Below are 213,111 nucleotides of genomic sequence, written 5' to 3'. Positions count from 1 at the left end.
AACGCGCATTGAACATGCTGCTGAAGGCACCAAGCAGTGAGAGAAAGGCCTCGGGGGTGAAGCAAACCCGGTAGCTCCCGGTTTCGATCGGTCGATAATCCAGATGGCTGACGGTGCGATCAACGGCCTCGCTGATGCAGCCTTGAACATCCAGTTCGCTGCTGCCAAGACCCAAACGAACAGCACCTCCACTGCGGGGCTTACGACCTGTTTCCTCAGCCCTTGCGTAGAGATACAGGCTGGCTTGGGTGCGCTCCATCTGGCGCAGTGCTCCCTCACTGTTGAGATAGAGGCTCTGGAACAGGGATTCCGACAGTCCGTTGTAGGGGACGGTCTGGATCGCAGGGTGACGACCCAACAGATCGGCTTCCGCATCCCGAAGGGTGTCCAGCAAGGGGAGGATTCCTTGGCGAGGTTGAAGTGGTCGATCGAGCTCGGGGAGTGGAGCTGTGGCCAGGGGGGAGAACTCAGGGATGTCCTCGGGATTGCCAAAACGGCTGGCCGTATGGGCTCCCACAAGGGCTTGCTGCAAGCCGCTATCGGAGAGGTCGGTGGTGCTGGTGATTCCTACCAGGCCATCGCTGTTCCAAACCCGGACGGTGATGGAGCTCCGCTGCGATGCCTTGAGTTGTTTGGCTTCACCACGATCCACCTGAACGGAGCAATCGTCACTGCAGGCGGCACCAAGATCCCAACGACGAATGCCTTCGCGCGAGGCGAGGGTCTGAAGGCGATCCCTGAGATCCGAGGCGTTGAGGCTGTTGTTGCTGCTCATCATCAACGGCCCCCCACCGTGATCGAATCAACTTTGATGTGGGGTTGGCCCACTGTGACGAACACACTTCCACTCACGGATCCGCAGAACCCGGCAGCCAGTTCCAGATCGTTGGCGCACATCGAAATGCGTGGCATCACCTCCTTGGCATCACCGATCAACGTCGCCCCTTTCACCGGTTTGGTGAGTTTGCCGTTCTCAATCAGATACCCCTCTTCAACGGAGAAATTGAACTGACCTGTCGGGCCGACGCTTCCCCCACCCATGGCCTTGCAGTACAGGCCTTGATCGACGGATTCAATCAACTGTTCAGGGGTATGCGGACCGGCGTCGATGAAGGTGTTTCGCATCCGGCTCGCAGCTGCAAAGGCATGGCTCTGACGCCGGCCGCTTCCGGTGCGTTTGTGGCCCGTGCGCAGTTCACCGGCCCGGTCACTGATGAAGCGTTGGAGCACCCCGTCTTTGATCAGCACGGTGCGCTCAGGTTCCATTCCCTCGTCATCCATCGAGATGGAACCGAAGGATCCACCACTCAGCCCTTCATCGATGGCGGTGACTGCAGGGTGAGCGATCAGTTCACCAACCCGATCCGCAAAGGGCGTGGTGCCCCGTTCAATCTGGGTTGTTTCGAGCAGGTGACCGCAGGCCTCGTGGAAAATCACGCCACCAAACCGGTTGGCGAGAACAGCCGGCATCTGTCCGGCATCCACGTAGTCGGCCCGCAACATCGTTCCAGTGCTGTTGCACACTTCAGCTGCACTGGCTTCGGCATCCCAGTCCTGAAGATCGTCCGGACGATCGGAACTGCCATAGCGGCGGCCAATGCTGGATCGGTGATCGCCGTCGGCGGCAAGAACGGATAGACCTGTCGACTGATGCAGGCGGATGTCGCGGGCAAAAGTGCCATCGGATGCAGCCACCAGCACTTCCTGCCAGTCGCGGGCGTAACTGCCACGGCGCACCTGCAAGTGCTGACCAAGACGATTGAGATGGTCTGTGCCTTTGAGCAGGCACTGGCTGGCCTGATCCAGGGAGGGGCAGCGTTCCAGCCAGTCGGCTTTGTTCAAGCCGTGGTCAGTCAGCTTCTTCAACCCTTCAAAAGCTGAAGGGGACGTGAGCTGTTGCGCCTCGAGACCGAGCATGGCGAGGGCCTGATCGAGGGCGCGCTGGAGGCCGGCTTCGCTGAGATCGTTGGTGCTGACGAAGCCATCACGGCCATCACGGAACACCCTGAGGCCAGCTCCACGGGCGAACGACGGATTCACACTGGTGATCCGATCCTGTTCGGCAAGCAAACCGATGTGGTCGGTGCGCTCAAGAAACACCTCCACCAGGTCCGCTCCTGCGGAGCTGCCACGGTGCAGCAAGGACTCCAAGAGTCCTTGCCAATGATTCGAAAAGGCGTTGTTCAAGAAATCTCCTCGATTGGGCCGGGGGAGTCCCCTCAGCGCACAGCTGGCTGGAAACGATCGCTGTCGATCGCTGGCATAAGGAACAGCTTGGCCATCTCAGCACCGTTTCCGATCCAGAAGGGCAGCTTGCGGAGCACTTTCAGAGGAGCGATGGCATCGCTGGCATCAGCCTTTTCCAATGCGGCGTTGTTGGCCACCAGTCGTTCGAGGCGTGTCCAGAACTTGTCGTTGTTCACATCAAGAACAACGGGGAAAACGCGCGCAGACGTTTCATTGGTCTTCTCGATCACCATCTTGTCGTAGGTGCGAGCATCCAATCCGAGAGCCTCGTAGAACTCCTTGCGGGCTACGTCGCGCACGTACATGGTGGCGAACACCGCAAGCAGGAAGAAGCGGCACCAGAGTTTGGCGATGGGGCCACGAACCGTGTCCGGTTGGGCCTTCATCAGGGCATCAAAGAAATCACCATGACGGTTTTCGTCCTGACACCAGTTCTCAAAGAAGTTGAAGATCGGGAAGATCTTGCTGTCGGGGTTCTTTTCGAGGTGGCGGTAAATGGCGATGTAACGCCAGTAGCCGATCTTTTCAGACAGGTAGGTGGCGTAGAAGATGAATTTCGGCTTGAAGAAGGTGTAGTCCTTGTTCGCGGTCAGGAAGCCGAGATCCAGCTGCATGCCGAAATCACTCATCGACTTGTTGAGGAAGCCGGCGTGGCGAGCTTCATCCCGAGCCATGTGAGCAAAGCACTCGGCCAGCAGAGGGTTCTTCGCCTTAATACGGCGGCTCAGTTCCTTGTAGAGCAGGAATCCTGAAAATTCGGACGTGCAGCTCTGCTCAAGGAATTCGATAAACACCTTGCGGGTTTCAGGATCCAGCTTGTCCGCAGCACCCTCGAACTCCTCGTTACGAACGAAGTGGTGGCGGTTGTAATCCTTCCTGAACTCTTCACAGATGGCTTCCAGTTCAGCCTCATTGGGCTGAAGGTCCATTGCCGCCATCGCTTCGAAATCGGTGGTGTAGAAGCGAGGGGTGAGGATTGTGTCCTTGACAGGATCCTTGATGGCTACAGCGCTGCCTTCGGCCACGGCGGTGGGAGGGACCATCAGTTGCGGTTCACGATCCGCCCAATGTAGGCGTGTCAGCCCAACCCCCGAGGCCAATGCGGGCGGTTAGTTACCTCCCAGCCACTTTTGGCCGTTGAGCCGTTGCAAGAGACGGGAAACGAGCAGGGCCAAAGACATCCGCTTCTCATCGATCAGAAAGCTCTCCAGCAGCGTTGGCTCGCTGCCGGCATCAGCCAGGGCAATCACTTTGGTGCTGTTGATGTCGGCCTTGGAGAAGCAGACCCAGAAGCGGCGGCCCCCTGGAAGCTCACCAACCACCATTGGACATTCACCACCGACAACGGGACGCTGCCCATTCACGCGCTCGAGCCGATCAGCGGTGATGTCATGTTCGGCCAACTGTTTGGCGACGGCCGGCAAAAACAGTGTGTCGATGAATTCAGGGAAGGGCTTGTCCTCCGGCTTGGGCGGCTTCGCTTTCGGCGCCGCTTTGGCAGGGGCCTCTTGACCTGAAGACTGCTTCTCGACTGGGGTTTCGCTCACCGATCCAGCATTGCTGGCGCAACTGTAAGCAGCTTGGTGCGCTGCTTACCAGTTCGCCTCCGGATCATCTCCCCAATCACTGAGCTCCTGAGAAGGAGAGCCAGCGGCTGAAGCGCCTGATGAAGCGTCTGACTGCGGGGGGACTGACGAAGGGCGTTGAATCACGCGGTAGGCCACAGACACGGTTGGAGCTGGTTCTCTCACATCTCGTTCGGGGCCTGGGTTTGTGCTGGATCTGGGTGCCGGTTCGTAGGCGGTGTAACCCCTCTCCTCAAACTTCGGTTGAACAGGGGAACGCCTCTGGCGACTCAGAGGACGCTCCACTGGGGAGACCAAAACCGCTGCGACAGCGGCTCCGGCCGCACCACCAACGCCAGCCAGCGCTGTCCACGCCCCAACGGGGAGCGGAGGTGTTGTCCAAACCAGCAGACGGATCCGGGTCTTGTCTCCGACATTGGTGACCGAAAGAACCAGCAACGCCAGCAGTGGCGCCAGGCAGGGAATCAGCAGCAACCGCTGAAACATGCTCATTCCAGGGGGCCCTGCCAGCGCTTCAGGGGTGCAAGGTCCTCCTCCAGGCCGTCGAACAGGCGCACCACCAGAAAGTCCACCATCTCCTCCAAGGAATCGGGCCGGGTATACCAGGCCGGAATGGGAGCGGCAATGGTGGCTCCAGCTTCAGCGAGGCCGGTGAGGTTGCGGAGGTGAATCAGGTTGAAAGGCATCTCCCGGGGAGCAATCACCAGGGGCCGACGCTCCTTGAGATGCACATCCGCACAACGTTCGATCAGGTCTGCAGCAATACCGGCGTGGATCCGCCCGACGGTTCCCATGCTGCAGGGAACGATGACCATCGCCCGGGTTCTGTAGCTGCCACTGGCAATGCAGGCAGCCTGATCATTCCAGCGATGACAGGTGAGCTCGCCACTCTCCACCGACAGCCTCTCTCGCCAGAACGCACGTTGTTTCAGGGGATCAACAGGGATTGTCAGGCCCTGTTCCGCACGAAACACCTCATGGGCACCATGGCTGAGCACAAGATGCACCGAGCGCCCGCGCTGCAGCAGCAGCTGTAGGGCACGCTCGGCCAGGGGTTGAGCAGATGCACCGGTGACTGCCAGAACGTAGGGATGCATCACTCAGCGCTCGCTGAGGGCAACGGGCAGCGGCTCCGAGGATTCAGGCGCTGAGGATTCAGGTTCCGTGGAGCCATTGGAACCCTGGCTGATGACCTCAAGGTCGATCTGGTTGCGCAGAACATCCACATTGATCACACGCACCTGTACGGCGTCGCCAAGTTGATAGGTCTGACGGTTCTTGCGCCCGACCAAGCGATTCTGGCGTGATCTGTATTCGTACCAGTCATCGTTGAGGGAGCTCACATGCACCAGCCCTTCAACGCGACTTTCACCAACTTCCACGAAAAAGCCATAGCTCTGCACACCACTGATGCGCCCTTCCACCTGTTCGCCGATCAGGGGTTGGGCTGAACGGGCCTGGATCATCGAAAGCAGATCCTTTTCCAGTTCCAACACCTGACGCCGTCGCGTGTTGAGCCGCTGCACAGTGCGCTCGTTCACCAATCCGTTCAACTTCTCGTCCTGGGATGCGGTGAACAGGGGCCATGTGAGATCAGCACCGGCACCCTTGAGGCCAAGCTTCAGACGCGTCTTGTGACGCACGGTTGGACGATCCTTGGCATCGGTCAGCAGCGCAACGATCACCTGTTGGTTCACCAGGTGGGCGTAGTGCTGGGTGGCACAGGCCCATGGGGTCAGTGAGGTGTTGCGGCTTGACGCAGCAACTTCGTCCCCATCGGAATCCGCTGCCGCAGGGGGGACCTCTGTGGATGCCACAAGGTTGAGAGGTGGCAGGGCGTGACTGAGCTGTTGTTCCAGCACCCGGCGTTGCGTGCTGTCTTTGAACACCTGAATCAGTTCCGAAGCTGATGGACAACCGTCGTCATCCAGTTCAAGGGGAAGATCCAGGGCAATGGCTGTTTTCGCCACATCGGTGAGCACGCTGCCATCGGGTTCATCCGCCTCGATGGTGATGCCCGGCAATTGGAGCTCGAGACGTTGTGCTGTCCATGCACGGTCGGCGGCCCTCAACAGAGGCTGAAGGAACGCATGGGGGTCGATCGGGTTGAACGCATCAACCCAGCGATGCCGCAACCCGGAGGGATCTGCGCTGCACAGGTCACCAAGGGCCTCCAGCTGAGGAGGGCAGAGATCGAGTTGCACAACCCCGTTGGCACGCTCCTGCTCCAACAACAGCGTGCTGCAGAAGCGGAGGGTCTCCAACTGACCGAGCTGGTCTTTGATCGGCTTGAGAGCGGTAGGGACGCTGCGCGCCTTGGGTTTGCGTTCAGCCAGGGCGATCAACTGATCGGCGCTCACCTCGGCGACGGGGCGCACCGAGCTGAGCATGAACTCCCAGTCGCTCACCTCACCGTTGGCAGAGACGTCGAGCCGAACGCTGATGGCATCAGCCTCGGATCCGGCCGAGAAGCTGGTGGCCTTGTGGAGGGCCGGAGTCAGCAGAGGTTGCCAGACTTCACCGAGGCAAAGGGCTTCCCCACGGTCGCGCAGGCAGGCATCGAGGCTGTTGCCCAGACCGATCCGCTCGCCCACGCTGGGCGCGTGGACCCAGAGGCGGCAACCGCCGTCCCTCGCTTCAACGTGCACGGCAGGCAACCCCGGTGCATCGTCCTGACTCCATCCTTTGAGAAGCAGCGACGGTTGTGCGGTGAGATCGACCCGGCCTTTGGACGCAGGGGTTTTGCCTGAGCTCCTGGGTGCCACTGGACGGTCCTGAAGACCAGCCTTCGTCAGCAGCAGGTCCCGGTCGGCTGCTGGTCCTCCATTGAGCGGGAGAGATCGCACAACATGGCCGGCCGCAGGATGCTGAGCCACGGGATAGCGATCGATGCGTACCTCGACAACGCTGGAGACCTCATCACCGGGCAGATGCTTGGAATCCTCAGCCGGCAGCTCAATGCCGGCAAGCACTCTGTCGTCCAAGGGGGAGGCGAGCAGCTGGTCGCTCTGCTGCTCCACCTGAGCCAGGAGAGATTGCGTGGCCCGTTCCAGGATGCATTGCACACCTCCTTCAGGAGAGCGGCGGCGTCCGCCCTCCCGCGTCACCCGCACCAGCACACGATCGCCATTCCAGGCGTGGTTCAGCTGATGGTCACGGATGTAGATGTCCTCGCCGCCGTCATCGCGAATGGCGAAGCAGAAGCCTTTGCTGCTGCAACGCAGGCGAGCATCAATCAGATCACTCTCCTGGGGCCGTGTGAGACCACCCTCACTGGTCTTTTCGATCACACCGATTTTCATCAGTGATAAAACGGCAAGCTCAAGCGCCGCTTTATCCGTCTTGTTGCTGAGCTTGAGGATCTTGGCCAGTTGGTCGGGCTCAGAGGGGTGCTCCGTTGAGAGCTGATCCAGCAGATCGGCAACCGTAAATTTCATCGTGGCGTGCGCAGAAACCGACCATCAGGGCCGGGAGAGAGGGAAGGGGTGGTCGACGCTCTTCAGCAGGCCGTGCAGAGTCAGCCCTTCAAAGATCACTTTAGGACTCAGAAGTTGGATCCCCGTCCGAGTTGGCTTCACCATCACGGACGAGAGGAACCAGCAAGCGGCCACCGATCACGAGGAAACCCACGGAAGCCAGCAGTTGAAGCAGATCGCTGGGAATCACGGTTGCAACGGAACCACCGGCGAAGGCCCCCAGCAAACTGGCCAGAACCAACGCCGATGATGAGCCGAGAAACACGGCCAGGGGGCGATTGGACGTGCCACTGATGGCAACGGTGGCGAGTTGTGTCTTGTCACCGAGTTCGGCCAGGAACACGGTCAAGAACGTGGAGATCAAAAGGGGAAAATCCATCGTCAGCTCGCTGCATTGAGCCAAAGGGAGCTGGCGGCCTGAAGACCGAGCCAGATTCCGAGCGCCACCATCAGCACCCCAGCCATCAGTTCAAGACGCTCAGGCGGAAGGGTTTTGGCCAACCATTGACCGACGAGAACGCCCACAAGGCTGGATGAAATCAACGCCAGCGCGGCACCGATGAACACCAGAACAGGAGAGCCGGACTGGGCCGAGAGCAACAGCGTTGCCAACTGGGTTTTGTCGCCCAGTTCAGCCACAAACACTGTGGTGAAGGTGCTGAACAGCACGGCAGCAAAGCTGCGCGACTCAGGGCTTGTTTGCTCACTCGTCAACAGAACCTCCCGCGGTCTGAGCGCGCTTGAACCTACGCATCACGCCACTGCGGCCGCCATAGGTGCTGCGGATCTGTTGTTGGCAACAGGTGATGGCGAAGGCATCGAACTGATCATCGGGAACGTCAAAAAGACGGCCCAGACCACTGACACGACAGAAATCAGGTCGATCCTCATAAATCCTGCAGCGCTGACTGCCCGTGTCGTAGTGGATGCACCAGCCATCAGGACCAACCATGGCCAGATAGGTGCGTTGTTGCTCTTCGTTCAAGGCCGCCAGGGCATCAGCCCGTTCCTCCGGAGCGAGTCGGCAACAGGCTCCACAGTGTTTGATGCATGACCATTGCGGCGTCTCTCGGCTCATGATTGAAGCTGTGACAAGCCATCACAGAGATCAGAACCAATCCGTCGCTCCTGCGTCAGAGCCCCGTAGCCTGGGAGGCGTAACGATTTTGGACAGCGCTGCATCGCCATGGGCTTTGACATTCACCTGATCGCCAACTTTGCCGCCCTGGCGATGATCACCATTGCCGGTCCCGCTGTCATCTTCATCCTCTTCTACCGCCGCGGCGCACTCTGATCGCCTCGTTTCAAGGACGTAGCCCCAATCCCAGGCAGGCTTCCTCGATCAACTGAATCACCCGCTGATCCCTCGCCAGGTCGTTGTCGCTGGTGAGGGATTGCTCTTGTTGAATGCTCGCCTGAAGCGTCTCACCCTCGCCATTGGTGAGCTTCAGCCCTGAGGATTCCGTCAACTGGGCGGTGTATTGCCGTGAGCCGCGGTCGATCAACACCAACTCCGTATGGGCACGGATGGCCTTGAGTTCCAGCTGCAGGCGCTGCTCACCCTGCCAACGGTTGATCGAAATGCTGTAAGCCACGTCACAGCAGGCGGGAACAGACGCCGCTGGATCCCAGCGCCAGGCGATGGCGCGACGCTCACTTTCACCCTGGCGCAGCGTCAGGGCCAGGTGTCCTCCTTTGAGGTCGCGACGATCCTCAACGCTCACCCCCCGTGACCAGAACAGAGGTTTGGGATGACCGATGCCGAAGGGGGCCAGGGATTGCAGGTGGCGCCACAGATCCCAGTTCACATCCTTCAACTGCAGCAGAGCGTCAGGTTGCACGGGACGCCCCTGGGCCTGGGTCATCAACCAGCCATCGGCTTCGGCGCAGAGGCGCTCATGCAGAGCATGCACGAACTCCGCTTTAACGGTGAATCCCCCGGCAGCGGGATGGCCTCCGAAGCGAGTCAGTAGATCCCTGCAATTGGAGAGGGCACGATCCACCGCGAAACCGATGGGTCCTCGTACCGAAGCCCGGAGACTGCCATCTCCATCACCGGCCAGAAGAGCGGTGGGGCGGTGATAGCGCTCCATCAGCCGCGCAGCAACGATGCCAATCACCCCGTGGTGCCAGTGGCTTTGCGCCAACAACAGGAATGAGGGGAGAGCGTCACTGGACTCCGCTTCCACCAGAGCCACGGCCTCCGCTTCAATCGCGTCGCAGAGATCCCGTCGCTGGCGGTTGTAATCATCACAACGGCGTGCGAGGGCCATCGCTGAATCGGGATCCTCAGCTGTGAGCAGATCCACCACAAGCCTCGGTTCCCCAAGGCGGCCCACTGCATTAATGCGTGGTGCAAGCTGAAACCCGATGTCTTCGGCCGTCAGCGGACGTTCCCCGAGACCCGCCAGGCGCTGAAGCGCTTGCACGCCCTTGCACTCGGAGCGATGCAGATGGTTCAGCCCCTCCAACAACCAACTGCGGTTGGCCCCCACAAGAGGGGCCATGTCGGCCACCGTGCCGATGCAGAACAGATCCCGGGCCACGCGGATGGCTTCCGGTTTGTTCAGCACATCGGCAACGGCATGGGCCAGCACGTAGGCCAGCCCCACACCGGCGAGTCCACGGTAAGGCGAGCCCTCCGGGGTGGTGGCCGGGTGAATGAGCGCGGTCATGGGCGGCCGTTCCGCCGGGATCGTGTGGTGATCGGTCACGATCACCTGCATCGACAAACTTGCGGCCAGTTCGAGGGCTTCTCTCGCGGCAACACCGTTATCAACGGTGACCAGCAGTCGCACGCCATCGTCGTAGAGCCGCTGCACCATGGCGGGATTGAGGCCATATCCCTCCTCCATTCGCGAGGGAATGGCAGGTTCCGGCTCAGCACCCAACGGGGCTAACGCCCGTAGTAACAACGCTGTGCTGGTCATCCCATCGGCGTCGTAATCACCACAGATGGCGACGCGTTCGCGGGAACGGCAAGCCGTTACCAAGCGCGTACAGGCCTGCTCGAGATCGGGGAAATGATCACGTGTGGGTGGCAGATCACCAGGGGAGAGAAAGCTCTCGGCCTCGGATGTTGAGCTGAATCCCCTGCGCCGCAGCACACAGCGCAGCGACAGCGGCAAATCAAGCCCTTGCAATGGCGATGGCTCCACCACGGCTGGAAGGGACCAGGACCAATGCAGCGGAACAGCCGGCAAGGAAACGCAATAGGCGGTGATATCCCAGCATTGTGCCGTTGCTGCTCCTCAAGGTGAACAGGCTTTCAGCGGTCTTCTGGGATGTGGATGGCACCTTGGCCGACACGGAAATGGACGGTCATCGACCGGCCTTCAACATGGCCTTCCATGAACTGGATCTTCCCTTTGTTTGGGATGAAGCGCTCTACAACAGGCTGCTGGCGATTCCTGGCGGGCTGCGCAGGGTGAAACTCCACGCTGAAACATGTGGGATGCATCTCAGCCAGAACCAACTGGACCAGGTACGTGATCGCAAACGCGTCCATTACCTGGAACGGGTCCGCCAAGGACATGTGCATCTCCGTCCCGGAGTGAAGAGGCTTTTGCAGGAGTTGAACAGGGCTGGCGTGCAGCAGTGGATCGTCACCTCCAGCGGATCGGCCTCGGTGATGGCTCTGCTGGAACAGATCCAGAAGCAAATCCCCAGCTTCGATGGGGTGGTGACATCGGATGACGTTGCTTCGGGAAAGCCAGCACCGGACGGCTACCGACTCGCTCTCGAACGCAGTGGGGCCAACAGTGCTGCCAGCCTTGCCATCGAAGATTCTGCGGCAGGTCTTTCGGCGGCAAGAGCCGCAGGTCTGAGTTGTCTGCTGACCCCTTCCGCCTGGGATGCCGATGCTCTGCGTGAGTCCGGAGGCGAGGCTGCTGCGGTGTTGAATCACCTGGGGGACCCTGGACAGCCAGCAACCGTGCTTTCCGGTGCCTCTTGCCAGGAGGGGGCAGTAACGCTGAAGTATCTGGAGTCCCTGCTGTCGGTGCCGGATCGATGAGCTCAATCCAGCGCACACGTCTGGCGGGGCTTCAGAACGCGTGGGGCGCTGGGATCCGGCGGTCCTGGTCTGGCCCCTGGTGGCGTCGCAGCGCTTCGTTGCTGCTGCTGCTGTTCGGATTTTTCATTGGCAGCAACCTTCCCGTCTACATCCTGGATGCTGTTGAACTCAGGACGTACACAGCGTTCTATGCCCTCATCGCCTGTGAATTGATGGTTCTTGGGCGCCGTCGTCTTCCCTGGCTGGACAACCTCCGGCTTGGATTCGTTTACGCCGTTGTTCTGGAGGCGTTCAAAGTTGGATCCTGAGGGCCAACGCGTCATCCCCAGCAAGGATCAGCAGCGGTTGCTGCAGCATCTCGAGTTGGGCGACCTTCAGAGTTGGTCTGCACTGCAGCGCAACTCTGGGTGGCATCGGGTCGCCATCGATCACTGGCATCCTCAGGCGACACCGGATTGGCTCTGGTCTGTTGGTCTGCCGCTTCTGAACCTGGGCCACCAATGGCAGGGACAACGCCGACTGCTCGGATTCAGTGCTTTGCCTGGTTGCGGGAAAACAACCCTGGGGCAGTGGATTGAAGCTGCCGCACGGGCACTTCACCTCTCGATCCAGGTGGTTTCGCTCGATGACTTTTATTTCGAGGCCGAACGGCTTGATGCGGCGATGCAGGGCAACCCCTGGGGTGTGCCTCGCGCGCTTCCTGGCAGCCATGACCTGGAGCTCCTGCAGGAGTGTCTTCAGACATGGCGACAGGGTGAGAACGTTCTGATGCCCTGCTTCGACAAAGCCAAACGCCATGGCCGAGGAGATCGAAGCGGTTGGCGCCGTTGCGATGCCGACTTGCTGATTTTTGAGGGTTGGTTTGTGGGCTGCAACCCAAATGACGACGCAACTGCGGATGAGCCCCATCTCGAGAGCCCCCTAACGGCGCAGGAGTTGGAGTGGCGCCTGAAGCTGCAACCCGTGCTCGCCCACTACGAACCCACCTGGAGGTGTTTCGATCAACTCTGGCAACTGCGAGCAACCGACTTCAACGCGCCTTGGCGATGGAAGCGCCAACAGGAAGCCACCCTTGAAGCGGAACGCGGTGCGTCGCTGTCGAATGCCGACTTGGATCGTTTTATCCGCATGATTCTCTGCTCGCTGCCATCGAGCAGTTTTCACACCATGCGAGCGGATGTTGTTGTGGAGGTGGATCCGGATCGAACTCTGCGGCGGATCCACCTCCCGAGTTCGACTCAGGATTCGCCGTCTTCGGACTCACTCACCGGGTAAACAAAACCCTGGGCGCGGCCACTCAGCACAGACTTGCCGATGGACATGGCGCGCTGGGCGGCAACGGCTGCCTTGGCCTTCCAGGTGGCGCTGCGCTGGTTGCGCTTGGCCTTGGATGTTTTCTTCTTCGGGACGGCCATTGCGCCTGGTGAATTTCCAAACCGAGATTGTCTCGTTTGGAACCCCCTTGCGTCAAATCGCTAGGCTCCGTGCAGCGCAATGAAGACGTGGCACCAGGTTCGGACGACTCCAGTGGTTCCGCGGCCCCTCAGAAGGCTCAACCTTCTTCGATTCAGGGTTTTTGGACGAAGCAGGACACGGTGAGTTACTCCACCCTGCTGAGAGATATCGATGCAAAAGAGATCAAACAGTTGGACCTTGTGCCCGGTCGGCGGGAGGTAAGAGTCCAATACAACGATGGCCGACGGGTCACCGTTCCTGTTTTCGCCAACGACAACCAAATTCTTCGGGCCGCTGAAAGCTCCGGCACGCCCCTGACGGTTGTTGACATCCGCCGCGAACAAGCAGGACGCGAACTGGCGGGAACCCTGATGATGGTTCTGCTGGTGGTGGTCGGCTTGTCGTTTCTGTTGAAGCGTTCAGCTCAAATGGCGAACAGAGCTCTTGGCTTTGGGCGCAGTCAACCTCGGTTGAAACCCCAGGAAGACCTTCAGCTTCGTTTTGAGGATGTTGCCGGCATCAACGATGCGCGGCTGGAACTTGAGGAGGTGGTCACCTTTCTCAAGCAGCCCGAGGCTTTCATCCGCCTGGGCGCCAAGATTCCGCGGGGAGTGTTGCTGGTTGGCCCCCCTGGAACCGGGAAAACGCTTCTTGCCAAAGCGATTGCAGGCGAGGCGGGCGTGCCGTTCTTCTCCATCGCAGCCTCTGAGTTTGTTGAGTTGTTCGTGGGTGTTGGCGCGAGCAGGGTTCGCGATCTGTTCCGCCAAGCCAAGGAAAAGTCCCCCTGCATCGTTTTCATTGACGAAATCGATGCTGTGGGTCGCCAGCGGGGTGCTGGTATCGGCGGCGGCAACGATGAACGGGAACAGACCCTCAACCAACTCCTGACGGAGATGGACGGCTTTGAGGAGAACTCCGGTGTGATTCTGCTGGCGGCCACAAACCGTGCCGACGTGCTCGACGCCGCACTGTTGCGTCCAGGACGCTTCGACCGGCGCATTGATGTGGGCCTTCCCGATCGCCGAGGTCGCGAGGCAATTCTCGCCGTTCATGCGAGAACTCGCCCCCTCGACGACGCGGTCTCGCTATCGGATTGGGCGAGCCGCACGCCGGGTTTTTCCGGGGCTGACCTCGCCAATCTGCTCAACGAAGCGGCCATCCTCACGGCCCGCCAGAACATGCTCCGTATCGGTCAGTTCCAGTTGGAGGGGGCCTTGGAGCGGATCACCATGGGGCTGAGCAACCGTCCCTTGCAGGACAGCGCCAAAAAACGGCTCATTGCCTATCACGAGGTGGGTCATGCCCTGGTGGCCAGTCTTCTTCCAGCAGCCAACGCGGTGGACAAGGTCACGATTCTTCCTCGGGGAGGAGCCGGTGGTTACACCCGCTTCATGCCTGACGAGGAGGTGCTTGATTCCGGGTTGATCACCCGCTCCTCCTGCCTCGCTGATCTGGTGGTGGCCCTGGGGGGTCGAGCAGCTGAGCAAGTGGTTTTTGGGTCGCTCGAGATCACCCAGGGAGCCAGTGGAGATCTCCAGATGGTGGCGCAACTCGCACGGGAGATGGTGACGCGCTTTGGCTTTTCCAGCCTCGGACCAATGGCCCTCGAGGGCCCGGGTACGGAGGTTTTTCTGGGGCGCGATTGGTTCAACCAACGGCCGGGATACGCCGAATCCACTGGCCAGGCCATTGACGCTCAAATCCGCCAGCTCGCCAAGAGTGCTCTGGCGCAGGCCATCGCCCTGCTGGAGCCCCGCCGTGAGTTGATGGATCAACTGGTGGACGTTTTGATTGCCGAGGAAACGATCAACGGTGATCGATTCAGAGACATCGCTGGCCTCCCATGAGACGCCTCCTCCTTCTGCTGCCGCTGGTTGTTGTTGCAGCCCGGATGCAGATCGAGTGGCTCTGGTTCGATCAGTTCGCCTGGAGCGACGTTCTCCTCAAGCGCTGGCTTTTGCAGCTTCTCTTCGCGGGTGTGGCGATGCTGCCGCTGCTGGCAGCCCAGGCCTGGTCAAGGCAATTCAGGCAACAGGGCTCGAGTTCATCCAAGGCGATGAGCCTGACCGGATGGTCCTTTGGATTCACGCTGTTGATCAGTGGTGGTGCTGTGCTGATCAGTGCCTTGCTCACGCTGGATCTGTTGGCGTTGGCCATCCACGATCCGTTTCAGCTTGGGGAATGGCAGCCAGTGGCGGGGCTCCAGCACCGCATCAGCTCAGCTGCAGGACTCGTTCAGGCAGGGGCGATAGGGCTTGCGATGGCCTGGCCGCGGTTGAGGCTGTGGCTGGCACAGATCGTGGCGGGTTCGCTGGTGGCTGTCGTCAGCCGGGCCTGGGGCATCTGGTCGCTGGCGCTGTGGATTCCCGATGAATCCACGAGAGACCCCTTGCTGGGAGCGGATCTGAGCTTCGGCTTGGGGCGTTTTGCCGGATTGCATCTGGCCCTGGACCTGCTGCTCTTGGCTGCCGCGTTCACCCTCGCCTTTGAGCTCTGGCGGGTGCTGGCGAGCTCAAAATCGATTTCTGACTGGGCAAGTCCAGCCTTCTCTTCGCGACAGATCCAACTGATCAGGTTGCTTTCGGCGCTTCTGCTATTCGGAGCGGCGGGGCAGGTGTGGTTATCGAGGCATCAGCTGCTGTGGACCCAACACGGCCTGGTGGCCGGGGCGGGCTGGCTCCAGGCCCACATGACCCTTCCGTTGCGCGGCTTCGCCACACTGCTACTGGTGCTGATCGCATGTGCACTGCTTGTCCCGTGCCGGCGACGCCTCCGTCAGGGCCTTGCACTGGTCTTGGTGTCTCTTGTGGTGTTGGAAACGGTGGCAACTCCGTTAACGCGCTGGCTGGTGGTGCGGCCAAGGGAATTTGCACTGCAAGAGCGCTATCTGAACAACGCCATTGAGGCCACGCAATGGGGCTTCCAGTTGGATCAGATCAAGAGTCAGGTCGTCGACCCGACAAGGTTCAGCGCCGCTGATCGCGAGCAAGGTGTTAGCACGCTCGAAAATGTGCGTCTCTGGGACAGCAGCCCTCTGCTGGAAGCCAACCGGCAACTGCAGCAACTGAGGGTGTACTACCGGTTTTCCAATGCAGCTGTTGATCGCTACCCGCTGAATGAAAACAGCGATTCATCGCAGCAAGTGATCCTCTCGGCCCGCGAATTGGATCAATCCGCTTTACCGCGTCAATCCAAAACCTGGCAGAACCGTCACTTCATCTTCACCCACGGCTATGGATTCACCGTCAGTCCGGTGAATGACAGAAGCAGTGATGGCCTTCCCTCGTATTTCATTAAAGGTCTTGGCCCAGAAACAGTCATTGCGGGAAATCCTGGACTGGGTATTGAACGATCGGAGGTGCAGAAGGCCATCCCCGTTGGTGATGCAGCGATCTATTACGGGATGCTTCCTTCGCCCTATGCAATCGCTCCAACGCAGATTGAAGAATTCGACTACCCCGAAGGCGACATCAATGTGATGACGCACTATCAGGGTTCTGGCGGAGTACCGATTGGATCCTGGCTTCAACGATTCGCAGCGGCTGTTTATCTGCGTGACCCTCGACTGCTGATCACCACAACGATCAATGCTGATTCCAAACTTTTGATCCGGCGTGATGTGCGCAGTCGGGTTAAGGCCATCGCTCCCTTCATTGATTTTCGTGGTGAGCCATACCTGATCTCCATTCCAAACCCTGCGCAAGACAGCTCCAACACCACCAAGGCAACTTCAGAACAACGCAGCCAACATCAGTATTGGGTTGTCGAGGGTTACACCCACAGTTCAACCCTGCCCTACAGCGCAGCGGTATCAGCAGATGATCCCGATCGCTATTTGAGAAACTCAGTGAAGGCCATCGTTGATGCCTACAACGGCAGCATTCGGTTTTTCATCTCGGAGCCTGAGGATCCAATCGTGATGGCCTGGGCTCAGGCTTTTCCAGGCTTGATGGAGCCGATGGAGGCAATGCCAAAGCCTTTTCTTGATCACCGCAGAGTTCCTGAGGACTTCTTCAATGCCCAGGTCAACCAATTGAAGCGGTACCACGTTTCGAATCCCAGAATTTTCTACAACGGTGATGATGTTTGGCAGGTGCCAAGCGAGATCTACGGCGGCCGCAAAGTTGATGTTGCTCCCTATCACATCACGGCTCAGCTTCAAAGCAATGACAACTCTGAATTTCTGCTGCTCCAACCCCTGACCCCTTTATCAAGGCCGAATCTCACGGCGTGGTTGGTGGCTCGGAACGATGGCGATCACTACGGTGAACTGAAACTGATCGACTTTCCCAAAGACAAATACATTCCGGGGCCGGAACAGGTTCAGGCTCTGATCCATCAGGATCCAGATGTGAGCGAGCAGTTTGGTCTATGGGATCAGGAGGATCTGGAACTCCTGCAGGGAAATCTTCTTGTGCTTCCCGTGGGCTCCGGACTTCTCTATGTGGAACCGGTGTATCTGCGCACCAAGAAGGTGGGGCTGCCTTCTCTGGCCAGGATTGTTGTGAGTGACGGCCGATTGGTTGCCATGGACCGCGACCTCAATCTTGCTTTGGATCAACTCATGAAAAAAGCCCCACCCGTTTGACGGGCAGGGCAAAACGAATTGACCGTTCGGGTTGATCGAACGATCAGCCGATGGCGGAGAAGTACTCCTTGGAACCCTTGGGGTCAGGCTTCATGGTCTTTTCGCCAGGAGTCCAGTTGGCAGGGCAAACCTCGTCGGGGTTGGACTGCACGTACTGGAAGGCCTGCAGAACGCGCAGGGTTTCATCAACGTTCCGTCCCACAGGCAGGTTGTTGATGGTGGCGTGCATGATCACACCGTCGGGGTCGATGATGAACAGACCACGCAGGGCAACACCCTCAGCCTCGTCGAGAACGTTGTAGGCCGTGGAGATTTCCTTCTTCAGGTCGGCAACGAGGGGATAGTTGATATCGCCCAGGCCACCCTGATTGCGAGGGGTCTGGATCCAGGCCAGGTGGCTGAACTGGCTGTCCACGGAAACGCCGAGAACCTCGGTGTTCTTGCTGGAGAAATCGGCGTAGCGGTCGCTGAAGGCCGTGATCTCAGTAGGACAAACGAAGGTGAAATCCAGCGGATAGAAGAACAGCACCACGTACTTGCCCCGGTACTGGGACAGGGTGACTTCCTTGAACTCCTGGTCCACCACAGCGGTGGCTGTGAAATCAGGGGCCTGCTGGCCCACACGCAAGCAACCGGTGTCGGTCATGTTCGGGAGGTGAATGAGTGAGCTGAAGGCCGCAAACGACTTAATACGTAGTCGATTCGACTTCCAGTATCAGGATTGAACCTATCACGACCCTAGCCATCCGTCGCCATAAACTCAGGTGATGACTGACCAACTCACGAGCTGGGATCCTGCGCTCCTGCGCAAGTTCAGTTCCACCGGACATTTCCGTCTGTTGAACCAGCTGAAGGGAGATCTGCGTAAGAAACCCCTAGACCGCGATCAGCGCACTGGCCAGCTGAAGAGTCTGGGTGGGAATCGTGGTGCAACCCGACGTTCAACGGCACCGCGGAGCTTCGAGCCGGCCCCTGCTCCAGCTCCAACACCGGTTGTTGAGACGGCACCCCCACTCATCAAGGACGATCAACCGAAATCCTTCCGCGATCGCCTCAATGCCATCGACATGCGCTGAGCCAGAACCCCCGAGATGTATGATGAGTACTGGCCTGAAGGGCCTGCGTCAGAGTAGCTCAGCTGGTTAGAGCACAGGATTCATAACCCTGAGGTCGGGAGTTCAAGTCTCCCCTCTGACATTCATTGGTTCATGCTGTTAATCAGCTCGTTCGAACCCTTGTTGGGTTCGGGCATGCCTGATTCAGGCTTTGCGTGCCGGTAGTTTGACCAGGGGATTGAGAGCAGCGCCACCGGCCCGACGGATTTCAAAGTGGAGGTGAGGTCCGGTGCTTCGTCCGGTGCTTCCCATCAGTGAAATGCGAGACCCACGGGGAACAATCTGCCCTTTTTTGACCAAAAGACGGCTGTTGTGCGCATAACGCGTGAATTCGCCATCACTGTGGGCGATTTCAACCAGATAGCCGTAGGCACCTCTCCAGCCGGAAAATGAAACGATCCCATCACGGGCCGCAACAACGGGCGTGCCAGTGTTGTTGGCGATATCAATGCCTTTGTGCATACGTCCCCAGCGCCACCCATAACCGGAGGTGAAAACCCCCTTGGTGGGCCACTGGTAACCAACAATCGGTGGCTTCAGGCTGTCGGGCTGATCGGCTGGAGGCAACAGCGGGCGATCAGGCCATGCAGCGCCTCCGCTTCTGAGGGGGCGAACAGCCAGGAGCGACTGACCCGAAGAGGCTTCAGCGATCTGCAGTTCCTGGCCAATTGTCAAGGCAGTGAGCTGAAGGCCTGGGTTCCAACTCAACAGCTGCTGTTGCGTCACGCCGTGGCGTTTGAGGAATGAGGCCAGAGAGTCTCCAGTCTTGATTTTGGCCGTCGCGCTAACCGGAGGTGGGGCAATCATCGGAAGCGTCTCACGTTCACTGGAGCGGTTGAGTGACGACAACGTCACGGCAACAACTCGTGCAGAGTCCGGCAGGGAAAGCCAACTCTCTTTTTCAAAAACGTGGGAGCTTGGCACGTTGTTCAACGAGGCCAATACCTCACGATCGAGCTTTAACAGCTCAGCGAAACGACGCAGAGACGTTGCGCGAACAACTTGGAACCAGACCTGACTGCTGGAATCGACTTTGCTGACAACAGCAACGGGATTGTTCGGGGAGAGAGCTGGCAGAGGGGGCAGCTCGGCAAGATCAAAAGTTGCGTTATCCGCAATTCCGGGCAGAGAACTCCACAGACCCAGGGACAGAACAGGGGTTACAGCAGCTGCCAGAGCAAGCGTTGCGCGCATGAAACCACTGAGACGCGTTGAAGGTAACGAGCCGAACATCCCCGCGCAAGGGGGTTTGGAGCAGTGGTGGGATCACCACAACAGCAACTGTTGTCCAGCCACGTAGGTGACCAGGGCGCAGGCCACGGAAAGATTCAGGCTGCGAACACCTCCCTGGCCTGCATCATCAGCAGCTCCAGGCATGGGGATCGTGAGGATGCTGTCGCAGGCTTCGCGAACCGGTTCCGGTAGCCCCGTATCTTCCCGTCCGAAGAGCAGAACATCTCCCCGTTGAAACGTGAACGAGGAGAGCGATGAACCACCACGACGACTGCAGCCGATCAACCTCTGCTCAGGACGAAGCTCAGCTTGGAACTCGGCAAAGTTCGAAGCGATGGAAAGCTGAACGTGGGGCCAGTAATCAAGTCCGGCACGACGAACGCTCCGATCATCCACCTTGAAGCCGAGGGGTTCAATCAGGGTCAACGGCACCCTGAAGGCCGCCGAGGTACGGGCGATGTTGCCGGTGTTCGGAGGGATCTGAGGTTCGAACAGGGCAATCCGCAGGGGGGCGATCTCAGTCATGGCACCACCTGGCCAAGGGCATGAAGATCAAGTGCACGACCCTGGAGAACGAGCCAGGCAGCGTCAGCAACGGGGTCAAGTGCCTGCGCGAGGGTTCCGAGACGATCACGGAACAAGCCTCCGATGCGTGTTGGGGGAACGACGCCCCAGCCTGTCTCTTCGATCACCAGAACAAACGTGCAGTGCGATGCCCTGATCGAGGCGATCAGCTGTTCACAGAGGTGATCCCACTCCTGGGCAGTGAGGTCCAGGTGGTGGGCAACAAAGCCACCGAGGGCATCAATCAGAACAGATTGCCCAGGAGGCAGGCCGTTGATCACGCTTACCAGCTCTGCCCCACATTCAGAAACGCTCCAATGGTCGGGCCGACGCAGCCGGTGGGCCTCCAAACGCTTTTGCCAATCACGGTCATCCGGCCGGGCGGCCGCCGTGGCGATGTAGGTGACAACGGGGTGGTGTTTCAACAGGTGCTCAGCCCAGCGGCTCTTGCCACTGCGGGTTGGCCCACTCACCAGGATCAGCCGGCTGGTCGGGCCGGCAACGGGGGGCTCCACCGAGGAGGAGGGGTCAACCACTGCCATTCATTCCCTTCAGCGTCGCGACGGAAGACGGAGACACACGGTTGAGGTACCTGAAAATCCAATACTTGAAGATCGTCGCCAACACCACCGGGAATGTCGCGATGAAGAGGTTGACGAAACTTTGGCTGGAGGGAAGACCGAAATGCTCGGCAATCCCTTCCAGCAAGACCTGCCAACCTTCCGGGCTGTGGTAACCAACGAAGATATCGGTGAACAGGATGATGGCGAAGGCCTTGGCGGAATCACTCAACCCATAAACCGCCTCATCAACAAATCCACGCAGAACACGCAGTTCATCACGGCTCAGAAAACACACCACGGCGAAAGCGATCAGGCCCGCCAGATCCGCAAACACATTCTTGATCGCCTTGAGACTTTCCTCATCAGCATCGTGCTTGAGCTCAGTCGCCTTTTCGGTGAGCTTGTCGCGCAGCGCACCATCATCAAGGGGCTGCACGCCCTTGAGGAAGGCATCGAATTCCAGTTCTTGCTTGTAAAGCCGAAGTTTTTCAGCCGCCTTCTCTTCCAGCTGAGGCTTCGGGTAGCTCAGGAAAGGGAGTTCGGGGGAAAACTGATTCACCGCAGGCGAGATCAGATAGGTGCCAGCAATCTGCTGAGCAAGAAGGGGAACCAGAACGAGCAGAAGCAGAACCCTCAGGGAAATCAGCGTGCTGTCCCGCCGACGTCGATACCCCGCCACGACGCTGTCTTCCGTTGAGGGATCCAACTGGAGGCGAATGCTGTCGAAGACACCCAGAAGCGATCGGGGGAGGGCATCCGGTGAGCGGCTGATCGACGGCGAACTGCTGGATCGTCTCGATCCATAGCGGCTCACGACGGATTCAATCAGTTGAAGTTGTCGCAACTCCTGGGAATCAAGTTGGCCCCGTTGTTTCGAAAGAGTCGCTGCTGAATTGCGGCAGATGGCCAGCGCGGTTTTGAAGCGGCGAAGAATCGTCGCCTGAACAGAGCGCGGCACGGAGAGCTTGAGCTCCGGCCGAATCTGCCGGTCGCCGTAGTACTCCAACTCCAGGCTTTGGATAAGCAGAGCCGCCTCGTAGCCACGCTCAAGATCACTGGAGAGCTCGATCGCTTGGCTGTTGCTGAACAGGTTGATCCAGTTACGGCGGCTCATTGCAGTCGGCTCATCGCAGTCGGGTCATCAGCGCGAGAACACCCACCAAGTGGCCATCGGAATGATGGTTCCAAGCACCAAAAGGATGATCACCCACTTGGTGGCATCGCTTTCAGCGGTTTCAGCCTTGGTGGGAATGTTGGTGGGCAGGGTGACCCGTTCGATCTCCTTCGGAGGGCCGGGATCCTCGCCACCCGAGAGAACGGTTGAAAGTCGGGTGAGTCCATCAACGGATGCCTGGCGATAACGATCGCCCTCCCGCAGGGGCACAGTCATCGTTGTACGGGCGGTGCTCTTCAGCAGGCTGGGAGGAAGCTGTGCCTCAAGCTCCTGATTGGCCACCACAGCGGAACGCTTGTTCGAGGCTTCGATCAACATCAGCAGTAAAGGATTGCCGCTGGGTGAGCTCCACGTCTCGAGGAGTTCCTCACCGAAGCTGTTCAAGGTGATGCCGTAATCCAAACGCCGCAGCGTGATCAGGCGAGCATCGACCCGTTGATCTTCAAAGCTGCGTAATTTCGCTTCCAATTCACCACGGCTGGCGCGGCTAAACACATCGGCATCGTCGATCACCAACGCATCCGGCAGGCTTTCACCCAGGGCAGCAGGTGAGATCGCCAGACTGGCTGGGGCCCAGAGGAGAAGACAGACCCCGAAACTGAGCAGGCTGGCCAACAGGCGTCGGGCGGAACGGGGCATCCCTTCAAGCGTCATGACTGCCTCAGTCTGCCGTTAGCTGTCCAGCATGTCGCGGTTCAAAGCTGCAATTGCCTCAACAACCATGCGGGCTTCGTTGTCGGGCAGAGTCATTTGACGGGTGAGCTGGTCGAGGAGATCGGTTTCCTCCGCTGTGATCTTGCGGTCGGCATGCACCAGATGCGCTGCCACAGCCAGGGCGGACTGCTGCTGAATTCGATTGAGCTGAGGCAAGGCGGACGTGATCAAGCCCTGAACGCCCTGCTCCCGCAACAACAACAGCAGGCGGTCAAACAATTCACCCATGGCCGCTTCAGAGCTGTCGCTGTAAAGCGATCGGTTCTCCAGCTGACGGCGCAAGGCATGGGCCTCATCCCGCCCCAGCCTTCCATCACAGGCAACAGCGGCAAGGGCAACAGCAGCAAAAGCCTCGGGAGTCGTCATGGCAGAGACGCACATGTCCGTATTTGAGCAGGATGATTGCGTTCTGACAGCACCCTCTTTTGATGCCAGGTCCCGCCCGAGCTGTTCTGAGCTGTGCGCTTCTATTGCTGGGTCTGACCGTGACCAATGCAGGGGTAGCGCAGACCGTGACACCGGACTTTCAACGGGCCGAAGTTCTGGCGGGGATGGCAACGGTGGGCCTGATGCTGGTGGCTGTGCTGTGGACACGGGCGAACCCCAAGTCAGCAGAGAAAGTTCCGTTGAAGGGGGAACAGGGACTTTTGATGGCGAATCAGTTCAGCGAAAACCAACAACAGGAGCTGGCCTGGGGCAGCCACATGCTGTTGACGGCGACGCCAGCGGCATCCGTGCTCGTGTTCTGGCGCCATCAGGTCGTGCTGCGTCGGGGCCTGATCAGTCAGGAGGCTTTCGAGCCAGGAGCGATCACCCAACGGGCCATGGAGCGTGAGCAAACCATCTCCTTGGTCAACACAACGCTCTTTCCGGGCCGAGCGGAATTCGACGCGATGCTGCCGTCACTTCCCGCCATCGTTGTTTGCCCGATGGGGAAGGAGGGGGCCGTGATCGTGGGGGGATGGTCGCCCCGTTGTTTCACCCGCTCCGATGAGCGATGGATTGAAGGCTGGACCCAGCGGCTCAGAACGACACTTGCGGCCGGCGAGGCTTCTCCTGTGCAGCCGGACTCAGCTTGATCGTCGATTCAACCCTCGCTCCGGCTTGGCCGAAGTGGATCGCACCATCGTCCGAAATCTTGGCCTCCATGCGCGAAGCCCGCGTGATCTGCTCCGGTTCGGTCCGCTGCAGAACCACATCGCCATCAGCGACAACCCGTTCACTCCGCCAGTTCCAAGCGCAGCGTTGGGCCGTCAATGTTTCCAACGTCTGCTCAACGCGACATGAGTTGGAAATGATCACGGTGCCAGTGCGCTGATCAAGCTTGAACCCCCTCCCCTGCACATTGCTGTTTTTCAACTCAGCCTGAATGGGTTGATCGGATTCAAGTTGCTCCGCCGAAAACAGCCAACGCGTCCGGCCGGCAGTGATCCGACCGCGGTCGCTTTCCAGCACCAGCGTGACCGGTTGTTGTAGGTCGATGTAACCCTGGCGGGTGTTGCCATCCAGTCCTGAAGCACTGAGCGTGCGGCCATCGCTGCGGATGGCATGCACCGGACCAGGCGCCTGAAACAAACCACTCTTCAGATTCCAGGTTCCACGTCCACCCCGCACCACTGTGGAAGCAGCATTGGTGCCATCAACACGGTTCAGCTGGGTTGGGCCCTTGAACTCCAGCACCTCGGTGTCCTGCTGGAACACCAGCTCGCGTGAGCGGATTTGCGCCTTGCCATCATTGGCCTTGGGCCGTTGATTGATCACCATTCGCGACTGCGATGGCGTCCAAATCAGATTGTCTCCCTCAATCGTCAGCCCCCGTTGGTTCAACTGCCGCAGCTGCACCGATCCTTCAAGAACGACGAGCTCTCCATCCCGCAACACCGTGGCGAGATCGGCGGTGATCCTGTAGTGCGGTTGATCATTCCGATAGAGAACGCCCTCGGGACGTCGTGCACGGATGGTTCGACTGCTCAGGTCGTAACGCGCCTCGGGGCTGGTGAGATCCCAGCCACGGTTGCCATCGTCGGCCCGCTGGCTCAAATCCAGCGACCGGAAGACAAAGGACGGCGTTGGTTCAAGCGCAATCGGTCGCCGCGTTGTGCAACCGGTGAGCCATGCACTCGCCACAAGGGCTGCTGCCAGACCACAACGTGACAAGCGACCCAGCATGCTTTGTTCAGAGCGGTTCATCCAGTTCCAACCGCTGCATCACCGGTGTTGGCTTCGGCAGCGCGGAACCGCTGCACAGCCTGCCCCAATTCAGCTGTTTCGACCAGTTGTCTGGATCCAAGCGTTCCCCAAGTTGAGACAGGATCCGCTCGCTGAGGTCGGGCAAGAGCGGGGCAAGCAGCAGTCCAACGATGCGGGTGGTTTCCAGCACAGCAAACAAATCCTCGGCAACGCTCTGCTCTTTACCGGGCTCCTTCATGCGACTCCAGGGAGCCGTGTCATTGAGATGACCGTTCGCGGCAATGGCCAACTGAAGGATCGACTCGGACGCGGTCTTGAACGCGAGCTGCGGCATTGCCTCCATCACCGTGCTGACGGTTTCCGCAGCCTTGAGGGCCAGGGGATGGTCAGCACTTGAGGCTGCTCCTGCCGGGGGAACGCCGTCATCGAACCATTTGCGCGCCATCGACGAGGTGCGATTCAGCAGGTTGCCGATGGTGTTGGCCAGATCGTTGTTGACCAGATCAACAAAGCGTTGCTGTTGGAAATCGCCGTCGTCTCCGAATTGGATGTCGCGCAGGAGGTACCAACGAACGGCATCACTGCCGCATCGCTCCAGCAACAGTTCGGGGTCCAGCACATTGCCGAGGGATTTGCCCATCTTCTGGCCCTCACGGGTGAGGAAGCCATGGCCGAAAACCTTTTGCGGCACCGGCAGTCCTGCAGACATGCACATGGCAGGCCAGAACACAGCGTGGAAGCGAAGGATGTCCTTGCCGATCACGTGCACGGAGGCGGGCCAACCGCAGGAGGCGAGCCGATCGAGCGATACCGCTTCTCCATCATCAAGAAGCGCTGTGAGATAACCCAGCAGGGCATCAAACCAGACGTAGAAGGTGTGGCCTGGATGGTCGGGGACCGGAAGTCCCCAGGACACATTTACCCGCGAAATGGAGAAGTCGCGCAGACCTTGAGCGACGAAGTTGCGCACTTCCTGTCGTCGGCTGGCAGGGGCGATGAAGTCATCGCGCGCCACCAACTCCTCAATGGCGGATTGATAGCGGGAGAGCCGAAAGAACAGGTTCTCCTCATCGCGCCACTCGAGAGGCTTGCGGTGGATCGAACAGGAGGGCGACTCCGCTTCGGCCGGATCATCCTTGTATTCCTCGCAATCGACGCAGTACCAGCCGGTCTGCTTGCCGACAACGATGTCGCCGGATGCCTTGACCCGTTCGTAGAACTGTTCCACCAATTCCAGGTGGCGCGGGTTGGTGGTGCGCACAAAGCGATCGTCAGAAATCCCCCACTGATTCCAGAGATCGCGGTAGCGGCTGCTGACCTTGTCGCAGTGGTCCTGGGGGCTCAGCTGCTGACGTTCTGCCGTGCGCTGAATCTTCTGGCCGTGCTCATCAACACCGGTCACGAAGGTCACCTTCTCCAGCTGCAGCCGCTCAAAGCGAGCCAAGGCATCACAGGCCAGGGTCGTGTAAGTGCTGCCCAGATGGGGACGATCGTTGACGTAATAGAGCGGAGTCGTAAGGGTGTAAGGCATCAGAAAAGTTCGAACTCCGCTGCACCGCAGCAACGACAAACTCTAACGAGCATGCCCATCTCGCTCCACGCCAAACAGCCCTCCTCATGACGCACCGCGACGTGGTGGTCTGGGGTGGTGGCTGCGGCGGCGTTGCTGCTGCGCTGCAGAGCGCAAGATCAGGAGCAGACACGACACTGTTCACCCCTGGCCCCTGGCTGGGGGGCATGGTGAGTTCAGCAGGAGTCTGTGCCCCGGATGGCCATGAACTGACCTGTTGGCAAACCGGGATCTGGGGCGCCTTTCTGCGGCAGTTGGAGTTGGAGGAGCCGAGCGGGCTCGACCACAACTGGGTGAGTTGTTTCGGATACAGGCCGCAAACAGCCGAACGGATCCTGCAACGCTGGGTGGCGGCTGAGCCCAGGCTGGAGTGGCGTCCCCACTGCAGGCTGGAACAGGTTCACGGCCAGCAGGGTCGCCTCCAGTCTGTGGAGATTCACAGCGCCAAGGGCGTCGAAAGCTTTTCCGCCGACGTGTTTGTGGATGGCAGCGATCTGGGTGATCTGCTTGCCCTGTCGTCCGCCCCCTTCCGCTGGGGGTGGGAAGCCAAGGAGATCTGGGATGAACCCAGCGCCCCCGAGCAATCCCGGCTTGAGAGCGAAGCATTTTTTCAAGAGCAACCGATTCAGTCACCCACCTGGGTGGTGATGGGCCAATTGCATGGGGAACTCGCTCCGCGCCATGCCGCAGCGATCCCGCGGATTCCTTTCGATCGGAGCACCGCCAGCTTCGGCCTCGAGAAAACCATCACCTATGGCCGTCTGCCCAGCGGCCTGGTCATGCTCAATTGGCCCCTGGATGGCAACGACTGGCACCACAGCCTCGATCGAGCCCTCAGTGCTGATGGCGAGGTTCGTGCGGAGCTGGCCCAGGAGATGCAACGGCACAGCAAGGATTTCCTGGCGGCCCTGGAAGAATGCAGTGGTGGTTGGATCTCTGCCGGCAACGCCTTCCCTGGAGCCGATCCCAGCCTGGCGTTGATGCCGTACTGGCGAGAAAGCCGGCGGCTGATGGGTCGCACAACGGTCACGGAACGCGACCTCTTGCCGATCTCCACAGGAGCCCGACGGGGACCGCTCCCCATCGATGCCAAGGGTCGCTGCACCAGCATCGCTGTGGGCACCTATGCCAATGACCATCACTATCCGGGCGAGGACTGGCCTCTCGCGCCGAAAAGTGTGCGCTGGGGAGGACGTTGGAGCGGTACGCCTTTCTGCATCCCTTTCGATGCCCTGATCACAGACTCAATCCCCAACCTTGTGATGGCAGAGAAAGGCTTCAGCGTCAGCCACATGGCCAATGGGGCCACGCGCCTGCAGCCTTTGATCCTCAACCTTGGCCAGGTGGCGGGTCTAGCGGCGGCCATGGCGGTTCGCCAGGGGTGTGACCTTGCTGATCTGCAAGTTGAGGCCATCCAGTCAGCCCTGATCCATGAGCCGCAGGCCCCTGCAGCAGTCCTCCCGATCTGGGACTGGCCGTTCTGGCATCCGCACTGGGTTAAGGCACAGGAGCAGGGCTTGGCTCGACCTGAACACCTGAATACGAATGGCTGCCTTTCAGGCCCAAGGGCCAGCATGCTGCTTCCCCCTGGCGTGAACCAGGCGCCAAATCAGCCTCATGAGGTTGGCCTCAGTGGCGTGCTCACCGGCAACCTCCATGAGGGCTACCAATTGGAAACCGCTGAGAGGATCTGGCCTCTGATAACCCTTGAACCGGCAATCCATCGCTGGCTATCCGACGAGGATCATTCGGGCCGAACCCTGAACCTCCGCGGTATTAAGAATCCCTGGGGGCCCTGGGTGCGGATCACCGGGGTTCTGGATCAAGCCAACTGAAGCTGCAGCTCACCGCGTACCGGGTCAGCCCGCCCCACCCTGAGTTCAAGAGCATCACCAGGAGCAGGGTCTGCTGCAGACACACAACCGACCAGATCCATAGCCAGGTCGCTCACATGAACCAGGGCCAAGCGATCCTGCGGGCGCAGCCAGCGCAGGAACACGGCCGACCAAACGGTGTTCTGATGCTCGGCGAACCACACCTGCTGCCAGTGGCGCTGATCCTCACGGCTGATCTGAATGGATTGGCGCAATGGATCATCGAGGTCATCGATCACTTCCCGCAGACGCTCTTCATCCATCGGTGCAAGCGCCGAGAGCTGGGCAATGATCTGCCGGTGGGCGACGAGATCGGCGTAGCGTCGGATGGGTGACGTTGCCTGCACATAGGCCTCAAGCCCGAGGCTGAAATGGGGCATGGCTCGCGTGCCTTGCACGCCTCGGCTCAAGCAGCGCTTGATCGCCGCATCACGGGCTGGTCCCTCGGGGATTAGATCGAGTTCATCGCTGCAGGGCAGCTCCGCCGCAGGCTGACTGCGGAAGGGCAACGGCAGGCTGTGCTCTTGCCCAAAGCCGGCCACAACAGCTCCCATCAGCAGCATCGCTTCACTCACCATCAGGCGGGAGGGTGAAGGGTCAATCACCTGCAGCGTCAAGGCTCCATCGCTGCGGCGGAAGCGTCCTTCAGGCCGGTCAAACATCACGGCTCCTTTGGAACGGCGCCAGCGCATGCGCAACATCAGGAGTCCCGAGAGATCCGAGAGGGCTTCATCCCCTGGGGGTGCCAACTCGATCAGCTCATCACCATCGGTGTAGGTGAGGCCATAGCGGGGTCGGATCCAGCTGCGCGCAATCCGTTGCTCCGCCACAGCACCATCCTCATCGAGGCGAACGGCCACACTGAGGGCTGCGCAGCGCTGTCCAGCCCGAAGACTGAGGGGACCGGCCGCCAGCTCCAGAGGCAGCATGGGCATCACACCCTCCGCCAGATACAAACTGGTGGCTCGACGTCTGGCTTCCTGATCAAGGGGGGAGTCAATGTCGATCAGACGGCTGGGATCAGCGATGTGGATCCAGATCCAATAGACGCCATCTCGACGCTCCAGCGAGAGCGCGTCATCAATTTCTCGAGTGCCCGCATCGTCCAGGCTGTAGGTGGCCAGGTGAGTGAGGTCGATGCGTTGCTCATCCCCAGGTCGCTCTTCATTCGAAAGAGCAACAAGACGATTCGCTTCCTCCACCAGATCAGAGGGAAAACAGCGGGACCAGACGCTGCCCCTCAGGCCAATGGGCTCATTGGGATCGAGCAACCCACGCACGATCAACCACTGCCGAAGATCGGCGGCATCTGATCCAATCGCCAACGCTGCCGACCACTGCTGGAGATCCAGGTCGGAACCCACCGCAGCGGGATTGTCTTTCAGCAACTGAATCCAGTGGCTGAAGCGCTCGTCCCAAACCGGGTCCAGCTCCAGGCGTTCATCGTCGCTGAGGCCTCGCTCTGCCCGCAGCAATGCGAGCTGCCGTTGTTCATGTTGTTGCGCCTGCCGCTCAGCTCGGCGTTGGCGCCGCAGGCTGGCCCTCTCTTCGCGGGAGAGTGGCTGGATCAAACGGTCACGACGCCAACGGAACAACTGTTGGTTTCCATGCAGCCAGGCCCACAGCGCTGCCAGACCAGCGAGGTTGAGCGGGGTCAACACCAACTCGCCCAGCTCGCAGAGGCTCAGCCGAGCCAATCCCCCCGGTTGATCCGTTTCCAACAGCTGCCAGACCTCCACAACGGCCCGCGCTGATGGAGCGCTTTCCTGCACCTGCTCAGGGGCAGGTAGTTCACTGCCATTGAACAGATGCTCGGGATCGATGGCAATCAGATCGCGCAGGGGCAGGCCCTGGTCACGACGTTGACCACCAAAAGAAAGAACCGCCTTGCTGCCCTTGATGGACAGAAGACGGCCGAAGAGAGGAGAACCCTTGAGAACAACCGCGACGGTGTCTCCGGGTTGGATTGAATTGTTCAACGCCCGAGGATCAACCTTCGGGGTTCACAAACGGCAGAAGGGCAACGATGCGGGCACGCTTGACGGCGTTGGTGAGATCGCGCTGCTGCTTGGCGGTGAGGCCGGTGAGGCGACGGGGAAGAATCTTGCCGCGTTCGGTGATGAACTTCTTGAGAAGATCCACATCCTTGTAATCGATGGGATCACCGGGCTTGATCGGCGAAAGACGCTTCTTGAAGAAGGAGCTGGACATGACTCAGGAACGGATGGAGGAAAGACGGACCTGCAAGGTCACTTGATCTCCTTATGGAGCGTGGACTTGTTGCAGTGGGGACAGAACTTTTTGATCTCCAGCCGTTCGGTGGTGTTCCGGCGGTTCTTTTCCGTCGTGTAGCGAGACACGCCGGGTGAACGCTTGGCGGGATTGGACCGGCATTCGGTGCACTCGAGAGTGATCACGATCCGGACGCCCTTGTTCTTGGCCATAAAGGACGTTGCGCCGCAGGTGCGAAGCGAATTGACAAACATCGAGCTTACCCCCTGACCCGACAGGTTCAGAGCAGCTCCCCCAGAGGGGACTTCCTAAGATCGCGCGCTGTGTGGCTTAGATCCGATGCGGGTATCCATCTCCTGGCTGAAGCAGCTGGTCCAGGTGAATGAGTCCGTGGACGATCTCTCCGAGCGCCTCTCGATGGCGGGCTTTGAGGTGGACGACGTTGATGACCTCAGCGCCCGGGCCCAGGGCGTGGTGGTTGGCCATGTGCTGGAACGGGAGAAACACCCCAATGCCGACAAGCTCAGCGTCTGCACGGTGGATGTGGGAGCTCAGGACCCCATCCAGATCGTGTGTGGTGCCAGCAACGTGCGTGCCGGGATCCATGTTCCGGTGGCCATGGTCGGAGCCACCCTCCCCGCCGTTGGCTTGACGATCAAAGCCGGTGAATTGCGGGGTGTGGCCAGCAACGGAATGATCTGCTCCCTGACGGAGCTGGGCCTGACGGAGCAGTCCGACGGCATCGCCATCCTGGATGAGCTTGGGGAGTCGCTACCGGCCAACGGGACGCCCGTGGCGCCCCTGCTGGGACTCGACGACACCGTTCTGGAGCTGGCCATCACCGCCAATCGCCCCGACGGCCTCTCAATGGTGGGTATTGCCCGCGAGGTGGCGGCCCTGACCGGTGGCAGTTTGAGCCTGCCCGAGCTGGATCTGGATCCCAGCACCACTCCGCTGAACGCAGAACTGGATGGCTGCTTTTACTCGATCACCAGGATCGAGGGTGTGGACGGCTCCAAGCCCTCACCCACCTGGTTGCAGCAGCGCCTTGAGCGTGGTGGCGTGAACAGCGTCAATGCGGTGGTTGACGTCACCAACCTGGTGATGCTGGAGCAGGGGCAGCCCCTCCACGCCTTTGATGCCGATGCGCTGGAACAACTGACCGGGCAATCGGTAGACGCCAAGAGTTTTGCCGTCCGTTCCGCTCGCGATGGGGAAATTTTCGTGGGTCTGGATGATCAGAAGCGCACCCTCGACAGCCGTGTTCAGGTCGTCACCTGCCATGACCGGCCTGTCGCCGTCGCTGGTGTGATGGGGAGTCTCGAAAGTGGGGTGACTGCCTGTACCCGGAACATCTGGCTTGAAGCCGCTCTGTTTGCTCCGCCGCGGGTTCGTCAGTCGGCCCGGGCCCTGGGCTTGCGTACGGATGCCAGCAGCCGTTTCGAAAAAGGGTTGCCTGTGGAAATGACCCTGCCCTGTTCGGCTCGTGCTTTGGACTTGTTGAGTCAGGAGTTTTCCTGCTCTGAGAGCGGCCGCTGGGTGGGCGGTAACGGTCCCGCAGAAGCGGAACCGGTGCTGTTGAGGCGCAGTGCCCTGCATCAACTGCTTGGCCCCCTCGATGCTGCTGATGGCCCGGAGGATCTCGATGACCCCAGCATCGAAAACTGCCTGACAGCCCTCGGTTGCCAGCTCTCAGCCCATGAGCAGGGATGGCAGGTGATTGCACCGCCCTCAAGACGGCAAGACCTTCAGCGTGAAGTTGATCTGATCGAGGAGGTGGCGCGTCTTGTGGGCTTCGATCGGTTTGAGGCTCACCTGCCGGATCCGCTGGAGCCAGGTGCCCTCACCCCGCGCCAGCAGGCGGAACGGCGCCTGCGGCAGCTGTTCTGTTCCACAGGGTTGCAGGAGGTCACCACCCTGTCTCTCGTCCCGGCTTCGGAGCAGGAACAGCGCATCGCCATCAGCAATCCGTTGTTGGCCGACACAAGCCATCTGCGCACGAACCTCTGGGAGGAGCACCTGCAGATCTGTGTTCGCAATCTGAAGGCATCACAGCGCGGTTGCTCTGTTTTCGAGATCGGCAACATCTACAGCGGTTCACCGGAAGCCGTCAGCCAGACCGCCATTCTTGGTGGCGTGATCTGCGGAGATCGACGCCTCTCCACCTGGGCCACCAGCGGCAAGCCGCAGGCGCCCGACTATTTCCAGGCCCGTGGCGTTCTCACCCGGGTGATGGAGGCCTTGCAGCTGGAGCTGTCTGACCGTCGCCTCACGGATGACGCACGACTGCATCCGGGTCGTGCCGCCACCCTGGTGTTGGAAGGGCGCGCCTTGGGTTGTTTCGGTCAGCTTCATCCAGCCATGGCTGAGGAGCTGGATCTCCCAGAAGCCACCTACCTGTTTGAACTGGATCTGACACGACTGGTGGATGCTGCAACCCGCAGCAACCGTTGGACGCCGGCCTTCAAGCCCTACCCAACCGTGCCTTTCAGCGAGCGGGATCTTGCCGTCATCGTCGACCGATCCAGTGCAGCTGCTGATCTGATCCAAGCCATCCGCAAGGCGGGCAAACCCCTTCTGGAGCAGGTGGAACTTGTGGATCGCTTTGAGGGCGAACAGCTGGGCGACAACAAAGTGAGCCAGGCATTCCGTCTGCGCTACCGCGGCAAGAGCGAGACCCTCACCGACGACAAAATTCAGCCTGTTCACGACAAGGTGCGTGCCGCTTTGAGCAAGCAGTTTCAGGCTGAGCTCAGGAGCTGACCCGTTTCAGCAGCGCCAACGATTCGAGGTGCGTTGTCTGGGGGAAGAAGTCCACGGGCTGGAGCATCTCCAGCTCGTAGGGGCCTGATGGAGCGAGCAGTGCTTTGAGATCCCGAGCGTGCGTGGCGGGGTCACAGCTGAGGTAAGCCAGCACGGCAGGTGGCCGCTCAAGGATGCTGTCCACCACGCGTCGATCGAGCCCCCGGCGCGGGGGATCCAACACCAGCGCCTGACAGTCGTCCAGCTGAGCAGCGAGAAGGTCGGCCACATCGCCGGCATCAAAGGCACAGCGGGAGGAAAGGCAGTTGTGCATGGCATTCAGCCGGGCCTGCTCCACCGAGTCGGGGTTGAGTTCCAGACCTTGAACATCAAAACCGGCCTTGGCCAGGGGCAGGGCAATGGTTCCGACGCCGCAATAGGCATCGACCACCCGTGCACCGGCGCACTGAGTCAAAAGCCAGTCTGTGAGGCGCTGAACGATCCGTTCCGCCTGCGGCGTATTCACCTGAACAAAGGTGGTGCTGCTGAGGGCGAGCTTGATTCCGCAGAACTGTTCCTCAATGGTGGGAACACCGGCGAGGCAATGGGTGGTGCGACCGAGCACCAGGTTGTTGGCCTTCGGTTGAAGGTTGAGGCAGACCCCTTTCACCGCGGGCCAACGCTCCACCCAGCTCTGTGCGAGGGCCTCAAGGCCTCGAAGCTGAGCATGGCTGCTGATCAGCGTGATCAAAACGTCTCCGGTGGCGCTGGCCAGACGAAGCCCGAGGTGGCGTAGCCCCTGGGCTTGAAGCAGGTCATGGTCGGCCGGCCACCCCCCTGCATCCAGGTCCTGCTTGAGAGGCTCCACCAACGCGTCCAGGCGTGGATCGAGCACAGGGCAGTGGTTCAGGTTGACGATCTTGTGGGTCTTCGGTCGGAAGTAGCCGGCCTTCAAGCGTCCGTTCTGGTCTCGCTTCAGCGGGATCAAGGCCCTGTTGCGGTAACCGAAGGAGCGTTCCGCATCAACAAGCGTGGGCGCAGGGGCAACGTCAATCCCCCCGATACGCTGCATGGTCTGTTGAAGCTGCTGGGCTTTCCAACGGGTTTGGGCGGGGTCATCCAGGCGTTGCAAGGTGCAACCACCGCAGTCATCGGCAAGGATGCAGGGAGGGCGGCGCCGATCTGCGGAAAACGTGATCTGATCCACCCGACGGCTCAACCAGCGCGACTTCTGGCGTTGCTGCAGCTGGACCGTGGCGCGCTCCCCTGGCAAGAGATCAGGAACGACGATTACCCAGTTGTTCCAACGGGCCAGACCCTTGCCGTCGCGATCCAGGTCAACAGCCTCGAGCTCGATTGTGAGCCCGGGCCGCGGTTCACTGCTGTTCGGGCTGTCGACTTTGGTCATGCACTCGATTCCCTGCCATTGCAATGGCGTAACACCCGGGCGGTGATGGGTCAGGTGAACGGGTCGAGACCACTAAACTCCACGAAGCCTGCCCAGTTCCATGAGCGTTGTCCGGGATCTCATCCTCCAGGCCGATGACGATCTGCGGTATCCCACCAGCGGAGAACTCCGCACCATGGTGGATTTCCTCGACCAAGGCGCTATGCGCGTTTCTGTGGTCAAGGTTCTGACCGAGAACGAAAAAAAGATCGTCGACGAATCGGCCAAGCAATTGTTTGGTCGCAAACCTGAGTACGTCGCCCCTGGCGGCAATGCCTACGGTCAGCGCCAGCGGGCCCAGTGCCTTCGCGACTACAGCTGGTACCTCCGTTTGATCACCTACGGAGTTCTGGCCGGCAGCACCGAAATGATCCAGGAGATCGGTCTGGTGGGTGCTCGCGAGATGTACAACAGCCTCGGTGTTCCGATGCCCGGCATGGTTGAAGCCATGAAGTGCATGAAGGAAGCGTCCCTGTCGTTGTTGTCGGAACAGCAGGTGAAGCTCACGTCTCCTTATTTCGACTTCTTGATTCAGGGCATGCAGACGTCCACCTGATTCAACGTTGAACGTTTTCAAAAGAGCCGGGCCCTCGAGCCCGGTTTTTATTGTCCACTTGTCTTGACTGAGACAGCTTTCAAGACCTGAAATGCGCCTCAGTTGAGACCTAAGAGATGAAAATCTGCTTTTTATTTTCTGCCAATCATCTGCTGAAGTCTTGCAAGGCATCCTCTCGATGATTCGATCGGCTGCTCGAGGGCGTCAGGTCTCTACCTAATCCATAGGTCGACATTCTTGAGCGGCCCTGGTCGAGGCCTCATAATGTCAATTCGTCCCGACTGAGACACTAATCGAGACTCGTAACAAGTCTATTTTGAGTCACTTGGTACATGTCTTTGGCTTCCAGTTGATCGAGGGACATGTGATTGAAGTTGTAAAGCGATTCCGCATGAACAGCCGGACAATGGTCTGATTCGAGGTTTCGAGGCTAGAAAGGGTGAGCTCCAATCGCGTACCTGTGTCTACAGCAGGTACGCAAGCCTGAAAACCCAGGCTTTCAAACGGTTTTGCCGGTCACAGTCCACCTCTGGACTGGCCGTGGACTACAGGTAAAGCTATCAAGACAATGGTTTTTGCAGAAGGAAGGGCGCGGTGACAAATCTCGGCTGCGCCGCAAATAAAAACCATCATCTTTGAATCTTTAGAATTAGCGCTCGTTGCAGATAAGACTTTTATTGGGTCCTGAAACGTGTCGCAGCCAAGACCTGAGATTCTGTTGATCAGACTGCGAACGGATGAGCAAATTGGACCTCGATCCACGCCTGGAGGGTGGCGAAGAGCAGCACACCAACATTCTCTCGGTGAACAGCCTCCAAAGCCTGAAGAACAATCTGTCCAATGCGATTGTTGTGGGCCTGATTGTTGCGGCATTCAAAAAGACCATCGGCTTCGAGGTGAACAACGCCACTGATTTGTTGGCGCTGTGTGGCTCCGTGGCCATGTTGGCCCTCAGTGCTTGGTTGATTGTTCGAAGCCACGGAGCTGGCCATGAATGACAACGCAGCTATCTCAAGCAAGACATGCACTTGGACTTGTCTTGCGTCTCAGCAGAGATAAGCGGTCAACGGTTTCTGTACAGCTCACGCAGCAGCCGATAGGCCTCATTGAGTCGGCGCATTGCATCGGTGGAACCACCCGCATCAGGATGTTCTTCAAGCGCCCGTTGCTTGTAAGCCTCCCGAATGGAGCTGAGAGTGACCGAAGTTCCTGCCTGGGTTGATAAACCCAACAGTTTGAGAGCCCCATGCACCGTCATGGTCGACTCAAGGGTTTCGAAGGAGGTGACCTGTCTGCTGCGGCGGAAACGGTTCACAAAGCGGCGGATCAGGGTCGGCATGCGTTCCGCCAACGAAGACGTGGCAAAGGGGTCCTCAAGAGCGCCAGCCACGACCATCACCCGACCCAGCGATGGATCGCTTGACTCCCAGCTGGAACAGAGTGTCTCAACGGCTGCATTGGCAGCCGACCAGGTGAATGGACGCCCATCACTGGCATCGGTGCTGGACCAGACATCTCGGGCCAGCCAGGTCATGGCAGCTTCAATCACTGTTGGGCCCGGTGGTTGGCCATAGAGGGACCTCCAGTGTTCTTCTGCGGCAGCACTGGCCTCTCTTAGATCGGCGAGGTCCACCGTTGAGACAAGGGGGTCGTTCTGAGGGGAATCGCGTTGCTGCGGAGAGCGAAGCGTCGCTTTCAGCTGACTGGTGCGCTTGCTGACGAACCCCGGCAGGTCGATGACTGAGGAGCCACCCCCCGAAGGAAGCCCAGAGGCTGAGGCTGGAGCGCCTTCCACCCCTTGTTGTTGGTTCCCCGTTGAGATCAGAACGAGACTGGTCACCTCATCGGGCCCACTGGCGACCTCTGGTTCAGCATCGTCCTTGAGAGGATCGACCTCAGGATCCGATGCTGCATCCGCAGGGTCGAGCAGATCCTGGAGGAGCATTTCGAGCACCCTGCCGCGGGAACGGGCTCCGTATTCACCCTTGAGCTGGTCAATCAACGCGACCATGGGCTCTGACATCTCCACAGAGATGCGTTGACGTTTTGAGTCCTCGCCGCTCAAAAGTTCAATCCACCTTTTGGCAGGTTATCGACCCTGAAGCTGGAGCAACCATTGCTGCTGAGATCGAATCACATCGCCGTAACCGGGTCGGGCGACAGGCACCACAGCAGGAATCACAGGAGCCTGCCTTACAGATGCAGACTTCACAGGTGCAGGGTTCACAACAACAGGCTTGGCTTCAGGAGAAGGAGGAGCGGTCTTCGGCCCCACCATGCGGGATTTACTGTCCGCGATTTTGACCTGGGCGTCCCGCTGTTGTTGCTTGCGGCGATGAATCATGGCCAGCTGCTGAACGGGAACCACACTGAGGAGATGGCCTGGGGTGGCATCAGCCGGATAAACCAAGCTCACCTTCACCGCCTTTCGTGTGCCAGGCAACAGGTTGAGATCAGCCAGGGCCAGGCTCTCCCCTGAGCGCATGCCCACGTGAACCTCTTGAAGGGTTCGATCCTGACGAATCTGCAAAGATCCACGGAAGGCTGTGAACGTCTTCTTGCCAGACACAACCGGGTGACTGAGCACCAGTTGATGGGGCCCTGCACCAGAAACATTGAGGGTCACGTCGTAGCGAACCCCATAGGTGCCGACGTTGTTCAGAGCGGAATCAACCATCCGTGTGGTCAACGGATTGACCTGAACATCGCTGGTACCGAAGTGATGCCGCTTCGTGCTGGTCAGGGGCACGTGGAGTGGCCCCTGGTTGAGGTCATGGCTGATCTCAGCTTTGTAGGCATCGCCCAGGGCAACGCCGGCCACCCTGGAAAAAACACGACCCAGCTGGATCTCGCGAATCCGGTTGAGATAAATCCTTCCCGGTGCCAGTCGCCCCGACTGCAGCACCGCGAACAGATCGGCATCCTGTGCTGATTGATCGGCGGCAATGACAGCCATCGTGAAAGGACCGTTGCTGCGTCCTCTCAGCAGCCCGTTGGCAATGCCACGGGCAGGGAGCACAGTGCGCACAACAACCCTCTGCTCTCCTGCCGGAATCACGACCTGTTCGGGTAATTTCCGGTCCAGTTCTCCGCGCAGCAGTTGAACGGCGGTGGCATCGCCTGGCCCTGTGTTCCAAGGACGCTTCCCAAGGGGTTTGACCCCCATCAAACGATTCGGGTGATAAGGCGCTTCAAAACTGTTTTTGACGGAGCCTCGATCGAACTTCAGTGTGATCGGGCTTGACCCGGGATTCGTCGCGATCAGAGCCAGGGTCATCAAGCCTCTGGATCGACGGCCCCCCAACTTGGATTGGTCTTGGGGGTAATACTTGTGATGCATATGAAAGCCGAACTCACCGTTGAAGGTGTGGGCGGCATTGCGAAGCGGCTGGTTCGACTCCGCAGCGATGGCTGAGCCCGCAGCCGTGTTCACCAGTATTCCTGGACCGGTGACGATCTCCGGTTGATTGGAATGAAGAACCGGAACGTTGTTGAAGGTGCCGTTGAGAGGTCGTGCCTTTTGACCTGCCATGAGCGCGACGTAGGCCTCAGCGTTGCGCTGAGGCACGCACTCAAAACCCGCAAGCGAGACGCAGGTCAAGACCAAGATTGGGATTTGCCTGAGACTCATGCGGCTTGCTGTTGTGGTGTTCGGAGCAACGTCGACACCACGATGTGGATGCTCTCAATTCACACCGTAGTTCCACCTTCTGAGACAGCCAACAGATTGATGAGTCACACCGTGCCTGAAAATCGGTCAGCATGCGCTCAGCGTCGACGCTGAAATGCTTCCTCCGTTCTGCTGTAGCCCCAGCACCGATCACACAAGCCTGCGTCGCCAGCATCAGGAACGGAAGTTGTCGATGCTGCGGTTCTGGCGTGATGGTGCTGAACGGCAGCTGTCGGCCCTGAATGCCGCCATCAAAACTCTTCAGGAACAGATGGATCGCGATGCTCAGGCGTCAGGCTGAGCATCGTTCAACCTCTTCGCGATGGTGTTGAGGCCGCGTTTCACGCGCCTCTGAACTGTCATCGCTGAAACCCCAAGCAGTCGCGCTGTCTGCCTAAGACTCATCCCATCAATGACGACCATCTGCAGCGCACGTTGGTCGTCGTTTTCAAGGTTGCGGAAGAGCTTGTTCACCCTGCTCCAGGCCTCCGAGCGTTCGACCAGATCCATCCCTTGCGCTGTGTCGTCGAGAACGTCGTCGTTGAATTCCACCCAGTGCTGCTTGCTGCGGTAGTGGTCAACCACGAGGGCATCGGCTGGGCTCAGAGCAGAGCCCTCCGAACTGCGCACCATCTGCATGGCCCGTTCTTCAACGGCCCTGGGGAGTCGTATCAATCCGACTCTGTCGCGAAGGAAGTGGAGAATGGCTCCGCGAATGTGCGGCTTGGCGAAGCTTGGAAAGGGATTTCCTCGCTGGGCGTCGTAGCGGTTGTAGGCCTTGATCAGGCCAAGACATCCGACTTGCAGGAGATCGTCGCTTTCTAGGCCTGTCTGTTGGGCGTAATGACGGGCAATGGGTTGAACCAGATGCAGGTTGTCCTGAATTTGACGGTTCCGACGCTTGAGGCAGGTCTTGTCCAATGGATGGTTGTGAGTTGCATCTCCAGCCTTGGCAGAGAGAAGCAAGCCAAAACATCCGTGCCATCACCGAACTTTTCAGGCCTGTGTGTCGACAACAGCTTGAAGCAGGGCCTCCGGTCCAGAACGATGAATCCACTCTCGATCGGAGGCATCAGTGCTCAATAAGGATCCGGCGAAGCCGAGGGCGTTGACACTGAAGCCGCGAATTCCCTCCCTGCTGCGGCGAACCATGGCCATCCACTGCCGAGTGAGCAACAGGTTGTAAGCCCCTCGCGGGCAGTCATCGGTGCTGGGGTTCCCCAGACCGAGGTCTTCAGCCAGAGCGAGATACAACGCCTGAAGCATTTCACCCGTCAGGGTTGAACTGATCGCTGCGACCCGTGCACTGCGCAACAGAGGATCCTGAGCAGAAGTGGTTGTGCCAGCCGCACAACAACGGAACCAATCGTCCCGAGCACAGATCCGCTCCCCTTCTGACCGCGGTAACAACTGCAGATGTCGATGGGGCTGACTGGCGCCGGCATCAGGCCCGCTGTTGAAGAACCACAGCCCCGTCGTCGTGGCATCAATCCTGGCGAGGGAGCGCCAATCCTCTAAGGACAACCAACCGGTCTGGGGTTGCCAGTCCTGGGTGATGAGCAACATGTGGGAGGTCTGAACGGGATATTTGTTCAGGATCACGACGTGGGATTCACCGATCCGGTCAACCTCCAGACGTTGGTCCCAGGGAAGAAACGGATTCGGCTTTGGACCCGATGCTCGAAGGTGTTTTGGTGTGGCGCTGAGGAGGTGGCGCAACTCAAAGCGACAGCCTCTTTCCCCGACCAGATGGCTCAATGAGGTGTCGAGCGGAACAAGAGCTCCGGATGCGGTCGCTGCAACCGTGACCTCCATCGCTTTTCGAAGCAGTTCACTGGTCATGCCATGTCAACCGTGCCAGCGAGGCTCCTGCGTAGTACCTGCCGAGAATGGCATTGAAGGGGAGTCCCTGATGGGCAAGTTGCTGTGCCCCTGATTGACTCATGCTGGCGCCGAGATGGCCATGGGCTTCAGCACTCACCTGCGCATTTGACGCATAAAGGCTTTCCACAATGCCGCCGCCGTAACTCAGGATGATCCCGCGGGTTTCCCGTGTTGCTGAACGACTGGCCGGGGTGGTGCTTTGCTCCCCTGCAAACACCTGCCAACGGGTTGTATCCCCCAGGTGATAGGCCGTCGTTGCCGGTCGGGCGAGATGGGCCATCGCATAGGAGCGGGCTGCAACGGCTTGCGCCTTGAGGGCTTCCCCATGCCAACTGCTTGGCATTTCGGCGCCTACCACGGAGGCTACGTAGGTCTCCAGATCAAGCGAGACCACCGGCAGCCAATCACCTTGGCTTTTCAGCAGTGATACATCTCCTTGATAATGCTGCTGGTTGATCTGAACAGGTCCACCGGAGCAATGAATCTCATGCTGAGGTGAGGAAGCGATCCTCTTCATCAGCTCCTGGGCAGGGATCACATCGCCGTGCTGGTAGCGACAGAGCACGTTGGGTCCGGGTCGGAAGACGGTGATAGGACTCTGGCTGACCAAACCGACGCGGATCTCCAGGGGCACATGGTCAGCACCAGGCGGCACCTTTGGAACCACGCTCGAACCGACAGTTGAATCGTGATCGAGCAGATCAGCCAAGCTTGATCTGAGCTGATCAGGCCGCTGTGAGAGCGGCCGAGCCAACCAGCCGATCAAAGCCGCCATGAAAAGACTTCCGATCGCGGCCGGGAGCCAGAAATGACAGCGCATCGGCACCAGAACTGCTGTCAGAGCCACCAGCCGATGATGCCTGATTTCCGCTAGACGGTCTCCTCTTCGCAGCAAGTTCACATGGTCGAAGAAGCTCCGACCACTTGGGCTGGCTTGGCTCTGGTGGTTGGCCCCGGCGGCATCGGAGCGGCGGTGGCAGCAGAACTGAAGCGCACCTGCCCTGATCTGAAGGTGCTGACCGCTGGACGTCATGGACCTCCGGCCTCCTCTCTGCAACTGGACCTCCAAAACGACAGTGATCTGGATGGTCTGAGCTCAAGCCTGCGAGCCCAGGGGCTCCCCCTGCGTTTGGTGTTCAACTGCAGCGGCCGTCTGCATGGTCCTGGGCTTCAACCGGAAAAACGTCTTCAACAGATCGATCGTTCTCAGTTGGAGGAGCAATTCGGCATCAACGCCATGGCACCGATCCTGCTGGCCAAGGCGATCGAGCCCTTGCTGCAGCGGGATCAACCCTTTCATTTCGCCAGCCTCAGTGCTCGCGTGGGAAGCATCGGCGACAACCGCACTGGGGGCTGGTACGGCTACAGGGCGGCCAAGGCGGCTCAGAACCAGCTGCTGCGCTGCCTGAGCATAGAATGGGCCCGCCGCTGGCCATTGGCCACCGTGAGCCTGTTGCATCCCGGTACGACCGACACAGCCCTGTCTCGTCCGTTCCAGAGCTTCGTGGCACCAGGCAAACTTTTCACTCCAGAACGGGCTGCGCGTCAGTTGGTTGAGGTGTTGCTGCAACAGACCCCGGAACAATCAGGAGCCTTTCTCGCCTGGGACGGTCAGTCGATCGATTGGTGAGCGTGCTGCTGCAGCTGCTCGAGGCTGACAACCGTCAGGGCTGTGTCTTCCGTGGCCTCCAGGCGCACCATCGGTGCGACGCCATCGTCGTAGGCCTGTTTCCAGCGCGGTGCACAGACGCACCAGTGGTCCCCTGGTTTCAAGCCCGGGAACTGAAACGCGGGCATCGGTGTGCTCAGGTCATTGCCCTGGGCCTTGCTGTAACTGAGAAATTGCTCGGTCATCACGCAGCAGATGCTGTGCTGGCCGAGATCCGATGGATCGGTTTGGCAGAGGCCATTGCGATACCAACCCGTCATCGGTTCACAACTGCAACTCTCCAGTGGGTCGCCAAGAACGTTCCTGGCCGGCGGAAATTCGGGGCTGCTGCTGGACATCTGAGCGCTCGTTTGGGGGGGAGTCTGCCCAAGGACTGGCACATTTTGACTTCAGACGGTTGACGAACCCCTGGGGGAGCGGGTTAAAGGTCATTCAGTCATGTCCACTCGATGGATTGGGAGTTCACTGAAGACGCTGCTTTTCTGGCGCTCTGCGATGCGTTTCGCGAGAGCGGTGAAAGCTCGGCGATCGAGTTCCTTGCCAATGGAGAGGGAGCCTTTCATTTCCAGGACCTGGCCCAGAACGCCGCTGGCGAAGGCCTTGATCTGAGCGAGTCCAGTGCCCTGGAATCGTTCCAGCAAGAGGTGATCGACACGATGGAGAAGCTCTGCCAGGACTGAGCCCGGCAGAGGGTGCTTCTCCGTCAGCAGGAGATCATCCGTAGAAGAAAGCGATCTCCTTGCCCATCAGACCGTCCCATCCGGCCTCAAGGAGCCTTTGATTGAGCGTTTCCTGGTCGAAATGCTTGGCTCCGGTCTTGACCACCCGGTTGCGCATCGATTTCAGAACACCACTGCGGGCGCGCTGACTTTCCAGATCCATCACCTGGTTGTAAAGGGCGAGCATCGCTTCAGGGATTGGACTTCCATCAAGATCCACACCAGCTTTGATGGCGGCATCAACACCATCCGGTCCGGCAATGGCCATGGTGAACAAAAACAGGGCCCATCAGGCTATGGGATGCCCCTCAGGGCTCAGGCGCTGAAGTAACGGGCCTGGGAGTGCAGCGCCACCAATGCTGTGGTGCTCTGCTCCGGTTCGAGCTGGTCGCTGGCGTCCATGCTCAAGCCGATCCGCTCAGCCCCGAGCCAGTCCAGCTGTTGCCTGGAGTCGGCCACATTCGGGCAGGCGGGGTAGCCGAAGGAGTACCGGCTGCCGCGGTACCGCTGCGCCAGCACATCCCGCAGGGGCATGCCAGCTGGATCTGCGAAACCGAGTTCCGAGCGAATCCGTGCGTGCACCCATTCGGCCATCGCTTCGGCCATCTGAACCGCCAGGCCATGGAAGTACAGGTAATCGCTGTAGCGATCGCCCTTGAACAGCTCCTGCGCCACCACAGAGGCCTTCTGGCCCATGGTCACGGCCTGCATAGGCAGCACGTCGGTTGGGCGTCCCTCAGCGTCCAGATCGTTGAAGAAATCGGCAATGCAGTAGCGGTTGCCAGACCGTTGACGGGGAAGCTCAAAAGACCCGAGTTCCAGCGTGCCATCGGCATCAAACACCCGAAGGGTGTTGCCATCGCGTCCCACAGGGAAGTAGCCGTACACAGCCCGGGGGGTCAACAGTGACTCGTTGATGCAGCGCTGCATCCACTCCTGCAACACCGGCTCTGCCTTCTCCTGAAGCATCGCCTCGTAGTCGTCCCGACTCTGCTCCTTGGTTTTGCGGAGCATCCACTGGCCAGCGAAGAGGGCATTGCGGTCGAGGTAGTGGAAGACCTCAGCGATGTCGATGTCGTTCTCAGTGATCACCGCAGAGCCGAGGAAGGGCGGCACCGGTGCGGTTTCAGCGGGGACAGCGTCGGATCGATCTGAGCTCACCGGCGGCAGATCCGTAGCCGGAGCATCCGAGGCGGAGGTGGATGTCTCCTCAGCGCTCTCGGAGGTTGTCGACTCTTCATCCAGGCCAACCCCCTGGGGAGCATCAGCCAGGAAGCCCTTGGTGTTGGTCCAGTTGTCGCTGCGCTTCGCATCCATCAACGCATCCATGAAGCGCAGATCAGCGAAGGCATCACGGCCGTAGATCACCTTGCCGTCGTAAACCTCACGGCAGTCCTTCTGCACGAAGCGTGGGGTCAGCGCCGCACCGCCAAGGATCACAGGAACATCAATTCCCGCATCGTTGAAGGCCTGGAGGTTGTCCTTCATGAAGGCCGTGGACTTCACCAGCAGACCGCTCATCGCGATGCAATCGGCCTGATGTTCACGTTGGGCCTCAACGATGGCTTCACAGCTCTGCTTGATGCCCAGATTGATCACCTCATAACCATTGTTGGTGAGGATGATGTCCACCAGGTTCTTGCCGATGTCGTGGACATCGCCCTTCACCGTGGCGATCAGGAACTTGCCCTTGCTTGTGCTCTCCCCCTCGCTTTTTTCCATGTGCGGCTCGAGGTGAGCCACCGCGGATTTCATCGTCTCGGCGCTTTGCAGCACGAAGGGGAGCTGCATCTGGCCACTGCCGAACAATTCACCCACCACCTTCATGCCATCCAGAAGGAAGGTGTTGATGATCTGCAGAGGGGGGTAGGTCTGCAAAGCCTCATCCAGGGAGGGCTCCAGGCCGATGCGCTCACCATCAATAATGTGCTGCTTGAGCCGTGCCTCAATCGGCAGATCCGCCAGCGAGGGGCCTGATGCACGGGCTTCCTTGGTGCTCACTCCCTCAAACAACTTGGTGAGTTCAGTGAGCGGGTCATAGACGCAGATGCCGTCCTCGAAACGGCGGTTGTCATTGATCAGATCACGACACACCTTCTGGTGGTCGTCGCTGATCTTGATCAAAGGTAGGATCTTGGCGGGGCTGACGATGGCCGAATCCATGCCGGCTTCACAGCAGTCGTGAAGGAAAACCGAATTGAGGGTGATCCGGGCCGCCGGTGACAGGCCGAAACTCACATTGCTGACCCCGAGCACCACGTGCACGCCGGGGAGGTTCTCCCGGATCATCCGGATGGCATCCACGGTGGCGCGACCATTCAGCCGGTCTTCCTCAATGCCAGTGGAGATGGGAAGGGCCAGGGGGTCGTAGAAGATCTCGTGGGCAGGGATGCCGAACTCGAGGGCATCGCGATAGGCCCGCTGGGCGATGGCGAACTTCTTCTCGGCCGTTCTGGCCATCCCGTCCTCATCAATCGTGCCGACCACCACAGCGGCGCCGTAGCGGCGGGCCAGCTCCAGAACCTTGAAGAAGCGCTCGTCACCGTCTTCGTAGTTGGTGGAGTTGAGAATGCATTTCCCCCCAGCCACCTTCAGGCCCGCCTCCATCTTCTGCCACTCGGTGGAATCGAGCATCAGGGGCAGGTTGACGTTGGTGACCAGACGGCTCACCAGCTCGTGCATGTCCCGTTCACCATCGCGACCGACGTAGTCGACGTTCACGTCGAGCACGTGGGCGTTTTCCTTCACCTGGCCGCGGGCCACCGACACCAGCCCGTCCCAGTCTTCCTCCGCCAGCAGTTCGCGCACCTTGCGACTGCCACTGGCATTGAGCCGCTCACCAATGATAAGGAAAGAATTGTCCTGGTGATAGGGCGTGACGCCATAGATCGATGAGGCTGCGGGCTCGTAATTGAGGCTGGGGCGCACATCCTCCGCGCTGGCACGATCCCAGCGGGAGGGGCGTTCAGCCGGCTTGAGCTCCTGGGCCAGTTCCGCAAGGCTGCCGATGTGGGCGGGAGTGGTGCCGCAGCATCCACCGATCACCTGCACGCCGAGGTCTTCAACGAAGTGCATCAGCTGCATCTTCAGCTCCACCGGGGTGAGGCGGTAATGGGCCACCCCGCCAACGTTTTCCGGCAGTCCGGCGTTGGGAATGCAGCTGACGGTGAAGGGGGAATGCTCAGAGAGGTAGCGAATGTGCTCCTTCATCTGCTCCGGACCGGTGGCGCAGTTCAGGCCGAGGATGTCGATCGGGAATGGCTCAAGGATCGACACCACAGCGGCGATGTCCGTGCCGACGAGCATGGTGCCCGTGGTTTCCATCGTGACGGAGACCATCAGGGCCCGCCGCTCACCGGTGGCGGCAAAGGCCGATTCGATGCCCTGGAGTGCTGCCTTGATCTGCAGCACGTCCTGACAGGTTTCGACGATGAACAGGTCGACGTTGCCGGCGATCAGTCCCTCAGCCTGCTCGCGGAACGAATCCCGCATCGTGTCGAAATCGATGTGGCCAAGGGTGGGCAGCTTGGTGGTGGGCCCCATGGAGCCCGCCACGAAACGTGGCTTCTCAGGGGTGCTGAATTCATCAGCCATTTCCCGGGCCAGCTCGGCTGCCCGCTTGTTCAGCTCAAAGGCCTTGTCTTCCAGGCCGTATTCCGCCAGCACAATCGATGCAGCGCCGAAGGTATCGGTTTCGATGACATCGCAGCCCACCTCGAGGAACTGGCGATGCACTGCCCTGACTGCATCCGGCTTGGTGACCGCCAGGTTCTCGTTGCAACCCTCCAGGTCAGGACCACCGAAATCATCCGCCGTAAGCCCAAGCCCCTGAAGGCTGGTGCCAGTGGCACCGTCGAACACGAGCACAGGACGCTGTGGCCCATGCAGGTACTCGAGGAATGCAGAGGTGGTGGCTTGCCGATCTGCCTGCGTCACCACCATCGATGCACCCTCGAGGAAGCACCAATCTTAAGAAAAGCTCAGGGCGAACTTCAGGCAGTTGATTTAGGAGATCGGAATACGGGTCACCCAGTGCTCATAGGCGGGATCCCGTCCTTCGGTGATCGCCACGAGCTTGGCCTTCAGGGCATCCATCACGGGACGCTTGGCGTTCAGCACCGTTGATTCGATCTGACGGATCGGCGTCACCTTGGCGGCCGTGCCGGACAGGAACACTTCGTCGGCGATGAACAACTCGGTTTTGTCCACCGGACGTTCAATCACAGGGATGTCCATCGCTTTGGCCAGCTCAATCACGCTGGCGCGGGTGATGCCCTCAAGGATGTCCTGATCAACTCCAGGTGTGATCAGCTGGCCATCACGCACCAGAAACAGGTTCATGCCGCTGGCTTCACTGATCTTGCCGCGACTGTTCAACAGCAAGGCTTCGTCGAAACCGCTCTGCACGGCTTCCGTCTTGGCCAGGGAACTGGTGATGTAGGCGCCGGAGATCTTGCCGCGCAGCGGCAGGGAGCGGTCCTCCTGGCGGGTCCAGCTGCTGATCCTGCAGCTCACCCCCTCCGGAGACAGGTAATCACCCAGGGGGAGTCCGTAAATCAGGAAGTCGGTCTCGATGTTGTGCAGGCGCGGGGCGATGCCCAGATCGCTTGTGTACACAAAGGGCCGCAGATAGATCGGCTGATCAGGCTTGTTGGCCTGCAGCATTGCCGTGAGAGCCGAGAGGATCGTGTCCTCACTCAGATCCGTGAGCAGCAACCTGGCGCTCTGGCTGAGACGCCGGGCGTGCCGATCAGCACGGAACAGCAGCATGGTGTTGCTGTTCTGGGGATCGGGAATGGCGCGCATGCCGCCGAAGGCACCGGTGCCGTAGTGCAGGGCATGGGTGGCAATGGAGATCCTGGCCTCCTCGAAGGGGACGCACTGGCCCTGGAACCAGGCATAGGGCAGGAACTGATGCATCACCGTGATGGATCCGATCGCTGAATCTTCTCACCACCGCGCACCGCAACACGGAGAATGGGGTCATGCATCGCCTTGCCACCTGTCCGGGTCTGGACCCACCGGAAGATGTGGTGCTCGTGGAGCAGCCGGGCGCGGATGTGCTGTTCCTCACCAGCGCAGGCACAGACATCAGCTGCCTGGACGCCAGCCTGCCGAGCAACCCGGCCTGGAACGAGCGGATTCGGGCATTGCCCCTGAGCTGTCTGGACCACCCAGCGCAGCTGGACCATTACCTCAACACCACCGCCCAGGCGGCGCAGTTGATCGTGGTGCGCCTGCTCGGCAGCCGTGGGCACTGGAGCTACGGCCTGGAGCAACTGCAGCGCTGGTGCAGCGAAGCAAAGCAGCGACAACTGATCGTCCTTGCCGGAACGGCTGATCAGAGCAACGAGCTGCATGGGCTGGGCTCCTGCAGTTCTGAACTAGCCGATCAGCTGTCGGCACTGCTGCGGGAAGGGGGCATCGACAACATGGGGCGGTTCCTCGGAGCTCTCGAGGCTCTGCTGGAGGGCACCCCCCCATCACCCGGCAACGTTGCGGTGGTGCCTTGCCCCGATCCGATGCCCTGGGATTGGCGCGACGAAGCCGGGCCTGCGGTGGGCGTTGTTCTCTATCGGGCTCAGTTTCAAGCCGGAGACCTTGCCCTGGCGGATGCCCTCACGGCCGCACTTCGGAAGGAGGGACTGCGGCCCTGTCTGCTCTGGGTCAGCAGCCTGAGAAACCCGGCGGTGCAGGCCGGCGTCCACGACCTGTTGAATCAGCAAAACGCTCAGCTGGTAATTGCGGGCACTTCCTTTGCCTCGGTGCAGACCGAACAGGCCGGCCTTGGCAGCCCTCTCTGGGATCAGCTCGATCGACCGGTGTTGCAACTGCTCAGCAGCAGCCGCAGCCGGGCCCAGTGGCTGGAGAGCAGCCAGGGGCTGAATCCGATGGATCTGTCGTTGCAGGTGGTGATGCCGGAGCTGGATGCTCGGATCACCACGCGGCCCTGCGGTTTTCGTGACCACCTGCAGACCACCGGCCCCCTGGCAACGGCCATTCCCTGCCTGCAGCCGGATCCATCTGGACTCGCATGGCTGGCCGAGCACAGCCGTCGCTGGGTGGAGCTGCGACAGACCCCCTGTGCCCAGAGGCGCATCGCGATGGTGCTGGCCAACTATCCCGTTCGCGACGGTCGTGTGGCCAATGGCGTGGGCCTTGATACGCCAGACAGCACAGCGCGGATGCTCCGCTGGCTGGCTGACGCCGGCCATGACCTCGGTTCGGGAGCCTTGCCGGATTCAGGCGATGGCCTGATGCAACAGCTGTTGTCCGGTCGCACCAATGCACCGGAAGGACAGCACCGCCCAGCGCTGGATTATCTGCCCCTCACCACCTATCAGAAGTGGTGGACCAGCGTTCCAGAATCGGCTCGACGCTTGATCGAATCCCGTTGGGGACCTCCAGAAGCCGCCTGCGATCTGGATCCAAACAGGGGGTTTGCCATTCATGGCCTGCGCTTCAGCCATGTGGTGGTGCTGATCCAGCCGGATCGCGGCTATGACCCCGATCAGATCGCCGATCTCCACTCACCGGATCTGCCGCCACCGCACCGGTACCTGGCTCAGTACCTCTGGCTGCGCTGCGTGCATCAGACCCAGGTGATGCTGCATGTGGGCAAACACGGCAGTGCGGAATGGCTGCCGGGCAAGTCGGTGGGGCTGAGCGATGCCTGCGGCCCCGAGCTGGCCCTGGGACCGATCCCTCACCTTTACCCCTTCATTGTCAACGACCCCGGCGAAGGAACTCAGGCCAAGCGACGGGGTCATGCCGTGGTGCTGGACCACCTCACACCGCCCTTGGGGCGTGCTGGATTGCACGGACCACTGCAACGGTTGGAGGGGCTGCTGGATGAACTGGTGGAAGTGCGGCAACTGGGCGGCCAGCGGGCCCGGGTGCTGGAACAGGCGGTGTATTCCAGCCTGCTATCCCTCAACTGGCCCGGAATCCCCAGCCAAACGGAGATTTGCCGCCAACCGGAGCTGCTGGAGACCTGCCTGGATCAGGCCGAGACCTATCTCTGCGAGCTGAAGGAATCGCAGATCCGCACCGGCTTGCATCGGTTTGGTGTGGCGCCATCGTCAGAAGCCGCCGATGAGCTGCTGGTCGCCCTGGCCCGCCCCCCCCGGCAGGGGCAGCCCGGCTTGCTGCAGGCCATGGCCCTGCAGGCAGAACTGGGTTTTGACCCCTGGCAGCAAGACGAAGGCGACAAGCTCTCGGAGGCGGATCAGACCCGCCTGAGGCTGCTGGGTGGCGCGAACTGCCGACGGGTGGGGGATGGTTGCGCCTGGCTGGAACAGCAGGCCCAGTTGTTGATCCGATGGATCATCCATGGGGAACAGGGCGACGGACTGGCGGAACCGTTCCGGACCTGGAGCCGAAAGGATCCCTGCCTGCAGAACCTGCACCACGACCTCTGGCCCCGCTTGAACGGTTGTGCCTCAGCTGAAAAAGAGGCCTTCCTGCGGGGCATTCAGGGGCAGCGCATCGCTGCGGGACCCTCAGGAGCACCGAGTCGTGGTCGCCCCGATGTGTTGCCCACCGGCCGCAATTTTTATTCCGTCGATCTGCGGGGCTTGCCCACGGAAGCCGCCTGGGATCTGGGGCGACGCTCGGCGGAGCAGTTGCTGGATCTCCATCTGCTGGAGCAGGGGGAACCGCTTCGCCATCTGGCGTTATCGGTCTGGGGAACAGCAACGATGCGCAATGGCGGAGAAGATATTGCCCAGCTGCTGGCCCTGATCGGTGTTCGACCGGTTTGGGACGGCCCCACCCGAAGGATGGTGGACCTGGAGGTGATCCCAGCCCGTTTGCTGGGTCGACCGCGGGTGGATGTGGTGCTGCGCATCTCCGGGCTGTTTCGCGACGCCTTCCCCCAGTTGGTGGGCTGGGTGCATCAGGCCCAGTCGATGGTGGCGGCCCTTGATGAACCGGATGAAATGAATCCCCTGGCTGAACTCACCCGTCAAGGCGGGCCCCAGGGCCGCATTTATGGGTCCGCCCCCGGTGCCTACGGAGCCGGTCTGCAAGCCCTGATCGACAGTGGCGCCTGGGATTCCCGAGCAGACCTGGGCCAGGCCTTTCTCAGTTGGAGCCAATGGTCGTACGACAGTGCCGCTGCCCCCAGCCTTGATCGTTCCGGCCTCGAGCAGGCCCTGGGCAGGGTGCAGGTGGTGCTCCACAACCAGGACAACCGCGAGCACGACCTGCTCGATTCCGACGACTACTACCAGTTCCAGGGTGGCCTTAGTGCAGCGGTGGAAGAGGTGTCAGGAGCACGGCCGCAGCTGTGGTTCGGAGACCATTCCCGCCCCGAACGGCCTCGCCTGCACCGGCTCGAAAAGGAACTCGACAAGGTGATGCGCAGCAGGATGCTCAACCCTCGCTGGATCGAGGGGATGATGCAGCACGGCTATAAGGGTGCCTTCGAGATGGGGGCCAGCCTTGACTATCTGTTTGCCTACGACGCCTCCACCGATCGCGTACCCGATTGGTGTTACGGCGCGCTGTGTGAGCAGTGGCTCAGCCAGACGAAAATCCTCGATTTCCTGAAGGGAAGCAACCCCTGGGTTCTGAGGGACATGGCCGAACGGCTGCTGGAGGCCTCGAATCGAGGCCTTTGGACGTCAGCAACAAAAGACCAGCTGCTTCACCTGCAACAGCTGGTGATCAGCAGCGAAACCCAGATTGAACGGGGTAGCCCTATTTGTTGAGGTCGCGAACCATCTGACGGAACGGATCAATCGATCCAGGCTTGGAGGACGGCGCAGCGGAACCCGCCTTGGCCACCGGTTCCTCCTTGGGGTTCAGCTCTTCCTTACGGCCGAGAGGAGCAGCACCGGCGGGAGCAGGGGTGTTCACACCCGTGATGGCCGTGCCCTTGAGGCGCTTGCTCATCTCCTCAGTGCTCACCTGCTCAGCGAAGGTTTTCTTCACTGGCGTGGGAATGCCCGCGTTGAGGCTGATTGATTCTTCCTTCTTGACGACGCCACCGAGGCCTTCGCTGCGCTTCTCGAGCTTCTCGGTTTCGGCAGCCACCTCCATGATCTGCTCCTTGGTGCCGGGGTTGTCGACGGTGCCTGGGAAGGTGCGGCGAATCGTCTTCGACTCGCGCATGTAATTCACATCCCCGAGGGAGGAGGAAGCGTCGGCATCAAGGAAAAACTCGGCCGGCTTCTCCTTCGCTGGCTTGCGCGGCTGAATCGTGGAGTCGGACTCTGCGGAATCCTTTTTCAGCAGACGATCCAAGAAGCCCATGTCGACCGGAACTGAGATGGAATGAACTTAGCGGCCGCAAAGGTCAATTCCATGGGTATCGGTGCCACACGTACGCAAAAGGCCAAGGTTGCTCAGCTGACGATCGATGGCCTCGCAGATCAACGGGCTGGCGGACCAGGTTGGTTGCATCTCGTAGTCGTACCAGGCCTCACCACCATCGAAACCAAGCCGGGCCGCCTCATCGATCAGCACGTCATGGCCCAGGCGGTAACGGGCGGGATGGGCCAACACTGCCAATCCACCGGCTTCATGGATGGCTTTCACCACCGCCTCAGCCCTTAGCGGTTCACCGACAACGGCATCACCACGGTTGTAGGGCTGGAGCGCAGGGTGGTTGAGCTCGAAGCCAAGGGCGAGCACATGAACGAGGCACCCCTTCAGCAGTGCACTGATTTCCATGCCGCTCCACACCGTGGGGACCTCAACACCGCTGGCACGCTGCTGATCCAGCCAGACCTGAATCTCCCGGTGGGCATGGCTGCTGTGGTGATCCGTCACCGCAAGATGCTTGAGCCCCCGCTCGGTGGCCTGCTGGATGAGCTCGAGCGGTTCGAGGCTGCCGTCACTGCAGATGGTGTGGCAGTGGAAGTTGTGCGTGGTGGGACAACTCGACGGTCCCAACTGTTCGAGCACGGCTTTGAGGGGGTGGGTCATCTCAACCCTCATCTCAGGATTTAGCGGAGGCTTCGGCCCGCAGGCGGCGCCAACGGGCATAGAACTGAATCGACGCTGCCATGAACACCACCAGGGCGACGATGAACCAGGTCGCTGCGCTGGTGGGGAACTGTGTTTTGAACACCACCAGCATCACCACGATCACCAGCAGCAGCGTGGGCAGCTCATTCAGGGCGCGCAGCTGCTTGCCTGACCATGCACAGGTGCCGGCATGGAGTTGGCCCATCAGCCGGTAACAAAACACGTGGTAAGCCAGCAGGGCCACCACAAAACCGAGCTTGGCGTGCATCCAGCCCTGCTGAAGCCAGGAGGGCTGGGCCAGCAGCAACCCGATGGCCATCGATAACGCCACAGCCATTCCCGGCGTGGTGATGATGTTGGCGAGCCGTTTCTCCATCAGGGTGTACTGATCGCGGAACGGCTGCTGCAGTTCCGGCGCCAGTTCCTCCGTTTCAACGTGATAGATGAACAAGCGCACCAGATAGAAGAGGCCCGCAAACCAAACCACGACCCCAACGATGTGCAGGGTCTTGAACCAGAGGTAGGCCTCGGGCGAAAACGTCATCAACACAACTGATCTGGGGCGACCTTACGCAGGGTTCAGGTGAGCGCGTCAAGAAAATCGCTAGCTCGACGCTGATGGGCCAACAGAACGTCGGGAGCCATTCGATCCAGGTTGCGGGCCATCATCGCCAGCCGGTACTGGCGCCGGAAGAAATCCTGATGGCGATGGATGAACGTCCAGAACAGGCCATCCCAGGTGTCACACCACTCACCTTTGCGGTAATCCGACATCTTGCGCACGTAGTTCGAGCCGGAGAGATAGGGCTTGGTGGTGAAGATGCCACCATCAGCGAACTGACTCATGCCATAGACGTTGGGAACCATCACCCAGTCATAGGCATCCACAAACAGCTCCATGAACCAGGTGTATATCCGGGTTGGATGGAACCCGCAGAGGAGCATCACATTCCCCAGGAGCATCAGGCGTTCGATGTGATGGCAATAGCCGGTCTCCAGGGCATGGCGGATGGCGTCATCAATTGGGGGCAGACCCGTGGATGCGGTGTAAAAGGAGGAGGGAATCGGCCGATCGTCGAAGCCCCAGAAATTGCCGTTGCGCATCTCCACCCCATGGCGCCGGTACATCGCCGCCATGAACTCCCGCCAGCCGACGATCTGACGCAGAAATCCCTCCAATGAATTGAGGGGGATGTCACCGGCTTCAGCCCGCTCCAGTGTTCGATCCAGCACCTGCTGCGGAGTGAGCAGACCGATGTTGAGCATCGGCGTGAGCACGCTGTGCCACATCACCTGGTGCTGGGTGCTGATCGCATCCTCGTAAGCCCCGAACTGGCGCAGGCGTTGTTCGAGAAATTGATCCAGCCAACGGGCTGCATCGCCATGGGTGACGGGGTAATGGAACCCGTCCCAGCTGCCGATGCCGGTCACCCCCTCCCCGATGAGCTGCTGCCGGGCAGCCTCAACTAGAGCCACCGAGCCACTCGAGCGTTCAGCCGGGGGCTCTGGAACCAGGATTCCCTTGGGGAGCTTCTTGCGGTTGTCGGCATCAAAACTCCAGCGGCCACCGACAGGACCACCATCAGGATCGATCAGCAGATCCAGTCGCTTGCGTTGCATCTCGTAGAAGCGACCCATCATGGGCTTCTTGCCGGAGGCGAAATGGTCCTCGATGACGGCCTCTGGAGTGAGCAGCATCGGGGTGGCGACGATCTCCAGACCGCAACCGTGACGGGAGGCGAAGGCTGAGATCCGTTGGCTCAGAACATCGTCCACCGGATCCGCCAGATGAAAAGACCGATAGCCCTGATCGAGCAGATCTCCGAGGATCTCAGCGGTGCTGGCCGCCTGCCCCTGCTGCACCCGCAACACGGTGAAGCCCTTGGCCTGAAGCATTTCGGTATAGGCATTCATCGAGGCCCGATGCAGGAGCAGGCGCTGCCGATGCACCTGGATGGGCCAGCGGGGATCAGTGCCGAACAGCAGCGGATCTTCGATCAGGGCCACGGCCCGTCCCGCCCGAAGCGCGGGATGGTGCTCAAACAGCTGATGGGGAAAAACGAGACTGAGATCCACCGTCAGCTGTCCTCCCCAGCAAGACGGCAGGCGCGTCGACCCAGGGCGGTGGCATAGGCGCGATCCACGGGGCCGGCCATGGGGCTCAACTGGCCAGCCCGGCAATTCATCACCACTTTTTCGCGATGGCCCTGCTGATCGTTGAGCCGCAGCACCAGCTGCCAGTGGTTCTTGGCGCTGCGGGTGATGCCGTCGGCACACACAGGCCCCGTGCACAGCCCGGGAGACGCCCAGACCGGAGTGGCGAGAAGAAGCACTCCTGCCAGAGCCATGCAGAGATGACGGATCATGCGGAGAGTTCCTGAGGCTGCTCTTCTAAAGCAGCCCTGGCATCAGCGTCGGTTCCGTCGTCGGAAGGATGGAAGAAATCGTGGATGTCGCGGGCCAGAGCCGGTCCGACGCCAGGGGCCTTGGACAGGGTCTCAACCGATGCCAGCTGGATGGCATCAATCGAATGGAAGTGGGCCAAGAGATCCTTGACCCGCTTGGGCCCAACTCCGGGGATGTCCGAGAGGCGTGAACGCTTCATCCGCTCACCACGCTGCTGGCGATGGAAGCTGACAGCGAAACGGTGGGCTTCGTCGCGAAGGCGGCGAAGGAGCACAACTCCGAGCTGATCCGGTTCACTCTCCAGCGGCTGGCTTTCGCCGGGGAGAAACACCTCCTCGCGCTGCTTGGCGAGGGAGCAGACGTTGAGATCCTCGTGCAGATCAAGCTCGCGCAGGGCCTCCATCACGGCAGACAGCTGGCCCTTGCCGCCGTCGATCATCACCACATCGGGCCAGTCGTTGAGTCCGTCGGTCTGCAGAGCGCTGCCACCTTTGTGACGCAGGGCACCCACATCCACCCCTTCCGCCTTGGCCCGGGCCCAGCGCCGAAAACGACGGCGCATGATTTCCGCCATCGCCATGAAGTCGTCGCTGTGGCCAGCGCGGATGCTGCTGCTGCGGATCTTGTACTTGCGGTAGTGCTGCTTGGCGGGCAGCCCGTCAATGAACACCACCTGGGAGGCCACGGCATCGCTGCCCTGGATGTGACTGATGTCGTAGCCCTCGATCCGCCGCGGCGGGGTGGGCAACTCCAGCAGTTGCGCCAGATCCTCCGTGGCCAACGACTGCTTCTCCTGACCTTGCTTAGCGCGGAGCAACTCAAACTCCGCGTTGCGCTGCACCAGTTCAATCAGGTCGGCTTTCTGCTGGCGCTGCGGGCAGTGGATCTGCACCCGACGCTCGCGCTGTTCCGAGAGCCAATCCTCCATCAGTTTCTGCTGGGGCAGAGCGTGCTGCACCAACAACTCGGGGGGCACCTCAACGGAATCCACCTGGCTGTAGTGCTCTTCAATCACCCGTTGCAGGATCAGTCCAGGTTCCAGACCTGAGGCGTCAGCGGTGTAGCCAAGACGTCCCACCAGCTTCCCGGCACGCATCTGAAACAGCTGCACGGCCGCCAAACGTTCATCGAAGGCAAGGGCCAGCACATCGCGACTCACGGAGGAATCCGGCAGGCTCATCTTCTGATCAGCGGTGAGCTGATCCAGCCCCTGAAGTTGATCGCGCACCCGGGCCGCCGACTCGTAGTCCATTCGCTCGGCATACCGCTCCATCTGCTCCTGGAGCAGCTGCTGCAGTTCATCGCTGCGGCCCTGAAACACCATCGCCACCTTGCGCAGGGTGCGGTGATAGTCCTCCGAGCTGATTTTTTCCTGGCAGACCCCCGGACAGCGCCCGATGCTGTAGTTGAGGCAGGTGCGATCGGGGTACATCGGCCGGGGTCGTTGCCGCAGCGGGAACACCCGCTTAACCAGGAACAGGGTGCGGCGCAGCAGCCCCACATCGACATAGGGCCCGTAAAAGCGATCCAGGGGGCTGCGGAAGCGACGGCGACGGGTGATGAAAATCCGCGGGTAGGCCTCACTCCAGGTGATGCAGAGGTAGGGGTATTTCTTGTCGTCCTTCAGCAGCACATTGAAGTGCGGCTGATGGTTCTTGATCAGGTTCGACTCGAGAACGAGGGCCTCAGCCTCGCTGTCGGTGACGATGAACTCAATCTCACAGACCTGGCGTGTCATCAGCCTGATCCGTGGCGACAGGTCATGCCGACTGCGGAAATAGCTGCGCACGCGGCTGCGCAACGCCTTCGACTTACCGACGTAGAGGATCCGGTCGTCGCCGTCCCGCATCAGATAGCAACCCGGCTCAGCGGGGATCTCTTTGAGCCGGCGTTCAAGACGCTCGGGCTGCGTCAGCAGCGGTGCACCGGAGGCGGCATCCACCAGGCCAGCTCAGCCGCCGTAATTCCAGCCGGTGCTGGCCAGGTTCAGGGCCTCGCCATCGGCGATCAGGCGCGCCGTTTTCACTTCGCCCACAAAAACGGTGTGGTCACCATGCTTGATCGAGCCCACGAGTTCGCACTCCACACCACCGACGGCATCGGTGAGCAGGGGAAGACCAAGTTCGCCCTCCTCGAAGGGTGCCGCTTCAAAGCGACCACCGAGCGCCTTCTGGGGCTTGAAGAACACGGCTGCCAGATCTTTCTGATCGGCCCGCAGCACGTTGAGCGAGAACTTGCCGGTGGCCTCGATGATGGCGTGACTGCTGCTGTCAGCCCGAACACCCATCACCACCAAGGGCGGTTCGAACGATCCCTGGGTCACCCAGCTGGCCGTGAATCCGTTGACCTCATCACCGTTGCGAACGCCGCAGATAAAGAGCCCATGGGGGATCTTGCGAAGCAGGACCTTCTTGGCGTCGGCGTCGAGGCTCATGGCACGGATGCGTTGGTTGAAATCTAAACAGCGATCCACTGCATAGGATCCGCCCATCGCTGATTCCCGATGCGGGCGCTCTACCCCGGCAGTTTCGACCCTCTCACCAATGGTCATATGGACCTGATCGAGCGGGCGGTGAGCCTGTTTGGAGAGGTGGTTGTCGCGGTGCTCAGCAATCCGAGCAAACGACCCGCGTTCAGTGTCGAAGAGCGGATCGAACAGATCCGCACGGCGACACGCCACCTCTCCGGCGTTGAGGTGATCAGTTTCGATGGCCTCACCGTGAACTGTGCCGTCACCCACCGCGCCGACCTAATCCTGAGGGGCCTGCGAGCGATGAGTGACTTCGAATACGAACTGCAGATCGCCCACACCAACCGCTCCTTGGCAGACGATCTGGAAACGGTGTTCATGGCCACGACGGCCCGCCACAGCTTCCTCAGCAGCTCGGTAGTGAAGGAAGTGGCCCGCTTCGGTGGATCGATCGACCACATGGTTCCGCCAGAGGTGGCGAAGGACCTCAACAGGCTCTTTAATTCAACTTTCCATGCCAGCTGAGATGAACGACGTCCGGTTCTCCGTTCTCGATCAACTCGATCAGCTGGAGGAAGTTGTGCTGGAGGGCAGTCGGCTGCCCTTCACCGGCGGACGTCTGGTCAACGAAACGGATGCCGTCGAGCTGCTGGATGCCGTCCGCGATGAATTGCCGAAGGAGCTGGAGCGGGCCGCCAAACTGCTTGATCGCCGGGACGAGTTCATCAACACCGCCCGCAGGAACGCCGAGGAGATCGTTGAACAGGCCCAGCGTCAGCGCGAGCAGCTGGTGAACAACGCTGCCATCCGCCAGGAAGCGGAACGGCAGGTGAATGAGATGCGTGAGCAAGCACGCCAGCAGTGTGAGCAGTTGCTCCAGAAAACGCGTGAGCAGGGGGCGAAGTTGGAGCAGGAGATGCAAAGCAAACTGGCCCAGTTGGAACAGCAGTTCGCCTCACGCCGCCAGCAGCTGGAGCAGGAAGCACTGGAGCGTCGCCAGCAGCTGGATCAAGAAGCGATTGAGCTGAAGCGTCAACACGCTGAACGACTCGACGCCAGCCGCCAACAGGCGCAGCAGCAAATCCAACAGATCGAGGCCAACGCAGCGGAACTGAAGCGCCATCACGCTGAGCAGCACGAAGCCAACCGACAGCAGGCGCTGCAGGATCTGGAGACGATTCGCCGTGAAGCCCTGCGTCTGCAGAAGGAAGGCCGGGATGAGGCCGAGCGGATTCACAACGACGCGCTGCAGTTCCGCCAGCAGACCCAACAGCAGTGCGAGTCGCTGATCCAACGCAGCCGCCAGGAAGCAGCCGGCGTTCAGGACGGGGCCAACCGTTACGCCGAGCAGACACTGGGGGAGCTGGAGGTTCGCCTCAAGGAAATGGCCCAGGTGGTGATGGCCGGCCGTCAGGAGCTATCCAAGATTCAAACGATCCGCTCTGCGGCCCCTGGCGCCAACGCTGGCGACGACAGCAAAACCGTTCCGTTCAGTCGGGCTCAGCGGGCAGCGTCACGGCTGCGGTCCATGCGGGGCAACGGCTGATCCGCTGGCTGGCCAGCAGGATCTGGCCCATCACGGAGTTGGGTGCATAGGACCCGTTGGCAATCATGCTCACGTAACGCGGTCCATTGGTGGTTTCAAGAATGCCGGAGATCGAACGAACTCCGCTGAGGGTGCCGGTCTTTCCCCAGAAGCGACCCACAAGTGGTGTGCCCCAGAAGTAGTTGCGCAGCGTTCCCCTCTGGCCTGCAATCGCCATCGAAGCCTGGTAGTAAGCCGCCAGGGGGTGTTGTGCCATGCGCCACAGCAGCACAGACAGGGAACGGCTGGTGAGACGGTTGCCCCGTGAGAGTCCGCTGCCATCCCGCAAACGAAGTCCGGTCATCGGGATGCCCTGGGCTTGCAACCAGCGGGTGGTGGCGATGGACGCACGGTTCACATCCCAGACGTCCGCCGCCTCACGCATCAGCACCTCAGCGGTGAAATTGTGGCTCTCCGTGTTGGCCAGGCTGAGCAGGGCGTGCATCGGCGCGGAATCCTCGCTGTGCAGGACAACACTCGCTCGCCAGTTCCGAGCAAGGGCCGCCTCTCGGGTCCGCTGATCAACCATCTGCAGGCGGATCTGTCCCCCTTGCTGCTGCACGGTGGAGTTGAGGATCCGCTGCAGCCGTGCCGCTGGATCCATCACCGCCATGTGCAGGGCGTTGCTGGTGAGAGCAAGGCGGGTGATCGGTGCGCCGTAGGCGTAGGAGCGATCCGCAGGATCCCAATCGGCAGGCCACCAGAGTTGACGCGGTTCCTCCCGCACCATCAGCTGAACCGGCGCAGAGGCGAAGCTGGAGGTGCTGCTGGAGCCGCCCTGGCCGAGGGCCACCATGGCGAACTTTTGGATCTCGGCAATGCTGAGGTCGGGATCGCCCTCCCCCACGATCTCCAGTGATCCATCGGGATGACGCAACAGCTGCGTCTTCAGACGGAAGTCGGGGCCGAGGCGATCCAGGGCAAAGGCCGTGCTGACCAGTTTCTGATTCGATGCAGGAATCCGGGGGATCCCCCCGTTGAGATCAGCCAGCAGCTGCCCCCGTTGATCGAGAACGCTGACGCTCCAAAGCCGCTCTTCCGTGCCCACCGCTGATTCCAGGGCCTTCTGCAGGGCCGGGCACAGTGCACCGCCGCTGAGCATGGCCTGGCCCTGACGCTGCACCACCGGAGGTGGTGCCAACAGTGGAGGCGCTGCCCTAACGGGCAACTGGGGCGCCAGCACCAGCAGGGAGACCAGGGCAGAGCGAATCACAGAGGCATCACTCCGCTCACGACACCGTTCAAGCGGTAGAGGCGACCCTCCAGCTCAACGGGCACACCCACCTTGAGCTTGGTGCCACCAATCACAACACCGGAGGGTTTGATCTCAGCCTGGGCCTCCATCACAAACCGGGCATGGCGGGGTAGAGCCGTGGCGGGGGCATCGGCGAGCACCACCGAACCATCGGGCTGCACCGCCGTTAGGGAATTGGTGACGTCATCCACCGACACCAGGCTCACCCGTCCAGCCGGTTGATTGCGAATCACGATGTTGAGGGCTGCTTCCTCCCGCACTGAATTCAGCATCTGCTCGGGATCAGCGCTGTACAGCCGCACCACATCAACGCTCACCTGCACAGGTTTCACAGCACCGGTGGCCTTGGCGACCGCATTCGAGAGCTTGGGGGACCAGACAACCCCGGCCAGAGCGGCCAAGGCGACGACTCCAGCCACGGCATCGATGGGTGAAAGGGATCGAAGCCTGTTGAGCACCATCGAAGGGGAGCCTGGGCTTGAACCTTAAGGAGGGTCTGAGCCTGGATCAAGCCAGAGGCGGCTCAATTGCGCAGACCATCAAGAAAGCGGTCGACCCCGGACAGCTGTTGCTTGATGCTGACGGGATCTTCACCAGCCAGAAGCGCTGCTGTGGTGTCGGGATCCGGGCGTTCGGGGAGCACCTCCAGTTGCCGGTAACCATCGGGATCCTGGCGATAGAGACGCCAGTCATCGGGGAAGCAGCGCATCAACGCGCCTCCCTCCAGGGGCTGGAGCCAGTAGGCCTGCTGCCAGCTGGCCACGAAACCCTTTCGGCGCTCCCGGGCCACGCTGCCGATGCCGACGGCGGCGTCTTCGAGACGTCCATTCAGCATCAGAACCACTCCTGCGTGGTTCTCACACAAGGCCTGGAACTCCTCGTAATCCGCAGGGGAGGGGTTCACCGCAAGCAGAAGGCGGGTGTTGGGAACATCACTCTCCGCCCGTTTGAGCTGATTGAAATCAAGGATCACCTCCTTGAGGTCCTCCGCATCGCGCCGGGCCAGGGCGGCAGCACCGGCATCGGGCCAAACCATCAACAGGTCCTGACCGGCAGCGATCAGTGCTCGGGCCAGCCGCACCGCCACCGGAAGCAGGCGAAGCCCTTCAAAACGGAGGCTTGCGGACCAGCGTTGACCGTCGCCGGATCCAACGGCCGCCAGGGCGGCTTGCAGCATGGCCTCCTCGGCGGCGAGCAGATCCGCGGGGAGGGCGAGACAGGAAGCGTCGGATTGAGTCATCGCCAAAGCATGTCAGGAAAATGTCTCGAGCACGGATGCAAAACGGCCGGGAACGGCGTCGAGATCCTGATCCGACAACCAGGGGCCAAGGGTCAGCCGCAGGCCCGACTGACGTTCAGGCCCGGGAATGCCCATGGCCATGAGCACAGCACTGTCGGCACTGCTGCCACTGCTGCAGGCACTGCCGCTGCTGCAGGCCACCCCCGCCGCCGCCAGCCGTCGCACCAGATCGCGTCCGGGCAGCGGCTGTCCACCAACGGTTTTGGCCAACAGCGCGATGTGATGGGGCAGACGCTGATCGGGAGAAGGGCCGCAGAGCTGAAGCTGGGGTAGCTCCAGCAGGCGTTCGAGCAGTTGATCCCGTTGACGACGGATCTGGGTTGAGCTGCCCGGTGGAACGTGCTGGCTGACGGGGTCAAAGCTGGGGAGGGCCATCAGGGCTTCGGCCATGCCGCCCACCAACGCAACAGGTTCGGTACCGGAGCGCAGGCCGTGCTCCTGGCCACCGCCGCCCTGGAGCGGTGAAAGGTCCACACCGGGGGCCCGAATCAACAGGCCCACGCCCCGGGGGCCGCGGAACTTGTGGGCGGAGAGGGTCAGCAGATCAACCCCGAGCCGCTCGAAGGCGAAGCAACCCTGGGGCACAAGCTGGGTGGCATCGCTATGGATGACGATGCCGCGCTCGCGGCAGGCCCGAGCGATCGTGCTGATCGGTTGCAGTGCACCCACCTCGCCCTGGGCTGCAATCAGGGAAACCAATCGGGTTGGAGCGGACAACAACCGATCGAGCTGATCGAGCCTCAGTACGCCCTGCCCATCAACGGGCCATTCGGCAAGGCTCCAGCCCAGGGCTTCCAGCTGGTGCGCCGCAGCGACCACCGCCGGATGCTCCACCGCAGAGATCACCAACCGGCCCGGGACAAGACCGGCGGCACTGCCGAGCAAGGCAAGGTGCACGGATTCCGTCGCCCCTGAGGTGACGATCAACTGGTCAGGATTGACAGCAAAGCGCTCGGCGATGCTCCAGCGCGCTCGCTCCAGAGCTTCCGCTGCTACCAACCCAGCCCCATGGAGGCTGCTGGGGTTGGCCCAGGCCGTCTGCTGCAACTGCTGCATCACCGCGATCACCGCCGGCAGGGGCGGTGTCGTGGCAGCAGCATCCAGGTAGAGCTCAGGGGGTTCCACGCTCGAACCGCGCCTTGGTGCGCTGCTCCAGGGACTCACTGGCGAGATTGAGCATCGAGTCGAGGGACGTACTGCTGAGGAAAGCCTGCACCTTCTGCTGCGCCTCATCGCGGAGGCAGCGGTCGGGGCGCTGACACTGCTCAGCGCAATCCTTGGAGCAATCGAAGTCGGTTGCGGCCATCGGCGCAGGTGAAGCGGCAGGGGCTTCGCTGGTCGAAGCCATCGAGGATCCTGCCGGCACCAGATCGGGCGTCAGCACCCCGTCAAACACCGCTTCGGCGGGTCCCGTCATCAGCACGGAACCGGAGCGATCACGCCACTCAATCATCAGCGGACCGCCGGGCAGCACCACCTCGGCGCAGTCATCGGCGAGGCCCAGCAGCACCGCCGCCACCAGAGTGGCGCAGGCACCGGTGCCGCAGGCCAGGGTCGGGCCAGCCCCCCGTTCCCAGACCCGGATCTCCAGCCGCTCACGGCTGTGCACCTGGAGGAAATGAACGTTGGTCTTGGCCGGGAAGGCCGGATGGACCTCCAGGGCAGCACCCCAGGCATCAAAGGGAATGCTGGCCAGGTCGTCGACGGGCACCACCACATGGGGATTGCCCATGCCAACGGCCGCCACCTTCAGTTGTTCTCCCTCCAGCAGCAGCACCCCCTGCGGCAGGCCGTCTTCGGGCATCAGGGTTGTGGGGATGCCCTCGGAGGTGAGGAAAGGAGGACCCATGTCCACCCGCAACTGGCCATCGGCCATCAGTTCGGGGCGAATCATTCCCGCCAGGGTTTCGATGTCCCAGCGGCGGCCTGGGGCATCACCGTCGGTGTCGCCCAGGTAGCGGGCCAGGCAGCGAATGCCGTTGCCACACATTTCGGCCTCACTGCCATCGGCATTGAGAATCCGCATCCGCAGTTCTCCCTCCGCCTGAGGAGGCAGCGCCAGAATCAGGCCATCGCCACCAACGCCGAAGCGCCGATCACAGATGCGCCGCACCCAGGCGGGATCGGGATTGCTGATGGCATCGGGCAGTTGTCCCTGCCGGCCTTCAACGATCAGGAAGTCGTTGCCAAGTCCCTGATATTTGCTGAACTGCAGCATGCGTGGCCGGTATTGCCCCCGAATCCTATGGAGACATCTCCACTCGATCCAAGCCTTCCGGGGGTTCGGTTGCTGCAGAGCTGGATTCGTGAACAGCTCCCCCTCAGCATTGCTGTGATGGGACAGGAGCCCATCGAGGGGCGTCTGCTCTGGCAGGACCCAGAATTTCTGGCCATCGAACGGGCGGGTGCTAGCCGGCCCGTGCTGATCAACCGTCGGCAGATCAGCGTGATCCGCTCCCTCGGCTAAACACCAGGCATGTGGCACGATCGCAACCTTGCCGTGCGCTGGTTCCGTGAACGCTGCCAACCCTGCCGTCGACGCCAGTGCCCAGACCGGTCGTTATGACCCCACTGCGCTGGAGCAGCGCTGGCAGGAGAGTTGGAAGGCGGATGGGGTGGACACCACACAAGAAGGTGGTGAGAAGCCCGGATTCTTTGCCCTGTCGATGTTCCCGTACCCCTCGGGAAGCCTGCACATGGGCCATGTGCGCAACTACGTGATCACCGATGTGATCGCCCGGGTTCAACGCATGCGGGGCCATGCCGTGCTGCATCCGATGGGCTGGGATGCCTTCGGACTTCCCGCTGAAAACGCGGCAATCGAACGCAATGTGGACCCCGGCGAGTGGACCGACCGCAACATCGATCAGATGCGGGCGCAGCTGGATCGCCTGGGCCTTTCGATCGATTGGAGCCGAGAGCAGGCGACCTGCCACGGCGACTACTACCGCTGGACCCAGTGGCTGTTCCTTGAACTGCTCGAAGGGGGGCTGGCCTATCGCAAGAACGCCACCGTCAACTGGGATCCCGTCGACCAGACCGTGCTGGCCAATGAGCAGGTGGATGGTGACGGCCGCTCCTGGCGCTCCGGAGCTCTGGTGGAACAACGCCAGCTGAATCAGTGGTTCCTGCGGATCACCGACTACGCCGAGCCGCTGCTCAACGACCTGGACGCCCTCAAGGGCTGGCCGGAACGGGTGCGCACCATGCAGGCCAACTGGATCGGTCGCTCGGAAGGGGCGGAGATCAGCTTCAGCGTTGAGGGAGCACAGGATCAGACGATCACGGTGTTCACAACTCGGCCCGACACCCTCGCGGGGGCGAGCTACGTGGTGCTGGCACCGGAAAACGAGCTTGTGGACAGTCTCACCAGCGCTGATCAGAAGGACACGGTGGAGACCTTCCGCAAGGAGGTGGCTCGTCTGAGCACGATCGAACGCACCAGTGATGACAGGCCCAAACGGGGGGTGCCCATCGGCAGTCATGTGATCAACCCCCTGACGGGGGCGGTGCTGCCGGTGTGGATCGCCGACTACGTGCTGGCCGAGTACGGCACGGGCGCCGTGATGGGCGTACCGGCCCACGACCAACGCGACATCGCCTTTGCCCAGTCGAACGGTCTGCCGATCCAGCAGGTGATCGACGCCGAGGGAGCTGCTGAAGCCATCGCGGCCGGTCAGGCCTGGACGGATGCCGGAACACTGATCAACTCCGGCAGCTTCGATGGCACGGCCTCCAGCGAAGCCAAGGGCGCCATCACCGGCCACGGCGCCGAGAAGGGCTGGGCACGCAGCAAGGTCACCTATCGCCTGCGCGACTGGCTGATCTCACGCCAGCGCTACTGGGGCTGCCCCATTCCCGTCATCCACTGCGATGACTGCGGTGCTGTTCCGGTGCCCCGCGAGGACCTTCCGGTGGAGCTTCCCCGGGGCATTGATCTTTCTGGGAAGGGCGGTTCGCCCCTGAGCCAGCAGAGCGACTGGGTGAATGTGGCCTGCCCCTGCTGCGGCAAGCCGGCCAAGCGGGAAACAGACACCATGGACACCTTCATGTGTTCCTCCTGGTATTTCCTGCGCTTCGCCGATCCCCACAACACCGAGAAACCCTTCAGCAAGGAGGCGGTGAACCGCTGGTTGCCGGTGAAGCAATACGTGGGCGGCATCGAACACGCGATCCTGCACCTGCTCTATGCCCGTTTCTTCACCAAGGCGCTGAAGGATCGTGGCCTGATCGACATCAACGAACCGTTTGAACGGCTCCTCACCCAGGGCATGGTGCAGGGAATCACCTACCGCAATGCGACAACCGGCAAGTACATCGCTCCAGCGGACGTGGCAGATCCCGAAGACCCCCGAGACCCCAACACCGGCGACAAGCTTGAGGTGTTGTTCGAGAAGATGTCGAAGTCGAAGTACAACGGCGTTGACCCCGCGGCGGTTATCGACCGCTACGGCGCAGACACAGCCCGCATGTTCATCCTGTTCAAGGCTCCGCCGGAGAAGGATCTGGAGTGGGATGACGCCGATGTGGAGGGCCAGTTCCGCTTCCTGCAACGGCTTTGGCGCCTTGTTGAGGCAGGTACTGCCCGCATCGACTCACTCGAGCCGATGCAACGGCCGGCCGATCTGAGCGATTCCGACAGCGACGTACGTCGGGCGCTGCACCTGGCCATCGAAGCCGTCAGCGAGGACCTCAGCGACGAGATCCAACTGAACACGGCCATCTCCGAGCTGATGAAGCTCTCCAATGCCATCAGCTCCACCGGCATCGAGGCCCTCAGTGCACCTGTGTTGCAGGAAGCTCTTTCCGGACTGGTTCGCCTGCTGGCTCCGTTCGCGCCTCATCTGGCGGAGGAGTTCTGGAGCCGTCTGGGGGGAAGCGGCAGCGTGCACCGTCAAAGCTGGCCGGTTCTGGATCCAACGGCACTGGTGCAGGACAGCGTTGAAGTGGTCATCCAGGTGAAGGGCAAGGTGCGAGGCAAGCTGCAGGTTCCGGCTTCCGCAGACAAGGAAGAGCTGGAACGGCTCGCCCTGGCCAGTGATGTGGCCGAAAAATGGTTGGAGGGCGCAGCCCCCCGTCGGGTGATCGTGGTCCCCGGAAAACTGGTGAACCTGGTGCCCTGATCCCAGGCGGGATCAGCCTTTGCTGAAACGCATCGAGGCGGGCTGGCTCCAGTCGCCCTGGGCACTGAAGCCGCTCTGGTTGCCGGTGAGGTGACGCAGAATCCAAAAGATGGATTCATCGGTGCCATCCCCGAGGGCCAGGCGAATCTCATCGGCGGAGCGGGCCACACCGTCGGCCAGGATCGCTTCCACACGACCTTGAAGGTCGAGAATCGCTGCCGCTGCCTTCTTGCCGGCTTCCACGCCGGGCTGGTGGTAGGCGTTGATGTTCACCAGTTCGCCGTAGAGACCGACGGCACGCTCGAACAATGCGATCAAGGCACCGAGACGGCGTGCATCAAAGCGGCGCATGCTGATCGTCATGCTCTGGCGGCCACCCTCTGTAAGGGCTGAGCGGGTGCCCTGCAGGAAACCATCAAGGAAGTCGCCGGGGCATTCCCCGCCAAGCGTGGGGATGTCGCTCACGTCTTCGAGCACCTCGATGAAGGTGGCGAAGAAATTGTCGACACCGTCGCGCAGCTGCTGCACATAGGCGTGCTGGTCGGTGGAGCCTTTGTTGCCGTAAACAGCGATGCCTTGATGCACCACGTCACCGTTGCGATCCAGGCGCTTGCCCAGGGATTCCATCACCAGCTGCTGGAGGTAACGGCTGAACACCTCCAGACGATCGCGGTAGGGCAGAACAACCATGTCGCGCTGACCGCGACCACCACCGGCCACGAACCAGGAAGCGGCCATCAGGGCGGCTGGATTGCGGCGCAGATCCGCGGCGCGGGTGGCAGCATCCATCTGAGAGGCGCCGGTGAGGAAATCGCGGATGTCACAGCCAATCAAGGCACCGGGCAGCAGACCAACGGCACTGGTGATGCTGGTGCGCCCCCCCACCCAATCGAACATGTCGAAGCGCTTGAGCCAACCTTCCTTCTGGGCCTGCTGATCCAGCTTGCTGTCGAGCATCGTCACGGCAACGGCCTGGCCGGCCCACTGGCCCCCAGCTGCCTCGAGGCGATGGCGAGCCTGCTCCATGCCGAGGTGGGGTTCGGGCGTTCCCCCCGACTTGCTCACCGTCACCACCAGGGTGCGGTCGAGACGACCCTCCAACCCCGCCAAAACGTTGCTCATCCCATTGGGATCGACGTTGTCAAAGAAATGAAACGGAAGCCCCTCGCCCGGGTTTTGGAGCGCCTTGATCATCAAGGCCGGTCCCAGGCCACTGCCGCCGATGCCGATCCAGAGCACATCGGTGAAGGCTTCGCCGTTGGGGGCCTTGATCGTTCCGTTGATTACATCGCGCCCAAAGGCTGCGATCAGATCGATTTCCCTGGAGATGTGCTGTTGAAGCTCTGACGAGGGAGCGAGTTCAGGGGTGCGAAGCCAGTAATGCCCCACCTGGCGCTGCTCATCGGGATTGGCGATGGCGCCGGCTTCCAACTCCTGCATCGCCGCGAACGCCTTGTCCATTCGCGGCTGCAGCTGCTGCAGATCAGTGGCGTTCACATGCATCCGGCTGATGTCGAGCCAGACGCCCAGATCATCGTGATACCAGCTGAGATCGCAGAACCTCTGCCACTGAATATGAGCGTCGGAAGCGTTGAAATCCGGAAAGCTCATGCCGGGCGGACGGTGCAGTCCTGCCGAACGTATCCAGAATCTGACGGGATGCCCACGGAAAAGGACACCACAGCTAGTTTCATGTCATCTTCCGCTGACCCCATTTCCATCCCCCATGGCTGAGCCATTGCGATGGACAACAACCCTCTTGGCGACGGCAGCGAGCCTGTGCCTGGTTGGTCAATGGTCACACCCGGTTGCTGAGGTTGGGGATCAAACCCCACTTGTGGTGGAGGACAGGCTCGAGCCCACAGATTTCTCACCCGAAGAACTGAAGCTGCTGCAACGGCGCTTCGGGGTGCACGGCCCCCAGACGCAGCTGGCCCAGCTGTTCACCAGCGGGGTGGATCAGCTCCAACCATTGCGCGCATCCACCCTGGATCGTCTTCGCGAGCTGAAGCCGGTGATTCTGCGCCAAGCAGCGGCGCATCAGGTGAATCCAATGCTGATCACCGCCGTTCTTTTCGACGAAATTCAGCACTCCAAGCCGGGGGAGAGCCTCCCCTTCATCGCCCATTCCGGTCTCGTGAAGACCCACGGACCGGCCCAGATCAGCGTTTCGGAACTGATCCATCAGAAGCGGCTGCCGGCGAACCCAACGCAGGAGGAGATCACCTGGGCCCGCAATCAATTGCTGGACCCCGAAATGAACATCACCCTGCTGGCGGCCAAGTTTCAACGGCTGAAGCTGGCCCTTGGTCTGCCGGAGAGCTTGATGCTGCAGGCGAGTCGCTCCTACCTGGATACCAAGGCGATCGCCACCCTCACCTATCTCCACAACGGAAAATTGGATTACCCAGCACGGGTGTTGGGCTACATGCAGGACCCTGAACTGCACGGGTTGATTTACGGCGGTCGCCAACCGAATCCCGAAATCACGGTTTAAAGGTCCATGACGAGCACTTGGCTGCGTGAGCGGCCCAACCCAATCCAGCATCGTCAAATCCCTCAGTTGAGGGAGATAAGACGCCAAGCCTCTCCCCCATATGGGGGATGTGGGAGCCCCCCCATCTGTTGAAACATCGATCCAGCACGGCAGATCGATGAAACAACTCCTTCACCTGCTGGCATTTGGCCTGCTTGTCCCATCAACCGCACTCGCTCGGGTGGACGCCGAAGTGGCAGCACAGTGCAGAGACGCCAGGGATTTCTATGGCTGCGTCAGGGCCTTCACCACTCCGGTCCGGCGTTCCGATGACACTGCCCCTTTTGACGGCGTGATGGGGCAGATGGCTGCAGGCCTGATCTCAGGCACGAGATACCGCAACGCACCCCAAAATTTCCCCCGGGGCATGAATCCGGCGGGGACTTGTTGAAGGGATCCTGCGGGGCGTCCTGCGCTGAACCGAATCGGGCTCCATTCACTTGTGGCAGCTCGCCCGGAATCGATCGGAGCGGCTGGTGGCGGCGTGTTTGGTTTTGCGGCCGCTCACCCGCTTGCGCCAGAGCTTGAACGATGACGCTTTCATCTCTTGCCGCATCACTGCGATCACCTGCGGCTCGGAGAGTCCGAATTGAAACTCGATCGCCTCAAAGGGCGTTCGGTCTTCCCAGGCCATTTCGATAATGCGATCAAGATCCTCGCTGGGAAGCGTTTTCACCGACGCAGTACACAGGAATGCGAACGCTAACGACGCATCAACTCACGCAGAGGTCACCGAGGGCCGCCAGCCGCGTCTGAAGTTTCGACCAGTCAAAACTGCGGGGATCATCCCGTTCTCCGCCCAGATCCACATGGCGATGGGTGGTGATCGCCGCTGGCGGCAGATTGAAGGAGCGGATCCAACCCGATAACACCAGGGCCAGCGCGTCGTATTGCTTGGAGGTGTAGCCAACGTGGGAACGGTTGGCATTCGCGCCTGATGGTGGTGTCTCCAAGCTCAGATGCAGAGCAAAGTTGTTGATGGAACCCTTGAGCTTCCTGTTGGTGATCGCCCACTCTCCCAGAAAGGCTGAAAAACCTGCGCCATAGGCCCGGCTCAAGGGATCCACCAGGTCCAGAACGCGTCCGTCCTGGCCCACCAGGGTGTGATAACTCACCTGATCCTCATCGCGGGGATGGGGCGTCATGAAGGTGTTCAGAGCGGAGCTCAAGGAGTAGACGGTTTCGTGCAGCACCACCACCCTCGGCGTGGCGTCGATTACACGGCCGTAGGCGTCCTTGTCATAACGCTCGCCAAAATTGGTGGGATCGATCTTCACGAAGGTCCGCCAGGAAGCCGAACGGGCATCGAGCTGGTTCAAACGCGACCGCAACGCCCTGTCCACACCCGAACACTGCCGGGCCAGGGGCGATCGCCAGGAGCGCGACTTCGGCGGTAACGGCACTGAAGCGGAGGGGTTGTCCTCCCGTTGGCGACCACGCTCCATCCCCACAGGAGAGAGCTTCCCTTGCTCGATCAACGACCAGCTGGTCAGCCCCAGAGCCAACGTCCCCGCTGCAGCAACGCCGATGCAGAGCTGACGGTGCTGTTCAACGCGGTTCCATACACCGGTGCAGAAACGGCTTAGACGATCTCGAACCATCGATCCCGCAACTGCCGTTGTTCCGTTGTGCACCCAGGATCCCAATCCAACGTCCAATGGTCCACACCCGCATCAGGGAAGAGCTGGGTCTCCTTGAGCAGGCTGCGTCGTGAATAGGTGACGTGCACACACTCCTGCTTCTCAAGCAGAACTGCGAGGTCACTGCTGCGACGCACCCGGTAGCCATTGATCGCCAACAGCTCATCACCCACCACAAGCCCTGCCTGTTGTCCGGGACTGTCGCGCCGCACCCGCTGAATCAAAGCGGCGCCCTCAGCATCCTTGAGGGTGAGTCCATGATCGGGATGCTTGAGCGGCACAGGGTCCATGCGCAGCCCCAGAGCCTTCACGCAATCAAGCAGGGGAACGGCCTCGGGCTGGTCCAGCCATTGATCCAGATCCGAGGCAAGATCGCGATCCCATCGAGCCACTGCCGCCTTGATGTGATCACGGCTGTAGCCACGGGCCTGACGGCCGGGGCCTTGCCACATCTCCCGCAGGATCGCGGCCATGGATTGGCCGCGCTGCCGCAGGCGCACGTCGAGGCAGAAGGCCACCGCTGCACCGAGGCGGTAGTAGCTGATCTGGCTGTCCCGCGAGGCTGGCGTGGCTTTGTAGAGCTTGATCCACGCCTCACGGGCACTGGCCGCCAACGACTGGATCGAGCAACCGGGTGACATCAGCACGCTGGACAGCTCCTCACCCAGATCCTTGAGCAGAGTCGGTCGATCCGAACAGCCCGCCAACAGGGGCAGGCTGAGGTCGAAGTAGCTGGTGATTCCCTCGGCAAACCAGAGGCCTTCGGTGATCACCGCCTGCCCGTAGTCATAGGGGCGAAGCTCAACGGGCCGCAGCCGCCGCACATTCCACTGGTGCAGATATTCATGGCCGATCAGCTGCAAGAGCTGCCGGTACCCCTTGGGCTTGGCCAGAGCCGACCAGCTGAACTGCAGCACAGCACTGTGGTCGTGTTCGAGGCCGCCGTAACCCTGATCAAGCAGTTGCAGCACAAGCTGGTAACGGTCCCCCGCCGGGGGAGGGGTTCCCAGCAAGCGACAGGTGGCACTGCAGACCTTTTCGATGTCGCTGATGAAGTTCGGCGGCCAACCCATCGGTGGCGTTCCGATCAGCAACAGCTCATGGGTCTTGCCCTCCACCATGAAGGGTTCTGCCTGAAAAGGCCCCGCATGCAGCGGGCTGTCCACGAGGGCATCGAAATCGGCAGCGACCCAGCCCTCAGCGCTGGCCTCCAGCGGCAGATGCACACTCCAGTGCTCCGGAGCCGTGACGGCAACGTGGTGGGGTGACCAGCGGCACCCGTCGATGTCCATCGCCACAGCAGCGAGGCAGAGCGACGCGAAATCAGGATCCAGCAACCCGGTGCGGACAGTGAGATCCCGGGCTTCCAGCTGATAGTTGAGCGTGAGCGGGCTCAGATCCGGCAGATCACAGAGCCACTGGTGCGGCGCCATTCGACGCACCGGAAGCTCCTCACCATTGGCCAGAAGCTGCAGGCTGTGGAGGTGCTGGGCGTGATCACGAACCGTGTACGACCCCGGTGTCCACACCGGCAGTTGGAAGGTCTGGCGTTGGTTCTGCGGTGTCCACTCGATGGAGACCGCGATGGTCTGTGTTTCGGGATGGCTCAGATCGAGCCGGATCTGAACCGGTTCGAACACGTCAGTTGGTCTGCACGATCAGCTCAGCGGAACCCATGCCACCAAGGCGCACTTCATCCATGGCATGGAGCAGGGCGTAGCGGCGCGTCACCCGTTGCAAGCGCTGTTCAAGCCCGGGGTGGCGGCTGATGCGTTGGATGTCGCCATGCATCACGATTGTTCCGTCCTCCCGCTGGGTCCAGCCCAGGGGCATGGCTGAGCCCTGAAACGCGAGCACATCCACGGCATGGGAGTCGTCCGCGAATCCCTGCAATTTTGTCGATCGCTCCACCGTGAAGCCCTCATCACAAAGGGCCTGAACCAGACGCTCGAGGTCAGTGAAGACAGTCGGCAGGATGGAGAGATGGGACATGGACCGAACCCCGCTTTGACAGACCCTAGCCACAACAATCGAGCTGACCAGGCCCCGCTGCAGCTGGGGGTGATGGCATCCGGAAGCGGCAGCAACTTCGAGGCCCTGGCCCAGGCCATTCAGGCGGGGACTCTCAACGCGCGGATCCAGCGGCTGGTGGTGAACAATCCGGGCTGTGGTGCCCAGCAGCGGGCGGAGCGTCTCGGCATTCCGGTGTCGGTGCTTGACCATCGCCTGATCAAGAACCGGCGCGAGCTGGACGGCGAACTGGTGCGCCTGTTCCGCGCCGACCAGGTGGAACTGGTGGTGATGGCGGGGTGGATGCGGATCGTTACCGAAGTGCTGGTCAGCGGCTATTCCGATCGCCTGATCAACATCCACCCCTCACTGCTGCCCAGCTTCCGTGGCCTGGATGCCATCGGGCAGGCCCTGCAGGCCGGGGTGAAGGTCACCGGCTGCACGGTGCACATCGTCACCGAGGAACTGGATGCCGGTCCAATCCTGGCCCAGGCTGCCGTTCCCGTTCTCAATGGGGATGACCACGCCAGGCTCGCCAAACGGATTCAGGAGCAGGAACACCTGCTCCTGCCCAGGGCACTGGCTGAGCTGAAGCCCACCTGGCGTCAGGGATAGAACGACTGCAGGGGCAGCCCCGTCTCCGGAGAGAGGCCCGCCATCAGGTTGAGGCACTGCACGCCCTGCCCGGCCTGACCCTTGATCAGGTTGTCGATGGCACTCATCAACACCAGCTGGCCGGTGCGGGTGTCCACCTGAACCGACAGCAGAGCACGGTTGGTGTGGCGCGCCCACTTGGTGGCGGGATAGGTGCCCACCGGCAGAACCTGAACACATGGGTGGTGGCGATAGATCGCCTCCAGAACCGTGGTGCAATCCTCGGCGGTGAGACCGGGGTCGCGCAGGCGGGCATACACCGTGGACAGAAGACCACGCACCATCGGCACCAGATGCGGCGTGAACTGAAGCCGCACCTCCTGGCCAGCCACCTCCATCGCCATCTGCTCGATCTCAGAGGTGTGGCGATGGCCGATCACGCCGTAGGGCGCGATGGATTCCGAGGCCTCCGCCAGCAGCATGGCCTCCTTCGGCACGCGCCCTCCGCCGGAGGTGCCCGTCTTGGCATCAATGATGATGCCGCTGGTCTCGATCAGGCCCTGCTTGAGGAACGGCAGCAGGGGCAGCAGGCTGGCGGTGGGGAAGCAACCCGGTGCGGCAACAAGCTTCGCGTCAGCGATGGCAGGGCCGTTCCATTCCGGCAGGCCGTAAACGGCACTGCTGCAGAGCTCCGCGTCCTGACGGTTGAGGGAGCCGGCCTCCTTGGCATACACCTGCAGCCACTGCTCCAAGGAGCGGTAGCGAAAGTCGGCGGAGAGGTCCACCACCCGCACACCCCGCTCCAGCAGTTGCGGTGCCAACTGACAGGCCAGGCCGTTGGGGAGGCTCAGAACAGCGAAATCGGAACAGGCCGCAATCCGATCCGGATCCGCTGATTCCACCTTTGGGTCATCCGGCAGTGGCAGGAAGGAGCAGACGGAGCTCCAGCGTTGGCCAGCACTGCGTTCACCGCCAAGAAAACTCACAGACAGGCCGGGGTGGCCCTGGAGCAGACGAATGGTCTGCAGGCCGCCGTAGCCGGAGGCGCCGATCACAGCAACCCGTCCGCCCTTCACCGTTGCCATCGCTTCAACCGCCGACGTTGTCCTGCCTGCCATTGAACCAACCAGCCAACGGTCGATCGTACAGAGATCAATAATGAAGTCATCTCCCGGCGACCAGGCTCCTGAACCCCAGTTCCCTTGACCCCGCGAATGAACCGATCGCGTTTGATGCCATCAGCGACGCCCTGGCTGCGATCCGCAATGGGGAATGCGTTGTCGTGGTGGACGACGAACAACGGGAGAACGAAGGCGATCTGATCTGCGCGGCCCAGTTCGCCACCCCGGAAGCGATCAACTTCATGGCCACCGAGGCACGGGGCCTGATCTGTCTGGCCATGGAGGGACAGCGGCTGGACGAACTGGATCTGCCGCTGATGGTGGACCGCAACACCGATGCCAACGAGACGGCCTTCACCGTGAGCATCGATGCCGGCATAGAGCATGGGGTGACCACCGGCATCTCCGCCGAAGACCGGGCCGCCACGATTCAGGTGGCCCTCAACCCAGCCACACGGCCAGCAGAACTGCGCCGCCCTGGGCACATCTTTCCGCTGCGCGCCCGTCCCGGCGGCGTGCTCAAACGGGCCGGTCACACCGAAGCCGCCGTGGATCTGGCTCAGCTGGCGGGCCTCAGCCCCTCCGGAGTGATCTGTGAAATCCAGAACAGCGATGGCTCCATGGCCCGCTTGCCGGAGCTGCGCAGCTACGCCGATCGCTGGGGGCTGAAGCTGATCAGCATTGCTGACCTGATCCGCTACCGGCTGGAAAACGAGCGCTTCGTTCGCCGCATGGCCCAGGCCCAGATGCCCAGCCGCTTCGGCAGCTTTCAGGCGGTGGGCTACCGCAACGAACTGGATGGCTCAGAACACGTGGCCCTGATCAAGGGTGAGCCCAATGCCCTGAGCGAACCGGTGCTGGTGCGCATGCATTCCGAATGCCTCACCGGCGATGCCTTCGGCTCACTGCGCTGCGACTGCCGTCCCCAGCTGGAGGCGGCCCTGCACCAGATCGAAGCGGAAGGCGAGGGAGTGGTTGTTTATCTGCGCCAGGAAGGGCGGGGCATCGGCCTGATCAACAAATTGAAGGCCTACAGCCTCCAGGAAGCCGGGCTCGACACCGTTGAAGCCAACGAGCGGCTTGGCTTCCCGGCGGATCTGCGCAACTACGGCGTGGGCGCGCAGATCCTCTCCGACCTCGGCATCCATCGGCTGCGGTTGCTCACCAACAACCCCCGCAAGATCGCCGGCCTCGGCGGCTATGGCCTCCAGGTGGAGGAGCGGGTGCCGCTGGTGATGGACCCCGGTGCCCACAACGCCGACTACCTGGCGGCCAAGCGGGAGAAGCTCGGGCATCTGTTCGAATCCGAGAGTCCCTGTGTGGTGCTGGCCCTGGCGGTGAACGTGGGCCCCGAAAGCTGGCCCACCATTCGCCAAGAAGTGGAGACCATCGCCCAGCGCCATGGCTTCAGCCTTGAGGCCCTGCATGAACCCCGCTTGTTAGCGCTGTGGGATCGACCGCAATTCGTCTGGAAACTGATTCCCGACGGCGCCGATTCAACCCCCCTGCTCAAGAGCCTGGCGGCCCTGGCGGCCACCGAGCGGGTGGGTCTAATGCGCGTTCCCACAGAGCGGATGGCATTGCACCCGCCCCAGACCCTGGAACGGGTGGAACATCAACTCAATGAGTTGATCAACCTGGGCAGTGACGAACTGCTGGAAAACGGCCCGTCACTGCTGCATTGGACCCGGAGCTGATCAGCCTTCCTGGATCGTCACTTTGTTGATCTTGGAGCCGTTGGCCAGCTTCAGCACCACATCCATGTTGCCGGTGTGGCCGAAGACGGTATGCACGCCATCGAGGTGAGGCTGGGCCTCATGGCAGATGTAGAACTGCGAGCCGCCGGTGTTGCGACCGGCATGGGCCATAGCCAGGGTGCCGGCCTGGTGCTTCTGCTGGTTGATCTCGCAATCGATCTGGTAGCCGGGGCCGCCGGTACCGGCCATGCCGCGGGCGCCTTCACGGCTGTTGGGGCATCCCCCCTGGGCCATGAAGCCGGGGATGACGCGGTGAAAGGCCAGACCGTCGTAGAAGCCATCCTTGGCCAGCTTCACGAAGTTGGCGACGGTGTTCGGGGCATCGGCTTCGAACAGCTCGAGCTCGATCAGGCCTGCTTCAGTGTCCATCAAGGCCTTGGTCATGGTGGCGCGAGCAAAATTGGAGTGTAAAGAGACGCCGACCATGCCCGACCTCTCCCAAGCCCGCGTCGGTGTGATCGGCGGCAGCGGCCTCTATTCGATCCCCGGCTTGCGGCAGGTGGAGGAACGCACGGTCGACACACCCTTCGGGGCACCATCCGATCAACTGCGCCTGGGAGAGCTAGAGGGCGTCGAAACCGTCTTCCTGGCCCGCCACGGCCGCCATCACCATCTGCTTCCCAGTGAAGTGCCCTACCGAGCCAACATCTGGGCGATGCGTTCCCTGGGGGTGCGCTGGCTGATCTCGCTCTCGGCAGTGGGGTCCCTGCAGGAGCATCTGCAGCCGCGCGACATGGTCGTGCCCGATCAGTTCATCGACCGCACCAGGGACCGGCCCGCCAGTTTCTTCGGCAACGGCTGCGTGGCCCACGTCAGCCTTGCGGACCCCTTCTGCCCCAATTTGAGTGCCCTGTTGGCCGATGCCGCTGAACAGGGGTTGCCGGAGGGTCGACGGCTGCATCGCGGTGGCACCTATCTCTGCATGGAGGGCCCCGCCTTCTCCACCCGTGCCGAAAGCAAGCTCTACCGCTCCTGGGATTGTTCGGTGATCGGGATGACCAATCACACCGAAGCCCGTCTGGCCCGGGAAGCCGAACTGGCCTATGCCTCCCTGAGCATGGTCACCGACTTCGACTGCTGGCATGAGGATCACGACGCTGTCTCAGTGGAGATGGTGATCGGCAACCTTCAGGCCAATGCCTCAGCAACCGAACCGATCCTGAGTGGATTGATGCAGCGGCTCAAACAGGACCCTCCCGCCTCGCCGGCCCACACAGCCCTCGCCAACGCCCTGATCACCTCCAAAGATCAAGTCCCGGAACAGACCCGGTCCAACCTTGATCTGTTCACCGCCCCCTACTGGGGACCGTTCGATCAGGCTTCCGCCAGCTGAGCGCCGCAGGCGGCCAAGGCAGGCCGCAGCTGTTGGTTGTGCTGCTGCAGAACAGCCTTGGCCTGGTCCACCGACAAGGCTGCAGCAGCCATCAACAGGGCGAGTTTCACCGATCCGCCGGCCTCCTCCAGCAGCATCAGCCCCCGCTCCCGCTCCACACCGGCAAGATCCCGCAGGATCCGCAGGGACCGGTCCACCAGTTTGCTGTTGCTGGCGGCCACATCCACCATGCGGTTGCCGTAGACCTTGCCCAGCTTCACCATCACGGCGGTGGAGAGGGTGTTCAAGGCCAGTTTTGTGGCGGTTCCAGCCTTCATCCGGGTGGATCCCGTCAGCAATTCAGGGCCCGTGAGCAGGCGGATGTCGATGTCGCAGGGAAGGGGCGCCTGCTCCGTTGGAACGCAGGCCATGGCGATCGCGAGGGCTCCGATGCTTTTGGCAAACGCCAGCCCACCGCGCACGTAGGGGGTGGTGCCGCCGGCGGCGATGCCCACCAGGCAATCCTTGGCGCAGAAGCCCCGCTCCTCGAGATCGGCACGTCCGGCGGCCTCAATGTCCTCAAGCCCTTCCGAGCTGCGCAGCAACGCAGCGGAACCACCGGCGAGAACACCTTGCACCTGCTGGGGATCACTGCAGAAGGTGGGCGGACATTCCGCGGCATCCAACACCCCCAGCCGTCCGGAGGTGCCAGCACCCAGGTAGAAGAGCCGGCCGCCGGCACGGAGGCGCTCGGCAACGGAATCAACCGCCTGGGCTAGCCCCGTAGCCACAGCGGCAACAGCCTCCTGGGGGCGACGATCCTCGTCTGCAAACAACTCCACCAGCGCCAGGGTGTCGAGCTGATCCAGGCGTGAACTGCGCCGGTTGCTCTGCTCGGTGAGCAGGTGGCCGCGGTCGCTGGAGGGCTGCAGATCAGGGTCGAACAGGGCCATGGCTCAGAGCAGACCCTCCAGGCGCCGACGCAGCTCATCCAGCTCAGGATTCGATTCCGGTTCGGTCTCCAGTCCCTGGCGCGCGGGCTCAACGCTCTGCTGCTCTGCCACACCGCCGTCAGAAACAGCCTCGTCCGAAACCCCGTCGTTCGCAACCGCGTCGTCCTTCCAGTTGCTCACATCGCGGTTGCTCTGGGGCGGCGCCATGAACAGACGCTCCTCGTCATTGCTGGGCACAAAGCCCGACTCGATCAGCCGGGCCTCATAACCGGCCTCACGGCAAAACAGATCCACATCTTCCCGATCGAGGGCCTCCACCGTCGGAACCGGAAAGTCCTGGGCCTCCAGAAGACCGGCATATCGCTCGGCATCGTCGGGGTTCTCAAACAGCAGAACCACGGTTCGTCCGGCGATTTCAAGCGAGTGGATGCCTTCGCTATCCGTACCGGCATCAAAGAGCAGGACGTGGACGCGCATCGGGAAAACCGTCAGATCAACCGGACCGGAGTCTCACCCATCGTCAACCACCCTGCTCGGATTCGCTCGCCAGTTCCTGAAGACGTCGGTAGAGGGCCCGTTCCGCATCACCCAGATCAGACGGAATCACCACAACGATCTCCACCAACTGGTCACCCCGCTCGTCATCCAGCTGCAGCCCGCGCCCCCGCAGTCGCAGCAAACGTCCACTGGATGAGCCTGGAGGAACCTGCAGCGTCACAGGGCCATCCAGGGTCGGCACATCCACAGCGCAGCCGAGGGCTGCATCCGGTGGGAACAGCATCAGCTTGTAGAGCACCCGCAGACCATCTATCCGCAGGCCGTCGTCGGTCACGACCCGGAGCTGCAGGAAATGATCACGGCCGCCGGGGGCAACGCCTTCAAGCCGCAGACGCCAGCCATCCCCAGCAAAGGGGGGCGTGTTCAGCTCGATCACTGTGCCGTCATCGAGGGTCAGTTCCACCACGGTTCCCTGGAGAGCCTGATCTGGAGTGAGATGCACCACCGACTCGAGATCTTCCACGGCACGCACCGGCGGCGGCGGCGGCGGTGCCGACACCGGAGGTTCATGGACTCTGGCTTCACGCGTGGCGTCATCACCACTGGCGTCATCACCGCGGAAGGGGGGATCGGGCTCGTCCTCAACCTCAACGGAGGAACGTCCTGTTCCACCGCCGAAGATCACATCGAGGTAATCCTCAAAATCAGGGAAGCCCTGGGCAAAGGGATCGGCAACATCCGCACGGGAGCCACCCCCTCTCTGCCAGGCCTCACGCCGGCGGGGATCGCTGAGCACCGCATAGGCCTCATTGACCAGCTTGAAGCGCTCTTCAGCAACGGGATCGTTGCTGTTGAGATCGGGGTGCCAGCGGCGCGCCTCCCGGCGAAAGGCCCGTTTCAGTTGCTGATCGGTGCAGTCGGAATCAACCCCCAGCAGAGACCAGTAATCAGGCTCAGCGGTAGATGTCATCGTCCCAAGGTGCAGGGTCACGCCGGCTCAGACCACGGCCACGGTCACCCGGACGGCTGGGGGGACCCCAGGGGTCGTCGTCCCAGTCATCGGCAAACAGCTCATCCTTGAGGGAGCCCAGGGTGTTGCGGATCCCCTGAAGCGGGCTGCCATCGGCCTGACGTTCCGCCGACAGCCGGCGGTTCAGCCCGAACAACGCCTCCTCGAGACCACTCACGCAGAGATCAAGCTCCTGGAGGTCATCATTGGCGAGGCAGTCCTGCACGTCACGCATGGCCATTTCAACGGCCCGTTGCTGCCGTTCAGCGCCATAGGGCCCCAGCTCGAGTGAGGCATCCCGCAGCCGCCGTTCCGCCTGGGCAAGCAGGGTCTGAGCCCTGTTGCGGCGCTCGATCTGGTTGCGTTTGCGCCTGTCCTCATCAGCCCTCGCCTCCGCTTCCGCCAGCAGAGCGGTCACATCCTCCTCATTGAGGTTCGAGCCGCCCTGAATCGACACCGACTGCTTGCGGCCGGTGGTGCGGTCGGTGGCACTGACCTGCAGCAGGCCATTGGCATCGATGTCGAAGGCCACCTGCACTTGGGGCACCCCCCGCGGGGCGGGTGGAATCCCGGAGAGCCGGAAACGACCGAGGGATTTGTTGTCCGTCGCCATCTGGCGCTCCCCTTGCCAAACATGGATTTCCACGGACGACTGATTGGCTTCCGAGGTGCTGAAGACATCGGACTGACGCACGGGGATCGGCGTGTTGCGGGGAATCAGTACCTTCATCAATCCGCCGATGGTCTCCAGTCCCAGCGAGAGGGGGGTGACGTCGTTGAGCAGCAGATCCCTGAGTTCACCGGTGAGAATTCCGGCCTGTACCGCAGCGCCGATGGCCACCACCTCATCGGGATTCACCGATTGGCAGGGATCGATCGGCACGAGGGTGCGCACCAATTGCTGAACCATCGGCATCCGCGTGGCACCACCCACCAGCACGACGTCATCGATGTCGTCTGCCGACCAGCCGGAGTCGCGCAGCGCCGCCTGGACAGGACTCAGCAGACGATCCAGCAGATCGGGGCAGAGCCCTTCAAAGGTGGCGCGGTCCAGGCGGGTTTCGATGTGCAGCGGACCATCGCTGCCGGTAGCAATGAAGGGAAGCGAAATCGGGGTGCTCAGCACACCGGAGAGTTCCTGCTTCGCCTTCTCAGCCGCTTCCGTCAACCGCTGCAGGGCCTGGCGATCGCGGCGCAGATCAACCTTGTGCTCCTCCTCAAAGGCATCAGCCAGCCAGTTGACGATGCGTTGATCGAAATCGTTGCCGCCGAGTTGCGTGTCGCCGTTCGTCGCCTTGACGTCAAAAACACCATTGGCGATGCGCAGCAGCGACACGTCAAAGGTGCCTCCACCAAGGTCGAAGACCAGGACCCGTTTGACGGCGCTGCGGTCAAAGCCATAGGCCAGAGCAGCTGCGGTGGGCTCATTGAGGATGCGCTCCACCGAGATGCCCGCCAGGCGTCCGGCGTCACGGGTGGCCTGGCGCTGTGCGTCGTTGAAGTAAGCGGGCACGGTCACCACCGCCGCTTCCACCGGTTCACCCAAATAGGTGGACGCGTCATCGACAAGCTTGCGAATGATGCTGGCCACCAGTTCTTCGGGCGCGTATTCCCGCTCGGTCACCGGACAGGGCACCCGAACCTGCCCCTGGTCGTTGGCACGCACCGTGTAGGGAACCGACAGGCTGCTGTCCTCCAGTTCGTCCCAGTCCCGGCCGACGAACCGCTTCAGGTTCGAGAAGGTGTTGCGGGGGCTGAGCACCAGCTGGCGCCGGGCCAGCTGACCCACCAACAGTTCCTGATCCTTGGTGTATCCGACAACGGATGGGGTGGTTCGGCCGCCCTCGGCATTGGCGATCACGTGGGGACGACCTGCCTCCAGCACAGCGACAACCGAATTGGTGGTCCCCAGATCGATTCCGACGATCCGCCCCATATCCCTGAAAACTTGATCCCCACGCTAACGGCAGGTTCAAACCGGCTCCAGTCCCTCCCTTAAGCGGTTGTTAATGCCCCCAAACGGTTCGGGTCATACGTTGTAAGGGCGCGCCATTGGATGCATGTCCGACCCGGACAGTCGTTACTTGCTCCGAAGCCGTCCACCAGCGGAAAAGCTGGTGGACATCAGTTTCAGAAACCTCGCCATCGCCATGGCTTCCGTTGTGGCGATCGTTCTGTTCTCAATCCTTGTGGTGGTTTTCCAGGGGAGCCTGGATTCCATGGCCCGCTACGGATGGCAATTTCTGGTCACCTCAGACTGGAATCCCGTGGACGATCAGTACGGGGCCGGAGCCGCGATCTACGGCACCTTGATCACATCACTGCTCGCGTTGATGATCGCGGTGCCCCTCGGTGTTGGCACAGCCATTTTCATCACCGAAAACATCATTCCCAAGCGGATCCGGGATGTGATCGGCCTGATGGTGGAACTGCTCGCGGCGATTCCATCGGTGGTGCTTGGCCTCTGGGCCATTTTCGTGTTGGAACCGTTCATCAGGCCTGGGCTTGAACTTCTTTATCAACTGTTCAATTGGTTCCCCCTGTTCAGCACTCCACCGATGGGTCCTGGCACCATTCCGGCGGTGTTGATCCTGGTGGTGATGATCCTGCCGATCATCACGGCGATCTCCCGTGATTGCCTGAATCAGGTTCCACCGCAACTGCGCCAGGCGGCCTATGGGGTAGGCACAACCCGCTGGGGAGCCATCATCAATGTGATTCTCCCGGCAGCGATTTCCGGAATCATTGGTGGTGTGATGTTGGCCTTGGGCCGCGCCATGGGCGAAACCATGGCCGTGACCATGATCATCGGAAATTCCAACAACTTCAGCGTTTCGCTGCTGGCCCCTGGCAACACCATCGCAGCGATGCTGGCCAATCAATTTGGTGAGGCGGATGGCTCCCAGGTGTCGTCACTGATGTACGCAGCGTTCGTGCTGATTGTTCTCACCCTGTGCGTGAATATTTTTGCCCAGTGGATCGTGAAGCGTTTGAGCCTGAAGTACTGACATGACACAGACGCTCACCCACAACACAGCCGAGTCAGCCTCTGACCTCAGCTACAAACCCTTTCAACGCAGAAACATCAGCAGCAGGGCGCTCTCGTTTCTGGCAGCCCTGTTTGCCGCGATTGCTGTTCTGCCCCTGATCATGGTGCTCGGCTACGTGCTCGTGCAGGGGGGCAGCAAGATCAGCCTGGCCCTGCTGACGCAACTTCCACCACCGCCAGGCCTCGAAGACGGCGGCATCGCCAATGCGATCGTTGGAACGCTGGTGGTGACGGCCATCGCTGCACTGATCGCCGTTCCGGTGGGCGTCGGCGGCGGCATTTTTCTAGCTGAATACTCCCGGTCGGGATGGTTCGCTCAGTTCATTCGCTTCGGCACCAATGTGCTGGCCGGGGTGCCATCGATCATTGCCGGCGTTTTCATTTACGGCACGATCGTCACCAGTCGAATCCTGTTCGGAAACGCCTACAGCGCCGTGGCCGGCGGCATGGCACTGGCGGTGCTGATGCTTCCCACAGTGATCAAAACCACCGATGAAGGCCTGAAGCTGGTGCCCGATGATCTCCGGCGTGGCGCCCTCGGCGTGGGGGCATCCCGGTTCGTCACCGTTGTTCGCATCACCCTGCCTGCCGCATTAACCCCGATAGCCACAGGGGTTGTGCTGGGCATCGCCCGAGCAGCAGGGGAAACAGCTCCCTTGATCTTCACCGCTCTGTTCTCACCGTTCTGGTCGGATCTGCTTACGCCCGAAGGGATCTTCGCTCCAATCGCGACCCTCTCGGTGATGATCTACAACTTCGCGATCATGCCCTACGAATTTCACAACGAGCTGGCGTGGGCCGCATCGTTTGTGCTCGTCGTGATGATCCTGGCCCTGAACCTGTTCTCTCGCTGGCTGGCGCGATTTGCTGCCAAATAAACCTTTTTCTGCATAAAACAATGACGACTCTTCAACAGCCCCAAGCCACCGAGTCCCACAACGCAGACGTCGCCCTTTCCCTGCAGAACGTCACGATCAGCTACGGCAATTTCGAAGCCGTTAAAAACGTCTACTGCCAGATTCCCCGCGGCAAGGTGACAGCCTTCATTGGCCCATCCGGATGTGGAAAGTCCACGGTGCTTCGTTCATTGAATCGGATGAACGATCTGATCGAAGGCTGCTCACTGAAGGGAAGCATCCTGTTTGGAGGTGTAGACCTCTACGGGCCCAGGATTGATCCCGTGGAGGTGCGCCGCCGGATCGGAATGGTGTTCCAACAACCCAACCCATTCCCGAAAAGCATCTACGAAAACATCGCCTTCGGCGCTCGCATCAATGGCTACACCGGAGACATGGATGAGCTTGTTGAGCGTTCCCTCCGCCAGGCGGCGGTTTGGGATGAGTGCAAAGACAAGCTGAATGAAAGCGGGTATTCGCTCTCCGGCGGACAGCAGCAGCGCCTCTGCATCGCGCGCACGATCGCGATTCAGCCAGAGGTCATCCTCATGGATGAGCCCTGCTCAGCCCTTGATCCCATCTCAACGTTGAAGATCGAGGAAACGATGCATGAGCTCAAGAAGAGCTTCACCATCGTGATCGTCACCCACAACATGCAGCAGGCCGTTCGCGTCAGCGACATGACCGCCTTCTACAACGCAGAGGCCGTTGAAGGCGGAACCGGAAAGGTGGGTTACCTCGTGGAATTCAACGAGACCGACAAGATCTTCAACGCCCCCCAACAGCAGGCCACCCAGGACTACGTCTCCGGTCGTTTCGGCTGATCGCCGAGCCGGCCCCAGGCAAGGCCGTGATTGGGCCTTCAAGCCTAGAAAAGGGCAAAAAAAATCCGGTCCTGACGGACCGGAGAAGCGGAGAGCGAGGGATTCGAACCCTCGATAGAGTTGCCCCTATACAGCATTTCCAGTGCTGCGCCTTCGACCACTCGGCCAGCTCTCCACCGGCTAAATGGGGCAGGTGAGAATGTAGCAGGGCACTGCCAGCAGACCTTCATGCGTCCCAGCCACAGGATCACGATTCACTGGCGCCAAGAGGGTCGCACCATCACCCACGACGTGCCTGAGGGGGACTACATCCTTCACAGCTTCGAAGAGCAGGGTGACCCACTTCCTTTCTCCTGCAGAAACGGATGCTGCACGGAGTGCGCCGTTCGCGTGCAGAGCGGCAACCTCGACCAGCGCGAAGCCATGGGTCTGTCGCGGGAGCTGAGGGACAAGGGCTACGGCCTGCTCTGCGTGGCCCGCGCCATCGGGCCCCTGGAGGCTGAAACCCAGGATGAGGATGAGGTGTACGAGCTCCAGTTCGGTCGCCACTTCGGCAAAGGGCGCGTTACTGCTCGCATTCCCCTCGAGGAGGAGTGAACATGCCGGAATCGATCTGCACCCGTGCCGCCCACGAAGCCGGTCTCAGCCCAAGCGATCTGGAGCGTCTTGTCGGCGTGGCCCGCTCAGCGGCCGATGCCGGTGGTCAGGAACTGATGCGCCACTACGGGCGCCTGTCGTCCATCGAAAGCAAAGGCCGCATCGGCGACCTGGTCACCAATGCCGACCTTGCTGCCGAACGCATCGTCTTGGAGCTGCTGGCGGAGCAAACCCCTGAGATTGCTGTGCTGGCGGAGGAAAGCGGGGCAGCCGGTCAGCAGGACGGCCTGAGGTGGTGTGTTGACCCCCTCGATGGGACCACAAACTTCGCCCACGGCTACCCCTTTTTTGCCACCTCGATCGGACTCACCCTGGGCCAGCAGCCCATCCTCGGGGCCATCGCTGTGCCCTTTCTCAAGGAGATGTACTGGGGGGCACCGGGGGTCGGAGCGTTCTGCAACGACAGACCACTGCAGGTGAGCAGTTGTGATCGGCTCGAAGACTCCCTACTGGTCACCGGGTTCGCCTACGACCGGCACACCCGACTCGACAACAACTACGCCGAGTTCTGCTGGTTCACCCATCGCACCCACGGCGTGCGCCGGGGAGGTGCTGCAGCGGTGGACCTGGCCTTCGTGGCCGCTGGCCGCCAGGACGGCTATTGGGAACGGGGCCTGTCTCCCTGGGATCTGGCCGCTGGCGTGGCGTTGGTGGATCTGGCCGGTGGAACCGTCACCGGCTATGGCAATCGACCCTTCGACCTCTCCAGTGGCCGGGTCATTGCCGCTGGCGCCAGCCTGCATGCGGCGATCACCGAGGGGCTGTCTCAGGTGCAACCACTGCCTGGAGCCGCCTTCGGAGCGCCCGAGGTCACGGCCATGGGATCCTGAGGCGTGGCCGAGAGGACGTGAGATGGCGCTGCAACCTGCAGCTGGCGCAAAGGATCTGAATCCACGTCAGGTGGAGACCAACCGACAGCTGACGGAACGTCTGGCGTCGGTTTACCGCCTCTGGGGCTACGACGAGGTCTCGCCACCCCGGGTAGAACGCCTGGCCACCCTGATGGCCGGCGGTGCCATCGACAGCTCAGACATTGTTCGTCTGGTGGCTGATGACCCCCTCGGGCTGCGCCCGGAGATGACGGCATCCATCGCCAGAGCCGCCTGCACCCGATTTGCGGATCGCCAGAGACCGCTGCGGCTCTGGGCCTCTGGCACGGTGTTCCGCACCCGTTCCGCCGATGAGGGTGGTCAGTGCATCGAGGAAAACCTTCAGAGCGGCGTTGAACTGTTCGGCGTCAGTGGCGGCGAAGCGGAGATGGAGCTGCTCAGCCTGCTGATGGCCTCCGTTCAGACCCTGGGGCTGCAGGCCAACCAGAAACCAAGGCTGTTGCTGGGTCACACCGCTCTGATGGATCTGGTGCTCCGTCCGTTCAGCGGTGCGTTGCGTGATCAGATCCGCACGGCATTGATCGATTTCGACCGGTTGGCCATCGAGGGCTTCGATCTGGCCGACGCTGAGAAGACCAGGCTGCTCTCCTTGCTGGACTGCCGTGGCACCCCCGACCAGGTGCTGACCCAGCTCGAGAGTCTCTGCGGGGAACAGCCGGTCTTCGATGAGCTGCGGCGCCTCTGTGCCCATCTCGCCTCGGCAGCTCAGGCTCAGGCGGTGACGATCCAGCTGGATCCAACCTTTCAACCCCATTTCGAGCTCTACACCGGCCTGGTGTTCCAGCTGGTCTGTGATGGCCGCAGTTCACCGGTGGTGATTGCCCGCGGCGGCCGCTACGATGATCTGGTGCGCCGTTGCGGCGCAACGGATGACCGGGCTTTTGGCGCAGGGTTCAGCCTCGCAATCGATCCGATCCGCGAACTGATTTCAGACCTGGATGCTGCCGAACAGGAGCAGTCCGATGTTCTCGTTGCTTTTTCAACGGCCTCGAATCTGGAATCCGCCATGGAGCGTCAGCGCGGCTGGCACGAGCAGGGACGCACCGCTGTGATGGCCCTGGAACCCCTGGCGTCCAAGCAGGAGGCTGAGCAGCAGGCGAAGGCCCAGGGTGGTCTGCAGCTGGATTGGGTCGATCCTTAGGATCCCGCTGTGCAGCAGGACCTCCATGGCTCATTCCATCGTCACTGACGTTTGCGAGGGGATCGCTGATTGTGTTGATGCCTGCCCTGTGGCCTGTATCGACCAAGGCAAAGGAAAGAACAAGAAGGGCACTGACTTCTACTGGATCAATTTCGATACCTGCATCGATTGCGGTATCTGCCTGCAGGTGTGTCCCGTTGAGGGAGCCATCGTTGCTGAAGAGCGTCCTGACCTGCAGAAGACGCCCTGATCTGGGCCAAGGGACGTAGGCACGAAGGTACGGGGAACCCCCTGAAACAGCAGTTGAGCTCGGGTAAAACCTGTCTCTAGTGTCTGGTTTTTCACAGCAAAGGAATGGCGGTGCTGGAGGAACAGGGTCAGATTCAGATCCACACCGAAAACATTTTCCCGATCATCAAGAAGGCCGTTTATTCCGGCCATGAGGTGTTTCTGCGGGAGCTGGTGAGCAATGGCGTCGACGCCATCAGCAAGCGCCGCATGGCGGCGATGGCCGGCGACTGCAGTGAAGGGGATGACGGGGCCATTCGGATCAGTGTGGATCGCGAAGCCAAAACACTCACCATCAGCGACAACGGCATCGGCATGACCGCCGATGAGGTGAAGCGCTACATCAACCAGGTGGCCTTCTCCAGCGCCGAGGATTTCCTGGAGAAGTACAAGCAGGAAAACGACGCCATCATTGGCCACTTCGGCCTGGGCTTCTATTCCAGCTTCATGGTGGCCGAGCGGGTTGAGCTGCTGACCCGTTCAGCGCGGCCCGAGGCTGAGGCCGTGCGCTGGAGCTGTGATGGCTCCCCGAACTTCAGCCTCACTGCCGCCGAGAAAGAGCAGCCCGGCACGGACGTGATCCTTCATCTGATGGAGGACGAGCTCGAATATCTCGAACCGGCTCGGATCCGCACCCTGATCAACACCTACTGCGACTTCATGGCAGTACCGGTGCAGCTGGAAGGGGAAACCATCAACAAGATGGATGCCCCCTGGCGCAAAAGCGCCAGAGACCTGAGTGATCAGGACTACATCGACCTGTACCACTACCTCTATCCCTTCCAGGGCGATCCCCTGCTCTGGGTTCACCTCAACACCGACTATCCCTACAACCTCCAGGGCATTCTTTTCTTCCCCAAGCAGACCGGACGTGCCGACTGGGAGAAGGGGGAAATCAAGCTGTACTGCAACCAGGTGTTCGTCAGCGATTCGATCAAGGAGGTCGTTCCGCGCTACCTGTTGCCCCTGCGGGGGGTGATCGATTCACCCGATATCCCCCTGAACGTGAGCCGCAGTGCTCTGCAAACCGACCGGCGCGTTCGCTCCATCGGCAACTTCGTCGCCAAGAAAGTGTCCGACCGGCTGCGGAACCTGAAAAAGGAGGATCCCAACGGTTACGCCGAAGCCTGGGATGCCCTGGCACCCTTCGTGAAGATCGGCGCCATGGAGGACGAGAAGTTCGCCGAACAGGTGTCTGAACTGATCCTGTTCGCCACCACCGCTGCAGCAGGGGAAGGAGACGACGCTGACCCGATCGCCTGCGATGGCCGTGCCTTCACCACCCTGGAGGGGTACCGCAGCCGACTGGCCGCGGATCAGAACCAGCGTGTGCTCTACAGCACCGATGACGTTGCCCAGGCCGGTGCGCTCAACCTCTGGACCTCCCAGGGCGCGGAAGTGCTGAAGCTGGAGACGGTGATCGACACCCAGTTCATCCCCTGGCTGGAACATCGCCATGAGGAACTCACCTTCCAGCGCGTCGACTCGGAACTGGACGAAAGCCTGAAGGACAACGATGCCGAACTCACCGATCAGGACGGCACCACCGAGTCAGACCGACTGCGTGATCTGATCAAAGCGGCCCTCGCCAACGACAAGGTGACCGTTCAGGTGCAGGCCTTGAAAGCCGAGGGGGCACCGCCGGCCATGATTCTTCTGCCGGAACAGATGCGCCGGCTGAACGACATGGGCGCCTTGATGGAACAACGCCTGCCGGGCCTTCCCGAGCATCACGTGCTGCTGGTGAACCGGCGCCACCCCCTTGTGGAGGGGATGCTGAAGTTGCGTGCCGGTGGCGTGCTGGTGGGAGCGGCGGACACATCGCCGACCGCAAGCCTGGCCGAGGATGTGGCCCGCCATCTGTATGACATGGCGCGCCTGGGCGTCGGGGGTCTGGAGCCCAATGAGCTGGCCGGTTTCCAGACCCGCAGCGCTGAATTGATGGGTGCCTTGATGCAGAGAGGACTTTGACCTGAAGACCTTTTGCTAAATTAGTTATTTGGAACTGGCTTTTCAGCTCCAAACAACCTCTCAGTAGAAGGACATCGTCATGTCACGGGTGTGTCAGCTCACCGGTACTCGCGCCAACAACGGCATGGCCGTGAGCCATTCCCACATCCGCACCAAGAAGCTGCAGCAGGCCAACCTGCAGCAGCGTCGCCTCTGGTGGGCGGAAGGCAACCGCTGGGTGAAGCTGCGTGTCACCACCCGCGCCCTCAAAACCATCCAGAAGAAAGGCCTGGGCGCCTACGCCAAGTCTCTGGGCATTAACCTGGCCAAGGTTTGAGATCTTGAACGGGTGAATCGGCGGGAATTACTAGTCAAGTCCGGCCTTTTCCTTGCTGCTCTGACGCTCACACCCTCGCGGGCTTCGGCCCTCGGGGGTGTTGTTTTGGAAACGGGTACAACCGTGCCTGATTTCGATCTGCCCGGATCCAGTCAGTCCGAACCCGATCGGAAACAATGGAGCAGCCGTGATCTGCGCGGCCGCTGGCTCGCGGTTTACTTCTATCCAAGGGATTTCACCGGCGGATGCACGATCGAAGCCCGGGGCTTCGAAAGCCTTCACAACGACTTCATTCAGGCCGGTGCGGAAGTGATCGGCATCAGCGCCGACAGCGTTGACGACCATGAATCCTTCTGTGAGAGCGAAGGATTGAGCTTCCCCCTGCTGTCCGATCCCGACGGGACCGTGAGCAAGGCCTACGGGTCGTGGATGGCGCCGTACTCGCTGCGCCACACCTTTCTGATCGATCCGGACGGGGTCTTGCGTGAACGCTGGGTGGCGGTTCGACCCAACGGTCACGCCCGCGAGGTGCTGGATTCGTTGGTGTCTTTTCAGACCAAAGCCGCCGTTTGACAAAAGAGGGCTTTTGCTGAATGGTAGAGCGAACGAAGCGTTGTTCGAATAAATGGGTGCGGGTCAGAGTTCATTTGTAATCCTCTATCACCGCACGCCGTTCGACGAATCAAAAGACAAGAACGGGAAAAGAATATGGGTCGATCAGAAAAGCCCTAACGGAATTATTCCAACCCTTCGCAACCTCTTCCGTAGCTGCGAAAAAGGCACTTGGATTGCCTGGAGACGGGTCAACGATCAGTCGAATGAAGGCACAGAACGGTTTGAGATGGATAATCCTTCGCCGTTTACTCTGTGCCGAATCCCCCTGGAAGATGAACAGATCTCCAGTTTTTATCACATCACATCCAAAGAATGCTTCTGGCCAATTCTTCATACGTTTCCAACCTATTTCAATGTCAACAACGCGAACTGGAAGATCTTTGAAGAGGTCAACAAACGTTTCGCCAGGGCGGCATGCGCTGAAGCCGCCGAGGGTGCAACGGTGTGGGTGCATGACTACAACCTTTGGCTGGCTCCCGGTTACATCCGAGCCGAACGTCCAGACCTGAAGATTGCCTTTTTCCATCACACTCCTTTCCCGGGGAATGATGTTTTCGCCATCCTTCCCTGGCGTGAGCAGATCCTGGAAAGTTTGCTCTGTTGTGATGTCGTCGGCTTCCACATTCCCCGCTACACCGAAAACTTTGCCCGCGCCGCCACAACCCTAGTGGGCGCCAAACGAGGCCCCAAAGTGCCGGTGGACAAGAAATTCATTGAGGTCGGAACCGCCCTTTCGGAAGGCACGGTCACCAGTCACCTCGAGCACAACGGTCGCACCATTCAGCTGCTCAGCTCTCCGGTGGGCACCTCACCTGATCTGATTCAGGAATTGTGCTGGAGCCCGTCGGTTGAAAGTCATGGCGAATTGATCGTTCAAGACACCAAAAAAGGCCGAAAACTGATCCTCTCTGCCAGTCGGGTGGATTACACCAAGGGCAACGAAGAGTTGCTGCTGGCGTTTGAACGGCTGTTGGAACGACGCAAGGATCTGCACGGCCAGGTGGTGCTGATGCTGGCCTGTGTGGCCGCTGCCAGTGGAATGAAGATCTACGAAGACACCCAACGCTCAATCGAGGAGATGGCCGGACGCATCAACGGCCGCTTCAGCCAGATCGATTGGGTGCCCATCCGCTTTTCCACCCGCCGGATCCCCTACGACGAAATGATCGCCTGGTTCTGCCATGCGGACGTGTGCTGGATCACTCCGCTGCGGGATGGCCTGAATCTGGTGGCCAAGGAGTACGCCGCTGCTCGACGCAACCGTGGCGGCGTTCTTGTGCTCTCAGAATTCACCGGAGCCTCGGTTGTGCTGGATGGCGCCGTGCTCACCAATCCCTATTCCAATCGCCGCATGGATGAGGCCATCGAATCGGCACTGGAAATGGATGAAGACGAGCAGCGCGACCGCATGAGCCGCATGACCGATGCCGTGGAGAACTACACGGTGAGCGACTGGGCCGAGGAACAGATGTCTGGCCTGTCGCCCTCCACCCCGCAATGAAACTGCGCCGCTGGCTCGTGGGCGGTGCCTTGGCGCTGGTGATGGCCCTGGGTGTTCTGGTTGGATCAGCCTCCTCGCGCGCGGAGGAGGTGAGCATCCTCATGCCCTCCTCCTTCACCGATGCCAGTGCCGATCTGGTGAAAGCCTTCAACCGCGAGCATCGCGGCCGGATTCATCTCAAGTTGATTCGAGGTCCGTTGAACACGGAATCGATTTCAGACCTGGCAATCAGCAGTCTTCTGCTCGGTGATGCGCCGTTCGATGCGCTGTTGATGGATGTCACCTGGTTGCCGAAATATGCCGCCGCCGGCTGGCTTGAAGCCCTGGATCCCTGGTTTGGTCAGGGCGACCAGGAGCAGCTGGTGCAAGGTGCACGGCTGGGCAATGACTACGACGGCCATCTCTATCGCTGGCCGCTGGTGGCCGATGTGGGACTGCTCTACTGGCGCACGGATCTGATGGAACAGCCACCAGCAACGCCCGATGCGCTGGTGGAGGTTGCCGGACGCCTCGTTGAAAGCCAGGCCGTTGCCAACGGTTTTGTCTGGCAGGGGCGTCAGTACGAAGGATTGAGCTGCGACTTCCTTGAAGTGCTGCAGGGCTTCGGCGGTGACTGGATGGACACCACCACCAACGCCATGGAGCTCGATACGCCTGAGGCAACGGCGGCAGCAGACTGGTTGAACGGTCTGATCAGCGAAGGCGTCAGCCCCTACGCCGTGACCAATTACGCCGAGGCGGAGTCGCTTCAGGCCTTCAAGGCCGGAGATGCCGCTCTGATGCGCAACTGGCCCTACGCCTGGGCTGAACTCCAGAAGGACGACAGCGCGGTGAAGGGCAACGTCGGCATCAGCCTGATGGTGGCCCAACCGGGTGAACGCCCCGGAGCCACCCTCGGCAGCTGGGGGCTGAGCCTGATGCGCCAATCGCAGCACAAGGAAGCAGCGGTGCAAGCGATTCGCTACCTCACCAGCGAAGACGCCCAGCGGCAGCGCTTTCTCAACAACGGCTACACCCCAATCCAGGCGGATCTGTTCAACGACCCCGAGATGCTGAAGGCCTCTCCCGTGCTGCCGGATCTGCTGGTGGCCTTGAACCATGCGGTGGTTCGTCCGCCTACCCCGCTGTATGCCCAGCTGAGCGATGTGGTGCAGCGGGAACTCAACGGCTTGTTCACCGCGGCCGGGTCCGCCGATGAGGCCATGGCCACCAGTCAGCAGCGGAGCCAGACTCTGCTGCGGGCTGCGGGAGCCACGCCATGACGATGCTCCTGGCTGCACCTGCTCTGCTGTTGATCGTGGTGGTGTTCGGCTGGCCGATGCTGCGCTACGCCTGGCTGAGCTTCCACGCTGATTCCGTTCTCACTGGCCTCGAACCGGTGGCCAACGGCGGAGCCAACTGGTGGCGACTGGCGGCCGATCAGCGCTTCTGGCTGGATGCCGGACAAACCGCGCGATTCGCCCTGATCTCAGTGGGTTTGGAGTTGCTGTTGGCCCTGGCCATTGCGCTGCTGCTGCATCAACGCTGGCGCGGCAGGGGGGCCGTTCGCGCCCTGACCCTGCTGCCCTGGGCCCTGCCCACAACGATGATGGCCCTGGGCTGGCGCTGGATCTTCAACACCCCCTACGGCCCGATCGAGGTGCTGGCACGAAGCCTTGGCCTCAACTCCCTGGATCTGCTATCCACCCCATCGATCACCTGGCTGGTGACCGTGTTTGCGGATGTCTGGAAAACAACGCCCTTCATCACGCTGATTCTTCTGGCGGGACTCCAGAGCATTCCCGACGACCTCTACAGCGCCTTTCGCCTGGAAGGGGGAACGCCGCTTCAGGCGCTTCGCAGGGTCACCCTGCCGCTGCTGCTCCCCTACATCCTCCTGAGCCTCCTGTTCCGCCTGGCCCAGGCTTTCGGGGTGTTCGATCTGGTGCAGGTGCTCACCGGTGGCGGTCCCGCCGGCAGCACCGAAAGCATCGCCCTCTATGCCTACCTCAACGGAATGCGCTTCCTCGATTTCGGCTACAGCGCCACGGTGATGCTCGCGGGCTTCCTGTTGCTCACCGCGCTGATTCTTGCGGGCACGTTGCTGCTGAGGAGCTTCGGTCTGTTGAGCTCCCTGGACCGATGACACGTGGATCGATGACACGACGTTCCCTCTGGATTGCTCTACTGCTGGTCTGGTCCCTCGCTCCGATGCTGTGGCAGCTGCTGAGTTCCTTCACCACCGCAGATGCTCTGGTCAATGACCAATTGAGCTTCTGGAGCCGTTGGACGCTCAACAACTACCGGGATCTGCTCAGCACCGATCCACCCTTCTGGCGTTATCTGCTCAACAGCAGCCTGGTGGCTTCCCTCACCACACTGCTCACCTTGATGCTGGCCATCCCCGCCGCCTACGGACTCGCAAAGCTGCCTCAGCGGTTGAAAGGAATCCTCCGCACTGCCGTGGCGGGAGCCGCTCTGTTCCCTTATGTGCTGCTGTTTCTGGCGCTGCTCGAACTGGCCCGCACCTTTTCCCTTGGCAACAACCTGATCGCCATCGCCATTCCCTACAGCGCTTTGTCGATGCCTCTGGCCCTGCTGCTGCTCACCGCGGCCTTTGAAGCCCTGCCCAACGACCTCGAAGACGCAGCAAAGCTTGAGGGGCTGTTGTTGTGGCAGCGACTGCGCTGGGTGCTGCTCCCCTTGATTGCCCCGGCCTCCGCCAGCACGGCAATCCTGGTGTTCCTGTTCGCCTGGAACGAATATCCCGTGGCGCTCACCTGGCTGAGCCGCAGCGATCTGCTCACATTGCCGGTGGCGATGGCCCGAATTGCGGGATCATCCACCTATTCCGTCCCGTACGGCACCTACGCGGCAGCCACCGTGCTCGGTGCCATTCCTCTTCTGGTGCTGGTGCTGGTGTTTCAGCGCCAGATCGTCAGTGGACTCACCAACGGAGCCATCAAGGGATGACACTGCAACTTCGGGCCATCAACAAGCGCTTCGGCGAACGACAGGTTCTCTACCAGCTCGACCTCGATGTGGCCAACGGCGAATGCGTCGCTCTGCTGGGGGCCAGCGGCTGTGGGAAAAGCACGGCCCTGCGTCTGATCGCAGGGCTCGATCACCCCGATCAAGGCTCGATTCGCATCAATGGTGCGGAGATGGTCGACGTGCCCGCTGAGCGTCGCCGGGTGGGGATGGTGTTTCAAAGCTATGCCCTGTTCCCGCATCTGAATGTGTGGGACAACCTCGAACTGGGGCTGCGCATGCGGGGCGGTAGCGCCGCCACCCGCGATGAACGGATCCGCGGCGTGCTGGAGGTGTTGCAGCTCAGCGGCCAAGCACGGCAACGGCCGTCACAACTGTCCGGCGGCCAGCGCCAGCGCGTCGCCCTGGCCCGAGCGCTGTTGCGGGACCCCCTCGTTTATCTGCTCGATGAGCCGATGAGCAATCTGGATGCCCAGTTGCGTGAGGACCTGCGGCCTCAATTGCGCCGCCTGATGATCGGCGGAGAGCAGCCTGTGGTTTACGTCACCCATGACCAGCAGGAGGCGATGGCGCTGGCGGATCGCATCGCTGTGATGCGCGAGGGAAGGATTGAACAGATCGGAACACCCCGCGAGCTGTACCTGCAACCGGCCAGCACCTACGTCGCTCAGTTCATCGGCCGCCCGCAGATGAATCTCTTGCCAGCCAGAGATGGAGTGATCACCGGCATCCGACCGGACGATCTAAGGCTCGATCCCGCGGGCTCACCCTGCACGATCCTCAGCCGTGAATGGTTCGGAGCCAACCAGATGCTGCTGGTGCGCTGCGATCGCGGCGACCTGCGGCTGGTCTGCCCCGGAGAAACAGCGATCGAGGCTGAGCCACGCATCAGTTGGCCCAGCACTTGTGAGCATCGCTTCGATGCCGTCAGCGGCCGTCGTCTTCCGTCAAATCGGCTGCCATCTGATTGAGAAGCTCGCTGTGCGCTGACGCCTGGCGGCGCAGGGCTTCGGTCTGATCAGGATCGGCTGGACGGTCCACTTCGCCCCGCCAAAGGCTCAGCAGATCATCCACAGAGGGAAGCGAGCGCAAGGGGATGCAGGGCACCGTGGCCATGGCCGCTGCAGCCTCCACCTTCGGGTCGTAGCTGAGGGCAGCCATGGGGCTGTTGGCCAGTCGAGCCAGGATCAGGGCATGCAACCGCATCGGCAGCACCAAGCGCGCCCGCTGCACCAGATCGGACACAGCCTCCAGGGTCTGGGGCACCAGGGTTGAGCTGCGCGCCTTCAATCGCGCCGGCAGCAGACCTTGATCACTCAGGTGCTGCAACAGGGGAGCGTCCTGATGGTGATGGAAGGCCAGCCAGATCACCGGCGCATCCAAGTCGGCACTGAGCCGATCCAAAGCCTCCGTCAAGCAACGCCAGCCCACGGAATCCAGCAAAGGTGTGGGACGCCAACTGAGCACGATGGCGTCGCCACCAAGCCAAGGGCGCGCCGGCATCTGCCAGACCGGATCGGCGGCCAGCACCATCGGCAGCTTGGGGGCCCAACGCTGGGCCCAGTCAAAGGAGCGCTGATCCCTCCAACTCGCTGCCTTGCAGAGGGGCAGAACTGTGCGAACCAACAGGCGACTGATCCGACGCCGCAAGGGTCCAAGGCCCTGCCCCCAGAGAACCACCTCGGCGCCACCGAGGCGGGCAACCGTCATCAGCAGCAGGTAATAAACGAGGCTGCTGAAGCTGGTGCTGTCCTGCAGCAGGCTCCCGCCACCAAGCACCAGAACATCAGCTCTCAGGGCCGCACGAAGACAGAGCCGCAGGGAACGGCGGTTCACCGTCTGCGCCGACGGAGCCAAGGCCAGAACGGGGGCTGGATCACGGGCTGTGATCAACAGCTGCTGCAGCTGGGGAAGAGACGACACCAGCACCTGAAGCAGGGCATCGTCGCCGAGGTTGTGCTCTCCGTAGTAGCCGCAAAGCAGCAATACAGGCGCAGTGGGGCGGACCACGGGCAGCAGCCTGTTCACTCCGGGCATTATCAACCGATTCCTAGGATTCAAGGCATGCACGCGTTGTCGCTCGGAACCTGGTGGATCCATGTCGCCTCCGTGGTGGAGTGGTGCGTGGCGATCGTGTTGATGCATCGGCGTGGGCTGCAGGGCCTGGCCTGGGCCATGCTTCCGGCCCTCGTCAGTGCCATGGCTGCCTGCACCTGGCATCTGTTTGACAACAGCGAAGCACTGCGGGGGCTGGTCACCCTTCAGGCCCTGTTCACCGTGATCGGCAACTGCACCCTGGCCTTGGCGGCCTGGCAGCTCCAACGACGCCGGCAGGTGGACGGAGTCAGTGCTCCATGAACTTCGATCCCGCACCGCTGTTCGCCGCCTCGCTGATCCCCTATCTGCTGTTTCTGCACTGGCTGCGGAAAAGTGAGGCGCTTCCGCTGATGGCGGAGCGGGGCTTTCAGCTCACCCTGCTGTTTGTGGCCGTCACGATCGGTGCTGCCATTGCCGCCCTGCGCTGCTGCTCAGCGGAACTGGTGGAGATTGACTGGTTGCACGGTGGGGCAGAAGCCTTTCTCACCCTCAGCAACACGGTTTTGGTGATCGGTTTGTTGTACCCAACCCCCAAAAAAGGGTGAACAACTCTTAAGAGAGGCAGGCAAGGCGTCGCTAGCGCCGGAAGATGAGGTGTCGCTCATTGGCTCGAATGCTGACCCACCTTTTCGCGATCGCTCCCGCCTCCGTGTCCTGGTCTCCCAAGGTCGCCCTGGTGATGATCCTCTGCAATGTGGTTGCCATCATGGTCGGCAAGGCCACGATCAAGCACCCCAACGTTGGCGCCGCACTCCCCAACGCTTCCTTCTTCGGCGGCATGGGTCATGCAGCCCTGCTCGGCACCACCAGCCTCGGCCACATCATTGGCATCGGCGCCATCCAGGGTCTGGCCGCCCGCGGCGTGCTCTGAAGCACATCTCTTGAGGGAGGAGCCAGTCTCCTCCCTAAAACGCCCCTTGGCTCAGAGCAGATACGGCAGCAGACGCAGGCCGTAACGCTCGAAGTTGTAGTTGAACAACAGCTCTGAGAGAGCGGTGGCTTCTGCGGTCGCAGACAGCCCATCGATCAAACGTTCCAGACGTCGGTCCGCCCTTGGATTGTCGAGGCCCCACCAGGTGCGCCGCGCCAGCCGGCCCGACACCAACCAACGCCAACTCCGTTGGGCCCTGAGTTGCTCTTGGTAGCGAAGGGCAATGGCCGTGGAGTCCCCAGACATCCCTTCAGCGATCAGCAGTTCGGCCAGTTGATCGGCGCTGTCCATCGCATGGCGGATCCCTTCTCCCCCAAGCAGATTGGCGGAACTGGCCGCATCCCCCACCGCCAGCAGAGCACCGGCCACCAAAGGTTCGGAGCGGGCGATGCTGCTGGACACCGGCCCGCCATGGCGATCCAGCACCGGGCAGGCGCTCAAGCCGCAGCGTTGAATCAAACGCTGAAGGGGTCCAGCCAGGCTGCCGGGACTCGGACGATCCGCCGGTGGGAGGTGACAGACCCCCACCTTCAGCCGTTGCCCCTGCATGGGAAAGATCCAGCCGTATCCATGGGGGATCCAGGCGGTGCCCAGAAAGAAACTGATCCGATCCCGCCAGGCAGCCGCCTGACGGTCATCGGCCTGCAGCAACCACTCAACGCCGATGCCCTGCAGCAGAGGATCCTCGGGATTGGGGCTGAGGCCGGCCTGCTGCAGCAGATCTCGGCGTGCACCGGTGGCATCAATCAGCCAGCGCGCTGAGCGCAATGACGAGCGCCCATCTCGTGTTTGCAGCCGCACGCTGGCTTGATCGGCCGTGAGCGTGCTCAGCGCAGCCTGGCAGCCCTGGATCAACTCAACCCCATGGCGGCGTGCTTCCTCCCAGAGCCAGGACCGAAGCCGGCCGAAGTCGAGCACCACCCCCAGATCGCCGGACGACCACCACTGATGAACCAGACCCGAGGGATCGTGCAGCTGCCAGCCCTGCCAGGTGGCGGCAATGGCGTCATCCGGCAGACCCAAGCGACGAACAGCCTCCAGAGGCAGGGCGCCACTGGAATAGACATGGCGATGGGGATCAGCCAGGCGATCCACAAGGGTCACCTCAACACCCGCCCGCGCCAGTTGAATCGCCAGACGGGCACCGGACGGTCCCGCGCCAACGATCACAACGGACACCGAGCCCTCAGCTTCAGGCCTGGAGGGCCTTGACCGAAGCGGTGGCTGGCAGATCACCAGAGGTGTTGCTGAAGCGCTCAAGGATGCGTTCAGCCATCTGGGCAGGAGTCAGGCCAAGAGCTTCCTTGCTCTGCTGCGGCGTGGCGTGATCAACCAGCTGGTCGGGGATGCCGATGCGCAACATCGACACGTTGATGTCCTGATCGATCAACGACTCCAGAACCGCTGCGCCAAAACCACCGGGCAGGGCTCCCTCTTCCATGGTGACCACGCGGGGGATGCGACGTGCCAAGGGATGGATCAGCGCCTGATCCAGGGGCCTCAGGAAGCGGGCGTTGATCACGGTGGTGGAGAGACCGGCTTCCTCCAGAAGCGTTGCTGTGGCGAGGGCCGGAGCCACCATCGAGCCGTAGGCCACGATCATCAGATCGTCGCCTTCCCGCAGCAGTTCACCGCGGCCGATCGGCAGCGACTCCCAACCCTCTTCCATCAAGGGCACGCCTTCTCCGGAGCCCCGCGGAATCCGCAGAGCCGTGGGCCCGTCGTGCTGCAGGCAGGTCACGAGCATGCGCTGCAGCTCAGCCTCATCCTTCGGTGCCATCACCGTGAAGTTGGGAATGGCCCGCATGTAGCTGATGTCGTACTGACCCTGGTGGGTCGGCCCGTCGGCGCCAACGATGCCGGCACGATCGAGCACGAAGGTAACCGGCAGCTTCTGGATGCCCACGTCGTGGATCAACTGGTCGTAGGCGCGCTGAAGGAAGGTGCTGTAGATGGCAACGACAGGACGCAAACCCTCGCAGGCCATACCTGCCGCCAGGGTGACGGCATGTTGCTCAGCGATGCCCACGTCCACGTACTGGTCCGGAACGGCCTTCTGAAGCAGATCGAGACCGGTACCGGTGGCCATGGCCGCAGTGATGCCGATCACCCGACTGTTCTGCTCACAGAGCTTGACCAGGGTCTGCCCAAACACCTTGCTGTAGCTGGGGGGCTTGGGTTTGGACGACGGAATCGCCTTGCCGGTGCCGAGATCAAAAGCTGATTGGGCGTGGTAACCCACCTGATCGGCCTCGGCGTAGGGATAGCCTTTGCCCTTTTTGGTGACCACATGCACCAGCACAGGGCCACCCTCACGGTGAGCTGCCTGGAAGGTGCGCACCATTTCACCGATGTCGTGGCCGTCGATCGGTCCCATGTAGGTGAAGCCAAGTTCCTCGAACACGGCACCCACCTTGGGAACCGCGAGGCGACGCATGCTGCCCTTGAGGCGGTTGAGTTCCGCTGGAATCTCACCACCCATGAAAGGCAGATGCCGAACGCTTTCCTCAACACTCCCTGAGAGGAACTGCATCGGCGGGCTGAGCCGCGCACGGTTCAGTACGTTCGAAAGCGCACCAACCGGCGGGGAGATCGACATGTCGTTGTCGTTCAGCACCACCAGGAGCGGTGTGTTGGGAAGGTGTCCGGCGTGGTTGATGGCCTCCAAAGCCATGCCACCTGTCAGGGCTCCATCACCGATGACGGCAACGCATTTGAACGACTCCCCCCGGTTGTCCCGCGCCATGGCCATGCCCAGCGCCGCTGAGATGGAGGTGCTGGCATGGCCCGCTCCGAAGTGGTCGAAATCGCTCTCTGTGCGCTTGAGGTAACCCGCCACCCCATGCTGCTGGCGCAGAGAGTCGAAATCGTTGAACCGGCCGGTGATCAATTTGTGGGGGTAGGCCTGATGGCCCACATCCCAGATCACACGGTCATGGTCGAGATCCAGCGTCTGGTACAGCGCCAGGGTCAGCTCCACAACCCCCAGGCCAGGCCCCAGGTGGCCACCGCTGGTGGACACCACCTGCAGATGCCGCGCACGAATCTGCCGAGCCACGTCCTCAAGCTGGGCCGGGCTGAGTCCGTGCAGCTCATTCGGATGCTTCAGATCTCCGAGATGCATGCACTGCCAACTCCAATACGTGCAATCTACGGGAACCAACCCGGATCCTGTCTGGATCGAACCCTTGGAAGAATGGTGAGATGACCGACTACCTGCAGCGGATCCTGCGTGCCCGCGTCTACGACGTGGCGCGGGAAACCCCTTTGGATCCCGCACCCAATCTGAGCCGCCGGCTGAACAACACGGTCTGGCTGAAGCGTGAGGATCTCCAGCCGGTGTTCTCGTTCAAGCTGCGCGGCGCCTACAACCGCATGGCGCAGCTCAGCACAGACGAGCTCAAGCGCGGTGTGATTGCCTCCAGTGCCGGGAACCATGCCCAGGGCGTCGCCCTGAGTGCCCAGCGGCTTGGCTGTCGGGCCGTGATCGTGATGCCAAGCACCACACCCGAGGTGAAAGTGCGCGCCGTGCGGGCCCTGGGTGGTGACGTGGTCCTCCATGGCGAGACCTACGACGAGTGCTCCGCGGAGGCGCATCGACGCTGCAAGGCCGAGGGGCTCACCTTCATTCACCCCTTCGACGATCCGGAAGTGATCGCAGGCCAGGGAACGATCGGCATGGAGATCATGCGCCAGGCCGAGCAGCCACCCAACGCGATCTATGTGGCCGTGGGTGGCGGTGGCCTGATCGCGGGCATCGCCGCCTACGTCAAACGGCTGTGGCCGGAAACGGAGGTGATCGGTGTGGAGCCGGTGGATGCCGATGCCCTGAGCCGCTCCCTCGAGCAGGGGCAGCGGGTGGAACTGGAACAGGTGGGGCTGTTTGCCGATGGTGTCGCCGTGAGAAAGGTGGGGGAGCACACCTTTGCGCTGGCCCAGCAGTTCGTCGATCGCATGGTGCGGGTCGACACCGATGCCATCTGTGCCGCGATCAAGGACGTCTTTGAAGACACCCGTTCAATCCTGGAGCCCGCCGGTGCCCTGGCGGTGGCAGGACTCAAACAGGACGTGGCCGAGCGTCAGCTGGCGGGGCGCAATCTGGTGGCGGTGGCCTGCGGGGCCAACATGAATTTCGACCGGCTGCGCTTCATCGCCGAACGGGCTGAGCTCGGGGAAGAGCGCGAAGCAATGCTGGCCGTGGAGATTCCCGAATCACCCGGCAGCCTGAGGCAGCTTTGCGAACTGCTGCGGGAGCGCAGCCTCACGGAATTCAGCTACCGCATGACTGATGGGGCCTCGGCGCAGATCTTCATCGGTGTGCAGGTCAGCGATGACAACGACCGTGCCTCACTGCTGGGCCAGCTGGAGCGTGGCGGCTTCCCCTGCCTCGATCTCAGCGACAACGAATTTGCCAAGGTTCACCTGCGCCACATGGTGGGCGGCCGTCTGCCGGCTTCAGCCCGCACGGCCTGTGCCGGCGAATGCAAAGAGCTGCTGTATCGCTTCGAATTTCCCGAACGCCCGGGTGCCTTGATGAGCTTCGTGGATGCTCTCCACCCCGGCTGGAGCATCAGCATCTTCCACTACAGAAACCATGGCGCTGACGTGGGCCGCATCGTTGTTGGCGTGCTGGTGCCGGAACAGGACATGCAGGGCTGGACCGAATTCCTCAATGCCCTGGGCTATCGCCACTGGGATGAAACCAACAACCCGGCCTATGGCCTGTTCCTCTGAGTTTCAGGGCGGTAACTTGAGTGCTCTCGAGGGGTTGTGATGACGTCTCCATCCCTGCCCACCCGGCTCGAGGCGATTCTTTATCTGAAGGGTCGGCCCGTCAGCATCGGTGAACTGGCGGAGCTGGCCGACGCCGACCGCCGAAGCGTTGAAGAAGCCCTCGTCGCCCTGACGGCCTCCTACGCCCAGCGGGACAGTGCCCTGGAGGTCGTTGAACAGAGCGGTCGCTACGGGCTGCAGCTGCGCCCGGGCATGGGCGATCTGGTCAAAGACCTGCTGCCGGTGAACCTCTCCACAGCAACCCTGCGAACCCTCGCCACCATTGCGCTGAAGAAACGCATTCTTCAATCGGATCTTGTGGATCTGCGGGGCTCGGGGGCCTACGACCACATCAAGGAACTACTGGCGCAGGACTTCATCGAACGGCGTCGTCAGAGCGAGGGGCGGTCCTATTGGCTCACCCTCACCGAAAAATTTCACCGCACCTTCTCCGTGCTTCCTGATCTTGGGGCAACCGATCTGACGGAAGCTGCATAAAGTCAGAGCAGATCAGCTCCCGTCATGGAATCTCTACCCGTCACCTTGCTGCAGGTGCTGTCCCAGACCCTGCAGATCTATTCCTTGGTGCTGATCGTGCGGGTTCTGCTGAGCTGGTTCCCGAATCTGGACTGGGGCAATCCGGTGCTCAGCAGCGTGAGTGCGATCACCGACCCTTACCTGAACGCCTTCAGGGGTTTGATCCCACCGCTGGGGGGCATTGACCTCTCCGCCATCCTGGCCTTCCTGGCCCTGAACCTGTTGCAGAGCCTGGTGGGGCAGTCGATCAGCGCCTTCTACATGTCGGGCTCCAGCTGGTGATCACTTCTGGGTGATCACTGCTGGTTAATGCCCCGTTCCAACGGCAACAGGTCATCCTCGTCAACATCAACGCGGCTGCGGACCGGAGCATTGAATCCACGGGCACGGGGATTTTTGATCACAAACGGCCCTGGGGTACCGGCCGGAACTGAGATTCGCAGGGCGAACGGGGAGTGACCAGGGTTCACATCCCCGATGGATCCCACCCGGGTTCTGTTGGGAAGAACCGGTTCACCACTGGCATCCAGGATCCGTGCATACACATCGGTGTCGATGACGCTGTTCTTGCTGCGGTTCTCAACGTCTCCCGTCAGCACATAACAGCTGGCACCAACCGGGCGGCTTAATTCAGGTTGATTGCCGGCATCCAGCTCTCCGCAGGGATCCAGGCGAACCTCACTGAGCTGCAGTTCAGCGGCGTCACAGGGGAGCGCCAGCCCCAGCAGCAGGGGCAGGCAGAAGAACACGGAAGCAAATCGACGGAGCATCAGGAGATCAACGTTGGTCACCACTGCCTCCGATGCGCCCACGGGCAGCCCGGCTCGACAGTTTCTGCAGGTTGGCGTCAGCCACCTCATTCAGGTCATAACCCAGTTCGCTGGCCAGCTGAGCCACGTACCAGAGCACATCTCCCAGCTCCAACTTGATCGCTTCGCAGGTGTCGGTGTCAAACACACCGCCACAGTCGCGAATCACCTTTTTCACCTTGTCGGCCACCTCGCCGGCTTCACCGGTCAAACCGAGGGTCGGATAGATGGGATTACGGCCCACATCCGGGTAGGCAGCCGTCTTTCGGGCGGCGTCCTGATAGGAATTCATCTCCATGGGGCCGGTTGGGAAACGCCCGGATGGTAGTTTCCGCAAGGATTTTCAGCCGCGATATGGGCCAGTTCGACCTGAACCGACGGACCAAGATCGTGGCCACCATCGGCCCTGCCACCGAGAGCCCGGAGCGGATCAAGGAGCTGGTGAAGGCTGGTGCCACCACCTTCAGGCTGAACTTTTCCCACGGGGACCACAGCGAACACGCCGCTCGCATCGCCACGATTCGTCAGGTGTCTGAGGAATTGGGGCAGACCATCGGCATCCTCCAGGACCTTCAGGGCCCGAAGATCCGGCTCGGGCGGTTCGCTGAGGGTCCGATCACCCTGGCCAACGGTGATCCGTTCACACTCACCTCACGGCCGGTGAGCTGCGACAAGACGATCGCAACGGTCACCTACGACAAGCTGGCGGACGAAGTCACCGCAGGAAGCCGGATCCTGCTCGACGACGGCCGCGTTGAGATGAAGGTCGACACGGTCGATAAAGCTCAGCAGACCTTGCATTGCACCGTCACCGTGGGCGGTGTTCTTTCCAACAACAAGGGCGTCAACTTCCCGGACGTTCAGTTGTCCGTTCGCGCCCTCACGAACAAGGACAAGACCGACTTGGCCTTCGGACTCAGCCAGGGCGTGGACTGGGTGGCCCTCAGCTTCGTGCGCAATCCCTCCGACATGGAGGAGATCCGCGGACTGATCCGCGAACAGGGCCATGAGACCCCTGTAGTGGCGAAGATCGAAAAGTTTGAGGCCATCGATCAGATCGATTCGATCCTGCCGCTCTGTGACGGCGTGATGGTGGCCCGCGGTGACCTTGGCGTGGAGATGCCGGCCGAGGAAGTGCCGTTGCTGCAGAAGGAACTGATCCGCAAGGCCAACAGCCTGGGCATCCCGATCATCACGGCCACCCAGATGCTGGATTCCATGGCCTCCAGCCCCCGGCCCACCCGAGCCGAAGTCAGCGACGTGGCCAACGCCATCCTGGATGGAACCGACGCTGTGATGCTCTCCAACGAGACCGCGGTGGGGGATTTCCCTGTGGAGGCCGTTCAAACCATGGCCACCATTGCTCGCAGGATCGAGAAGGACTACCCCCAACGCTCGATCGACAGCCACCTGCCCAGCACCATCCCCAATGCCTTGAGCGGTGCGGTCAGCACAATCGCCAGCCAGCTCAATGCTTCCGCGATTCTTCCCCTCACCCGAAGTGGGGCCACAGCTCGCAACGTGAGCAAGTTCCGGCCTGCGGCACCGATCCTTGCCATCACTCCTGATCGCACGGTTGCCTGTCGTCTGCAACTGGTTTGGGGCGTGACACCGCTGGTGATTCCCCAGGGCGAACGCACCACGCAGACCTTCCAGGCGGCGATGGTCAAAGCCAAGGAGCTCGATCTGCTGAAGGAGGGTGATCTCGTGGTGCAATCCGCAGGCACGCATACCGGCGTTTCCGGATCCACAGATCTGGTCAAGGTGAGCATCGTCGGCAACGAAGCTGAGGCGACACTGATCTGAGCGACGCCACACCATGAACCGGCGCATGCCCGCAACGGAAACGGTGCGGATGGCCCTGTCCACCCTGCGCAGCAACCGCCTGCGCAGCCTGCTCACGATGGTGGGCATCGTGATCGGCAACGCCTCGGTCATCACCCTTGTTGGGGTTGGACGGGGAGCGCAATTGCTGGCTGAAGGCCAGTTGAACAACCTCGGCGCCAATGTGTTGTTTGTGGTTCCGGGCAACACGAACGCCAGACGCCAAGGGGTTACGCGACCGAAAACGCTCGTGCTGGAAGATGCCGAAGCCATCGCCACCCAGGTTCCCAGCGTCAAGCGCGTGGCGCCCGTGATCAACACCAATCAGGTGGTGCAGGCCGGAGCCCGCAGCTCCACGGGTGCGGTCTTCGGCGCGACATCGGAGTTCCCCCCTGTGCGCGGATTCGAAGTGGCCAAGGGCCGTTTCATCAACGCCAAGGACGTGGCCGGTGCGAAAGCCATCGCCGTGCTCGGCTCGGATCTACGCACCAAGTTGTTTCCCACTGGCTCAGCGATTGGCCAGCAGGTGCGCATCGGCAATCAAAGCTTTGAGGTGGTCGGTGTGATGGCCCCCAAAGGGGCCGTGTTCGGCAGCAACCAGGACGAAAACACCTACATCCCAATCACCACGATGGTGAACCGGATCACCGGTCGGGATCCGATTTATGGCGTCAGCCTCAACTCCATCAGTGTTGAAGCCAGGGATGAAAACAGCATCAACGCAGCCAGCTTTCAGATCAACAACCTGCTGAGGCAGCGGCACAGGATTCTCCGGGACGACGATTTCGTGGTGCGATCCCAGAAGGACGCTCTCACGATCGTGGGCACCATCACCGGAGGACTCACCCTGATGCTCGGGGCCATTGGTGGGATCTCCCTGCTGGTGGGAGGCATCGGGATCATGAACATCATGTTGGTGTCCGTCAGCGAACGCACCGAGGAGATCGGTCTGCGCAAAGCCCTGGGGGCCCGCAGCGGTGATGTTCTGCAGCAGTTTCTGGTGGAATCCCTGGTGCTTGCCAGCCTTGGCGGCGCCATCGGCACGCTGGCGGGTCTTGGAACAGTGAGCCTCGTAGCGGCGGTCACGCCCCTGCCAGCGACGATCGGCGCAACGATGGTGGTGGTCACCGTTGGACTGTCAGGATCCATCGGGCTGTTCTTCGGAGTTGTTCCAGCCCGACGCGCCGCAAAGCTCGACCCGATTGTTGCCCTGAGAAGCCTTTGATCAGGCCTCAGAAATCAGTCCAACTCCTTTACACTCGTTAACGAATTTCTTCAGCTCATGAATCAGCGCTGGCGCCTTCTTGCCCTCTGGCTGTTGCCAATCGGCGTCGTGTTGCTGATTGGCTGGCAGGTGGTGAGCAACGGAGGCATCAACGGCCTCAGCCAGGACAACAATGGCACCACCGTCGCTCCCCGCAATGCTGCGGTGGCACGGATGAGCTACGGCCGCTTCCTCGATTACGTCGAGGCCGGTCGCGTGACAGCTGTTGATATCTACGACGGTGGCCGCAACGCTGTGATCGAAGCCGTCGATCCCGACCTCGACAACCGCGTTCAACGCCTGCGCGTTGACCTTCCTGGTCTGGCCCCTGAGCTGATCAACACGCTGAAAACCGAAGGCATCAGCTTTGATATTCATCCGCCCCGCACAGCACCTCCGGCCCTCGGCGTGCTGGGCAATCTGGCCTTCCCGCTGCTGCTGATCGGTGCCCTGATCTTCCTGGCCCGTCGCAACAGCAACATGCCTGGCGGCCCTGGCCAGGCCATGCAGTTCGGCAAGAGCAAAGCCCGCTTCATGATGGAAGCGGAGACCGGCGTCATGTTTGATGACGTGGCCGGCGTCACCGAGGCCAAGCAGGAACTCCAGGAAGTGGTCACCTTCCTGAAACAGCCCGAGCGATTCACCTCAGTGGGTGCTCAGATTCCCCGCGGCCTTCTGCTTGTCGGCCCTCCCGGCACCGGCAAAACCCTTCTGGCCAAGGCCATTGCCGGTGAAGCGGGCGTTCCCTTCTTCTCCCTTTCTGGTTCTGAGTTCGTTGAGATGTTCGTTGGCGTGGGTGCCAGCCGCGTCCGCGATCTGTTCAAGAAGGCAAAGGAAAACAGCCCCTGCTTGATCTTCATCGACGAAATTGATGCCGTCGGCCGCCAGCGCGGTGCCGGCATCGGTGGAGGCAACGACGAACGCGAACAGACGCTCAACCAACTCCTGACGGAGATGGATGGCTTTGAAGGCAACAGCGGCATCATCATCATTGCCGCCACCAACCGCCCCGACGTTCTGGACTCAGCTCTGATGCGTCCCGGCCGTTTTGACCGTCAGGTCACCGTGGACGCCCCCGACATCAAGGGTCGCCTGGCCATCCTCGATGTGCACTGCCGCAACAAGAAGCTCGAAGAGGAGCTGTCCCTCGAAAGCATCGCCCGCCGCACCCCTGGCTTCACTGGTGCAGACCTGGCCAACCTGATGAACGAGGCGGCCATCCTCACCGCCCGCCGCCGCAAGGAAGCCATCGGCTTGAGCGAGATCGACGACGCTGTGGATCGGATCATCGCCGGCATGGAGGGTCGTCCCCTCACCGACGGTCGCAGCAAGCGTCTGATCGCTTATCACGAAGTCGGTCATGCCCTGATCGGCACATTGGTCAAAGACCACGACCCTGTTCAGAAGGTCACCTTGATTCCCCGTGGCCAGGCCCAGGGCCTGACCTGGTTCTCCCCTGATGAGGAGCAAACCCTGGTCACCCGTGCCCAGCTCAAGGCACGCATCATGGGAGCCCTTGGTGGTCGCGCCGCAGAGGACGTGGTGTTCGGACATCAGGAAGTCACCACCGGAGCCGGTGGCGACATCCAACAGGTGGCGTCGATGGCCCGCAACATGGTGACCCGACTCGGCATGAGTGATCTCGGCCCTGTTGCCCTCGAGGGCGGCAGCCAGGAAGTGTTCCTGGGGCGCGACCTGATGTCACGCAGTGACGTGTCGGAATCGATCTCCCAACAGATCGATGTTCAAGTGCGCAACATGGTGAAGCGCTGTTATGACGAGACCGTGGAGATCGTGTCTTCCAACCGCGAAGCCATGGATCGCCTGGTGGAACTGCTGATCGAAAAGGAAACCATGGATGGTGATGAGTTCAAGGCTGTTCTGGCTGAATTCACCGCTGTCCCTGAGAAAGACCGCACTGTCGTCACCCTCGACTGATTCTGGGTTCAGCAATAAAAAGCCCCCGCCTTGTTCAGACGGGGGCTTCTTTTATGGATTGGATTTGTTCTTGCGTCGTCGACAACGCTCGGAGCAGTAAACAACCTCATCCCAGCAATTTCTCCAGGCTTTGCGCCACTCAAAGGGACGTTCGCAAACCGGACAGATCTTGCTGGGACGGTTGTTTTTAGAGCTTCCCTTCTTCAAGCAACAGCCTGAACGGGACGCTTGTCGATCACGGAATCAATCAAGCCGTAGTTCACCGCTTCGGTGGGTGACATGAAGAAGTCACGGTCGGTGTCCTGCTGGATCCGATCAAGGGGTTGGCCGGTGCGATCGGAAAGTTCCTTATTGAGGCGTTCCTTCAGGAAGAGAATTTCGTCCGCCTGAATGCGGATGTCGCTGGCTTGGCCCTGGGCACCACCCAAGGGCTGGTGAATCATGATCCGGGAGTGCTGCAGGCTGCTGCGCTTGCCCTTGGTGCCGGCACAGAGCAGGAAAGCGCCCATGCTTGCGGCCAAGCCAACACAGACCGTGTGCACATCCGGTTTGATGTGCTGCATCGTGTCGAAGATGCCGAGGCCGTCGTAAACCGACCCGCCGGGAGAGTTGATGTAGAGGTAGATATCTTTCTCGGGATCCTCAGCTTCGAGGAACAGCATCTGGGCCACGATCCGGTTGGCAGAGTCACTCGTGACAGCCTCACCAAGGAAGATGATTCGCTCGCGCAGAAGCCGGGAATAAATGTCAAAGGCCCTTTCTCCCCGGCCGGACTCCTCAATCACAATGGGGATCATCTGAGCATCAGCAGGGTCGCGCAATCCTAACGGCGATGTCTGCGGCGCTAGGGTTCCGGCCATTCATTCATGGACTGCACGTTGGCCGCAAGTCAGACCATCGCCGACAGCAAACGAGCGTTTCATCAGGCCTTTCCCCACGTCATTGCGCCGCTGTACCGCCGCCTTGCTGATGAGCTTCTGGTAGAGCTGCATCTGCTGAGCCATCAAAGTCGGTTTGAAGCCAACGGGCTATTCAGCGTTGGGCTCTGCACGGTGTTTGACACCTTCACCAAGGGCTATCGGCCTGAAGCGCAGACCGAGGCACTGTTCAGTGCCCTGTGCAGCAGCAATGGCTTCGACGCAGCGAAGCTGCGCAAAACCAACGCCTCGCTGGTGGACCAGGCCAAAGGGAAGGATCTCGAAAGCCTCAAAAGCTTGCTGTCATCCCACAGCCTCAACGAGGGCAGCCACTACTCCCGTTTGATGGCCGTTGGACTGATGAGCCTGCTCAAGGCGGCTACAGCGGATGCCACCGGTTCAGACACCGAGGCCATCGTCAAACAGAGCAAGGAACTTGCTGAAGGACTCGGTTTGCCCACCGATCGCGTCGAAAAGGATCTGACGCTGTTTGGCTCCAACAGTGAACGGATGGATCAGGCCGTTGAGCTGGTGGAAGAGACCATCGCTGCCGAGAAGCGCAAGAAGGAACGTCGCTTGGAAGAGCAGGCTCAACGCACGTCCAGCTGAAGCCGAAGCCATCCGGGCTGTTGCTGCTTCGGCAGTGCCGTCATCTCAAGCTCCAGTTGAGGTGCCTTGCCAACCACCCGCGGCCAGCCCGGTCCGAGCCAACCCAACCGAGCCAATTGATCCGGTCGTGCGCGAAGGCGAAGCTGCTGTTGGCCCATCCGTTTCAGCGGATTGCTTCGGAGGTTCGGGGCATCCCCCAGGGCCAGCAGCAACTCCACCTGACCTCGGAGTTCAGGACCCAGTGACCAACCACCTTGCGGATGACCCTGGGGATCCAACCAAACAACGGCCACATGGTTTGAGGGCCGACCATCGGGAGACAACAGGGGACGTTCAACCCGTTGAAACCCGCGCTTCAACAAGGCGGTGGCAACTGCATCAAGACTTCGCTTGGTCATGGCGATTTCACCAGCAGCCAGCATCAACCTGGCTTGAATCGCAGCCTGGAAACGACCACCCTCCAGCGCATCCAGCCGCACAAGAACAGGTGCGTTGAGCAGAACGTCGCGCAACTGCTTCGGCAATCCATAGAGGCTGTCGAGTTGTTGGGCGAAAAGGGACTTGTTGAACAAGGATCCCAGCAGCGGCTGCAGGGAAACGCTGTTGAGCTCCAGGAAGGCCGACGGCGGATCGAAGCGAACGAAATTGGCGTGGTGTTCCTGGTGGTGAGCCTGCAGGGACGCAAAGGGTCTGGAGGCCACAGGCCCTTCAGCCATCAGACGATCGCCCCGCAGCGCAACACCCAGACAGCCATGCGACACGCTCGCCAAGGCGGGAAAAAGGGAACCGCTGATCGAAGCCAAGCCTGAGGGTTGCCACTGAACGGCCGATCCGCTGGTCAACAGCCGCAAGCAGCGCTGTTCCAGAACCGAGGGCTCCCGTCCTTTCAGCGACGGAAGTTGATCAAAACTGCTGCGGTGCAGTTCATCAGCGAACAGCAGATCCAGAGCAGACGAATGCGGTGCGGACGAAAGAGCCAGAAGGGGTTCACCGTCGTCCAGCCAGATCAGCCACCAGGTGCCGCGACCATGACGGGCCCAGCGATCAGGAGCTTCCGAAGAACCAAGCCGCTGCTGCCAGAGCTTCGGCACCGGTGCAGCGGGGTCAGCCTCAAAACTCTGAACCAACCGTGCCCGCCGACTGATCTCAAACAGCTCTGCTGTTCCACGGCGATTCAGGGAAGGTGTCTTCAGGCTGGAGGTGCCCAGCAGCAGGGCGGGCAAAAAAAAGCACAACCCCAGGAGAAGGGCTGTGCAGGGATGAAATCCAAGTTGACTTCGGACGGACGGAATCAGGAGGATGACTTGGTTGAACCTTGACGGCGTCGACGGTCTCTCCATTCGATCGTTGAGAGATAGATCACGGCAACGCTGACGAAGACAAGAAGCACAGCTGCCGTGACCGCCAGGGTCTGGCTGAGAAGGGGTGCGTCTTGAAGCACAGATTCGATCAGAAGTTCAGGGTGCCGTCACCATTGCGTCCCCAGACGACCATGGCGATGGAGAAACTGAACATGGCGGCCAAGGACGCCCAACCCAGAGTGAACAACATGCTCTTGACCACTTGACTGCCGGGATCCTACCTAGGGTTCAGCACCTTTTCGTCCGCCCGAAGGCATCTGTCATGACCAGCTCCAGCCCAGGTTCATCAGCAGTGCTGGAGCGTCAGGGAACAACACAGCGCTACCCCCAGGCTCGCGTGATCGTTCTGGACGACGATGTGAACACCTTCCAGCACGTGGTGGATTGCCTGCGCAAGATCATTCCCGGCATGAGTGAGGACAAGGCCTGGAACCTCGCCAACAAGATTGATGGGCAGGGTGCAGCTGAAGTTTGGTGCGGCCCCCTGGAGCAGGCCGAGCTGTACCACCAGCAGCTTCAGGCCGAGGGCTTAACGATGGCCCCTCTGGAACGCTGCTGAGTCAGGCCGCCGGCTTACGGCTGGCTTTGGTGAGGCGCAGCAGATCAGCCACCTGCAAACGCTGCAGCTGCTCGTCCATCACGAAACGCACCACCCGGCCAGGGCACAAGGCCAGGCCCCGAACCTCCGTTCCGTGCACCTCAGCGGTGAGCATGCGGGCCTGGGGGCCGCAGGCATCCTGCAGCGGTCCGCTGATCACATGGCGGAGAGCGTCTACTGATTTCAGCATCACAGCCCCGGAGCGCTCTCTCTGGCATAGCCAAAGTGGCTAACTTTCACCAGTTCTCGGGTTTTCGTTCAGCTTTGGGCCGGGTCGTCATCACCCACAGCACCTATGTGGACGGCTTGATCCCATGGCTGAAGGCCCTGTCCCACGAGACGGAGATCCAGACGATCACCCCTGCCGTGATCAGCCGGGTGCGTGGCCGCAGTCCTGAACTGCAGCTGCGGGTGTCCACCCCGATCACAGGGGGATACAAGCTGGTGGCCCGCAAGGGGACATCCGCCCAGGAGGTCTTTGTGGTGACGTCGATGAGTCGGCCAGACCTGGAACAGGCCGTCCTGCATCACCGCCCCTGAAGGGGTTGGCCTGACTCGAATCCGGCAGCACGACAGGCCTGAGGATGACCATCGGCAACGCTGGGATCTCGGGCACAGAGTTCAGCCCAATCGGATCGACGGAAACATTGGGAAAGGATGGCCCGGCAAGCAACTTCAGCGTCATCCGGTAAAAAGGTGACAGCTTCAGCCGCGGTGCTGCCGAAACAACCCACAAGCAGTGCGCTTGCCACCAGGCCGAAAACAGATGAGAAGAACGAAACCAGCACGGAAGGATGAACAGTGAAGCGATGCGGAAAAGTGATTCTCAACAACAGCGACAGCCAAACAACTCAATGGGAGAACGAAATGGGTTCCCTCAATCCATGCACAGTGGCATCAAGAAGTGGCATCAACCAGCGGCATCAATCCTTGGAGTCAGATGCAGGAATCTTGAATTCCATGAACAGCGCTTCCGAATCAGCATAATCTTTTTTTTCACGCAGATAAAAGACCTGAGCTTTCCACCAATCCCAGGTTTCCATTTGGATCAGTTCGTCCAGGCGTGGATCACGCATCTCAGCACTGCAACCAAACAAACGCTAAGGACAAGAAAAGCGCTGACAAGCTTTGTTCACACAGCCGTAAGCATCATCGACTACACAACTGCACAGGGGTAGCCTTGATGGCTGCAGCGATCGATCCATGCCCCTCGAAATTGCCGTTAAACAGGGGCAACAAACGATGGAGAGCATTGGCGGTTTCGACGACCTCGAAGACGCTTTGACCGAATTCAACGAATTGATCAACCGTCGAAACTGGCATCAGAGCGTAACCACCATCTCGCTGACCGATACCGATAAAGACAAATGCCTCGCCCAGTACGCGCTCCAGGAGTTCAACCACTCCGAAAACTAGCTCCACCAAAAATCTCCACTCCAACCCAGACGAACGTATCTAGAGTGCAATAAGAGCGAAAAATTTCAGCATGAATGGCAAACTACTGGTGATCAGCATCAGCTCATTCTTCCTTCTGTTTTTTGTGGTCGAGTCTTGGCTGATGAGGGGCCTGCCCCACTAACAAAGCTGAGACGTTTTAAAGCAGAACCTAGAGAGAAGACAAAAAAGTCATCCGGTAAACCAAGTCCAAAGAACAAACTTTCAGAATATTGACGCAGAAACTTGGAGATATTGGTTTTGTGATGGCTTGGCGAAGTCCAAGGCACCCACCACATTGATCAAGCGAAGGGGGTGAACCGCCATGCCGTGCGAGCCCCAGTGGTCGACCTGGAAGAACCAGAAGGGGCGACAAAGTGGGGTTTCGTTTCCGGCTGCATGGCCGGTCTACGTCACCGTCACGACAGTCTCCCCAAGTCGAAAGAGAGTCAGATCAGAGCACTAGAAAAAGGCCGTCACCAACACAGCAGTTCGCTCCCAACCCTAGTCCTGACTCTCGCTCTCGAGGGGCCAGATCCGGCGAATGGCGGCAAGTGCTGACTCAGCCTCATCGCGCCGCTTGAGGAGTGTGTCACCCTCAAGCAGCAGCGTCACGTGCCCCAACTTGCGGCCCGGTGTTTCCGGTGACTTGCCGTACCAGTGCAGGTGAAGCCCCGGCACGGCCTCCAGGGACTCAAGCCGCTGATCCAAAGGAGGATGACGCTCGGGGTCGACGCCGAGCAGGTTGACCATCAAGGCACCACGGCTTTTGAGCTCGGGATCAGGCACGGGAAGACCAGCCGCGATGCAGAGCTGCTGATCGAACTGACTACTGGTGCAGGCCTCGATCGAGAAATGCCCGGAATTGTGGGTGCGTGGAGCAATTTCATTCACCTGCAGGCCAGCGGGCCCATAGAAAAACTCCAGAGCCAGCACCCCCACATAGCCGAGCTTCGTCATCAGAGAAGCCGCCACGTTGTAAGCCAGCGCAGCCACCGAAGGATCCACGGGAGCAGGGGCCAGAACCCAGTCACAGACTTGTTGATGTTGGTGGGTTTGCACCAGCGGAAAATGGCGGATGCGGCCGCGCTGATCGCGGCTGACCACGAGAGCCAACTCCAGCTCGTAGTCCACCCAGGATTCCAACAGCCAGTCGTCGGCAGGGACCGCCCGCAACAACTGCGCCAGGCCATCGATGTCGCGCAACACCACCGTGCCCTTGCCGTCGTAACCACCACGGGAGGCCTTGGCCATCACCGGAAAGGTCCAGCCTTGAGGAAGCGCGGGCTGGGCCGGTGAAATCAAACTGAGCGGACACCAGGGCGGGCTCGGGATCGCCAGATCGTCGAGCAGCTGGCGCTGGGACAACTTGTCGACCAGGGGCGAAAGTGCCGCCAGCGAGGGCTGGAAACGAACCCCCTGCTGCTCCAGCGGCAGAAGGGCATCGATATTGACCCACTCGTTCTCGAAGGTGATGCCGTCACAACCCACCACCAGCTCCCGGGTTCCTGCCACATCCCGAGGATCCGCTGCCACGAGGCGCGAGGCCAAACCAGCCGCAGGATCAGCTGCATCGGACGTTTGAACAGCGATGGGAACATCGCGTTGCCCGGCGGCCTGCACAAGCATCCGTGCCAGCTGACCACCTCCAACAACGCCGATCATCGTGTCCGAGCTGATGTCCGCAGCTTGCCAGTTTGCAGGGTCGCTGACAGCGTCAGATCAGGGGGCGATCGCCGGCAAAGGCCAACCGGATCATGGTGAACAGCAACACCAACAGGAACAGCGCCAGGCCCAGGGTGCAGGCGTAGCTGATCTCCAATTCGGCAAAGGCCTGGTCGTACACGTAATAAACGATTGTTCGCGTGGCATCCGCAGGACCTCCCTGGGTCATCAGGAACACTTCCTCGAACACCTTCGTGGCCGCGATCGACGACACCACAGCGACCAGGGTCACGTAGGGACGCATCAAGGGCAGGGTGATGTCGAGATGCTTTCTCCAGCCCTCACTTCCATCAAGCTCCGCTGCCTCATAGAGCTCCTGGGGAATGCCCTGCAAACCCGCCAGAAAAATCACCATGTAGTAGCCAAGCCCCTTCCAGAGGGTCACCAACATCACGGCGGGCAGGGCCAACTGCGGCGTGGTGAGAAAACCAATCGGGCTGAAGGCATCACCGAGCAGGACACTCAACCATCCATTGATCAGTCCGTTCTCGGCATAGAGCCAGCGAAAGGCGATGGCTGCAACAACGATCGACACCAGCACCGGCGTGTAAAAAGCGCCCCGCAGAAAAGACCGACCGGGCAGCCCCTGGTTGACCAGCACCGCCAGCGCCAGCGCCCCCAGAACGATGGGAGGCACCACACCAACCAGATAAAGGAATGTGGTGACCAGCACCTGCCGCGCCATCGGATCCGACAGCAGGCGCTCCAGGTTGGCCAAACCAACAAAACGCAGGGGTTCACTGACATCCAGCCCCGTGGCGGTGAAACTCATCACCAGAGCCATCAGGGCCGGCACCAGCACCGACAAACTGATCAGCACCACCGCCGGCAACAGGAACGCCCAGGCCGAAAGGGAGTTGCGCACTGATCTTTCGCGCACAGGACCAGCGACACTGTTGCGAGAGTAGGTGGGTTCCAACGGTTTCATGACCACAATCACCCCGTTGCATCACATCCGCGTTGCGCTGGAGCGCAACCCTTACGACGTGGTGATTGGAGACGGCGGCCTGGCCAGGCTTGGTCAGCAGATACTGGACGCTGGAGTGCAGGCGGGTCGGCGTGTGCTGGTGGTCAGCAATCCGGATGTGGCCAGCCCATATGGCGACGCCTGCCTGAACAGCCTCAGAGCGGCAGGTTTCAGCGTGGAGTTGTTGGTGATTGACGCCGGCGAAACCCAGAAGACACCCGCCACGGTGGCGGAGATCCACGATGCGGCTTACAACGCCAAGCTCGAACGCAGCTCCTTGATGGTGGCCCTCGGCGGCGGCGTTGTGGGAGACATGACCGGCTTTGCGGCAGCCACCTGGCTGCGGGGCATCCAGGTGGTGCAGGTGCCCACAACCCTGCTGGCCATGGTGGACGCGTCGATCGGTGGCAAGACCGGGGTCAACCATCCCCGCGGCAAAAACCTGATCGGCGCCTTTCACCAGCCGCGGCTGGTGTTGATCGATCCCTCCACCCTGAACACCCTGCCCGAACGCGAGTTCCGGGCCGGCATGGCTGAGGTGATCAAGTACGGAATCCTTGGCGACACGGCACTGTTCGAGGAACTGGAGGCCTGCCCCGACCCGAGCACGCCCGCAGGGCTTAGAGCCGAGCGCCTCAGCTCGATCCTGCAGCGATCAGCCGCGGCCAAGGCCCGGGTGGTGGCCGCCGATGAAAAGGAGGGTGGCTTGCGAGCGATCCTCAACTACGGCCATACCTTCGGCCATGTGGTGGAGACCCTCTGCGGCTATGGCACCTGGCTGCATGGCGAGGCGGTTGCCATTGGCATGGTGGCCGTGGGTGAACTTGGCGTGCTGCGGGGCAGCTGGAGTCGCGAGGATGCTGAGCGCCAACGCCGACTGATCGACAGCGCTGGACTGCCCACCGCCTGGCCCGATCTCGCCGCCGATGCGGTTCTGGACAGCTTGCAGGGGGACAAAAAGGTGCGCGACGGTCGCCTGCGCTTCGTGATGCCCACCAGCATCGGAACCGTTGAGATTCGCGATGACGTCAGTCGGGACGAGATCCTCAGCTGCCTTGAGCGCCTGAAAGGCTGAAGCCGTCTTCCGGCAACCCGCGCCGGTAGGTGAGCCAGCGGAACGCACCGAGCCCCGCGGGGTCCACCAGGCGAAGCAGGGCTTCACGCCGTTGCAGGACTTCCGCCAACTGTTGGCCCGTTAGCTGCTGCAGTCCATGCAGACGCTCTGCAAGCCCCAAGGCCAGCAGGGCCTCGCCCTGCTTCGCCTGATCACCCACCATCCAACCGTTGCGCTGAGCCGCGTCATCCACGACTTCGATACAGAGGTGGGCCGTGAGGTCCTGCTCGCCGGGCTGATCCAAGGGCGACAGGCCCGCCTGCTGAGCACAGACAGCCATCAAGGTGCCGTCGGAGCGCCGGGCTGTGAAATAACGCTGGGCCTCCAGGGCGTAATCAATCACCAGCAGCACGCCCGCATCCACGGCGGCCGCAGCAGCAGCAAACCAGTCGGGCAATGCACTGTTCCACTCCGTGGTCCACCCCTCTTCGGCATCGGGGGGCGGCAACTGAATGCCGCCTTGGCTGCACACACGCCTGATCTCCTGGTGCAAACCATCGGGGAGAGGACGATGCGTCGTTTGCAGCTCACCGTTTGGGTTGAGCTCCACCCACTGCTGCTGAAGGGATCCCTCCCGCCAGATCAAGCGCTCCACCGGGAGGGCATCCAGCAACTCATGGGCGATCACCACCCCATGAACCGGAGCGCTGCCCAACTCCTCCAGGGAACTCCAGCGCAGCGGAAGATCATCCGCCTCCTGCAGCAGAGCCTGTTGCCGCCGCCGCATGCCGGGATTGGCCTCCACCAACACCAATTCGATCCGAGCCAACAGCTCTGGATCAGCACCACGCAACGCAGCAACGAGATCCCGGGCCAGATGGCCCTCACCAGGGCCGATTTCCACGATCGACAGGCGTTGATCAGGATCACTTCGGGACATCGACGTCAGCCAGGCCAGGATCTGAGGGACCAGAAGGGCTGCGAAATCACTGCCCAGCGAGGGGGAGGTGACGAAATCACCCTGGGCTCCGATGCGTGCACGGCCTGAGCCGTAGTAGCCGTGCTCCGGCTCGTTCAGAGCCAGATCCATGAACCGGGAAAACGGAACGGCACCCCCCGCCTGATGCAGATGCGTTGCCAACCAGTCGGGACAGGACGCAGCCATCGGTTCCATTGGAGAGAATGCCGGTCGCTGCAGCAGTTCCATGGGAACACATCACATCCGACATCTGTGGAGCCTCGTCGTGGTGGCTCTGCTCAGCCTGGGTGTTCTGGTGACCCCGGCTGAGGCCTACGACAACCCGGAGCTGCTGCCGGATCACCCCACCCCGGTGATCGACCTCGCCAAGGTGTTCAGTGACACCCAGCGGGCCCAGCTGGAGGCATCTCTGGCAGATGTGGAGGAACGCACCGGCTGGAAGATGCGGGTGTTGACCCAGTACGAACGCACACCGGGTCTGGCCATTCGCGAGTTCTGGGGGCTGGATGAAAGCAGCCTGCTGCTGGTGGCCGACCCCCGCGGCGGGAACCTGCTGAACTTCAACGTTGGCGATGCCTACTTCGCGATGATGCCGCGCACCTACTGGGTGGAGCTGCAGACCCGCTACGGCAACCAGTACTACGTGAAGGATCACGGCGAAGACGGCGCCGTGCTGGATGCCCTCAATGCGGTGGAAATCTGTCTGGACCGTGGTGGCTGTCAGGTGGTTCCTGGCCTTCCTCAGGAACAGTGGCTTTGGACGCTGACCACCTCAATCTTTGGCGGTTTGATTGCTGGCTTTGCGGCTTATCCCCGCAAGGAGGGCGAAACCATCGCCTGGGCCTGGTTGCTGCTGCTCTCACCGCTGTGGGTGATGCTGTTCGGCGTCTTCGGCGTTGCCCCTGTGATCACACGAACATCTGAAGTGATGCCCCTGCTGCGCAATGGGGTCGGTTTCCTGGCGGGAGGCATCGCCGCGTATCTGATCGCCCAGGCCACCGTTGGCAGGAAACTTCAAAACGACGCCGACGGCTGAGGAACGTCGAGAAACGTGAATGCCGTCAGAGCCGGGTGGCGCATTCAATGCGCGACCCGGTGCAAAGGGCCGGAGGGGGAGTGACGAGCGCCTGGCGCTTGACGTCACGCAGACGCCGCAACTCCGCGAGGTTCACGTCATAGAAAGAACGCAGTCGTGCATATTTCTTGACGGGTTGGCCGTAGTAGCTGCGACCGGCGAGGGTGGGAAACGACGCCCATTCCGGAGCCAGCATGGCGGCGAGCAGCGGGCTGAGAACGCCGGTGTCGGTCAGACCCAGGGCTTTGCGCCGCTGAATCAGAAACAACGCGCCCTGGTCCTGAGCCTCAGGGCCGAAACCGCGCACGCCGATGCTGCGCTGAACCAGATTCCAGGTGAAGGGCATGAACTGGTAAGCCCCCGCAGCTGCACTGGCGTAGCGGGAGCTGTAGATCACCCGGTTGGGATGCCGGTCGAGGGAAGGCATCAAGCCACCACCGAACATCACCCGATAGCCCACATCCAGACCACCTTTCCAGGTCCCTTCCGCAAAACGGATCGTGTTGAGCATCGCCCGACGTTCGGGCGTAATCACGTAGGGAATGGCCCGGCTGGGCTGGAAGTCAGAGGCATGGATCAGCTGCGCCCGAGAGGCGGGGGGGAGCAGGCTCGCCTGGGCAGGAAGAAGGGAACTGAGGGCAGGCAGAACTCCGACGATCACGGCCGCATGAAGCGTCTGACGACCGATGAATGCAGAGATAGCCATAAAGAGCGTTCAAGGAGCATGCCCTCGAAAGAGGACGATGAGCAGATCAGAAGCGGATGAAATGCTCGAGCGGAAAAAATTTCCACACGAAGTGACTCTCTCGAATTGAAGACTCGAATCAATAGGTATATATGCCAGTCAAATAATCGGCCAGACCACTAACAGGCAGGAAAATCAGCTCAAAAAGTGTTTAAAAATACCGAAAATTAAAAACGACTTGCAACCCAACCAACCAGTGCCAGAGCGGCTTCTTCAGCCCCTGATGCAGAAAGAGGGGCTTCGCTTGGCGCCAGCAACGGCTGGTCCAGCTGCCATGCGCCCGTGTCCAGCTCCTGACGGCTGAGGCAACGGTGCTGGCCGTGGCGACGCAAACCATCCATCAGCGCCGAAGCTTCGGCAAATCCGCTGCGCTCCACGACGTGCATCCCAACCCCTTGGGCCATCGCCTCGCAGAAGCTGCTGAAACCCGGCTTGCCCAGAAAACGGGAGCAACGGCCGAGCACATCGACGGGGCGCAGCCCATCCGGCAGAAACGTGAGGTTGGGGAGCGCCGCCAACTCAGGCGCTTGCGAGGCATCTGCTGACGCCGGAAGCAGGAAATGGTGGTTGGGCCAGAGCTGAAACAGATCCCGCAAAAGGGACAAGCCCAGGCCTCCAAACCCCACCAACACCAGGGGAGCATCCTGGGCATCAAGGCAAGCCTCAAGATCCGCCGGAATGGGCCGCGGACTGGCGCAAACCAAACCGAGCCTCTGTTCAGGCAACCCCCAGTGCATGGCGAGGTCAAACGGGCAGCGCAGCAACAGATCACCGCAGCGGTAGGCCTCAGCAGCAGCATCGGCCCAGCGTTGGAAGGCAGAGCCCAAGGGGCGATAGATGTCATCCCACCCGAAATTGCTCATCCACACCAGAGGTGCATCGAGGCGCTGGGCCAGGGCGGCTGCGGCCGGGGGAATGTCCCCGATGATCAACACCGGCTGCCCCTGCGACGCAATCCAGAGAGCCTCAGCCTCGATCAGGGCCGGCAGCCGTTGCTCCAGCTCATCCAGGGCCCTGAGGGTGGTGGCGCAATCCACACCGAGCGCGTCGGCCTGCACCATGCCCACATCCCATTGACAAGACCGCTGCTCAATCGCTGCATCCCCCAACAGCAGGTTAAGTACGGGGGAGGGCAGACCCGAGCTCATCACCAAGGTCCATTCAGGACGCAGGCGGCGCAGTTGCTGGAGCACCGCAGCATCGCGAGCCGCATGGCCGAAGCCATGGCTGCTGCTGCAGAAATAGATCAGCACGGCAATGGAGCATCGATCGGCAACTGCTCCTGATGGATCAACTCAGCTTCTGGGGTGTACCAGCGATGGGCGAGCTGCGTGAGGCGGGCCCCCTGGAATTCAGCCCAGGAGAGATGCAGCAGCGTTCGACCTTGCCCATCCACACCTGAACGGGGAACACAGGCGGCATTGATCAGCGCCGTTCCATCGCGATGACGCAACAGGGTCTGGCGGAAACCAGAGCCGCGCTTGAGGGCATGGTGCATGTGCCCAAAGATCACCAAATCGGCAGGTCGGTCTTTGGCCATGCGGTCCAGGGCAAGGGCCAGATCCTGATCCCCCCAGTCCACTGCCGGCGTCTTCCAGTCGCGTCCACAGGGACTGGCAGCCTCAGATCCCAAGCCTGAGGGACCGCAGTGGGCCATGACGATCAGGGGCTGATCAGCGGGTACATCAGCTGCGGCCTGCACAATCCGCTCGGCTGAAGCCTCAAGCGACACCGGGCCGTAAACCGCCTCCACCGCTTTCGATAGGTGAAAACCTCCACCAGCACTGCAGGGACGCGCACCCACAACCGTCAACGGAAGCTCCGGCCATTGAATTGAGCGCCAAGCGCAATGGAGATCGCCGAGCACAGCGCGTTGTTGCTCGAGGATGCCGCCACTGCGATCACGCCCGCGGTCGTGGTTCCCCAGGATCACGGCCACGGGGAAGGGAAGCTGCGTGATCCGGCGCGTCAGACGCAGATCCCCATCAGCAAGATCACCAACGAAAAGAACAGCGTCGGGCTTGAGCCGCTGCAGCAGCTGCTCATCCGCGTCGCCCCAGGCGCCGTGCAGATCACCGGCAATGGCAAGTCGCAGGTGCTTCAGAGCGAATGCCTAGGCTGTGGCCATCCTGCCCCGAACCGGTCCTGATGAGCGCTGACACCGCCCTTGTTGCGGCGATCAACCGGCTTCGCCAGGACCGCAATGCCGTGATCCTGGCGCACTACTACCAGGAGCCGGAGATTCAGGACATCGCCGATTTCGTTGGTGACTCCCTGGAGCTGTCGCGCAAGGCCGCCAGCACCGATGCAGACGTGATCGTGTTCTGCGGCGTGCACTTCATGGCGGAGACCGCCAAGATTCTCAGCCCTGAAAAGACGGTGGTGCTGCCGGATCTCGAGGCCGGATGCTCCCTGGCGGACGACTGCCCCGCGGATGAGTTCGCCCGCTTTCGTTCAGAACACCCCGACCACTTCGTGGTGAGCTACATCAACTGCACAGCCGCAGTGAAGGCGCAAAGCGATCTGATCTGCACCAGCAGCAATGCCGTTGATCTGGTGAATCAGCTGCCTGCCGATCAGCCCGTGCTGTTCGCCCCCGATCAGAACCTGGGGCGCTGGGTTCAGCAACAGAGCGGTCGCGAGCTGACCCTCTGGCCGGGACGCTGCATCGTTCATGAGACCTTCAGCGAAGAAGCCGTGCTGGCCCTCAAGCACGAGCACCCCGGGGCTGAAGTGATCGCTCACCCAGAGTGCCAGCAGAATCTGCTGGACCTGGCAGATTTCATTGGATCCACCAGCAAGCTGTTGAATTACGCCGAACAAAGCTCCTGCAACAGCTTCATCGTTCTAACGGAACCGGGGATCCTGCATCAGATGCAGCAAAGGGTTCCTGAAAAAACCCTGCTCGACGTGCCAGGGATCGATGGATGCAGCTGCAATGCCTGCCCCTACATGCGGCTCAACACCCTGGAAAAACTGAAGGCATGCCTGGAGACCCTCACGCCTGCGATCGAGATGGATGAATCGATGCGTCTGAAGGCCATGAAACCCATGCAGCGCATGCTCGAGATGAGCCGGTGAGGCCTGATCGAGCCACCATCAGAAGCCTTCAGAGTTGTGCCGTGGGCATCACGTTGGTGCTCGCGGCCTGTTCAACCATGAGCGACTTGGAGAGAAAAGTGTTCCTCTGTGAGGAATGGGAACGAGGCACGAAAAATGTGGATCAGCTCAGGGCCACCTATTCCATCCTTACGGGCAAGCGATTGATCATCCGATCTGGAGGTCCAAGGACTGGCGTGAGCTTCATCGAAGGCGATCCCAAGCAACTTGCCCGGGAGGTCGATGCTGCTTGCGAGGTTCGATCCATCGGATCGGAATAGATTTTCAACACCCAGAACACCGTGTCGGTGAGCATGTTGAGCAAATGAAGGGCATCGACGTCTTGGCCGTTTTGGCTGTCATCACATTGGGTTCAAGCGTGAAAGCGGCAGCACAAGCCTGGAATCAACCGATTCCTGAACCCGCAACAGAGTCCACAGCACAAACGATCAAGTTGGCCGAGCAACTCAACACGATGGGCGCCAGGTTTTTTGGAGCCCATTGGTGCCCCGCCTGCAAAGAACAGATGAAGCTCTTCGGCAAACAGGCCGGAGCCAACCTGAACTACGTGGAATGCGGTCTGCCCGACAAGTACCCCGACCAGCTCAGGCAGTGCAGGGATGAAAACATTCGGTCCATCCCCACCTGGACACGGCCCGGGTCAAAGCGGCTCCAGGGTATTCAATCGATCAACACCCTGGAGCGCTGGAGTGGCCTGAGGCCTCAGCCACTGAATTGATTACTTCTTACGGCAATAGCCAGCGCCAACATTCATCCAGCCGGAGGGGCAGGCTTCACCGTTGGTGGGCTTCTTCTCGTAATAGATCGGAGACACACAGGTAGTGCCCAGGGTGTTGACCTAACCAAGGGGGCATTGGTTGTGGCCTTGGGCCTTGGGAATCTTTTTCTGAGCCAAAGCAGAACTGGGCACAGCCAAGGCTGAAACAAACAGAGCGGCAGCGAGCAGCTTCATGGCAAGCGGGTCGAACGCGCTCAAGGTATGGGCCTTTCAGACTGTCTGCTGCGATCGGTGGCGGAGCTTGATCGAACGCACACCGGAGGGGTTGTATTGCCGTGCCGCGAAGGCCTGGGTCGACCCATGGCGTCCGGTTCCCCGGGCCCTGATCACCCACGCCCATGCCGACCACGCCCGCCCCGGATGTGGGGAGTACTGGGCCGTGGCCTCCAGTGAAGGGGTGCTGCGCCAGAGGCTAGGAAAGGACATCACCTTTCACCCAGTGGCCTACGGCGAAGAACACTGGCTGGGGCAATGCAAGGTGTCGTTTCACAGCGCCGGACACGTGCTCGGTTCGGCGCAGATCCGTCTGGAATCAGAGGGTGAGGTGTGGGTGGTCAGTGGGGATTACAAAAGGGATGACGACCCCAGCTGTGACCCCTTCGAACCAGTGCGCTGCGATGTGTTGATTACCGAAGCCACCTTCGGAATGCCGATCTATCGCTGGCAAAGCGGTGAGCAGGTGGCCAAGGAGATCCATGCCTGGTGGAGCCGTGATCGCAGCAGGCCATCCCTGCTGTTCTGCTACGCCTTCGGCAAAGCCCAACGCTTGCTGGCTGAACTGAAGGCCATCGGCGTGGAGGAGGAAGTGCTGCTGCACGGCGCCGTTGAAACCGTGACCCGCCACTACCGCGAGGCAGGGGTTCCGATGACCCCCAGTCGTCCCGTCAGTGAACTGCCCCGCAAGGATCCGCTCGAAGGGCGGTTGATCCTGGCGCCACCGTCTGCCCATCGCTCCAGCTGGATGCGCCGCTTCAAGTCACCCCAAACAGCCTTTGCCTCCGGCTGGATGGCCGTGCGCGGAGCCCGTCGACGGCGGGGCTACGAGCGGGGATTCGTGCTCAGTGATCACGCCGACTGGCCTGGACTGATCCAGACCGTTCGCGACAGCGGCGCCCGCAAGGTGTACGTCACCCATGGACAGAGCGACGTTCTGGCCCGTTACCTGCGGGAGGTGGAGGGTGTGGATGCGGAGCCGCTGGACACCCTGTTCGAAGGGGAGTCGGACTAGAACTTGGCGATCCCGTCCGGCAACTCGGGGAGGTTGAGGTTTGCTTCGCGACCTTCGATCGCGGCTGTGAGCGATTCGATCATCATGGCGTTGCCGCTGTCTTTCACGGCCTCGAGCGCCTTCTGAAGACGACTACGACGGTCGGATGGATCATCCGATGTGCCGGAGCCAGCCACGGGGGTGACGACGGCCGTGGCTGAGGCGGTAGCGCGCACGCTGCTGAGTTGTTGCGCGAGGTTGTCCCAGAGGAGTGCCATCCGGCTGATTCAGGAATCTGTGGCTCAGATCAACACAGGTCTCCGCCGGATTTCCAGCACTGCTCACAAAATGTCTTGTCAGGATGGCGGGGCTTTCCATCCATCCCGTTCAAGCGCGCATGCGTGCCTTTCAGAACCTGTTCAATCAGTTGGATCAGGTCACGGGCACCAAGGCCAAGGTGCAAGCGCTGGTGGATCACTTTCAGGGGGTCGAACCAGGGGAGGCGGCCTGGGCGTTGACGCTGCTGCTGGGCAAGCGCCGCAGGCGCCTGATCACCGGTCGCCGACTCCGCGACATCCTGCGGGACCGCGGTGGTCTTCCGGATTGGCTGATCGACGACTGCTACGGCCAGGTGGGCGACTCAGCTGAAACCATCAGCCTGCTCTGGCCCGCCGTGCAAGAGCGCGTCGAAGCAAGCGATCCGGATCTGCCCAGCGGTGATGGAGACATGCCCCTGAGCTGGTGGATGGACACCCTGCTGCCGGCCATCAGCACCAGAAGCGACGACCATCAGGCCAATGCCGTGATCTGGCTCTGGCACCGAACCCCGCTCGAACAGCACTTCATCATCAACAAGTTGCTCACGGGGGGATTCCGTGTCGGCGTGTCGACAGGGCTGATCAGCCGGGCCATCGCCGAAGCATTTGATCTCGAGGAAAGCCTTGTGGTGCAACGGCTGATGGGCGGCTTTGAGCCCTCCGCCGAGCGCTTCAGGCAACTCACCGCCTGCGCGACGGCGGATGAACACCGTTCCAGCGGCACCCCCTACCCCTTCTATCTCGCCAGTCCCCTGGAACCCGACCGACTGCTGGAGACATCGGCGAGGGATTGGCAACTGGAGTGGAAATGGGATGGAATTCGCGGTCAGCTGATTCATCGCGGCTCCGGCGTCTACCTCTGGAGCCGTGGAGAAGAGCTGGTCAACGAGAGCTTCCCTGAGCTTGTGGAGGTGGCCAAGGCCTTGCCATCCGGCAGCGTTCTGGACGGCGAGCTGATCTGCTGGCAACAGGACGCCGCCGAACCGCTTGGCTTTGATCAGCTGCAACGACGGCTGGGCCGCAAAAGCGTTGGAGCAACGTTGAAACGGGATTGCCCGATGCGGTTCATCGCCTACGACTTGCTGGAACATCAGGGCGTCGACATCCGCCAGCAGGGATTACGACAGCGCCAGCAGCAGCTGGCGGCACTGCTCGGCAGCATCGAGCATCCCGAGGCATGGCGGCTGAAGCAGAGCCCGTCCTGGTCGATCGACACCTGGGAGGAACTGGACACTCAGCGCAACCAGGCCCGTCAGCACAACGCCGAAGGGCTGATGCTCAAACAGGCGGAATCGCCTTACCTGAGCGGCCGCAAACGGGGCAACTGGTGGAAACACAAGCTGGAGCCGATGACCCTCGATGCGGTGCTCCTCTATGCCCAGGCCGGCAGTGGGCGTCGCGCCAACCTGTTCACCGATTACACCTTCGGCCTCTGGACCAACGCTGAAGAGCCGCAGTTGGTGACCTTCGCCAAGGCCTATTCCGGCCTCAACGATGCCGAAATCCTCGAGCTGGACCGCTGGATCCGACGCAACACCCTGCAGCGCTTCGGGCCGGCACGGTCCCTGAAAACCGAGCTGGTGTTTGAAATCGGCTTTGAGGGCATCCACCCCTCAAAACGCCATAAATCCGGCATCGCCGTGCGTTTTCCGCGCATCCTGCGCTGGCGACGCGACAAACCTGCCGATGAAGCGGATTCACTCCAGACCGCGATGGCATTGATCGAGAACCGCTGATGGCAGCTTCAGAAAAGAAGGCAAAAGCGAAGGCCAAGGCCAAGGCCAAACCATCAACCGACGACCCTCGCTTGGAGCCGATTCATGACTGGTTCGCGCAAAGGAACTGGACGCCGCTGCCGTTCCAGCAGCAGACCTGGAGCGCCTATCTGGCGGGGCGGAATGGCTTGATCCAAGTGCCCACAGGGTCTGGCAAAACCTTCGCCGCCGTGATGGGACCGATCGCGCGGATGTTGACGGAGGAGCAGCCGTTGAAGGGAATGCGACTGCTCTACATCACGCCCTTGCGGGCCCTCAGCCGCGACTTGTCGCTGGCGATCCGCGAACCGATCGAGGCGATGGGCTGGCGGATTCGGGTAGCCATCCGCAATGGCGACAGCAGCAGCAGCGAACGCACCAAACAGCTCAAGGCACCACCACAGATTCTGGTGACGACTCCGGAGTCCCTCGCCCTGCTGCTGAGCAACGCCAAGGCCGAAGAGCTGTTTGGCCAACTCGAAACGGTGATACTCGATGAATGGCACGAGTTGATGGGCAGCAAACGGGGCAGCCAGACGGAGCTGTGCCTGAGCTGGTTGCGCCAGCTGCGCCCCCAGCTCCAGACCTGGGCCATCAGTGCCACCATCGGCAACCTCGAGCAGGCAGCGCGCCATGCCCTGGGAACGGCAAGTGAGCCACAGCTGATCGGGGGTGCTCCTGCCCGCAGCACGGAGATTCAGAGCATCCTTCCGGACACGATCGATGGCTTCCCCTGGGCCGGACACCTCGGGTTGCGGATGTACGAGGAGCTGGTGGCCCGTCTCAATCCCGGCATCAGCACCTTGCTGTTCACCAACACCCGCAATCAATCGGAGCGTTGGCACCAGTGTCTGCGCTTCGCCTGCCCGGAAATGGAAGAGGGATTGGCCCTGCACCACAGCGCCATTGATCGCAGCGAGCGGGAAGCGATCGAAGCCTCCGTGAAGGCCGGCGGCATTCGTTGGGTGGTCTGCACCAGCTCCCTGGACCTCGGGGTGGACTTCCAACCAGTGGAACAGGTGGTGCAGATCGGAAGCCCGAAGAATCTGGCGCGACTGCTGCAGCGGGCGGGGCGGTCAGCGCACTTGCCCGGCGGAACATCCCAGGTGCTGTTCATGCCCACCAATGCGCTCGAGCTGCTCGAACTCAGTGCTGTGCGTCGGGGACTGGCGGAGGGGCTGGTGGAACAACGCAAGCCGCCGAAAGCCCCTCTGGATGTGCTGCTGCAGCACCTCACGGGGTTGGCCTGCGGCCCTGGCTTCCATCCGGAGCAGACCTTGCAAGCCGTGCGCAGCTGTGCGGCCTACGCCGAGCTGAGCCAGGAGGATTGGGACTGGTGCATGCTGTTTCTGGAGCAGGGCGGAGAGTGCCTCGGTGCCTACCCCCGCTACCGCAAGCTCGAGTGGGAGGAGACAAGCCAGCGCTACCGGGTTCGCGAGAAGGCCATCGCCCGGCTGCACCGTCTCAACGTTGGAACGATCACGGCCGCACCGGCGATCACCGTGCGCTTTATTCGTGGTGCCGTGCTCGGACATGTAGAGGAGAGCTTCATCAGCCAGCTGAAGCCGAAGGATGTGTTCTTCTTCTCCGGCCGCCAGCTGGAATTCGTGCGGCTGCGCGACATGACCGCCTACGTGAAGGTGAGCACCAAGAAAACGCGCACGGTGCCTGCCTGGGCTGGGGGGCAGATGGCCCTATCCGATCTGCTGACTCATCACCTGCGTCTTGAGGTGGACCGCGCCAGCCGTGGTGATCTCGACAACGCTGAACTTCAGGCTCTGAAGCCCCTGTTTGATCGGCAACAGGACATCTCGGTGTTGCCGACGGTGGGACAGCTGCTGATTGAGACCTGTCGCACCCGGGAAGGCACACATCTGTATGCCTTCCCCTTTGAAGGGCGGTTCGTGCATGAGGGCATCGGCTTCCTCTGGGCGTCGCGGCTCACCCGTCTGGAGCGGGGCACGATCACGGTGTCGGTGAACGACTACGGCTTTGAGCTGTTGGCGCCGAAGAGCTACCCCATGGCGGAGTTGCTGGAAGACCACATCGATCTGCTGCTCGATCGCCAAAAGCTGGAGCGGGATCTGAAGAACGCACTGAATCTTTCCGAGCTGCAACGGCGACGCTTCCGCGCCATCGCCCAGATCGCAGGCCTGATGAACCGGGGATTCCCGGGATCGAGCAAAAGCACCGGTCAGCTTCAGATCAGTGCCTCGCTGCTGTTCGATGTGTTTAGCCGCCATGAGCCGAACAACCGCTTGCTCTTGCAGGCGCAGCATGAGGTGCTCGATGACCAGTTGGAGATCTCACGCCTAGAGGCTGCCTTGGAGCGCGCTGCAAGCCAGGAATGGCTTCACGTTGAAACACCGCGGCCGAGCCCCTTGGCCTTTCCACTGTTGGTGGAACGACTGAACAACAGGATGAGCAATGAATCCGTTTTGGAGCGGGTTCAGCGGATGAAGGACGAGGCGATCAGGCGCGAGGGGTAGCGATCACTCCAAGTCCCGCAAAAAGCAGATGTCGCTGAGGCCTTACAAAAACCGGGCGCTGAGTGTTCCGGCCGCAACACGGATCAGTTCTGTTGACGAGATTGCTTGGCTGCGAGCCCGGCTTCAACTGCTGTTCCAGCCGCGAGAGCAGCGAGCCCAAACAAGCCAATCCATTGGTTTTGGATTTCTTCGGCAGCCTCAGCCCCCTGTCCCAGCACTCCACCCAATACGAACCAGGTCGTCGCCAAAGCAGATGTGATCCAGTACGCCTTCCAGCGGCGCTGGTAGAGGTAGCCGGCACCCAAGCCCGGAACCACGTTCAACGTGACGGCAACCCAGCCTGCCGATGCGGCAAGGATCTCTCTTTTGGTGGGCGCCATAACAACAGGTGTTTCTGTGCATTGTTGTCGACTTCGAAAGCCATCGCGCGTGGCGGGCACCTACCCATAGGGCCCAAATCGCGTCGCACAGGCGGCACCACACTCGGCACCCAAAGCAATGGCCTCCGCCAGGGGCCATCGCGCCGCAAGACCCGTGACCACGCCTGCCGCAAAGCTGTCGCCGCAGCCATAACTCTCGACCAAGGGCCCCGAAAGGGGTGATGGGTCATAGCGGCCGCCTGGATAACTAACACCGCCTGCGGCACCTTCCGTGCGAATGATTGTGTGGGGAGCTGGGTTCAACTGCCCCGACTCCACCCGTTCACCCGGATCAAGGCCACTGCCAATCAAGGCATCGAGGGGCACACCGGCCTGCTGAAGCACGGGCAAACGAACGCGCGGGGTCGCCGCCAAAACTGCAGCAGAACGGCAGGCTTTCAACAAATGAGCATCAGCGGCCGTAACGAACAGGCCGTCGCATTCGCCAAGGGCGTTCCAGGGAAGGTCGTCATCCAGTGATGGGGTCAGCCGCTCGCCGATCACAGTGATCGCCCGATCCCCCTCACCATCAACCATGCTCACGCCACGACGGGTTGGCACCTCCCTCCAGGCGACATGAACCTCAAGGCCCAGATCCTCGAGTCGCTTGACGCAGGCTTCACCGACCGAATCGCGACCTAAAGCCGTAAAGAACTGGACGGGTTGCTGCTGCAACCGCGCCATCTGCACCGCAACGACGGCTCCACCACCAGCAGGTTCCTGCCGAGTTCGCAAGGCGTGACCAATGGCCCCGGGGCGGGGCAACTGATCCACCGCCAGAAATTCCACCCATTCGACATGACCCACAACGGCCAAGCGCAGGGGCGGCAGGGCTGAGCCGGAAGACAAGGGCCGTTGAAGCTGCTGGGCCCCATCTTCTCTGCAGGAACGGCTCAACAACAGAATGGGCGCGGATGGAGAACGAGGCACTCAGATCCGATATTTATCGTTTGCATGAGTTTTTCTCTTTCTGTATTTGATGAGTTGAACCCCTGTATTCACAGCATCTTGTGCACTCCTGGGATTCACATCTTCCGGTCGATTCATTATTTAGACCGATTGCAGTTCTTCTAATGCCCGAATGATATGGAGCTCAATCAAGCCACAAAAAAGCCCCGCCAGAGCAGCGGGGCCATTCAAACCACATTCTTGGAAGAATCCTTCAATTAAGGCGGTGAACCATTGTAGACAACATCAACAATCGAAGCTCCGTCTCGAGAGACAAGAATTTCAGTTTCAACAGTGGGTTGACCACCAGCCTCTTGCCAGCCTGGAGAGCCACCATCAAACACGAACAGGTAGCCATCGCTTGCATTCTTCAAGCAATTGCCACCTCCCTTACCGGTGGCGTACATGCATTTCGAAGCTCTGTAGTTGTTGAGTCCACCGTTGATGGACTCAGCTTGCATCCTGGCGGTGTTCAGCGCACGGACGTTTTCTTTCGAAAGCTTTTGGGCAAAAGCGGGGGACACCAGCAGTGCACTCACCAGGAATCCCGTCGACAGACTGACGACTCTTTTCAAGATGAATCAATTGGAGGGGCTTCCACTGCCTAGCAACGTGTCACCCGATGAACAGCAACCCAAGAAAGGTTTATTCGTTTCGGACCAACAGGCGCGCCTATGCTCCAGCAGCACACGCGACCAGCAACGTTGGCCAAGCTCGGGGAGATCAAGCTCAAACAGATTCCGCAACTGAACACGGCCAACAGCTCACCCTTGATTCGGAAACACAAAGAGGTTCTGAATCTGATGATGAGAACGCTTTCCCTCGATACCTACGGCCTCACCTGGGCCCAGTTCATCAAGGGGTTTGGTTGCGGTGCTTTGGCCGTTTGGCTGCTCATGCGCTGAGCTCAGCCATGACGCACGGGCCTTCCACCCCGTCGCAGCGACTCCAACATTCCCTTTTCCAAGGCCGTCAGTTTTGGTGCCGGCTCGTTCAATGCAGCTTCCGCCCGTGTCTTGGCTGCGGCAATGAAGCGATCTGTTTTATCTCCAGAATCAAAAGCCACGGTTCCTCAGCAAGAACCACCAAAGGTATGGATCAGCACCTGTTGAGGCTCAGGACTTAAGAAAGATGCCTGAACTCAACAGATGTGGGTGCAAGCTCCCCACAGCCATTCCCTCGATCGCAGAATCGTTGCTATCGGTTGGAGGTTGCAGCAACCCGATGAGCCGTTACCCCGTCTTCTATTGCGCTCCAGCGGCCGTTGACGCTGGCTTCAAGCCTGTCGAAGCGGCGGATGCCTACGAGGCTGAGCAAATCGTGCAACGCGAGCACCCCGGCGCAGTCACGGCATCTCTGAGCGAACGGGTGACCAACGAAGAGGAAATCCGCCGGTTGTTCTTGGCCTGGCTCGAAAAAGTCTGAACACCTGGAGCCACCAAAGGGGTGCATGGAACGCAATCCGTTGTCGGTCACGCCCCCCAGCTGGCTGGACATCGACCCCGACAGCTATAAGCGGCTGCTGAACCGCACGGCGGTGACGATCACCAAGCGCGCCAGAAAGCGAGGGGCGACGTATCAGGTGAGGGAGGCCATCGATGCCATCCATGCAGCCTTTCAGCGTTGTGACGGCACCGATCCCTACGACGGACTGCCGCTGGACAATCGCCTTCATGATGGAAGCCGCAGTCCGACCGTCTCCCCGGTGAGCAGCAGCACCACCGCAACCTTTGAGATTCTCAGCCTGCAGACCAAGGAAGCCAAAGGGGAGAGGAACGGCGAGGAGTTCATTGCCCACTGCCGTGCCGTCGTCGCCCATGCCAACACGTCATCACCGGCCCAGCGATGAGCAGCGCCAAGAAGCTGTTCCTGGTGGTGCTGGGGGGCCGTTACAAGGGCTGCCACGTGGAGCAGCACGATGTTCGCTGGGTCGTGGGCGAGACCATCGACGCAACGCTGCCGGCGCTGCGGCAGGAATGGATCGGCCTCCGCCGTGGCTTGCACATCGACAGCTACCGCTGCATCGACCATGTCGATGCCTATCGCGTTGAGGTTGTTGAGCAAGCGCAGGATCCATCCAGTGTTGACGGTCCGCAGCTGTGGTTCGTCAACCTTGGCGCCTATGACCCCACCTCGATGGCAGAACAGCATGCCTTCGGGGTGATCGTGGCCCGTTCTTCAGCCTTCGCCAAGGCGCGGGCACGGCAGCGTTGGCTGAAGGGACAGGAGCAGGTGCACAAGGACGATCTTCACCCTGTCGAAATGGACAGCGCGCTCGATGATCTGCTGCCGATTCACGGCAATGGCCAGTGGCACTTGAAACTGATCGCGGATGGCCAAGTTGACGACAGCCAAGTTGACGATGGCCCAGCCCATCCTGATTGGTACGGCTACTGGAAGATCTGACCACAGAACCAACACGGCTCAGCTACAACAAACCACCACGTTGAGGATGTGTCGTGCTGATCTTGATCCTCCTCGTGCTGACGGGCTCCTACGCCGGACTGTGGGCCCTGCGTTTCGTGCTCGAACAACGCACAGACACCGAATAGGGAATCACGACCTCAAGACGCATCCAGTCACATCTGGCCGAGGTGCTGACACGTTCACCAGGCAGACCCGGAATACGTTTTCCCCAGTCCATCGACGCCCCATGTCGCTTGTTCAACGTCTTGGCATCGCTGCGTTCGTGGTGGTCATCACCGGTGTCGGCCTGAGTCCTGCCGCGGAAGCCCATAGCGCTCATCACCACCATCACCACCACTCCCGCAAAAGCAAAAAAAGAAGGCCTACAACAGGGGCTACAAGCATGGCTACAGAAAGGCCATCGAAAACAGCTACCGCCCCCACTACCGAACGCACCACCGCAGCTATTCCCCGCTGTACGGCCCCATGGTTTCACCGATGCCCCGGCGCGTCATCGTCACCCCAACGCCCTGGATGGTTCCGGTCCACCCGCATCACCATGGCACCCGCGTCAACGTTGGGCACGTGTTCCATCTCTAGACACCGCGTCATCCTCCATGTCTGATCGAATCAGCAAAGACGCCAGCGAGGCCTGGCGCGACCATGTGCTGAAGCAGGTGGTGGATTACCTGGAAAGAAATCGCGATGAAATCATCGATGGCTTCGAAGCGGAGAACGCTCACAACTTGAAGCGTGAAGACATCGAACAATCCGATCTTCTCGATTTCGATGTTTCAGTGACGCTGCATCGCGATCAATCCTCATCCTTTGGCCTTGGATTTGGTTTTTTCAAGGCCAACATGATTCGCTGAATCAACCTGCAGGCTTCCAGATCACCTCGGGATCCTGGCGTTGAAGGGTTTGTTCAGCCAGCTTGAGGTAATAGAAATAGCTTTGTCGGTCTTCCGACTCAGCAGCTTTGTTCATCAAGTGCAGATAGCTGAGACGCTGATCGCTGTTCATGCATGGACTGGAAGAGAGTCAAACAATCACCTCAGCCAGTCTTGAATTTCGGTATCAGAGCGAACAACCGAAACAATTCTGGGTATCGCAGGAGCACTTTTTTATCTTTTCTTTTGAAAGTTTGGCCATAAAACCCGTCCTCGCGATGCAATCAACAGGGCTGGAAATTCGTCGTGACAGGCGGACCACCTCCAGGAGGAACAACACAGCCAGGATCGGATGAGCCTGTGTTCTGCTCAGGCAACGCAGGAGATTGGCCAGGCCCTCCCGGCGATGCCGGACCCAATTCAATCTTGCCGGGCCGGATCAGTTGGGACGTGACGTTGAACGCCAACCCTCCAAGCAAGCCAAGCCCCATCGAGACCAAAAAAGCAACAAGAATTTGACGCCGACGGTTGTTCATCCCACTGCTCGATCCCGATGAAGGTTGATTGGCCGCGAGCTCTGGCCTCAATCTCAGTGAATAACGGAGATTTGACAGATCAAAACAGACCGCCGGATGATCCGCTTGCTGCAACCGGAACGATCGAAACCCAGTCTCTGCTGACGCTGCTCACGCCCTTCCTCGTGTTCGGGGCCTTGTTTGTGGTGCTCCTGCTGATCTGGGACCGATGACAGCCCCGGTTGCGGGACTGTTCTGGACGCCATACGCCGATTGGATTTACACCGTGGTCAGCCTGAGTGGCTTGATGCTGATCACCTGGCTGGTTCTGGGCCGCAGCAGCGGAAGCTGACGCCCTGGGACGCACGTCAGGGCCGTCAGGCAGCAAGCATCTCCATCTCGGGCTCAAGAAGCACATCGCGGGCGGTGTTGAACCGTGTCATCACCTCAGGGTCGCCCCCTTTGTCGGGATGGTGTTGAACAGCCAGAAGCTTGTGAGCCCGCTTCACCTGGGCAACGGTTAACCGCCCAGTGAGCGGCAGGCCGAGGCACTGCCTGGCCTGAATCGCCTCGAGGCCGGGGTCGCGCCCCATTGGGCATTGATCACGGCGATGGTTTGACGTTCCCGGCTTGCGCTTCTTGCTGGATTTGCGTTTGGCCGACCTGGCCTGACCCCCAAACCCTTTCGATTCCTGCACAAGCTAATCGCCGAAGCAGGCCACAATGCCTGATCGCCTGGTTCAGTCTCCGAGCTGCGACCACCAGCGCTCGATGCGATCGGTAGAGCCGTACCAGCTTTGGCCGAACAATCCGCCGTGGGCCGTATCAGCCAGCTCAATCGAACGGGCATCCCGCAGCAGGGCTGATGGAAGGGGAACCAGACCGTCCCCCTGCAGATCCGGGTCGCCCATGATCTGGCGATAGCTGCGGGCAGCGCTGCGGCGCGAAAAATTGGATGCATTCGCTCCCAGCGGATCAAGCCGACCCGCAACCGCGACGTAGTCCACCCGATCGGCTTCAGGGCAACCCGGAAACTCACGATCCACACGAGCCCGCAATGGTGTGGCACGCAGGGCCTGATGGGGACTGCCGAGCGTGATCAGGCGATTGCAGCGGGCTGCACCGTTGTAACGGCGTCCCAGAAAGGTCTGATCAGCCAGATAGGGGCGCAACATCACCCCGCCGGAGCTGTGACCAATCAACGTGACGCGCTCTGTAGGCGACTGGCTTTGAAGTTCACACACAGCGGCATCAACGCGATCAAGCAGGCGACGCCAACCGAAGCCCCAGCTGGTGGCCAGCCAATCCAATTTGGACGCAGGCACGATGCGCACCGCAGCGCCGGTGACCTGATCAATCCAATCAGCGAGGGGGCGATAGGCCTCCTGCGTGATCAGAAAGCCACCGAAGATGACGACGGGCTGGTTGAGGCGAGACGTGTTGCTCACCGAATCAACGCACATTGCGGAGCCTTGATCAGGTCGTAGCCACGCCGAATGCGACTTCCGCCAGGTTCAAGAACCGTGCTCAGCTGTTGATGCTCAGACGAAGCCTCAAGAACCACCTGCTGACCGATCAACACAATCCTGAAGCGCCAGGGGAGAAGATCCGGAAGGGTGAAGCTCATGGAGATCCTGGTTCTCGCCTCACGCTGCCGCAATTCAGAACAACGTCCATCCCTGCAAGGCAAAGGAAAGTCGAGGAATCAGTAGAGAGGTTTCTCGGCCACGACGGCAAAGAAAGGATCTCCCTTACCGCCGAACAAGCCCATCACACCCTCGGCGCGGGTGTCTTCGGCAACGATCTCCGGCTGGGGCCAGCCTTGGGCCATCAACACCTCAGCGACGTAACGCAGGTGATCACCGTCATCACCGTCGGTCCAGACCTGGGGAGCCTTGGTGAAAAACATTCGATTGGAAAACGCCACGATCACCTGGCCCCGGGGGCGGGTGATCCGCCACAGCTCAGCGGCGATCGGCTCGGGCTGTTGCAGGTATTGCCAACCGGCAACGATCAAGGTGGCATCGATCGATGCATCCTCAACCGGGAGGGTCTGGTTGCGGTTGAGGTTCTGAACCCAGTGCCGATCCAATCGGGGGTTGGCACTCAGCTCCTCAGTATTGAGGCCATGGCCGATGACGTTGTCGTAACTGACATCGTCCGGCAGGTGGCTCACCCAACTGCTCATCAGATCCAGCACCTGGGCACAGGGAGGAATGCGCTCGCGGTAGAGGGCCGTCAGCCGAGCACGAAAACCCGCATCCAGATGGTGAACGAAACGCGGCTCGCTGTAGAAGATCGCGTCGTCGGTGGCATCCAACTTGAAGCGTTGGGAGTCCTTCAGAACAGGAACAACCGTCATCAATCAACCCAGCTGCAGGTACCAGCGCAGAGCTGAACCAAGCTGACCCGCGATTCCCAAGCCCGTGGCCTTTTCAAGCACCACGGCAGCCAAGAAACCGAGCATGGCCACCCGGCCATTGAGCCGCTCCACATCGGTCAGGGCAGACCGGTTCCAGGGGCGTGCTGTGGTGAGCGACTCGCCGAAGCGTTCCGGTTCCTCGTAACGAAAAGCAGGCCGACTCATCGCAATGCGCAGATCCAGCGGACCTTAACCACGGTTCCATCGCGACCGGGGTAGACGGTCCAGGCACCATCGGCCTGGCGTTGCTCCAGCTGACCTTTGGCACAGTTGGCACGCATCGGCAGAACCCGTTGGGTCCACCGCTCCTGGCCAGCGCGCTGAATCAGCAGGCCTGCTTCCACCTCAACGGAACCGTCCACGATCTGGGGGGCCCGAATGTACTCAGCCGCCTTGATCGCGGGGGTGTCGAGGGCTTCCATGAAGATCCAGCCGTCGCCCGGCAGCAGATTGCCGCGACGGGATTGCCAAACCGCCGGCTCCTGCATCGGCTGCCATTCCGCCTGAACAGGCCCTGCGATGAGGGACAGGAATGACGCGAGAGCAACGTTGAAGGCCAGAGCAGGGGAGGCCATGGGCAGCGGGATGCGGGCAGAGAGGTATGACGGACTGTCGGTCGCTTCAAACAGCTTTACGAAGCGTTGAAACGCAAACATGAATGAATGGTTATGGAATTCCTCAGGGCAGGAGTGCCAGCTTGAAACCACTGCTTCATCAGTCCATGGCCAGCATTGCTCAGGGACGGGCTGCCTACACCGTCCGACACAAAACATCCAACGGAGAAAAGCTGGAATCCTGCTTCTACGCCACCGATGCCTTTGAGGCCCGTCTGCTGGCCATGGAGTTCAACACCTATATCCGACAGCACCCGAACTGCATCGATTCGATCCTCAGGACGGAGGCTTGAGCGGCGCCCGGCGACGCTCCACCTGAACGAAGACCAGCCAGGCCAAGCTGGCGAGCCCCCCTCCGATCCAATCACTGCGCAGCAGTTCCACCAGGGCAACGGTGCTGGCCCCGATGCGCAGTCCCCGTAGAAGCAGGTCCGTTATGGGAGGTGTCCGGCGCTTGTCGCGCTGCATGGGCCGACTCCGAAAAGATGGGGGTGTTGCAGAGCCCCATGATCTCAGCCTTGCCTGGTTCTACTGCCGCAGCTCTTCTGGCGAGGGAAGACCAGAGCCGCCGTGAGGGCAGCGGCATTCAGATCGAGCAGCTGCCGGGCTGCTGGATGTTGCAGCAGACCTGGACGCGCAGCGGGGATCCACCGGCGCCCGGCACCGCAACGCTGCTGCGTTGGCTGCAGGCCAGCCTGACCTTGAGCCACGGCGACCAGGGCCTAAGCATCGTGAATCAGGTCTGCCTGGCCGGTTTCCGGTTGCGGTTCAGCGGCCAGGCCCAGCTGAAGGGTTCCAGACCACTGCTGATGTTCAGCTTCACGTCGTTGGAGCTGAGCTGGTCCGATCAGGTGCTGGTGCAGCGAAGCCTGCCGTCACCGGAGCCCCAACGCTTGCCCTTCTTTGCCCTGATTGAACTGAACGAGCAGCAGGGAACACTCACAGCACGGGGGCGGGGCGGTGGACTGGCCCAGTGGTCCCGCAAGACACCGGAGGCGTCATGAAGCCCGCCGTCGCCCTGGCCATGCTCGAGCGGGAAGGCCGATGGCTGCTCCAACTGCGCGACGACATCGACTCGATCATTTATCCGGGCCACTGGGGGTTGTTTGGCGGCCATCTCGATCCGGGAGAAACAGCCAGCGAAGCCGTGCACCGCGAATTGCAGGAGGAGATCGCTTGGTCACCCAGCGTGCCGCTCGAACCATGGTTCAGCGATGACAGCGGCAACCGGATGGCCCACGTGTTCCGCGGAACGCTCAGCGTGCCCGTGAGCCAACTGCAGTTGAAGGAGGGCCAGGAGATGAAGTTGGTCCCCCTCAGTGATCTGGTGCGTGACGCCATCTGGAGTGAGCGGCAGCAGGAGCTCCGGCCTGTCGCTCCGCGCCTGTCGATCGTGATCGATCGGTTGCTGAAGGAGGGCCATGACCACTGAAACCTGGCTGGATCTCCGCAATGTGGAGGCATGGCTGGGCGATCGGCCGGTGCTGCACAAGCTCAACCTGCAACTGAAACTGCGGCAGTCCACAACGGTGTTGGGGCCCAATGGCGCAGGCAAAAGCAGCCTGGTGAAACTGATCGACCGCAGCCTGTATCCCATCGTTCGCCCTGACGCTCATCTGCGGTTGTTTGGCAGCGAGACGGTGAACCTCTGGGCGCTGCGCAGCCGCCTTGGGGTGGTGTCGAGCGACATGGAACAGCGGCTTCATCCCAAAACAGCTGTTGAAGAGGCGGTGGTGAGCAATTTTTTTGGGGCCACCGGACTGGGCCGGGATCAGAAGCCCAGCGCGCGGCAATGGGAGCAGGCGCGGGATCTGCTCGATCAACTGCACCTCCACAGCATCCGCGAACGCTGCTGCGGAGAGCTGTCGGACGGACAGCGGCGCCGCCTGTTGATCGCTCGCGCCCTGGTTCACCAACCCGAGGTGCTGGTGCTGGATGAGCCGAGCCGTGCCCTCGACCTCCAGGCCTGCCATCAGTTGCTGGCGATCCTGCGGCGCTTGATCCAGGCGGGAACCACCGTGGTGCAGGTCACCCATCGGGTGGACACGATCGTTCCGGAGATGGAACGGGTGCTGTTTCTGGCAGAGGGACGTCTTGTTGGGGATGGAAGCCCACGGGAGATGCTGCGGCCCGCCGAACTGAGTGAACTGTTCAACACCCCGCTCAACGTGGTGGAAGCCCATGGCTTTCGCCAGGTTCTTCCGGGGTAGATCGGTAGGCAGCACCCTGCTCTGCTAGGGATGAGGGCCAGACCACGCAATCGCCATGGCAACGGCAGAACAGAAAAAGACCATCACCAAGAAGCGCCTGCAGGAGCTGCGCAACCAGTGCCGTGACCACTACAACGTGGTGGCCGATGGTGTTCTGCCCGATGGTGCCGATGTGCGCGTCACCATGGGCAAGCTCCAGGAGCTGATCGAACTGCTGGATGGCAAAGCCAAGTGGGATGACAGCGAAGCCTCCTGAGGCGTTCCAGAACATGCGGGACGATCTTGATTACCGCGAGCCGTGGGACCAGGACGGTTCCAAGCAAACGGCATCTGATCAGGGTCGTTCCGCCAAGGACTTTCACTTTCGAGAAGCAGGCGTTCAGCGCTTCAACGACACCTACGACTGGGACGACGACGAGCGCTGATCCACTGATCCACTCATCAACTGGTCAGAGACGCCGCAGCACCCCCTGCCCAGGTGCAAGAAGGAAGGCGAGCACGAATTGCGCGGTTTGCGCCAGCACGATGCAACCGGCGGTGGAGCTGTCGGTCCAGTAGCTGATGAACACCCCCAGCACACTGGAGAGCACGCTGCTGGTGACGGCCAGCAGCGTCATCCGGTCGAACCGATCGGTGAGCAGATAGGCCGTGGCACCGGGGGTGACGAGCATCGACACCACCAGGATGATTCCCACGGTCTGCAGACCGGCAACGGCGGCCAGGGAGAGGAGTCCCAACAGCATGTAGTGCAGGAGTCCGGTGTTGATCCCGATCGATCGGGCATGGGTGGGATCGAAGCAGAAGAGCATCAGGTCCCGCCGGAATAGCAGCAGCAGCACCAGCACCAGCACCGAAATCACCAGGGTCTGCTGCACATCCCCCGCTGAGATCCCCAGCACATTGCCGAAGAGGATGTGGGTGAGATCGATGTTGCTGCGCGTCTTGGAGACGAGCACGAGCCCCAGAGCGAAGAAACCGGTGAAGACAAGCCCGATGACGGTGTCTTCCTTCACCCTCGACTTCTGCTTTACAAAGCCGATGGCGGCAACGGAGCCCACACCGAAGACGAACGCCCCCAGGGAGAAGGGAAGGCCCAGGGCATAGGCAACCACCACACCAGGGAGGACCGCATGGGAGACGGCATCACCCATCAACGCCCATCCCTTCAGGGTCATGAAGCAGGACAACAGCCCGCAAACACCCCCAACCAGGGCACTGATCATCAACGCCTTCACCATGAAGGCGTGACTGAGGGGTTCCAGCAAAAGCTCCATCGGATCAGTATGGGCGCGCTGCAGTCGGTTCGATGCCCCGCGCCTCCACCCAGAACGCTCGTCCCGCACTGCGCCGGCTGCCCACCCGTCCCAGCCGGATGGTTCAGGCCGTGGTGAGCCGTCTGCTTCCGCTGCTCTTCCGCAGTCAGGGCCTTGAGCTGAGCCATCGTGATGCGGCAGAAGCCCTGGCCAAGGCCTTTGCAGCCCAGCAGTCGGGGGGCTGCAATCTGCTGATCGCCTTTCGGCACCCCAGCACCCGTGATCCGGTGGTGATGGCGGATCTGTTCTGGAACGGCATTCCCCAGGCAGCACGGCGACTCAAGCTGCAGCTGCCACGACCCATCCAGCTGCGGTTTCTCTACGACCGCGGCATTCCGATCTGGGCTGGCCCGGTGATCGGCTGGCTGTTGCAACGCAGTGGCGGCATCGCCATCCACCGCGGCCGCTTGGATCGCCCAGCGTTGGCCCAGGCGCGCGGGGCTCTGGCCCAGGGGCGCTACCCGCTGGTGGTGGCACCGGAAGGAGCCACCAACAACCTCTCCGGCGAGATGGCGCCCTTGGAGCCGGGAGTGGCCCAGCTGGCATTCTGGGCCGCGGAGGATCTGGAGAAAGCCAACGACGAGCGGCCGCTGGAGGTGTTGCCCATCGGAATTCACTACAGCTGGAGGCACCCCAACTGGATCACCCTCGAAGCGCGGTTGGCGTCCCTCGAACGCCATCTCGGCATCCCCTCCCCCGACGCCGACTCGGACAATTCAGAGACCAGCAGTCGCGACCGGCTGATCCAGATCGGCATGAATCTGCTCAAAGCCCTTGAGCAGCTCGAACGGCTGAAGCCCGATCCAGCTCAGACCTTCAACGAGCGGATTGATGCCTACCGCCGGCATGGCCTGGCCAAAGCCGAGACCCATTTCGGCCTGCGTGCCGTCGGCAATCTTCAGGAGCGCTGCCGCCGGATCGAGCAGGCCGCCTGGGATCGGATCTACCGGGAGGGTGTTGATCAGCTCCCGCCGCTGGAGCGGAGCCTGGCGGACTGGGAGGCACGGGAAGCCGACCTGCAACTCACCCGCATGCGACTGGTGGAGCATTTCACCAGCGTGAGTGGTCATTACATCAGTGATCGTCCCGACTTTGACCGCTTTGGAGAGATGTTGCTGCTGGTGGAGGAAGCGATCAGCTGGATCGAAGACAAGCCCTGGAAGGGTCAGCCCAGCCTCGGCCCACAACGGGTGGAGGTGCAGCTCGGACGAGCCTTGCCCGTGCGGCCACGCCTGAGTCAGTACCGCAGCAACCGTCGCGAGGCGATGCAGCTGTTCATGCAAGACCTGGAGCAGGCACTCACCGCCGTGATGCCCAACGATCCCCTTTAAGGCGACGCCCCATGCTCAACGCTTACCTGTTCTGCCTCCTTGCCGGGATGGTGCTGATCAGCCTCTCCCTGAACGATGACGTCAGCGGCGACGGGGAAGGAGGGCCACTGAGCCTGCTGTTCAGCACTCCGTTCTGGTCGTTTGGTCTCACAGGCTTCGGCTTGTCTGGACTGTTGATGCAACTGCTGGTGGGGAACAGTGCCGGCTGGTTCAGTCAGTTGATTGCCCTCTCCATTGGGGGCGGGATGGGTCTGGCGGCGACGCGACTGCTGCGCATGATCGGCCGACGGGAGGCCGACAGCCTCGTGCGCAGCGACGACCTGATCGGATTGGAGGGAGTAGTGACTTTGGCAATGGACGCCGAGCAGCGCGGTTTCGTTGAGTTATCCGTCCGGGGAACGCTGTTGCGGCGACCTGCACTGAGTTGCAAAGGCGCTCTGGCCCCAAACACCAAGGTGGTTGTGGTCGCCAGCGACGACCACACCTTGCGTGTTGAAACCCTTCAACCGCCGTCGTTGTGATGGTCGAGTTGGACGACTGTCGCTAATCCAGGACTGGATCTCAACAACGCGGATGCAGACCCACCTGTTTCAGGCACAGACCGGACCGCCAACGGTTCAGTTCAGCAACCGCAATCAGGGTGAATTGATCATCGGGGGAGCCGGCGTTGTCCTGGTGAGCCTTGTGGCTCTGAACCTGATCAGCCGCTGGATGATCCGCATCTGCCGGCCAAACGAAATGCTCGTGGTCACCGGTTCACGCTCGAACCAGGGCCAGGGAACCAAGGGCTATCGAGTGGTTGCCAATGGTGGTTGGACCTTCGTGAAACCGATCCTGGAGACGGCACGGCGCATGGATGTGACGCTGCTGCCGGTCGTTGTAGAGGTAAGCAATGCCTACTCCCATGGCGGCACTCCCCTCAACATTCAGGCGATTGCCAATGTGAAGGTGAGCACTGATCCTGAGATCCGCAACAACGCCATCGAACGATTTCTCGGGCATCACCAAGACGAGATCGTGCAGGTGGCCAAGGAGAACCTGGAAGGCAATCTGCGCAGCGTGCTCGCTCAATTGACGCCTGAGCAGGTGAATGAAGACCGACTGCGCTTCGCCGAACAGATCGCGGATGATGTCGGTTCAGACATGCGGCGATTGGGCCTCCAGCTCGACACCCTCAAGATTCAGAGCGTGTCGGACGATGTCGACTATCTGAACTCAATTAGTCGACGCCGGGTTGCACAGATTGTGCGAGACGCGGAAATTGCCGAAGCGGAAGCAATCGGTCAGGCGGAACGGGTGGAAGCAGAAATGGAAGAGGTGGCTGAGGTGGTCCGCACCGAAGCCGAAACAACCGTGCTGCAAAAAGACAACGCCGTCCGCACCCAGATCGCGGAGATGGAAAAAAAAGCGCGATCCGAAGAGGAACGCACGGCGGCCGCTGAACTTGAAGCGCGTGCTCGGGCCGAGCAGAAACTTCAGCAGGTGCGCGCACAACTGGAACGATTGCGGCTTCAGGCGGAAGAGGTGCTTCCAGCTCAGGCCGCACAGCAGGCGAAGGAACTACGGGCGCGAGGCCGGGCTGCTGCAACGGCGGAGGATGTGAAGGCCAGTGCCCTTGTGAATGATCTGCTCACTACCGTGTGGGACGAGGCCGGCAGCACAGCGGAACTGGTGTTTCTGCTGCAGCAGATCGAAATGGTGGTGGGCAAAGCAACGCAACTGCCCAGCCGAATTCAGCTGAAGCGCATCACCACGCTGGACGGGAATGACGCCTCCAGCCTCGCCAGCCTTGTGGAGCTCAACCACCGGGTGGTGCGTCAATTCTTCGGCCAGGTGCACCAGATCCTTGGCATTGATCTTCTGGCCACCTTGAGCAAAGGCAGTACCACTCGCAATTCAGGAGATCTCTGATGTTCGTCGCTATCGGCCTCACCGGTGCTGCCGGTCTTTGGGCATTCATCCTCTTGCTGCGCCAGCTCTATTACATCTGTCAGCCGAGTGAGGTCTTGATCTTTGCAGGACTGCGACGCCGCACAGGGAGCGGTCAAACCGTGGGGTACCGCACGGTTCGAGGTGGCAGCGCTCTGCGCATCCCGGTACTGGAGGAGGTCATGCGGCTGGATCTGAGCAACATGATCATCGATTTACGGGTGGAGAACGCCTACTCCAAAGGAGGCATTCCGTTGAATGTTTCCGGTGTGGCGAACATCAAGATCTCCGGAGACGAGCCGGGAATTCATAACGCCATTGAACGGTTGATCGGGAAAAGCCAAGACGAAATCCGACACATCGCCAAGGAAACCCTGGAGGGGAATCTGCGGGGCGTGATGTCGAGCCTGACCCCCGAACAACTGAATGAAGACAAAGTGACCTTCGCCCGAACACTCCTGGAGGAAGCCGAAGACGACCTTCAGCGTCTTGGTTTAGTTCTGGACACCCTGCAGATTCAAAACATTTCCGACGATGTGCGCTACCTCGATTCCATCGGGCGCAAGCAACTGGTGGAGTTGAAGCGGGATTCGCGCATTGCTGAGGCGGAAGCCAAATCTCAGTCCGCCGTGAAGCAGGCTGAAAACCAGCGGATCACAGACCTGAGGCGTCTGGATAAAGATCTCGCCATCGCCACCGCCAACGCCGAAAAGCGCACCACCGATGCACTCACCCGAAGGGCAGCGCTCGTTGCAGAAGTGGAGGCCAGCGTGGGAGCAGAACTGGCACGCGCCGAAGCTGAGTTGCCGGTGCAAACCGAGCGGATCAAGCAGGTCACCGAACAACTGCAAGCCGATATTGTCGCGCCGGCGGAGTCGGAATGTCAGACCATGATGGCCGAGGCCAAGGGGGAAGCCGCCACGATCATTGAACAGGGTCGTTCCCAGGCGGACGGTCTGCGCGATCTTGTGGAATCGTTGAAACGCTCGGGGGATGACGCCAAACGCCTTTTCCTGCTGCAGAAGCTGGAACCGTTGCTGACGATGCTCAGCGATACGGTGCAGCCGGTTGAAGTGGAAGAGGTCAGTCTGGTGGCGGAGAAATCTGCCGGTTCTACCCTCACAATCGCCACCTTGCTGAAACAGCTGCAGCAATCCACCGGTTTGAAGCTGCCGATCGAGGCCGCGGAATCAATCGACAACGGCGACTAAACCTTGAGGTGCCGACTCAGAACGTCTCCTCCGGAGAGCTGTTGCCCGTCAGCAGATCGGGCGGCACGCCACCGAAAGTCATGGCGACGTTCTCGGGGGTGAACACCTCTGAGGTTTCCCCGTAGGCCAGCACGGTCTTGTTGATCAAAACCACCAGATCGCAAAAATCACGAACGTGGCCCAGGTCGTGGGTGGAGATCAGGATCGTGCGGCCCTCGTCGCGGAACTGAAGAAACAGCTGCGCCATCAGCTGCTCCGTGCGCACATCAACCCCATTGAAGGGCTCATCCAGCAGCAGCACATCAGCGCGCTGGGCGATGGCTCGGGCCAGGAACGTGCGCTTGCGCTGACCACCGGAGAGGGTCCCAAGGGGACGATCGGCCAGCTCCAGCAGATCAACCCGCGTCAAGGCGTCCCGCACAGCCACACGATCGGAGCTGCGGGGAATCCGCAACGCATTCATCGCGCCGTAGCGGCCCATCATCACCACATCCCACACCGACACGGGGAACTGGGCATCCACCCCTTCGCTCTGGGGTACGTAGGCCACCGCTTGATGACGCTGCGCTTCGGCAACGCTGCTGCCGTTGATCCTGATTCTGCCGCGCGAAGGGCGAACAAACCCAGTGAGAGCCTTGAAGAACGTCGATTTACCGGCACCGTTCATGCCCACCAAACCGCAGATGCAACCGGCTGGCAGGTGCAGGCTGGCGTCGTACAGGGCAACGGTGCCGTTGTAGTCCACACAGAGCTGGTCGGCCTGAATGCGCATCAGCGGTTGCTCTCGGACAGGTCCAGGCCCTTGCGGATCAGACCCACATTGTGCCGCTGCAGTTCCAACAGGGTGGGGGCAGGCCCGTCCGGAGTCGAGAGGGAATCCACGTAAAAGGTTCCACCGAATTGCGCGCCTGCCGCCGCTGCCACCTCCCGTTGGGCTTTATCGCTCACGGTGCTTTCACAAAAAACGGCTGGCACCTCGCGCTCTCGCACCGTGTCGATCAACCGTGCCATGCGTTTGGGTGTGATCTCGCTTTCGGCATTCACCGGCCAGAGATAGGCCTCCTCGAGTCCGTAATCCGCTGCCAGATAGGTGAAGGCCCCCTCGCAACTCACCAGCAGCCGTTGCTGGGCCGGCAGCGCGGCAATCGACTTGCGCAGCTCCTGATCGAGGGCCTGGAGCTTGGCCTTGTAGGCCGACGCGTTAGCGGCAAAGTCCTCGGCCCCGGCTGGATCGAGTTGGCTGAAGGCCCGCTCCAGATGGTCCACGTAACCCATCGTGCGCTGGGGGGACATCCAGGCATGGGGATTGGGCTTGCCGGAATAGGCGTCCTCCGTGATCAGCAGAGGCTTCATCCCTTCCGAAAGGGTGATGGTGGGCACATCGCCCGCTGCAGCCGTGAAACGCTGGGCCCACAACTCCAGCCCCAACCCGTTCTCAACAATCAGATCCGCCTTGCTGGCGCGCTCGATGTCACTGGGGGTGGGTTGGTACCCGTGGATCTCGGCACCGGGCTTGACGATCGAAGCCACCTGCAACCGATCACCCGCGACGTTGCGGGCCAGATCGGCCAAAACCGTGAAGGTAGTGAGCACCTGGGGGCGTGAATCCGCGCTGACGTCCTGATCCCGGCTGCGGCAGGAGGCCAGCATCACGGCCACCACAACCAGCAGCACTCCTGCCGAACGGTTCCAGTTCAACAGGGGCAATGCGTACCGACGCGGCCTGATCGAGGATCGCATCAGTTGGTCCTAAAACAATCTCGGCAATGGCAGGGAAAGCTGCAACGAAGCGATGCAATCACCGAAGCGCCAAGATCACCTCACCCACTGAACACCCGTGCGCAGGTCTGAGCGGGTGGAGGTGATTCTGCAGCGCCTCCACGAGCAGTACCCGGAAACACCGATCCCCCTGGATCACAGCGATCCGTTCACCCTGCTGATCGCTGTTCTGTTGAGTGCCCAGTGCACAGACAAGAAGGTGAATGAGGTGACGCCGGCGCTGTTTGCCGCTGGGCCAACACCCGCCGCCATGGCAGAACTCGAGGAGGAGCAGATCCTGGCGTTCATCCGGCAGCTCGGGCTGGCCAAAACCAAGGCCAGAAACGTGCGCCGCCTTGCCCAGATTCTGGTGACGGCCTACGACGGCGACGTTCCCCAGAGCTTTGAGGAACTCGAAGCCTTACCCGGCGTGGGCCACAAGACAGCCAGCGTGGTGATGGCCCAGGCCTTCGGCGTGCCCGCCTTCCCCGTCGACACCCACATCCACCGGCTGGCCCAGCGCTGGGGATTGAGCGATGGCAGCAGTGTGGCGCGCACGGAACAGGACCTCAAGCGCCTGTTCCCCAAGGAGCACTGGAACCGACTGCACCTACAGATCATTTTCTGGGGCCGTGAGTTCTGCACGGCACGGGGCTGCGACGGAACCGTCTGCCCCATGTGCCGTGAGCTCTATCCGAAACGGCGCCGCCCTGTGATCACCCGCAAGCCCTGATCAAGACAGCAGCTCTTCAGCGTTGGCCTTGATCACGCAATCAGCGGTGGGGTAGCTCACACAAAGGAGGGCAAACCCCTGGCCGATCTGATCATCATCGAGAAAGCTCTGATCGGTCTGATCCACTGAGCCACTCACCAAACGGCCGGCGCAGGTGGAACAAGCGCCTGCCCGGCATGAATAGGGCAGATCCACGCCAGCCTCCTCGGCTGCATCGAGGATGTACGTGTCATCAGGGCACGAAAAGCTGGCACCACCCTCGATGCTGATGTTGAAAGAGGCCATGACGCGGAAGATCCTGAGGGGTTGGTAGCTGGATCAGCCCATCGGCGCCAAGGCAGCCGGATCCGCACCCTGCTCCAATGAATGTTTGGGGGAGGCGCAGGCGAGGGAACCTGCGCTCGTTCAACTCCCCGAAGCGTTGGCAGTAATGCTCGCGCCTCCGGAATCATCCCGCGAATGAGAACAGCTCTTTCTAAGCAGTAATGCCTAAAAGCGTGCGGATCGATACCCACCAAAGCGCCATCGTCTTGGACAGTGCATCACGAAAGCAGTGGTGCTTTCCATGCGTCACGGAGGGGGTGGGCTGAGGGGCCTGCTCCTTTTTTTGGCCTGGACCTGAACCAGAAGACCACTTGACCAGCCAAACCCACCATTGCTAGTACTGATGTACTTGCAGCATGGTCATGGGAGAGGGCTGGCTGATTGACAGCGACGACCGCTGGATCTGGCGATTCCATCGCGATCAGAAGGGATGGATCCATGAGCCGAAGATCTTCATCGACAGAGGCCGGCGCCTGCCTGACGGCCCTCCCCTTCTGAAGGAACGCCGACACCTGCGAAAGGCCGAAGCAGAACAACTATGGGCGTCCTTGCAGACCCAGGGCTGGAAGCGCCTTGCATCTCCGGCCTGGGGCGACGCGGTTGAACTTTGAGACAGGTCGCTGGGGCCAACTGCAAGGCTGTCCATCAGCAATCCCAGCGCACGCATCGGATTGGCATGTTGGTTTTGTGAGGAAAAACGCCTCACAGGGTGGAAACAAGGACACACTCCTGCGAGCCGTTTTGGAACCCCTGCCTTTGGCGGGGGTTTCTTTTTGTCTGCCAGGGAGCCCATGGAATCGGTCATCAACGAAATCGAGTTCAACTTCGAGCAGACCGTCAGCATTCGAACTGACGTGAAGCTGAGCAAGGACGACGTGAAGCAGATCGTCTCAGAAGCTCCCGCAGAAACCCTGGAGGAGATCGTCTACCAAAGCCTGGTGACCGATGAGCTGTATCTCAGGGCGAGGGCCAAGGAGATCGCCGCCAAACTCAAACAAGACGACCTTGAAGTGAACATAATCGAGTACTGGGACGACCAAGGAAACAAGGTCTGAACCTGTCGCCCCTGGGCGGGGCACTGCCTGAGGCCTCTGATGAACGAGAGGCCCCTGCTGGCGGAACAGGACCTGCTTGAGCCATGGCGCAAGAAGGTGCCTTTGAAGGCTGTTGCGCACTCAACGTCAGCTTCGCCAGCAGGTGCTGGCTCAGTCCCCGGCCGGCAAGCCCCGATCCTTGATGGATTTCCGCTGGGCGCTATCAGAACCTTCAGGCCCTAACCCTGCGTCAGCCAAGCAAAGAGCAGCGGTTGTTTCGACGCAACAAGCTGCACCGGGTCGATGGATGACCAAAATCTCGCGCCTGTTGTCTCGGCCGAAAAAGCAGATGTCTCGCCCTAAAAAGCAGACTCGCTGATCGAATTAGCCTCGATAGACAGGCCTACGCAAAAACAAGCCACTGAGACTGATCAACGCTTAAGCAGCTATCCAATTCTGCTGAGAATCGGCTCCAGATCGAAGTCGTAGCCCCGAACAACAAGATCTGCGCGGTGCTTCAAAGGGTGAATGAAGCGGCGCTCAGCCGGGAGCATCTCACGCAGCATCTGGCGAATCACATATGAAGCCGGCCTCTGCCTGTCACGAACATCACGCCAGAGACGCTTGATCAACCTCTGCAGAAGAGGGGTTTCGACGTACAGAACCAGCGAGATGGGCACAGCCTCCAAAAGATGTTGCGGCCCGTAGGAGCCTTCCACAAGAACCAGGTCATAGGGCTGCTGCAACAACCTGGAGCTCACCCTGCGGCTGCGCATGTCGTAGCTGCGCAGCGCGTTCAACTGGCGGTAGCGAACAGCGCTGAGCTGCAACCTCAGCTGATCCGCATCAATGGCATCCACCGTGTCGAAGCCATAGCGCGAACTGGGCGACCAACCACAGCGGTAGTAGTCGTCGCAGGCGATCAGCAGGGGATGACGCCCCCTGGCACGCAGCTGCTCGGCCAAACGGGCGGCCAGGGTTGTCTTGCCGGCCGCAGACGGCCCGCAGATGCAGACAATGGGCGCAGGTCCACTTGCGCCTACATGGGGAACCGCGTCATCCTGCGGCGACCAACTGACTGACTCCTGATCCTTGCCCATCGCGTATAGCTACGAGAGGGTTTCGACTGGTCTACAGGCTGAGAAAGGCTGTGGCTTAGAGCGGCAAGCAAACGCAGCAGAACAGTGGTGTGCAGCCGCTGACTGTTGACCATCCGCTGGGCAGAAGGACGCTGATAATTCTTATTTTCGCCATCCGCTTAAGCGCGACTCTTCAGTTCAGGGTTCCGAAGAGTGGTTAAGGAAGCGGCCAAGAGGTCCCTACGAATGAGCGGCTTCTAGGACCAAAACCTTATCCATCCTTTTCTCCTCGGCCGCGAGGAAATCGGCCCACATCCCTATGAGAAAGCTCAGAGTGTTTAAGGCCTGGAGCTGTTCTTTTGAGCCAGCGCGGGTGTATTTGAAGTCCATGAACATGCTCTCAGCGACTGGCTGCTGTTCCTTGCATCGGGCATCGATGGACATCGTCAGACCTCAACCTCACACTTTTCATCAGCTTTGTGATGAGCCTCCACGGAGGTTGCTTTAGCTGAGTTGATGCGATGGCAGTCACCAGCGTTCGCACCGCCGATGAAGACGGCCAAAAACATGATCGCAACGATCAAGACGCCACCCAAGTAGGCGGGGTTCACTGGAGCGTTTTTGATGTGTGTCATACAGCCACCTTACAAGAATTCGTTACATTCCGTTAAGAATCTGCTTTCAGGGTTATGTCCATCACCAGTCAGGACCTGATCGTCTTCTTCTGCAGCTTCGGAGTGGCTCTCGTAGCTCTAAACCTCTACAAGCTGACGCAGCCAGCAAACGGATGATCCAAATCGGATACGTGTCCCCATCAAGGGGTATTGGCACGCTCCAAACAGGAGTTGATTGATCCCATCGACAGAATTCACCGTTATTTCTGTCGGTCGTCGAGTGAACGGCCCTGGAGGCTTGGTCGCTGATCCAGGGCTTTCCTCCCGGGTTGCAGCCAAGAGCAGCGGGAGATTTAGCGGTACGGGTCCACGGCTGAGCAATAGGTCCAGTGCTTGCAGCTCCTTAAGGGGTGGGACCCAGGGTCCACACCAGAGGAACTGCCCCAGACAAGCGCTGCCTTCATCCAGAACCATGCTGACAACGCCTCCCAAAAAGAGCAGAAAAAACAGTAGCCGTTGATACCAATTGGAGCTAGGGTGTGGTCACGTTGAGCCTCATCAACAGGCCGCAGTCAGATCCGCGCCAGGCAACGGGGGCGTGGGCACCGCGCAAGAGAGAGATGAACACCCTTCAACTGATCAAGGCACGGACTGTGCGCAATCAGGCCATCGAAACGGCCAGAACACAGATGGCACGGGCCTACCGCCACCAGGGCCACACCGACCAGGTGCACACCCCGGTAGGGAGCAAAACCAAGGTGCTGCGCTATCGCGGCGTCGCCTACGAACAAATCGACCCACAACAGCACCCAAGCGGTGGGCGGGAACTGCGTTATCGCGGCGTCAGCTACGACGTGTACTGAAGCCAACGTTCCATCCATGATTGAAGCGGGGACAACCCCGCTTTTTCATGGCCATTGAGGGTGACAAAGCAAGGGTGACAAAGCAGCAGTGGCGCACTGTGGCGATCTCCATGGCGGCCGTGGCCTTCAGTGCCACAGCAGGCCTAGAGCCTCCGCTGCGGAACCTGATCACATTCGCCAGGGCGGGTGCGAGTTTCAGCGCCAAACAGCTCTGCAGCAGCGTGCTGATGGCTGGAATGGATCCAGAGCAGGTGCTCAAGGAAGACCTGGCCGCCGGCCAGGGGATGATCCACACCAGGATCAAACCAAACGCTGGACGCGTTGAAGCCAGCGCCCTGTTCGGGCTGATTCGCGCTGAAGCGATTCAGAACGGCGAACGGGGCTGCACCTGGCAGATCGATGGGCATCCAAAACCCCGGCTGCCCAAGCCAAACCAGCCTGACTCCGAGACGTCCCAGCCCATTGGCGCCGCCTGGCCCCTGATCGCCACAGCCGCCGCAGAACCGCCGGAGATCGATGAGCAGGCACTAAAGGACGCTCTCGATCGCGCCTTTGGAGAGAACGAGCCGCTCACACCCAAACGCACCCGCGCCGTTGTGGTGGTGCAGAACGGCTGGGTGATCGCCGAGCGCTACTCCCAAGGCATCCAGCCCGACATGCCACTGATTGGCTGGTCGATGAGCAAAAGCATCACCCATGCCCTGATCGGACGGGCCATCCAAGAAGGGCTTCTGGATCCAGGCAAGCCACCGAAGGTGCCCGAATGGAGTGATCCGCAGGATCCACGCCAAAGGATCAGCCTGGATCAGCTGCTGCGCATGAACAGCGGACTGGCGTTCGAGGAATCGACGGGAACACTGAACTCGGACCTGGTGCGGATGCTGACCCAGGAAGCCGACATGGCCGGGTTCGCCGCCAGCCAACCCCTCAGCAAAAAACCGGGAAAAAAGTGGAGCTATTCATCCGGAACCACCAACATCCTCAGCCGAATCCTGAGACACGCCATCGATGACGATCAGCGCTACTGGAGCTTTCCCCGGCAGGCATTGTTCGCGCCTCTCGGGATGGCAACTGCCGTTCTCGAAAACGACAACAGTGGAACCTTGGTGGGCTCATCCCTGGTGTGGGCCAGCGGCCGCGATTGGGCCCGTTTTGGCCAGTTGTACCTGGATCAGGGCCACTGGGATGGCAAGCAACTTCTGCCCGCAACCTGGGTTCGACAGGCACGGACGGCGTCGCGGGGATCAAAACAGGCCTATGGCGCGCACTGGTGGCTCAGCCGCCGCAAATCAAGGCCGGATCTGCCCTATGACAGCTTTTCAGCTGAGGGCTATCAGGGACAACTTCTTCTGGTGGCTCCATCCCAGCGCGCGGTGATCGTGCGACTGGGACAGACACCCAAAAAGCCGGGATTTGATGCCAATGCTTTCGGGGCTGATGTTCTCTCAGCCCTTCGATAAGGCGAACGGCAGGGCTCAGTTCTTGTCGCCGCCCTTGGGAACGAACGCCTGGGATGCTGCAACGAGAAGTCCGGTGATCAACAGGGCCGGAAGAATGACAGTCGGACCGCCTGGAGCTGTCTGGGAGGCGAACAACAGCATGGTCTGGCAATAAAAACCATTGATCACCCTGGCAGAACAGGGGGCAAACAGCGACTCCTGCAAATGTTTGTCGCAGAGACCAAGGTTCAGCAGATCACGACGGGAAAGAGAAAAAGCTCGCCCTGCACGGCATCACAGGCTCGAACAGCAGCGTTGGGCCTGGCACGAGTTGTCGCCACCGCCGAGGCTGCCGCCGGAAACGCCTTGCGGGGTCGGATCAAGGAATGACGCATCCACTCGTCAGCGCGGAAGGTGGCGTAAGGAGAACTCGCAGCCATGGGTTTCGGAGCAGTACATCTGTTTTAGTGCGCATGTACTACAGCGTCAACCCAAGGGCTCTCCGCAACAATCACGAGACCCAACACCCATCCGCAGGTGACGCAACAGGATGACGCCATCGGCAGCCGCTTGAGCCGGATCGAAGCTCGGCTGGCCAGGATCGAAGAGCTTCTGCTCAGCGCAGGAGTTGGCCAAGGTCAGAACCCATCAGCAACGCAGGAACAGTGCTACGAGGCATGGATCAACTATCTGAACAACACCCCTGAGGCCGTCGAAGCTCACCTCACCGCCCACGAGATGGCCGCCCTAAAAGCCTCCATCAACGCCCAAGTTCCAAGCGATTCGTAGAGTTATACACAGCTTTTCCACAGGGCCAAAACAACTGATCCTGGGGAGCACAGTGGTTTTGGCCATCGGCGTGGAAAACAAGCCTCAGATGCTCGGCAGTCCCCGGCACATCCAGCCGCTCAATGTGAAGAATGCTGTGCTGGCCATTGTTTTCAAGCAACAAATGCATCAGTGATTTCGAAAACGCTTCAAGTGGCAACGAAGCGCTCCCTGCTGTGAACGAAGCAAGCAATCCTCAGGAGAAGCTTCAGGGCACCGATCCGCCAGAGGAGTCGGTTGAAAAACTGTGGAAAAACAAAAGATTCTGTTGCGATCACTGCAGACAGCCGGGAGACGTGCATTTCCGGGTGATCACCGCCCGACACGCGGACTGGATCCTGGTGTGCGAAACCTGCTGGCCGAACTTTCGCGAACAAGCTGGTTATCGCTATGGAGGAACCCGCAAGGCCAACCGCCGCAAGCGAAAACGCCGTTAGCTGGAGGAAGGCTCAGATCAGTTCACATTGGTGGCGGATCACCGTGCCGCGGCGTTCCCAAAATTCCGGTGCTGATTGATCAACGACCCGCCACCACCAACGGCCATCGGTGTAACTGGGGGCACCTGCATTGTTGGTGCGCGGTAGTTGCAACTCCACATCACGCCAGCGCAACAGAACTCCGTCCCCCGGCAGGGTTCCCTCCAACGTGTTGGGAATGCCTTCCGCCAGGCCGGTGAGATCAACGGCTCCCCGCGTGATCTCAACACTGAGCCGATCCCCGTCGCAGATCCAATCGGCCCATGACGGCTGGGGAGCCAACAGCAGACAGAGCATCAACAACGCCAGGCCCAGGCCCTTCGCGACAGAATTCATCAATGCTGTTGACCCTCATCTACGACGGCGGATGCCCATTCTGTCGAGAGTTCGCCCTCCGCAGTGAGCTCCAGGCGGGTGTTCCCAACCTGCGCATTGTTGACGGACGCGCCGATCACACGATCCGTCGCGAACTCAATGCCCTCGGCCTGCCTCTGCGCAATGGCGCCGTGCTGATCGAAGGAGAGCAGACGTGGCATGGCAGCGAAGCCATTGCGGAACTCAGCCGGCGCATGAACCCCAGCGATCCCCTGCTCGGACTGCTGGCCAAGCTGTTCAGTGACAACAAACGTTCAGCACTGGCTTATCCAGCCCTGTTGGCTGCCCGGCGCCTGGCCCTTGCCACCCGCGGGCTGAGCGTTGACCCGGATCAAGCTCGATCACGCTGACGCAATGAGCCAAAACACGGGTGGTCGCAACCGATACCCCTGAACTACGGTCGAAGCACGCCTAAAGATTCTCTTAAGCATCGATCCCGATCCCTTTGTTCCTGACGCGCTGAGCCATCAGCAACTCAACGCCTTGCTGAAAGCGGCGATGGACACATCCGCCGTTCCTGAAGGGCGGCTCAGCGATGACGAATTGCTCCGCGCAGCACTGAGTGCATGGGCCGACCAAACCCAGGAGTTGCTGCGCTGGATTGAAGGACAGGGCGATGCAGTAAGCGACACGCGATCGCCCAAGCAGGTGATGGCGCTGGGAAGTTTTCGCACCCATCTGGTGATGGGCCTCAAGGCCCTTCGTTATTCCGAAGGCTGAGCACGCTGCTCTTCCCGACGGGCATCACAACGCTCCTCGAGAACGGAAAGAAACTGTTCCGGCTCCGGTTGATCGTCAAGATCGAAGCGGGTGGCTGTGGTCACCGTGAAGTTGATCCAGGTTTCCACTTCAGGGCCGCCGGAGGCCATCACAAGGTCGTAGCAAGCCTGAAAATCTGAATCCGGTGCAAGATCACGCGCCGCATTGATGACGTCGTACAACTGATCCATGCCCTCGGCTTGGGCTTCAGCAAAGACGGCACGAATGCGATCCAGCATCAGCAGGCACGCTCAAGCCCAACAACAGAAAGCTCTGCTGTGACGTTGGAGGCTTCGTCTGCAAGCTCAAGAAGTTCTGCGTTGAGCTCCAGCAACATCAAGGCCAAGGAGGACGCAAATTCGATGCAGAACGAGTCGTCTTTCACAGCGCCGCCGCGTTGAATGTGCAGGGTCTAATCAACGCAGCAAGTTGAACGTGGATTCCGCAATCCTGCTTTACAACAACAACGAAAAATGAGAAATCGATGCGCAATCTGTATCGAAAAATCAAATCAGCCGCGAACGTTGAACAGCTTCGCTATGCGGGGTTGGCCCCTCAGGCCGCAACAGGTTCGAGCATGGAGCTGACGCTGGGCTGAAATCCGATTTCACGCAGCCGGGCGTTGCTGACACGGGCATTGAAGATGCGTGCACCGGGGCGATCGTGGTTGTCCCAGATCACAGGGGGTAATCCGAAGTCATCACACAAGGCGTTGGAAAGCTGACGCCGGGTGAACTGGAGATCATCCACAAGGTTGTAGATGCCTTGGAGGCGCCGGCCGAAGGCGAAATCAACACCGCGAATGATGTCGTGAAGATGAACCCAGGCATTGATGTGATTGCCGTTCTTGCGAACCGGCTGCCCAGCAGCACTGCGGATGTACGACGGGATGTCCTTGCCAGGACCGTAGATACCACCCAGCCGCAACACACAGGCCTGGGTTGAAGCGTCGTTCAAGGAAAGAACAGACATCTCGGCGCTGGCCAGAAGAGCGTTGGCGTTGTTGGAACAATCCGGAGGCGTCAGCTCACTGCAGATCGCGCCGGCTTGATCGCCGTACACCCCTGCACTGCTCAAGTAGGCCACATGCAGTGGTCGACGTCCCTGGCGCTGACGCAGCGCTTCAACAAGGGCAGGTACCGCCTGGCCGTAAACCTTCTCGTACTGATCTTCTTCAAAGGTGGCGGTGGTGGGGGCCATCGCAATCAGAACCCCATCGAGCCGATCCAGGAAACTGGCATCCGCCATCGGATCGCCAGCGCTGTAGAGGCGGGGGTGGTCGACCAGATCACAGAGCTCAGCCAAACGTCCGGGGCTGGTGGTGGTGCCGACAAGCTCATGGCCCTGGCGCCTGAGGTGGGTGGCGACAGCGGATCCCACATATCCACAACCCACAATCCCGAAACTGGCCGCCATGTCCGGTCAAACACCTTTTACAGAATTTAACGAACGTGCTTTGGGCCTGCCGTGACAATGGAGACATGATCTCGATGATCCTCAACCTGCTCTGGGTTGTTCTCGGCGGACTTCCCATGGCTCTGGCCTGGTGGCTGGCCGCGTTGATCTGCGCCATCACCATCGTTGGCCTGCCGTGGGCACGGTCGTGCTGGGTGATCGGCTTTTTCTCGCTCTGGCCCTTCGGCTCCGAAGCCGTGAGCCGTCGTCAGCTCAGGGGACGAGGCGATCTGGGGACGGGTCCCCTGGGTGCGCTCGGCAATGTGATCTGGTTTCTTGTGGCCGGCTGGTGGCTGGCCTTGGGTCACCTCAGCAGTGCCCTGGCCTGTTTTGTCACGATCATCGGCATTCCCTTTGGCATTCAGCACATCAAGCTGGCTTTGATTGCCCTGGCCCCCGTCGGCATGACGGTGGTGAAATCAAGAAACTGATCCCAACAGATCTGATCAGAGCAGCACCTGATCAGAACAGCCACTGAATCAGCCAGACCATCACCAAACCGAGCACGCCGGCCAACAGCAATCCCCCCACCAGAAAGGTGATGGCGGCAGCCAGCCCGATCCTGGCCATGGTGTCTGGATAGAGAAGGAACAGGGTCAGCCCGAGGGCCACAGGCCACAACGGCGGAATCAACAAGCAGACCCCGGTGAGGACCATCAGCTTGCGATCACGCTGTTGCTTGGCCTCCACCAGCAGGGCCTCGGCATCAGCCTCACGATCCAGCGCAGCCTGCTCATCGTCACTGAGCCAACGGCCACGAGCCTTGGCACGATCGAGCTCGTCCTCGAGCCGTTCAGCGGGGTTGCCCTTGCTCATCGGCTCACCATAAGAAGCAGGGGATCAAACAAAAACAAAGATCGACCATCACAATCGAAGCGAAATAGGTAATTACATCTAGGTATTTACCCGCCGCAATAATTTCATTGCCCAAAAAAGAAAATCAGCATAGTGTCTCCCTGCGAATTGAGAATGAAATGCTGAATACAAATTTGGAATCACCAAACGCAGCTCAAGCCTGCGTCACCGAATCACAAGTGAATGCCTATTTCGAATGCCTAACCCTCTGCAATCTCGACGATGGCAGTTGCTACGAGCAATGCATTCTCGTGCATCTGAAAAACGAGGTTGATGCATGAAAAGCCTGAGCCATCAAACACAAATGGGCCTGGCATCCCTTGCCTCAACCGTTGCAGTTGCACTTCTCGTGATTGGATTCATGGGCATGACCCAGCACATCAGCGCCAGCCCGCTCTGAACCCTATGAAACACCTGATCACTTCTTTCGCTTGAAGGTGTAACAACCACCGTGGTAGCCGGTGAAGGGCTGGGCGTAGGTCACCAATTCCCAGCCCTGTTCACCCAATTCATTCATCAAGCCCACCAGGGTGACGTCACGCTGCGGATGGCTTCTGGAGATCAGCTGCCGATCATCTAGCCAGAGCTCCTCGATTTCCCCGGTCCACGACTTCCCCCGGGGCACGAAGCGCAACTGGGTGTACTCCCAACGCATCACCAAGCATCAGCTGAACGACGCACCATCTTCACCGCAGACGGCACCAACCGGGGGCGACAATTCAAGAACACGCTGTTCTGTGATGCGTCGCCTGCTCGCCCAGCTCGTTCTGCTCATCGGCCTGCTCACGCTCACACCGGGCTGGTGCGGAGCCCTGGAGGTGACCCTGCAACGCATTGATGCCAACGGCATTGGCGAATCGATCGGCAGCGTCACCGCGCAAGACACCGACCAAGGCCTGGTGATTTATCCAGATCTGGCGGGGCTGAGCCCTGGGGAACACGGCTTCCATCTCCACAGCATTGGAAGCTGTGAGGTGGGCCAAACCGCCGAGGGCACCCCCGTTGCGGGCCTGGCTGCCGGTGGGCACTGGGACCCTGATGAAACGGGACAACACCTCGGCCCCTTCGGAAACGGTCACCGGGGCGATCTCAGCAGGCTGGTGGTGGATGACGACGGAAAGACCAACACCAGCGTGGTGGCGCCACGGCTCAGCACAGCTGACCTGAAGGGGAAAGCACTGATTGTTCACGCAGGCGGCGACACCTACAGGGACGAGCCTCCCCTAGGTGGAGGTGGAGCACGGGTTGCCTGTGGTGTGGTGCCGGACGAGCGCTGACTCAGCCGTTCACCAGGCGGGCATGTAGGCGACAGACCCTGATGGCCTGAGCGGGTGGCTCCTGACAGAGGGCACCGAGTTCCCTGTTCAGCTGTTGGAACAGGGACAGATCCGCTCCGGGAATTGAGGGAAACACCAGGAACAAACCTGAGGCGATCAAACCGATCACAACATCGCTCCAACTCTTAAGAAAACCCTAAGCCCGCGTCGATTCGGGGTCGTGTTCGTCCCTGCAGGCAAAGCGCGTCTGGCACATCCCCCAGTTGAGGGAGTTCAACGGCAGGAGAACATGATCAAACGCTTGAGCTCTCACAACGTTGTTCAAATCTCCCCTGTTTCGGCGCGTCGGGATCTACCTCGTGCTCAGCACCGCTGCCGTCACCGTCGTCAATCAGCTCGAGATTGAACAACAAAGTGCTTATCAGATCTACATCCCGATGTTCATTGGGATCTACATCGTTTCGCGTTGGCTCGACAGTCGGTTCAACCAGGCCTCACAACAGCAGGCCTCTCAACAGCCACAGCCCAACACAACCCACGACAAAACCTCACCATCCACAACCGACCGCGGTTTTGGACAGTGAGGTGAAGCGAGGCTGTTTGAAGCTCAGCGGCGGGGTTCGGCCTTGCGAACGGAGATGGCGCGACCCATCCACTCAACGTTCTGCAGGTCGTCGATTGCCGACTGCTCATCGGCTTCGCTGCTGAGGTCCACAAAAGCGAAACCACGCTTGCGGCCCGTCTCCCGGTCGAGGGGCAAGGAGCACTTGCTCACTTCGCCGTACTGACCGAACAGATGAATGAGATCCTCCCGCTCAGCGTCCCAGGAGAGATTTCCGATAAAGATCGTCAAAAAAAGAATTGATCAAGACTGCTTACCTTCGCACACAGCGGCCAGATGCCGAGCCTTCAGAAGGGATGGCTCATCAATGGGATCAAGGACTACCAAACAATTCCGTTCAAACCTGAATTCGATAGAAAGCCTTTGCTTCGAGCCCAACGAAGCCTCAACGGAACCAGGCTTGAATCAGTTGAGGCATGGACATGGGTGGACTCAGCGGTACCAAATCGGACGATTTCATCAACGCAGCCAAAGCCCGCGGCGAAGCTGCCCTGCAAGACAAACAACCCAAATTGACCAAGCTGGAAAAAGCATTCCGGCATGCGGCAATCCGGCGGCGGGCTGAAGATGCCCGCAAAAAGGGACACCACGCCTAATTCAGGGGCCTGCCTTTCCAGGTCCAACCGCGTCCCGTGCGGGTGCGCCAGATCGAGACGGGGCCAATTGCACCCACCAGCAACCCACCGGCTCCCATCAGCCACCAGTAGCTGAGGGGCACATCAAAGTTGCTGCGCGTCCACAGCCGCAGCAGCAGCTGTTGAAGGATGGCCAAGCTCGCCAGCGCCAATACCCACCACCAAGCCGAAGCCAGCAGGGGTTGGAGCCAGAGCAGCAGGAGCGATGCCGGCAGCAACAGCCAGGGCACGGTGAACATCAACACCACCACCAAAGCGGCGCCAAGGGCTTTGACGGGGTCCCGGTCCAGGCCCAGAAACCAGTTCTTGGTCCAGCCCTCCCAGAGCGCCGCGAGGTCGCTGTACATCCGCAGATCGACCGCATCAAGCCCCAGGAGATAACGCAGCCGATGGCCTCCTCCCTTGATGGCGCGGGCGAGGGCCAGATCTTCCACCACCTCGCCAGCCAGGGCTCGGTGACCACCGATCTGCGCATAGGTGGAGGCCTTGAACAACATGAACGGCCCCGCTGCGAACGCCACCGGCGATGCCGGGTCGTTGGTTTCAAGGATGGGAAAGCCGAGGCCCAGAAGACTGGCCATGATCGGCTGCACCATCCATTCCGCCAGGCATCCGCAACTCAACCGCGGCGCCAGGCTCAGCAGATCGGCCTGCTCATCAAGGGCCTGAGCCAGGGACCGTTTCAGGGCATCGGGCTTGAGCCGAACATCGGCATCGATGAACAACAGCCACTCGCTGGAGACCTGGTCAACGGCCCTGCTGCAGGCCCAGTTCTTGCCCACCCAGCGTTCGTTGACGGGCCTGGGGCCGGCTTGGATCAGTCGGAAGTGGGGCGCTTCAGAGCCAGCCCGGAGAGCGTTGTCCACCGTTGCATCGCTGGACTCGTCATCCACCACCAGCACCGACCAGTCCCGGCAGGGGGGCTGATTGGCCAAAACGCTGGCGACACAGGCCTCGATGTTGTGGGCCTCGTTGAAGGCGGGGATCACCACGGTCAGCGACGTGTCCGGAGCAGCAACGTCTTGGCTTGGCTTCAAGCGCGGTGCCACTGAAAACACTCGTTGCAACCCCAGCTGAAGGATCAGCAATCCCGCTGCAGCTGAACCAGCCGCAGCAAGAAACAGCAGGGGCTCAAGCAGGGCAAGCGTCAAGGCCGGGCCATGGTGTGATGGGCAGCCGTCTTAGCTGACGGATGCTGCAGCTTCCACCATCGGCCACATCGCAGCAAATTCGGCATCGGACACCACGGCAGTGACCTCGAACTGAATGCCGAAGTCCTTGATCCAGGGCCCGAGATGCGCCCACACTTTGCCGATGTCACTGGCCACGGCAATGGCGACACCACTACCGCTGATCGGTTCGCAGACGCGGTATTTGAGAGCGAAACCGTCGAAAGCATCTCCCGGTGCTCCCGAGTTGATGTAGTCAGCGAAGCCAGGGCATGACTCCCACGCACCCTCAACGGTCGGGAACGTCCAAACAATCAAGTAGTGCTGCACGGTGAAGGGAGGCATCCACTTGCTGCCTAGCCACGAACGACCGTTCAGGCTGAATTGCAACTGAATTCAGCAGTCATTCCGCAGACGCCTCAGGCGGTGCTGGCACGGGGCTAGAGCTGAATTAAGACCTAGCGCAACCATGACTCTCCACGTCGCCAATGAGATGGATGAAGTGGAAGTGGCCGTCTGGTGGGACCTGTCACGCATCGTTCGGCACTTCGAACGCCAGGGACTGGAGCGCCGGGCGGTGAAAGCTGCCGTGATGAATGCAGCGCTTCGCCTGATGAAGGACGAAGGGGAGGAACCCTCAACGTTGTGATTGCTGCGTAAAAACCACTTCCTCCGGGGAACTCACCCGTCCAAGAGCAGCATTGCGGTGGGGGTAGCGGCCAAAGCGCTGCAGCTGGAGGAGATGGCGGCGGGCCACATCGGCGGTGGCAGCGTCCGCGAAGTGCTCGAGCAAAGGGATGGCCTGGGCCACCACGCTGATGTTTTCGCTGTGCAAAAGAGGCATCAGCCAGAACTGCCGCCGCGGTCGTTGCGGTTCCGCTGCGATCCATCCCCGCTCCAGCGCTGCCAGGCTCAGCTTCAGAGCCGGAGGATCTCCGGCAAAAGCCTTGGCCTCACCACGCCAGATCTGACGGGTGAACTGATCCAGCAGCAGCACGAGGGCCAGACCACTGCTGGGCCCAGAGCTCCAGTGATCCAGCTCTCCAGCGAGGGCACGCTCAACGGCCTCGCCGAATCGCTCTCGTACCAGGGCATCAAAGCTGTCGCGGCGACGAAACCACTGCCAGGGTCGGCACTGCTGGAACCAGAACTCCAGAACGTCGTCGGCGCTCAAGACGAACAGCTGTAGTGGGACACCCCACCGGCGCTGAAGAACTCCCGCGGTTTCAAGCGGTCGTAGCGGGCCGCCATGTCGGCGGAAGGGGTGTCGTAAGGGGTGCTGAACAGCTGCTGCAGTTCAGCCATCAAGGAGGTGTCGCCTTCGGCGGCCTGCTGGTAGGCCGGAGCGATCAACCATTCGCGCCAGGTGATGGCCGGATTGACCCGCCGCATGCCAGCAGAGATCAGGGCCGGATCAACGCCACTGGGCCACTGGACACGCCAGCGCAGCAACCAGTCGTTCCACTGGGATTGGAGGGCATCCGAAAGGGGCAGATAGAAACAGTCCCGCAGCGGATCAATCTGCTCGGGCAGATCCGACAAGCGACGGAAGAACATCGAATAATCGGCACTGGACTCCACGAGGAGCTTCAACAGCTCTTGCACAAGGGCGTCGTCGGCACTGGGCAGACCGAGTTTGCTGCTCCACATCCGTTGCATGGCCTCCTGCATGGCAGCGGGGAAATCCTCCAGCAACTGATCCAGTTGGGCCTGAACCTCCGCCTGGCCCTCCATCAGCGTGCGCAGGGATTTCCAGAACATGCGGTAGTTGGCCTCCGCAGCCACCGGCTGGTTGAAGAAGCAGAAGTGGGCACCGCCACCGGTCCAGGGCTGAAAGCGCGGATCGAACAGCTCGCAGAAGCCAAACGGGCCGTAGTCGAGGGTGAAGCCACCGGCGGCGCAGTTGTCGCTGTTGAAGTTGCCCTGGCAGTAGCCCACACGGATCCAGTTGGCCACGAGGGTCGTGAGCCGATCACGGAACAAGCGCGCCAACAGCACAACCTGGTCGCTGAAGGGCAGGCCAGGGTCGATCTCCTGGCGGTAATTGCGTTCGATCAAGTGCACCACGATCTGGTGCAATTCCTGATGCGCCCGGGGATGGGCCTCACTGCGGGCACGGCGGGCGAACAACTCCAGCTGACCCACCCGCAGAAACGATGGCGCCACCCGGGTGCTGATGGCGGCAGGGTTATCGACCATCACGTCCGGGTCCATCGAACGTGAGTTCTCGGAATACCAGGGGCGACGCACCGTCTCGGCGTGGGAGACGTAGAGCGTCAACGAACGGGAGGTGGGCACACCGAGGGCATGCATGAAGTCCTGCGCCAGAAATTCACGGACGCTGGAGCGGAGCACGGCGCGCCCGTCGGCGCCACGGCAGTAGGGGGTGGGACCGCCACCTTTGAGCTGCATCTCCCAGCGGCGCCCTTCGAACACCCCCTCAAACACCGACATCGCACGGCCATCGCCGTAGCCATTGCCATTTCCGAAGGGGCACTGCTGGGTGTATTCGGTGCCGTAGATCGAGAGGGCGTAGCCGGTGGCCCAGCCCCAGGGCCGCATCGGACCGGTGGCCACACCGAGATCACCGGAAAACATGCAGCGGAACTGATCGTCATGGGCCAGGTCATCGCTGAGACCCAGCTCGCTGAACAGGCTGCGGCTGTGCGCCAGGTATTGGGGCTCGGGAATCGGGGTGGGCGTCACCGGCACGTAGTGGCCCGAGAGCACCTGGCGCGGACAGTGGTCCTCCCCATCCGCCGTGGACTCCGGGTCAGGCGTGAGGGCTTCAAGCAGGGAGTAGTCGGCCCGTTCGGCGAACTCAGCAAACGTGGCGGTGCTCATCGGACCCTGACGCTGAACCCATCATCGCCAGAGCTGCAGCCGGGTGTTTTGACCGATGGCCAATGCCGAGCCGAGGCCTTACACCGAGGGAAGCATCCAAGGACAACCGTGGGCAAAGCCAGGAAACTTCGCTCCGACAACCGGCAAGAGGAGCTGATCACCAGCCTGATCGGGCTCACCGCCATTTTTGTGGCCACGGCCATCTGGTGGAGCGTGGCTCCCCAGTGGCTCACCAGCAGCTGGCAGACCTTTCAGTAATCAGGCATGGACGCTTCAGCCCGCAGCCTGCACCAGGGCTCCAGCAGGGTGGGGCGACCGCAATGGGGGCAATCCTGCCCCCGCTTCTGCACCTGCACGAAGGGGATCCAACGGGAGTTGGCCTGCCCCTCATAGCCGCAGTGCTTGCAGTGAATTCGGTATTCAGCCATGGCTCAGAGCGCGGGCTTTTCCTGACGTTGCACGGCCTCATGGGCCTGGCGCAGGCCATGCACCATGAAGCAATAAGCCGGATTGCACACCAGGTACTTGCCTTCGCCAATGGCGTCGATGGTGGACCCGCGCGAGGTGGCAAAAATGCGGCTTTTGAACTCCATCTCATCTCCAGTGCTGACCTCACTGTTGTGGGGACGATCAGCGACGGCAACCCGTGTAAAGGCGCATTGCTGCGGGGAGCCAAACCATCAAAAATGGTTGGTGTGCGCGTTGCAGGGACGACTCAGTCGACGGGGTCGCAATGGTCGCCATCGCACTGAAGCCCGCATTGGGGCTGCTTGGCGCCGTACTGCCAGGGACGACGCATGGCCCAGTACTCATCCACCAAGCCGAGCAGGTAGGTGCCGATGCGCCGGAGCAGGGAAGCCTGTTTCATGCCTTCAAGCTGGCAACGGCGCCGCAAGCCTGCAACCGAACGCGACCAAATCAAGGTGGCGAAACACAGCCGAGGTGGGTTAGGCCCGATGCAGTGCTGCTGAGCTTGAGCACCGGCCCATGACCACCACGCAACATTCGAACCAGCTGCTGGAAGAGCTGGTGGCCGAAGAGATCGGCTTTCAGATCGATCAGATCGCTGAAGACCTGCAGCGAGAAGGCTGGCCGATCGCCATGGTGAAGCGGTTCATGCATGTGGCCGTGGAGCGCCTGCCGGAATGATGCGAGAGGCCGACTAGGTGCAACGACTCATCTGCACAGAGCTGTTGCGCTTTTAACAACAGGGATCGCGACCATTCGTCGACAGTTGGACAACGCTTGCGCCATTCCCGATGAATGTCGTCACTGCTTTTGCGGCCGTTGGCCTCACCGCGGTGTCGTGGGACGACACCCTCAGCCGGGCTGGGGCCAGGGCCTTCCGGCATGCCCTCGACTACCGCGAGCCCTACTGCCGGATGAGTGAGAACGAGGTGGTGCTGCTGATGGATGCGGTGCTGGCCATGCGCTTGGAGAAGGGCACCAAGGCGCTGATGCTTGAGGCCGCCAAGGCGCTCACAGCCGATCAAGCGCTCACGGCCTATGCCATGGCCTCAGAACTGATGCGCTCCGATGGGCCCTATTCAGCAGAGGAGAGGCGACGGCTGGATCTGCTGGCCTTGATGCTCTCGATCTCGCAGGTGGAGGCTGAACGCATCGATTCGGTTTTTGAGTTGCTGCACGCCCCCCTGGAGCCAGCCCTTCTGGTCAACGGCGCGCCTTAGGCCGCACGCTTGTCATCACCGAACCAGATGCCACGGCGGCTGTCTGGCAGACGGACCACGGCGCGTTCGTAGCGCTGGCGGCAGCTGCGGGCACGGAGATGCTCTTCTGCCTCTTGAAGCAGCTGTTGCAGCCTGACGTCGTCCATGGCGTTGCCTAGATGCCCACCCATTCAGGCCACGATCCGAGCGGCGTCAATAGGCCACGTTCAACTCGTCAGATCCGTAGCGGAGCAGGAAATCCGCTTCGGATTGATCGGAGAGCAGCAGACAGGTGTGGTCGTTGGCACCGGTTCGGTAGCAGTAGACGTCGAGCTCCTCGGGGTTGCGGTTGGAGTGGATCACCTCCCCCGTCCGAAGCACGTAGCGCGTTGCCATCACCTTCCACCCACAGGTTCCTTCGCGATAGCGCTGATCCAACCCGATCAATCATTTCTGTGCTGAGCTGCGCACCGCTCGTGATTCGACACTGAGGTCAACGCGAGCTCATTCATTGTCAACGCGGATGAAAAAGCGACTCTCCACGTCCATCTCGCCCTGATCGTCGGTCTCCGGATCGCCCTCCACCAGCTCCACAGCGAAATCCTTGTCGTCCAGTTCGTGCACAACGCTCTGACCGTGCACCAGGTTGTGGACGAGCAGGAGTCGTTTCATGGGTGGAGGGAGACGCCGTTCCACCGGTTGATAGCAACAGCTTGATCTTCAGCGGAAGCCGAAACCTTCTCGGATCGGCTGCTTGGCGGAGTATTCCCGCGAGAGCGCATCCAGCATCAGGGCGATGTAGCGGTCATCCATGCCGATGTCCTGCTTCAGCTGACGCATCAAACTATTGATGCTCTTGAACGCGTCTGGAATCTGATGGTCAAGATGCTCCTTGGTGGGTTGGTAGGGCATCGGAGCCAAAAAAAGTCCCCGTGGAACCTAAGGGAACCACGGGGAGAATGGTGTTGCTGCTGAACCGGAGATCAATCCTCTTCTTCGGAACCGCCAACAGGGATGAGGCGGATCTGCTTGCGACCAAGCTTGATCTCATATTCATCGCCGGGCTGCAGTTCCAGCAGAGCGGTGTAGGCCTTGCCAATCAACAGATTGCCGTTGCCCTGAACCACAGCTTTGTAGGACAGCTTGCGGCCACCTTTGCCCACACCGGATCCACCGGTGGAGAACGAGAGTCCCTTGGCTTCAAGGAGAGCCTCGTAGAACGCGGTGAATTTCACCTGCTCTGAGCCGTCTTTCTTTTTGACGACATAGCCACAACCTCTGGCCAGATCTGTTTTGGCGCAATCGCCAAGTTCCTTGACGCGGTTGAGCAATTCAGCTCCGGTAAGCATGGGTCTGTGAGGTCGTTACTTCTCTATTAGAACAAATATTGTGCTGCTCACAAGGGGAAAAAAGTATTGAATTCAGTTGATTGGCTGGAAAAACAAAAAATCAGCATGCGTTAACAGCTTGTGTTGGTGGTTTGACAAAGCCCTCGGCGTCAAACAGTTGGCCTCGAGAATGCGTTCAAATGGCCAACTCCCAGCACCAATCAAAATCCCAATCACACCCTGACCAGGGTGGACGGGGATGGTTGGTGAACACAACCCAACAGCGGCTGGTGCATTTCAAGCCGGAACTGAATTCAGAAACCACGGCCTGGGTCTCGATCAGGACGTATCACTACGACCCGCCCCGACCACCGCAACCCCTCAGCCATCGCCGCGTTCTGGATCAGAACGCGATCGACACCTGGAACGTGATGGTGAAACGGGGCTGGCGGCCCTGCCTCGCTCCAGCACGCTGATCACTTTCGTTGTTGTTGCTACTGGTTCGGCAATCAATGGCATCAATTGCGCAGCAATGCCTCGCTTCAGGCTGTCAAAGCCAGACCACGATCGATAGGTTGCCGCTCAGGAACAGATTCAGTTGTGAGCGTCAGTTCGGTTCAGCCCACCCAAGCGATCAGTTCCACCAGCGTGCATGGCGCGTGGCAATTGTTGAGCTACGACGTTGAACAACAATCCAACGGCGAAACCTTCGCACCGATGGGGAACAACCCCAGCGGCTATGTGATCTTCACGGCGGAGGGTCGCCTCTCCTTCATGCTCTCGGCAGAGGGTCGCCAACCGGGCAGCAATGCCGAGGAGCGATCAGCCTTGCTGAGCAGCATGATCGCCTACACCGGCACCTACCGGCTCGAGGATGACCGTTGGATCACCCAGGTGGATGTGGCCTGGAATCCGGAATGGGCGGGCACGGAACAGACCCGCTTTTTTGCGATCGAGGGCGACATGCTCACGGTGCACACCCCCTGGCGGGTGATGCCCAACTGGCCCAAGAAAGGCCTCACCCGCAGCATTGTTCGTTTTCAGCGCTGCCGCTGAATTCAGGCTTCGCCTTTCTTGCCACCACAGGCGTGGCGGGGTTGGTAGCCCTGCTGCTCAGCCAGATAGCGCAGATAAACGATTTGATGACGGTCCGGCATGCCAACGGCAGCGATCAACCCCAACGGTCCAAACAGAAAACCCGCAACAGCCCAGCGGTTGCTGTTGCGCGCCTTCTGGGCGGCAACGGTTTTCGAGAGGCCAGCGCTGATCAGATGAGCGATCAGCACAAACAGCAGAGACTTGAGTTCCACGGAGAAGGCGCAGCACACCCGTTGAGATAGCCAGCGTCTGCAGCACTGTCAGCCTTAGAACGTCAGCTCACGCCGAGCTGCGATGGCCACCACCCCCCTCCCCAGCACAGGTGCCGTGAGCGGACTGGGGGAAACCCTGGCCTTCTTCACCCAAGGGGACTTCGCCCAGCGGCGCTTTGAGACCCACGGCGATGTGTTCGAAACCAAGCTGCTGGCCCAGCGGATGGTGTTCATCCGCGGCGAACGGGCCATCGGCGACCTGCTGGGGCAGGGAGATGCCTTGCAGGGCTGGTGGCCCGAAAGCGTGCGGCAACTGCTGGGCAGCCGATCGCTGGCCAACCGCAGTGGTCCGGGCCATAAAGCCCGGCGCCGGGTGGTGGGGCAACTGTTCTCCAGCGCAGCGCTTGCGCGCTACACCCCGTCGATCGAGCAGATGGTGGCGGAGCTCTGCCAGGAGCTGATCACCACCACCACACCGTTGCCGCTGGCGGCACGGATGCGGCGCTTCGCCTTTGCCGTGATCGCCACCACGGTGCTGGGGCTGGATGGCGCCAGCCGTAATGCCCTGTTTGCCGACTTCGAGATCTGGACCCGGGCCCTGTTCTCGATTCCCCTGGCGATTCCCGGCACCCCCTTCGCCAAGGCGATGGCGGCACGCCAACGGCTGTTGAAGCGGATCCAGGGCGTGCTCCAGGCGGGCACCAACCAGGGCGGACTTGATCTGCTGAGCGGCGGCCTGGATGAAGCCGGCATTCCTTTGGACGATGACGACCTGGCCGAACAGCTGCTGCTGTTGCTGTTCGCCGGCTACGAGACAACGGCCTCATCGCTGAGCTGCCTGTTCCGGGCGCTGCTGCTCAACCCCGAGGTGGAACGCTGGTTGCGCGATGGGTTGGCGAGCGAGGCGGCATCACCGCGGTTGGACGCGACGGTGCTGGAGGTGATGCGGCTGACGCCGCCGGTGGGAGGGTTCTTCCGGCGCAGCCTGGCGCCGATCGAACTGGCGGGGGTGGCCGTTCCCGAAGGCAGCGTGATTCAGGTGGTGCTGAGCCCGACGTCGGCCGGTGATGACGAGGATCTGGCGGCATTCCGGCCGCAACGGCACCTGGATGGCTCGTTCAAGCAGACGCTGCTGCCCTTCGGTGGCGGCGAACGGGTCTGCCTGGGCAAGGCCCTGGCGGAGTTGGAAATCCGCCTGATGGCGATAGGACTGCTGCAGACGGTGGAGCTGCAGCTGCAGCCGGATCAAGACCTGGCGTTGCAGCTGATCCCCAGCCCCACACCCAAGGACGGGCTGATGGTTCAGGCCACCGCGCGCTGACTCTGACGGTGACGGCGACGGCCGAGGGGTTCAATCCAGTCCACCAGCACCTCCTGGTGGCGCAGCATCGGCTCCGGCAGGCGGCAGCCGAGGTTGATCTGGCCTTGGTCCATCAGGCGTCCGAGCCGTATGGCGGCGGCTTCCTCCGGCCGATCAAAGCTGGTCTGGTGGGAGGCCAGCCAGTTCACCTCGTGCTCGGTGATCACCCCGGTGGAGAGGCTCTCCAGGAAGATTTCTCCGACGGTCATGAGAAACGTGTAACGAATTCGTTACATCCTGGCGCGGCCGGCCGGCAGCTGCGATTCAGGGTCGTTCAGGCCAGCCACTGATCGGCATCCATCACCTTCTTAATCAGCAGGCCGAGGCGCTTGAACTCAGCGAAGTTCACATCCTTCACCGCTTGATCCAGGCCGCAATCCACCCAGGCGCCATCGCGCTTCTCCTCAATCGTGAAGTCCTGCTCGAGGCTGTCGCGGCGGATCCGGTAGGTGATGCCGTCCTCATGGAGGTAGTCGGCGGAAACCAGCTGCAGACCCATCGATCGCTCGCGTCAATCCAGCGATGGTGGCGTGAAGGTGTCGGCCACCGCAACAATCCAGCGGGCCGCCGCCGCCGTCACCTGTTCTTTGGTGACGTTGAAGTCGAGATCATGCCCTTGCTCGAGCAGATCGGGAATGATCGTCTGCCAGGCCATGCCGGCGGCACTGGCGTTGAGATCACCGATCAGCACGAAGGCCTTGGCCGCCCCGGTGACTGCATCGGTGTACTCGGGATTGACGCTCACCTTGCTGCGGTACCAATCGCCCACCTGATCCCGCTGGGCCTTGCTCAAAAACGGCGGGGCGCCAACGAGGTAAGCGTCGAGCACGAGCATCGGGCTGGGCACGCTCTTGCCCGGGTGCTTTAGCTCAAACCAGGCCTGGCCGATGGAGGCGGCATCGGGCCAGTGGCAGAGGATCGCGGCGTCCTGGCTGTCGAGGGACCGCTGGGTAGCCAGCTGATCGATGCGCTCGAGTAGGGCCGGCCCGGTGAGGGGCGGTTCACTGCGGGCATGCTCAGCGCGGGCTTCATTGATCGCCTCGGCCACGGCCGCCTCGTTCTCGTTGAGCTGCTCGAGGGCCCGCTTGAGGTTGGCGTCGGCGTCGGCGGGGCTGGCCACGAAGCATCAGGCGGGGGCAATCCCCAAGATGTCATCCCCGAAAGCCAGCCGCAGCTGAAGCAATCAGCAGGTTATTGATAATTTTCCACCTGGAGGTTGTAAGCCGATACCAGCAGATTTTTATCCAGACAGATCTCAGCTGGAAATTGTGGCGACGCCGATTTGATCAGCCGCAAGTGAACATCAATCGGCTTGTATCCCGTTCTCAGACAGCACTCAAAGAATTTGGAGACAGCGACTTCGAGAACTTCAGTGCCAAAGAGAGGCGTCACCTGGCCGCTTTCGTGCACCAATAGCCCGAAGTAATACATCCACAAGCCAAAGAACTCGGGGACTTTACGTAAACGAGGATGATTCTCAATGAGTAGTAATACCCACGAAAAAAGCAGGAGGGTTGCCCCTCCTGCCCTAACTACTCAACTCATCGCTTCATCGCTGCAAGCAGCAATGAATCAGAAGCGGCCGTAGTTGAACTTGCCGCCATACATGCGGCGGTAAGCAGCGTTGCGGGGGTTGCTGACGGCGTTCGTGTAGGAGAAACCACCACGATCGCTGTCGTCTGAATAGACAGCAGCAGCAGCGAAGGAATTGAGATCCATGCTGAAACGCTTCACCAGGGAAGGGCCGGTGTACATGGCGTTTTCAGAGCTGGCATTGGCCGGAGTGATTTCGGCCATGCCAACAAAGGTGGAGCAGGAAGCCCGTGCTTCCGACTTGAAACCACGCAGATAGGGAACCGTGTCGGTTCCGAAGGTCTCGAGGTACTCCTCCGAACGAACGAGGCTGTCAACGAAAGCGTCGAAACCCTCTTCAGCGATCAGCTGAATGCCAGCACTCACTTCCTTCTGATTGATCGGAGGGCGCCCCAGCAGGTGCTTTGTGGTGAGCTCGATGCCGCGCATGGGAGACACGGCGTGGAAAAACTTGTTCTTGTACAGCTCAGATTTCACCAGGCCTGCCATGAAGCCCTGCACGTTGATGCGGCCGTCACAGAGGAAGGCTTCAAGTGAGACAAGACGCTGGTTGTCGGAGATGCCGATGTTGCCAAAAACCTGCTTGTAGCCAGCGGTGATGGCAGCTTCCAGAGCCTGGCTGCCCGTGGAGGCATAGGAGTGGTTGATCGCCGAGTAGGGGCACTCCTCATGGATCCGGGGGCCCATACCAATGCCCATAGCGGCGCACTGGTTTTGCTTGTACTCAGCAGGTGTAGATGCCGCCTTGCCCTTGTTGGAGCTGGCACTTTTGGCTGCATCCACGGAGTTCGCAAAGGCGAACGACACCCGCTGTTCGTGGGTGAAATCCCGCTTGTACTTCAGGGCTGGCATCCGAGAAAACAGTGAAATCAGATCAAAGATATGGCGATCGCTTCATCTATGGAGATGAACTTAGTAATAGTTAAAAGCTGCGTTACAGCAGCAATAGGCATTCATGGCTTCAGGCCAAAACGAAAGCCTGATCCCGGCCAGAACGCAGGCTCATCCAAGGGTGTTGGCCACAACCCTCGGGAAGGGTTGGTCTTGAATCTCAGCCGCCGTTGCAGTAGCGAACAGCTTCCGCCTGGGAGCGACCCTCGGCCACAACGGTTTCCACGCAGCCGTTGAACAGGCGGCTCTCCTGCTTCACGGCACAGAGACCCACGGCAATGGCCGCCAACGACACAGCCGACACCACGGTGGCGGAGATCTGAACCAGGCCATAGGCGAGCATCGCCCGCTTCTTGCCGCCACAGGACTGCTGGTTGGTGGTTTCTTCGGACATCACAGATACGCAACACCGAGACCCTATTGATCCAGCGTTGGCCACCGAAGCGCGATCACGACCGTGATCACCGAACAGCTGATCACCGAAAAGGCGATCAGCAAAAAGGCCCACCAGGACTCAGCCGAGGGGATCGATCAATCCGTAAAGCAACGCCATCACCGCCAACTGGGTGCGATCAGCAGCACCAAGCTTGTCTTTGGCGTTGACCACATGGGTCTTCACCGTTTCCACTGAGATGCCGAGGCTGCTGCCGATGCCCTGGTTGGTGAGGCCGCGAGCGACGCCAGCCACCACCTCCAGTACCCGCTCGGTGAGTTCTTCGATCAACGGAGGCAGGTTCGGGTTCGGAGCTTCGGCCGCACCGAGCTTGCGAATCTCCTCGGGGAGATACACGCCACCTTCAGAGAGGGTCTGGAGGGCTTGAACGAAATCACCCTTGCCGGTGCCGAGGCTTGATTTGAAGATCACCGCATCGGCGTAGGCCTGCATCGCCTCCTGCACCACAGCCTGGGTTTCGCGCACCAGCACGATCAACAGCTGACAGGCGGGCAGCTCCGCCTTCACCCGCCGCAGCAGGTTCATGCCGTAGCCGGTCTCCAGATCCGACTTGCAGATCAGCAGGCTCGGCTTGTGGCGCAGCACCAGCTCAAAACCCTCCTCTTCAGTGGTGGCGGCACCAACCACGGCACGGCGAATCGGCACGGCCAAGCAGAGGCAAGCCAGGGTGAAGCGATCACCGCAGCAAGCCACCATCCGCTGGGTCTTGAAAAACTGCGCCGTCGCGTCGATGCCATCACGCCCAGCATCCCTACGGACAACACCACGGATGCAGTGGGGATAGCGCTCACGCCCCAGGCGCCAGGCCTGGGCGGCATCCGCCACCTGAACCGTTTCGGTGTGCAGCTCGCCCTTGCGCTGAAGAATCAGGTCATAAAGAGGAGACATCACAACCGGCGGCGCGCTTCCTTATTCAGCAACACATCAATGAATTGAACATCCCTCAGTTGAGTGAGCCATCTATGTAGCCATATCCCTGAATTGAGGGATTTAAAGCAACGAAGTAGGCGCCAGACCCCCTTCGTGTCATTTGGCACAACAGCATTGGTAAGGAGCCAGCACATTGATGCTGTTGCTTCAAAGCTGTGGCCAGCCGGCTGCGTCGATCCCTGCTTCAACTCGGTGACCGTGTTGGTCGCCGGGTTCAGCGCTGGCCGGAGGGATCCTGGCCCGATGCCATGCAACGCAGTCCCCGCCGGGTTCGCAGCACCGCCAAGGATGTGATCAAAAGCACCGCTCAGGCAGCGGTGGGGCTGGGGCGCCGGGCTGCCCGCCTGGGGATGGAATCCATCAAACGCGCCAGCAACCGATGAACAGTGGCTTGCTGGTGTTGTCTGTTTTGCTGTTTGTGGCCGGTGTCACCTTGATCAGCATGGGCTGATTAAGCACAAGTACTCAACACGATTAAACGGATCGATCGGCAACCAAATTCAAAAAAAATGACAGCGGTTGATACAGCTTGTCTCTGAAATTCGCCGGATTATTGCTTCATCAAATTCTAAAGCCAATGGAATTCCTCGTTGCAAGCTGCTTCATTTTTCCGCTCTCTGCCCTGTGGATTCAATCCAGGGAAGACGACAACAATGAAGATGAGATGGACTTTCTCTGAATCAAGCCCAGAACAGAGGCAAGGCTGAGGTCTTCAACGATTGGGCCAGAAGATCCACGACCAGCTTGGCGAGAGCGATATTCATCAGAGCAAGTGACATGCTCTATTTTTCTGAAGCATCAACTACACTTTCTGGTCAATTCCAGATTTTTATCCCAGAAGACATGCATCGCCTTGGAGTTGATGCATGTTTCCAAAGGCATTAAGCCCTCCAGATCCAAGTGATCAGATAGAGATGGTGTGGACTTTCTCTGAATTAAGCCCTGGAGGACGGCAAGGCTGAGGCCTTCAACTCATGGGCCAGAAGATCCGTGGCAAGCATGGTGAGAGCAACGCCCATTAAGGCAAGGGCTATGCCCTGATTTTTGTCTGAGGCAACGGCTACATTCCTGGACAATTCCAGATGTTTTTCCCAGGAGAAATGCATCAGCTCTAGGCCTATACATGCTTTCTAAGGCCATAAGCCTTTGCGATCCGAGTGATCAGTGGCATTCAGAAATGTTCTGTAATGACAGCAATGCATTGAGATGAGCATTCTTTCCTCAAATCGGTTGCAAGTACTACGTTTTTGATTTGCAGCAGCAAAAGTTCTCGGGTACGTTCCGCTCACCAAGCCACAAGCCAATGGAACCGATCGCGTTGACTCTGGGCCAGAAATTTGAAGTCGAAAAATTCTCACGCGAGATCGACAACTCGGATGACCTTGCATCCCTACGCAGCATTGCCAAAGATCTGTTGTTGGCATGGAAGCAACAGGAAGCCGCATCAGCCTGGATCGTGCGCCAGCAGTCCCAGGGCCTCTGAAATCAGCTCCTTTCCCTCTTAGCGCCAATGGAAGACAACCCAATGATCACCACCATTACGTTGGAGAGAGATGTTTTGCGTCTTCTGCACCGTGTCGTAGCTGAAGCTCACGACAACTGGCCCGGCGGTGACGCCAACGAACAGGCCTGCCTGTTGAACATGAAGACCCAGCTCTATGCAGCCTTGATGGACCACCTGCTCGAATCGGGCTCCATCTGAGCCCACTTTGGAAGCAAATCGATCGTTTTCCCTTACCCAGTAGAAAAACTCATGTGAAGGCAGAAGCTGCGACAACAGACTTAACCCGGCCGTGGAGTTCGCCATGCAATCTGATCTCTCCCGCCTGCGCGAGCTGGAGATCCGTGTCGCCAACCCGCAGCACTGGAGCTCGGGCGAACACCAGATCAATGTTGAAAACCTGAGGCAGCTGCGCTTTCAGATCGAAGATCAACTCAAGAAACTGCGCCAGCACAACCAGCCATCTGCTTGATCGGGCAGCTGGGCCTGCTCAGCTCGCCTGGGGGTCGGCCTGCGTTCGGTTGCAGATGAAATCCCAGGCCTCTTCCGCTGAGTCTGAGAAATGAATCAGATCGAGGTCGTCATCTGAAATCAAGCCCGTCTCGGCGAGGTAGTCGAAATCCACCAGCCTCCTCCAAAACTCTGAACCAAACAGAACGATGGGCATGCTGCCTTTGGTGCCCACTTGCCGCAGGGTGAGCAGCTCAAACAGTTCATCAAGCGTGCCAAAACCACCCGGGAAAAGGATGGCGCCAATCGAGCGCATCACAAAATGGAATTTGCGCAGTGAAAAGTAGTTGAACTTGAAGCAAAGATCCGGGGTGATGTAGGGATTGGGATGTTGCTCAAACGGCAGGGTGATGTTCAGCCCGATCGAGCGGCAGCCTTCCTCAAAGGCACCCCGGTTGGCGGCTTCCATGATTCCCGGCCCACCTCCGGTCACGATCACATGGGATGAGCAATCGTGGGGTTGTTCCCTGTTGCACTGACCATGCCGTGAGGCCAATGAGGCGAACTCTCGAGCTGCGTCGTAAAAACGAGACAACTCCACGAGCTGTTGTGCATGGACGACTTGTCGCTTCAACACCGGTGAGCCCGGGGTTGCACTGAGCCGTTGCTCGGCTTGCGTCAGCTTGGCGACAGCAGTGTCTTTGTCGACAATCCTGGCGCCACCAAAAACAATGATCGTCGATTCAATCCCGGCTGTTTCCAGATGCAGATCCGGCTTGGTGATTTCAAGCAGCATGCGCACACCACGCATGTCGTTGCTGTTCAGAAGGTCTTGATCTTCGTGGGCAATTCTGTAAGTGGGGGACTTCAGAATTGCATCCAGGTTGGCTTGCTCAGGTGATGCAGTATTTGGGAATTGGGTCATGTGTTCAACAGTCATTGGTGTCAGTGATATCGGCGGTATCGGCGATGTCGTCTTGCGTCAGAGGATGTTGGCGGCCAGTTCAGCCAGTTCACTGCGCTCTCCTTTGGTGAGGGTCATGTGTCCCACCAGGGGCTGACCTTTGAGCTTTTCCACCAACCAGGTGAGTCCATTGCTTTCGGCATCCACATAGGGATTGTCGATTTGATAAGGGTCACCGGTGAAGACAACCTTGGTTCCTTCACCCACCCGGGTGACGATCGTCTTCACTTCCAGGGGTGTGAGGTTCTGCGCCTCATCCACCACCAGGAACTGATGGGGAATTGATCGGCCTCGGATGGTGTTGATCGCTTCAACCTCCAACAAGCCCATGCCTTGCAGGTCGGCCCAGGCATTGCGTGGTTCGCGGTGCCGCTGCTTCTTCGTCTGCTCAACCTCCTCGCCAGGGGAGGAACCGGTGATGAAATCGATGTTGTCGATGATCGGCTTCATCCAGGGGCCGAGTTTCTCCTCAAGCGTGCCCGGCAGGTAGCCGATGTCTTTGCCGAGGGAGATCGGTGGGCGCGTCACCAACAGGCGGGCGTAGTGATGGGTGTCGGCCACCTGGTGCAAACCCGCGGCGATGGCCAGCAACGTTTTGCCTGTGCCGGCCTTGCCCACCAAAGTCACCAGAGCGACGGATGGATCGAGCAGCAGATCCAGCGCGAAGCTTTGCTCGCGGTTTCTGGCTTTGATGCGGCCCAAATGCGCGCGATTCAGCCATTGAAGCGGCTTGATGATGTTGCTGTTGCCTTGATGCCGGCCCAGCAGGGTGTGGCTGTCGTTGTGCTGATCCACCAGCACCACACCTTCATTGGCCTGAAGATGCTGCTCCTCGGGATCGGCGACAGCTTCCAGCGGCAGCTGCTCCTCGTCATGCAGGGTCTGAATCGTCTCCGCATCGGTGCTGACTTCACGGAAGCCTGAGTAGAGATCGTCGATCGAGACGTTGTCGTTGACGTAGTCCTCGGCTTGCAGGCCCACCGCATCAGCCTTGATTCGCAGGTTGATGTCTTTGCTGATCAACACAACCTCGGGCGCCTGTTTCAGCCCGCTGCATCGCATCTGCTCGAGGGCCACCGCGAGGATGTTGTTGTCACCACCACCACCCTGCAACTCTGCCGGTAAGTCTTGAAGGGCTTGGGCCTGACAGAAAATCACCTGCAGCATGCCGTGGTTCGTTCCCTCAATCGGAACGCCATCGGCAAGGCTTCCGCGGGCCCGGTAGGAATCCAGGAGCCTTGAAATACGCCGGGCATTTCGGCCTTTTTCAGAGTGATCTTTCTTGAAGCGATCAATTTCTTCAACCACTTGCATGGGGATCACAACCCGCAGATCACCGAAGCGATGGGGAGCCTCAGGATCGTGGAGCAGCACATTCGTGTCGAGAACGACAATTTTATCTTTCATTGGAGTTCACACCGGAACGTTGATTGGCGTTGACATGCCAACCCTGAACTTCTGAGCGAGAAGAAAAAGCCACAGCATGGTGCTTTGCCACATCAACGGTGGGCTTTTCGCTTCTCTTGCAATTATCACGGAGGCAAAGCAAGACCTCCCGGATGGCAAACAACACCCCGAAGCAAGGCAACCAAGGGATGTTGTTTGACCAGAAGGCAATTCATTGGATTGCCTCGCACGTCTCAACTCGAGTGAGCTGCGCTCAGTCGTCGTAGATCTTGCAACCCGGTGCGGTTGGGGACTTGTCGCAACGTTCCTCCCAGTACAGATCGTGCTGAGACTTCATCGCTTGCTTGGGTGCATCCGCCTGGTCTGGCTGCGTCTTGTCAAAGGCGTTGAGCGGGATGCATAGATCGAAAAAACCTGAGCAGATCGTGACCATCTCTCTCCTTGTCGCTGACTTATCTCTACTCCTCCCCATTCCAGAATCAATAGGTACTTAACCCATTCCTTTACACAAGGATAACCGCTCTTCCCAGAGGAAGAACGGTTGACGGATCGCGCAGATGGATGGACTCATCTGCGCTCTGATCACTTGATCAAGCAGCCTGCTGATTGCCTGAATCTTCTTCCTCGGAACGGATGAACCGCTTGCGTTGAGCCGATTCGTTGCCAGACAAATCATTGGCCTTTGAAGGCTCAGCGGGTTTGCGTTCGGGTTTGTCCAAGCCCATCAACAGAGGATGGATACCTCTCCTGCTCATTGAAGTCTCCTCTTATTCAGATCTCGCGTCGTGGTCTGTCGGCCCTTTCGCGTAAATCAACTATCGCGCAGATCAGTTGCAGACGCGCCCCGCAATGCTTAAGAGAATCTTGCGAGTCAGTCAACACCGCCGACTTGGAAAGGATTGAGGCTGCAGAGTGAGGGCACGAATCGAACGCAAGGCACTGCGGGGTGCTCCGATGATTTGCATTCGAACCAGCCTCGCCACGGCAAGCCTTGCCATCGCCACAGCCATCCCGGCTAGCGCTGAAATCGTTGCCTCAACTTGCCGACTGCTCAGCTACAACGGCCCCAACACCACCGTTGAGACCTTTCGGTGTGACTTCATGCAGCGCGGGGGCAACGTGATGGTGAACAGTGCTGAGCATGAGTTCAGCTTTCTGGCTGCAGAGCAAGGCGAGACCTACATCCGCATCAACTCGATCCCGCTGCGCTTCACCCGCACAGGGGAGTACACCCTGGAGGTGAGGCAATCGCCTTGGTTGAGATGACCGTTGCGATGACCACCCCAAATGGGGGTATCGAGAAGCGAATCCACAGGAGTGGCTGATCACACCGGCGGCAGTTCATGCGATCTGTCGGCGGTCGTCGAGTGAATGCCCTGAGGTCCTCCATGCTCTTGGGGTTTTCCTCCTCGAATCCGAGAGAGTTTTGAAACTGATTCTTTCGGGTGAATAAGGGAAGCCCTGGAGCCGTCACTCCAGGGTTTTCTTGTTTGCAGCAGCTTGCAGTGTGAAAACGTGGCAGAGGGGAAGGCACAAAGCAAGGAAGCCACCCTTCGCGATTGCCTGTCGCCATGAAGGCAGGATCGTGCGTGGACGAGAGCGTGACCAACCAATGAGTATGGGGCGGTTACTCAGTTCAGGATTTCTTTCGTGAATCTTCAGGGAGCATTGCCTCAGCAGCCATCTCAGTTCCCATAGCTTTCAGGGAGTATCACGCTCCCCTATGTGCCCACTTGACCTTGCCAGTCTCAAGTGGGGTGATGACGGCGAGTTGTCTCCCAACGACACCCTCAGCCTGGTGGAGCGATTGGCCAGAGCGGAAGGGTTGAGCCAAGGCACCGACCCATCGAGTCTCAACTCCAGTGCCATTTCCCAGGAGGAACCAGCACAAGAGTCCTGATCTGAACGGCTCATCCAACCAGCCGGTCATCGGAATTCAAAAGCGCCTTTCCTTTCGCAACCCTCACCACTTCGCCTGAGAGACCAGGGCTTTGATAGATGACGCGATACACGTTCGCCCAAGCAAGCGACTTAGCGCGTGCATTCACGAACGCCTTGAACTCAGTTTTGAAGCACTGTTCTTGAACCCATTGGTCGGGCCCATCGCTTCGCTCAACGCAGTACATCACTCGGAGCACAGAGGACACGCAGCCTGATGAGGCTGCGGCCGCTTGCACTCGATCGACAGGCCAGCTTCGGGATCACGTCTTCAGTTGGTGACGCGATGCCTGTCGCCAACACTCTCAAAAGTTGTTCTTTCACCTTGGACGTCGATCAAAGTTGAATGCAAAAGTTGGAGCCACACGACGGAACCACATCGCGTCGAGCGATGAGGGATGCGATTCCGCCACCGGTGTGCCCTCGAACGCACAGCACGGCACTTCGGTTGTATCCCCGCTCGACCGCTTGAAATCGAGTCACTGACAACCAAAAACCGTTCTTGCTCGAGCATTGAGGGTGTGATCGTCAGCGCCGTCGACGATTCCAATCCTGAGACCAAATCGTGTTAAGTTTCGATAAGGCGCACTCGGTTGATGCTCAAAGCCTTGTTCTCCCTGGTTTTTGCAGCAGTGATGTGGGTTCAAGTGCCGCAGTGGGAGCCAGACTGGTCACAGTGCTCCGTTGACACGCCGGATGTGGACTGTCACTGGTACGTCACGGCACCCGACAACACCTTTGGTGAAGGCTTCAGCTGGGAGAACGCACCCTGGTTCAGTGCCGAAGGGCTTCGGGACGTGGGCGATCTGAACAACACGATGACGACGCTTCACAGCCAGGCGCTTTCGGGCAATTGACGCAACCAGCAAAGCGTCAGCCCTAAACTTTTTATTTGGAGACTTCAGTGAACGACTACTCAGCAGCCATTACCGCTCTCATCGTAGTCACCGTGGTGATCTCTGCTGCTGTCGTTTATGTGCTGGCTCAGCCGACTGACCTGCCCAGATACAAAGAAAACAAGGATCAATAGAGGCCACCACGTGGGTGAACACTGACCGTTCTGCCCACATCGCCCTGCAGACCTGAATCCAGCACTAGGGTCGCCAGATCTCCGGCACACACCTGGCGTGAAAGGTCCGAACCTTGCTTTTGTAGGCGGCTCCATGATCGTTGCGATCATGGCGGTAGTTGTTTTTATTGGCGCCGCTAACGCTGCTGACTGCCCTCGCAGCAAGTCAGCCGAAGCCACTTCAGTTGAGGCCCACCACAACGCCGATGACAAGGCTGGCGTTGAAGCCTGATCGGCTCCAACATCTCAGCGAAGCGGGTTCACCTGCACTGGGGCGATGGTCTGGAGCGTGCTCAACGCCTCACCGATGGTCTGCCCAACAAAGATCCCACCGGTGAGCACCGCAGCGAAACAAACCAAACCGAGGCTGAGCCCTGCTGCAATGCGAGTGGAGCTCGTGGTTTCTGTGTTTCGTTGCTCAGTGCTGGAAGCCATCTGAGTTGCTGCGACAAACCAGTTGTGGCTCAAACCGCTCCCGGTTTCAACTGCGCATCGAATCTCTCCGAGCTTTTCAATTAGCCCTGTTCCCATGCGATTCCTCACGAAGGGTGCCGAGAAATGGTTTCAGGTTTGAAGCGATTTCTCTTGTTGATGCAGCCAGACTGCGAGTACAGATTGATACATATAAACGGTATCCGGACGAACCCACATCAACAACCATCAAGCATCTTGGCGGTTTTCGTTTGTGACCCCTAGCGTCGTGCGGCTTGAAAAGACTTGTGCCTTCAAGGACTTCTCCTCTCTCAGGGCCCTTCCGTGTAACCAATCACAAACCCAAACGGTGGAGAACCGCCATCAAAGCCCGAGAGAATCAGCTGCTGACTCTTGCCAAGGAAGCTTTGCAAGAGAAGAAGGAAAGAAGAGTGATTCATTTTCTGGACTACATTGATCAAGATATCGCTGCATAGCCAAAACATTTCATGCAATTAATTGAACATATTCGACTGAACTAGCCCTTATTGATTGGGCCATAGCCCTGAACGAGAGATTCCCCACCCAAAGCAGAGAGGAACACAAAAAGGCCCCTGGAGATCTCACCTCCAGAGGCCCGTGTCCCTCGTTTGACGACCCCCTCACTTTCTTCGAGATGCCTGGTGAAAGGGAGTAGGAGAACCGTCGGAACAGGTCGTGGACACCGGCCATGGTTGGGTCGACCAGAGGCAAAAAAAAGGCGGCAGGGAATGCCGCCCATCAACAAGGGGACGAATGCGTCGAAGGTGCTGGCGTCCCAGCCACACCACCCTCTTTAACCAGCCTGCGGTGCCGTGGGCATCGTTTACGAACTGCCAAAAAAAAGGGGGTGTTCCCTAAGCACCCCCGCGTTCGACGCATCGCCCCTTTACCGAAGAAGCGGTCGAATGATGACGTGAGATTCAACGACTGGTCGTCGCCGTCACGACAAAACGAGGGGTGTGGTCAGCAACCCAAGAAAAAGCGAAGGTCCCTCGCCGCTATGGGTAGAAGCGCGTATCAGGGCCATCTAGTGCCGACCGCTACGACAGCTCTGCCTCAACCAAGGGCATGACAGAAGCAGACCGCAACACAACCTTCATGGAGTTCGCACTACTTGCGTTGTTGACTTGCTCGCTTGCTTCAGTGATCGCAACGGTTTTCCGCGGGACCTACTGATGAGGAGCACATCCAATCGGTTGGCCTTAGAGCACCGCTTCGCAAGCACCGTGCTTTGGTCACTTTTTGCTGCTCTGGTCTTCCAAGCACTGGCGAGTCGATAGACAGATGCATCTGCACAAGCCGTTAAAAACCTGTCTTGCAACAGGGGAATCTCACTTCTTGAACGAGACTGCCGCCTTATACAGACAAAGCGTTGAACTCTTCCCTGTTGTTCAAAACTTGAGCATTGATGTGCATCAAAACATTATCAGCTTCTTGAATAAATTTTTCCCGACACCATTCATCCGAAACCCTTCCAGCTGCATCCATCAGAGTGATGTATTGCTCTTCAAGCGTCACTTACTTTGTGCAGTTAATTAATCATGGCAGTGCTGAGGCCGTCTGCAGTAGTTGCTGATACCTGAGGCTCGACAACAAGCAAACCGCTCTCTTCACAACAGGGAAGTCAAAAAAAAGACCTCCGCCAAAGGCAGAGGCCTCAAGACAATCTCAGGGATGCGACCTTGTTTCCATCCCATGAGGTGTTTTCATCACAACTTCATCGTGTCCAGAGGTTGGAACATCGGGAAGCACTCTGTCGACAGCCTGCGACTTGTCCCCCTGCCTGATCGCTCATCAGAAGGCGTTGAGGCAAAAGACGGTGGGGCGGAAGACGGTGGGGCGGAATCCCTACGCCCTGGTCCATGTTCAAACCTTTTCGGACGAACCGTGAGTGATGCCCAAGAAAAAGTCCCGGTGTTCGATGCCGGGACCTCCGTCTCTCATGACGTACCCCAGTCCTAACAGAGCGACTAAGTATTTATGCGTACGGCTTACACGACCAGCGTGTAGCAGGTGGCAGGTGGCACGTCTCAGCCTGGTTCGACAGGGCTACGACTGGAGTGCCCCGGGACGGCCCGAACCACTCAGGGGCGGCGGAACCAACTTCGAGCGGTCACCTGACCGGTGGTTTCGCCTGAAAAAGATCTGCAGCCCCCCCCAGCTCCGACCAATGGAGCGCACCAACACTCAAGCTACTGCAATCAGGCTCACCAGCCCAGAGTCATGGCTTCAGCTCCACCAAGGGCTCTGCCTTTGGCGGCCAAGTCGCAGATGGCCTTGCACATTTTGCGTCTCGTCAAAAACCATCTTCATCAAGAAGGAAGAGGTCACCGAGAAACGGATCATTGGTACCCGCTTCGTCATTGCCGAGAACGGCCTCACGGATAGCGTCATCTGCCTTGAAATAAATGAGGTCATCTCGCTCAAGATCAACTCCGCGCATCTCTGGATGACCACCAACAAGCTGGCGCGCTTCCTGCCATTCAGATAATCGCTCATAGAAGAGCTTTCCGAGATAATCAAGCAACGCAAAACTAGCGAGCAATAAGAAGCAAACATTAAGGAAAGCCATCTTCACTCCTCGTCTCTATGGACAACTTATTCCTCAAGATCGATTCCTAAAAGTGGTGTAATCACAACAGTATTTTTACTGTTTGATCCAAGTGAATACAGCAGAAAAGAGGCTTTCTTTCCATCCGCAACGAGCGGCTGGATCGGGACAACTCAGGCTGGCCAGCCTGTATGAGCGCCCTTTCGGTTCTGTCACAACGGCGACAGGCAGGTGGGCAGGTGAACGGGAATGATTCCTGAAGCCAATTCACACCCATGGGTTTTCTCGCTGTCGCCGGCTGCATGCTGTTGGCCACTGCCATGTCCGCAGCTTTAAGCAACAAGCCTTCGAAGGCCTGAAGGTTGGGAGGGGGCGAGCTTGGCGGCGGCCCCCAACAGATCAGGTCAGCTTCAAAACGAAGCGCTGAACGTACCTAGGCCAAGCCTAGGTTTTTTAGTACTTGCACGTACTAGGCATTTGTACCCGATTGGCGAATGACTGACGGGCTTTGGCTGCTCCGAAGATGGTTACCGCTCAAAATAAAGACTCCTTCTTCACCTTCGGCAAAACCTTGGTGAGATAAAGATGAAAGGGGGTCTTTTTTTTGGAAATGTCATCGGTGCAAATCCTTCCGCCACCCATGATGGTCCAGCATTGGCTTGTCATCGCTCTCCTATTGGATAATCCAGGTCTAGCCACGTTGCGATCAGGCATAGGGCGGTAAACAACACCCTCCCCAATTGGGGGTAGCTAAGACGCATGAGCATGGGTTGATTAGGTATGCCGATGGGGTTGCTGGTAACTCCATCAGCCGTCGAGCAAATACCCTGTCTCTTACTGCAGGTGTTTGCACTTCGAATACCGAAGGAGGCTTCGGAACACCTCTCTCCGTTGCTGAGCGAGACGCTGGAGCCGTCACGACCAGGGTTTCTTTCCTATTCGAGGAACATCCCCATGAATGATCTGCTCTATCGAGGTCACACCTACAAAGCACCCACACCCAAGCCAAAGACTTGTTTGGAGCTCACGTACAGGCAGGAGCACTACAACACATGCCGGCAGGTTGGATCACGACCGATCGACCAGATTCACCTCACCTATCGAGGAGCCTCTTACATCAAGCACCGGGGATAACTCCTGATGGAATAGGAGCTGACACTTGGGTCAGGACGTTAACGCGTGGTTCGATGATGCAACCAAAGACCAGCTCGAAGTGAGCCGAGCGCTGAACGTCATGACTCGTTTGCCTCAGATTCACTGATGGTGTGTGCTGTCTTCTTGTTGATCGGCATCGTGGATAACGATAAGAAGGTAAAGAATCAACCAGATGAATGGAACAACAACAGGTTCAATCATGATCCCCTCCCATGTTGTCTGGATGCATCTTTTTTGGCAGCCTCAAGCATGATCATCAGGATATAAAGACCAATGAGCAGTTGGACCGCAAGTGGTTCGAACATCTGCTCCTCAAAGAGCTACTTCTGGTCTAGATCCGATAATTTTGAGATCCAATAAAAAAGCAGTTTTGTTACATAAAATTAGAGAACCAACAAGCAATACTGTTGCTTTGCTGTAGCTGGATGCTTGCAGCAACTCCATTCCGCTGGAACAAGCTTTGTCGCCCTGGTGATCAAGTCAGGCATGCCCTCGAGACGAGGTTGGATTCCTGAACGTGGTTAAGCACCAATGCTCCTAAATGGGGGTAGTACCGTGGCACGCCAATGCCTGATACTGCTTAAAGCATTGAAAATGCTTGATGTGGTTCGTTCAGTGTTCATGAGCGTGTGGGCTGCGTGCACGGTGATGGGTTTTCAAAACGCAATGCCTCCCCGCCTCAAAGGGCGATTAGCCCTCTCAAGACAGGCAAACCATTCCCGCACATTGCTGGATGGTCACACCAGCTGCCTCATACCACCCGTCGGGATGATCTGCTCTCCTGACGCTGGCTGAAGCGAGGGTTGCTCCAACACTAATCGAGAGAAAAAAGCGCCTCGACCCACGAAGCGCCCGAATCTCAGATCAAACTCGATAACACATCACCAAATTATCGATGCCAACCATGACCTCCACTCGTGTCAACGAGAAGCAGGTAAATGACACAGATAATCAGCAACAAAGAATAAACATCCATAGGCACCCATTGGCTAATTCAGTTCTAAGACAGTCCTCCAAGACTGCATCGAGTGGTTACAAACAAAAATGCCTAGTAGGCCGAACTATCAACAAAAAATACTCTGAACGCAGCCAGGTTTGAATCCGTCCTGATTCAACTGGCACTGTGCCAGTTGAATCATTTTGGTGGATGTACTTGGGGTGAGTGAGATGTTCTGTGTTCACAAGCAAGTTGCTCATGGTCGATGGGTCGATCAATGCTGTTTCAAGACTGAATTCGACGCCTATGTCTCAGCCATGACGAAATCAACAGAAACCATGGGAACGTACAGGGTCTATGACTCGACATTCCAAGAAGTGACCATGGCCTTCGAAATGGGAATGGAAATCGACGTCGGCGGAAAAGAAACTGCAGCATGATCATGAGGGTTGCTGTCCAGCAAGCCACTGCGGTAGGGCAGATCAATCCCCTTGGCAGCGACGACAGCCCCAGATGGGGGTATCGAGTTGTGCTTTACAGGAGTTGATTGGCAAGAGGGAGACGTCTTGGACCCCGTCTCCCGTGTTCGAAGCCAAAGCAACCCTGGGAGAGTTCACTTCACTCCTGGGGTTTTCTTTCTGAGTGGATCGGTGATTCAGTAGCGAGCACCGTCAGGCAACTGACGAAACTCGGCCCACACCGCCTGGGCTTCGCTCTGAAGGATCTGCTGCATTCGAATTTCCTTTTCCGGCACCGGTCTGCGAATGTCGTCATTGATCGCCCGATCCGAGAAGAGATCCTCGTAATCGCTCCAAGATGCTGCATAGAAGACCTGGCGAATGTTGGCCCAATAGGCGGTGGAATAACACATCGGACAACATTCACAGCTCGAATACATCATGCAACCACTGAGATCCCAATTCTCGAGAGTGCGGCAGGCCTGGCGAATGGCATTGACCTCAGCATGGGCACTGGGGTCCTTGTCCTGAATCACGCTGTTGCCTGCGGCGGCGATCACTTGGGCGTCCTTGACGATCACCGCGCCAAAGGGTCCACCGGTTTTGTACACCACACCGGCATCCCTCATCACCTGAATCGCCCGCCGCATGAAGGCTTCATCTTGATCCGATGCCATGGCGTCCCCGTTGAACAACTCCTCCAAAGCTGGCAGCAAGAAAATCTCGGAAACGGGAATAAGAAGCTTTGGCTTTGCTTACCCACCCAAGCCAGTGAGGGATGGCTACTCGACCATCCCCCCTACAGCCAACTCAGGGAGACTGATTAAGCCGACCAGGTTGGAATTCCATCTGAGCAAAGACGACCTCGCTCAAAGAACAACTCTTTTGCAGAAATAGCGATTCCGTTGAGGTTGCAGAACCAGGCAGCTTCAGTGGTGCTGGTTAATGCACGCAGCCCTTTGGCAAATTCGGCATCTCTACTAATCCGTCGCCTGAGCTGGTGTGCTGGAGTCAGTCTTTTCATCGCTTCATCAGTTGCTGTTTCCTGTCTACTTAGGAAGATGATTTTTGGTATCAGCTTTTCTGCTCATCAACAGAGCAACGGACGAGAACAAGACCAGATGATTGAGGTTGGTTAAGTACCTATTTCTTTTTTCCATTCTTGATGATAAATACGGAAAAGACGATAAGGAGCGGCATGTCTTTTAGCCCTAAGCAGCGCTCACTTGAACGTATCAAGCCAGTTTATTTGAGGCCAAACAATTTAAAGCCGTCTCCCTCCTGGCAGCTGGCCGAGAGGCACTTTCGCAATCGCAGAGAGGATTACTGGAAAAATCGCTGCTCAATAGATCCAGACGCTTCAGCTTGCAAAATTTTTGACGAGTAAAGGAGGATGATCATGTCAATTCATGTTTTGCCCCTCGCCCACGGCAATTGTCCAACCTTGATCTGCGAAAGCGCAGATGTTTGCTATTTCGGCGACTGGAGGGTAGACATTGACCCTCCAAAACAGACTTGGATCAATTTGATCCCTGGACTTGGTGATCTTCCCACCGATTCAGGCTACAGGTTGGGATTGGATTACGGCTCTATCCCTTAACGACTCATCCGAGCCTATTGAACAGCCTGAGGATTACTGGATGTGCAAACTACAGGACGCTAAGTCTCTACGATTGCCATGAGGGTTAGGTCTACTGTCCCTCTGCTCCCAACAGTCTTTGAGGCAGCAGAGGGCTTCTTAAACTCAGAGCCCTGCTGATTTAAGGGCTCTCAGGCTCAGCATCAAATAGGTTCGAAATGATCCAAGAGCCATGAGCTGGTCGGCTGTTTTCTCCTGGGTGGAGTCGTCCAAAGAGCTTTCAAACTCAAAAAGGATCTCGCTTAAGCGATCCTCCCAATCCAGAGCAACTTCTTGGGTGAAATCATCTTGCGATCCCTTTGCAGTAAGGAATTTGCAGAGCTGACTGAAGCTGACGGAGTCTGGAATCGTGTTCATCACATCCCTCAGACATTATGGAAATACTAAAGGAGAAGGCCTTACCCCCTTCCTTGGTTTAATCAAACGCAAATGAGTAATGCCTGAGGATTAATTCCTGAATGATTATCATTCCCCATGCAGTGCGCTTACAGCGCATGAATGTGCTGCGAGTGGGGCTTCAGCAACGCGTGCAAGGATGATCTGAAGCCTTGATTAACCGAGGTACTTTATCGTCAGACGACAAGCGACAATAAAAAGACCGTTCTCCATGAAAGGAAGACGGCCTGTTGGTGTTTTTGATGAGTTGAAGAACAGCTAAACCGAGCTGTATCCGAAAATCAAACCACCTTGAGAGAGAGGAAATGCTGGTCTGCTTCAAGCATCTCTTCATCGTCTTCTACATCCCAGCCGCCATAGAGCAGATGAAGAAGCCTCGCTACATCCAACTCCCGGTCGGCGATGTCTTGCCAAAGACGACAGCTCAACTCCGAGTCAGCAAGGATGAATTGTGCATGGGCCAACTCACGGGCCAAAGCGAAATAGCTTTGCCTGTCATTGCGGATGCGGCATTCCATTGCTGCACCCACAGACATCAGAAGACGCTGTTGGCTTAGAGACTTCGATTGGGTCTGCATGGTTCTCCTGGAATGCATTGAGGCAGGGGCAGCTGCTCTCCCCCTGAAAAGACGGCACAACTCGCTCGTTCATTCATTCTTGACCCCGCGATGCGGTCGGGGGATGAGAGGCCAGCCCATCTACGACAGGAATGGGGTGACCTCTCCTATTGCTCGCTTCCGACACCCCTGTGGTTGCTGAACAGAGGCCATGCCGCATGCCATTCCTGGCGAGAGGCGAAGTGTCGGACCTTCCAAGCTCCTGGGGCCAAGGTTCCAGGTGATGGGCCTTCTGACTCAATGGTGAGTGCCCCCCGGCAGTGATGGTGCCGAGATTTAGGGCAAGCCCATGGATGGTGAGAAAACTCGTGGAGCAGATGCTCGAAAGGTCAGTCGGCTTCTAAAGCCTGCTCGGTTGGACCGTCGTCTCTCATTGACGCCTCCGATCTCAGTGGACTCACTTTCGTCAGGGGACACGCATAAGGCAATCGGTCTTAACGCTCATTGCCTTTGAAGGCAAAATCGTCGAAATTGAAAACGATTTGCTGAGTGAAAAGCAAATATCAGCTCAACCAACCCACAAAAAATCCTCCTGCCTCAAAGAAAGCAGGAGGGAAGTCTGGTCCCCATCAATCAATGCCCTTAGAGGTGGCATAGAAAATACTCAGACCAAGCAATCCATACACCTAGTAGTCGTGGCCTCTCTTCATCGGTTGGTCTCGGTAAGGAGTCGTGCCAATTGGGGGAGGAACATGGCTCTTCTCCTCTGCATCAATCGCGCCCATGGCATGGGCGAAAGCATCTCCAAACCACTTCAGGAAACCTTTCATACAACCTCTCATTTGGAACTGACTTCGTCCTAGGACGGAAGTCTCTTTTTTGGGACTAGGTACTTAACCCAAACTTGGGAAACGAGCTTGAGAGGATAAATACCTAGGTACTTTATTTTCATTCATGACAAGCTTGACCCTTACAAGCCATCATCTTATTTTCTTTTTTGAATGAATTGGAGGTGAGTATGTCTCTTGCCCCTTCACTTGTTCGGAGAACAATTCTAGGCGGGACAATTCACATGCTGGTGGGTGATAGCAACCCCCGTTACTTAGCCGAGTTGAACGGCAGCCGTGTTTACTGCGACGACATGGCCACCGCAGAGGCCCATCTTGACTACTGGAGCAAGGAGTTATTGCACTGCTGGGGAAAGCGGTAACGAAAAATCTGGAAGCGGCTTCACTTCCAGATCAGTCTGCACTGCTGAGAGCTGCTTCCGGGTCAACTCTCTGCCTTGTCACTTAACGGCTGCGAGGCCGTCAACAGCTACCCCCAGATGGGATCAACAGCAAACTTGGTACGTCGAGCCCTGTCCTGTCATTTCGTTGCTGACACAACCACGCTTGACGTATCGAGCGTTCGATCCAGAGAAAAAACCCCGGAGTGATTGCTCCAGGGTTTGCTTCCGATACGAGGGAAAAGCACTGAGTGTCTCAGGTCCAGGGCTTTTGCTCGAGGACCAGCGGAGTTTCTAACGACACCACCGGCCTATTCAGGCAACTCCTGTTTGCTATGTACCAATACCCCCACATGGGGGTATCAGGCTTCTCATTTGAATGAGAGATTCGTCTCACGCGGAAGGGCCGAAAGACCACAACGCGAGATCTGCATAGGAGGTCTCAACAATGAGCAGAAGAGGAATTCATCCCCTTTTGATGGGGTTGGACAAGCCAGATCGCAAGGCCGAGGACAAACCTCTGGGAAGGCCGAGCACTCAGATGGCTGGTCTTGAGTCACCTCAACACAAACGGTTCCTTCGTGCCGAAGCAGAAGACAAAACACAGGCCAAAACCGGATGGATGAGATGACTCCTACCAAGCTCACCAACGCGCCTGAAGGTTTTGAGTACTACAGGGTCTGCGACCAGGAAGGCGTCTGTCATGTGGTCAGGGGAATGCAGGAAGTCCAGCGACTTCTTGAGAAGAGACCTGGTCTGAATTTCACCAAGATCCCCTGATTGAGGCCATCACGCTCTGGAGAGCTTGTCACTTAGTACCAATCACTTGCTTCGAGGGGAAATGACCTTTTCCTCAGAACAAATCCAACGTGCCCTGAGCTGGCGCGAGAACGAAGGAAACATGGGGCGATACAACGCCTGCTGATCGATGAGTTCAACTTGCGACCAGCCCAGTGCCGTGCGCTGCTGATGACCGCTCTTGGAGACGAGAAAGCTGCTTAATCAATCCTCGAACATAGACGCCAGGTTGTGTTAGCACCGATAGGAGTGAGTCAGGACGAGCCTTGTACTGCATCCAACAAGAGGACGCTCCTGATCATTGGATTAAGGATTTGTGCTTTAAAACGGAGGTGAGGGCCTATCTACGGGCACGTGTCATGTCGAGGGTCAAGGCATGCAGTTACAGGGTTGTTGACCAGACCACTAACGATGTGAAAGCGGTCGTTCGCGACGGACAAGATTTGATTGGGTGAGGGGAGTCCCAGTCAGCTCTTGCCATCGCTTGAGGTGAGAGCTCACTGGCATTCGATGCACGCACGATTCGTATGTCTACCTTGCGAGTGTCGTCCTCTTCAGGGACATGGGATTCGACGGAGTCGACAAGACAGACCGCCTCATCATTGCTGCAAGGAAACGTGCCGAAGCTGCATTGCATGAGACATCTCCAAAGCTGACGGCGCTTGAGAAAGCGATGTGGCTCAAGTTGAAGCGAGGTGAACGCCCCTGCAAAAACAACACGTCGTCGTAGGCGAACAGTTGATCTGCTCTCAAAGTGGAAGGCCGCCCCTCCCAGCTGGAAGAGACGGCCTAGTTCGCTCGTTTGTGCATTCTTGAACCCGTGATGTAGTCGGGTGTTGAGAGGCCAGCCCACCTACGACAGGAATGAGGTGGCCTCTCTTATTCCTCGCTTCCGACACCAACTGTCCCTTCCATCCCATCAGGAGCAGAGGTCAAGTCGTAGTGCCATCTCTGGCGAGGGGCGAAGCGTCTGGCGTGGTGGCGCCTGGGGCCATTGGGTCCAGGGGTGTGGCTGATGAAGCTCCGGGGCACCTGAGGCAATGAAGCTTTGGCCTACGGGACGGTGCAAGTTGGAGTGTCGATTGACGTGGCGTTTCGCTCGCCTCGTCAAAGGACCAGCCTCACGGATGAGTGGAAACTGTTGGAGCAGGGGCCAGAAAGTCAGTCAGCTTCTGCTGTTTGCTCAGGTGGAGTGTCGGCCGACATTGGCTCCTCCGATCTCGATGGACATACTTTCCACCCGTCAGCGGTTAATGGCTATCCGAGTTAACGCTCATTGCCTTCTGGGGCAAAAGCAGCAAATGTGTTGTTGGCGTGCCTCACCCAGCTGTGGGTTATTCAGATCCACCCAGCTAAGGCGCTGATGATCTGTGGTAGGTGCCGAACTGCAGAACGACAGCTCATGTCTTCCAGCTCATCCCCTTGAGCCTGTTCCATGCCTCCAGAGGCTCCATAGAAAGGAGCGCAGGGCAAAAAAAAGCCGGGGCATCACACCCGGCTCATGCGCAGATGACCCTATTTATCGGCTTCCGATCAAAACGCAAGGGGCTGTTTCAACACAGTCCAAGCGATGATGCTGGTAGTGCGGTGAGGCGCTGCCAACTCAACAGACGGAAAGAGCCGACAATGGAATCGATCGAAGGCTCACTTAACTTGATGGAGATAACGCTCGGAGATAACGCTCCAGCGTCGCTTGTTTGCCTCGACTTCTGCTTCCTTCGCTAGATGAAAGAACTGCGCCTTAGATAAGCGCTTTTGCTGGGCTTCTGGTGGAAAATGCATGAGCCTCTCCAACAATCAATAAGCTATGACGGCACAGCAAACCACAGACACGAAATTAACGAAACTCAAATGAGTATTTACTGGGGACGACCATCAAAGAATGAGAATCATTTTTACAACCTTGCCGTTCCTTTGGCGTTAAACCGAACCCACCTTTGGAGAGAGCGTCAAACGAGGGGCGCAGACCTCTGAAGGAGGAAAAACTTCAGAGGTCTTTTCTTGACGGGTTTTGAGGCGTCCAAGTATGCGGCATGAAACCCCAGGCCCAGATAGCCACCAAATCCGCAATGGGTTTTCATGAACCGACCCATCTAGCCCCCGAAAACGCCGAAAATCCCTAGGTATTCTGCATCCACCGAACAGTGCCGTAGACGAGAACCATCACGCCAAGGATTGCCGCGCAGGCTGCTGCTGTGAGGAACAGGGTGTAAAGCATCTGGGCCTCCCTTCGTCTGATCCATTTCTAAACCTGCCGCACAGAAATACATAGGGGACAACCGGCCTGTTTCGTTCGTTTTCCCGTCTTGATCAATAGGTCAGTGGCTGGCTCTTTATCACTCAAACCATTCACTCCCCCATGCACGAGCAATTCCGCTTAACGACCCAAGGGCATAACTTCAGATCCACCAAGGTCTTTCCCTTTAGTCGCCAATTTGTACATGTCTTGGTGAATATTGTCCGATTCATTACTGAACCAATTGGTCAACTCTGGCTGCAGAACTTTTTTGGGGCCCAGGTCAATGAAGGAATACTCAAGCGTGATGAAGTCACCACCAACCGTGCGATAACCAAGCTCAAGAAGCATCTGGCCGCTTGCAGATGGGGCTTCAATCTGTGCCTGCGTTGCCTTGAGGCTGAGCTCTACCAACTTGCTCGCAACCGTGCCATCACCGGATGCATCCCTGATTCTGATCATCAATGCTGACCCCTTGCTCTGCCTCAGCAAGAGCAGAGTTTGCTTCCTTAGAAGCCATTGACATGCAATGGCATTGGCCTGAAGCGAGGTCTTAAAAAACGAGAGGTCTGCGTTCAGATCCTTGGTCTTTTTGCGCTGCTTGAGTAAACCGAGTTTCGAGAGCAGCCACTTCATCGCATCGTTATCAAACGAGACCGTGAATAGCCCATTTTTGGGCTGGCGAGAAAGATTCTTTTTATCGCTTAACCCGAGTATCTGTTGTTACCAAGAAACTTGAGGGAATGACATTGTCGAAGTGTGAGCGTTGTAACGACCAAACGAAAACGATGAAAGCCATGACAGGGAAGAGTTGCCAGAACGCTCCATGGCTCAAGCAGACTTGATCGCACAGACTCCGCGCGGCTCATCCATCCAAAAAATCGAAGCCGGCAAATTTCTGGTGTGCGACAGCGAGAACGTGTGCTTCTTCACGCGCAGCCTCTACCTGGCCGAGGAGCAGCTGGAGGAAATGGAGCTTGGCTACCGGTTCCCGTATTCAACCAATTTCCGCAAAGCGCCCGCATGACATGTGGAGCCATTTGAGTAGCGGATTTCGCTGAATCAACTGGCTCCAATGGCTTATCTGTATCGCGTCCTGGTCTCATGCACCTAGCCCGGGACGCGGACCCATGTCAGCGGCAACTGCTGGGTCCGTTTGTCTAGCGAATCCAGCCGTTCTCCCGAGGCCAATCGAGCTTTTAGGCAGTCCGTATCAGTCGAAACCATCGCCGGGATCTACCGAAATTTTTGGCGGATCAGCACATCTTCAGAAATTTCCAGACAAGCCTGCTGAATGGCCTCATCATTGAGCCCTCAGCTGGCCGCACACAAGATGTGGTGCTGAGCAGCAAGGGAGAGCGACCCTGGGGCTGGCAGACGAGTTTCCCCGTTGAGAGCGATCAATGGGGGAACCTCTCTGTGTCTTAAAGCTGTAGACATTCAGTGCATCAGGCACAAATCAGTGTGACGTAGCGAACGTGTTTATGCGGATACCGCATCGCTCGGGGAGGACTTGCTTCTCCTCGCGGTTCCGTGGCTCCACATCGTTAAGTCGCAGCTTGGTTGAAGGTCAGCCATCGCGGCAGAGGGAGCTGCTCGGAAACGCAGATCACACCGCTCGCATCATTCGATTTCATGAGACCTTGACGAGGAAATCATGAAAGAAAAATAATTACCTATTTGCGATATTTAAAGCTTTGAGGTGCAGCAAACAAGCAAGTGCTTAAGTCGTCCCGTTATTTCATGGAGGACAGTATGCACAGTCAGAAGAACTCCCCGGCCTGCTTTTTGCGCTGGTCTGTGAGCAAAGTTGCTGACAGGCTCTATGCGGTTGCGGCAACGGTTGATGGAAAGGAATACGACTTTGTCGGCAATTTTAAAAGCGTTCGAGAAGCCCAACAAGCAGGCCGCCGCTACGCCGAAGACCTGATTCACAACTCGATGGCTGGCGGTCGCTTGTCGCTGAAACAACAGCCTCTAGCCGCCTGATCAGCTTCATCGGCTCATGACTTAAACACATGCAGGGTTCCCCTGGAGAGTGCGCCTCCAGGGGTTTTTCAGCCTGAATCCATGGAACACTTGGGCACCGCTTGAGATCCAATGGCCAGCTTCGACAATTCCACACCGTTCATGTTGTTGGCGCGCATCCACGTCAAACCTGGTTGTGTTGACCAGTACCTGGAACTGGCTCGCGTCACCGACAAAGCCGTTCAGGCATCTGAGCCAGGCATGATTCACCACACCTTTGATCAAGACCCGGACGATCCCCAAGCATTTGTGTGGTCGGAGGTCTACGCCAACGACGAGGCATTCAGCGCCCATGTCTCCAATCCTCCCGTTCAGGAGTATCTGCAGAAGCATGCGGAGCTTGGCGATGGCTTCAGCGTTGAGGTGTACGGAACGGTGGGCGATGACTGCCGACAGCTGATGGAGTCGTTTGGACTTCCACTCAAGATCTTTGAAACCAAGCTTGGATACAGCAGGGTCTGAACAAGCTGGAGGAAAGAATCCCTCGAGTTTTTGCAGTCATGCCTATGGATTGCTCTTTAGTTCATCCTTGAGCTTGTCAAGACGGGTTTTGAGTTGCCTGGCGCGACGGGTTATGGGTTTCTCTTCATGGCCCTTCAGCGCTGATTTGATCACTGCAATCTCCTTCTCAAGCTTCCGTCTCCTCGTGAAGGAAAGCGCTTCCTGAGCAAGACCGATCAGAAAATCGCCTCGCGGGGCATAACAAGGAGCATCTTCAGCTGACTCGTTGTGTGCGGGTGCATCCTCAGGATCAATCATGATCCAGGGATTTCTCGGCAACATCGGCCGCCACGAGAAACACATAGGAGAGAGCATTCATATGACTAGCCAGATCTTTAATCGATTCAACGATCTCCTTTCGCGACAAACCACTCTCCCGCTGAAGTCGAATGATCTCGTGCGTCAGTCGGGTCACATGGTCGCGACCATAGTTGTAAGCAGTACCAAAACAATCCTCACTCTCCTCATCAGTCCTGCAAGCTGAGGCAAAGTCTGAGGCAATTTTCTGAGAAAAATCTTCAACCTGACGGCAGGGCATCGCTTTCTGGGTTTGCCGGAATGTATGCGAGAAAAGAATGAAGACCCAATAACTTTTTGAGCCAATGCGTTGAACTTCGAATCCTTGCTTATCAAGCAACAAAAAAACTTCATGTTTTTTCTTGGAGAAACAAAAAATTGTTCAACATCTTTCCCCAAGGCCTCGATCGATGCATCGACCCATGCAAAGGTTCCCTGCCTTGGTTGGACCGTGGTCGCAAGCCAAGGCCACCAGAAGCTTCTCTCAAGCCTCGTTTCGACTGAGACAAGCTTCTTTTCCTCGAGGACAACAACAACTCATTCATCCATAGACCGTCGGACTCGCGAGCGTCGTTTGGGCCTGACCAGCGTCCTGCTCGATATAGCTCACCGTTCAAGCTGCGAATTCGCCATCGTGCTGCCGGGGCGACGCCTCGGCAGCAGATGCTTTACAGAGCTGTCTTCTGTTTGCCTTCGCCCCACTCACTTGCCCCGTTACCGCGCCACCCACGAACCACCAGAACAGCCCGGCGGAGAAGGCTGGCTGGTGAGCGCCGAGCAGCAGAAGGTGGCGCAGTTCAAGCCAGATGCATCCACCGTTGATGCCCAGTGGGTGGCGGTGCGCACCTACAACTGGATCCCGCCTAATCCGCCGGTGCCTCAGACCCGGCGACGGATGCTGCGGCACAACGCGATCGAAGCCTGGAACACGATGCTCAAAACGGGCTGGCGACGCTGTCCACCACCGGTGCGCTGATGGCAAAAAAGACCGATCCCTTCCGGGACCGGCATGACGCGATCAGAAAAACACTTGGCTTGGTCTTAGCCCTTTCCATTGGACTCCACGGTGATGGGCTTGGGTGTACGAGTGGAACCATGGGCGCCATGACGCCTTGACGAAAGGGCGATCAGGCGTAGAGAAAGAAGCGTCAATCACATTCCATCCATCTCTGTCTCTGCGTCGAGCTCGAGGCCGACATCATCGATACAGGCTTGTTTGTCCACTTGGCACAACAGCTGCATCAGGTTCTTTCGATCAAGAGCTGACAACTCACCGTTGATTTCCCACTTCAGGCAGGTTCTGCGCTGGCAGCTGCCGGTATGACCCTTAAGAACCTCAAACATGACAGCCTCCTTTGGGCTGATGATTTGATCCTTACGACGGATTGATAGAGCTATTCCAGAGCAGCAATACCTAACTTTTCTTGGCACTCGCCAGAGCCCTCCTGCCTTGAGCTGATGAATCTCGGTGACGAGTGCTGGACCCCTGCGGCCTCTCTCGCCAACGTTGTTGAAGTTGCAATCAACCGATGACCAACGGATCCGGCACCTGGGCCAACAATCAGCCCCCAGCAGCAGCCGAAAAACTCTGGAGAGGCCTGGCTCTGGTGGGAGCTATCCACATCGGAGGAATGCTGATCAACGTCATCTTCCAGATGCTGGGCAACAACAGCCTGGATGGAATTCCCGCCAAATTCCTCGGCCTCTGAGCCCATCAGCCACAACAAAACGGTTATGAGCCCCTGCAGCAGGCAGGGGTTTTTTATTGGATATCTGGGGCGCGCCAAGCGACTCAGAGCCAGTGCAATCAAAGCGAGACCCAGTCATCTCGGGCTGAGCACAATTACCCATTGTTAAGGGAGATTGCGCAGCATTAAGTTCTCCTCGCATGCACGAGTCGTTCCCGAGGAGTGGGCTCTTTGGGAACTTTTTCTCGATAGCGTTTCCCTAGGACAGTGATGTATCCCGTAGGTGGGCCTGCGGATACATCTCTTCCTGAACAAGGACGCAGCGGCCTCAAGACTTCCGTCAACAGAATTCTCGCCGTGCTCCCCCAGCTCAAAGCGTTGCTGCTGGCGCTGAGCCTTTGGAGCAGCCTCCCCGCAGCGGCAGCCCCGATCAGTCGCGACGATCCGGAATCAAGCGACACCAGCAGCAGAGGCATCTCCACCGCCCGCGGATCCGCCGTGGTGGTCACCGCCAATCCCCTCGCCAGCACGGCAGCGCTGGCTGCGCTGAAGAATGGCGGCAGCGCCATCGATGCTCTGGTGACAGCCCAGGCGGTGCTGGCGGTGGTGGAACCGCAGAGCTCCGGCCTGGCGGGTGGTGGTTTTCTGCTCCACTGGGAGGCCAAGCAACGCCAGCTTGAAGTGCTGGATGGCCGTGAAGTGGCACCCGAACGCAGCCGCCCCGGCGATCTGCTTGATGCCGCGGGGGATCCCCTCCCCTGGCGACAGGCCACCAGCCAAGCCAACGCCATCGGTATTCCCGGCACCGTGGCTCTGCTCTGGGAGGCCCATCAAAACCACGGCCAGCTGCCCTGGGCACAAATCCTGCAACCGGCGATCCGCCTCGCCAGCGCTGGCTTTCTGCCGAGCCCGCGGCTGTTGCGCTCCATTCGCCTGGCCCAGCGTTTCGGCGTGGCCCACAGCCCTGCATTTCAAGCGCTTTACCTGCCCGGCGGCCATGCGCCAGCAGCAGATCAACCCTTCCGCAACCCTTCCATCGCACGCACCCTGAGGCTGCTGGCCAGGGAAGGGGGCCAAGCCTTTTATCAAGGGCCTCTGGCGCAGCAGATCCTGGATGGGGTCAACGCCCTGCAGGCCAGCGAGCCGAATTTCCGCGGCTGGAGCTCCGCTGATCTGAGCAGCTATGCCGTGGTCCGGCGCACCCCCCTCTGCAGCCAACAGCTGCAGCATCGGATCTGCACGGTGCCGGCTCCCAGCAGCGGTGGTTTGGCGCTGCTGCAAACCCTGGCCCTGCTGAAGCAGACCACCAACCTGGCCAGCTCCAGTGCAGGTGAGCCGCAGATGTGGCGTCAGCTGGCCCGCGCTCAGGCTTGGGCCGATGCCGACAGGCTCTACTGGGTGCACGACCCCATCGATGGAGCAGTGCCCAGCTCAGCCCTGCTGGATCCGGCCTACATCGCCAGCCGAGCCAGAGCCATGCAGGGCACCAACGGCTCAAGGCCAACGCCAGGGCTACCCCCAGGCATCGATCGTTATCCCTACGGCAGGCCAGATCAGGGCATCGAGCAAGGCACCAGCCAGATCACCATCGTGGATGCCAGCGGCAACATTGCCTCCTACACCTCTTCGGTGGAGACGATTTTCGGGAGTCGGCACCTTGTGGGAGGCATGGTGATGAACAATCAGCTCACCGATTTCGCCTTCAAGCCCAGCCTTGGCGGCAAACCGGTCGCCAACCGCCGGCTGCCCGGACGGCGGCCGATGTCATCAATGGCGCCGACGCTGGTGTTCCGCAACGGTGAGCCGGTGCTGGCCCTTGGCAGCCCCGGCGGCCGCAGCATTCCCCATCTGCTCAGCCGGGTGCTGCTGGCGGCCTTGGTCTGGAACGAACCACCGGCGCGGGCGGCGGGCCTTCCCCATCTTTCGCGCCGGGGCACAACGCTGGTGCTGGAAAGCGATCCGCCGCTGCCTTGGCCGTTTCCGCTGCAGCAGCTCAAAAGCAAAGCAAACTCCCGGCGTCAGAGCATCGGCAGTGGCACCGCTCTGATCCAAAAAATCGGTGCTGGCTGGCAGGGGGCCGCTGATCCGCGCCGCGAAGGAACGGCCCTGGCCCTGCCCTGATCCAGCCAACAAGCGATCAACCCTTGGAGCGCAGGTGCGTGAAGCTGGGCACACCATTGCCCCAGGCACGGGTGATGGCCAGGATCAACGCCCCGATCAGGGCCAGGTTCATCGCAAAGCCGCTGTCAACCGGGAAGGTGTGGAAGATCAGTGTGGTGGGCACCAGGAACAGCAGCAGCAGTGAGGCCCCCAGCACCGTGTTGCTGCCGAACACCAGCAGGATCGATCCGGCGATCAGCACCACAATTGCCGCCACCAACAACACAGAAGCCATGGGTTCGGGGATGCCCTTGGAGGCGATGAAGCCTGCGGTTTCAGCGAAGTTGGTGAACTTGGCCGGCAGGGCATTCACGAACACGGCCGCCATCAGCACCCGGCCGAGAAAATCGAACAGCTTCGAAGCAGTCATGGGGATCAATAGCCCGCAGGGGCAAAGAAGTCGTGATCAGCACACTAGAGAGCAACTGTTCACTGGGAACAGACGTGAAAAACCCCCGAGGAGTGAGCCTCAGGGGTTGTTGCCCTCATGAACCTTCGTCCGCCATCACCATCGCGGGAAACCTGAACAGTGGGGAGAGGAGAACCGCCTAAAACGGTTCGGATCACCCATGCGCCGATGGATGCAAACAACGAATTGTCCCCAGATGGGGGATAGATCAACGCGTTCAGAAGCAGTAAGACAGTTCCACTCGAGGCAAAGCCATGAAGCTCGACCTTGCTCAAGCACAACCCATGGGAAGCCTCATTGTTGAGGGGACTCACCGCCCATTCCATGCCCTTGCCTGCGCCCTGCGGCCAGCAACTGTGCGCATCGGACGGAAGGTCACAGAGCGATGACAACTGCACCACAACGCTTTGTCGTTCGATACAAGAAGAACGACGGCAGCCAACACACGCTCCAACTCCACGCGGCCAATCGCCAAGAAGCGCGCATCGTCGCCATGGAAACCGATGCCTACGTGCGTCGATACCCAACCAGTGTTGATTCGATTCTTCAGGCGGCCTGACGCCGCCTGAGCACTGATCGAACACTCAGGTTGCAGATCCCTCGCCTGACTGTCGATGCTGGAGATCAAACCGTTCACGCCAGCCGATCTCGACGTCATCACCGAGATGGCCCGTGAACAGGATTTCGCTCCAGGAGTGGGCGACATCGAGATCTACGCCAACACCGACCGTCAGGGGATCTGGTTGGCCTGGCAAGACGACGTGCCAGTGGGCTGCATCGCCGCCGTCACCTACAGCTCCAGCTACGCCTTCATCGGCCTGTTTGTGGTGAAGCCAGAGCATCGGGGTCAGGGAATTGGCCGTCGCCTCTGGCAACACGCCTTGAAAAACCTCAGCAGCGTGGAGTGCATCGGCCTGGAGGCGGCAGTCCAGATGGTGGGCTTCTACGAGAAAGCCGGATTTCAAAAGGACTGCGTCACCACACGCCGGCAGATGCTCTGCCGCAGCGATCAATCACAACACCCGAACACCACCCTGCTCCAGCGCAGCGACATCTCCGTTGTGCCACTGCGTGAGATCTCTCTCGAGGCGATTCAGCGCTACGACGAACGCCACGAAATCAGTCCACGGCCCCATTTCCTTGAACTGTGGTTACGCCACAGGGCAGGAGACGTGTTTGTGGCAAGAGATTCCCAGGGGACATGCCACGGCTACGTGCGCATTCGGCCTTGCTTACTCCCCATCGGTGAAGGTTGGCGGGTGGGGCCCTGGCTGGCAGAAGATCCCGTCATGGCATCACTGTTGCTGAACAACGCCATCGATCGCCACAAGGGAATCGTTCTGATCGACACCCCAGGGCATAACCCGACTGCCAAAACGATCACAACGGCGAAGGGCTTCAAACCCATGGGCTCGACCGTGCGCATGTACAAGGGCCCAATGCCGGAGGGCCACGACCGCAACGTTTATGGCCTGGCCTGCCTCGAACTCGGTTGAATCTGCGGGTCAAGCAGCCACTCTCTGAATTCCTGGGTCAACGCATAGCTGTCTTCATAGCGTTGTTCTTGATCAAGGGCTGCAATCCTCTGCATAACCTCGCTCACAACTTGAGCCCTGATGGCATCAGCTTCGATTGACATCATTCCTCCTTAGGTATCAGTTACTGAAGAAAACTCGGCCTGAATCATCAACATCAACCGCTCAGGAGATTTGTATTGCCTTGGCAAGGAGCGATGCAACAGACGCAAACGATCCCAGCAAAGTGTTCGCTCAAGTTCAGCGCTTGTTTTTCCCTGCTTGATCAACATCTTCAAAGCCTTGCAGTACAGCGGATATTTGGCCTCGAGCTCTCCGATGCTGAGGTTGGATGTGCTCATGGAACCTTCACGCTGCCAGGCAGAACTGTGCAATGAATGAGGCCGTGTTATCGCCTCCCAAATGGGGACAATCGTTCTGTCCCCGGATGGGGGTAGCTCAATAATCCAGCCAGCGCGTTAGATGGATTGGATCGCAATGTTGAGCGTGGAATCAATCGAAACCCACATCGCCAAAGACCGTGAGGAACTGGCCAAGGCTCAGGCCAGCGGGGATAAGGCCAAGGCGCGTCACTACGCCACCGAGCTGGAGGGACTCGAGACCTACCAAAGCCACCATCCCGGAGAGCACAAGGACCCCACCTCCCTCGAAGTGCATTGCGAGCTGAATCCCGACGCTCCGGAATGCCGCGTCTATGACGACTGACGACGGACGCAACCAGATGGGCAGGTTGGCCCGCAAGGATGGATCAAAGATGCAGGCAAGCGCATGGATCTGACCCCGTACCTGCAGAGCGAACCCAAATCTGCAGACGAAGAGCCCCTGCTTTCCGTTGCCATCAACGGAAGCATTGCCTTGGCAATGAAGGGACGATTTTTCCTACGCTGCTTCTGCGAAAGTTTTAGCGAAAGATCTCGAATCGGCTGTGCTGTTACAGATGAAGAGTCCTGCCTGAGTTATCTCAAAAAGGATTCCTTTGAGCTACTTCTCTGCACGGATCTACTTGAAAAAGGCAATGGCTTTGAGTTGGCGCGCAAAGCCCAAGAGCTTCAATCCGGCCTGAAGGTCGTTGTGCTGGCGTTAAGCGATGCCATTCCGGTGGAATACGACAACGCATCCTGGCTGGAAGCCGTGGTTGCCGAAGCCGACATCATCGAAGACCGCAAACCTCTTGAAGCAGCTGTGCTGGCGGTGATGGGACATCACTCCTATCGCAGCCCATCACTGCGCTCCAACGAACTTCCCTATCTCAGCTGCCCGCGACTGACACCTCGCGAATACGAAGTTCTCGACCGCCTCGCCCGCGGAATGTCCGACAGAGAAATCGCCGAGGATCTCATCGTCACCGAAGAGACCGCACGCACTTACACCAAGCGGCTGCTGCGAACCCTCGAAGTGAACAATCGGGTGCAGGCCGTCCTCAAAGGAATGCGCTGCGGCATGGTTCAGATCTGAGGAAACGATTCACCCCAGATGGGGGTAGAAATCCAGACGCTGCCAAGGCGTCAATGAATAGCGATAAGTGATATCTCGAAGAGATGGCTGCAATCACCTTCACCAATGAACCTTCCCTGGCCGAACTGCGGGAAACGGAATCGGTATACACCCGCGCCATGAAATACCTGGTGGCGGATGGCGTGAAGGAAGAAGAAGCCAGCAAGAGCGTCTGCTGGCGACGCCTGAACCGACTGCATCAGGCCCTTCCAAACCGTTACGGCAATCCGCGCGCACTCTTCCTTTCACTTCAGGCGCACCAGCGAAGCCAGAAGGCGGCCTAGTGGTCTTGGCAATAAATCAGACCATGGACAGTGAATATCAGCCGATTAGTCGGGTGGAACGGTTGAAGGCAGCTCACCCCTGGCTGCTCGAGGCCCAGGCCTGGAAACTGCTCAGCATCAAATACGTGCTGATGGGCCCAGACCTCGCCATCCACAATCCCGATCACCTCGAACTGATCATGCAGGAGTGGACCGATCATCTTGTGCAGATGGATGACGCCGCACTGCGGCAAATGTGTGCCTGGATCGATCGAAGCTGACTGGAGGGTGAGTGGGGCAAGCCCTGACTCTCACGAAAGCAGCACGCGATAAGCATCACTCCACCAGGAATTCGCTGCGCAAGGCCCGCGCATCCTGAATCCGCTGCCCCACCGCGAGCTGGCGAAGGCGGGTGTTCAGCCAGGCGCGCAGTCGGGTGGACGACACCGACTTGTTCAGCAGACCGTCCGAAGGCTCAGGCGTGCCGAAGGGAATCGTCATCAGCCACACGCGGTGGTTCAGACTAATCAGATCGCAGCCACGCCAGCCCCACTTTCAGCCGATCCTGCCCTGAAAGGCAATGCGTGTTCGTGCTGATTGCCAGGGCCTGGCCCAGCCCCAAGACTGTGTGCATCGAGATCGGAGGCGTCCATGCGAGACGACGGTCCAACCGAGCAGACGTCAGAAGCAAGCTGACTTTCAGGCCCCTGCTCCAACAGTTTTCACACCTCTTGTTGGGTGCGCCCTTCGACAGGCCTTGTGCGAAAGGCCAGGCCGATCGGCACTCCATCTGCACCGTGCCAGGTGCCCTAAGGAGCTCCCATCACCCGACCCCTTGGAACATGGCCCCAGGCGCTATAAGCCAGACGCTTCGACCTTCCTTCAGCCCCATCTGATGGATTGCGTCATGCACAAACGAGCGAGTTAGGCCGCCTGTTCACCGGAATGGGACGGCCACACCAACCCTGAACACCATCGTTCAGACACAGACCCCCGCCCCCTCCGTCACAGGGACCGGGGGTCTGCTGCTGATTCAGGCCTTGCGCTTTTGATCGGCCTGCCGCAGTTGCTCCCGCAGAATGATCGGATCATCACAGTGGGATCTGCGGTAAAGCGCTTTGATCTTGCGTGACTCCTCATCGAGCAACTCCAGCTCAACCGCGTCTGCCATTCCAACGGTGAAATCTTCGATCTGGCGGTCTTCAAACTGATTCTCCAGAGCCATCAACTCCTTCAACGAATCACTCATATACAGACAACTCGACGCCATCAATTTGAGGTTTTCCCGGATCTTGATGTCGGCCTGCTCCCGCACATCCCGCGCCTTTTCCAGCGTGGCAATTAGATCACCACTGGCCCCCTCTTCAATCGTTGCCGCAGACACCATTGAGGTTATTGCACAACCGAGCACCAGCACCAGCAACAACGCCAGAACGGATTGCAGAACCTTCATCGGACCCCCAGAAGACAGGTCACGTTAAGGGGAGTCATCAGACACCGTCCCCTCAGATGAGGGAGACATTGCTTTGAATCACCACCCCACAACCCCTCGAGTAAGTGATGTGTGGCCCACAGGCTTTGCCGATGCTGATGAAACACGAGGCGAGGAGCACCGAAAACCATGACCAACACAACCGCGAAAGCTCAATTGCTCGATCTGCTGATCGAACCGCTGAAGGGATGCAAAGGGCTTTATGCCCACCGGCAGAACCTGATGCAACGGGTGATGCGCATGCCCGATCTGGAAGTGCGCGATCACCTCAATCGGCTCAGGGCCAGCCATTTTCCAGGCACCTGAGGCCTCCAGGCCACGGGAGCGCAATTCTTAAGGAATGCTGAGAGACGCAAAGAAGGCCAAACCTGTATCGGTTGTCGCAGCCCGGTCCAACCGCGAATCCGTAGGACGGCTGCAGTGTCAAACGTGATCCCATGGCCGAGACCCTGCGTCTGCCCTACTCCGTTCAAGGCAATGGAACCGTGGAATCGATCGGCAACCACCTGTATCGGGTCTGCGGACCAGCCGGATGCACCGTTGTGATGGGGCTCAGCAACGCCCTTTATCTGAGTCGCAACGTGCCAGAGGTGGAACACAACCACCACTCACATCGATGACAAAAAAATCGCCCCAGCCATGGAGCGATTCATCAAGCCGGAGCAATCCCCATCACCCGGCTCATAGCACCAGATCTTGATGCGTTGGCTCGATAATACTCATCCAGCCCCAGATCTAGGGGGAGCACGATTACTTATGCAGAGCTCCTTGATCACACATCAACGCTGCATGTGGTGGCCATCGGGGTTATGTTGAAAGACCCCATCACCCGGCCCGCCTCTTCGGCGGGCTTTTTTGTGGCAACACCCCAGATGTAGCGCCAGGTGCATCACTTTGCGTAGGGGGAACAAAAAAGGGAGGGTTCCCTAGTCCCTCCCCTGTTCGACGCAGTTTCCCCCTGTTCTGAGCTGGGGGTTACCTGTTCATTCTGTATCCCAAGGAACCAAACAGCATCGGTGATTGCACCTAGCGAAAGGTCGCATCAGCGATCAAGCAGACCAGCATCGATCTTGGCGTCGGGATTGAGCTTGATCAGCATCCAAAGCAACATGGCCGAGCAATCGCGATCACTCACGCCGTAGTCATATTTCCAGTCAGCCACCATCCCCTTGAGCTCATGCTGAGCCTGGGTGATGAACTCATCGTTCCATTCCTGTACCAATCGATTCAGTCCTCTTCCAGATCCTCTTCCCTGACGTAAAAAGGTTCATCAGAGCCGGGCTGATCGTTCTCCAGCACGAGCACCTTGAGCGAATCATCGCTCTCAAACACAAAGAGACCATCCTCATCGGGATGCACCCCCTTCATTTCAGGATGCTGGTTGACGAGGCGCTTGAGGCGGCGCTGCTCCTTCCAGAACTTTGCTCCCTTTTCAACCAGATAAACCGTCAGAGCCAAGTTCACCAGCACGAGGGCGAGGAACTCCAAGGCCTGCATAGATCAAAACCGGGTTCCGATGACCCTAGCGAGAGACGCAAGGAGCGCCATAGCAAGCGATACCAAGCGACCAAAGGCACAGGAAGAACGGGACAGGACAGCGACGGCGGCTCATAATGAGAATGATTCTCGGATGTCGAGGAGGTTGCGATGGGCCAGGTGTGCCTGATTTCAGGCCCTCCGGGGTGCGGGAAAACAACCTGGGCGCTCCAAAGGCTTCAGCAGCATCAAGGCCCCTGCGCCTACCTGCGGCTGGAGGGAGAAAAGGCAGCGGGGCTTGAACAGGGGGATAACAGCGGAATCGACCTGACCTGGCTCAAGGACCAGGTGCCCAGGCTTGAGGAACTGGCAATAGCCAACGCAACGGATCTGAAGCAGGACAACGATGGGCTGACCCTGATCGAAGTTCAGCAGTTCCATCCCCCCAGCCAGGAGGGAATTGAAGGGCTCGGAGACGACGTTCGCTCCAAGCTGGAGGCCTTGCAGCTGCACCCCGACCAACTCCTGCACTTCGGGCGAGACCCTGAATTGCCTGCAAAGGACACCCTGGAGTTCAGCAAGCTCGAGGCCTGGCACACCTCTCTTTCGGGTTGTGTTTGGGATCCCAACAGCCTGAGCAGCTTTTGGTTTGAACTCGTGAACGGTGCTTACGGCGATGTGTACCGCGCCAAAGGCCTGATGAATCTTCCTGACGGGCGGGCATTTTTCTGCAATTGGATGGTGAGCCAGGAGTCATCCCAGTTCCTTCCCCTGGACGCCACGGCACCGCCACAGGGTCGCCCCAGTCGAACCTCAGAGCTCGTTGTTCAGGGCAAGGCACTCAACCCTGAAGGCATTCAAGCCACCATCAGCGACTGCTTGCTCACGGATGACGTGCTCGCCATGCAGCAACAACAGCTCCAGCAACAGCAACCCACCTCTCAAGGCTGATTGACATGAACCACGCCGTCATCTCCTGTTTGCACGCCAACCTTGCCGCCGTGGAGGCGGTGCTCGACGACATCGACTCCCAGGGCATCCAAACCATCACCTGCCTTGGCGACCTTGTGGGCTACGGACCCCAGCCCAATGAGGTGGTGGAACTGGTGCGTCAGCGCGAGATTCCCACCTGCCAGGGCTGCTGGGATGAGGACATAATTGACGGCCTGAATGCCTGTGAATGCAGCTATCCCTCCCAGCTGGCGGAACGACGAGGTCATCGCGCCCATCACTGGACAGCCGATCTGCTGGCGGAGGAGAACAAGGCCTTTCTGGCTGAACTTCCGATGACACTGCGGCGCGACAAGTTGTTGTTTGTGCATGGCAGTCCGAACAGTCAGCACGAATATCTGTTGCCCGACATGAATGCCTTTGCGGCCCTTGAACGGGTGGAAACAGCAGGGGCGGAAACCTTGTTCTGTGGCCACACCCATCAGCCCTATGTGCGCGAACTACGCCAGGGATCCATTCGAGTGAAGGTGCAACAACGCGATCAAGGCGCACCAACAGAGCGGGAGCTGGAACTGCCGATGCGGCGGATCGTTAACGCTGGTTCTGTTGGGGAACCGCGGCATGGCAGCACCAAGGCCACCTATGTGATCCATAACGACAACACCGGGGAGGTGACGATTCGGGAGGTCGACTACGACGTCGCCAAAACCTGTCGAGCGATCGTTGATGCGGGCTTACCGGAGGTGTTTGCCTGGAGGCTCAGCCACGGCTTCGAATATGCCGAGCGGGCTGAAGACGCCAGCCACGTGTGTGAGCGCTGATGGAACGCTGGGCCCTGGTGAGTGGTCTCCAAGGAGACCTGGATCTGTACGAACAGATTCAGAGGGAGTTGAAGCAACAACGGGGTGTTGCCAATCTCTTCGTTCTCGGTGATCTGATCGGATCACAACGCAAGTGCAATGCACTGCTCGATCGTTTGCGGCAGCCGAAGCGCGCTGATCTTCAGCCCGACTGCATCTATGGCTGGTGGGAAGAACAGCTTCTGGCGGAGTGTGGCTACCGCGGCGAACGCAAGGCTGAAGGGCTCAGAGCCGAGCAGGGCGAGGCGGCGGTCGGAGAACTTCTCGCTGCGGTAGACGCCGACCATCTCAACTGGCTGGCATCGCTGCAGTTCGGCTTCATCGAACTCGACTGCGCTCTGATTCATGGCAGCTCCGCTGACGTCGGCGACCGACTGACGGAAGACACTTCAGCCTTGGTACTTCTGGATCGGCTGACGCGGCTGGATGTGAACCGGCTGTTTACGGCGCGCTGTCAGCGTCAGTTCCGACTGGAGCTTTCCGGTGGATCCATCCAATCCCACGTCAAAGACCATGCCGGTGAACAGCAGAGCGAACAGGCTGTGCCCAAACGAAGCGTGATCGGCATTGGCGGAGGGAGGCATTACACCCTCTACGACCCCTCCACAGATCACATCGAATTTCGAATTGCGGGGGAACCTTCCAACGCTTCAGGGCGGGGCTTTGGCTGACTGCCACGTCTCGAGATGTTCTGTCGCAACAACTGCTGAGTGAGTTACTCGCCTGATCACAAGAACATCGTTTCACAACCTTTGATCCCAAAGATCACCTCTGTTTTTCTGACCCAATGACCACTGCACCAGCCAGCACCAACGTTCCCGTCACCATTCTCAGCGGCTTCCTCGGAGCGGGGAAAACGACGCTGCTGAATCACATCCTGAGCAATCAGCAGGGGGTGAAGACCGCGGTGCTGGTGAACGAGTTCGGTGAAATCGGCATCGACAACGATCTGATCGTCACCACCGATGAAGACATGGTGGAGCTGAGCAACGGTTGCATCTGCTGCTCGATCAACGACGAGCTGATGGAGGCGGTGGAACGGGTGATTGAACGGCCCGAGCCACTCGATTACATCGTCGTGGAAACCACCGGTCTGGCCGATCCCCTGCCGGTGGCCATGACCTTCATTGGCAGTGAGCTGCGGGACCAAACCCGCCTGGATTCGATCATTACCTTGATCGATGCAGAAAACTTCGACGACGTCGTCCTGGACACGGAAGTTGGCCGGGCCCAGGTGATTTACGGCGACATCCTGCTGCTGAACAAGTGCGACCTCGTCTCAGAGGAGCGGCTTGAGAGCGTCGAACAGCAACTCAGAGCCGTCAAGAACGATGCGCGGATCCTGCGGTCGGTGAAAGGGGAGGTGCCTCTTGCCCTGTTGCTCAGTGTCGGACTGTTCGAATCCGACAAGGTGAGTTCTCCCGCCGACGACGGTCGCAGCCATGACCACGGACACCATCACCACAGCCATGAGCACGAGCACGACCACAGTCACGACCACAGCCATGGGGACGGTCATGACCAAGGAAACCATCACCACAGCCATGAGCACGGTGACCATCAGGACATCGAGGGATTCACCTCCCTGTCATTCAAGAGTGATGGGCCCTTCGCATTGCGCAAGTTCCAGAACTTCCTCGACAACCAGATGCCCCAGGAGGTGTTTCGTGCCAAGGGAGTCTTGTGGTTCAACGAAAGCGAACGCCGCCATGTGTTCCATCTGGCAGGCAAACGCTTTTCCATCGACGACACCGACTGGACCGGTGAGCGCAAAAATCAATTGGTGCTGATCGGCCGCGACATCGACCACGACAAACTGCGGGAACAACTACAAGCCTGTGTGGCGCACTGAATCAAAGGACACCGCACCCTCGCCGAAACTCGAGTTGTGGTTGTTCCGTCATGACGCTGGTTCTCGTAGGTCGCGTGACAACGGAATCGCCTTTGCACCACACCCAGAGCGGCCATTGTTTTGTTATCAGGTCGAGATAGCGGAGCGCGGCAACCAAAGCTTCCACGTTCTTCTGCTGCATCGCCAGATCAGCAACGTTGCTCAAGGCCAATCGACGCGCAAGGCTGTCCATACGTTGAAA

Annotated in this window: 268 protein-coding genes, 2 tRNA genes, 1 other RNA gene and 1 pseudogene (1 of these 272 cut by a window edge); 128 read left to right on the top strand and 144 right to left on the bottom strand. The window is 59.9% G+C overall.

Annotation, left to right across the window (positions count from 1 at the left end; translation table 11 throughout):
* From NCN05_RS01945 to NCN05_RS01900, 10 genes are all read right to left on the bottom strand, one after another.
* On the bottom strand, window positions 1-778 hold the 5' portion of the coding sequence (locus NCN05_RS01945; RefSeq protein ID WP_250396761.1) for a TldD/PmbA family protein. It extends 593 nt beyond the left edge of the window; the window shows 778 of its 1,371 coding nt (coding positions 1-778); the start codon lies at window positions 776-778; its stop codon lies off the left edge, out of view.
* Window positions 778-2,187 carry a TldD/PmbA family protein gene (locus NCN05_RS01940; RefSeq protein ID WP_250396760.1) on the bottom strand — a complete coding sequence of 470 codons (1,410 nt, stop codon included), beginning with the start codon at window positions 2,185-2,187 and terminating at the stop codon, window positions 778-780. Before NCN05_RS01940 ends, NCN05_RS01945 begins: the two co-directional genes overlap by 1 nt.
* A gap of 32 nt (window positions 2,188-2,219) precedes the next feature.
* Window positions 2,220-3,290 carry a magnesium-protoporphyrin IX monomethyl ester (oxidative) cyclase gene (gene acsF, locus NCN05_RS01935; protein ID WP_114989126.1) on the bottom strand — a complete coding sequence of 357 codons (1,071 nt, stop codon included), beginning with the start codon at window positions 3,288-3,290 and terminating at the stop codon, window positions 2,220-2,222.
* Between the two features lie 66 nt (window positions 3,291-3,356).
* Window positions 3,357-3,794, bottom strand: coding sequence for a DUF2996 domain-containing protein (locus NCN05_RS01930; RefSeq protein ID WP_250396759.1), 438 nt, complete (start codon window positions 3,792-3,794; stop codon window positions 3,357-3,359).
* 45 nt (window positions 3,795-3,839) lie between these two features.
* Complete coding sequence (locus NCN05_RS01925; RefSeq protein ID WP_250396758.1) at window positions 3,840-4,325, bottom strand: hypothetical protein; 486 nt, start codon at window positions 4,323-4,325, stop codon at window positions 3,840-3,842.
* The gene (locus NCN05_RS01920; protein WP_115132609.1) at window positions 4,322-4,930 is read right to left on the bottom strand and encodes a flavin prenyltransferase UbiX; all 609 of its coding nucleotides are present in this window, start codon (window positions 4,928-4,930) and stop codon (window positions 4,322-4,324) included. Before NCN05_RS01920 ends, NCN05_RS01925 begins: the two co-directional genes overlap by 4 nt.
* 3 nt (window positions 4,931-4,933) lie before the next feature.
* The gene (locus NCN05_RS01915) at window positions 4,934-7,270 is read right to left on the bottom strand and encodes an RNB domain-containing ribonuclease (protein WP_250396757.1); all 2,337 of its coding nucleotides are present in this window, start codon (window positions 7,268-7,270) and stop codon (window positions 4,934-4,936) included.
* A 100-nt stretch (window positions 7,271-7,370) separates the two neighbouring features.
* Window positions 7,371-7,688, bottom strand: coding sequence for a TMEM165/GDT1 family protein (locus NCN05_RS01910; RefSeq protein WP_186508594.1), 318 nt, complete (start codon window positions 7,686-7,688; stop codon window positions 7,371-7,373).
* 2 nt (window positions 7,689-7,690) lie between these two features.
* Complete coding sequence (locus tag NCN05_RS01905; protein ID WP_115009029.1) at window positions 7,691-8,023, bottom strand: TMEM165/GDT1 family protein; 333 nt, start codon at window positions 8,021-8,023, stop codon at window positions 7,691-7,693.
* The gene (locus NCN05_RS01900) at window positions 8,013-8,387 is read right to left on the bottom strand and encodes a YkgJ family cysteine cluster protein (protein WP_250396756.1); all 375 of its coding nucleotides are present in this window, start codon (window positions 8,385-8,387) and stop codon (window positions 8,013-8,015) included. Before NCN05_RS01900 ends, NCN05_RS01905 begins: the two co-directional genes overlap by 11 nt.
* Window positions 8,388-8,495: 108 nt before the next feature.
* Here NCN05_RS01900 and psb30 point away from each other — a divergent pair, with 108 nt between their 5' ends.
* Window positions 8,496-8,603, top strand: a complete 108-nt coding sequence (gene psb30, locus NCN05_RS01895) for a photosystem II reaction center protein Ycf12/Psb30 (protein WP_025362280.1) — start codon at window positions 8,496-8,498, stop codon at window positions 8,601-8,603.
* A 10-nt stretch (window positions 8,604-8,613) separates the two neighbouring features.
* Here psb30 and recJ read toward each other — a convergent pair whose 3' ends face one another.
* Window positions 8,614-10,512 (bottom strand): single-stranded-DNA-specific exonuclease RecJ, encoded by a 1,899-nt coding sequence (recJ, locus tag NCN05_RS01890; protein ID WP_250396755.1) that lies wholly within the window; start codon window positions 10,510-10,512, stop codon window positions 8,614-8,616.
* Window positions 10,513-10,544: 32 nt separating this feature from the next.
* Between recJ and NCN05_RS01885 the strand changes: the two genes are divergently transcribed.
* Genes NCN05_RS01885 through NCN05_RS01875 form a run of 3 tightly spaced genes read left to right on the top strand, consistent with a single transcriptional unit; the run spans window position 10,545 to window position 12,599 of the window.
* Window positions 10,545-11,324, top strand: a complete 780-nt coding sequence (locus NCN05_RS01885) for an HAD-IA family hydrolase (RefSeq protein ID WP_250396754.1) — start codon at window positions 10,545-10,547, stop codon at window positions 11,322-11,324.
* The gene (locus NCN05_RS01880; RefSeq protein ID WP_115082266.1) at window positions 11,321-11,632 is read left to right on the top strand and encodes a DUF565 domain-containing protein; all 312 of its coding nucleotides are present in this window, start codon (window positions 11,321-11,323) and stop codon (window positions 11,630-11,632) included. The genes NCN05_RS01885 and NCN05_RS01880 overlap by 4 nt, the downstream gene beginning before the upstream one ends.
* Window positions 11,622-12,599, top strand: a complete 978-nt coding sequence (locus tag NCN05_RS01875; protein WP_250396753.1) for a phosphoribulokinase — start codon at window positions 11,622-11,624, stop codon at window positions 12,597-12,599. Before NCN05_RS01880 ends, NCN05_RS01875 begins: the two co-directional genes overlap by 11 nt.
* Here NCN05_RS01875 and rpmF read toward each other — a convergent pair.
* On the bottom strand, window positions 12,563-12,739 hold the full coding sequence (rpmF, locus tag NCN05_RS01870; protein ID WP_006851068.1) for a 50S ribosomal protein L32: 177 nt from the start codon (window positions 12,737-12,739) through the stop codon (window positions 12,563-12,565). The genes NCN05_RS01875 and rpmF overlap by 37 nt on opposite strands.
* Window positions 12,740-12,826: 87 nt before the next feature.
* Here rpmF and ftsH (NCN05_RS01865) point away from each other — a divergent pair, with 87 nt between their 5' ends.
* Together ftsH (NCN05_RS01865) and NCN05_RS01860 are read left to right on the top strand one after the other, a co-directional pair.
* Complete coding sequence (gene ftsH, locus NCN05_RS01865) at window positions 12,827-14,626, top strand: ATP-dependent zinc metalloprotease FtsH (RefSeq protein WP_250396752.1); 1,800 nt, start codon at window positions 12,827-12,829, stop codon at window positions 14,624-14,626.
* Window positions 14,623-17,367, top strand: a complete 2,745-nt coding sequence (locus NCN05_RS01860) for a UPF0182 family protein (RefSeq protein WP_250396751.1) — start codon at window positions 14,623-14,625, stop codon at window positions 17,365-17,367. The genes ftsH (NCN05_RS01865) and NCN05_RS01860 overlap by 4 nt, the downstream gene beginning before the upstream one ends.
* Before the next feature lie 43 nt (window positions 17,368-17,410).
* Here the strand turns inward: NCN05_RS01860 and NCN05_RS01855 are convergent, their stop codons facing one another.
* Window positions 17,411-18,013, bottom strand: coding sequence for a peroxiredoxin (locus NCN05_RS01855; RefSeq protein WP_114989138.1), 603 nt, complete (start codon window positions 18,011-18,013; stop codon window positions 17,411-17,413).
* Window positions 18,014-18,134: 121 nt separating this feature from the next.
* Between NCN05_RS01855 and NCN05_RS01850 the strand changes: the two genes are divergently transcribed.
* Both NCN05_RS01850 and NCN05_RS01845 read left to right on the top strand, forming a co-directional pair.
* A complete protein-coding gene (locus NCN05_RS01850; protein ID WP_250396750.1) occupies window positions 18,135-18,443 on the top strand; it encodes a hypothetical protein in 309 nt (102 codons plus the stop codon).
* Between the two features lie 47 nt (window positions 18,444-18,490).
* Window positions 18,491-18,564 (top strand) — tRNA-Met (locus tag NCN05_RS01845).
* A gap of 62 nt (window positions 18,565-18,626) precedes the next feature.
* Here NCN05_RS01845 and NCN05_RS01840 read toward each other — a convergent pair.
* From NCN05_RS01840 to NCN05_RS01815, 6 genes are all read right to left on the bottom strand, one after another.
* Entirely contained in the window at window positions 18,627-19,337 is a 711-nt protein-coding gene (locus tag NCN05_RS01840) for a M23 family metallopeptidase (protein WP_350223277.1), read from the bottom strand.
* A 411-nt stretch (window positions 19,338-19,748) separates the two neighbouring features.
* Entirely contained in the window at window positions 19,749-20,240 is a 492-nt protein-coding gene (locus NCN05_RS01835) for a tRNA (cytidine(34)-2'-O)-methyltransferase (RefSeq protein WP_250396748.1), read from the bottom strand.
* Window positions 20,237-20,821, bottom strand: coding sequence for a bifunctional adenosylcobinamide kinase/adenosylcobinamide-phosphate guanylyltransferase (gene cobU / locus NCN05_RS01830; protein ID WP_250396747.1), 585 nt, complete (start codon window positions 20,819-20,821; stop codon window positions 20,237-20,239). The genes NCN05_RS01835 and cobU overlap by 4 nt, the downstream gene beginning before the upstream one ends.
* On the bottom strand, window positions 20,808-21,956 hold the full coding sequence (pxcA, locus tag NCN05_RS01825) for a proton extrusion protein PcxA (RefSeq protein ID WP_250396746.1): 1,149 nt from the start codon (window positions 21,954-21,956) through the stop codon (window positions 20,808-20,810). Before pxcA ends, cobU begins: the two co-directional genes overlap by 14 nt.
* A 27-nt stretch (window positions 21,957-21,983) precedes the next feature.
* Window positions 21,984-22,655, bottom strand: a complete 672-nt coding sequence (gene psb32 / locus NCN05_RS01820; RefSeq protein WP_250396745.1) for a photosystem II repair protein Psb32 — start codon at window positions 22,653-22,655, stop codon at window positions 21,984-21,986.
* Between the two features lie 33 nt (window positions 22,656-22,688).
* The gene (locus NCN05_RS01815) at window positions 22,689-23,096 is read right to left on the bottom strand and encodes a tellurite resistance TerB family protein (RefSeq protein ID WP_115162037.1); all 408 of its coding nucleotides are present in this window, start codon (window positions 23,094-23,096) and stop codon (window positions 22,689-22,691) included.
* 62 nt (window positions 23,097-23,158) lie between these two features.
* Between NCN05_RS01815 and NCN05_RS01810 the strand changes: the two genes are divergently transcribed.
* Window positions 23,159-23,809 carry a cofactor assembly of complex C subunit B gene (locus NCN05_RS01810; protein ID WP_250396744.1) on the top strand — a complete coding sequence of 217 codons (651 nt, stop codon included), beginning with the start codon at window positions 23,159-23,161 and terminating at the stop codon, window positions 23,807-23,809.
* On the opposite strand, the gene lptC is transcribed toward NCN05_RS01810, so the two are convergent.
* Window positions 23,754-24,920, bottom strand: coding sequence for an LPS export ABC transporter periplasmic protein LptC (lptC, locus tag NCN05_RS01805; RefSeq protein ID WP_250396743.1), 1,167 nt, complete (start codon window positions 24,918-24,920; stop codon window positions 23,754-23,756). The two genes, NCN05_RS01810 and lptC, sit on opposite strands and share 56 nt — an antisense overlap.
* Window positions 24,907-26,451 (bottom strand): methionine--tRNA ligase, encoded by a 1,545-nt coding sequence (gene metG, locus NCN05_RS01800; RefSeq protein WP_250396742.1) that lies wholly within the window; start codon window positions 26,449-26,451, stop codon window positions 24,907-24,909. The genes lptC and metG overlap by 14 nt, the downstream gene beginning before the upstream one ends.
* Window positions 26,452-26,537: 86 nt before the next feature.
* Here metG and NCN05_RS01795 point away from each other — a divergent pair, with 86 nt between their 5' ends.
* Window positions 26,538-28,325 (top strand): FAD-dependent oxidoreductase, encoded by a 1,788-nt coding sequence (locus NCN05_RS01795; protein ID WP_250396741.1) that lies wholly within the window; start codon window positions 26,538-26,540, stop codon window positions 28,323-28,325.
* Here the strand turns inward: NCN05_RS01795 and NCN05_RS01790 are convergent.
* From NCN05_RS01790 to rpmG, 3 genes are read right to left on the bottom strand one after another with little or no spacing between them, the layout of a single operon-like run.
* Window positions 28,313-30,343, bottom strand: a complete 2,031-nt coding sequence (locus tag NCN05_RS01790) for an RNB domain-containing ribonuclease (protein ID WP_250396740.1) — start codon at window positions 30,341-30,343, stop codon at window positions 28,313-28,315. The two genes, NCN05_RS01795 and NCN05_RS01790, sit on opposite strands and share 13 nt — an antisense overlap.
* A gap of 10 nt (window positions 30,344-30,353) precedes the next feature.
* Window positions 30,354-30,575 (bottom strand): 30S ribosomal protein S18, encoded by a 222-nt coding sequence (gene rpsR / locus NCN05_RS01785; RefSeq protein WP_006041316.1) that lies wholly within the window; start codon window positions 30,573-30,575, stop codon window positions 30,354-30,356.
* A 38-nt stretch (window positions 30,576-30,613) separates the two neighbouring features.
* A complete protein-coding gene (gene rpmG / locus NCN05_RS01780; RefSeq protein ID WP_006851071.1) occupies window positions 30,614-30,808 on the bottom strand; it encodes a 50S ribosomal protein L33 in 195 nt (64 codons plus the stop codon).
* Between the two features lie 127 nt (window positions 30,809-30,935).
* Between rpmG and pheT the strand changes: the two genes are divergently transcribed.
* Window positions 30,936-33,359: a phenylalanine--tRNA ligase subunit beta gene (gene pheT / locus NCN05_RS01775; protein WP_250396739.1), complete on the top strand. Its 2,424-nt coding sequence runs from the start codon at window positions 30,936-30,938 to the stop codon at window positions 33,357-33,359.
* On the opposite strand, the gene rlmD is transcribed toward pheT, so the two are convergent.
* A complete protein-coding gene (gene rlmD, locus NCN05_RS01770; protein WP_250396738.1) occupies window positions 33,349-34,746 on the bottom strand; it encodes a 23S rRNA (uracil(1939)-C(5))-methyltransferase RlmD in 1,398 nt (465 codons plus the stop codon). The two genes, pheT and rlmD, sit on opposite strands and share 11 nt — an antisense overlap.
* A 100-nt stretch (window positions 34,747-34,846) precedes the next feature.
* Here rlmD and NCN05_RS01765 point away from each other — a divergent pair, with 100 nt between their 5' ends.
* Both NCN05_RS01765 and NCN05_RS01760 read left to right on the top strand, forming a co-directional pair.
* Window positions 34,847-35,341, top strand: a complete 495-nt coding sequence (locus NCN05_RS01765) for an allophycocyanin subunit alpha-B (RefSeq protein ID WP_114989152.1) — start codon at window positions 34,847-34,849, stop codon at window positions 35,339-35,341.
* Between the two features lie 737 nt (window positions 35,342-36,078).
* A complete protein-coding gene (locus NCN05_RS01760; RefSeq protein ID WP_250396737.1) occupies window positions 36,079-36,339 on the top strand; it encodes a hypothetical protein in 261 nt (86 codons plus the stop codon).
* Window positions 36,340-36,404: 65 nt separating this feature from the next.
* On the opposite strand, the gene NCN05_RS01755 is transcribed toward NCN05_RS01760, so the two are convergent.
* Entirely contained in the window at window positions 36,405-37,352 is a 948-nt protein-coding gene (locus tag NCN05_RS01755; RefSeq protein WP_250396736.1) for a molecular chaperone DnaJ, read from the bottom strand.
* Window positions 37,353-37,430: 78 nt separating this feature from the next.
* A complete protein-coding gene (locus NCN05_RS01750) occupies window positions 37,431-38,972 on the bottom strand; it encodes a DUF3370 family protein (RefSeq protein WP_250396735.1) in 1,542 nt (513 codons plus the stop codon).
* A 154-nt stretch (window positions 38,973-39,126) separates the two neighbouring features.
* Here NCN05_RS01750 and NCN05_RS01745 point away from each other — a divergent pair, with 154 nt between their 5' ends.
* Window positions 39,127-39,312, top strand: coding sequence for a hypothetical protein (locus NCN05_RS01745; RefSeq protein ID WP_114989156.1), 186 nt, complete (start codon window positions 39,127-39,129; stop codon window positions 39,310-39,312).
* On the opposite strand, the gene NCN05_RS01740 is transcribed toward NCN05_RS01745, so the two are convergent.
* The 3 genes from NCN05_RS01740 to NCN05_RS01730 are packed head-to-tail and all read right to left on the bottom strand — an operon-like array spanning window position 39,297 to window position 41,742.
* The gene (locus NCN05_RS01740; protein WP_250396734.1) at window positions 39,297-39,977 is read right to left on the bottom strand and encodes a sigma-70 family RNA polymerase sigma factor; all 681 of its coding nucleotides are present in this window, start codon (window positions 39,975-39,977) and stop codon (window positions 39,297-39,299) included. The two genes, NCN05_RS01745 and NCN05_RS01740, sit on opposite strands and share 16 nt — an antisense overlap.
* A gap of 30 nt (window positions 39,978-40,007) precedes the next feature.
* Window positions 40,008-40,853 (bottom strand): DUF4922 domain-containing protein, encoded by an 846-nt coding sequence (locus NCN05_RS01735; protein WP_250396733.1) that lies wholly within the window; start codon window positions 40,851-40,853, stop codon window positions 40,008-40,010.
* Window positions 40,843-41,742, bottom strand: a complete 900-nt coding sequence (locus tag NCN05_RS01730; RefSeq protein WP_250396732.1) for a SpoIID/LytB domain-containing protein — start codon at window positions 41,740-41,742, stop codon at window positions 40,843-40,845. The genes NCN05_RS01735 and NCN05_RS01730 overlap by 11 nt, the downstream gene beginning before the upstream one ends.
* 54 nt (window positions 41,743-41,796) lie before the next feature.
* On the opposite strand from NCN05_RS01730, the gene NCN05_RS01725 reads away from it, so the two are divergent.
* Entirely contained in the window at window positions 41,797-42,525 is a 729-nt protein-coding gene (locus tag NCN05_RS01725; RefSeq protein ID WP_250396731.1) for an SDR family NAD(P)-dependent oxidoreductase, read from the top strand.
* Here the strand turns inward: NCN05_RS01725 and NCN05_RS01720 are convergent.
* Window positions 42,507-42,902, bottom strand: coding sequence for a DUF2237 family protein (locus tag NCN05_RS01720; RefSeq protein ID WP_250396730.1), 396 nt, complete (start codon window positions 42,900-42,902; stop codon window positions 42,507-42,509). The genes NCN05_RS01725 and NCN05_RS01720 overlap by 19 nt on opposite strands.
* 111 nt (window positions 42,903-43,013) lie before the next feature.
* On the opposite strand from NCN05_RS01720, the gene NCN05_RS01715 reads away from it, so the two are divergent.
* Window positions 43,014-43,244: a DUF8667 family protein gene (locus NCN05_RS01715; RefSeq protein ID WP_006851429.1), complete on the top strand. Its 231-nt coding sequence runs from the start codon at window positions 43,014-43,016 to the stop codon at window positions 43,242-43,244.
* A gap of 34 nt (window positions 43,245-43,278) precedes the next feature.
* On the opposite strand, the gene NCN05_RS01710 is transcribed toward NCN05_RS01715, so the two are convergent.
* The 3 genes from NCN05_RS01710 to NCN05_RS01700 form a co-directional block, all read right to left on the bottom strand.
* Window positions 43,279-43,551, bottom strand: coding sequence for a small RNA NsiR4-regulated ssr1528 family protein (locus tag NCN05_RS01710; RefSeq protein ID WP_250396729.1), 273 nt, complete (start codon window positions 43,549-43,551; stop codon window positions 43,279-43,281).
* Window positions 43,552-43,598: 47 nt separating this feature from the next.
* Entirely contained in the window at window positions 43,599-47,225 is a 3,627-nt protein-coding gene (gene metH, locus NCN05_RS01705) for a methionine synthase (protein WP_250396728.1), read from the bottom strand.
* 63 nt (window positions 47,226-47,288) lie between these two features.
* Window positions 47,289-48,203 carry a branched-chain amino acid transaminase gene (locus tag NCN05_RS01700; RefSeq protein WP_114989162.1) on the bottom strand — a complete coding sequence of 305 codons (915 nt, stop codon included), beginning with the start codon at window positions 48,201-48,203 and terminating at the stop codon, window positions 47,289-47,291.
* A 65-nt stretch (window positions 48,204-48,268) separates the two neighbouring features.
* On the opposite strand from NCN05_RS01700, the gene cobN reads away from it, so the two are divergent.
* The gene (cobN, locus tag NCN05_RS01695) at window positions 48,269-51,997 is read left to right on the top strand and encodes a cobaltochelatase subunit CobN (RefSeq protein ID WP_250396727.1); all 3,729 of its coding nucleotides are present in this window, start codon (window positions 48,269-48,271) and stop codon (window positions 51,995-51,997) included.
* Here the strand turns inward: cobN and NCN05_RS01690 are convergent.
* The 7 genes from NCN05_RS01690 to NCN05_RS01660 are packed head-to-tail and all read right to left on the bottom strand — an operon-like array spanning window position 51,987 to window position 58,098.
* A complete protein-coding gene (locus NCN05_RS01690; RefSeq protein ID WP_250396726.1) occupies window positions 51,987-52,541 on the bottom strand; it encodes a hypothetical protein in 555 nt (184 codons plus the stop codon). The two genes, cobN and NCN05_RS01690, sit on opposite strands and share 11 nt — an antisense overlap.
* Window positions 52,542-52,568: 27 nt before the next feature.
* Window positions 52,569-53,216: a PHP domain-containing protein gene (locus NCN05_RS01685; RefSeq protein WP_250396725.1), complete on the bottom strand. Its 648-nt coding sequence runs from the start codon at window positions 53,214-53,216 to the stop codon at window positions 52,569-52,571.
* A gap of 13 nt (window positions 53,217-53,229) precedes the next feature.
* Window positions 53,230-53,802, bottom strand: a complete 573-nt coding sequence (gene hemJ / locus NCN05_RS01680) for a protoporphyrinogen oxidase HemJ (protein ID WP_250396724.1) — start codon at window positions 53,800-53,802, stop codon at window positions 53,230-53,232.
* A gap of 35 nt (window positions 53,803-53,837) precedes the next feature.
* Window positions 53,838-55,334, bottom strand: a complete 1,497-nt coding sequence (locus NCN05_RS01675) for a cryptochrome/photolyase family protein (protein ID WP_250396723.1) — start codon at window positions 55,332-55,334, stop codon at window positions 53,838-53,840.
* 2 nt (window positions 55,335-55,336) lie between these two features.
* Window positions 55,337-55,624, bottom strand: a complete 288-nt coding sequence (locus tag NCN05_RS01670; RefSeq protein ID WP_186497814.1) for a hypothetical protein — start codon at window positions 55,622-55,624, stop codon at window positions 55,337-55,339.
* Entirely contained in the window at window positions 55,621-57,606 is a 1,986-nt protein-coding gene (gene uvrC / locus NCN05_RS01665) for an excinuclease ABC subunit UvrC (RefSeq protein WP_250396722.1), read from the bottom strand. Before uvrC ends, NCN05_RS01670 begins: the two co-directional genes overlap by 4 nt.
* Window positions 57,607-57,615: 9 nt before the next feature.
* The gene (locus NCN05_RS01660) at window positions 57,616-58,098 is read right to left on the bottom strand and encodes a flavin reductase family protein (protein ID WP_115009275.1); all 483 of its coding nucleotides are present in this window, start codon (window positions 58,096-58,098) and stop codon (window positions 57,616-57,618) included.
* A 69-nt stretch (window positions 58,099-58,167) separates the two neighbouring features.
* Here NCN05_RS01660 and coaD point away from each other — a divergent pair, with 69 nt between their 5' ends.
* Both coaD and NCN05_RS01650 read left to right on the top strand, forming a co-directional pair.
* A complete protein-coding gene (coaD, locus tag NCN05_RS01655) occupies window positions 58,168-58,659 on the top strand; it encodes a pantetheine-phosphate adenylyltransferase (RefSeq protein ID WP_114989170.1) in 492 nt (163 codons plus the stop codon).
* A gap of 1 nt (window position 58,660) precedes the next feature.
* Window positions 58,661-59,680 (top strand): coiled-coil domain-containing protein, encoded by a 1,020-nt coding sequence (locus tag NCN05_RS01650; RefSeq protein WP_115162011.1) that lies wholly within the window; start codon window positions 58,661-58,663, stop codon window positions 59,678-59,680.
* Here NCN05_RS01650 and dacB read toward each other — a convergent pair.
* The 5 genes from dacB to dapF all read right to left on the bottom strand — a co-directional run bounded on the left by dacB (window position 59,625) and on the right by dapF (window position 64,492).
* Window positions 59,625-60,932 carry a D-alanyl-D-alanine carboxypeptidase/D-alanyl-D-alanine endopeptidase gene (gene dacB, locus NCN05_RS01645; protein WP_250396721.1) on the bottom strand — a complete coding sequence of 436 codons (1,308 nt, stop codon included), beginning with the start codon at window positions 60,930-60,932 and terminating at the stop codon, window positions 59,625-59,627. The genes NCN05_RS01650 and dacB overlap by 56 nt on opposite strands.
* Entirely contained in the window at window positions 60,929-61,435 is a 507-nt protein-coding gene (locus NCN05_RS01640) for a DUF4330 domain-containing protein (protein ID WP_250396720.1), read from the bottom strand. The genes dacB and NCN05_RS01640 overlap by 4 nt, the downstream gene beginning before the upstream one ends.
* A gap of 62 nt (window positions 61,436-61,497) precedes the next feature.
* Entirely contained in the window at window positions 61,498-62,214 is a 717-nt protein-coding gene (locus NCN05_RS01635) for a DUF1995 family protein (protein WP_250396719.1), read from the bottom strand.
* A 12-nt stretch (window positions 62,215-62,226) separates the two neighbouring features.
* A complete protein-coding gene (locus NCN05_RS01630) occupies window positions 62,227-63,399 on the bottom strand; it encodes a cysteine desulfurase family protein (RefSeq protein WP_250396718.1) in 1,173 nt (390 codons plus the stop codon).
* Complete coding sequence (gene dapF / locus NCN05_RS01625; RefSeq protein ID WP_250396717.1) at window positions 63,386-64,492, bottom strand: diaminopimelate epimerase; 1,107 nt, start codon at window positions 64,490-64,492, stop codon at window positions 63,386-63,388. Before dapF ends, NCN05_RS01630 begins: the two co-directional genes overlap by 14 nt.
* Window positions 64,493-64,519: 27 nt before the next feature.
* On the opposite strand from dapF, the gene NCN05_RS01620 reads away from it, so the two are divergent.
* Both NCN05_RS01620 and leuS read left to right on the top strand, forming a co-directional pair.
* Complete coding sequence (locus NCN05_RS01620; protein ID WP_250396716.1) at window positions 64,520-64,741, top strand: Hfq-related RNA-binding protein; 222 nt, start codon at window positions 64,520-64,522, stop codon at window positions 64,739-64,741.
* A gap of 46 nt (window positions 64,742-64,787) precedes the next feature.
* Complete coding sequence (gene leuS / locus NCN05_RS01615; protein ID WP_250396715.1) at window positions 64,788-67,397, top strand: leucine--tRNA ligase; 2,610 nt, start codon at window positions 64,788-64,790, stop codon at window positions 67,395-67,397.
* A gap of 12 nt (window positions 67,398-67,409) precedes the next feature.
* Here leuS and NCN05_RS01610 read toward each other — a convergent pair whose 3' ends face one another.
* Window positions 67,410-69,008 (bottom strand): glucose-6-phosphate isomerase, encoded by a 1,599-nt coding sequence (locus tag NCN05_RS01610; RefSeq protein WP_250396714.1) that lies wholly within the window; start codon window positions 69,006-69,008, stop codon window positions 67,410-67,412.
* Between the two features lie 115 nt (window positions 69,009-69,123).
* Between NCN05_RS01610 and NCN05_RS01605 the strand changes: the two genes are divergently transcribed.
* The gene (locus NCN05_RS01605; protein WP_250396713.1) at window positions 69,124-69,894 is read left to right on the top strand and encodes a helicase DnaB; all 771 of its coding nucleotides are present in this window, start codon (window positions 69,124-69,126) and stop codon (window positions 69,892-69,894) included.
* A 475-nt stretch (window positions 69,895-70,369) separates the two neighbouring features.
* Here the strand turns inward: NCN05_RS01605 and NCN05_RS01600 are convergent, their stop codons facing one another.
* Genes NCN05_RS01600 through NCN05_RS01585 form a run of 4 tightly spaced genes read right to left on the bottom strand, consistent with a single transcriptional unit; the run spans window position 70,370 to window position 73,565 of the window.
* The gene (locus tag NCN05_RS01600; RefSeq protein WP_115132654.1) at window positions 70,370-70,609 is read right to left on the bottom strand and encodes a TIGR03643 family protein; all 240 of its coding nucleotides are present in this window, start codon (window positions 70,607-70,609) and stop codon (window positions 70,370-70,372) included.
* A 37-nt stretch (window positions 70,610-70,646) separates the two neighbouring features.
* Window positions 70,647-71,534, bottom strand: a complete 888-nt coding sequence (locus NCN05_RS01595; RefSeq protein ID WP_250396712.1) for an N-acetylmuramoyl-L-alanine amidase — start codon at window positions 71,532-71,534, stop codon at window positions 70,647-70,649.
* The gene (locus NCN05_RS01590; RefSeq protein WP_250396711.1) at window positions 71,516-73,213 is read right to left on the bottom strand and encodes a M61 family metallopeptidase; all 1,698 of its coding nucleotides are present in this window, start codon (window positions 73,211-73,213) and stop codon (window positions 71,516-71,518) included. Before NCN05_RS01590 ends, NCN05_RS01595 begins: the two co-directional genes overlap by 19 nt.
* A gap of 1 nt (window position 73,214) precedes the next feature.
* A complete protein-coding gene (locus tag NCN05_RS01585) occupies window positions 73,215-73,565 on the bottom strand; it encodes a DUF1257 domain-containing protein (RefSeq protein ID WP_250396710.1) in 351 nt (116 codons plus the stop codon).
* Window positions 73,566-73,637: 72 nt separating this feature from the next.
* On the opposite strand from NCN05_RS01585, the gene purN reads away from it, so the two are divergent.
* A complete protein-coding gene (gene purN / locus NCN05_RS01580) occupies window positions 73,638-74,198 on the top strand; it encodes a phosphoribosylglycinamide formyltransferase (RefSeq protein ID WP_250396709.1) in 561 nt (186 codons plus the stop codon).
* Here the strand turns inward: purN and argC are convergent.
* The gene (gene argC, locus NCN05_RS01575; protein ID WP_250396905.1) at window positions 74,189-75,262 is read right to left on the bottom strand and encodes an N-acetyl-gamma-glutamyl-phosphate reductase; all 1,074 of its coding nucleotides are present in this window, start codon (window positions 75,260-75,262) and stop codon (window positions 74,189-74,191) included. The genes purN and argC overlap by 10 nt on opposite strands.
* A gap of 137 nt (window positions 75,263-75,399) precedes the next feature.
* Between argC and ribBA the strand changes: the two genes are divergently transcribed.
* Entirely contained in the window at window positions 75,400-76,995 is a 1,596-nt protein-coding gene (gene ribBA / locus NCN05_RS01570; RefSeq protein ID WP_250396904.1) for a bifunctional 3,4-dihydroxy-2-butanone-4-phosphate synthase/GTP cyclohydrolase II, read from the top strand.
* Here the strand turns inward: ribBA and NCN05_RS01565 are convergent, their stop codons facing one another.
* Window positions 76,996-77,439 (bottom strand): peptidylprolyl isomerase, encoded by a 444-nt coding sequence (locus NCN05_RS01565; protein WP_114989232.1) that lies wholly within the window; start codon window positions 77,437-77,439, stop codon window positions 76,996-76,998.
* Here NCN05_RS01565 and mtnP point away from each other — a divergent pair.
* Window positions 77,438-78,388, top strand: coding sequence for an S-methyl-5'-thioadenosine phosphorylase (gene mtnP, locus NCN05_RS01560; RefSeq protein ID WP_502988796.1), 951 nt, complete (start codon window positions 77,438-77,440; stop codon window positions 78,386-78,388). The genes NCN05_RS01565 and mtnP overlap by 2 nt on opposite strands.
* Here the strand turns inward: mtnP and murQ are convergent.
* From murQ to dnaK, 4 genes are read right to left on the bottom strand one after another with little or no spacing between them, the layout of a single operon-like run.
* Window positions 78,370-79,320, bottom strand: coding sequence for an N-acetylmuramic acid 6-phosphate etherase (murQ, locus tag NCN05_RS01555; protein WP_250396707.1), 951 nt, complete (start codon window positions 79,318-79,320; stop codon window positions 78,370-78,372). The genes mtnP and murQ overlap by 19 nt on opposite strands.
* A 3-nt stretch (window positions 79,321-79,323) precedes the next feature.
* Window positions 79,324-79,797: a DUF3110 domain-containing protein gene (locus NCN05_RS01550; RefSeq protein ID WP_250396706.1), complete on the bottom strand. Its 474-nt coding sequence runs from the start codon at window positions 79,795-79,797 to the stop codon at window positions 79,324-79,326.
* A gap of 43 nt (window positions 79,798-79,840) precedes the next feature.
* A complete protein-coding gene (locus NCN05_RS01545; RefSeq protein WP_250396705.1) occupies window positions 79,841-80,788 on the bottom strand; it encodes a DnaJ domain-containing protein in 948 nt (315 codons plus the stop codon).
* On the bottom strand, window positions 80,772-82,763 hold the full coding sequence (dnaK, locus tag NCN05_RS01540; RefSeq protein ID WP_115132665.1) for a molecular chaperone DnaK: 1,992 nt from the start codon (window positions 82,761-82,763) through the stop codon (window positions 80,772-80,774). The genes NCN05_RS01545 and dnaK overlap by 17 nt, the downstream gene beginning before the upstream one ends.
* 124 nt (window positions 82,764-82,887) lie before the next feature.
* Here dnaK and pstC point away from each other — a divergent pair, with 124 nt between their 5' ends.
* The 3 genes from pstC to pstB are packed head-to-tail and all read left to right on the top strand — an operon-like array spanning window position 82,888 to window position 85,596.
* A complete protein-coding gene (pstC, locus tag NCN05_RS01535; RefSeq protein WP_250396704.1) occupies window positions 82,888-83,835 on the top strand; it encodes a phosphate ABC transporter permease subunit PstC in 948 nt (315 codons plus the stop codon).
* A gap of 1 nt (window position 83,836) precedes the next feature.
* Window positions 83,837-84,754 carry a phosphate ABC transporter permease PstA gene (pstA, locus tag NCN05_RS01530; RefSeq protein WP_250396703.1) on the top strand — a complete coding sequence of 306 codons (918 nt, stop codon included), beginning with the start codon at window positions 83,837-83,839 and terminating at the stop codon, window positions 84,752-84,754.
* A gap of 20 nt (window positions 84,755-84,774) precedes the next feature.
* Entirely contained in the window at window positions 84,775-85,596 is an 822-nt protein-coding gene (gene pstB / locus NCN05_RS01525; RefSeq protein WP_250396702.1) for a phosphate ABC transporter ATP-binding protein PstB, read from the top strand.
* A gap of 88 nt (window positions 85,597-85,684) precedes the next feature.
* Here pstB and NCN05_RS01520 read toward each other — a convergent pair.
* Window positions 85,685-85,771: transfer RNA gene (locus NCN05_RS01520), tRNA-Ser, on the bottom strand.
* Between the two features lie 53 nt (window positions 85,772-85,824).
* Here NCN05_RS01520 and NCN05_RS01515 point away from each other — a divergent pair.
* From NCN05_RS01515 to NCN05_RS01460, 12 genes are all read left to right on the top strand, one after another.
* The gene (locus NCN05_RS01515) at window positions 85,825-86,193 is read left to right on the top strand and encodes a 2Fe-2S iron-sulfur cluster-binding protein (RefSeq protein ID WP_114989241.1); all 369 of its coding nucleotides are present in this window, start codon (window positions 85,825-85,827) and stop codon (window positions 86,191-86,193) included.
* Window positions 86,194-86,195: 2 nt separating this feature from the next.
* Entirely contained in the window at window positions 86,196-87,083 is an 888-nt protein-coding gene (locus NCN05_RS01510) for an inositol monophosphatase family protein (protein WP_250396701.1), read from the top strand.
* A gap of 22 nt (window positions 87,084-87,105) precedes the next feature.
* Entirely contained in the window at window positions 87,106-88,284 is a 1,179-nt protein-coding gene (locus NCN05_RS01505) for an ATP phosphoribosyltransferase regulatory subunit (protein WP_250396700.1), read from the top strand.
* Between the two features lie 25 nt (window positions 88,285-88,309).
* Entirely contained in the window at window positions 88,310-88,534 is a 225-nt protein-coding gene (locus NCN05_RS01500) for a ferredoxin family protein (protein WP_006851587.1), read from the top strand.
* Window positions 88,535-88,638: 104 nt separating this feature from the next.
* Window positions 88,639-90,543 carry a molecular chaperone HtpG gene (gene htpG / locus NCN05_RS01495; RefSeq protein ID WP_250396699.1) on the top strand — a complete coding sequence of 635 codons (1,905 nt, stop codon included), beginning with the start codon at window positions 88,639-88,641 and terminating at the stop codon, window positions 90,541-90,543.
* Between the two features lie 79 nt (window positions 90,544-90,622).
* Window positions 90,623-90,859, top strand: coding sequence for a 50S ribosomal protein L28 (rpmB, locus tag NCN05_RS01490; RefSeq protein ID WP_250396698.1), 237 nt, complete (start codon window positions 90,623-90,625; stop codon window positions 90,857-90,859).
* A 12-nt stretch (window positions 90,860-90,871) separates the two neighbouring features.
* The gene (locus NCN05_RS01485; RefSeq protein ID WP_250396697.1) at window positions 90,872-91,432 is read left to right on the top strand and encodes a peroxiredoxin; all 561 of its coding nucleotides are present in this window, start codon (window positions 90,872-90,874) and stop codon (window positions 91,430-91,432) included.
* Between the two features lie 52 nt (window positions 91,433-91,484).
* Entirely contained in the window at window positions 91,485-92,975 is a 1,491-nt protein-coding gene (gene ggpS, locus NCN05_RS01480; RefSeq protein ID WP_250396696.1) for a glucosylglycerol-phosphate synthase, read from the top strand.
* Window positions 92,972-94,237 (top strand): ABC transporter substrate-binding protein, encoded by a 1,266-nt coding sequence (locus NCN05_RS01475; RefSeq protein WP_250396695.1) that lies wholly within the window; start codon window positions 92,972-92,974, stop codon window positions 94,235-94,237. The genes ggpS and NCN05_RS01475 overlap by 4 nt, the downstream gene beginning before the upstream one ends.
* Complete coding sequence (locus NCN05_RS01470; RefSeq protein WP_250396694.1) at window positions 94,234-95,100, top strand: carbohydrate ABC transporter permease; 867 nt, start codon at window positions 94,234-94,236, stop codon at window positions 95,098-95,100. Before NCN05_RS01475 ends, NCN05_RS01470 begins: the two co-directional genes overlap by 4 nt.
* 11 nt (window positions 95,101-95,111) lie before the next feature.
* Window positions 95,112-95,927 (top strand): carbohydrate ABC transporter permease, encoded by an 816-nt coding sequence (locus NCN05_RS01465; RefSeq protein WP_250396693.1) that lies wholly within the window; start codon window positions 95,112-95,114, stop codon window positions 95,925-95,927.
* Window positions 95,924-96,916, top strand: a complete 993-nt coding sequence (locus NCN05_RS01460; RefSeq protein ID WP_250396692.1) for an ABC transporter ATP-binding protein — start codon at window positions 95,924-95,926, stop codon at window positions 96,914-96,916. Before NCN05_RS01465 ends, NCN05_RS01460 begins: the two co-directional genes overlap by 4 nt.
* Here the strand turns inward: NCN05_RS01460 and csaB are convergent.
* Window positions 96,873-97,955, bottom strand: coding sequence for a polysaccharide pyruvyl transferase CsaB (gene csaB, locus NCN05_RS01455; RefSeq protein ID WP_250396691.1), 1,083 nt, complete (start codon window positions 97,953-97,955; stop codon window positions 96,873-96,875). The genes NCN05_RS01460 and csaB overlap by 44 nt on opposite strands.
* A 54-nt stretch (window positions 97,956-98,009) precedes the next feature.
* Between csaB and NCN05_RS01450 the strand changes: the two genes are divergently transcribed.
* From NCN05_RS01450 to psaK, 3 genes are all read left to right on the top strand, one after another.
* Window positions 98,010-98,303: a DUF2499 domain-containing protein gene (locus tag NCN05_RS01450; RefSeq protein ID WP_115082328.1), complete on the top strand. Its 294-nt coding sequence runs from the start codon at window positions 98,010-98,012 to the stop codon at window positions 98,301-98,303.
* The gene (locus tag NCN05_RS01445; protein ID WP_115082329.1) at window positions 98,300-98,587 is read left to right on the top strand and encodes a DUF3593 domain-containing protein; all 288 of its coding nucleotides are present in this window, start codon (window positions 98,300-98,302) and stop codon (window positions 98,585-98,587) included. The genes NCN05_RS01450 and NCN05_RS01445 overlap by 4 nt, the downstream gene beginning before the upstream one ends.
* 68 nt (window positions 98,588-98,655) lie before the next feature.
* Window positions 98,656-98,913, top strand: a complete 258-nt coding sequence (gene psaK, locus NCN05_RS01440; protein ID WP_041434789.1) for a photosystem I reaction center subunit PsaK — start codon at window positions 98,656-98,658, stop codon at window positions 98,911-98,913.
* A 51-nt stretch (window positions 98,914-98,964) separates the two neighbouring features.
* Here the strand turns inward: psaK and NCN05_RS01435 are convergent, their stop codons facing one another.
* Window positions 98,965-100,152, bottom strand: a complete 1,188-nt coding sequence (locus tag NCN05_RS01435; RefSeq protein ID WP_250396690.1) for an NAD(P)/FAD-dependent oxidoreductase — start codon at window positions 100,150-100,152, stop codon at window positions 98,965-98,967.
* A 13-nt stretch (window positions 100,153-100,165) separates the two neighbouring features.
* Window positions 100,166-102,097, bottom strand: a complete 1,932-nt coding sequence (gene dxs / locus NCN05_RS01430) for a 1-deoxy-D-xylulose-5-phosphate synthase (RefSeq protein ID WP_250396689.1) — start codon at window positions 102,095-102,097, stop codon at window positions 100,166-100,168.
* 80 nt (window positions 102,098-102,177) lie between these two features.
* Between dxs and ilvA the strand changes: the two genes are divergently transcribed.
* Genes ilvA through NCN05_RS01415 form a run of 3 tightly spaced genes read left to right on the top strand, consistent with a single transcriptional unit; the run spans window position 102,178 to window position 104,565 of the window.
* Window positions 102,178-103,707 carry a threonine ammonia-lyase, biosynthetic gene (gene ilvA / locus NCN05_RS01425; RefSeq protein WP_250396688.1) on the top strand — a complete coding sequence of 510 codons (1,530 nt, stop codon included), beginning with the start codon at window positions 102,178-102,180 and terminating at the stop codon, window positions 103,705-103,707.
* Between the two features lie 39 nt (window positions 103,708-103,746).
* Window positions 103,747-104,244 carry an SMC-Scp complex subunit ScpB gene (gene scpB / locus NCN05_RS01420; RefSeq protein ID WP_115009114.1) on the top strand — a complete coding sequence of 166 codons (498 nt, stop codon included), beginning with the start codon at window positions 103,747-103,749 and terminating at the stop codon, window positions 104,242-104,244.
* 24 nt (window positions 104,245-104,268) lie between these two features.
* Window positions 104,269-104,565 (top strand): YggT family protein, encoded by a 297-nt coding sequence (locus NCN05_RS01415; RefSeq protein ID WP_114989255.1) that lies wholly within the window; start codon window positions 104,269-104,271, stop codon window positions 104,563-104,565.
* A 14-nt stretch (window positions 104,566-104,579) separates the two neighbouring features.
* On the opposite strand, the gene NCN05_RS01410 is transcribed toward NCN05_RS01415, so the two are convergent.
* Window positions 104,580-105,053 carry a hypothetical protein gene (locus tag NCN05_RS01410; protein WP_250396687.1) on the bottom strand — a complete coding sequence of 158 codons (474 nt, stop codon included), beginning with the start codon at window positions 105,051-105,053 and terminating at the stop codon, window positions 104,580-104,582.
* A gap of 7 nt (window positions 105,054-105,060) precedes the next feature.
* Window positions 105,061-105,390 carry a nucleoside triphosphate pyrophosphohydrolase family protein gene (locus tag NCN05_RS01405; RefSeq protein ID WP_250396686.1) on the bottom strand — a complete coding sequence of 110 codons (330 nt, stop codon included), beginning with the start codon at window positions 105,388-105,390 and terminating at the stop codon, window positions 105,061-105,063.
* Between the two features lie 56 nt (window positions 105,391-105,446).
* Between NCN05_RS01405 and pyk the strand changes: the two genes are divergently transcribed.
* Genes pyk through ftsH (NCN05_RS01390) form a run of 3 tightly spaced genes read left to right on the top strand, consistent with a single transcriptional unit; the run spans window position 105,447 to window position 110,118 of the window.
* The gene (gene pyk, locus NCN05_RS01400) at window positions 105,447-106,898 is read left to right on the top strand and encodes a pyruvate kinase (RefSeq protein WP_250396685.1); all 1,452 of its coding nucleotides are present in this window, start codon (window positions 105,447-105,449) and stop codon (window positions 106,896-106,898) included.
* Between the two features lie 13 nt (window positions 106,899-106,911).
* The gene (locus tag NCN05_RS01395; RefSeq protein WP_186497742.1) at window positions 106,912-108,141 is read left to right on the top strand and encodes an ABC transporter permease; all 1,230 of its coding nucleotides are present in this window, start codon (window positions 106,912-106,914) and stop codon (window positions 108,139-108,141) included.
* Window positions 108,142-108,198: 57 nt separating this feature from the next.
* Window positions 108,199-110,118 (top strand): ATP-dependent zinc metalloprotease FtsH, encoded by a 1,920-nt coding sequence (gene ftsH / locus NCN05_RS01390; protein ID WP_250396684.1) that lies wholly within the window; start codon window positions 108,199-108,201, stop codon window positions 110,116-110,118.
* Window positions 110,119-110,169: 51 nt separating this feature from the next.
* On the opposite strand, the gene NCN05_RS01385 is transcribed toward ftsH (NCN05_RS01390), so the two are convergent.
* Together NCN05_RS01385 and clpP are read right to left on the bottom strand one after the other, a co-directional pair.
* Window positions 110,170-110,325, bottom strand: a complete 156-nt coding sequence (locus NCN05_RS01385; RefSeq protein WP_114989259.1) for a DUF2256 domain-containing protein — start codon at window positions 110,323-110,325, stop codon at window positions 110,170-110,172.
* On the bottom strand, window positions 110,322-110,915 hold the full coding sequence (clpP, locus tag NCN05_RS01380; RefSeq protein ID WP_025362250.1) for an ATP-dependent Clp endopeptidase proteolytic subunit ClpP: 594 nt from the start codon (window positions 110,913-110,915) through the stop codon (window positions 110,322-110,324). Before clpP ends, NCN05_RS01385 begins: the two co-directional genes overlap by 4 nt.
* A gap of 81 nt (window positions 110,916-110,996) precedes the next feature.
* Here clpP and psb29 point away from each other — a divergent pair, with 81 nt between their 5' ends.
* A complete protein-coding gene (psb29, locus tag NCN05_RS01375) occupies window positions 110,997-111,644 on the top strand; it encodes a photosystem II biogenesis protein Psp29 (protein ID WP_250396683.1) in 648 nt (215 codons plus the stop codon).
* On the opposite strand, the gene NCN05_RS01370 is transcribed toward psb29, so the two are convergent.
* Both NCN05_RS01370 and petN read right to left on the bottom strand, forming a co-directional pair.
* Window positions 111,626-112,867, bottom strand: coding sequence for a hypothetical protein (locus NCN05_RS01370; protein ID WP_250396682.1), 1,242 nt, complete (start codon window positions 112,865-112,867; stop codon window positions 111,626-111,628). The genes psb29 and NCN05_RS01370 overlap by 19 nt on opposite strands.
* A gap of 226 nt (window positions 112,868-113,093) precedes the next feature.
* Window positions 113,094-113,195, bottom strand: a complete 102-nt coding sequence (gene petN, locus NCN05_RS01365) for a cytochrome b6-f complex subunit PetN (protein ID WP_011364412.1) — start codon at window positions 113,193-113,195, stop codon at window positions 113,094-113,096.
* Between the two features lie 72 nt (window positions 113,196-113,267).
* Here petN and clpS point away from each other — a divergent pair, with 72 nt between their 5' ends.
* Window positions 113,268-113,564, top strand: a complete 297-nt coding sequence (clpS, locus tag NCN05_RS01360; protein ID WP_114989263.1) for an ATP-dependent Clp protease adapter ClpS — start codon at window positions 113,268-113,270, stop codon at window positions 113,562-113,564.
* A 1-nt stretch (window position 113,565) separates the two neighbouring features.
* Here clpS and NCN05_RS01355 read toward each other — a convergent pair whose 3' ends face one another.
* On the bottom strand, window positions 113,566-113,793 hold the full coding sequence (locus tag NCN05_RS01355; protein WP_114989264.1) for a hypothetical protein: 228 nt from the start codon (window positions 113,791-113,793) through the stop codon (window positions 113,566-113,568).
* A gap of 74 nt (window positions 113,794-113,867) precedes the next feature.
* On the opposite strand from NCN05_RS01355, the gene NCN05_RS01350 reads away from it, so the two are divergent.
* A complete protein-coding gene (locus NCN05_RS01350) occupies window positions 113,868-114,143 on the top strand; it encodes a DUF2103 domain-containing protein (protein ID WP_006851066.1) in 276 nt (91 codons plus the stop codon).
* Here NCN05_RS01350 and NCN05_RS01345 read toward each other — a convergent pair.
* Both NCN05_RS01345 and NCN05_RS01340 read right to left on the bottom strand, forming a co-directional pair.
* A complete protein-coding gene (locus NCN05_RS01345) occupies window positions 114,131-114,355 on the bottom strand; it encodes a hypothetical protein (protein ID WP_250396681.1) in 225 nt (74 codons plus the stop codon). The genes NCN05_RS01350 and NCN05_RS01345 overlap by 13 nt on opposite strands.
* 171 nt (window positions 114,356-114,526) lie before the next feature.
* Window positions 114,527-114,679 (bottom strand): hypothetical protein, encoded by a 153-nt coding sequence (locus NCN05_RS01340; RefSeq protein WP_250396680.1) that lies wholly within the window; start codon window positions 114,677-114,679, stop codon window positions 114,527-114,529.
* 127 nt (window positions 114,680-114,806) lie between these two features.
* Here NCN05_RS01340 and NCN05_RS01335 point away from each other — a divergent pair, with 127 nt between their 5' ends.
* Complete coding sequence (locus NCN05_RS01335) at window positions 114,807-115,019, top strand: hypothetical protein (RefSeq protein WP_250396679.1); 213 nt, start codon at window positions 114,807-114,809, stop codon at window positions 115,017-115,019.
* A 331-nt stretch (window positions 115,020-115,350) separates the two neighbouring features.
* On the opposite strand, the gene ssrS is transcribed toward NCN05_RS01335, so the two are convergent.
* From ssrS to NCN05_RS01320, 3 genes are all read right to left on the bottom strand, one after another.
* Window positions 115,351-115,534, bottom strand: a non-coding RNA gene (gene ssrS, locus NCN05_RS01330) — 6S RNA.
* A 7-nt stretch (window positions 115,535-115,541) separates the two neighbouring features.
* A complete protein-coding gene (locus NCN05_RS01325) occupies window positions 115,542-116,702 on the bottom strand; it encodes a 5-(carboxyamino)imidazole ribonucleotide synthase (protein WP_250396678.1) in 1,161 nt (386 codons plus the stop codon).
* 52 nt (window positions 116,703-116,754) lie between these two features.
* Window positions 116,755-117,627 carry a carbohydrate ABC transporter permease gene (locus NCN05_RS01320; protein ID WP_250396677.1) on the bottom strand — a complete coding sequence of 291 codons (873 nt, stop codon included), beginning with the start codon at window positions 117,625-117,627 and terminating at the stop codon, window positions 116,755-116,757.
* Window positions 117,628-117,688: 61 nt separating this feature from the next.
* Between NCN05_RS01320 and aroB the strand changes: the two genes are divergently transcribed.
* Window positions 117,689-118,804, top strand: coding sequence for a 3-dehydroquinate synthase (gene aroB / locus NCN05_RS01315; protein WP_250396676.1), 1,116 nt, complete (start codon window positions 117,689-117,691; stop codon window positions 118,802-118,804).
* Here aroB and NCN05_RS01310 read toward each other — a convergent pair.
* On the bottom strand, window positions 118,776-119,948 hold the full coding sequence (locus NCN05_RS01310; protein WP_250396675.1) for a class I SAM-dependent methyltransferase: 1,173 nt from the start codon (window positions 119,946-119,948) through the stop codon (window positions 118,776-118,778). The genes aroB and NCN05_RS01310 overlap by 29 nt on opposite strands.
* A 40-nt stretch (window positions 119,949-119,988) precedes the next feature.
* On the opposite strand from NCN05_RS01310, the gene NCN05_RS01305 reads away from it, so the two are divergent.
* Window positions 119,989-120,798: a TPM domain-containing protein gene (locus NCN05_RS01305; protein WP_250396674.1), complete on the top strand. Its 810-nt coding sequence runs from the start codon at window positions 119,989-119,991 to the stop codon at window positions 120,796-120,798.
* A gap of 25 nt (window positions 120,799-120,823) precedes the next feature.
* Here NCN05_RS01305 and NCN05_RS01300 read toward each other — a convergent pair whose 3' ends face one another.
* The 3 genes from NCN05_RS01300 to NCN05_RS01290 all read right to left on the bottom strand — a co-directional run bounded on the left by NCN05_RS01300 (window position 120,824) and on the right by NCN05_RS01290 (window position 123,677).
* Window positions 120,824-121,543: a glycoside hydrolase family 24 protein gene (locus tag NCN05_RS01300; RefSeq protein ID WP_250396673.1), complete on the bottom strand. Its 720-nt coding sequence runs from the start codon at window positions 121,541-121,543 to the stop codon at window positions 120,824-120,826.
* 206 nt (window positions 121,544-121,749) lie between these two features.
* On the bottom strand, window positions 121,750-122,835 hold the full coding sequence (locus tag NCN05_RS01295; protein ID WP_250396672.1) for a hypothetical protein: 1,086 nt from the start codon (window positions 122,833-122,835) through the stop codon (window positions 121,750-121,752).
* A complete protein-coding gene (locus tag NCN05_RS01290; RefSeq protein ID WP_250396903.1) occupies window positions 122,829-123,677 on the bottom strand; it encodes a TIGR04168 family protein in 849 nt (282 codons plus the stop codon). Before NCN05_RS01290 ends, NCN05_RS01295 begins: the two co-directional genes overlap by 7 nt.
* Window positions 123,678-123,730: 53 nt before the next feature.
* Here NCN05_RS01290 and nadA point away from each other — a divergent pair, with 53 nt between their 5' ends.
* From nadA to NCN05_RS01275, 3 genes are all read left to right on the top strand, one after another.
* A complete protein-coding gene (gene nadA / locus NCN05_RS01285) occupies window positions 123,731-124,663 on the top strand; it encodes a quinolinate synthase NadA (RefSeq protein WP_250396671.1) in 933 nt (310 codons plus the stop codon).
* A 41-nt stretch (window positions 124,664-124,704) separates the two neighbouring features.
* Window positions 124,705-124,962: a hypothetical protein gene (locus NCN05_RS01280; RefSeq protein ID WP_250396670.1), complete on the top strand. Its 258-nt coding sequence runs from the start codon at window positions 124,705-124,707 to the stop codon at window positions 124,960-124,962.
* A gap of 245 nt (window positions 124,963-125,207) precedes the next feature.
* Window positions 125,208-125,420 (top strand): hypothetical protein, encoded by a 213-nt coding sequence (locus tag NCN05_RS01275; protein ID WP_250396669.1) that lies wholly within the window; start codon window positions 125,208-125,210, stop codon window positions 125,418-125,420.
* Here NCN05_RS01275 and NCN05_RS01270 read toward each other — a convergent pair.
* Window positions 125,421-125,654: pseudogene (locus tag NCN05_RS01270) on the bottom strand (hypothetical protein).
* A 67-nt stretch (window positions 125,655-125,721) separates the two neighbouring features.
* Here NCN05_RS01270 and NCN05_RS01265 point away from each other — a divergent pair.
* The gene (locus NCN05_RS01265) at window positions 125,722-126,708 is read left to right on the top strand and encodes a ligase-associated DNA damage response exonuclease (RefSeq protein WP_250396668.1); all 987 of its coding nucleotides are present in this window, start codon (window positions 125,722-125,724) and stop codon (window positions 126,706-126,708) included.
* Here the strand turns inward: NCN05_RS01265 and NCN05_RS01260 are convergent.
* Window positions 126,705-126,965, bottom strand: a complete 261-nt coding sequence (locus NCN05_RS01260) for a hypothetical protein (RefSeq protein WP_250396667.1) — start codon at window positions 126,963-126,965, stop codon at window positions 126,705-126,707. The two genes, NCN05_RS01265 and NCN05_RS01260, sit on opposite strands and share 4 nt — an antisense overlap.
* Window positions 126,966-127,084: 119 nt before the next feature.
* Between NCN05_RS01260 and NCN05_RS01255 the strand changes: the two genes are divergently transcribed.
* Together NCN05_RS01255 and NCN05_RS01250 are read left to right on the top strand one after the other, a co-directional pair.
* Window positions 127,085-128,740, top strand: coding sequence for an ATP-dependent DNA ligase (locus NCN05_RS01255; RefSeq protein ID WP_250396902.1), 1,656 nt, complete (start codon window positions 127,085-127,087; stop codon window positions 128,738-128,740).
* Complete coding sequence (locus tag NCN05_RS01250; RefSeq protein WP_250396666.1) at window positions 128,740-131,247, top strand: ligase-associated DNA damage response DEXH box helicase; 2,508 nt, start codon at window positions 128,740-128,742, stop codon at window positions 131,245-131,247. Before NCN05_RS01255 ends, NCN05_RS01250 begins: the two co-directional genes overlap by 1 nt.
* An 83-nt stretch (window positions 131,248-131,330) precedes the next feature.
* Here the strand turns inward: NCN05_RS01250 and NCN05_RS01245 are convergent, their stop codons facing one another.
* From NCN05_RS01245 to NCN05_RS01235, 3 genes are all read right to left on the bottom strand, one after another.
* On the bottom strand, window positions 131,331-131,627 hold the full coding sequence (locus NCN05_RS01245) for a DUF8646 family protein (RefSeq protein WP_250396901.1): 297 nt from the start codon (window positions 131,625-131,627) through the stop codon (window positions 131,331-131,333).
* A 60-nt stretch (window positions 131,628-131,687) separates the two neighbouring features.
* Window positions 131,688-132,515, bottom strand: coding sequence for a PfkB family carbohydrate kinase (locus NCN05_RS01240; RefSeq protein ID WP_250396665.1), 828 nt, complete (start codon window positions 132,513-132,515; stop codon window positions 131,688-131,690).
* A 317-nt stretch (window positions 132,516-132,832) separates the two neighbouring features.
* Window positions 132,833-133,153 carry a hypothetical protein gene (locus NCN05_RS01235; RefSeq protein WP_250396664.1) on the bottom strand — a complete coding sequence of 107 codons (321 nt, stop codon included), beginning with the start codon at window positions 133,151-133,153 and terminating at the stop codon, window positions 132,833-132,835.
* Between the two features lie 165 nt (window positions 133,154-133,318).
* Between NCN05_RS01235 and NCN05_RS01230 the strand changes: the two genes are divergently transcribed.
* From NCN05_RS01230 to NCN05_RS01210, 5 genes are all read left to right on the top strand, one after another.
* Window positions 133,319-133,519: a hypothetical protein gene (locus NCN05_RS01230; RefSeq protein ID WP_115132708.1), complete on the top strand. Its 201-nt coding sequence runs from the start codon at window positions 133,319-133,321 to the stop codon at window positions 133,517-133,519.
* Between the two features lie 319 nt (window positions 133,520-133,838).
* Entirely contained in the window at window positions 133,839-134,039 is a 201-nt protein-coding gene (locus NCN05_RS01225) for a hypothetical protein (RefSeq protein WP_244273128.1), read from the top strand.
* A gap of 25 nt (window positions 134,040-134,064) precedes the next feature.
* Window positions 134,065-134,463 carry a hypothetical protein gene (locus NCN05_RS01220; RefSeq protein ID WP_250396663.1) on the top strand — a complete coding sequence of 133 codons (399 nt, stop codon included), beginning with the start codon at window positions 134,065-134,067 and terminating at the stop codon, window positions 134,461-134,463.
* Window positions 134,460-135,020: a DUF1543 domain-containing protein gene (locus NCN05_RS01215; protein ID WP_250396662.1), complete on the top strand. Its 561-nt coding sequence runs from the start codon at window positions 134,460-134,462 to the stop codon at window positions 135,018-135,020. Before NCN05_RS01220 ends, NCN05_RS01215 begins: the two co-directional genes overlap by 4 nt.
* A 617-nt stretch (window positions 135,021-135,637) precedes the next feature.
* Window positions 135,638-135,892 carry a hypothetical protein gene (locus tag NCN05_RS01210; RefSeq protein ID WP_188020551.1) on the top strand — a complete coding sequence of 85 codons (255 nt, stop codon included), beginning with the start codon at window positions 135,638-135,640 and terminating at the stop codon, window positions 135,890-135,892.
* Window position 135,893: 1 nt separating this feature from the next.
* Here the strand turns inward: NCN05_RS01210 and NCN05_RS01205 are convergent, their stop codons facing one another.
* Complete coding sequence (locus NCN05_RS01205) at window positions 135,894-136,043, bottom strand: hypothetical protein (RefSeq protein WP_186510432.1); 150 nt, start codon at window positions 136,041-136,043, stop codon at window positions 135,894-135,896.
* 474 nt (window positions 136,044-136,517) lie between these two features.
* On the opposite strand from NCN05_RS01205, the gene NCN05_RS01200 reads away from it, so the two are divergent.
* Both NCN05_RS01200 and NCN05_RS12475 read left to right on the top strand, forming a co-directional pair.
* On the top strand, window positions 136,518-136,658 hold the full coding sequence (locus NCN05_RS01200; RefSeq protein ID WP_250396661.1) for a hypothetical protein: 141 nt from the start codon (window positions 136,518-136,520) through the stop codon (window positions 136,656-136,658).
* The gene (locus NCN05_RS12475) at window positions 136,655-136,777 is read left to right on the top strand and encodes a hypothetical protein (protein WP_006849913.1); all 123 of its coding nucleotides are present in this window, start codon (window positions 136,655-136,657) and stop codon (window positions 136,775-136,777) included. Before NCN05_RS01200 ends, NCN05_RS12475 begins: the two co-directional genes overlap by 4 nt.
* A 25-nt stretch (window positions 136,778-136,802) precedes the next feature.
* Here the strand turns inward: NCN05_RS12475 and NCN05_RS01195 are convergent, their stop codons facing one another.
* The 6 genes from NCN05_RS01195 to NCN05_RS01170 all read right to left on the bottom strand — a co-directional run bounded on the left by NCN05_RS01195 (window position 136,803) and on the right by NCN05_RS01170 (window position 139,503).
* Window positions 136,803-137,018 carry a hypothetical protein gene (locus tag NCN05_RS01195; protein ID WP_350223276.1) on the bottom strand — a complete coding sequence of 72 codons (216 nt, stop codon included), beginning with the start codon at window positions 137,016-137,018 and terminating at the stop codon, window positions 136,803-136,805.
* Window positions 137,019-137,165: 147 nt separating this feature from the next.
* Window positions 137,166-137,888 carry a lipase family alpha/beta hydrolase gene (locus NCN05_RS01190; protein WP_250396659.1) on the bottom strand — a complete coding sequence of 241 codons (723 nt, stop codon included), beginning with the start codon at window positions 137,886-137,888 and terminating at the stop codon, window positions 137,166-137,168.
* On the bottom strand, window positions 137,870-138,052 hold the full coding sequence (locus NCN05_RS01185) for a hypothetical protein (RefSeq protein WP_250396658.1): 183 nt from the start codon (window positions 138,050-138,052) through the stop codon (window positions 137,870-137,872). Before NCN05_RS01185 ends, NCN05_RS01190 begins: the two co-directional genes overlap by 19 nt.
* Window positions 138,053-138,130: 78 nt before the next feature.
* Window positions 138,131-138,787, bottom strand: a complete 657-nt coding sequence (locus NCN05_RS01180) for a methyltransferase domain-containing protein (RefSeq protein ID WP_250396657.1) — start codon at window positions 138,785-138,787, stop codon at window positions 138,131-138,133.
* Window positions 138,788-138,790: 3 nt separating this feature from the next.
* Window positions 138,791-139,012, bottom strand: a complete 222-nt coding sequence (locus NCN05_RS01175) for a chlorophyll a/b-binding protein (RefSeq protein WP_250396656.1) — start codon at window positions 139,010-139,012, stop codon at window positions 138,791-138,793.
* Window positions 139,009-139,503 carry a hypothetical protein gene (locus tag NCN05_RS01170; RefSeq protein WP_250396655.1) on the bottom strand — a complete coding sequence of 165 codons (495 nt, stop codon included), beginning with the start codon at window positions 139,501-139,503 and terminating at the stop codon, window positions 139,009-139,011. The genes NCN05_RS01175 and NCN05_RS01170 overlap by 4 nt, the downstream gene beginning before the upstream one ends.
* Before the next feature lie 65 nt (window positions 139,504-139,568).
* On the opposite strand from NCN05_RS01170, the gene NCN05_RS01165 reads away from it, so the two are divergent.
* Window positions 139,569-139,754 carry a DUF8647 family protein gene (locus NCN05_RS01165; RefSeq protein ID WP_115162231.1) on the top strand — a complete coding sequence of 62 codons (186 nt, stop codon included), beginning with the start codon at window positions 139,569-139,571 and terminating at the stop codon, window positions 139,752-139,754.
* Here the strand turns inward: NCN05_RS01165 and NCN05_RS01160 are convergent.
* A complete protein-coding gene (locus NCN05_RS01160; RefSeq protein ID WP_114989292.1) occupies window positions 139,738-139,929 on the bottom strand; it encodes a hypothetical protein in 192 nt (63 codons plus the stop codon). The two genes, NCN05_RS01165 and NCN05_RS01160, sit on opposite strands and share 17 nt — an antisense overlap.
* A gap of 50 nt (window positions 139,930-139,979) precedes the next feature.
* Here NCN05_RS01160 and NCN05_RS01155 point away from each other — a divergent pair, with 50 nt between their 5' ends.
* From NCN05_RS01155 to NCN05_RS01135, 5 genes are read left to right on the top strand one after another with little or no spacing between them, the layout of a single operon-like run.
* Window positions 139,980-140,465 (top strand): hypothetical protein, encoded by a 486-nt coding sequence (locus NCN05_RS01155; RefSeq protein WP_250396654.1) that lies wholly within the window; start codon window positions 139,980-139,982, stop codon window positions 140,463-140,465.
* Window positions 140,462-140,893 (top strand): NUDIX hydrolase, encoded by a 432-nt coding sequence (locus tag NCN05_RS01150; protein ID WP_250396653.1) that lies wholly within the window; start codon window positions 140,462-140,464, stop codon window positions 140,891-140,893. The genes NCN05_RS01155 and NCN05_RS01150 overlap by 4 nt, the downstream gene beginning before the upstream one ends.
* A complete protein-coding gene (locus NCN05_RS01145; RefSeq protein WP_250396652.1) occupies window positions 140,883-141,671 on the top strand; it encodes an ABC transporter ATP-binding protein in 789 nt (262 codons plus the stop codon). Before NCN05_RS01150 ends, NCN05_RS01145 begins: the two co-directional genes overlap by 11 nt.
* 55 nt (window positions 141,672-141,726) lie before the next feature.
* Window positions 141,727-141,927, top strand: coding sequence for a DUF8635 family protein (locus NCN05_RS01140; RefSeq protein WP_006851769.1), 201 nt, complete (start codon window positions 141,727-141,729; stop codon window positions 141,925-141,927).
* Window positions 141,928-141,940: 13 nt separating this feature from the next.
* A complete protein-coding gene (locus tag NCN05_RS01135) occupies window positions 141,941-142,096 on the top strand; it encodes a hypothetical protein (protein ID WP_170950613.1) in 156 nt (51 codons plus the stop codon).
* A gap of 24 nt (window positions 142,097-142,120) precedes the next feature.
* On the opposite strand, the gene NCN05_RS01130 is transcribed toward NCN05_RS01135, so the two are convergent.
* Window positions 142,121-142,945: a metal ABC transporter permease gene (locus NCN05_RS01130; RefSeq protein ID WP_011364450.1), complete on the bottom strand. Its 825-nt coding sequence runs from the start codon at window positions 142,943-142,945 to the stop codon at window positions 142,121-142,123.
* 32 nt (window positions 142,946-142,977) lie between these two features.
* Here NCN05_RS01130 and NCN05_RS01125 point away from each other — a divergent pair, with 32 nt between their 5' ends.
* From NCN05_RS01125 to NCN05_RS01110, 4 genes are read left to right on the top strand one after another with little or no spacing between them, the layout of a single operon-like run.
* Window positions 142,978-144,315 carry a lysophospholipid acyltransferase family protein gene (locus NCN05_RS01125; protein ID WP_250396651.1) on the top strand — a complete coding sequence of 446 codons (1,338 nt, stop codon included), beginning with the start codon at window positions 142,978-142,980 and terminating at the stop codon, window positions 144,313-144,315.
* Between the two features lie 11 nt (window positions 144,316-144,326).
* On the top strand, window positions 144,327-144,836 hold the full coding sequence (locus NCN05_RS01120; RefSeq protein WP_250396650.1) for an NfeD family protein: 510 nt from the start codon (window positions 144,327-144,329) through the stop codon (window positions 144,834-144,836).
* Window positions 144,837-144,888: 52 nt separating this feature from the next.
* A complete protein-coding gene (locus NCN05_RS01115) occupies window positions 144,889-146,226 on the top strand; it encodes a flotillin family protein (protein WP_250396649.1) in 1,338 nt (445 codons plus the stop codon).
* Window positions 146,226-147,455, top strand: a complete 1,230-nt coding sequence (locus NCN05_RS01110; RefSeq protein WP_250396648.1) for a flotillin family protein — start codon at window positions 146,226-146,228, stop codon at window positions 147,453-147,455. The genes NCN05_RS01115 and NCN05_RS01110 overlap by 1 nt, the downstream gene beginning before the upstream one ends.
* A 16-nt stretch (window positions 147,456-147,471) precedes the next feature.
* On the opposite strand, the gene NCN05_RS01105 is transcribed toward NCN05_RS01110, so the two are convergent.
* Together NCN05_RS01105 and NCN05_RS01100 are read right to left on the bottom strand one after the other, a co-directional pair.
* Window positions 147,472-148,227 (bottom strand): metal ABC transporter ATP-binding protein, encoded by a 756-nt coding sequence (locus NCN05_RS01105; protein ID WP_250396647.1) that lies wholly within the window; start codon window positions 148,225-148,227, stop codon window positions 147,472-147,474.
* Complete coding sequence (locus NCN05_RS01100) at window positions 148,227-149,105, bottom strand: metal ABC transporter substrate-binding protein (RefSeq protein WP_250396900.1); 879 nt, start codon at window positions 149,103-149,105, stop codon at window positions 148,227-148,229. The genes NCN05_RS01105 and NCN05_RS01100 overlap by 1 nt, the downstream gene beginning before the upstream one ends.
* Window positions 149,106-149,292: 187 nt before the next feature.
* On the opposite strand from NCN05_RS01100, the gene nth reads away from it, so the two are divergent.
* Complete coding sequence (gene nth, locus NCN05_RS01095; protein ID WP_115132723.1) at window positions 149,293-149,946, top strand: endonuclease III; 654 nt, start codon at window positions 149,293-149,295, stop codon at window positions 149,944-149,946.
* Here the strand turns inward: nth and NCN05_RS01090 are convergent, their stop codons facing one another.
* The gene (locus tag NCN05_RS01090) at window positions 149,947-150,231 is read right to left on the bottom strand and encodes a 2Fe-2S iron-sulfur cluster-binding protein (protein WP_006849985.1); all 285 of its coding nucleotides are present in this window, start codon (window positions 150,229-150,231) and stop codon (window positions 149,947-149,949) included.
* 395 nt (window positions 150,232-150,626) lie between these two features.
* On the opposite strand from NCN05_RS01090, the gene NCN05_RS01085 reads away from it, so the two are divergent.
* Window positions 150,627-150,881: a DUF1651 domain-containing protein gene (locus tag NCN05_RS01085; protein WP_250396646.1), complete on the top strand. Its 255-nt coding sequence runs from the start codon at window positions 150,627-150,629 to the stop codon at window positions 150,879-150,881.
* Window positions 150,882-151,061: 180 nt separating this feature from the next.
* On the top strand, window positions 151,062-151,325 hold the full coding sequence (locus NCN05_RS01080; RefSeq protein WP_250396645.1) for a hypothetical protein: 264 nt from the start codon (window positions 151,062-151,064) through the stop codon (window positions 151,323-151,325).
* Window positions 151,326-151,750: 425 nt separating this feature from the next.
* Here the strand turns inward: NCN05_RS01080 and NCN05_RS01075 are convergent, their stop codons facing one another.
* Window positions 151,751-152,404 carry a nucleoside/nucleotide kinase family protein gene (locus NCN05_RS01075; protein ID WP_250396644.1) on the bottom strand — a complete coding sequence of 218 codons (654 nt, stop codon included), beginning with the start codon at window positions 152,402-152,404 and terminating at the stop codon, window positions 151,751-151,753.
* Between the two features lie 500 nt (window positions 152,405-152,904).
* On the opposite strand from NCN05_RS01075, the gene NCN05_RS01070 reads away from it, so the two are divergent.
* The 3 genes from NCN05_RS01070 (at window position 152,905) to NCN05_RS01060 (ending at window position 155,320) form a co-directional block, all read left to right on the top strand.
* The gene (locus tag NCN05_RS01070; RefSeq protein ID WP_250396643.1) at window positions 152,905-153,054 is read left to right on the top strand and encodes a hypothetical protein; all 150 of its coding nucleotides are present in this window, start codon (window positions 152,905-152,907) and stop codon (window positions 153,052-153,054) included.
* A 563-nt stretch (window positions 153,055-153,617) separates the two neighbouring features.
* Entirely contained in the window at window positions 153,618-153,860 is a 243-nt protein-coding gene (locus NCN05_RS01065) for a hypothetical protein (RefSeq protein WP_250396642.1), read from the top strand.
* A 47-nt stretch (window positions 153,861-153,907) separates the two neighbouring features.
* The gene (locus NCN05_RS01060) at window positions 153,908-155,320 is read left to right on the top strand and encodes a serine hydrolase domain-containing protein (RefSeq protein WP_250396641.1); all 1,413 of its coding nucleotides are present in this window, start codon (window positions 153,908-153,910) and stop codon (window positions 155,318-155,320) included.
* Between the two features lie 15 nt (window positions 155,321-155,335).
* Here NCN05_RS01060 and NCN05_RS01055 read toward each other — a convergent pair whose 3' ends face one another.
* Both NCN05_RS01055 and NCN05_RS01050 read right to left on the bottom strand, forming a co-directional pair.
* Window positions 155,336-155,488, bottom strand: coding sequence for a hypothetical protein (locus NCN05_RS01055; RefSeq protein ID WP_250396640.1), 153 nt, complete (start codon window positions 155,486-155,488; stop codon window positions 155,336-155,338).
* A 59-nt stretch (window positions 155,489-155,547) separates the two neighbouring features.
* On the bottom strand, window positions 155,548-155,739 hold the full coding sequence (locus NCN05_RS01050) for a hypothetical protein (RefSeq protein ID WP_250396639.1): 192 nt from the start codon (window positions 155,737-155,739) through the stop codon (window positions 155,548-155,550).
* Window positions 155,740-155,836: 97 nt separating this feature from the next.
* On the opposite strand from NCN05_RS01050, the gene NCN05_RS01045 reads away from it, so the two are divergent.
* Complete coding sequence (locus NCN05_RS01045; protein WP_250396638.1) at window positions 155,837-156,088, top strand: hypothetical protein; 252 nt, start codon at window positions 155,837-155,839, stop codon at window positions 156,086-156,088.
* A gap of 146 nt (window positions 156,089-156,234) precedes the next feature.
* Entirely contained in the window at window positions 156,235-156,564 is a 330-nt protein-coding gene (locus NCN05_RS01040) for a DUF8622 domain-containing protein (RefSeq protein ID WP_250396637.1), read from the top strand.
* A 12-nt stretch (window positions 156,565-156,576) separates the two neighbouring features.
* Here NCN05_RS01040 and NCN05_RS01035 read toward each other — a convergent pair whose 3' ends face one another.
* A complete protein-coding gene (locus NCN05_RS01035) occupies window positions 156,577-156,939 on the bottom strand; it encodes a DUF8671 domain-containing protein (protein WP_250396636.1) in 363 nt (120 codons plus the stop codon).
* Window positions 156,940-156,941: 2 nt separating this feature from the next.
* Between NCN05_RS01035 and NCN05_RS01030 the strand changes: the two genes are divergently transcribed.
* Complete coding sequence (locus NCN05_RS01030; RefSeq protein ID WP_250396635.1) at window positions 156,942-157,328, top strand: DCC1-like thiol-disulfide oxidoreductase family protein; 387 nt, start codon at window positions 156,942-156,944, stop codon at window positions 157,326-157,328.
* Between the two features lie 148 nt (window positions 157,329-157,476).
* Complete coding sequence (locus NCN05_RS01025; protein WP_244272250.1) at window positions 157,477-157,698, top strand: hypothetical protein; 222 nt, start codon at window positions 157,477-157,479, stop codon at window positions 157,696-157,698.
* On the opposite strand, the gene NCN05_RS01020 is transcribed toward NCN05_RS01025, so the two are convergent.
* A complete protein-coding gene (locus NCN05_RS01020; protein ID WP_115132732.1) occupies window positions 157,683-157,976 on the bottom strand; it encodes a hypothetical protein in 294 nt (97 codons plus the stop codon). The genes NCN05_RS01025 and NCN05_RS01020 overlap by 16 nt on opposite strands.
* 316 nt (window positions 157,977-158,292) lie before the next feature.
* Window positions 158,293-159,153 (bottom strand): SDR family oxidoreductase, encoded by an 861-nt coding sequence (locus NCN05_RS01015; RefSeq protein WP_250396634.1) that lies wholly within the window; start codon window positions 159,151-159,153, stop codon window positions 158,293-158,295.
* 65 nt (window positions 159,154-159,218) lie between these two features.
* Here NCN05_RS01015 and NCN05_RS01010 point away from each other — a divergent pair, with 65 nt between their 5' ends.
* On the top strand, window positions 159,219-159,623 hold the full coding sequence (locus NCN05_RS01010; RefSeq protein WP_250396633.1) for a YccF domain-containing protein: 405 nt from the start codon (window positions 159,219-159,221) through the stop codon (window positions 159,621-159,623).
* Between the two features lie 31 nt (window positions 159,624-159,654).
* Here NCN05_RS01010 and NCN05_RS01005 read toward each other — a convergent pair whose 3' ends face one another.
* A complete protein-coding gene (locus NCN05_RS01005) occupies window positions 159,655-160,008 on the bottom strand; it encodes a hypothetical protein (protein WP_250396632.1) in 354 nt (117 codons plus the stop codon).
* Window positions 160,009-160,166: 158 nt separating this feature from the next.
* Here NCN05_RS01005 and NCN05_RS12620 point away from each other — a divergent pair, with 158 nt between their 5' ends.
* Window positions 160,167-160,328, top strand: coding sequence for a DUF8642 family protein (locus tag NCN05_RS12620; protein WP_502988795.1), 162 nt, complete (start codon window positions 160,167-160,169; stop codon window positions 160,326-160,328).
* Window positions 160,329-160,465: 137 nt separating this feature from the next.
* Here NCN05_RS12620 and NCN05_RS01000 read toward each other — a convergent pair whose 3' ends face one another.
* On the bottom strand, window positions 160,466-160,702 hold the full coding sequence (locus NCN05_RS01000; protein WP_115082512.1) for a hypothetical protein: 237 nt from the start codon (window positions 160,700-160,702) through the stop codon (window positions 160,466-160,468).
* A gap of 85 nt (window positions 160,703-160,787) precedes the next feature.
* On the opposite strand from NCN05_RS01000, the gene sodC reads away from it, so the two are divergent.
* Window positions 160,788-161,324 (top strand): superoxide dismutase [Cu-Zn] SodC, encoded by a 537-nt coding sequence (sodC, locus tag NCN05_RS00995; RefSeq protein ID WP_250396631.1) that lies wholly within the window; start codon window positions 160,788-160,790, stop codon window positions 161,322-161,324.
* Between the two features lies 1 nt (window position 161,325).
* Here the strand turns inward: sodC and NCN05_RS00990 are convergent, their stop codons facing one another.
* Complete coding sequence (locus NCN05_RS00990) at window positions 161,326-161,493, bottom strand: hypothetical protein (RefSeq protein ID WP_170950567.1); 168 nt, start codon at window positions 161,491-161,493, stop codon at window positions 161,326-161,328.
* Between the two features lie 148 nt (window positions 161,494-161,641).
* Here NCN05_RS00990 and NCN05_RS00985 point away from each other — a divergent pair, with 148 nt between their 5' ends.
* Entirely contained in the window at window positions 161,642-161,908 is a 267-nt protein-coding gene (locus tag NCN05_RS00985) for a hypothetical protein (RefSeq protein WP_250396630.1), read from the top strand.
* 23 nt (window positions 161,909-161,931) lie between these two features.
* Here NCN05_RS00985 and NCN05_RS00980 read toward each other — a convergent pair whose 3' ends face one another.
* Window positions 161,932-162,177 carry an RNA recognition motif domain-containing protein gene (locus tag NCN05_RS00980; RefSeq protein ID WP_006850138.1) on the bottom strand — a complete coding sequence of 82 codons (246 nt, stop codon included), beginning with the start codon at window positions 162,175-162,177 and terminating at the stop codon, window positions 161,932-161,934.
* A 191-nt stretch (window positions 162,178-162,368) separates the two neighbouring features.
* Here NCN05_RS00980 and NCN05_RS00975 point away from each other — a divergent pair, with 191 nt between their 5' ends.
* Complete coding sequence (locus tag NCN05_RS00975; RefSeq protein WP_011364474.1) at window positions 162,369-162,542, top strand: hypothetical protein; 174 nt, start codon at window positions 162,369-162,371, stop codon at window positions 162,540-162,542.
* On the opposite strand, the gene NCN05_RS00970 is transcribed toward NCN05_RS00975, so the two are convergent.
* Both NCN05_RS00970 and NCN05_RS00965 read right to left on the bottom strand, forming a co-directional pair.
* Window positions 162,539-163,732 (bottom strand): glycosyltransferase family 2 protein, encoded by a 1,194-nt coding sequence (locus tag NCN05_RS00970; RefSeq protein ID WP_250396629.1) that lies wholly within the window; start codon window positions 163,730-163,732, stop codon window positions 162,539-162,541. The two genes, NCN05_RS00975 and NCN05_RS00970, sit on opposite strands and share 4 nt — an antisense overlap.
* 30 nt (window positions 163,733-163,762) lie before the next feature.
* Entirely contained in the window at window positions 163,763-164,080 is a 318-nt protein-coding gene (locus NCN05_RS00965) for a DUF3303 domain-containing protein (RefSeq protein ID WP_025362236.1), read from the bottom strand.
* 139 nt (window positions 164,081-164,219) lie between these two features.
* Here NCN05_RS00965 and NCN05_RS00960 point away from each other — a divergent pair, with 139 nt between their 5' ends.
* Window positions 164,220-164,399 carry a hypothetical protein gene (locus NCN05_RS00960; protein ID WP_006850301.1) on the top strand — a complete coding sequence of 60 codons (180 nt, stop codon included), beginning with the start codon at window positions 164,220-164,222 and terminating at the stop codon, window positions 164,397-164,399.
* On the opposite strand, the gene NCN05_RS00955 is transcribed toward NCN05_RS00960, so the two are convergent.
* Window positions 164,388-164,924, bottom strand: a complete 537-nt coding sequence (locus NCN05_RS00955) for a DUF924 family protein (protein WP_250396628.1) — start codon at window positions 164,922-164,924, stop codon at window positions 164,388-164,390. The genes NCN05_RS00960 and NCN05_RS00955 overlap by 12 nt on opposite strands.
* Window positions 164,921-166,594 (bottom strand): protein adenylyltransferase SelO family protein, encoded by a 1,674-nt coding sequence (locus NCN05_RS00950; protein WP_250396627.1) that lies wholly within the window; start codon window positions 166,592-166,594, stop codon window positions 164,921-164,923. The genes NCN05_RS00955 and NCN05_RS00950 overlap by 4 nt, the downstream gene beginning before the upstream one ends.
* Before the next feature lie 108 nt (window positions 166,595-166,702).
* Between NCN05_RS00950 and NCN05_RS00945 the strand changes: the two genes are divergently transcribed.
* On the top strand, window positions 166,703-166,852 hold the full coding sequence (locus NCN05_RS00945) for a hypothetical protein (RefSeq protein ID WP_170950618.1): 150 nt from the start codon (window positions 166,703-166,705) through the stop codon (window positions 166,850-166,852).
* On the opposite strand, the gene NCN05_RS00940 is transcribed toward NCN05_RS00945, so the two are convergent.
* The 3 genes from NCN05_RS00940 to NCN05_RS00930 form a co-directional block, all read right to left on the bottom strand.
* The gene (locus tag NCN05_RS00940) at window positions 166,846-167,022 is read right to left on the bottom strand and encodes a hypothetical protein (RefSeq protein ID WP_170951021.1); all 177 of its coding nucleotides are present in this window, start codon (window positions 167,020-167,022) and stop codon (window positions 166,846-166,848) included. The two genes, NCN05_RS00945 and NCN05_RS00940, sit on opposite strands and share 7 nt — an antisense overlap.
* A 3-nt stretch (window positions 167,023-167,025) precedes the next feature.
* Window positions 167,026-167,187: a hypothetical protein gene (locus tag NCN05_RS00935; protein ID WP_186512839.1), complete on the bottom strand. Its 162-nt coding sequence runs from the start codon at window positions 167,185-167,187 to the stop codon at window positions 167,026-167,028.
* A 122-nt stretch (window positions 167,188-167,309) separates the two neighbouring features.
* Window positions 167,310-167,462 (bottom strand): hypothetical protein, encoded by a 153-nt coding sequence (locus NCN05_RS00930; RefSeq protein WP_170951022.1) that lies wholly within the window; start codon window positions 167,460-167,462, stop codon window positions 167,310-167,312.
* 119 nt (window positions 167,463-167,581) lie between these two features.
* Here NCN05_RS00930 and NCN05_RS00925 point away from each other — a divergent pair, with 119 nt between their 5' ends.
* Entirely contained in the window at window positions 167,582-167,743 is a 162-nt protein-coding gene (locus NCN05_RS00925; RefSeq protein ID WP_170950620.1) for a hypothetical protein, read from the top strand.
* Between the two features lie 110 nt (window positions 167,744-167,853).
* The gene (locus tag NCN05_RS00920) at window positions 167,854-168,282 is read left to right on the top strand and encodes a tellurite resistance TerB family protein (RefSeq protein ID WP_250396626.1); all 429 of its coding nucleotides are present in this window, start codon (window positions 167,854-167,856) and stop codon (window positions 168,280-168,282) included.
* Here the strand turns inward: NCN05_RS00920 and NCN05_RS00915 are convergent.
* The 5 genes from NCN05_RS00915 to NCN05_RS00895 all read right to left on the bottom strand — a co-directional run bounded on the left by NCN05_RS00915 (window position 168,279) and on the right by NCN05_RS00895 (window position 169,610).
* On the bottom strand, window positions 168,279-168,428 hold the full coding sequence (locus NCN05_RS00915) for a hypothetical protein (protein WP_170950621.1): 150 nt from the start codon (window positions 168,426-168,428) through the stop codon (window positions 168,279-168,281). The two genes, NCN05_RS00920 and NCN05_RS00915, sit on opposite strands and share 4 nt — an antisense overlap.
* 46 nt (window positions 168,429-168,474) lie before the next feature.
* Complete coding sequence (locus NCN05_RS00910; RefSeq protein ID WP_186497649.1) at window positions 168,475-168,657, bottom strand: hypothetical protein; 183 nt, start codon at window positions 168,655-168,657, stop codon at window positions 168,475-168,477.
* 108 nt (window positions 168,658-168,765) lie between these two features.
* Window positions 168,766-168,933 (bottom strand): hypothetical protein, encoded by a 168-nt coding sequence (locus NCN05_RS00905; protein ID WP_170951960.1) that lies wholly within the window; start codon window positions 168,931-168,933, stop codon window positions 168,766-168,768.
* A gap of 48 nt (window positions 168,934-168,981) precedes the next feature.
* Window positions 168,982-169,173, bottom strand: coding sequence for a hypothetical protein (locus NCN05_RS00900; RefSeq protein WP_115132746.1), 192 nt, complete (start codon window positions 169,171-169,173; stop codon window positions 168,982-168,984).
* 71 nt (window positions 169,174-169,244) lie between these two features.
* Complete coding sequence (locus NCN05_RS00895; protein WP_006850785.1) at window positions 169,245-169,610, bottom strand: AbrB family transcriptional regulator; 366 nt, start codon at window positions 169,608-169,610, stop codon at window positions 169,245-169,247.
* A 245-nt stretch (window positions 169,611-169,855) separates the two neighbouring features.
* Here NCN05_RS00895 and NCN05_RS00890 point away from each other — a divergent pair, with 245 nt between their 5' ends.
* Together NCN05_RS00890 and NCN05_RS00885 are read left to right on the top strand one after the other, a co-directional pair.
* Window positions 169,856-170,065 (top strand): DUF1651 domain-containing protein, encoded by a 210-nt coding sequence (locus NCN05_RS00890; RefSeq protein ID WP_250396625.1) that lies wholly within the window; start codon window positions 169,856-169,858, stop codon window positions 170,063-170,065.
* A 124-nt stretch (window positions 170,066-170,189) separates the two neighbouring features.
* On the top strand, window positions 170,190-170,645 hold the full coding sequence (locus tag NCN05_RS00885) for a lipocalin-like domain-containing protein (protein ID WP_250396624.1): 456 nt from the start codon (window positions 170,190-170,192) through the stop codon (window positions 170,643-170,645).
* 2 nt (window positions 170,646-170,647) lie between these two features.
* Here the strand turns inward: NCN05_RS00885 and NCN05_RS00880 are convergent, their stop codons facing one another.
* On the bottom strand, window positions 170,648-170,899 hold the full coding sequence (locus NCN05_RS00880) for a hypothetical protein (protein ID WP_250396623.1): 252 nt from the start codon (window positions 170,897-170,899) through the stop codon (window positions 170,648-170,650).
* An 82-nt stretch (window positions 170,900-170,981) separates the two neighbouring features.
* On the opposite strand from NCN05_RS00880, the gene NCN05_RS00875 reads away from it, so the two are divergent.
* Window positions 170,982-172,220 carry a cytochrome P450 gene (locus tag NCN05_RS00875; RefSeq protein ID WP_250396622.1) on the top strand — a complete coding sequence of 413 codons (1,239 nt, stop codon included), beginning with the start codon at window positions 170,982-170,984 and terminating at the stop codon, window positions 172,218-172,220.
* Here the strand turns inward: NCN05_RS00875 and NCN05_RS00870 are convergent.
* From NCN05_RS00870 to NCN05_RS00845, 6 genes are all read right to left on the bottom strand, one after another.
* Entirely contained in the window at window positions 172,202-172,468 is a 267-nt protein-coding gene (locus NCN05_RS00870) for a PM-15 family protein (protein WP_115009181.1), read from the bottom strand. The two genes, NCN05_RS00875 and NCN05_RS00870, sit on opposite strands and share 19 nt — an antisense overlap.
* Before the next feature lie 65 nt (window positions 172,469-172,533).
* Window positions 172,534-172,758 carry a hypothetical protein gene (locus NCN05_RS00865; RefSeq protein WP_011364493.1) on the bottom strand — a complete coding sequence of 75 codons (225 nt, stop codon included), beginning with the start codon at window positions 172,756-172,758 and terminating at the stop codon, window positions 172,534-172,536.
* A 12-nt stretch (window positions 172,759-172,770) separates the two neighbouring features.
* The gene (locus NCN05_RS00860; protein ID WP_250396621.1) at window positions 172,771-173,379 is read right to left on the bottom strand and encodes a hypothetical protein; all 609 of its coding nucleotides are present in this window, start codon (window positions 173,377-173,379) and stop codon (window positions 172,771-172,773) included.
* Window positions 173,380-173,831: 452 nt separating this feature from the next.
* Window positions 173,832-174,704, bottom strand: coding sequence for a phycobilisome rod-core linker polypeptide (locus NCN05_RS00855; RefSeq protein ID WP_115082418.1), 873 nt, complete (start codon window positions 174,702-174,704; stop codon window positions 173,832-173,834).
* Window positions 174,705-174,903: 199 nt separating this feature from the next.
* Window positions 174,904-175,137 (bottom strand): hypothetical protein, encoded by a 234-nt coding sequence (locus NCN05_RS00850; protein ID WP_115082419.1) that lies wholly within the window; start codon window positions 175,135-175,137, stop codon window positions 174,904-174,906.
* 120 nt (window positions 175,138-175,257) lie between these two features.
* Window positions 175,258-176,085 (bottom strand): response regulator transcription factor, encoded by an 828-nt coding sequence (locus NCN05_RS00845; RefSeq protein ID WP_250396620.1) that lies wholly within the window; start codon window positions 176,083-176,085, stop codon window positions 175,258-175,260.
* Between the two features lie 197 nt (window positions 176,086-176,282).
* Between NCN05_RS00845 and NCN05_RS00840 the strand changes: the two genes are divergently transcribed.
* The gene (locus NCN05_RS00840; protein WP_115082420.1) at window positions 176,283-176,510 is read left to right on the top strand and encodes a hypothetical protein; all 228 of its coding nucleotides are present in this window, start codon (window positions 176,283-176,285) and stop codon (window positions 176,508-176,510) included.
* Window positions 176,511-177,062: 552 nt separating this feature from the next.
* On the opposite strand, the gene NCN05_RS00835 is transcribed toward NCN05_RS00840, so the two are convergent.
* Window positions 177,063-177,233, bottom strand: a complete 171-nt coding sequence (locus NCN05_RS00835; protein ID WP_250396619.1) for a hypothetical protein — start codon at window positions 177,231-177,233, stop codon at window positions 177,063-177,065.
* Between the two features lie 197 nt (window positions 177,234-177,430).
* Here NCN05_RS00835 and NCN05_RS00830 point away from each other — a divergent pair, with 197 nt between their 5' ends.
* The 3 genes from NCN05_RS00830 to NCN05_RS00820 all read left to right on the top strand — a co-directional run bounded on the left by NCN05_RS00830 (window position 177,431) and on the right by NCN05_RS00820 (window position 178,100).
* Window positions 177,431-177,610 (top strand): hypothetical protein, encoded by a 180-nt coding sequence (locus tag NCN05_RS00830; protein ID WP_115082421.1) that lies wholly within the window; start codon window positions 177,431-177,433, stop codon window positions 177,608-177,610.
* Between the two features lie 42 nt (window positions 177,611-177,652).
* Window positions 177,653-177,829 carry a hypothetical protein gene (locus NCN05_RS00825; RefSeq protein WP_006851728.1) on the top strand — a complete coding sequence of 59 codons (177 nt, stop codon included), beginning with the start codon at window positions 177,653-177,655 and terminating at the stop codon, window positions 177,827-177,829.
* 103 nt (window positions 177,830-177,932) lie between these two features.
* A complete protein-coding gene (locus NCN05_RS00820) occupies window positions 177,933-178,100 on the top strand; it encodes a hypothetical protein (protein WP_170950626.1) in 168 nt (55 codons plus the stop codon).
* 18 nt (window positions 178,101-178,118) lie between these two features.
* Here the strand turns inward: NCN05_RS00820 and NCN05_RS00815 are convergent, their stop codons facing one another.
* The 3 genes from NCN05_RS00815 to NCN05_RS12470 form a co-directional block, all read right to left on the bottom strand.
* Window positions 178,119-179,003 carry an LOG family protein gene (locus tag NCN05_RS00815; RefSeq protein WP_250396618.1) on the bottom strand — a complete coding sequence of 295 codons (885 nt, stop codon included), beginning with the start codon at window positions 179,001-179,003 and terminating at the stop codon, window positions 178,119-178,121.
* A 57-nt stretch (window positions 179,004-179,060) separates the two neighbouring features.
* On the bottom strand, window positions 179,061-180,449 hold the full coding sequence (locus NCN05_RS00810; RefSeq protein ID WP_250396617.1) for a PhoH family protein: 1,389 nt from the start codon (window positions 180,447-180,449) through the stop codon (window positions 179,061-179,063).
* Window positions 180,450-181,039: 590 nt separating this feature from the next.
* Window positions 181,040-181,168 carry a hypothetical protein gene (locus tag NCN05_RS12470; protein WP_284500072.1) on the bottom strand — a complete coding sequence of 43 codons (129 nt, stop codon included), beginning with the start codon at window positions 181,166-181,168 and terminating at the stop codon, window positions 181,040-181,042.
* 193 nt (window positions 181,169-181,361) lie between these two features.
* Here NCN05_RS12470 and NCN05_RS00805 point away from each other — a divergent pair, with 193 nt between their 5' ends.
* The 3 genes from NCN05_RS00805 (at window position 181,362) to NCN05_RS00795 (ending at window position 183,688) form a co-directional block, all read left to right on the top strand.
* Complete coding sequence (locus NCN05_RS00805) at window positions 181,362-181,715, top strand: hypothetical protein (RefSeq protein ID WP_250396616.1); 354 nt, start codon at window positions 181,362-181,364, stop codon at window positions 181,713-181,715.
* A 1,268-nt stretch (window positions 181,716-182,983) separates the two neighbouring features.
* Window positions 182,984-183,244, top strand: a complete 261-nt coding sequence (locus NCN05_RS00800) for a DUF8643 family protein (RefSeq protein ID WP_250396615.1) — start codon at window positions 182,984-182,986, stop codon at window positions 183,242-183,244.
* Window positions 183,245-183,550: 306 nt separating this feature from the next.
* Window positions 183,551-183,688 (top strand): hypothetical protein, encoded by a 138-nt coding sequence (locus NCN05_RS00795; RefSeq protein ID WP_250396614.1) that lies wholly within the window; start codon window positions 183,551-183,553, stop codon window positions 183,686-183,688.
* A gap of 14 nt (window positions 183,689-183,702) precedes the next feature.
* Here NCN05_RS00795 and NCN05_RS00790 read toward each other — a convergent pair whose 3' ends face one another.
* From NCN05_RS00790 to NCN05_RS00780, 3 genes are all read right to left on the bottom strand, one after another.
* On the bottom strand, window positions 183,703-183,891 hold the full coding sequence (locus NCN05_RS00790) for a hypothetical protein (protein ID WP_250396613.1): 189 nt from the start codon (window positions 183,889-183,891) through the stop codon (window positions 183,703-183,705).
* A gap of 1,374 nt (window positions 183,892-185,265) precedes the next feature.
* On the bottom strand, window positions 185,266-185,427 hold the full coding sequence (locus NCN05_RS00785; protein ID WP_250396612.1) for a hypothetical protein: 162 nt from the start codon (window positions 185,425-185,427) through the stop codon (window positions 185,266-185,268).
* A gap of 778 nt (window positions 185,428-186,205) precedes the next feature.
* Window positions 186,206-186,481 carry a hypothetical protein gene (locus NCN05_RS00780; protein ID WP_250396611.1) on the bottom strand — a complete coding sequence of 92 codons (276 nt, stop codon included), beginning with the start codon at window positions 186,479-186,481 and terminating at the stop codon, window positions 186,206-186,208.
* A gap of 759 nt (window positions 186,482-187,240) precedes the next feature.
* On the opposite strand from NCN05_RS00780, the gene NCN05_RS12565 reads away from it, so the two are divergent.
* Both NCN05_RS12565 and NCN05_RS00770 read left to right on the top strand, forming a co-directional pair.
* Complete coding sequence (locus tag NCN05_RS12565; protein ID WP_350223275.1) at window positions 187,241-187,594, top strand: DUF4278 domain-containing protein; 354 nt, start codon at window positions 187,241-187,243, stop codon at window positions 187,592-187,594.
* A gap of 1,164 nt (window positions 187,595-188,758) precedes the next feature.
* On the top strand, window positions 188,759-188,992 hold the full coding sequence (locus NCN05_RS00770; protein ID WP_250396609.1) for a hypothetical protein: 234 nt from the start codon (window positions 188,759-188,761) through the stop codon (window positions 188,990-188,992).
* Window positions 188,993-189,207: 215 nt separating this feature from the next.
* On the opposite strand, the gene NCN05_RS00765 is transcribed toward NCN05_RS00770, so the two are convergent.
* The 3 genes from NCN05_RS00765 to NCN05_RS00755 all read right to left on the bottom strand — a co-directional run bounded on the left by NCN05_RS00765 (window position 189,208) and on the right by NCN05_RS00755 (window position 191,581).
* Window positions 189,208-189,687 carry a nucleoside deaminase gene (locus NCN05_RS00765; RefSeq protein ID WP_250396608.1) on the bottom strand — a complete coding sequence of 160 codons (480 nt, stop codon included), beginning with the start codon at window positions 189,685-189,687 and terminating at the stop codon, window positions 189,208-189,210.
* Window positions 189,688-190,754: 1,067 nt separating this feature from the next.
* Window positions 190,755-191,006 (bottom strand): hypothetical protein, encoded by a 252-nt coding sequence (locus tag NCN05_RS00760; RefSeq protein ID WP_250396607.1) that lies wholly within the window; start codon window positions 191,004-191,006, stop codon window positions 190,755-190,757.
* 320 nt (window positions 191,007-191,326) lie between these two features.
* The gene (locus NCN05_RS00755; protein ID WP_250396606.1) at window positions 191,327-191,581 is read right to left on the bottom strand and encodes a hypothetical protein; all 255 of its coding nucleotides are present in this window, start codon (window positions 191,579-191,581) and stop codon (window positions 191,327-191,329) included.
* 1,099 nt (window positions 191,582-192,680) lie between these two features.
* Here NCN05_RS00755 and NCN05_RS12465 point away from each other — a divergent pair.
* Window positions 192,681-192,812 carry a hypothetical protein gene (locus NCN05_RS12465; protein WP_284500066.1) on the top strand — a complete coding sequence of 44 codons (132 nt, stop codon included), beginning with the start codon at window positions 192,681-192,683 and terminating at the stop codon, window positions 192,810-192,812.
* 3,193 nt (window positions 192,813-196,005) lie between these two features.
* Here NCN05_RS12465 and NCN05_RS00750 read toward each other — a convergent pair.
* A complete protein-coding gene (locus NCN05_RS00750) occupies window positions 196,006-196,500 on the bottom strand; it encodes a hypothetical protein (RefSeq protein WP_250396605.1) in 495 nt (164 codons plus the stop codon).
* Between the two features lie 175 nt (window positions 196,501-196,675).
* Here NCN05_RS00750 and NCN05_RS00745 point away from each other — a divergent pair, with 175 nt between their 5' ends.
* The 3 genes from NCN05_RS00745 to NCN05_RS00735 all read left to right on the top strand — a co-directional run bounded on the left by NCN05_RS00745 (window position 196,676) and on the right by NCN05_RS00735 (window position 198,354).
* Complete coding sequence (locus tag NCN05_RS00745; RefSeq protein WP_244276013.1) at window positions 196,676-196,891, top strand: hypothetical protein; 216 nt, start codon at window positions 196,676-196,678, stop codon at window positions 196,889-196,891.
* Window positions 196,892-197,664: 773 nt separating this feature from the next.
* A complete protein-coding gene (locus NCN05_RS00740) occupies window positions 197,665-197,853 on the top strand; it encodes a hypothetical protein (protein WP_250396604.1) in 189 nt (62 codons plus the stop codon).
* 111 nt (window positions 197,854-197,964) lie between these two features.
* Entirely contained in the window at window positions 197,965-198,354 is a 390-nt protein-coding gene (locus NCN05_RS00735; RefSeq protein WP_250396603.1) for a putative quinol monooxygenase, read from the top strand.
* Between the two features lie 42 nt (window positions 198,355-198,396).
* On the opposite strand, the gene NCN05_RS00730 is transcribed toward NCN05_RS00735, so the two are convergent.
* On the bottom strand, window positions 198,397-198,651 hold the full coding sequence (locus tag NCN05_RS00730; RefSeq protein WP_250396602.1) for a hypothetical protein: 255 nt from the start codon (window positions 198,649-198,651) through the stop codon (window positions 198,397-198,399).
* Window positions 198,644-199,030: a hypothetical protein gene (locus NCN05_RS00725; protein ID WP_244276017.1), complete on the bottom strand. Its 387-nt coding sequence runs from the start codon at window positions 199,028-199,030 to the stop codon at window positions 198,644-198,646. The genes NCN05_RS00730 and NCN05_RS00725 overlap by 8 nt, the downstream gene beginning before the upstream one ends.
* A 366-nt stretch (window positions 199,031-199,396) precedes the next feature.
* Here NCN05_RS00725 and NCN05_RS00720 point away from each other — a divergent pair, with 366 nt between their 5' ends.
* Complete coding sequence (locus NCN05_RS00720; RefSeq protein ID WP_250396601.1) at window positions 199,397-199,666, top strand: DUF1651 domain-containing protein; 270 nt, start codon at window positions 199,397-199,399, stop codon at window positions 199,664-199,666.
* 176 nt (window positions 199,667-199,842) lie between these two features.
* On the opposite strand, the gene NCN05_RS00715 is transcribed toward NCN05_RS00720, so the two are convergent.
* Window positions 199,843-200,034 (bottom strand): DUF8633 family putative protein, encoded by a 192-nt coding sequence (locus tag NCN05_RS00715; RefSeq protein WP_250396600.1) that lies wholly within the window; start codon window positions 200,032-200,034, stop codon window positions 199,843-199,845.
* A gap of 185 nt (window positions 200,035-200,219) precedes the next feature.
* Here NCN05_RS00715 and NCN05_RS00710 point away from each other — a divergent pair, with 185 nt between their 5' ends.
* Window positions 200,220-200,399, top strand: coding sequence for a hypothetical protein (locus NCN05_RS00710; protein WP_250396599.1), 180 nt, complete (start codon window positions 200,220-200,222; stop codon window positions 200,397-200,399).
* A gap of 336 nt (window positions 200,400-200,735) precedes the next feature.
* Window positions 200,736-202,499, top strand: coding sequence for a gamma-glutamyltransferase family protein (locus NCN05_RS00705; protein ID WP_250396598.1), 1,764 nt, complete (start codon window positions 200,736-200,738; stop codon window positions 202,497-202,499).
* Between the two features lie 16 nt (window positions 202,500-202,515).
* Here NCN05_RS00705 and NCN05_RS00700 read toward each other — a convergent pair whose 3' ends face one another.
* On the bottom strand, window positions 202,516-202,908 hold the full coding sequence (locus tag NCN05_RS00700; protein ID WP_250396597.1) for a DoxX family protein: 393 nt from the start codon (window positions 202,906-202,908) through the stop codon (window positions 202,516-202,518).
* 424 nt (window positions 202,909-203,332) lie between these two features.
* On the opposite strand from NCN05_RS00700, the gene NCN05_RS00695 reads away from it, so the two are divergent.
* Window positions 203,333-203,506 carry a DUF8647 family protein gene (locus NCN05_RS00695; protein WP_006043228.1) on the top strand — a complete coding sequence of 58 codons (174 nt, stop codon included), beginning with the start codon at window positions 203,333-203,335 and terminating at the stop codon, window positions 203,504-203,506.
* A gap of 55 nt (window positions 203,507-203,561) precedes the next feature.
* Window positions 203,562-204,443: a GNAT family N-acetyltransferase gene (locus NCN05_RS00690; RefSeq protein WP_250396596.1), complete on the top strand. Its 882-nt coding sequence runs from the start codon at window positions 203,562-203,564 to the stop codon at window positions 204,441-204,443.
* Here the strand turns inward: NCN05_RS00690 and NCN05_RS12615 are convergent.
* Window positions 204,413-204,538 (bottom strand): DUF8673 family protein, encoded by a 126-nt coding sequence (locus NCN05_RS12615; protein ID WP_502988794.1) that lies wholly within the window; start codon window positions 204,536-204,538, stop codon window positions 204,413-204,415. The genes NCN05_RS00690 and NCN05_RS12615 overlap by 31 nt on opposite strands.
* A gap of 57 nt (window positions 204,539-204,595) precedes the next feature.
* Window positions 204,596-204,823, bottom strand: coding sequence for a DUF3136 domain-containing protein (locus NCN05_RS00685; RefSeq protein ID WP_250396595.1), 228 nt, complete (start codon window positions 204,821-204,823; stop codon window positions 204,596-204,598).
* Window positions 204,824-204,968: 145 nt separating this feature from the next.
* On the opposite strand from NCN05_RS00685, the gene NCN05_RS00680 reads away from it, so the two are divergent.
* The 4 genes from NCN05_RS00680 to NCN05_RS00665 all read left to right on the top strand — a co-directional run bounded on the left by NCN05_RS00680 (window position 204,969) and on the right by NCN05_RS00665 (window position 206,520).
* Window positions 204,969-205,187: a CP12 domain-containing protein gene (locus NCN05_RS00680; RefSeq protein WP_250396594.1), complete on the top strand. Its 219-nt coding sequence runs from the start codon at window positions 204,969-204,971 to the stop codon at window positions 205,185-205,187.
* Window positions 205,188-205,250: 63 nt separating this feature from the next.
* Window positions 205,251-205,937, top strand: coding sequence for a response regulator transcription factor (locus NCN05_RS00675; protein ID WP_250396593.1), 687 nt, complete (start codon window positions 205,251-205,253; stop codon window positions 205,935-205,937).
* Between the two features lie 83 nt (window positions 205,938-206,020).
* Window positions 206,021-206,260 carry a DUF3136 domain-containing protein gene (locus tag NCN05_RS00670; protein WP_250396592.1) on the top strand — a complete coding sequence of 80 codons (240 nt, stop codon included), beginning with the start codon at window positions 206,021-206,023 and terminating at the stop codon, window positions 206,258-206,260.
* A 23-nt stretch (window positions 206,261-206,283) separates the two neighbouring features.
* A complete protein-coding gene (locus tag NCN05_RS00665) occupies window positions 206,284-206,520 on the top strand; it encodes a hypothetical protein (protein WP_250396591.1) in 237 nt (78 codons plus the stop codon).
* Window positions 206,521-206,575: 55 nt separating this feature from the next.
* Here the strand turns inward: NCN05_RS00665 and NCN05_RS00660 are convergent, their stop codons facing one another.
* Both NCN05_RS00660 and NCN05_RS00655 read right to left on the bottom strand, forming a co-directional pair.
* On the bottom strand, window positions 206,576-206,740 hold the full coding sequence (locus NCN05_RS00660) for a hypothetical protein (protein ID WP_011364523.1): 165 nt from the start codon (window positions 206,738-206,740) through the stop codon (window positions 206,576-206,578).
* Between the two features lie 532 nt (window positions 206,741-207,272).
* Entirely contained in the window at window positions 207,273-207,692 is a 420-nt protein-coding gene (locus NCN05_RS00655) for a hypothetical protein (RefSeq protein WP_250396590.1), read from the bottom strand.
* A gap of 168 nt (window positions 207,693-207,860) precedes the next feature.
* On the opposite strand from NCN05_RS00655, the gene NCN05_RS00650 reads away from it, so the two are divergent.
* Window positions 207,861-208,037: a hypothetical protein gene (locus tag NCN05_RS00650; protein ID WP_186493368.1), complete on the top strand. Its 177-nt coding sequence runs from the start codon at window positions 207,861-207,863 to the stop codon at window positions 208,035-208,037.
* Between the two features lie 131 nt (window positions 208,038-208,168).
* Window positions 208,169-208,351, top strand: coding sequence for a hypothetical protein (locus NCN05_RS00645; protein WP_250396589.1), 183 nt, complete (start codon window positions 208,169-208,171; stop codon window positions 208,349-208,351).
* Window positions 208,352-208,773: 422 nt separating this feature from the next.
* On the opposite strand, the gene NCN05_RS00640 is transcribed toward NCN05_RS00645, so the two are convergent.
* Complete coding sequence (locus tag NCN05_RS00640) at window positions 208,774-208,953, bottom strand: hypothetical protein (RefSeq protein WP_186493370.1); 180 nt, start codon at window positions 208,951-208,953, stop codon at window positions 208,774-208,776.
* Window positions 208,954-208,958: 5 nt separating this feature from the next.
* A complete protein-coding gene (locus NCN05_RS00635; RefSeq protein WP_250396588.1) occupies window positions 208,959-209,228 on the bottom strand; it encodes a hypothetical protein in 270 nt (89 codons plus the stop codon).
* 150 nt (window positions 209,229-209,378) lie between these two features.
* Here NCN05_RS00635 and NCN05_RS00630 point away from each other — a divergent pair, with 150 nt between their 5' ends.
* From NCN05_RS00630 to NCN05_RS00615, 4 genes are all read left to right on the top strand, one after another.
* Window positions 209,379-210,158: a GTP-binding protein gene (locus NCN05_RS00630; RefSeq protein WP_250396587.1), complete on the top strand. Its 780-nt coding sequence runs from the start codon at window positions 209,379-209,381 to the stop codon at window positions 210,156-210,158.
* 5 nt (window positions 210,159-210,163) lie between these two features.
* Window positions 210,164-210,979, top strand: coding sequence for a metallophosphoesterase family protein (locus NCN05_RS00625; protein WP_250396586.1), 816 nt, complete (start codon window positions 210,164-210,166; stop codon window positions 210,977-210,979).
* Window positions 210,979-211,689 (top strand): phosphoesterase, encoded by a 711-nt coding sequence (locus tag NCN05_RS00620; protein ID WP_250396585.1) that lies wholly within the window; start codon window positions 210,979-210,981, stop codon window positions 211,687-211,689. Before NCN05_RS00625 ends, NCN05_RS00620 begins: the two co-directional genes overlap by 1 nt.
* Before the next feature lie 116 nt (window positions 211,690-211,805).
* A complete protein-coding gene (locus tag NCN05_RS00615) occupies window positions 211,806-212,870 on the top strand; it encodes a CobW family GTP-binding protein (protein ID WP_250396584.1) in 1,065 nt (354 codons plus the stop codon).
* The last annotated feature ends 241 nt before the right edge of the window (window positions 212,871-213,111 follow it).

The sequence above is a fragment of the Synechococcus sp. MU1651 genome, from assembly GCF_023630635.1.
In the GTDB taxonomy this organism is placed as follows: domain Bacteria; phylum Cyanobacteriota; class Cyanobacteriia; order PCC-6307; family Cyanobiaceae; genus Parasynechococcus.
This window is presented reverse-complemented; position numbering and strand designations above follow the sequence as displayed.

What these genes read in the sequence shown, in the direction of transcription:
- NCN05_RS01060 (WP_250396641.1), top strand. Translation starts at nt 153,908, where the DNA reads ATGGCCATTGAGGGTGACAAAGCAAGGGTGACAAAGCAGCAGTGGCGC.
- NCN05_RS01150 (WP_250396653.1), top strand. Translation starts at nt 140,462, where the DNA reads ATGAAGCCCGCCGTCGCCCTGGCCATGCTCGAGCGGGAAGGCCGATGG.
- aroB (WP_250396676.1), top strand. Translation starts at nt 117,689, where the DNA reads ATGACCACAATCACCCCGTTGCATCACATCCGCGTTGCGCTGGAGCGC.
- NCN05_RS01880 (WP_115082266.1), top strand. Translation starts at nt 11,321, where the DNA reads ATGAGCTCAATCCAGCGCACACGTCTGGCGGGGCTTCAGAACGCGTGG.
- NCN05_RS01210 (WP_188020551.1), top strand. Translation starts at nt 135,638, where the DNA reads ATGTCTGATCGAATCAGCAAAGACGCCAGCGAGGCCTGGCGCGACCAT.
- NCN05_RS00765 (WP_250396608.1), bottom strand. Translation starts at nt 189,687, where the DNA reads ATGGCATCGGATCAAGATGAAGCCTTCATGCGGCGGGCGATTCAGGTG.
- NCN05_RS01915 (WP_250396757.1), bottom strand. Translation starts at nt 7,270, where the DNA reads ATGAAATTTACGGTTGCCGATCTGCTGGATCAGCTCTCAACGGAGCAC.
- NCN05_RS00670 (WP_250396592.1), top strand. Translation starts at nt 206,021, where the DNA reads ATGGCTGCAATCACCTTCACCAATGAACCTTCCCTGGCCGAACTGCGG.
- NCN05_RS00615 (WP_250396584.1), top strand. Translation starts at nt 211,806, where the DNA reads ATGACCACTGCACCAGCCAGCACCAACGTTCCCGTCACCATTCTCAGC.
- mtnP (WP_502988796.1), top strand. Translation starts at nt 77,438, where the DNA reads ATGGTGGCGCGAGCAAAATTGGAGTGTAAAGAGACGCCGACCATGCCC.
- NCN05_RS01185 (WP_250396658.1), bottom strand. Translation starts at nt 138,052, where the DNA reads ATGAGCTTCACCCTTCCGGATCTTCTCCCCTGGCGCTTCAGGATTGTG.
- NCN05_RS01065 (WP_250396642.1), top strand. Translation starts at nt 153,618, where the DNA reads ATGAACACCCTTCAACTGATCAAGGCACGGACTGTGCGCAATCAGGCC.
- NCN05_RS01750 (WP_250396735.1), bottom strand. Translation starts at nt 38,972, where the DNA reads ATGAGTCTCAGGCAAATCCCAATCTTGGTCTTGACCTGCGTCTCGCTT.
- NCN05_RS00735 (WP_250396603.1), top strand. Translation starts at nt 197,965, where the DNA reads ATGGCCAGCTTCGACAATTCCACACCGTTCATGTTGTTGGCGCGCATC.
- NCN05_RS00900 (WP_115132746.1), bottom strand. Translation starts at nt 169,173, where the DNA reads ATGCCCTACCAACCCACCAAGGAGCATCTTGACCATCAGATTCCAGAC.
- NCN05_RS01205 (WP_186510432.1), bottom strand. Translation starts at nt 136,043, where the DNA reads ATGAACAGCGATCAGCGTCTCAGCTATCTGCACTTGATGAACAAAGCT.
- NCN05_RS00960 (WP_006850301.1), top strand. Translation starts at nt 164,220, where the DNA reads ATGACTCTCCACGTCGCCAATGAGATGGATGAAGTGGAAGTGGCCGTC.
- NCN05_RS01135 (WP_170950613.1), top strand. Translation starts at nt 141,941, where the DNA reads ATGCGGGACGATCTTGATTACCGCGAGCCGTGGGACCAGGACGGTTCC.
- NCN05_RS01565 (WP_114989232.1), bottom strand. Translation starts at nt 77,439, where the DNA reads ATGACCAAGGCCTTGATGGACACTGAAGCAGGCCTGATCGAGCTCGAG.
- NCN05_RS00825 (WP_006851728.1), top strand. Translation starts at nt 177,653, where the DNA reads ATGATCACCACCATTACGTTGGAGAGAGATGTTTTGCGTCTTCTGCAC.
- NCN05_RS01005 (WP_250396632.1), bottom strand. Translation starts at nt 160,008, where the DNA reads ATGAGCAAGGGCAACCCCGCTGAACGGCTCGAGGACGAGCTCGATCGT.
- metH (WP_250396728.1), bottom strand. Translation starts at nt 47,225, where the DNA reads ATGGTGGTGACGCAGGCAGATCGGCAAGCCACCACCTCTGCATTCCTC.
- NCN05_RS01460 (WP_250396692.1), top strand. Translation starts at nt 95,924, where the DNA reads ATGACACTGCAACTTCGGGCCATCAACAAGCGCTTCGGCGAACGACAG.
- rpmG (WP_006851071.1), bottom strand. Translation starts at nt 30,808, where the DNA reads ATGGCCAAGAACAAGGGCGTCCGGATCGTGATCACTCTCGAGTGCACC.
- NCN05_RS01755 (WP_250396736.1), bottom strand. Translation starts at nt 37,352, where the DNA reads ATGGTCGCGTTGATTGACCAGCTCAAGGGTGAATACGGAGCCCGTTCC.
- NCN05_RS01650 (WP_115162011.1), top strand. Translation starts at nt 58,661, where the DNA reads ATGAACGACGTCCGGTTCTCCGTTCTCGATCAACTCGATCAGCTGGAG.
- pyk (WP_250396685.1), top strand. Translation starts at nt 105,447, where the DNA reads ATGGGCCAGTTCGACCTGAACCGACGGACCAAGATCGTGGCCACCATC.
- NCN05_RS00835 (WP_250396619.1), bottom strand. Translation starts at nt 177,233, where the DNA reads ATGCATTTCTCCTGGGAAAAACATCTGGAATTGTCCAGGAATGTAGCC.
- NCN05_RS00675 (WP_250396593.1), top strand. Translation starts at nt 205,251, where the DNA reads ATGGATCTGACCCCGTACCTGCAGAGCGAACCCAAATCTGCAGACGAA.
- NCN05_RS01405 (WP_250396686.1), bottom strand. Translation starts at nt 105,390, where the DNA reads ATGGAGATGAATTCCTATCAGGACGCCGCCCGAAAGACGGCTGCCTAC.
- NCN05_RS01610 (WP_250396714.1), bottom strand. Translation starts at nt 69,008, where the DNA reads ATGAGCTTTCCGGATTTCAACGCTTCCGACGCTCATATTCAGTGGCAG.
- NCN05_RS01670 (WP_186497814.1), bottom strand. Translation starts at nt 55,624, where the DNA reads ATGATCCGTCATCTCTGCATGGCTCTGGCAGGAGTGCTTCTTCTCGCC.
- NCN05_RS01080 (WP_250396645.1), top strand. Translation starts at nt 151,062, where the DNA reads ATGGAATCGGTCATCAACGAAATCGAGTTCAACTTCGAGCAGACCGTC.
- purN (WP_250396709.1), top strand. Translation starts at nt 73,638, where the DNA reads ATGGCATCCGGAAGCGGCAGCAACTTCGAGGCCCTGGCCCAGGCCATT.
- dapF (WP_250396717.1), bottom strand. Translation starts at nt 64,492, where the DNA reads ATGCTGCAGTTCAGCAAATATCAGGGACTTGGCAACGACTTCCTGATC.
- NCN05_RS00810 (WP_250396617.1), bottom strand. Translation starts at nt 180,449, where the DNA reads ATGAAAGATAAAATTGTCGTTCTCGACACGAATGTGCTGCTCCACGAT.
- NCN05_RS01355 (WP_114989264.1), bottom strand. Translation starts at nt 113,793, where the DNA reads ATGCTGAAATCAGTAGACGCTCTCCGCCATGTGATCAGCGGACCGCTG.
- NCN05_RS01275 (WP_250396669.1), top strand. Translation starts at nt 125,208, where the DNA reads ATGAAGCTCTTCGGCAAACAGGCCGGAGCCAACCTGAACTACGTGGAA.
- psb32 (WP_250396745.1), bottom strand. Translation starts at nt 22,655, where the DNA reads ATGCCCCGTTCCGCCCGACGCCTGTTGGCCAGCCTGCTCAGTTTCGGG.
- sodC (WP_250396631.1), top strand. Translation starts at nt 160,788, where the DNA reads ATGCGTCGCCTGCTCGCCCAGCTCGTTCTGCTCATCGGCCTGCTCACG.
- NCN05_RS01700 (WP_114989162.1), bottom strand. Translation starts at nt 48,203, where the DNA reads ATGCATCAGTTCCTGCCCTATGCCTGGTTCCAGGGCCAGTGCGTCCCC.
- NCN05_RS00760 (WP_250396607.1), bottom strand. Translation starts at nt 191,006, where the DNA reads ATGAACACGATTCCAGACTCCGTCAGCTTCAGTCAGCTCTGCAAATTC.
- NCN05_RS01685 (WP_250396725.1), bottom strand. Translation starts at nt 53,216, where the DNA reads ATGACCCACCCCCTCAAAGCCGTGCTCGAACAGTTGGGACCGTCGAGT.
- petN (WP_011364412.1), bottom strand. Translation starts at nt 113,195, where the DNA reads ATGTTGTTCACTCTGGGTTGGGCGTCCTTGGCCGCCATGTTCAGTTTC.
- NCN05_RS01510 (WP_250396701.1), top strand. Translation starts at nt 86,196, where the DNA reads ATGCCGGAATCGATCTGCACCCGTGCCGCCCACGAAGCCGGTCTCAGC.
- NCN05_RS01105 (WP_250396647.1), bottom strand. Translation starts at nt 148,227, where the DNA reads ATGCGCATTCAGGCCGACCAGCTCTGTGTGGACTACAACGGCACCGTT.
- rpmF (WP_006851068.1), bottom strand. Translation starts at nt 12,739, where the DNA reads ATGGCCGTCCCGAAGAAGAAAACATCCAAGGCCAAGCGCAACCAGCGC.
- argC (WP_250396905.1), bottom strand. Translation starts at nt 75,262, where the DNA reads ATGGCAACGGTGAAGGGCGGACGGGTTGCTGTGATCGGCGCCTCCGGC.
- NCN05_RS00730 (WP_250396602.1), bottom strand. Translation starts at nt 198,651, where the DNA reads ATGATTGATCCTGAGGATGCACCCGCACACAACGAGTCAGCTGAAGAT.
- NCN05_RS01850 (WP_250396750.1), top strand. Translation starts at nt 18,135, where the DNA reads ATGACTGACCAACTCACGAGCTGGGATCCTGCGCTCCTGCGCAAGTTC.
- NCN05_RS12475 (WP_006849913.1), top strand. Translation starts at nt 136,655, where the DNA reads ATGACAGCCCCGGTTGCGGGACTGTTCTGGACGCCATACGCCGATTGG.
- NCN05_RS01035 (WP_250396636.1), bottom strand. Translation starts at nt 156,939, where the DNA reads ATGAATTCTGTCGCGAAGGGCCTGGGCCTGGCGTTGTTGATGCTCTGT.
- pstB (WP_250396702.1), top strand. Translation starts at nt 84,775, where the DNA reads ATGACGACTCTTCAACAGCCCCAAGCCACCGAGTCCCACAACGCAGAC.
- NCN05_RS01145 (WP_250396652.1), top strand. Translation starts at nt 140,883, where the DNA reads ATGACCACTGAAACCTGGCTGGATCTCCGCAATGTGGAGGCATGGCTG.
- NCN05_RS00920 (WP_250396626.1), top strand. Translation starts at nt 167,854, where the DNA reads ATGAATGTCGTCACTGCTTTTGCGGCCGTTGGCCTCACCGCGGTGTCG.
- NCN05_RS12565 (WP_350223275.1), top strand. Translation starts at nt 187,241, where the DNA reads ATGCCGATGGGGTTGCTGGTAACTCCATCAGCCGTCGAGCAAATACCC.
- NCN05_RS00755 (WP_250396606.1), bottom strand. Translation starts at nt 191,581, where the DNA reads ATGTCTGTGGGTGCAGCAATGGAATGCCGCATCCGCAATGACAGGCAA.
- NCN05_RS00950 (WP_250396627.1), bottom strand. Translation starts at nt 166,594, where the DNA reads ATGAGCACCGCCACGTTTGCTGAGTTCGCCGAACGGGCCGACTACTCC.
- NCN05_RS01075 (WP_250396644.1), bottom strand. Translation starts at nt 152,404, where the DNA reads ATGGGCAAGGATCAGGAGTCAGTCAGTTGGTCGCCGCAGGATGACGCG.
- NCN05_RS01765 (WP_114989152.1), top strand. Translation starts at nt 34,847, where the DNA reads ATGAGCGTTGTCCGGGATCTCATCCTCCAGGCCGATGACGATCTGCGG.
- NCN05_RS00800 (WP_250396615.1), top strand. Translation starts at nt 182,984, where the DNA reads ATGCTCAAAGCCTTGTTCTCCCTGGTTTTTGCAGCAGTGATGTGGGTT.
- NCN05_RS01860 (WP_250396751.1), top strand. Translation starts at nt 14,623, where the DNA reads ATGAGACGCCTCCTCCTTCTGCTGCCGCTGGTTGTTGTTGCAGCCCGG.
- NCN05_RS00940 (WP_170951021.1), bottom strand. Translation starts at nt 167,022, where the DNA reads ATGGCTGAATACCGAATTCACTGCAAGCACTGCGGCTATGAGGGGCAG.
- rlmD (WP_250396738.1), bottom strand. Translation starts at nt 34,746, where the DNA reads ATGACCAAAGTCGACAGCCCGAACAGCAGTGAACCGCGGCCCGGGCTC.
- NCN05_RS01180 (WP_250396657.1), bottom strand. Translation starts at nt 138,787, where the DNA reads ATGACGGTTGTTCCTGTTCTGAAGGACTCCCAACGCTTCAAGTTGGAT.
- NCN05_RS01100 (WP_250396900.1), bottom strand. Translation starts at nt 149,105, where the DNA reads ATGCTGGCCTCCTGCCGCAGCCGGGATCAGGACGTCAGCGCGGATTCA.
- NCN05_RS00870 (WP_115009181.1), bottom strand. Translation starts at nt 172,468, where the DNA reads ATGACCGTCGGAGAAATCTTCCTGGAGAGCCTCTCCACCGGGGTGATC.
- NCN05_RS01795 (WP_250396741.1), top strand. Translation starts at nt 26,538, where the DNA reads ATGACGCACCGCGACGTGGTGGTCTGGGGTGGTGGCTGCGGCGGCGTT.
- NCN05_RS01710 (WP_250396729.1), bottom strand. Translation starts at nt 43,551, where the DNA reads ATGGCCATTGCCGGACCGGATGGTGTTGATGCCGCCATCAAAGCTGGT.
- NCN05_RS01110 (WP_250396648.1), top strand. Translation starts at nt 146,226, where the DNA reads ATGTTCGTCGCTATCGGCCTCACCGGTGCTGCCGGTCTTTGGGCATTC.
- NCN05_RS01900 (WP_250396756.1), bottom strand. Translation starts at nt 8,387, where the DNA reads ATGAGCCGAGAGACGCCGCAATGGTCATGCATCAAACACTGTGGAGCC.
- NCN05_RS00710 (WP_250396599.1), top strand. Translation starts at nt 200,220, where the DNA reads ATGACCAACGGATCCGGCACCTGGGCCAACAATCAGCCCCCAGCAGCA.
- murQ (WP_250396707.1), bottom strand. Translation starts at nt 79,320, where the DNA reads ATGGCCCTGTTCGACCCTGATCTGCAGCCCTCCAGCGACCGCGGCCAC.
- scpB (WP_115009114.1), top strand. Translation starts at nt 103,747, where the DNA reads ATGACGTCTCCATCCCTGCCCACCCGGCTCGAGGCGATTCTTTATCTG.
- NCN05_RS12615 (WP_502988794.1), bottom strand. Translation starts at nt 204,538, where the DNA reads ATGCAGAGGATTGCAGCCCTTGATCAAGAACAACGCTATGAAGACAGC.
- NCN05_RS01215 (WP_250396662.1), top strand. Translation starts at nt 134,460, where the DNA reads ATGAGCAGCGCCAAGAAGCTGTTCCTGGTGGTGCTGGGGGGCCGTTAC.
- ftsH (WP_250396684.1), top strand. Translation starts at nt 108,199, where the DNA reads ATGAATCAGCGCTGGCGCCTTCTTGCCCTCTGGCTGTTGCCAATCGGC.
- NCN05_RS01190 (WP_250396659.1), bottom strand. Translation starts at nt 137,888, where the DNA reads ATGTGCGTTGATTCGGTGAGCAACACGTCTCGCCTCAACCAGCCCGTC.
- NCN05_RS01810 (WP_250396744.1), top strand. Translation starts at nt 23,159, where the DNA reads ATGCCAGGTCCCGCCCGAGCTGTTCTGAGCTGTGCGCTTCTATTGCTG.
- NCN05_RS00700 (WP_250396597.1), bottom strand. Translation starts at nt 202,908, where the DNA reads ATGACTGCTTCGAAGCTGTTCGATTTTCTCGGCCGGGTGCTGATGGCG.
- NCN05_RS00630 (WP_250396587.1), top strand. Translation starts at nt 209,379, where the DNA reads ATGGGCCAGGTGTGCCTGATTTCAGGCCCTCCGGGGTGCGGGAAAACA.
- coaD (WP_114989170.1), top strand. Translation starts at nt 58,168, where the DNA reads ATGCGGGCGCTCTACCCCGGCAGTTTCGACCCTCTCACCAATGGTCAT.
- NCN05_RS01585 (WP_250396710.1), bottom strand. Translation starts at nt 73,565, where the DNA reads ATGTCCCATCTCTCCATCCTGCCGACTGTCTTCACTGACCTCGAGCGT.
- NCN05_RS01640 (WP_250396720.1), bottom strand. Translation starts at nt 61,435, where the DNA reads ATGGTGCTCAACAGGCTTCGATCCCTTTCACCCATCGATGCCGTGGCT.
- NCN05_RS01220 (WP_250396663.1), top strand. Translation starts at nt 134,065, where the DNA reads ATGGAACGCAATCCGTTGTCGGTCACGCCCCCCAGCTGGCTGGACATC.
- pstA (WP_250396703.1), top strand. Translation starts at nt 83,837, where the DNA reads ATGACACAGACGCTCACCCACAACACAGCCGAGTCAGCCTCTGACCTC.
- NCN05_RS00830 (WP_115082421.1), top strand. Translation starts at nt 177,431, where the DNA reads ATGGAACCGATCGCGTTGACTCTGGGCCAGAAATTTGAAGTCGAAAAA.
- NCN05_RS01410 (WP_250396687.1), bottom strand. Translation starts at nt 105,053, where the DNA reads ATGCTCCGTCGATTTGCTTCCGTGTTCTTCTGCCTGCCCCTGCTGCTG.
- NCN05_RS00625 (WP_250396586.1), top strand. Translation starts at nt 210,164, where the DNA reads ATGAACCACGCCGTCATCTCCTGTTTGCACGCCAACCTTGCCGCCGTG.
- NCN05_RS01635 (WP_250396719.1), bottom strand. Translation starts at nt 62,214, where the DNA reads ATGACTCAATCCGACGCTTCCTGTCTCGCCCTCCCCGCGGATCTGCTC.
- NCN05_RS01025 (WP_244272250.1), top strand. Translation starts at nt 157,477, where the DNA reads ATGGACACATCCGCCGTTCCTGAAGGGCGGCTCAGCGATGACGAATTG.
- dnaK (WP_115132665.1), bottom strand. Translation starts at nt 82,763, where the DNA reads ATGGGGCGGATCGTCGGAATCGATCTGGGGACCACCAATTCGGTTGTC.
- NCN05_RS00855 (WP_115082418.1), bottom strand. Translation starts at nt 174,704, where the DNA reads ATGCCAGCCCTGAAGTACAAGCGGGATTTCACCCACGAACAGCGGGTG.
- NCN05_RS01595 (WP_250396712.1), bottom strand. Translation starts at nt 71,534, where the DNA reads ATGGTTCGAGATCGTCTAAGCCGTTTCTGCACCGGTGTATGGAACCGC.
- NCN05_RS00790 (WP_250396613.1), bottom strand. Translation starts at nt 183,891, where the DNA reads ATGGCTTCCAGCACTGAGCAACGAAACACAGAAACCACGAGCTCCACT.
- NCN05_RS00910 (WP_186497649.1), bottom strand. Translation starts at nt 168,657, where the DNA reads ATGGCAACGCGCTACGTGCTTCGGACGGGGGAGGTGATCCACTCCAAC.
- dxs (WP_250396689.1), bottom strand. Translation starts at nt 102,097, where the DNA reads ATGCATCTCGGAGATCTGAAGCATCCGAATGAGCTGCACGGACTCAGC.
- NCN05_RS01085 (WP_250396646.1), top strand. Translation starts at nt 150,627, where the DNA reads ATGGTCATGGGAGAGGGCTGGCTGATTGACAGCGACGACCGCTGGATC.
- NCN05_RS00815 (WP_250396618.1), bottom strand. Translation starts at nt 179,003, where the DNA reads ATGACCCAATTCCCAAATACTGCATCACCTGAGCAAGCCAACCTGGAT.
- NCN05_RS01475 (WP_250396695.1), top strand. Translation starts at nt 92,972, where the DNA reads ATGAAACTGCGCCGCTGGCTCGTGGGCGGTGCCTTGGCGCTGGTGATG.
- acsF (WP_114989126.1), bottom strand. Translation starts at nt 3,290, where the DNA reads ATGGTCCCTCCCACCGCCGTGGCCGAAGGCAGCGCTGTAGCCATCAAG.
- htpG (WP_250396699.1), top strand. Translation starts at nt 88,639, where the DNA reads ATGGCGGTGCTGGAGGAACAGGGTCAGATTCAGATCCACACCGAAAAC.
- NCN05_RS01115 (WP_250396649.1), top strand. Translation starts at nt 144,889, where the DNA reads ATGCAGACCCACCTGTTTCAGGCACAGACCGGACCGCCAACGGTTCAG.
- pheT (WP_250396739.1), top strand. Translation starts at nt 30,936, where the DNA reads ATGCGGGTATCCATCTCCTGGCTGAAGCAGCTGGTCCAGGTGAATGAG.
- NCN05_RS01255 (WP_250396902.1), top strand. Translation starts at nt 127,085, where the DNA reads ATGCGTGCCTTTCAGAACCTGTTCAATCAGTTGGATCAGGTCACGGGC.
- NCN05_RS00690 (WP_250396596.1), top strand. Translation starts at nt 203,562, where the DNA reads ATGCTGGAGATCAAACCGTTCACGCCAGCCGATCTCGACGTCATCACC.
- NCN05_RS00935 (WP_186512839.1), bottom strand. Translation starts at nt 167,187, where the DNA reads ATGGAGTTCAAAAGCCGCATTTTTGCCACCTCGCGCGGGTCCACCATC.
- NCN05_RS01325 (WP_250396678.1), bottom strand. Translation starts at nt 116,702, where the DNA reads ATGATCGGCGTTGTTGGAGGTGGTCAGCTGGCACGGATGCTTGTGCAG.
- NCN05_RS01125 (WP_250396651.1), top strand. Translation starts at nt 142,978, where the DNA reads ATGCCCCGCGCCTCCACCCAGAACGCTCGTCCCGCACTGCGCCGGCTG.
- NCN05_RS01160 (WP_114989292.1), bottom strand. Translation starts at nt 139,929, where the DNA reads ATGCAGCGCGACAAGCGCCGGACACCTCCCATAACGGACCTGCTTCTA.
- NCN05_RS01120 (WP_250396650.1), top strand. Translation starts at nt 144,327, where the DNA reads ATGCTCAACGCTTACCTGTTCTGCCTCCTTGCCGGGATGGTGCTGATC.
- NCN05_RS01720 (WP_250396730.1), bottom strand. Translation starts at nt 42,902, where the DNA reads ATGTCCAGCAGCAGCCCCGAATTTCCGCCGGCCAGGAACGTTCTTGGC.
- rpmB (WP_250396698.1), top strand. Translation starts at nt 90,623, where the DNA reads ATGTCACGGGTGTGTCAGCTCACCGGTACTCGCGCCAACAACGGCATG.
- NCN05_RS01305 (WP_250396674.1), top strand. Translation starts at nt 119,989, where the DNA reads ATGGGAACACATCACATCCGACATCTGTGGAGCCTCGTCGTGGTGGCT.
- NCN05_RS01925 (WP_250396758.1), bottom strand. Translation starts at nt 4,325, where the DNA reads ATGAGCATGTTTCAGCGGTTGCTGCTGATTCCCTGCCTGGCGCCACTG.
- NCN05_RS01690 (WP_250396726.1), bottom strand. Translation starts at nt 52,541, where the DNA reads ATGGGCTTCTTGGATCGTCTGCTGAAAAAGGATTCCGCAGAGTCCGAC.
- NCN05_RS01445 (WP_115082329.1), top strand. Translation starts at nt 98,300, where the DNA reads ATGAACTTCGATCCCGCACCGCTGTTCGCCGCCTCGCTGATCCCCTAT.
- NCN05_RS01920 (WP_115132609.1), bottom strand. Translation starts at nt 4,930, where the DNA reads ATGCATCCCTACGTTCTGGCAGTCACCGGTGCATCTGCTCAACCCCTG.
- NCN05_RS00715 (WP_250396600.1), bottom strand. Translation starts at nt 200,034, where the DNA reads ATGTTTGAGGTTCTTAAGGGTCATACCGGCAGCTGCCAGCGCAGAACC.
- NCN05_RS01260 (WP_250396667.1), bottom strand. Translation starts at nt 126,965, where the DNA reads ATGGCACTCCTCTGGGACAACCTCGCGCAACAACTCAGCAGCGTGCGC.
- NCN05_RS01245 (WP_250396901.1), bottom strand. Translation starts at nt 131,627, where the DNA reads ATGGCGCCCACCAAAAGAGAGATCCTTGCCGCATCGGCAGGCTGGGTT.
- NCN05_RS00865 (WP_011364493.1), bottom strand. Translation starts at nt 172,758, where the DNA reads ATGGGTCTGCAGCTGGTTTCCGCCGACTACCTCCATGAGGACGGCATC.
- pxcA (WP_250396746.1), bottom strand. Translation starts at nt 21,956, where the DNA reads ATGAGCCGCCGTAACTGGATCAACCTGTTCAGCAACAGCCAAGCGATC.
- NCN05_RS00635 (WP_250396588.1), bottom strand. Translation starts at nt 209,228, where the DNA reads ATGCAGGCCTTGGAGTTCCTCGCCCTCGTGCTGGTGAACTTGGCTCTG.
- NCN05_RS00620 (WP_250396585.1), top strand. Translation starts at nt 210,979, where the DNA reads ATGGAACGCTGGGCCCTGGTGAGTGGTCTCCAAGGAGACCTGGATCTG.
- NCN05_RS00875 (WP_250396622.1), top strand. Translation starts at nt 170,982, where the DNA reads ATGGCCACCACCCCCCTCCCCAGCACAGGTGCCGTGAGCGGACTGGGG.
- NCN05_RS01465 (WP_250396693.1), top strand. Translation starts at nt 95,112, where the DNA reads ATGACACGACGTTCCCTCTGGATTGCTCTACTGCTGGTCTGGTCCCTC.
- clpP (WP_025362250.1), bottom strand. Translation starts at nt 110,915, where the DNA reads ATGATCCCCATTGTGATTGAGGAGTCCGGCCGGGGAGAAAGGGCCTTT.
- cobN (WP_250396727.1), top strand. Translation starts at nt 48,269, where the DNA reads ATGCATCGCCTTGCCACCTGTCCGGGTCTGGACCCACCGGAAGATGTG.
- NCN05_RS00850 (WP_115082419.1), bottom strand. Translation starts at nt 175,137, where the DNA reads ATGTCCGAAGAAACCACCAACCAGCAGTCCTGTGGCGGCAAGAAGCGG.
- NCN05_RS00650 (WP_186493368.1), top strand. Translation starts at nt 207,861, where the DNA reads ATGACCAACACAACCGCGAAAGCTCAATTGCTCGATCTGCTGATCGAA.
- NCN05_RS01450 (WP_115082328.1), top strand. Translation starts at nt 98,010, where the DNA reads ATGCACGCGTTGTCGCTCGGAACCTGGTGGATCCATGTCGCCTCCGTG.
- psaK (WP_041434789.1), top strand. Translation starts at nt 98,656, where the DNA reads ATGCTGACCCACCTTTTCGCGATCGCTCCCGCCTCCGTGTCCTGGTCT.
- NCN05_RS01000 (WP_115082512.1), bottom strand. Translation starts at nt 160,702, where the DNA reads ATGCGTTGGGAGTACACCCAGTTGCGCTTCGTGCCCCGGGGGAAGTCG.
- hemJ (WP_250396724.1), bottom strand. Translation starts at nt 53,802, where the DNA reads ATGACGTTTTCGCCCGAGGCCTACCTCTGGTTCAAGACCCTGCACATC.
- NCN05_RS01855 (WP_114989138.1), bottom strand. Translation starts at nt 18,013, where the DNA reads ATGACCGACACCGGTTGCTTGCGTGTGGGCCAGCAGGCCCCTGATTTC.
- NCN05_RS01340 (WP_250396680.1), bottom strand. Translation starts at nt 114,679, where the DNA reads ATGCGTGATCCACGCCTGGACGAACTGATCCAAATGGAAACCTGGGAT.
- NCN05_RS00930 (WP_170951022.1), bottom strand. Translation starts at nt 167,462, where the DNA reads ATGAAACAGGCTTCCCTGCTCCGGCGCATCGGCACCTACCTGCTCGGC.
- NCN05_RS01050 (WP_250396639.1), bottom strand. Translation starts at nt 155,739, where the DNA reads ATGGCTGCGAGTTCTCCTTACGCCACCTTCCGCGCTGACGAGTGGATG.
- NCN05_RS00975 (WP_011364474.1), top strand. Translation starts at nt 162,369, where the DNA reads ATGGGTGGACTCAGCGGTACCAAATCGGACGATTTCATCAACGCAGCC.
- NCN05_RS00820 (WP_170950626.1), top strand. Translation starts at nt 177,933, where the DNA reads ATGCAATCTGATCTCTCCCGCCTGCGCGAGCTGGAGATCCGTGTCGCC.
- NCN05_RS01300 (WP_250396673.1), bottom strand. Translation starts at nt 121,543, where the DNA reads ATGGCTATCTCTGCATTCATCGGTCGTCAGACGCTTCATGCGGCCGTG.
- rpsR (WP_006041316.1), bottom strand. Translation starts at nt 30,575, where the DNA reads ATGTCCAGCTCCTTCTTCAAGAAGCGTCTTTCGCCGATCAAGCCCGGT.
- NCN05_RS01515 (WP_114989241.1), top strand. Translation starts at nt 85,825, where the DNA reads ATGCGTCCCAGCCACAGGATCACGATTCACTGGCGCCAAGAGGGTCGC.
- NCN05_RS00645 (WP_250396589.1), top strand. Translation starts at nt 208,169, where the DNA reads ATGGCCGAGACCCTGCGTCTGCCCTACTCCGTTCAAGGCAATGGAACC.
- NCN05_RS00895 (WP_006850785.1), bottom strand. Translation starts at nt 169,610, where the DNA reads ATGCTTACCGGAGCTGAATTGCTCAACCGCGTCAAGGAACTTGGCGAT.
- NCN05_RS01195 (WP_350223276.1), bottom strand. Translation starts at nt 137,018, where the DNA reads ATGGGGCGCGACCCCGGCCTCGAGGCGATTCAGGCCAGGCAGTGCCTC.
- NCN05_RS01620 (WP_250396716.1), top strand. Translation starts at nt 64,520, where the DNA reads ATGGAGACATCTCCACTCGATCCAAGCCTTCCGGGGGTTCGGTTGCTG.
- NCN05_RS01250 (WP_250396666.1), top strand. Translation starts at nt 128,740, where the DNA reads ATGGCAGCTTCAGAAAAGAAGGCAAAAGCGAAGGCCAAGGCCAAGGCC.
- NCN05_RS01415 (WP_114989255.1), top strand. Translation starts at nt 104,269, where the DNA reads ATGGAATCTCTACCCGTCACCTTGCTGCAGGTGCTGTCCCAGACCCTG.
- NCN05_RS01175 (WP_250396656.1), bottom strand. Translation starts at nt 139,012, where the DNA reads ATGAGTCGGCCTGCTTTTCGTTACGAGGAACCGGAACGCTTCGGCGAG.
- NCN05_RS00750 (WP_250396605.1), bottom strand. Translation starts at nt 196,500, where the DNA reads ATGAAGTGGCTGCTCTCGAAACTCGGTTTACTCAAGCAGCGCAAAAAG.
- NCN05_RS01070 (WP_250396643.1), top strand. Translation starts at nt 152,905, where the DNA reads ATGGCAGTCACCAGCGTTCGCACCGCCGATGAAGACGGCCAAAAACAT.
- NCN05_RS01170 (WP_250396655.1), bottom strand. Translation starts at nt 139,503, where the DNA reads ATGTTTGCGTTTCAACGCTTCGTAAAGCTGTTTGAAGCGACCGACAGT.
- NCN05_RS01735 (WP_250396733.1), bottom strand. Translation starts at nt 40,853, where the DNA reads ATGACCAGTGAACTGCTTCGAAAAGCGATGGAGGTCACGGTTGCAGCG.
- ilvA (WP_250396688.1), top strand. Translation starts at nt 102,178, where the DNA reads ATGACCGACTACCTGCAGCGGATCCTGCGTGCCCGCGTCTACGACGTG.
- metG (WP_250396742.1), bottom strand. Translation starts at nt 26,451, where the DNA reads ATGCCTTACACCCTTACGACTCCGCTCTATTACGTCAACGATCGTCCC.
- NCN05_RS01470 (WP_250396694.1), top strand. Translation starts at nt 94,234, where the DNA reads ATGACGATGCTCCTGGCTGCACCTGCTCTGCTGTTGATCGTGGTGGTG.
- NCN05_RS01020 (WP_115132732.1), bottom strand. Translation starts at nt 157,976, where the DNA reads ATGCTGGATCGCATTCGTGCCGTCTTTGCTGAAGCCCAAGCCGAGGGC.
- NCN05_RS01165 (WP_115162231.1), top strand. Translation starts at nt 139,569, where the DNA reads ATGGCCAGCATTGCTCAGGGACGGGCTGCCTACACCGTCCGACACAAA.
- NCN05_RS00925 (WP_170950620.1), top strand. Translation starts at nt 167,582, where the DNA reads ATGACCACCACGCAACATTCGAACCAGCTGCTGGAAGAGCTGGTGGCC.
- NCN05_RS00695 (WP_006043228.1), top strand. Translation starts at nt 203,333, where the DNA reads ATGACAACTGCACCACAACGCTTTGTCGTTCGATACAAGAAGAACGAC.
- NCN05_RS00655 (WP_250396590.1), bottom strand. Translation starts at nt 207,692, where the DNA reads ATGAAGGTTCTGCAATCCGTTCTGGCGTTGTTGCTGGTGCTGGTGCTC.
- NCN05_RS00660 (WP_011364523.1), bottom strand. Translation starts at nt 206,740, where the DNA reads ATGACGATTCCCTTCGGCACGCCTGAGCCTTCGGACGGTCTGCTGAAC.
- NCN05_RS01030 (WP_250396635.1), top strand. Translation starts at nt 156,942, where the DNA reads ATGCTGTTGACCCTCATCTACGACGGCGGATGCCCATTCTGTCGAGAG.
- NCN05_RS01545 (WP_250396705.1), bottom strand. Translation starts at nt 80,788, where the DNA reads ATGACATCTACCGCTGAGCCTGATTACTGGTCTCTGCTGGGGGTTGAT.
- NCN05_RS01335 (WP_250396679.1), top strand. Translation starts at nt 114,807, where the DNA reads ATGCCCCTCGAAATTGCCGTTAAACAGGGGCAACAAACGATGGAGAGC.
- NCN05_RS01140 (WP_006851769.1), top strand. Translation starts at nt 141,727, where the DNA reads ATGGCAACGGCAGAACAGAAAAAGACCATCACCAAGAAGCGCCTGCAG.
- cobU (WP_250396747.1), bottom strand. Translation starts at nt 20,821, where the DNA reads ATGGCAGTGGTTGACCCCTCCTCCTCGGTGGAGCCCCCCGTTGCCGGC.
- NCN05_RS01715 (WP_006851429.1), top strand. Translation starts at nt 43,014, where the DNA reads ATGGATTGGGAGTTCACTGAAGACGCTGCTTTTCTGGCGCTCTGCGAT.
- NCN05_RS01505 (WP_250396700.1), top strand. Translation starts at nt 87,106, where the DNA reads ATGGCGCTGCAACCTGCAGCTGGCGCAAAGGATCTGAATCCACGTCAG.
- NCN05_RS01910 (WP_186508594.1), bottom strand. Translation starts at nt 7,688, where the DNA reads ATGGATTTTCCCCTTTTGATCTCCACGTTCTTGACCGTGTTCCTGGCC.
- NCN05_RS01835 (WP_250396748.1), bottom strand. Translation starts at nt 20,240, where the DNA reads ATGACTGAGATCGCCCCCCTGCGGATTGCCCTGTTCGAACCTCAGATC.
- NCN05_RS00665 (WP_250396591.1), top strand. Translation starts at nt 206,284, where the DNA reads ATGGACAGTGAATATCAGCCGATTAGTCGGGTGGAACGGTTGAAGGCA.
- ggpS (WP_250396696.1), top strand. Translation starts at nt 91,485, where the DNA reads ATGGGTGCGGGTCAGAGTTCATTTGTAATCCTCTATCACCGCACGCCG.
- NCN05_RS01660 (WP_115009275.1), bottom strand. Translation starts at nt 58,098, where the DNA reads ATGAGCCTCGACGCCGACGCCAAGAAGGTCCTGCTTCGCAAGATCCCC.
- NCN05_RS01015 (WP_250396634.1), bottom strand. Translation starts at nt 159,153, where the DNA reads ATGGCGGCCAGTTTCGGGATTGTGGGTTGTGGATATGTGGGATCCGCT.
- pstC (WP_250396704.1), top strand. Translation starts at nt 82,888, where the DNA reads ATGTCCGACCCGGACAGTCGTTACTTGCTCCGAAGCCGTCCACCAGCG.
- NCN05_RS01500 (WP_006851587.1), top strand. Translation starts at nt 88,310, where the DNA reads ATGGCTCATTCCATCGTCACTGACGTTTGCGAGGGGATCGCTGATTGT.
- NCN05_RS01130 (WP_011364450.1), bottom strand. Translation starts at nt 142,945, where the DNA reads ATGGAGCTTTTGCTGGAACCCCTCAGTCACGCCTTCATGGTGAAGGCG.
- NCN05_RS01725 (WP_250396731.1), top strand. Translation starts at nt 41,797, where the DNA reads ATGGTCGAAGAAGCTCCGACCACTTGGGCTGGCTTGGCTCTGGTGGTT.
- NCN05_RS01310 (WP_250396675.1), bottom strand. Translation starts at nt 119,948, where the DNA reads ATGGCTGCGTCCTGTCCCGACTGGTTGGCAACGCATCTGCATCAGGCG.
- NCN05_RS01760 (WP_250396737.1), top strand. Translation starts at nt 36,079, where the DNA reads ATGAGCAAATTGGACCTCGATCCACGCCTGGAGGGTGGCGAAGAGCAG.
- NCN05_RS00780 (WP_250396611.1), bottom strand. Translation starts at nt 186,481, where the DNA reads ATGGCTTTCCTTAATGTTTGCTTCTTATTGCTCGCTAGTTTTGCGTTG.
- NCN05_RS01090 (WP_006849985.1), bottom strand. Translation starts at nt 150,231, where the DNA reads ATGGCCTCTTTCAACATCAGCATCGAGGGTGGTGCCAGCTTTTCGTGC.
- nadA (WP_250396671.1), top strand. Translation starts at nt 123,731, where the DNA reads ATGAGCGCTGACACCGCCCTTGTTGCGGCGATCAACCGGCTTCGCCAG.
- psb30 (WP_025362280.1), top strand. Translation starts at nt 8,496, where the DNA reads ATGGGCTTTGACATTCACCTGATCGCCAACTTTGCCGCCCTGGCGATG.
- NCN05_RS00845 (WP_250396620.1), bottom strand. Translation starts at nt 176,085, where the DNA reads ATGTCTCCTCTTTATGACCTGATTCTTCAGCGCAAGGGCGAGCTGCAC.
- NCN05_RS01815 (WP_115162037.1), bottom strand. Translation starts at nt 23,096, where the DNA reads ATGACGACTCCCGAGGCTTTTGCTGCTGTTGCCCTTGCCGCTGTTGCC.
- NCN05_RS00795 (WP_250396614.1), top strand. Translation starts at nt 183,551, where the DNA reads ATGATCGTTGCGATCATGGCGGTAGTTGTTTTTATTGGCGCCGCTAAC.
- NCN05_RS01010 (WP_250396633.1), top strand. Translation starts at nt 159,219, where the DNA reads ATGATCTCGATGATCCTCAACCTGCTCTGGGTTGTTCTCGGCGGACTT.
- NCN05_RS00915 (WP_170950621.1), bottom strand. Translation starts at nt 168,428, where the DNA reads ATGGACGACGTCAGGCTGCAACAGCTGCTTCAAGAGGCAGAAGAGCAT.
- NCN05_RS01550 (WP_250396706.1), bottom strand. Translation starts at nt 79,797, where the DNA reads ATGCGCGTCCACGTCCTGCTCTTTGATGCCGGTACGGATAGCGAAGGC.
- clpS (WP_114989263.1), top strand. Translation starts at nt 113,268, where the DNA reads ATGACCAGCTCCAGCCCAGGTTCATCAGCAGTGCTGGAGCGTCAGGGA.
- NCN05_RS01605 (WP_250396713.1), top strand. Translation starts at nt 69,124, where the DNA reads ATGGCTGAGCCATTGCGATGGACAACAACCCTCTTGGCGACGGCAGCG.
- NCN05_RS00685 (WP_250396595.1), bottom strand. Translation starts at nt 204,823, where the DNA reads ATGAGCACATCCAACCTCAGCATCGGAGAGCTCGAGGCCAAATATCCG.
- NCN05_RS00905 (WP_170951960.1), bottom strand. Translation starts at nt 168,933, where the DNA reads ATGAAACGACTCCTGCTCGTCCACAACCTGGTGCACGGTCAGAGCGTT.
- NCN05_RS01395 (WP_186497742.1), top strand. Translation starts at nt 106,912, where the DNA reads ATGAACCGGCGCATGCCCGCAACGGAAACGGTGCGGATGGCCCTGTCC.
- NCN05_RS01225 (WP_244273128.1), top strand. Translation starts at nt 133,839, where the DNA reads ATGAGCCGTTACCCCGTCTTCTATTGCGCTCCAGCGGCCGTTGACGCT.
- NCN05_RS01745 (WP_114989156.1), top strand. Translation starts at nt 39,127, where the DNA reads ATGCTTCCTCCGTTCTGCTGTAGCCCCAGCACCGATCACACAAGCCTG.
- NCN05_RS12620 (WP_502988795.1), top strand. Translation starts at nt 160,167, where the DNA reads ATGCTGAATACAAATTTGGAATCACCAAACGCAGCTCAAGCCTGCGTC.
- lptC (WP_250396743.1), bottom strand. Translation starts at nt 24,920, where the DNA reads ATGAACCGCTCTGAACAAAGCATGCTGGGTCGCTTGTCACGTTGTGGT.